Here is a 230,041-nt window from a genome sequence, read left to right on the forward strand (position 1 = left end):
CCGTGCAGGCCGTGCGGATTCCGAAGGACATTCCGATGCCGTCCGCCGCGCTCATCGGGTGCGGGGTGTTGACGGGAGTGGGTGCTGTGCTGAATCGGGCGCGGGTTGGTCTCGGGGACAGCGTCGTCGTCATCGGGACCGGGGGTATCGGGCTCAATGTTCTTCAAGGGGCCCGGATCGCGGGGGCGTTGACGATCGTCGCCGTGGATGCGAACCCCGGGAAGGAGGGGGTGGCGCGGCAGTTCGGGGCCACGCACTTCCTCACGTCGGCGGAGGGTGTGCGGGAGATCCTGCCGAACGGGGCCGATCACGCCTTCGAGTGTGTGGGGCGGGTGGAGTTGATCCGGCAGGCCGTGGATCTGCTCGACCGGCATGGGCAGGCGGTGTTGCTCGGGGTGCCGCCGGCTACCGCCGAGGCGTCCTTCCTCGTCTCCTCCATGTATTTGGACAAGTCGATCCTCGGGTGCCGGTACGGGTCGTCGCGGCCGCAGCGGGACATCGCCCTGTACGCCCAGCTGTATCGCGAAGGGCGGTTGCTGCTCGATGAGTTGGTGACCGAGACGTATCCCGTCGAGGACTTCGAGAAGGCGGCGGAGGACGCGGAGGCGGGGCGGGTGGCGCGCGGGGTTCTCACGTTCTGACGGCGGCGTCGGGCGGGTTTGACCGTGCCATGGCTGGAGTTGTCCACAGGCGGGGATAATCCGTGGGCGTTGTCAGTCCCGGCCCGTAGCGTTTTGGCATGACTTACCGCGATGTCGTCTCCCGACAGGTCCTGGCCTGGGCCTGCACCGCCGTCGGTGCCCGGATGCCGGTGGCCATGGCGCCGCTGGCCCTGGTCTTCCTGGTGCGCGAGCGGCCGGGCGGCTACTCGCTGGGCGCGATACTCGCGGCGGCCTACGTCCTGGGGGAGATCGGCGGAGCGCCGGTGCTCGGGATGCGGTTGCGGCCGGAGCGGGCGCGGGTTCAGCTGGCCGTCGGGCTCGCGGTCGGGACGGTGGGGTTTCTGGGGCTCGGGGTGTTTCCGGGAGCGCATCCCGTGGTGCTCGCCGGGTTCGCGTTCGTCGCCGGGGGCGCGCCGGCCGCCGCCACCGGCGGACTGCGCACGCTGCTCAGCGAGTTGGTGCCGGCGCGGTCCGTGGCGCAGGCCTTGTCCGTCGAGTCGATACTGACGGCGGGTGTGTGGGCCGTGTCTCCGGCCGCGGTGGCCGGGTTGGCGCTCGGGGTCGCGCCGAGGGCGCCGTTGCTGCTCGCGGCCGGGTTGATGGCCTGGTCGGTCGCGGGGTTGTGGCTGCTGCCGGCCCGGTGGGGCGCGGGCGAGGCGGACGGCGCGGGTGGGGACGGTCCTCCGCTGCTCCGGGTGCTGGTCGGTGCCTGGCCGGTGTATGTCGTCGGCGCGGCCAGCCTCGCCCTGCTCGGCCTGTCCGAACTCGTCCTCCCCGCTCTCCTCGAACAGCGCGGCATCGGCGTCGGCTGGTCCGGCCCGCTGCTGACCGGGATGGCGGTGGGCGGTGGGCTGGGCGCGTTCGTCTACGGCTTGCGCGGCTGGCCGGGGCTGTTGCGCACCCGCAGTCTGGTGCTGATGACCGGCACCTCGGTGTGTGTGGCGCTGGCCGCGGTGATACCGGCCACGGCGGGGATCGCGGTCGCGCTGGTCATGGGCGGCACGCTCCAGTCGGGCGCGATGCTCACCCGGAATCTCTCCCTGCGTGAGGTGCTCCCACCGCGTGCGCTGGCCGCGGGGTACTCGGTGATGTACGCGGCGGCGGGGGCGGGTTACGCGGCTACCGGATCGTTGGCCGGTGCGTTGCTGAAGGTGGCCGCGCCGTCGACCGCGATTCTGGCGGGGGTGTGCTTGACCGTGGGGATGACCGGTGTGGGGTGGTGGGGGGAGGTTCGGCGGGCGCGGCGGGTTGCGCGGGCAGGGCCGGCGGGGTGTGCGGCGGAGCGTGGCGGGGTTGCCGTAGCGCTCGGGGGTGTTGGGGCTGGGGCGGTTGTCGAGGGTGGGAGCGCTACGGGGGTGCGGGGTGACGGGTGAAGGGGGAGGGGTGAGGGGGGCTGTGAATGGTTCGGGATGCTGAACTTGCCGTAGAACCGGGTCAGTTGAGGGCGCCTACCGTTGCCGTTGCTCCCGTTGCTCCCGTTGCTCCCGTTGCTCCCGTTGCTCCCGTGCGGAAGGTGCGGCGGTAGCCGGTCGGGGTGACGCCCAGGGCTGATTGGAGGTGCTGGCGCATTGACTGGGCGGTGCCGAAGCCGGCGTCCGTGGCGACCTGGTCCATGGAGAGGTCGGTGGACTCGAGGAGGTGCCGGGCGCGTTCGACGCGTTGTTGGGTGAGCCACTGGCCGGGGCTGATGCCGACCTCCTCGCGGAAGCGGCGGGTGAAGGTGCGCACGGACATCGCCTCCTGCTCGGCCATGTCCCGGAGTTGGAGGGGTTCGTGGAGGCGGGCCAGGGCCCAGGTGCGGGCGGCGGTCGTGGTCGCCACCTGCGGGTCCGGCACCGGGCGGTGGATGTACTGCGCCTGGCCGCCGTCGCGGTGGGGCGGTACGACCGTGCGGCGGGCGACGTCGTTGGCGACCGCGGTGCCGTGGTCGCGGCGGACCATGTGCAGGCACAGGTCGATGCCGGCGGCGACACCGGCGGAGGTGAGGACGTCGCCGTCGTCGATGAACAGGACGTCCGCGTCGACCTCGATCTGCGGGAACAGTTCCTGGAAGCGTTCGGCGTCCGCCCAGTGCGTGGTGGCGGGGCGGCCGTCGAGGAGACCGGCGGCGGCGAGGACGTAGACGCCGGTGCAGATGGAGGCGAGGCGGGTGCCGGGGCGGATGTGGGAGAGGGCGGCGGTGAGTTCGGGGGTGAGGACGCCCTCCTCGAAGACCGGGCCGAGTTCGTACGACGCCGGGACGATCACCGTGTCGGCGGTGGCCAGGGCCTCCGGGCCGTTCGGGACGTGGATGGCGAAGTCGGCGTCGGTGTCGACCGGGCCGGGCGGGCGGACCGAGCAGGTGACGACCTCGTACAGCAGCCGCCCCTCGGCGTCCCGGGGGCGGCCGAAGATGCGGTGCGGGATGCCCAGCTCGAAGGGGAGGAGGCCGTCGAGGGCGAGGACGACGACGCGGTGCGGGCGGAAACCGTCGATGGTGGCTGTGGCCATGGCTCGATTGTATGGCCCGATCCTAGTGAATGCTGTCCTTCGGGCCAGTGGCTCGGAGGGGTGGGATGCCGGAAGCTCGTTGACGTGACGCAGACAACCGATGCCGCGCCCGGCCCCGACACCGCCGGGGAGCCCGGCCCCGAGCCCAGTAGCCGCAGCCGTAGCGGTAGCCGTCGTACCCGCCCGCGGCGGAGCCGCATGATGTCACTGCACCGTGCCTGGTTCGTCGCCGCCGTCACGTTCGTGACGATCATCGGCGCGGCGGCGTTCCGTTCGCTGCCCGGGCTGCTGATCGATCCGCTGCACCAGGAGTTCGGGTGGTCGCGCGGCACGATCGGGGCGGCGGCGTCGATCAACCTCGCGCTGTACGGGCTGACGGCCCCCTTCGCGGCGGCGCTGATGGACCGCTTCGGCATCCGGCGTGTGGTCGCGGTCGCGCTGACCGTGATCGCGCTCGGGTCCGGCCTGACCGTGTGGATGACGGCGCCGTGGCAACTGCTGCTGTGCTGGGGCCTGTTGGTGGGGCTGGGCAGTGGCTCGATGGCGCTCGCGTTCGCGGCGACGGTCACCAACCGCTGGTTCACCACGCGGAAGGGCCTGGTCACCGGCATTCTCACGGCGGCCTCGGCGTCAGGCCAGCTGATCTTCCTGCCGTTGCTGTCCTGGATAGTCGAGGAGCACAGTTGGCGCCCGGCGGCGGTGACCGTGTCCCTCGCGGCGCTGGCCGTGGTCCCCTTCGTGTGGCTGCTGCTGCGGGACCACCCGGCGGACGTGGGTGCGAAGCCGTACGGGGCGACCGAGTTCGTACCGAAGCCGGCACCGGTGACGGGGGCGGCCCGCCGTACGGTCACGGTGCTGTTCAAGGCGGTCCGCACGGGCCCGTTCTGGCTGCTGGCCGGGACCTTCGCGATCTGCGGCGCGTCCACGAACGGTCTGATCCAGACCCACTTCGTGCCCGCCGCCCACGACCACGGCATGCCCATCACGGCGGCGGCCTCGCTGCTCGCGGTGATCGGCGTCTTCGACGTGGTCGGCACGATCGCCTCCGGCTGGTTCACCGACCGCTTCGAACCCCGCCGCCTGCTCGCCGTCTACTACGCCCTGCGCGGCATCTCCCTCCTCTTCCTCCCCATGCTGCTGGCCCCCACGGTCCACCCGCCCATGCTCTTCTTCATCGTCTTCTACGGCCTCGACTGGGTCGCCACGGTTCCCCCGACCCTCGCCCTGTGCCGCGAGCAGTACGGCGAGGACAGCGCGATCGTCTTCGGCTGGGTCCTCGCCTCCCACCAGATCGGCGCGGCGCTCGTCGCCTTCCTGGGCGGGGTCGCCCGGGACGCGTTCGGGACGTACGACATGGTCTGGTACGTGTCGGGGGCGCTGTGCGCGGTGGCGGCGCTGATGGCGCTGGTGATCCGGCGGCGGCCGGTCGTGGGGACGGTCGCGGTCGCGGTGGCGTGACGGCTACGGGGCGGAGGTGATGTTCCCCTTCGCGTCCACGGTGTGGGTCTGCCAGTACGTGTCCCACTTGTCGTCGACGTGCTGCGGCACCTTCCCCTTCGGGTACCGCGCATAGCCGCTCGGCGGGGTGTCGCCGTTCGTCACGCAGGCGCCGCCCGCGGTGCTGCCCACGGCCAGGACCGGGTACTCGCCCCCGCCGCACATGGCGTCCGCCGTGGAGAACGAGCAGGCGGACAGCAGCCAGGCGGTGGATATCAGGACGGACGTGAGAACGGCGACTCGCGTGCGCTTGCTCATGGTGGAGGTCCCCCGGTCAGCTGCTCGAATGCTCGAATCGGTCTGAGAGCAAGACTGTCGGAGGAGCGGCGGACCTCCTTGAGTACGCGGGCTCAGCATCGGAGCGCGGGTTACTCATGAGCACTCATGCGCGGGTCACTCAGGAGCACTCGGAGGAACCGGTACCACGGCGCGTCCTCGCCGCTGTCCGTCAGCCGGCCGGCCGCACCGGCGCGCTGCTGCGCCCGTGCCCCCGGCCACTGAGTTCGGCGTCGAACGTCTCCTGGGCGACGCGCATGACCTCGGCGTACTCGGGTTGCCGCAGCCGCTTCCACATCTCGTCCTCGGGGACGTCCTCCACGTGGGCGACGACCCACCAGATGTTGCCGAAGGGGTCCTTGACCCGGCCGCCGCGGTGCCCGAAGGCGTCGTTCGCCAGGGGGGTGACGACCTGGCTGCCTGCGTCGACGGCCTGCGCGAACGCCCGGTCCGCGTCGGGTACGAACACGCGGAGCAGGCTCGGCATGACGGGCCAGTCCGCGGCCCGGTCGAAGGCCAGCACGACGGTGTCCCCGACCCGGATCTCGCCGTGCCCGATCGCTCCGCCCTCGGTCACCACCCGCCCGAGTTCGTCCCCGTCGAACGCCGCCGCGATGAAGTCGAGAAAGGCTCCCGTGTCGTCGGTGACGACCCAGGGCGCGACGGTGGTGTAGCCCTCCGGGGCGGAGTTGGTCTGCTGGGGCATGGGGGTTCCCTTCGTCGCTGCCGGGTTTCGGGAGCGACGATAGGAGAGGGATAGGACAGGTTCTGTCCTACTGACGTAGCTGTCAGAGGGAGCTGCCTGACGTGGCGGTCAGAGAAGGCGGCCTGACGTGACGGTCAGAGGAAGCGGCCCCGGTGGAACAGCAGCGGAGCCGCGTCCCCCTCGTCCGCCACCCCCAGCCCGTCCACCCGTCCCACCACGATCAGATGGTCGCCCCCGGTGTGCACCGCGTGGATCGTGCAGTCGACCCAGGCCGCGGCGTCGGTGAGGCGGGGGGAGCCGGAGACGGGGGAGGTGTCGTACGGGACGCCCGCGAACTTGTCCGTGCCGCTCACCGCGAAGCCGCGGCACAACTCGCCCTGGTGGGCGGCGAGTACGTTGACGCAGAAGACGCCGGCGCGGGCGATACGCGGCCAGGTCGTCGAGGTGCGGCCGACCATGAAGACGACGAGGGGCGGGTCGAGGGAGAGGGCGGAGAAGGACTGGCAGGCGAAGCCGGCGGGACCGGGTTCGCCGGCGGTCGCCGGGGCGGTGATCACGGTCACGCCGGTCGCGAACGTGCCCAGGACACGCCGGAATTCACCCTGGTCGACCGGTGCCCGCTCGTCGTCCGTGACACACCGAAGCTCCGGCCGCGGCAGCGCCTCGACAGGCTGCGCGGCCGGAGCGCTTGCGGCCGACCTGAGGTACCGGACGGCGGCCGCGGCCGCCCCTGCGTGTCCCATCACATCGCCCATTGAAGCTGACGGATCATCAGATAGGAAGGGGTACGGCCACGCCGTCATCCGGAGCCGGAGGCTCCCTCAAGTCGCCTGTCCTCAGGGGGGATTCACAGGTTGCGGGGCAGAACATGGGGGTTACGTCGCCCCACGGACCCCTCCGGGTCACCCCCTGCTCGCCCATCCCCAGCAGTGTTGCGGAACGACCGCCACCGGTACCTCACCGGTGGCAGCCGTGACCTGAGGAGCACCCACACGATGAACCGTCTCACCGCACGCGGCGGAGCCGTGGCCGCCGTCGCCGGCCTCGCGCTGACGCTCGCCGCCGCCCTGCCCGCGCAGGCCGCCGACTCGACCGTCACCGAGTCCCAATGGCTGACCGACGTCGCCGCCGTCACCGGCCCCGCGCAGACCTACATCGACTCCCGTGCCGCCGCGAACACCTCGGGTGCCAAGCAGGCGATCGTCCTCGACATCGACAACACCTCGCTGGAGACCTACTTCGAGGGCGGCATCACCGTCCCCGCGACCCCGCCGGTGCTCGCCCTCGCCCAGGACGCGCACGCCAAGGGCATCAGCGTGTTCTTCGTCAGCGCCCGCAGCAACCTGTTCAACGCGGTCACCAAGTCCAACCTGACGAAGGTCGGTTACCCGGTCGACGGCCTCTACGCCCGCACGGTCGCGGAGTTGCTGACCAAGTCCATCGCCGACTTCAAGACCTCGCAGCGCGAGGCGATCGAGGCGAACGGCTACGACATCATCGCCAACATCGGCAACAACACGACCGACCTGTCCGGCGGCTACGCCGACACGACGTACAAACTGCCCGACTACGACGGCCTGTTGGACTGACCCGCACAACGGCCGTGGGCCCGCGCGGAGTTCAGCGGACCAGCTTCATGATGATGTAGTCGAAGTCGGGGAACTCCCGCGTGGCCTGCTCGATCACGACAGCCGCGGTCGCACGGCTGCCGGGCGCGAACTGTTCGGCGATGGCGGCCAGTTCACGGTTGGGACGGGGGACCCAGTCGGGCTCGGGATCGTGCGCGACGGATGCCTCCAGCGGGCCGAAGCCGTCGGCCAGCAGCCACAGGAAGGCGCCCAGGTCGCGGGCGACGACGCCGGTCTCTCCCTCGGAGCCGAGGAAGACGACCGGCTGCTCGGCCAGTGCGCGGCCCGGACGGACGATCCAGAACGCGGCGTTCCCACCCGTACCGTCCTGGCCGAACACCCGGAAGTCATCGCCGCTCAGCTCACCGTTGCGGGTCCAGGCTCGCAGCCAGTCGGCCGTCTGATCGGCGCCCAGGAAAGCCTCGTAGGGCTCGAAATCGACACCGTCCTCGCCGATCCGGTCGAGCCGGACCGCCATGGCGGCGGCGAGCGGGGCGGGGAACTCGCGGTCCTCGTTCGATGCCATGCGAACAGATTAGCGACGCGCCCGCGACCACGAGCGAGCCCGCCGGTCGTGCCGGGTGCGTCGCGGAGCCGTCGTCGGCGAAGACCAGGGGGTGGAGGTCGATCCCCCCGAGCCAACGGTTCCTGCGGGTCACCGTCCCCGGTACTCCGGACTCCTCCGCTCCACGAAGCTCGCCACCCCCTCGCGCGCGTCCTCCGTCGTCATGTTGATCTCCTGTGCCGCCGCCTCCGCCGCGAACGCGGTCGTCCGGTCGGTGTCCAGGGACGCGTTGACGAGCTGCTTGGTGAGGGCGAGGGCGCGGGTCGGGGCGGTGGCCAGGCGTTCCGCCCAGTCGCGGGCCGTCTTCTCCAACTCGTCGTCCGGTACGACCCTGTTGACCAGGCCGAGCCGTTCCGCGTCCGTCGCGGTCACCGTGTCGCCGAAGAACATCAGCTCCTTCGCGCGGTGTGGGCCGATCAAGCGCGGGAGCAGATACGCGCCGCCGCCGTCCGGAACCAGGCCGCGCCGTACGAACACCTCGATGAACTTCGCCGACTCCGCGGCCAGTACGAGGTCGCAGGCCAGGGCAAGGTGGGCGCCGAGGCCGGCCGCGGTGCCGTTCACCGCGGCGATCACCGGTTTCTCGCAGTCCAGGACCGCCGCGATCAGGCGTTGCGCGCCCAGGCGGATCACGCGGGCGACGTCACCGGCGATCCGCTCCTGCGCCGCTCCGCCTCCCCGCAGGTCCGCGCCCGCGCAGAAGCCTCGGCCGGTGCCGGTGAGGACCACCGCCCGGACGGAGGGGTCCGCCGACGACTCTTCCAACAGGGCTATCAGGCGGTCCCGTTGGGCCGGGGTGATCGCGTTCAGGGCCTCGGGGCGGTTGAGGGTGAGGTACGTGACGCCGCCCGTGATCGCATGCGTGACCTCGGCCGTCGGATCGGTCATCGGCACACCGCCAGCGCGTCCAGCGCCACCGCGCCCTGTCCCCGGGGCAGCACCATCAGCGGGTTGATGTCCAACTCCGCGAGCACATCGCCCAGTTCGAGTGCCATGCGTTGGACCCGGAGGATCACCTCCACCAGGGCATCCAGGTCCGCCGGGGGGCGTCCCCGTACCCCGTCCAGCAGGGGGCGGCCGCGCAGTTCGTCGAGCATGTCCCGTGCCGCCTCCTCGCCGAACGGTGGCACCCGTACCGCCGCGTCCCGCAGGACCTCCACCAGCACCCCGCCCAGCCCGACCGTCACCGTCGGGCCGAACAGCTCGTCCTGGGTGACGCCCACGACCATCTCGACGCCCCGTTCCACCATCTGGCAGACGAGGACACCGTCGAGGGTCACGTCCTCGTAGCGCGCGATGTCCGTCAACTCGCGGTATGCGTCCCGGACTTGGCTCGCCGAGGTCAGGCCCACCTTCACCAGGCCCAGTTCCGTCTTGTGCGCGATCTGCGCGCCGGACGCCTTCATCACCACCGGGTAGCCCACCAGCCCGGCCGCCCGTACGGCCGCGGCCGCGCTGGTCACCAGCTGCTCGCGGGGGACTCGGATGCCGTAGGCCCGCAGGAGTTGTTTCGCCGCGTGCTCGCTCAGCTGCTGGCCCGGGCGCATCAGGGCCTCGGCCTTGCGGAAGGAGGGGGAGACGGTGCGGGGGGCCTCGTCGAAGGGGGAGCGGTAGGCGTGCACGAAGCGGTGGTGGGAGAAGTAGGCGCGGAGGGCCGTGATGCAGTTGCCGACCGTGCGGAACGTCGCCACCCTCGACGAGCCCAACAGCGCCTCGCGGTACGCCGGTTCGGTGCCCACCGGTGAGCCCCAGACCACGCACACCAGCTTGTCCGTCCGTTCCGCCGCCTCCACCAGGTCCTGCACCAGCTTGTCGCTCAGCGGGGGGAACGGGCCCGTGATGGGGCAGACCAGCACGCCCACCTCCGGGTCGTCGAGGATCGCGTCGATGATCTTCCGGCCGCGCCAGTCACCCACCGGGTGACCGCCGTTGTCCACCGGGTTCGCCACGCTCAGGTACTGCGGTATCCACTCGTGGAGTTCGGACTGTTTCGCGTCCGACAGCTGCGGGAGTCGCAGGCCGGCCTCGCTCGCCAGGTCGGCGAAGTGGGCGCCCGTGCCGCCGGAGATCGAGTACACCACCACCCCCTCGGCCACCGGAGGCTTCGCCCGCGCCAACAGGGCCGCCGTGTCCTGGAGTTCGTCCAGGCCGTCGACGCGGATCACGCCGTACTGGCGCATCGCCGCGTCCACCACCCCGTCCGCGCCGGTGAGTTTGCCGGTGTGGGAGGCGGCCGTACGGGAGCCGGTCTCGGTGCGGCCGACCTTCACCGCGACCACCGGGACCTTGCGGCGGGCGGCGCGGTCGGCGGCCAGGAGGAAGGAGCGGCCGTCCTTGAGGCCCTCGACGTAGCAGGCTATGGCGCCGACTTCGGGACGCTCGGCGAAGTAGGAGATGAAGTCGGCCGTCTCCAGGTCGGCCTCGTTGCCGGTGGGGGCCCAGTGGGAGAGGCGGATGCCGAGTTCCTGGAGGGCGAAGACCGGGCGGCCCTGGTGGCCGGACTGGGTGATCAGCGCGATCGCGGGCCCTTCCAGGTCCTCGCGGAAGTTCTCGAAGGCGTTGAGGTTGGTGTTCGGGCCCAGGAGACGGAGGCCGGATCGGCTTACGGCGGCGGCCAGTTGGGCCTGTGCCAGCGCGCCCTCCTCGCCCGTCTCCGCGAAGCCGGACGCGAAGGCGACCGCGAACTTCACCTTCGCCTCGGCGAGTCGCTCGATCACGGGGAGGGGGTCGGCCACCAACACCACGGCCAGGTCGACCTGTTCGGGGAGATCGCTGATGGAGGGGAAGCAGGGGACGTCGAAGACCGTCGTCCGGGTGGGGTGCACCGGGTGGAGACGGGCGCCCACCCTCCCCGCCCAGGCCATGAGTTGGCGGGTGATGCCCGTGTTCGGGCGGCCCTCCGCGTCCGAGGCGCCGATCACGGCGACCGACTCGGGGCGGAAGAAACGGTCCAGGTCGGGTACGCCCGCGTACAACGGCCGCCCGCTGACGTCGAGATCGTCGACGTCGGCGGGCCTGCCGTGGACGGCGGGGCCGGGTTGCTCACCGCAGGCGATGACCCGGGCCCGGCGGGAGTCGGTGGTGAGGGTGCCGTGGGTTGATCCAAGCATCGGTCCGCCCCGCTCCTGTGTGACAGCCATGACAGCGCAAATAACTGACGCAGTGTCAGATTACTGAACTGACAGTCCGTCAGGAACTGTCGTGCACGCAAAGAACGGACGGACCCTAGCTCACGGCACTTTTGCGGACGGACTTGGCGAGAGCTTTCGCGATCTTCTCGGCGTCGATGGCCAGTTCGCGGAGCATGCCGCTGATGGGGTTGGTGAAGCCGGTGAAGTAGAGACCGGGCGCGTCCTTCGGGGTGCGCGCGCCGTGCACGACCGGCTTGCCGCGGGCATCCAACACGCCGAGGTGGCCGACGAGTTGCTCCAGGGAGCGGGCGTACCCGGTGGCCGCGATCACGACGTCCGGCCCGATGCGGTCGCCGCCGGCCAGGACCACCTTGCCGTCCTCGAAGCTCTCCACGGCCGGCACGATCTCGACCCGCCCCTTGCGCACGGCGTCGATCAGCCCGACGTCCTGCACCGGGATCGACCCCTGCTTGACCCGGCTGTACAGCCCGGTGTCGGGGCGCGGCAGCCCCTGCGCCGACAGGTCCGGCACGCTGACCTTGGACACCGGCCCCGCGAGCCGGTCGACCAGGCCGACCGGCAGCCGTCGTACGAGAACGCCGGTGTACTGGGCCGCCCAGCCCGCGGTCGAGCGGCGCAGGATGTGCGGGGTCGTGCGGACGGAGAGGCGGACGCGGGACGCGCCGCCCTCGATCACGTCCACGGCGATCTCCGCGCCCGTGTTGCCGATGCCGACGACCAGGACGTCCTGGCCGGCGTAGGGCTGGGCGTTGCGGTAGTCGGCGGCGTGCAGGAGCTCGCCGGTGTAGGTGTCGCGGCCGGGCCAGTCGGGGATGCGGGGCGTGTGGTTGGTGCCGGTGGCGATGACGACCGCGCGGCCGGTCAGTTCGCGGCCGCCGGTGGCGTGCAGCAGCCAGCCGGTGCCGTCCGCCGAGCGCTCGACGCGGGAGACCTCGACGCCGGTGACGATCTCCAGCTCGTGGACCTCGGCGTACTTCTCCAGATAGCGCACCACGTCGTCCCGCGAGACCCAGCGGCCGAACCGGCGCGGGATCGTGAGCCCGGGCAGGCTCGACAGTCGCCGGGTGGTGTGCAGGTGCAGGCGGTCGTAGTGCCTGCGCCAGGACGCTCCGACCCGGTCCGACTTCTCCAGTACGACGGCACGGATGCCCTGCGCGCGCAACGCGTACGCGGTGGCGAGACCGCCGGGGCCGCCGCCGATGACGTACACGGGGCGGTCTGCGTGGTTCTGCGCCGCGGGGGTTGGGGACGCTGTGGAGTCGGCCATGAGCGCGAGCGTAATCACGTCCCACGTTGATGGGTCTCGGTCAAGCCCGGAATTGGTTGCGGATTGATCACGGGTGTGGAGGACTGGGTGAGGCCGGTGGCGTAGGGCCTCTGGTTGTGAGAAGCGGATGCGGGTCCGGAAAAGCCACGACGCCGAGCCCGCTCCGTGCGCGGAGGGGCTCGGCGTCGTGAAGCGGTGACCGGAATGTATGACGGGAAACCGGTACCGCGTCCTGGGGACTACTTGCCGCGCTTGGCCTTGTGGCCCGTCACCTGGGCGATCCACTTGATGAAGTCGCCAGGGTCGGTGTTGGCGCCGTGGCCCTCGTCCCAGTAGTAGATGTGGTTCACGTCGTCGCCCAGGTTGTCGAGGCGGGCGGCGAGGTTGGCGGCGACCGTCAGCGAGGTGTCCGAGTCCTTGGTGCCGAGGCGGATCCACCAGTGCTTGGAACGGTTCGGGTTGACCTTCTCGACCAGGTGGTACATCGGGTTCATCAGGTCGAGCTTCGCGGGGATGTCGCTCGGAACCCGCTTGCTGCTCAGGCCCGTCGAGTCGTTCTTCGCGCCGTACGCCGTGAAGTGGCGGGCCAGGGTCGTGCCCGTGCCGAACTCGTTGTTCTCGCCGGCCGACAGGTCGAAGGCGTCGAAGGCGGGGGCGTCCTTCTTGCGGGCGCCGACATGGGTGAGGAAGTCGGCCCAGGTGAAGGTGGCCTTGCCGCCGGACCAGGTGATGAAGGTGTTGGCCTTCAGGTAGGTCGCGCGGGCGGAGTCCGAGAGCGCGGCGAGGTACGTGGTCGCCGAGGGCTCCAGGTACTGCTCGACCATGTACGCGTCGAGGTTGCGGGCGTTCAGCGGACCGAACCCGCCGAGGCCGCGCAGCTTCAGTCCGGCCTGGTACTCGGCGAACTGTGCTTGCAGCGCCTTGGAGACCGTCTGGTCAACCGTCTTGCCGGTGCTCAGGTCGTTGGCGCCCCAGTTCCACTCGTAGGCGCCGTCGGCGTGCTCCAGGTCGGTGATCGGGCACCAGGCACCGGTCGCGAAGATCGCGTCGGAGGCGTCGGCCGCGCCCAGCGCCTTGAGGTACTTGTCGTAGATCGGGCTGTCGCCGGACGCGCCGAGCAGCGAGGACAGCGCGCCGCCCGCGCTCGTCCCCGCGGAGACGATCCGCTCGACGTTGCCGGGGATGCGCCCCTTGTTGGACTTCACGTACCGGACCGCGGCCTTGAGGTCGACGATCGCGGTGGGGGCGGTGCCGTAGTACTCGCCGCTGGAGTTCTTGAGGGTACGACCGCGGGCGCCGGGCTCGATGACGACGTAACCGGCGGCCAGCGCGAGGAGCTGGTTGCTGGAGGTGGCGCCGCCGGTGGCGTTGGTGTTGCCGTTGGCGCCGGGAGCGGAGGCGCCAGCGGAAGCCGAGGTGGAGGCCGAGGCGCTGGGGGCGCCGCTCGGGGCCGCGCCGCCGCCCATCGCCGAACCGCCGCCGCCGACCTCGGTGGCGGTCGCCACGGAGGCGGGGAGGTAGCCGCCGATGGAGTTGGCGAGCAGGATCGGGGCGTTGCTCGCGTCGACCGTCTTGCCGTCGACCGACACCGGGGAGCTGACGATCAGGGACTGGTAGGTGGCGTCCACCGGGTTGGCGACGTACGTGATCGCCTTCCAGAAGTGGTAGACGACCGTGTGCTCCGTGCCCTCGGTGTCCGTGACGGTCTTCGTCAGTTTCGTGTAGGCGTCCGGGTCGAAGACCAGGGTGTCCGAGGAGGACGAGGACGACTTCGGGTCGCTCGAAGCGTTCGCGCTGAGCGCGATGCCGCCGACCGCCGCGACACCGGCGGTCGCGCCGATGCCCATGACTACCGTCCTGCGCTTCACTGCCCTGTGCTTCACCGTGCTGCCTCTCGTCTTCCCGACCGCGTCTTCCTGACCGCTCCTTGGCCTTGCGCTTGCGAACGTAATCGGTGTCGAACAAAATCGTCAACAATCCGCGGGGATTCATGGGGGACCCACAGCGGCACGGCCGGAACACAGGATTTTCATGGCTGCCCCTCGGCTTTCCTCAACTTCTGACGTACCGTCAGATTCATGGATGCGATCTGGCTCAGCGGAGCGGACTGGCTCGCGGTCCTCCGTATAGGACTCGGGCTGTGGTGGCTGGAAAGCTGGCGGCACAAGGACAAGAAGGCCTGGTTCGAGCGCGGCACCGGCATCGCCTGGGCGGCCGACGTCGCCGCGAAACACCGCTGGACGGCGGTCCGTTCGGGCTTCGACGTGATGGTCGCGCCGCGCCCGCGCACGATGGCGTACGTCGTCGTCTACGCCGAGTTGGCGGTCGGCCTCGGCCTGGTCGCGGGGTTCCTCACCCCGGCCGCGCTCGTCGGGGGCCTGCTCCTCAACGTCCTCTACTTCACGCTCATGATCCACGACTGGGCGGAGCAGGGGCAGAACGCGATGATGGCGCTCATCTCGGTGGTGGCGCTGTTCGCGATGTCCTGGCAGGTGTGGTCGGTGGACAGCGCGCTGGGGTGGTTCTGATGGCCGACGCGCTGAGGTGGCTCTGATGACCGATGTGCTGGAGCGGTCCTGATGGCCGGCGGCGCCCCGCGCTTCGACATCCCCGAGGCCGACGCGTTCACCCGCACCTACTGGGAGGCCGCGGCTCAGGGCAGCCTGCTCATCCGCCGCTGCGCGGACTGCGGACGGGCCCACCACTACCCCCGCGAGTTCTGCCCCCACTGCTGGAGCGAGGACGTCACCTGGGAGCCCGCGAGCGGCCACGCCACCCTCTACACCTGGTCCGTCGTCCACCGCAACGACCTGCCGCCCTTCGGGGAGCGGGTGCCGTACGTGGCGGCGGTGGTAGATCTCGCGGAGGGGCCGCGGATGATGACGGAGATCGTGGAGTGTGAGGCGGCCGGGCTGCGGGCCGGGACGGCGGTGGAGGTGCGGTTCCGGGACGGGATCCCGGTGTTCCGGCCACGGTGATCCGGGCCGCGGACCGCCGAAAATCACATACCCGGCGCGCAGGGGGCTTGATTCAATGGCGCGATGGCCCACATACGCGAGCGGTCTCTCCAGCAGCCCTTCCCCGAACTGAACGGTCATGGGCTTCGGCTGCGCCCCTGGGACGCCGATGCCGACAGTGATGTGACGGACTGGCTGCGCGGGGTGTCCGACCCCGAGTTCCAGCGCTGGAACACCCCGCTGCGGCCGATCACGGATGCGAGCAGCGCCCGCGACTCGCTGCGCTCCCGCGCCGAGAACGCGGAGGACGGCGTCAGCGCGTCGTTCTGCGTCACGGACGCGGCCGGCGGTACGACGCTGGGGCACATCGGCGTCAACGACATCGACCACGTCATCCGCGTCGCCCGTGTCGGCTACTGGACCCTCCCCGAGGCCCGAGGCCGCAACGTCGCCACCCGCGCCCTCACCCTCGCCGCCCGCTGGGCCCTCACCGACCTGGGCCTGCACCGCCTCGAACTGGGCCACGCCCTCGGCCACGACGCGTCCTGCCGCATCGCCGAACACTGCGGCTTCCCGGCCGAGGGGACGCTGCGCGGGGCGATGTTCGAGGCGGGCACACGGGACGCGTTCCGCGACGTCCACCTGCACGGACGCCTGGCCACGGACCCGGAGGTGGCGGTGTGACGGCCGGCGACTGGCACATCACCGGGGACCTGGACCAATTCCTCACCCGGGCAGGGGAGTTCCTACGTTCCCGCCCCGCCCTGCACACGGTTCACCTGACGGTGACCGCGGCGCTGCGCGACCGAGGGCTGCGCATGTACGGCGCGGGCGACCCGGTGTTCGGCACACTGGAACGAGACGGCGAAGTACGGGCCGCCTTCTTCCGCACGCCTCCCGGCCGTCTGATGCTGACGCCGCTGACCGCCGGGGAAGCCAACGCGCTGGCATCCCAACTGGCCGATCTCGGCGACGAGTTGCCAGGCGTCATGAGTGAACGGGACACGGCATCGACGTTCGCGGAGGCGTGGGCGCGACGGACTGGCTCCGCCTCCGAGCTCCACGCGAGCCAATGCCTCTACCGCCTGGGTGAGTTGACGATCCCGGACCCCGTTCCGCCGGGCCGCCCGAGAGTCGCGACGGCAAACGACCGCGAACAACTCATGCGCTGGTACGTCGAGTTCGCGAAGGCCATCGGCGAGAGCGGCACCTCGCAGGATCCCGGCGAGTGGGCCGACTCCCGGATCGCGTACGGCGGGATCACGCTCTGGGAAACCCCGGACGGTACGCCGGTGTCCATGGCCGGGCTCACGACGAAGGTGGCCGGACAGATCCGGGTGGCCCCCGTCTACACCCCGGCGGACCTCAGGGGCCGGGGCTACGCCGGTGCGGTCACGGTCGAGGTCAGCAGGATGGCGAGGGCGGCGGTCGCGGAGGAGGTCCTGCTGTTCACGGACCTGGCCAACCCCACGAGCAACGCCCTGTACCAGCGCATCGGCTACCGCCCGGTGGAGGACTTCGCGGGCTACGACTTCCACCCCGCCCCGGCCCCGAGGTGATACTCACCCCATGGCAACGGGATCAGGACCGGGAACGAATCTCCACGAACTGCTGAAGTCACTACGGGTATGGGCCCCGGAGGTGACCAAGCTGCCGCCGCTGGACCCGACCGCGGCACCGAGCACCCCGCTCGCCCTCTTCACCACCTGGTTCGCGGAGGCGGTGGCGGCGGGCGAGACCGAACCGCACGTGATGTCGCTGGCGACGCGGGACGGCGACCCGCAGACGGAAGGCGGCGGCCTCCCGGACGTACGGATGGTGATGCTGCACGGCGCGGACGACGACGGCTGGTCCTTCGCGACCCACTCCACGAGCCGCAAGGGCCACCAGGTGAAGGGCTTCGCCTACGCGGCCCTCGCCTTCTACTGGCCCCGCCTCGGCCGCCAGGTCCGCCTACGAGGCCCCGTCATCCCGGCGACCCCGACCGAATCCCAGGCGGACCTGCACGCCCACTCGACGGGTGCGCTGGCGGCAGCGCTGACCGGTCACCAGAGCGAAGTCCTCCCGTCCCTGGCCGAGTTGGCGCAGGCATCGGAAGCGGCCTGGGAACTGGCACAACGCGAACCGGAGACCCCTGCCCCGTCCTGGACCCTGTACCGCGTGTTCCCGGACGAGGCCGAGTTCTTCCAGGGCGATGCGCTACGACGACACGTGCGCCTGAGCTATGTCCGGGAGGAGCGCGGCTGGTCGAAGGGGTTGCTCTGGCCCTGAGCTGTGTGGGGTGCCGTTGGGCCACTGGTCAGGGGCTTACGGACGAGGGGCGAAATCCGGTGTACGCGCAGGCGCGGAGCGGAGATAGGTTGATCCGCTAAGGGGAGCAAGTCACGGACTTGTTCGAAAGGAAGGCGGCACACCTGTGAACGCGAGCGAACCGGCCCGGTTCAAGTCCCCCACCCTCGGAGAAACTCCCACCACCTGGACCGAGTTGCTCCGCGCCGTCCGTTGAAGCGCGCAGCCGGCGTCGGAGCGACCGCCACCCTCCTGCTCACGGCCCTCACCTCCTGCGGCACCACCGACAAGGCGCCCTCGATCACCGCACCCGAGGTCTTCTACCTGCGCCCCGTCGGCGACAGGTCCGGCCCCCATGACAAGGACCCGTTCCACTTCTCCGCCGACGACGGCAAGACGCACACCGGTGTCAGGGGGTCCGCCGATCACGCCCTCACCGTGGACGTGCTGCCCGGCGCGAAGAGCGCGGTCGTACTGCGCAAGGGCGGGAACTGCACGGGCAGCCCCACGCACATGACGTGTGAGGTGCGCTCCGACTACGACAGCAGGTCGGACGGCGGTGTCTCCCTGGTCGCGGCCAAGGGCAGCAAGCCGGGGGACACCGGTGTGGTCCGGTACACGTACGCGGACCGGAGCGGCAAGAAGGTCACCGCCCGGACGAAGGCCGTCGTGGGCGAGCCGGTGGTCGAGGTGCTGACAACGAAGTCACTCGGCGGAGTCCGTCCGGGGGCGGAGCTGAGCCGGCCGATCGTCGTCCGGAACACCGGCGAGGTGCCGGTCAGGGGACTGGGGCTCAAAATCGGCCTGGAACAGATGGAGTTCGAGAAGCGGTACGCCAACTGCCGTTATCCGGGCTTCTACAAGGGCCACATCGCGGTCTGTGACTTCCCGGATCTCCGTATCGCGCCCGGACAGACCGTGACCATCCAGCCCGCGCTCCGGCTCCGCGCACCCAGGGCGAAGATGTACGCCTCCTTCAACAGCGAGGCCCGGCCACTGGACATGGGGCCGGAAAACGGGGGTGCCATGGCCGGTGGGGACCACGGTGACGGTCCGGCCCTGCGCCCTGAGGCCACCGCCGCCAAGAAGGGCACCTACGCCAAGGGCGGCGGCTGGACGAACGTCGTGCTCGACACCCACGCCGACTACTCCGTCTCCGACGTGAACCTGTACGGCGCCCCCGGCACCAAGCGGACCTTCAAGCTCACCGTCCGCAACAACGGCCCCGCCGACGCCGGCGCCACGGAGCAGCTGGTGTTCAGCCCGCCGCTCGGCATGGAGATGGTGAAGCAGCCCATGCGGGAGTACGACGAGGACTCCTACGAGCCCTACTGCGAGAACGGCGCCTTCACCTACACCTGTGACATCAAGGCCCTGGAGCCCGGCAGGACCCAGACCTTCACGTTCACGATGCGCCTCGGCGACCCGGGCGAAGGCACGTTGACCCTCCGGGACAAGAAGCCGACCCAGGACTGGTACGTCGGCGACAAGGATCCGGACCCGGGCAACGACAAGGCCGTCATCACGGTCCACCCCGACCATTGAACTGCTTGGCCGGACGCCACGTACCAGTCACCGAGGGTGGCACCAGGCGGCACGCGCGGTGCCCGGAGAGAGGGCTGAGCGATTCCAGTGGATGCGATGAGGGCGAGTGAGACGCCCGTCCGTCGGCAAGTGCTGGGTCTGGACGGGCTCCGCGGGCTGGCGGCACTGTACGTGGTGCTGTTCCACTGCTGGCTGTACACCTTCCCGGGCTATCCCAACAGTTCGGCGCCCCGGTGGCTGGACGTGCTGATGTTCGGGCGCCTCGCCGTCGTCTTCTTCCTGGTGCTGTCCGGTTTCTCGCTCGCGCTCTCCCCGGCGCGGCACGGCTGGCGGCCGGGCGGCGTCGCCCAGTTCCTGCGCCGACGCGCCTGGCGCATCCTGCCGCCGTACTGGGCGGCGTTGGCCATCAGCCTGGTCGTCTCCCTGTACGTGGTGCCGGCTTCGCACTACGGGCCACCTGATGCTTCGTCAGTTCTCGTCTACGGTCTGGTTCTTCAGGATGTGTTCTTCGCCCCGACCCCGAACGGCGCGTTCTGGTCGATCGGGGTCGAGGCCGAGCTGTATCTCCTCTTCCCGCTGATCCTCCTGATCCGGCGGCGGTTCGGCGCGGCGGCCGTCGTCGCGTGCGTGACGCTCCCGGTGATCGTCCGCGGGCTCATGGCCGCAGACGCGAACCCGGTGGAGGGCGACAACTGGCTCGCCCCGCATCTCGCCCCCGTGTTCGTCGCCGGGGTGATCGGCGCGGGGGTCGTGGTCGCGTCACAGCGGGTTCAGCGGCTGCCGTGGGGATGGTTCGCCGCGGCCGCCGCGCTGCCCGTGCTCGCTCTCGGCCTCATCAAGGGGTCCGTGTGGACGGTGCACCACTACTTCTGGGTGGATCTCGCCATCGCTCCCTCAATGGCCCTGCTGCTGGCCTCGGTTGCCACCGGCCGACCCGCCCTCCTCGTACGGCTGCTGAACACGCGGCCCATGCGGAAGCTCGGCGATTTCTCCTACAGCCTCTATCTGATCCACCTTCCGGTCGTCCTGGTCGTCATCCGCCGCGTGGCCCCGCATTTCGTGTCGCCCGGGATGCCCACGTTCTGCTTCACGCTTCTTCTGGGCCTGCCCGTCTCGGTGCTCGGCGCCTGGCTGTTCTCCGAGATCTTCGAGATGCCCTTCAAGCGGAACAGGTCCTGGAAGTCCTTGGTGGCGGTGGGCCGTTCGCGCCCGGATGCTCAGCCCCGGCCCAGCACCACGGTCCCCGAGGAGCAGAACCAGCCGCCCGTGCCCGAGGCGACTCCGAGCCGTGGCAACTCCCCGTCCGCCCGGGTCACCTGACGGGCCCCGGCCTCCCCGCGCAACTGCCGCACCGCCTCCACCAGCAGGAACAGCCCCCGCATCCCGGGGTGTTGGGCCGACAGCCCGCCCCCGTCCGTGTTCACCGGCAACTCCCCGCCGGCCACCCGCAACCGCCCCTTCTCCACGAAGGCACCCCCCTCGCCCTTCGCGCAGAAACCGAGATCCTCCAGCGTCACCAACGTCATGTAGGTGAACGCGTCGTAGATCTCCGCGAAGTCCATCTCCGACGCCTCGACTCCCGCCCGCTCGAAGGCCAGCCGCCCGCTCACCGCCGCCGGTGACACCGTGAAGTCGGGCCACTCGGACATCGCCGCGTGCGAGACGTACTCCCCGGTCCCGAGCACCCACACCGGTGCCGTACGGCAGTCCCGTACGTACTCCTCGGCGGCCAGCAGGATCGCCGCCCCGCCGTCCGACCGTATGCAGCAGTGCAGCTTGGTGAACGGGTCGGCGATCATCGGGCCGGAGAGCACGTCGTCCACGGTGATCGGGTCGCGGAACATCGCCTCGGGGTTGAGGGCCGCGTTCGCGCGGGCCTGTACCGCCACCTCCGCCAACTGCTCGATCGTCGTGCCGAATTCGAGCATGTGACGGCGCGCGGCCATCGCGTACTTCGCGATCAGCGTGTGGCCGTAGGGGACTTCGAACTGGAGCGGGCCCCGTGCGCCGAAGGAGAGGTTGCCGGTGCGGCGGCCCGCCTTGATGTCCGCCCGGGCCGTCGAGCCGTAGACGAGCAGTACGGCGTTCGCGTGGCCCGCCGCTATCGCGTCCGCCGCGTGGGCCGCCATGACCTCCCACGTCGAGCCGCCGACGGAGGTGGAGTCGACCCACGTCGGGCGCAGGCCGAGGTATTCGGCCACCTCCACCGGGGCCAGCGTGCCCAGGCCCGCCGACGCGAAGCCGTCCACCACCTCCCTGGCCAGGCCCGCGTCCGCCAGTGCGCGGCGGGCCGCCTGGGCGTGCAGGGCGTAGGGGGTCGTGTCGTCCACGCGCCCGCAGTCGGACAGCGCCACGCCCACCACGGCGACCTTGCGGCTCCCCACTGGCATGAGGGGCCTCCTCCCTCTGTGCATATCGTGCCCGGACTCCTAATATGACGGACCGTCAGATCTGGAGGGAAGTGCCATGGACGCCAGCTTCACCGCAGAGCAGGACGAGATCCGCCGTACCCTCCGCGAACTGCTCCAGAAGAGGTGCGGTTCCCCCGAGTTGCGCGCAGCCGTCGACACCCCCGCCGGACACGACCCGGCCCTCTGGACCGCCCTCGCCCGGCAACTCGGCCTGCCCGGACTCGCCCTCCCCGAGGCCTACGGCGGTGTCGGCTGCTCGGCGACCGAACTCGCCCTCGCGGCAGAGGAGACGGGCCGTTTCCTCGCCCCCTCCCCGCTCCTTGCCACCGCAGTGCTCGCCGCCCCCCTCGTCCTCGCCCTCGGCACCGAGCCCCAGCGCGCCCGGCTGCTGCCCCGCATCGCCGCCGGTTCCCTGACCGCCGCCCTCGCCGTACCCGGCACCGCCCTCACCACCGCCCTCACCCTCACCGGCCCCAACGGCGGGGAATGGGCGGGGGGCGGGCGTGCGGGCGGGGTGCAGGCCAGGCAGGCCGGAGACTCCGGGTGGCGGTTGTACGGGCAGGTCGCACAGGTTCTCGACGGGCACAGCGCGGAGTTGCTGCTTGTCGCCGCCCATGCCGGGGGCTTCGCCCGGTCGCGGACGCTGCTGTTCCTGGTGGCGGGGGATGCCGCCGGGCTCGTGCGCGTACGGCAGACCGCTCTTGACGCGACCCGGCCGCAGGCGCGGCTCGAACTACGGGACGTGGAGGCCGAGTTGCTCGGCGCCGACGACAGTCCGCACGTCCTGCGGGAACTCTCCGCCACCGGCGACACCGTCGCCGCCGCGCTCGCCGCCGAAGCCGTCGGAGCCGCCGACCGGGCCCTGGAGCGGACCGTCCAACACGTCAAGCAGCGGGAGCAGTTCGGGCGGGCGATCGGGTCGTTCCAGGCGGTGAAGCACCGGTTGGCCGATGTGTATGTGCAGGTGCAGGCCGCCAAGTCCGCTGCCTATTACGCCGCTTGGGCAACCGGCAACGGGGAGCAGCGGGTCGGTGGGCTCGCGCTGGCCCAGGCGCTGGAGGCCCTGCGGACCGCCGCCGCCGAGGGGATCCAGCTGCACGGCGGGATCGGGTTCACCTGGGAGCACGAGGCCCATCTCTACTTCAAGCGTGCCGCCGGGGACGAGCTGCTGTTCGGGCCGGTGCACCGGCTGCGGGCGTACGCCGCCGAGGGCGCGCGCCTCTTCGAGAGCCACGAGGTGACGGTGTGATCGGTGTCCGGCTGGTGCAGAAGGTGTCCTCGACCCCCGGGTTCGCGCGCATCGCCCCGCACGTCATCCCCGCCCTCGACCGGGCCGTGCACCGGCTCACGCGCGGGAAGGTGCTGCTGAGCGCCCAGATGCTGCCGGGGGTGGTGCTGACCTCCACCGGTGCGCGGAGCGGGCAGCCGCGTCAAAGTCCGCTCGCCTGTATGCCAGAAGAGGGCGGCTGGGTGCTCGTCGGGTCCAACTTCGGCCGTGCCGGTCATCCCGCCTGGACGCACAACCTGCTCGCCCATCCCGATGCCGAGATCAGCTGGAAGGGTGCCGGGATCCCGGTCACCGCACGGCTGTTGGAGGGGGCGGAGCGGGCGGAGGTGTGGAAGACGGCGCTGGAGTTCTGGCCGCCGTACGCGACGTATCAGGCGCGGGTGGAGCGGGAGATCAGACTGTTCCGGATCACACGCAGGGCAGGCGGTGGTCCACCGGAGTGAACCACCGCCCGCGAGACAGGACTTGGGACCTGAGAAGTCAGCGCCTGGGAAGCAGGAGCTCCTACTTCGTCGGCTTCCTGCCGGTCACGCCCAGGTGGACCAACAGCGCCAGGTTCGGCTTGAGTTCAGCCTGCTTGACGCCCCACGTCTGGAAACCCTTCTGGTGCGAGGCGACGGCCGCGAGCATCGCGACCAGTGAACCGGCGACCGCCGCCGGGTTCACGTCCTTGTCGACCTTGCCCTTGGACTGCAACTCGGCGACCGCGTCCGAGAGGGAGTTGTTCACGGAGTTCAGGATCTTCATCCGGATCTTGTAGAACCGTTTGTCTCCCTCGGCGGCTCCGAGGTCGACGACCCTGAGGATCGCGTCGTTCCTGCGCCAGAACTCCAGGAAACCGTCCACGAGTTCCTGGGAGGTCTGCCAACCCGCCTTGCCGACCCATGAACGGCCGGCGAGCAGTTCGGTCAACTGACCGCCCTCCGTGGCCATTTGCTCGGCGATCTCCAGGACGGCGCCTTCGACGTCCGGGAAGTACTGGTAGAAGGTCGCGGGCGAAGTACCCGCCTTCCGGGCGACATCGATGACTTTGACGTCCCGGTAAGGGGAGGAGCTGAGCATCTCGCTTAGGCAGTCGAGCAGCTTCTGCCGGGTCGCCTGCCCACGCCGGCCGGCCACGCGGCCGTCGACGGTACGCACTTGTCCTGTCATGCCGTCAGCTTACCGAGGGGTGATCGGAGCGCGATTCGGCCGACTGCAAATGGGGTGCACGAGGGTCCAGAGGGTGGTGTGCCTGGTCTGCGGGGTGCGTGCGGCGCCGTTACTTTGACGGTATGGCCGAAAACAGGGCATCCGCGTACGGAGAGGGCGTCCCCTGCTGGGTGGACGCACAGCTTCCGGACCTGGCTGCGGGCAGGCGGTTCTACGGTGAGCTCTTCGGGTGGACCTTCGAGGAGGCGTACGGCGGCTCCGTATGGGCCCGCAAGGACGGCGAGGCCGTCGCGGCGCTCGCCCACAAGGCGGACGGGCGGATGCCGACCGTGTGGACGGTGTACTTCGCGACGCCGGACGTGGTGCGGCTGACCGGGCGGATCCGGGCGGCCGGCGGGCAGGTGGTGATGGCGCCGGTTTCCTTGGGGGAACTGGGCACGGCCGTCCTCGCCGCCGACCCGGAGGGTGCCGTCTTCGGCCTGTGGCAGGCCGCCCGGCACCCCGGTTTCGGCACCCGGCACAAGCCCGGCACCTTCGGCTGGGCCGAGCTGTACGCCCGCGACACGGAGACCGCGAACACTTTCTACGGCGGACTTTTCACAGACGCCCTCTTCGGACCGGAGGCCGCTCCCGACTTCGGGCGGGCGCCCGTCTCCGACGTCTTCCCGGTCGAGATGCCGCCGCACTTCCTCGTGCACTTCCGGGTCGAGGACATCGAGCCTGTTCTGGGGGCTGTGCACCGGCTCGGCGGGCGGGTGCAGGTCCCGCCCTTCGAGACGTCGTACGGGAAAGTGGCGGTCGTCACGGACAATCAAGGGGCGTCGTTCGCGCTGCTGCAACGCTGACACCTGGATGTTTGTCCGGAGATATGGCGAGACACCCCGATTAGTCGCCGGGTTCGCAACCTGTGGCCCGGCCAGGAAGAATCAGGGTGAGCGCCGTCATGGCGGTGCGGTGGTGAGACGCTGCACGGGGTCGCGTACATATGTGGGTGGCGTGGCCCGTACGGGGAGGTGGCAGGCAAGTGGTGGATCAGCTGACGCAGCACGATCCGCGGCGGATCGGGCCGTTCGAGGTGCTGGGACGGCTGGGCGCGGGCGGCATGGGGCTGGTCTATCTCGCGCGCTCGGCGTCCGGCCGGCGGGTGGCGATCAAGACCGTGCGCACGGAACTCGCCGAGGACCAGCTGTTCCGGGTCCGCTTCACGCGCGAGGTCGAGGCGGCGAGGGCCGTCTCCGGCTTCTACACGGCTGCCGTGGTCGACGCCGATCCGCGGGCCGCCGTGCCCTGGCTGGCCACCGCGTACGTGCCCGCGCCCTCCCTCGAAGAGATAGTGAACGAGTGCGGGCCGATGCCGGCCCAGGCGGTGCGCTGGCTCGCGGCGGGGGTCGCGGAGGCGCTCCAGTCCATCCACGGGGCGGGTCTCGTCCACCGTGACCTCAAACCGTCCAACGTGCTCGTGGTCGAGGACGGGCCGCGGGTCATCGACTTCGGTATCGCCTCGGGTGTGTCGAACACGCGTTTGACGATGACGAACGTGGCGGTGGGAACCCCCGCTTACATGTCTCCCGAGCAGGCGAAGGACTCCCGCAGCGTCACCGGCGCGAGCGACGTGTTCTCGCTCGGCTCGATGCTCGTCTTCGCCGCCACCGGACACCCTCCGTTCCACGGCGCCAACCCGGTCGAGACCGTCTTCATGCTGCTGCGCGAGGGCCCCGACCTCCAGGGCCTCCCGGACGAACTGCGCCCGCTCATCGAGTCCTGCATGCAGATGGAGGCCACCGGCCGGCCCAACCCGGCCGACCTCCAGGCCCAGCTCGCCCCGCACCTCTTCGGCTCCGGCTCGGACGACAGCGGTACGGCCTCGGCCTGGCTGCCCGAGCGCGCGGTGACCCTGATCGAGACGCGGCGCGGCGGACGCCCGCCCGTGAAACCGACGCCCACCGCCGGCCGCAGCGGCGGTGGCGGGCGCGTTCCCGTACCGCCCCCGCCCTCCCACGACCCCGTCGTACCCGTCCCGGTCCCGGCCGGCGCCCCCGACACCGGGCCCGTACGGCTGGCCGGCGCCCCGGTGCCGATCGGCCCCGGCCCCCGGGTCGCCGACGCCCGCGCCGCCGCGGTGAAGGCACCCCCTCCGGAGGCCGGCCTGGTCGCCTCCTGGTCCCGGCCCCGTCCCGGCGTCAACGGCGCCGACCCCGCCGCCGTCCCCGCGCCCCCCGCGCTGCCGCCGGAAACGGCCTCCGGCTGGCGCCCCTGGCGGTTCCGTATGTCGAACGACGTCTGGGGCACCCCGACCGTCGCCGGCGACCTCGTCTACGTCACCTCCTTCGAGGTGCACGCCCTGGACGTCGCGACCGGCCGCCGGTCCTTCAAGACCCGGGACGTCGCCTGGTCGATGGCGGTCGCGGACGGCCGTATCCACGCCTCGGACGGCCCCACCCTCTTCGCCCTGGACGCCCGCGAGGGCGGCGACCTGTGGCGGCTGTCCACCGACGCCTGGGTGTACTCCCTCAAGGCCGACCGCGGCACCGTCGTCACCGGCACGCGCGGCGGCGGAGTACAGGCCTGGGAGGCGTCCAGCGGGCAGAAGCTCTGGCAGCTGACCGGCGCGCAGACCGACTTCGAGTCCCCGGAGGCGGGCCCCGCGCTGCACGACGGCACCGTGTACGTCTGGCAGGACGCCCGGCTGCGCGCCCTGGACGCCCGGACGGGCGACGAGCGCTGGTCGTACCCGATCGGCGACGCGGCCTCCTGCGGGGGAGTCCCCGTACGGATCACCGCGGCGCCCGACGGCCAGGTGTACGTCTCCGCCGGCACTCGCGTCCTCTCCGTCGACGTCGCGAGCGGCCGCGTCCGCTGGCACTTCGAGGCACCGGCCGTCTTCCTCTGCCCGCCCACCTTCGCCCCCGGCCCGGCGGTCACGGGCGGCGGCATCTACCTCGCCGACTACCTCGGCACGGTCTACGCCCTCGACGCCGCCGACGGCCGCGACCGCTGGCGCATCGCGACGGAATCGCGGGCGTCGATCGAACCGGTCCTCGTCGCCGCGGGCCACGTCCACGTCGGCAGCGGCAAGGGGCTCTACACGCTCGACGCGGTCACCGGTACACCCAAGTGGCGCTTCCAGGCCGGCGGCGACATCGTGGGCACCCCTGCGGTCGCCGAGGGCCGTATCCACTTCGGCTCCACCGACCACCTCCTCTACACCCTCAAGTCCGACGACGGCCGCCTCCGTTGGAAGCTCGCCACCGGCGGCGAGATCACCGGGGCACCGGTGGTCAGGGACGGGGTCGTGTACGCGTGCAGCAAGGACCGCTGCGTGTACGCCCTCGACGCGGAGAAGGGCACGGGGACCGCAAGGACCGCGTGAGCGAAGCCGGTTGGTCCCGGTAGGTACCATGATCGGATGCAAACGCGGGGGCGCAGGCTCAAACTCACGGCGGTACTGGCACTGACGGTTCTCACCCTCACCGGCTTCTCCACCGGACGGCACCACAGCAGCAGCCGCCACGGTCACGGGAGCGGCGGGGGAGGGGGCGGGTGCAGCAGCTCCAGCCAGGACCACGACACGTCGACATCATCGGGCGGTTCGTCCGGGGGCAGTTCGTACACTCACCGGCCCAACTACCGCTCTACTCCCACGGCGACCTCGTCCGCCACCGCCCGGCCTCTGAAGGACGGCACCGCGGTGCTCAAGCGGTGCGCGAGCGTTGCCGACCCGTACACGACTGTCGAGGTCAGGAACCCGAACGGGCGCGAGGCGCTCTTCACCGTGAAGGTCGCGTACAAGGACAGGACCGGGTTCACCATGGCCGACGCCAGCAGCCAGGTGTCGGTGCCGGCAAACGGCAAGGCGACCCTCCGGATGGCCGCCGCCAGTACGGGGGCCCTGGACCGGCTCGATCACTGCGAGGTCGACCGCCTTGCCACCGCGCTGAGTTGACCCTCACCGGGTCCGGAAGCCGCCGTTCTTCCGGTCGGCGAACAACTCCGCCTGCCGTTCGGCCGGGAGATTGCCAAGGGCGATCAACGGCGGCGCCTGCGCATACGCCTGCGCCCGCGCCGCCTCCTTCGCCGACCACAACGCCCGCACGGTCCCCTGGACGCCCTCCGTCGGATACCCGGCGATGACGGTCGCACAGGCCACGGCGGCCTCCAACGCCCGCCCGGGCTCCGTGAGTTCGGAGACGAGCCCGAGCTCGTGGGCCCGCCGCGCGGAGATCCGTTCCGCCGTCCCCATGAGCATCATCCGCGCGACCTCGCCGTACGGCATCCGGTGCGCCATCAGCACCGACTCGTACGCGCTGACCATGCCGTACGTGGTGTGCGGGTCGAAGAACACGGCGGTCGGGTCGGCGACGACGAACTCGCTCTCGCCCAGGAGGTAGAAGGCCCCGCCGCAGGCCATCCCGCGCACGGCGGAGATCACCGGCTTCCACAGGTCGTTGGCCTTCGGGCCGATGTCGAGCAGCGGATCGTCCTGCATGTAGGGCGAGTTGGGCTGTGGGACGACCGCGTCCCGGTCGAGGCCGGTGCAGAAGGCGCGCTCCCCGGCGCCGGTGAGGACGACGGCCCGTACGGAGTCGTCGAACCGCAACTCCCGCCATACGGCGGCCAGTTCGGCGGCCGTGGTGAGGTCGATGGCGTTGAGCTTGTGCGGCCGGTCGAGGGTGACGACGGCGACGCCGGTGTCCTTGTCGACGGAGACGTTCAGCGTCATGACCGCTCCAGAACCCACTGCGGAAGCCCGGCCTCGTCGAACACGACCTGCACCCGCGCCCCGATCCGGATCCGGCCGGGGGCGAGGGAGTTGATCGCGGCCCCGGCCTCGCTGACGAGGTTGCCGACCAGCCGGATCCGCGGGGCGTCGACCAGCTCGACGACGATCACGTTGTACGGCGCGACGGCCGCGTAGTCGGGGAGGAGCGGGGGGTGGGGGAAGACGTACGACCACACCCGCCCGCGCCCGCTCACCTGCCGCCACTCGCTCGCGAAGGACTGGCAGTGGGGGCAGCAGGGGCGGGGCGGGAAGCGGGGTTCGGCGCAGTCGGCGCAGGTCTGGACGCGGAGTTCGCCGTCGCGGGCGTACTGCCAGAAGGGGGCGCCGTCGTCGTCGGTGAGCGGAGTGAGCATGGCGGTCGACTCCTCATTTCACTTCGTGAGCAGCAGGGCGGAGGTGGGGACGCCCTCGCCCGCCGTCACCAGGCAGGTGGCGGCGTCCGGGACCTGGGCGGTGCTGGTGCCGCGCAACTGCCGTACGCCCTCGTTGATCAGGTTGAAGCCGTGGACGTACGCCTCGGAGAGCCCGCCGCCGCCGGTGTTCAGGGGCAGTTGACCGCCGATCTCCAGAGCACCCCCCTCCGTGAAGGCGCCGCCTTCGCCGCGCCCGCAGAAGCCGTAGCCCTCCAGGGAGAGCGGGACGAGGGCGGTGAACGCGTCGTAGATCTGGGCGACGTCGACGTCCTGCGGGGTGAAGTCGGCGTGTTTCCACAGGTGTCGGGCGGCGGTCCAGGCGGGGCCGGTGAGGGGGTCGTCGTTCCAGTAGTTGACCATGCCGTGGTGCTGGGCGGGGAGGCCCTGGGCGGCGGAGTGGACATAGACGGGTCGGCGCCGGCAGTCGCGGGCGCGCTCGCGGGAGACGACCACGCAGGCCAACGCCCCGTCCGTTTCCAGGCAGTTGTCGAAGAGGCAGAGGGGTTCGCTGATCCAGCGGGAGGTCATGTACATCTCGCGGGTGAGGGGGCGGTCGTACATGATCGCGGCGGGGTTCTGGTTGGCCCTGTTCCGGCAGGCGAGGGCGACGTTGAACAGGTGATCCCGGGTGGCGCCGTACTCGTACATGTAGCGGCGGGTGAGCATGGCTATCTCGTCGGCCGGCCGGAGGAGGCCGAAGGGGCGGGTCCACTGGGCGGGGGTGGGGAGTTGGCGGGTCGTGTTGGTCCAGGGTCTCGCCCCGCTGCCGCGCTTCCGGGACCGCCAGGCCACGCCGACCGTCGCCTGACCGGCGGCGATGGCGGTGGCGAGGTGGGCGACCGTGGCGCATGAACCCCCGCCCCCGTACCCGATCTTGCTGAAGAAGGTCAGGTCCCCGAAGCCGACCGCCTTCGCCAGCTCGACCTCGTCGGTCTCCTCCATCGTGTAGGAGGCGAGGGCGTCGACCTCGCCGGGGGGGATCCCCGCGTCGTCGAGGGCGGCGAGTACGGCACGACATGCCAAGGTCCGCTCGTCCTCGGGGAGTTGCTTGGCGAAGGAGGTCTGTCCGATGCCGACGATCGCGGTCGCGTCCTTCAGTCCGGCCATGTTTCTGTGCACCTCCGCGTGACACCGGGGCTGCTGACAGGGCGTCAGGCTACAGCTAATCTGACGGGTAGTCAGCTATTGGGTTTGGGGAGGCCGTTCATGCGCGGAGACGTGGAGTGGGGCACCATCCCGGGCCTGGTGCGCTCGGCCGCGGAACGGTACGCGGACGCCGAGGCGGTGGTGGAGGGCCGGACACGGATCTCCTACGCCGAGTTGGGCGCCCGGGTGGAGCGCGCGGCGGCCGCCTGTGTCGCCGCCGGGATCGAGGCCGGCGACCGGGTGGGCATCTGGGCGCCGAACTCGACGGACTGGATCGTCTCGGCGCTCGGCGCGGTGTCGGCGGGCGCGGTGCTGGTGCCGTTGAACACGCGTTTCAAGGGGAGCGAGGCCGCGTATGTGCTGCGCAGCAGCGGGGCGCGGCTGCTGTTCGTGACCGGGACGTTCCTGGGGACGTCGTACGTGGCGTCGCTGCGGCGCGCGGCGGGGGAGGGGGCCGGGGACGGTCCCCTGCCCGGACTCCCCGCGCTGGAGCAGGTGGTGGTGCTCGCGGACGACGCGCCCGCCGACTTCCGCACCTGGAAGGACTTCCTGGCCGGCGGGGAGGGGGTGGGTACGGCGGAAGTGCGGGAACGGGAGCGGGAGTTGGACGGTTCGACGGTCTCGGACATCATCTTCACGTCCGGTACGACGGGCCGCCCGAAGGGCGCGGTGATCACCCACGCGCAGACGCTGCGGGCGTACGAGGTCTGGAGCGACCTGGCGGGGTTGCGGCAGGGCGACCGCTACCTGATCGTGAACCCCTTCTTCCACACCTTCGGCTACAAGGCGGGCGTGATCGCCTGTCTGATGCGGGGCGCGACGATGATCCCGCAGTCGGTGTTCAACGTGGACACGGTGCTGGCGAACATCGCGGCGGAACGGGTGTCGGTCCTCCCTGGCCCGCCCACTCTCCACCAGTCCCTCCTCGACCACCCGGCCCGCGACGCGCACGACCTCTCGGCGCTGCGGCTCGTGGTCACGGGCGCGGCGGTGGTGCCGTTGCGGCTGGTGGAGCGGTTGCGGGGCGAGCTGGGAGTGGGGACGGTGTTGACCGCGTACGGCCTCTCGGAGGCCAGCGGCATCGTGACGATGTGCCGGCGCGGGGACGATCCGGCGGTGATCGCGTCGACGTCGGGGCGGGCGATCCCGGGGACCGAGGTGCGGGTGGCGGCGCCGCTCGGCACCCCGGGCGAGGTGCTGGTCCGCGGCTTCAACGTCATGCGGGGCTACTACGAGGACCCGGCGGCCACGGCGGAGGTGCTCGGCGAGGACGGCTGGCTGCGCACGGGAGACGTCGGCGTGCTGGACGAGGAGGGCGATCTCCGGATCACCGACCGGATCAAGGACATGTTCATCGTCGGCGGCTTCAACGCGTACCCGGCGGAGATAGAGCAGCTCCTCGGCGTCCATCCCGATGTGGCGGACGTGGCGGTGATCGGCGTACCGGACGCGCGGCTCGGCGAGGTCGGCAAGGCGTACGTCGTACGGCGGCCGCACGTGACGCTGACCGGCGACGACCTGATCGCCTGGGCGCGGCGGGAGATGGCGAACTACAAGGTGCCGCGGCTGGTGGAGTTCGTGGGGGAGCTGCCTCGGAACGCCAGCGGCAAGGTGGTCAAGGGGGAGCTGCGGGGGCGGTGAGGGACCCCCGGACCGGGTCCCGGACACACGTCGGCCGCGACGGCTCCCCCTGGGCCGTCGCGGCCGGTCCCCCGTGCGGTGCGGTCGGTCAGACCGGCTCGCCCGTGGCGTGGACGTTGTCGGTCGACGCGTCGGTGCCCTCGTCGAGCACCGCGGTGATCGGCTGACCCGTCGCGTGGACGTTCTTCACCGTGACGGGCTCGATCGTGGCGTGCACGTTGTCCGCGGTCACGGCGGTCGGCTCGTCCGTGGCGTGGACGTTGTCAGTGCTGTTGTCGTCGCTCATCTCACTGGCTCCCCTGTTACGTGCGGTGATTGGGCGGGATCCGCCCGGCAACTCCCCCGAGAACTGCCGGACGGATCCTCACGGCCGGTTCACCATAGATGCCCGGCCACCTGCCGTTCCGTCTGCCCCCCGACGCGACGGCCCGACACAGCTGAGAGTGTCTGACCGCGATAAACGAACGATGAACGCCCCTGTGGCGGGGGCGGATCCGTCGGCGTCAGGCGGCGGCCGTCGGCGTCAGCAGGCCCCTGACCTCGTCCGCCTCGGGCGCTCCCAGCGACTCGAAGAGGTCGAGGGCCTCGCGCCAGCACACCTGGGCGCGACCGGGCTGCCCGATGCCGTTCAGGCCGCGGCCCAGCACGGTGAGCACGTTGCCCCGCCGCCACTCGCCGCCGATCCCGCGCAACAGCGTCAGGGCCGCCTCGGCGTTGACCGCGGCCTGGGCGGGCCGGCGGGCCGCCAGGTCGAGTTCGGCGAGCCGGAACAGGGTCATGCCCTCCCACAGGCGCTGCCGGCTGTCCCGGAACACCTGGAGCGCCTGGTTGAGGCACTCCGTCGCCTCGGACAGCTGGCCGCTCTGCGTGAGCGCGAGACCCAGCGCGTACCGGCCGTTGGCGCCCCGCAGGTCGTGCCCCATGTCGTCGTACATCGCCGTGCCCTGCTGGGCCAGCGCCACCGCGCTCGCCGTGCGTGAGGTGGCCAGGTGGATGCGCGAGAGGTTGCACAGGGCGCTCGCCTCGCCGGGGCGGTCCCCGAGGGCGCGGAAGCTCTCGATGGCCCGGGCGAAGTGGGCGGCGCCCTCCTCGTGCCGGTTCTGGTAGAGCGCGACCACACCGCTGATGTTGGAGGACCAGCAGCCGGTGAGCGGATCGTCGGCCCGCGTGGCCAACTCCGTCGCCTGCTCGGCCTCTTGGAGCGCCACGTCGAACCGGGAGCCGGAGATGTGGTGCACGAAGGCCAGCAGCGTCAGCGCCCGCGCCTCCGTGTGAGGATCCGCGGCCTCGCGCGCCGTGTTGCGCAGCAGCTCGGCGACGGCCTCGTACTCCTTGGAGTTGGTACCCGACTCGGCCAGGTCGACGGCCGCCCACAGGACGTCCACGGCCCGCCGGAGCGTTCCCGCCCGCGCTGCCTGCCGGACACACGCCAGCAGCGACACCGCCTCGGCGTACAGCCAGTCCTGGGCCGTGTGCCGGTCCGAGAACACGAGCCCCGGGTACTCGGTGCGCTCCAGGTGGTCCACCAGCCGGTCGCCGGGCCGTTCGATGAGGTAGACGCCCGACACGGTGGCCAGGTAGAAGTCCAGCAACCGCGAGAGCGCGGCGGCCGGTTCACTCGGCGGCCACTCGTCCCGCTCCGCACACGCACGCGCGTAGAGCCGCACCAGATCGTGGTACCGGTAGCGGCCCGGAGCCGCCGATTCGACGAGCGACGTGTCGACGAGGGACTCCAGCACGTCCTCCGTCTCCTCCGCCGGGAGGTCGAGTACGGCCGCTGCCGCCGCCAGCGAGATGTCCGGGCCGTCGGCCAGCCCCAGCAGCCGGAACGCCCGCTTCTGCGCCGGCTCCAACTGGCCGTAGCCCAGCTCGAACGTGGCCTTCACGGCCAGGTCGCCGGCCTGGAGCTCGTCCAGCCGCCGCCGCTCGTCGGCGAGTTTGGCGGCGAGGACGGAGACCGTCCACGTACGGCGGGCCGCGAGGCGCGATGCGGCGATGCGGATCGCCAGCGGCAGGAAGCCGCACGCGGCGACCACGTCGAGGGCGGACTCCCGTTCGGCGGCGACCCGTTCGGCGCCCACGATCTTCGTGAAGAGCTGGAGGGCCTCCTCGGGGGACATCACATCGAGGTCGACGAGATGCGCTCCGGCCAGGTCCACCATCCGTACCCGGGAGGTGACCAGCGCCGCGCAGCCCTCCATGCCGGGGAGGAGGGGGCGTACCTGGGCCGCGTCCCGGGCGTTGTCCAGCAGCACCAGCACCCGGCGGCCGTCCAGCGCCGACCGGTACAGCGCCGACCGCTCCTCCAGGGAGTCGGGTATCGCGGAGTCCGGGGTGCCCAACGCCCGCAGGAACGCGCCCAGTACGGTCTCCGGCTCGGCGGCGCGGGAGCCCGCGCCCTGGAGGTCGACGTACAACTGGCCGTCGGGGAAGGTGGACCGGGCCTGGTGGGCCACGTGGACGGCGAGGGTCGTCTTGCCGACGCCGCCGATTCCCGCCAGTGCCGACACCGCCATCACGCGGCCCTCGGCGGAGGCCAGGACGTCGCTCAGCTCGGACACGAAGGACACGCGCCCGGTGAAGTCCGGGACCGTCGCCGGGAGTTGGTGGGGGCGGACCGGTGCCGTCACGGTCTCCGCCGCCGGTGCGGAGGGCTCCGCGAGGCCCGGGTCGGCCTGGAGGATGCGGTTCTGGAGTTCGCGCAGGCCGGGGCGCGGATCCACGCCCAGCTCGTCGGCGAGCAGACGCCGGGTGTCCGCGTACACGGCCAGGGCTTCCGCCTGCCGGCCGGAGCGGTACAGCGCGAGCATCAGCAGTTCGCGGAGGCGTTCGCGGAGCGGGTGGGCCGCGGTGAGGGCGGTGAGTTCGCTGACCGCCTCCGCGTGGCAGCCCTGCTCCAGGTCCATGTCGAGGCGGGATTCGAGGAGTTGGAGCCGCCACTCCTCCAGGCGGACGCGCTGGGCCTCCGCGTAGGGCCCCGGGAGTCCGGCCAGCGGCTCGCCGTCCCACAGGGCCAGCGCCCGGCCCAGCAGGTCCCGCGCATGGCACAGGTCACCCGCCGACTTCGCCTTCTCCGCCTCGTTCGCCAGGTCGTGGACCTCGGCCACGTCCAACGCGCCCTCGGGCAGCCCCCGTACGGCGTACCCGCCCGACTCGCTGACCAGGACCCCGGCGTCCAGCGACTTCCGCAGCCGGGACGCGTACGTCCGCACCGCGGCCAGCGCCTGCGACGGAGGGTCGTCACCCCACAGGGCGTCGATCAGCTCACCGGCGGTCGCCGTCCGGCCCTCGCGCAGCAACAGCGCGGCCAGCAGGGCGCGTTGCTGGGGAGAGCCCGTGGGCAGCGAAACGGGGCCCCGCCAGGCACGTACCGGACCGAGCACGCTGAAGCGCAGCGCGGTCGACTCCTCCGAGCCGGAATCGGGGCGCCGCTGCTCCGGTACCCGCGGTCCACCGTCCATCGCCGTTCCCCCTAGGCAAGCCTGTTAGCTACGACAGTTTGCCTTGTTCGCGGCGGATGCGTCAGCTCTCGGTGGCACCGCTCACAGGTGGCCGCGCGGGATATCACAAGCCCCTCACATTGCCTACGCACAGATCCGCACACAACCGAGCACCCCGAACCCGGATCCAGCTAGCTGACGGGTCGTCAGATCGGCGCTACCGTGAGCGCCATGGACACCCAGGACACCGCCCCTACGCCCCTTCCGCCGATCATCTCCGTCGACGACCACACCGTGGAGCCCGCCGACGTCTGGCAGCACCGGCTGCCCAAGAAGTACCTGGACACCGGCCCCCGCGTGGTCCGCGCGCCACTGAAGGAAATGACCTTCCTCGGCGGCCGGTTCAAGCCCGTCATGGGCGAGCCCGGCGACGACGGACCCATCGGCGACTGGTGGGTCTACGAGGATCTGCACCGCCCCCTCACCCGCCTCGACACCGCCGTCGGCTACAGCAGGGACGAGATCAAACTCGAAGTCATCACTTACGAGCAGATGCGTCCCGGCTCCTACGACGTCCCGGCCCGGCTCGCCGACATGGACGTCAACCACGTCCAGTCCGCGCTCTGTTTCCCCACCTTCCCGCGCTTCTGCGGCCAGACCTTCACCGAGGCCGCCGACCGCGAACTCGGGCTGCTCTGCGTGCGCGCCTACAACGACTGGATGGTGGACGAGTGGTGCGGCCCGGACGCGCAAGGCCGCCTGATACCACTCCCCCTCATCCCTTTGTGGGACCCGGAGTTGGCCGCCGCCGAGGTCCGCCGCAACGCCGCCCGCGGCGCCCGTGCCGTCGCCTTCTCCGAGATACCCCCGCACCTCGGCCTGCCCTCCATCCACACCGACGACTGGGACCCGTTCCTCCAGGCCTGCGCCGAGACGCAGACGGTCATCGCCATGCACATCGGCTCCAGCAGCCGGATGCCCTCCACGTCGGCGGACGCGCCGCCCGCCGTCGGCTCGACGATCACCTTCGCCAACTGCTGCTATTCCATGGTGGATTGGCTGATGAGCGGCAAGTTCGAACGCTTCCCGGACCTCAAGGTCATGTACGCCGAGGGCCAGATCGGCTGGATCCCCTACATCCTGGAGCGCGCCGACGTGGTCTGGGAGGAGAACCGCGCCTGGGGCGGCGTCGCCGACAAGGTCCACCGCCCGCCGTCCGAACTCTTCACCGAGCACGTCTACGGCTGCTTCTTCGACGACGCGTTCGGCCTGAAGAACCTCGACTCGATCGGCGTCGGGAACGTCCTCTACGAGACCGACTACCCCCACTCCGACTCCACCTGGCCCAAGTCCCGCGAGGTCGGCGAGGCACAGATGGGCCACCTGGCACCGGACGTGGTCGAACGGATCGTACGAGGCAACGCGATCGAACTGCTGGGCCTGACGCCCGAAGGTCTGTGGGAAGGCCCCAAGTGAGCGGCGTCGCCTACGGGTTGCAGCTGCCCGTCCAGTCGCAGAGCACCATCTACGCCGAGCCCTGGGAGGCCGACGCCGGCCCCGCCGACCTCGTCGAGATCGCCCGGGCCGCCGACCGGGCGGGCTTCGACTACATCGCGGGCTGCGACCACGTCGGCGTCCCGCGCCGCCTCGCCACCGCCATGAGCACCATCTGGTACGACCCCGTCGCCACCCTCTCCTACCTCGCGGGCGTCACCGGACGCGTCCGGCTGCTGAGCCATGTCGCCGTCGTGGGCCTGCGGCACCCGCTGCTCTCCGCCAAGCAGTACGCCACCCTCGACCACCTCAGCGGGGGCCGGCTGATCCTCGGGGTCGGCGCCGGGCACGTACAGGAGGAGTTCGAGGCGCTGGGCGTCGACTTCGAGCGGCGCGGGGCCGTCCTCGACGAGTCGATCGACGCGTTGCGTGCCTCCCTCGGACCGGACGAATTCCCGGAGCACCACGGCAAGTTGTACGACTTCGAGGGGCTCGGGCAGCGGCCACGCCCCGCGCAGGAGCACGTCCCCCTCTGGGTCGGCGGGTCGTCCCCCGCCGCCGTACGCCGGGCCGCGCTCAAGGCGGACGGCTGGCTGCCGCAGGGCGACCCGCGCGACAAGCTGCCCGCGCAGATCGAGCGGATCCGGCGACTGCGCGAAGAGGCCGCTGTGGAAGGGCCGTTCGTGTTCGGGGCCATCACCGAGCCGCTGTACGTCGGAGAACCGGGATGGGAGGTCGGGCGCCGCACGCTCACCGGGGCGCCCGAGGCCCTCGCCGAGTCCCTCCGTGCCTACGGGGAGATGGGCGTGGACCAGATCCAGGTGCGGTTCCGCTGCCGTGACCGGAACGAACTCACCGACCAGATAAGCGAGTTCGGGACCGAGGTGGGGCCCCTGCTCTGAACACCCCTCTGGTCACAACCTGTTTGAACACGGTCACGCCGCGCCGCGTATGTACGGACGTACGGACGTCATGGCTCCGGCGGAAGGACCCCCGAAGTGCGATCCTCCGAGCGACTCGTAGTAGCCCTGGCCTCCGCCGGGGTCATCTGGCCGCACGAGGACTGGCCACCCCCGGACGATCCGTACGTGGACCGGGTGGTGCGTGTCTCCCCGCCCTACCACGGGCTGGGAGAGACCACGGCGGACGTCGTCGTGCTGCACTGCGAGGACCCGGCCGTGTCCTTTCCGGGGCTGCTGGACGTTCTGCGCACCCGGAGTGTCCCGGCGGTCGTGGTCAGTCCGCGCCGGGACACCGAAGCGGTGGTCGAGGTGTTCCGGGCCGGGGCGGGCTATCTGGTCGAGGGCGACCACTGCCCCGCGATGATGTCCTCGGCGATGGTGGCGGCCACCGTCGGGCACACCTACCTCTCTCCGTCGGCATGCGACGCCCTGCGGGAGGGGGCCCGGCGGATGGCGGCGACCGACGACGCGATGCACCGGCTGCGCGGCCTGCTCTCGCCGCGCGAGCAGCAGATCATGGAGCTGCTGTCGACCGGCCTGGGCGCACGGCAGATCGGGCAGCGACTACGGCTGAGCGAGAAGACCGTCCGCAACAACCTCAGCAACATCTACGCCAAGCTGGACGCCAGGAGCGGCACGGACGCGGTTCTGCGCTGGCTGGGAACCACGCCCGTACTTCGCACCTGAGAACCTGAGAAGCCGGCGGAACCGGGGATCAGGGTGCAGGGATCTCCGTCAGCGGTATTTCCACATCGGTGACATTGGCGCCGCCCTGACCGAATCCGGCCTCCTCCGACTGAAGGGCCTTCGTGGAGTTCGGGACGGCGTCGGCCGCGGTGGTCTCGCATTTCACGTTCCGCAGCCAAAGGCGCCCGTCGGGCGTTCCGTTGTTCAGGATCTGCGGATAGAAGACGTGCACGGTCGCCGCGCCCTCGCTCGGCGCGAAGAACACCGTCTGGCCGTCCTGTGCCTCCTTGTACGTGGCCTTCAGGAATCCGCTCACATCGGTACGCTTGGCGGACCACATGTAGAAGGCGGTGCTGTCCGCCTGCACGGTGTCCGTCCGGCTGAACGCCAGCGTGGTCGTCTTGTCGTCACGGGTGATGTTGATGGTCGACGTGCTGAATTCCAGGCCGACTTCGAAGAGCGAGCTGCCGAGTTTCGTGCCGGCATCCGTGACGGTTCCCTCCTCCACCTGAAGGGTTCTCGTCACCGATGTGCTCACGTTGAAGGTCTTCGTCGCGGTGCTCGTGGAACCGCAGTTGTCGGACACCGGGGAGACGCGTTCGTTGGGCCCGAGGCTGTTCGCCTTGAACTGCACGTCCACGAACTCGCAGTCGGCCAGCTTGTCGGAGTCCGCGGCGCAGTCGGCGCTCACTTCGGAGGGGGTGGCGGCGTTCGCCTGGTTCATCAGCGGGACGATCACCGCGAGCGCCGCCACGGGGGCCAGGGCCAGGGTGATGCGCTTCTTCTTGCTCCGGTGGCTTCTGGTGCGGCCGGTCCGGGTCATGGGTGTCTCCCGTGAGGTGAAGTGGGGGTGAGCGTGCAGGTCAAGTGGGGTTGAACCGGGGTCACTCGGTGATCGGCGGGAGGGCTCAGCAGTCCTCCAGGACCGCCTTGGAGGTGCCGTCCACGACACCGGGGGCGCCCGCGGCACCCGGCAGGATCACGGGCCCCTCGACGACGTCCGGTGCCACGAAGTTCTGCTCGGGAGAAGGGTTCACGGCGAAGCTGCCGGGATCGGCGTCGATACGCACCCGCCACTCGCCGGTCATGCGCTGCAACTTCGGCGTGAACTCCATGTGGAGCACCTTGCCGACCGGCACGTCCCGCGCCTCCGTGTCACCGGCCGTCGCCGACTTCACGGTCATGTCGAGGGTGCCCTCGTGCTTGGCCCAGGAGCCGCTCAGGAATCCGAACAGGCCACCGCCGCCGCCCTGTTGGGTGGATACGTACTTTCCCTGTCCCTGGGCCGCGGTCGACGACCAGGTGATGGAGACCTTGGCCGGATCGGTGGCGTTCGGCTCGCAGTTCGGGAAGTCGATGGACGCCTTCTCGGTGGGTCCGTCGAAGGTCTCGAAATTCGTCTCGACGAAATCGCAGTTGTCGGCCTGGAAACCGTCCGCGAAGGCGCCGCCGAAATCCTCCACGGTCCGCTGGTCGCCATTGACCACCGCGGACCTCTCGCACATGGTCATGATCTGGTCCGGCGTCTTCGCCTCGGCCGCGTTCGCCGACGGCAGCATGGCGACGACCACCCCGCCGGTGGCGAGTGCCGCGCCGATCGCCACATACCTGACTTTCCTGTTGCGCAATCTCCGCTTTGCCATGACAGGCATTGTTGGAGCCAAGCCGAGGTATGGCCAGGGTCAAATATCCCTACTCCGCGGTCACTTCAAGTGTGCTTGTGCAAGGACTCTCCCTCGCGCGAGGAGTCCTCCCGCCCCATCTGACGCTTCGTCAGATACGGCGCTACGATGCCCGGCATCCACCGATTCCGAGGAGGCCCGCATGGGCAAGCTGGACGGACGTGTCGTTCTGGTCACCGGAGCGGCGCGTGGGCAGGGGGAGCAGGAGGCGCGGCTGTTCGCGGCCGAGGGCGCGAAAGTCGTCGTAGCCGATGTGCTGGACGAGCAAGGGGAGGCGCTGGCCAAGGAGTTGGGCACGTCCGCGTCCTACGTCCATCTCGATGTCGGCGAGGAGGCGGACTGGAGTGCCGCCGTGGGGGCCGCCAAGGAGACGTACGGGCGGATCGACGGGCTGGTCAACAACGCGGGGATCCTGCGGTTCAACTCCCTTGTGGACACGCCCCTTGAGGAGTTCATGCAGGTCGTGCGGGTGAACCAGGTCGGCTGCTTCCTCGGGATCAAGACCGTGGCGGCGGCGATGGAGGACGGCGGCACGATCGTCAACACGGCCTCGTACACGGCGGTGACGGGGATGGCGGCCGTCGGCACGTACGCGGCCACCAAGCACGCCATCCTCGGGCTCACCCGGGTCGCCGCGCTGGAGCTGGCCGACCGGCGGATCCGGGTCAACGCGATGTGCCCGGGCGCGATCGACACGGCGATGTCCAACCCGGCCCAGCTGGACCCGGGCGCGGACGTCGAGGAGATGTCCCGGGCCCTCGACGAGCTGTACCGCAAGCTCGTGCCGCTCGGCCGGATCGGGCAGCCGGCGGAGGTCGCCCGCCTCGCGCTCTTCCTGAGCTGTGACGACTCGTCCTACATCACCGGGCAGCCGTTCGTGATCGACGGGGGCTGGCTGGCCGGGGTCTCCGTCTTCTGAGCGCGCGGCTGCCGTATCTGACCGTACGTCAGCTCTTGACCATCCATGCGGCCGGTGCCACAGTCGGCGGCAGATCGTGAATCTGACGAAGCGTCAGAAACTATTGGGGACGGTGAACCTCCTTGGAATTCGGGCTCTTTGTACAGGGATACGTGGGCAAGCGTGCCGAGACTGACCCGCTGGCCGAGCACAAGGCGCTGATGGAGGAGACCGAGTACGTCATCCAGGCGGACAAGTCCGGCTTCAAGTACGCCTGGGCGTCCGAGCACCACTTCCTGGAGGAGTACTCGCACCTCTCGGCCAACGACGTCTACCTCGGCTACCTCGCCCACGCCACCGAACGCATCCACCTCGGGTCGGGCATCTTCAACCCCCTCGCCCAGGTCAACCACCCGGTGAAGGTCGCCGAGAAGGTCGCGATGCTCGACCATCTCTCCAACAACCGCTTCGAGTTCGGGAGCGGGCGGGGTGCCGGTTCGCACGAGATCCTCGGGTTCATACCGGGGGTGACCGACATGAACTACACCAAGGAGATCTGGGAAGAGACCATCGCCGAGTTCCCCAAGATGTGGCTCCAGGACGAGTACGTCGGCTTCCAGGGCAAGCACTGGCAGCTGCCGCCGCGCAAGATCCTCCCCAAGCCGTACGGGAAGGCGCATCCCGCGATGTGGTACGCCGCCGGGTCGCCCCCCTCGTACGCCATGGCCGCGCGCAAGGGGTTGGGCGTCCTCGGGTTCAGCATCCAGAAGGTGTCCGACATGGAGTGGGTGCTGGAGCAGTACAAGACGGCGATCGTCAACGCCGAGCCGGTGGGCGCCTTCGTCAACGACAACGTGATGGTGACGACGACGGCGATCTGTGCGCCTACGCACGACGAGGCGATCCGGATCGCTTGCAGCGGCGGGCTGCACTATCTGCCCTCGCTGGTGTTCCGGTACCACGACACGTTCCCCCGGCCCGAGGGGTTCCCGGTGTGGCCGGAGACCCTGCCCGAGTACACGCCGGAGTTCGTCGAACTCCTCGTGGAAGAAGAGCTGTTGATCTGTGGGGATCCGGACGAGGTGCTCACCCAGTGCAAGCGGTGGGAGCAGGCCGGGGCGGACCAGTTGAGCTTCGGGTTGCCGGTGGGGGTGCCGAAGGAGGAGACGTTGCAGACGATTCGGTTGATCGGGGAGCAGGTGGTTCCGAAGATCGACACGGATCCTGTGCACCGGACGACTCGGTTCCGTCAAGCGGCTTGATCTTCGTTGCGGGGTGCGGGTGCGTTGTGGCTGGTCGCGCTCACGCGGCGGAGCCGCAAATCGACACAGCCCCGCGCCCCTAGGTAGGTATGCGTCACGTATCTCAAGGAGTCACCCCGTGTTCGATCACGTCATCAAGGGTGCGTCCGTCGTGGACGGGACGGGCGCACCCGCGTACATCGCCGACGTCGGTATACGTGACGGTCGTATCGCCGCGATCGGCACGATCACCGAGGAGGCCCGTACCGTCGAGGACGCGCACGGCCTCGTCCTCGCCCCGGGGTTCGTGGACCCCCACACGCACTACGACGCTCAGCTCTTCTGGGACCCGTATGCGACGCCCTCGCTCAATCATGGGGTGACTACCGTCGCCGCCGGGAACTGTGGGTTCACCCTCGCGCCCCTGAAGCCGGAGGACGCCGACTACACGCGCCGGATGATGTCCAAGGTCGAGGGGATGTCGCTGGTCGCGCTGGAGGAGGGGACGCCCTGGAGCTGGCGTGGCTTCGGGGAGTATCTGGACGCGCTCGAAGGGCGGATCGCCGTCAACGCCGGGTTCATGGTGGGGCACTGTGCCCTGCGCCGGTACGTGATGGGGCCGGATGCCGTGGGTGGACAGCCGAGTGAGGAGCAACTCGCCGAGATCGTCAGGCTGTTGCACGCGGCCATGGACGCGGGCGCCTGGGGTTTCTCCACCACCCAGTCCTCCACCCACTCGGACGGCGACGGGCAGCCGGTCGCCTCCCGGCATGCGTCCCCCGCCGAACTCATCGCGCTTTCCAAGGCCGTCGGGGAGCACGAGGGGACGCAGATCGAGGCGATCGTCGCCGGGTGTCTGGATCAGTTCAGTGACGCGGAGATCGATCTGTTCGTCGAGATGAGCGCGGTGGCGGGGCGGCCGTTGAACTGGAACGTGCTGACCATCGACGCCGCCGTGCCTGAGCGCGTGCCCCGGCAGCTGTTCGCGAGTGAGCGGGCGCGGAAGGCGGGTGGGCGTGTTGTCGCGCTGACCATGCCGATCCTCACGCCGATGAACATGTCCCTCGGCACCTTCTGCGCGCTGAACCTGATACCCGGGTGGGGACCGATCCTGAGCCTGCCCGTGCCCGAGCGGATCGCCAAGCTGCGGGAGCCGGACGTACGCGCCGAGATGCTGCGGAACGCCAACAGCAAGGAGGCCGGGGTCTTCCGGCGGCTCGCGAACTTCGGGCGGTATGTGATCGGCGATACGTACAGTGACGCCAACGAGGGGCTGACCGGGCGGGTCGTCAAGGACATCGCCGCCGAGCGTGGCCAGGAGCCCTTTGAGTGCCTGGTCGAGATCTGTGCGGCTGACCAACTCCGCACGGTCCTATGGCCGATGCCCTCCGACAACGACCCCGCCTCCTGGGCGCTGCGCGCCGAGACCTGGCAGCACGACGACGTGTTGCTCGGTGGGTCCGACGCCGGGGCGCATCTGGACCGGATGTGCGGGGCGCCGTACACGACCCGGTTCATCGGGGACTGTCTGCGCGGGCGGAAGCTGGTGGGGCTGGAGCAGGCGGTGAAGATGCTGACCGATGATCCGGCGCGGCTGTTCGGGCTGCGGGAGCGGGGGCAGTTGCGGGAGGGGTGGCATGCGGATCTGGTGCTCTTCGACCCGGAACGGATCGACGCCGGCAAGGCCACCCTGGTGCACGACCTGCCGGGCGACAGTCCGCGCCTGGACTCCAAGGCGATCGGGATACGGGCCGTGTGGGTCAACGGAGTCGAGGCCCTCCGGGACGACGTGGTGAGCGGGTCCGTGCCGGGGCGGGTGCTGCGGTCGGGGCGGGACACCAGGACGGTGAGCACCAGGTGAGTTCCGAAGTCGGTTCTCCGGGCGGTTCCGCCGTCGGTTCCCAAGTGGCCGATGGGCAGCGGTTGTTCGTCGGAGGGGAGTGGGTCGAGCCCGACGGTGGGCATTACGCCGTGGTCGATCCGGCCACCGAGGAGACCGTGGGGTGGGCGCCTGAAGCCTCGCGGGAGCAGGTGTTCGCCGCTGCCGCCGCGGCCCGGGAGGCGTTCGGGGCGTGGTCGCGTACGCCGGCCGAGGAGCGCGCGGCGATTCTCGGGCGGGCGGCGGACATCATCCGTGGCGGGCTCGTGTCGTACGCCGAACTCGCCCAGGCGGAGACCGGCGCCACGACCGGGACCGCGCGAGGCATGCAAGTGGGCGTGGCCGCCGCCCGGTTCCGGCGGTACGCGACCGTGGAGCCGGCCGAGTGGGCGATCGCGCCGCAGGTCAACGAAGCGGGCCCGTTCGGGCGCGCGGCCGTCATGGGCGCGCTCGCCGTACGGCAGCCGGTCGGTGTCGTCACGTGCATCACGTCGTACAACAACCCGTGGGCGAACCCCGCCGGGAAGATCGCGCCCGCCCTCGCCATGGGCAACACGGTCGTCGTGAAACCGGCGCCGCAGGACCCGCTGTCCGTCTACCGGATGGCGGAGGCGCTGGAGACGGCCGGGGTGCCGCGCGGGGTCGTGAACGTCGTCAACGGGCAGTCCGTGGCGGTCGGTGAGGCGGCGGTCGAGTCCGACGACGTCGACATGGTCAGCTTCACCGGCTCCACGGCCGTCGGGCAGCGGATCGCCGAGGTGTGCGGGCGGGGGATGAAGCGGCAGTTGATGGAACTGGGCGGGAAGGGCGCGGCTGTCGTCTTCGACGACGCGGATCTCGCATCCGCCGTGTCCGGGATCGGTACGACCTTCTCCTTCTACAGCGGGCAGATCTGTACGGCGCCCACGCGGGTGCTGGCGCAGCGCGGTGTGTACGAGCGGCTGGTCGAGCAACTCGCCGGATACGCGCGGGCGTTGAAGGTCGGCGACCCGCGCTCGCCGGACACGGTCGTCGGGCCGGTGATCTCGGCGGCACACCGGGAGCGCGTCGAGTCGTACGTCGAACTGGGCCGGAAGGAAGGGGCGGTGGTGGTCGCGGGTGGCGAACGGCCGTCCGGCGGACCGGGGTTCCTCGTCGCGCCCACCGTTCTTGCCGACTGCGGCGCCGAGATGCGGGTCGTCCGTGAGGAGATCTTCGGGCCGGTCGTCGTGGTCGTCCCCTTCGACGACGAGGAGGAAGGGGTCGCCCTCGCCAACGACAGCGACTACGGCCTCATCGACTACGTGTGGTCGGGGGACGTGGCCCGGGCGTTCCGGGTGGCACGGCTGCTGCGGGCCGGCGGGGTGGGCGTGAACACCGTGGGACGCAACATGGAGGCGCCGTTCGGGGGGTTCAAGAAGAGCGGGGTCGGGCGGGACGTCGGGTCGTACGCGCTGCACGCGTACAGCGAGGTGCAGGCGATCGTGTGGCCGGGGTGACGTCCTTCGGGCCGGTTACTGGTACCAGTCGTCGCCCTCGGATGTGAGCGATCGGCCGACGTAGTCCCGCAGGTCCCGGGCCACCCACCGGCGGCTGTCGTCCTCGTGCTCCCATACGAAGACGTCGGGCCGCCCGTCGGGGACGCGCACGAACGCGAACTGGTCGCCGCCGCCGTTGTCACCGAAGAACAGCAGCGGCTCGAACGGCATGTAGAGGCCGGCGAACGTCGGGTCCGACCAGAAGTGCAGGTTGTCCGTGACGATCCGTTCCAGGGGCCAGACGGTGGCGAGTCCGTACGGGCCGCGGATGCCGTCCGTCTCCTGGAGCAGGTCCGCGAGCGCGGCCGGGAGCCGCCGTCCGAGCCGCCGCTCCGCCGCGCGGAGGGCCGACGTGTCGACCGGGACGTCGAACTCGGTCTCCGGGCAGGCCTGTTGGGCGGTGTCTCTCCACATGCGTGCAGGTTAGGCGGGCTCAGTCCCGCAGATCCACCCGCACCGTCAGCAGGCTCGACCCCATCGCCTTCACCGCCGCGCTGTTGAAGCGGGGCAGGGTGCGCAGCCGGGCCTGGGGGTCGTCGTCGGGGAGCAGGTGGGCCGTGCCGGTGTGCCAGCGGCCCAGGATGCGGACCCGTACCTCCGGGTTCGCCTTGATGTTGCGGACGTACTGGGAGAGTTCGCCGAACTCCGAGACCAGCCAGAAGGTGTCGCCGACACGGCGGCCGCCGAGCGGGGTGCGGCGCGGTTGGCCGGAGACCCGGCCGGTGGTCTCCAGGACGGTCTGGGTGGGGAGGTGGCGCGTGGCCGAGTTCAGCAGGCGCTGGAATCTCGTGACATTGCGGTACTTGGACTCGGGGGTGCTCGGCATCGGTTTCCGGATCTCCTGTCGGCTGGCTGCGTCCGTGGACTTGAATGATCCCGTGCGCGTCGTGACGTGGAACCTGTGGTGGCGGTACGGGCCCTGGGAGGCCCGGCAGAAGGCGATTCTCGCCGTGTTGCGTGAACTGCGGCCCGATGTCGTCGGGTTGCAGGAGGTGTGGGACACCGGGGGCGCAGACGGTACTGCTGGTACCGGCGGTACCGGTGGTGAGAACCTCGCCGCCTGGCTCGCCTCGGAACTCGGTATGCACTGGACCTGGGGAGCCTCTCACGACCCCGGGTTCTGGCAGCGCCGACTCGGCGACCCCACCGTCGGCATCGGCAACGCCGTCCTCAGCCGCTGGCCCGTCGCCGAGCGGGCCGTACTGCCGTTGCCGCCCGGGGACGGTGACGGCGGCCGGCTCGCGCTCTACGCGGGGCTGGACGCGCCGGGACACCGCATCCCCTTCTTCACCGCCCACCTCTCCTCCGCCACCGACGCCTCGGCCGTACGGTGCCAACAGGTCACCGCACTCGCCGAGTTCGTCGCCGCCCACCGCGGCGACGGGCCCTTCCCGGCCGTCGTCACCGGCGACTTCAACGCCTGGCCGGACTCGGACGAGGTGCGGTTGTTCGGCGGGTACAAGACCGCACCGCCCGTGCCCGGCCAAGTCCTCATCGACGCCTGGGACTTCGCCGAACCGGGGGCGCCCTCGGCCACCTGGGACCTCGCGAATCCCTACATCGCGGGCACGTTCGGGCCGAGCGTCCGCGTCGACTACGTCTTCGTCGAACCGACCGGGAAGGGCGGGCCCGGGCATGTACGGGGCGTACGGCGGGCGGGGGACAGGCCGGTCGACGGGGTGTGGCCGACCGACCACGCGGCCGTCGTCGTCGACCTGAGTGACTGACGGCAGGGCCTAGTTCACCGTTCGGCTCCGCCCAGGAAGATCGGGTTCGTGAGCGCCGCCAGCGCCCCCGGTACCGGTCCCGCCGCCGTCTCGTGCCTCAACTCGGCCCGTACGTACGCCGCGTAGGCCGCCGTCGTGTGCCACTCCACGGTCCCCGCCCCGCCCACCGGGAGCGGAGCGCTGGTGAACAGCACCCCCTGGTCGGTCACGAAGCGGACGGTGCAGCGCGGGGCGCCGGTGGCCTCCAGCCGTAGCGCGACCGGGGTGTCCGCCGCCACCCTCAACCGTTCGCCGATTCCCGCGTGTTGGGCCCGGCCGCCGGACGCGGTGAAGGTGAGGGAGAGGTTCTTGGACTCGGCGACATAGGAGTGCCCCGCGCGGATGCCGTCCTGGATCGCCTCCCTCGTCAAGTCGTCGGCCAGGACGACGGTTTGGGGCAGGCCGATCGCGTCCGGGTCGCGGTGGGCGTCGCTGTTGCCCATCGCCGGGAGCCACTCCCGGTTCTCCCGCACGGAGGCCACGAGCGTCGCGTCCCAGGAGGCCAGGGCGACCTCGTCGTCGGGCGTGTAGGGGCCGTTCCACACCTCGACGGCGTCCGCCTCGCCGAAGCCGAACTTCCAGGCGCAGCCGATGCAGGTCGCGTGCGGATGGGCGGGGACGACCAGGCCGCCGGCCCGCCGGATCTCGCGGGCGAACTTTCCGAAGCGGTTGTCGCGCGCCCGGTACCGCCAGTCGACGAAGGTGCCGGGTTCGGTGCCGAGGGCGACCACGTGACCGTTACGGGTGGTGACCTCCTCGCCGAGCAGGATCAGCAGGTCGTCGCCCGCCTCCGAGGCCCAATGGGGGTGCGAGGACGGGGTGTTGTGGTCCGAGGAGTTGATGAAGTCCAGGCCCGCCGCCCGCGCCAGCGCCGCGATCTCGGCGGGGGTGCGGCGCCCGTCCGAGTACCAGGAGTGCAGATGGCAGTCACCCCGGTACCAGGCCCGCCCGCGCCCCTTCGCCCGCTCCGGCGGGTACACCGGCCGCGGCGCGACGCCCGGTTCGCCGTAGGTGAGCGTGATCGTGAGCTCGTACGACAGTCCCTGCGGGGAGACGGTGTACGGGCCCAGCGCGATGTGCCACGTACCGGCGTGCACCGGGCCGGGGAGGTAGCCGGGCGTCGCGTCGTCCACGCGGAGGAAGAACTCCGTGCGGGCCCCGCCCGACCAGCCCCGGAAACCCCGGCCGCCCAGGTCCGTGCCGTGCTGGTCGAAGATGCCGATGTCCAGCGCGTTGCCCTGGGTGCCGGCCGGGACGGACGGCCTGTCGTACGTGTAGGCCACCTTGAGCTCGGCGACCCCCGTGGGGACCTCGACGGGCACGTACACATAGTCGGGCGAACCGGTCGGGAGCGTGCCCCGGACCGTCCGCGTCTCCTGGGCACCGCTCGCCGGGGTCGCCGCACCGCTCGCGAAAGTCACGCTTCCCAACGTAAGCGCGGCGGTGGCGCCCGTCACGATCAGTGCACGTCTGGTGGTGCCGTTTCCGTGATCGTCATCGCACATGCTGCTGCTCCCGGGGTGTCGTGAGTGACAGGGACGGTGCGGAGGTGACCCGTACGACTCTGATAGTCGGCTGTGAACTCCCGTGCAAGGACAGGGAATCGGCGGGTGTCGGGAAACCGGAGCCGGCATGGGGAGGGCGGGGTGCTCCCACGGCCAGTCACACCGTGTAACGAACTGCGGTGCGGGATGAATCGGGCGTCTCTCTTTGGCCTGATCAGGCCGATCGTATGCTCGAAGGATGACGACTCCCGCGAGCTCCGGAACCGGCCCGACCGAGAACTCCATGCGTCGCGCCCTCAAACGCGCCCGCGACGGCGTCGCCCTCGACGTGACGGAAGCGGCTGTGCTGCTCCAGGCCCGCGGCGAGGCCCTCGACGACCTCACCGCGTCCGCCGCCCGGGTGCGCGACGCGGGGCTTCGGACGGCCGGCCGGCCCGGCGTGATCACGTACTCGAAGAGCGTCTTCATCCCCCTCACCCGCCTCTGCCGCGACAAGTGCCACTACTGCACCTTCGTCACCGTCCCCGGCAAGCTCCGCCGCGCCGGCCACGGGATGTTCATGTCCCCCGACGAGGTCCTCGACATCGCGCGCAAAGGCGCCGAACTCGGTTGCAAGGAAGCCCTGATCACCCTCGGCGACAAGCCCGAGGACCGCTGGCCGGAGGCGCGTGAGTGGCTCGACGCGCACGGCTACGACGACACGATCGCGTACGTCCGCGCCATCTCCATCCGCATCCTGGAGGAGACGGGGCTGCTGCCGCACCTCAACCCCGGCGTCATGACGTGGACGGACTTCCAGCGCCTGAAGCCGGTGGCCCCGTCCATGGGCATGATGCTGGAGACGACGGCGACCCGCCTCTGGTCCGAGCCCGGCGGCCCGCACTACGGCTCCCCGGACAAGGAACCCGCCGTACGCCTGCGCGTGCTGGAGGACGCGGGCCGGTCCTCGGTCCCCTTCACGAGCGGCATCCTGATCGGCATCGGCGAGACGTACGAGGAGCGCGCGGACTCCCTCTTCGCACTCCGCAAGATCTCCCGCTCGTACCACGGCATCCAGGAACTGATCATCCAGAACTTCCGCGCCAAGCCGGACACGGCGATGCGCGGCATGCCGGACGCGGAACTCGACGAGCTGGTGGCGACGGTCGCGGTGGCGCGCCACATCATGGGCCCGTCGGCCTGCCTCCAGGCACCCCCCAACCTCGTCGACTCGGAGTACAAGCGCCTGATCGGCGCGGGCATCGACGACTGGGGCGGGGTCTCGCCCTTGACGATCGACCACGTGAACCCCGAACGCCCGTGGCCGCAGATCGAGTTGCTGCGCGAACAGTCGGCGGAGGCAGGCTTCGAGCTGCGCGAACGCCTCTGCGTGTACCCGGAGTTCGTGGGCCGCGGGGAGCCCTGGCTGGACCCGCGCCTGCTGCCGCACGTACGGGCGCTGGCGGACCCGGAGACGGGCCTGGCCCTTCCTGACGCGGTCGTGGAGGGCCACGCGTGGCAGGAGCCGGAGGAGGCCTTCGTGTCATCCGGCCGCACCGACCTCCACACCACCATCGACACGGAGGGCCGTACGTCCGACCGCCGTGACGACTTCGACGAGGTCTACGGCGACTGGGGCGCCCTGCGCGAGGCGGCGGCCCCCGGCATGGTCCCCGAGCGCATCGACACGGACGTACGGCAGGCACTGGCGACGGCGGCCGACGACCCGACCAAGCTCACCGACGCGGAGGCCCTCGCGCTGCTGCACGCGGACGGTCCGGCGCTGGACGCGCTGACGCGGATCGCGGACGACGTGCGGAAGTCGGTGGTCGGGGACGAGGTGACGTACATCGTCACGCGGAACATCAACTTCACCAATGTCTGCTACACGGGCTGCCGTTTCTGCGCCTTCGCGCAGCGCCGTACGGACGCGGATGCCTATACGTTGTCGTTGGACCAGGTGGCGGACCGGGCCCAACAGGCCTGGGAAGTAGGGGCGGTCGAGGTCTGCATGCAGGGCGGTATCCACCCCGACCTGCCCGGCACGGCGTACTTCGACATCGCGAAGGCGGTGAAGGAACGCGTCCCCGGCATGCACGTCCACGCCTTCTCGCCGATGGAGGTCGTCAACGGCGCGACGCGCACCGGCCTTTCGATCCGAGAGTGGCTGACGGCGGCGAAGGAGGCGGGCCTCGACACGATCCCCGGCACGGCGGCGGAGATCCTCGACGACGAGGTGCGGTGGGTCCTGACGAAGGGCAAGCTGCCGACGGCGACGTGGATCGAAGTCGTCACGACGGCCCACGAGTTGGGCATCCGTTCGTCGTCGACGATGATGTACGGCCACGTGGACCAGCCGAGGCACTGGCTGGGCCACCTCCGGACCCTGGCGTCCATCCAGCAACGCACGGGCGGCTTCACGGAGTTCGTGACACTGCCGTTCATCCACACGAACGCGCCGGTGTACCTGGCGGGGATCGCCCGCCCGGGCCCGACGATGCGGGACAACAGGGCGGTGGTGGCGATGGCGAGGCTGCTCCTGCACCCCCACATCCCCAACATCCAGACGAGCTGGGTGAAGTTGGGCTCGGAGGGCGCGGCGGAGATGCTGCGCTCCGGGGCGAACGACCTCGGCGGCACGTTGATGGAGGAGACGATCTCGCGGATGGCGGGTTCGTCGTACGGCTCGTACAAGTCGGTGCGGGACCTGGTCGCCGTAGCGGAACTGGCGGGCCGGCCGGCGAGGCCCCGCACGACGCTGTACGGCGAGGTGTCGGAGGAGCGGCAGCGGACCGCTTCCGTCTCGGACGGACACCTGCCGGAGCTGCTGCCGGTGCTGGACTGAGGGACGGGCGCGGGCGGGGGCGCGGGCGGAGAGGTCAGGCGTCGGGATGGGGGGCCGGTACGATGATCCGACCCCTGTTCGATCGGGATGTGGGGGCTGTGAGTAGCTGAGGAGATGCGTGCCCGTGCCTGCCTCCAAGGTCTGGGTTACCGGTCTGACGGTGGGAGCGATCGCCGCGGTCACGGTCCTGGCCGTCCAGGCCAACAAGGGGCCGCACCCGAAGGCGTCCGCCGCCCGCCCGAGCGCCTCGGCGTCCGCGCACGCGTCCACGTCCCCGAAGCCGCACGCGACGGCCGCCGCGGTACCGGCCTCCTCCGGTACCGGCCGGCGCATCGTCTACGCCGTCGGCCAGAAACGGGTCTGGCTGGTCGACGCGAGCGACAAGGCGGGCCGTACGTTCGCCGTCTGGCCGGGCACGGTGAGCCCCGACCCGGGTACGTACACGGTCTCGGTCCGCAAGGACGCCACCACGGGCTCCGACGGCGTCCAGATCGAGAACATCGTCTACTTCGCCACCAAGTCCGGCCTCAACATCGCCTTCTCCAACGCGGTGGACGGCTCCTCACCCCCACCGGCCGCGGGCAAACAGACCGGCGGCGTCCGCATGGGCAAGGCGGACGGGGCGGCGCTGTGGACGTTCGGGACGACGAGCACGAAGGTGATCGTGGTCAAGTAGCGGGGCGCGGCGGGGCTGGGTGAGGGTGTTGCTGTGGCCGCACGTTGCGAAGTGAACGTCGGGCCGCCCGCTTCTTTGTGAGTGTCGGGCTTCCGCGCCCCGAGTAAAGGGCGCTCCGCTGCGCTACGCGTCGCCTGCGGCGATTCCGCTGCGCTCCACCCTTGACTCGGTGCACTCCAGCCCGTTCCAGAAGCGAGCGGGCGGCCCCGAGGGGTGGGTGGCCCAGCTGCGAATGTCCTTGCCTGTGCTGCGTTGTTGGCCGGTGTGGAGGGTTGCGCGTTCGCGTCTCGCCTGCACGCCGGGCGGGCTTGGCGGCCAACGCCCGGTGGGTGGGGGTCGCTGGAAGCTGGGTGTTCTTCTAACCGGTCAAAGGCTGTCACGGTGGTTAAATTTTTCCCAGCTTCTAGCGCCCCCCCACTCGGGGTTGGCCGCTGAGCCGAGGCGGCGTGCTGGCGAGATGGCAGCGCGTCCCCTCGCTCCGGCCCGGAACGCAGTACAGGTAAGGGAGTTCATGCCTGGAAGCCCGACACTGGCTGAGAAGCGAGTGGCCCAACGGGCACTTCTCCGACGCGGGTAAGTCCAAGTTCCCGTATACCGATCCACCCCCTCAACCCACCGTCCCCGTTCGATTACAGTGCTGAACTGACTCGTACGTACGGACGGAGCCCAGAGGAGGTCTTGGTGAGTACGGCAACCGGGGCCGTCTGGGGCCGGGTCGAGCAGCAGGATTTTCGGAGTCGGGTGCGGGGGACGCTGCTCGGGGCCGCCGTGGGGGACGCGCTCGGTGCGCCTGTGGATCTGTTGGCGGGGGATGAGATCCGGGAGGCCTACGGTGCGGAGGGCGTCGTGGATCTCGTCTTCGGGTATGGACGGCGAGGGGCCGTCACTCATCTCACGCAGCTCAGTCTCTTTACTGTCGATGGGCTGATTCGGGCGCAAGTGCGGCGCGATACCGGGGCCTGGCATCCGCCCACCGATCTGCATCGGGCCTATCTGCGGTGGGCCGCTACTCAGCACGACTGGGGGCCCGATGAGCGTCGTAAGGATGACGGGTGGCTCGCGCGCGAGGAGTGGCTCTACGCTCGGCGCGACCCAACTCGGGCCTGTTTGTTGGGGTTTGGCGATGAGCGGATGGGGACGCTCGACGTTCCCAAGAATCCTGGCGAGGTGGGAGGGGAAGCCGCCGCTCGTTCCGCGCCTTTTGGGTTGCTCGTGGGGTGGGAGCCTCAGCTGGTGATGCAGCTCGCCGTGGAGTGTGCCGCTCAGACCCATGGGCATCCCGTCGGGTATCTCTCGGCTGGGGCTTACGCCGTCATCGTGCATGGGCTTGCGAGGGGAGAGAGTCTCGACGCCGCCGTGCAGCGGGCGCTCGGCCTGCTTGCCGTCAGACCCGGGCATCAGCCCGTCTCCGTCGCGCTTCAGCGTGCCCTCGGTGCCGTACGGCAGGGGATGCCCACCTCCGCGCGGGTCGAGGAGCTCGTGGGGGAGGGGAACGCGGACGGGGTGCTCGCGGGGGCCGTCTACTGCGCGCTCGTCGGTGAGGACGTACGGCATGGGCTGTGTCTGGCCGTGAATCACGGTGGGCCCTCCGGGGCCTCCGGGGCGCTCACCGGTGGGCTGCTCGGGGCGCTGCACGGCGAGACGGCCCTCCCGCCGGCCTGGCTGGCCGAACTGGAGGGCCGTCCCACGTTGCTTGTGCTCGCCGACGACTTCGCGGTGGAGATGACCCAGGGGCCCGCGTTGCACGGGCCCGCCGGATCCGCCCCGGGGTGGATCGCCCGGTATCCGCGGGGTGCCTGAGTACTACGACTGGCTGCCTACGACGTCGTCGCCCGCACCCGCCTGCGCCGGTACGGCGACCGCCGCCGCCTCTCCGTCGTCGTCCCCGCCGCCGTTGATCCTCTCGATCAGCGCGTCCCGTTCCGGGGTGTCCTCGGGCTTCACGTAGCCGATGAGGATGTAGAGGATCAAGGAGACCGCGAGGGGGATCGACACCTGGTACTGGAGCGGGACCCCGCCGTCGACCTCCCAGTTGATCGGGTAGTTGACCAGCCAGAAGGCGAGCAGGCCCGCCGCCCAGCTCGTCAGTGCCGCCGTGGGGCCGGACTTGCGGAACGGGCGGAGCAGACCCAGCATCATCGGGATCGCGATCGGGCCCATCAGACCGGCGACCCACTTGATGACGACCGTGATGATGTCCTTGAACGTGGGCGAGTTGATCTGCGTCGCCACCGACATCGACAGACCGAGGAAGACGACTGTCGTCACGCGGGCCGCGATGAGGCCCGAACGGTCGTTCCAGGCACGGGCCTTGGCCGATACGACCGGTGCCACGTCCCTCGTGAAGACCGCCGCGATCGCGTTGGCGTCGGACGAGCACATCGCCATCGTGTGGGAGAAGAAGCCGACGACCACCAGGCCCAACAGGCCGTGCGGCAGCAGCTGTTCGGTCATCAGGCCGTACGAGTCGGAGCCGTCCGGCTTCTGCGCGTGGACCAGGAGCGGTGACATCCACATGGGGAAGAAGAGGACCGTCGGCCAGATCAGCCACAGTGCCGCCGACAGCCGGGCCGAACGCTCGGCTTCGTGGGGGCTCTTGGTGGCCATGTAGCGCTGGGCCTGGTTGAGCATGCCGCCGTTGTACTCGAAGAGCTTGATGAAGAGGAACGCGAGGAGGAACACCGTGCCGTAGGGGCCGACGAGTGGCTTGCCGTGGCCCTGGAGCGCCGGTTCGTCCCAGGCGCCGAAGAATCCGATGCCCTTGTCGTTCAACTTCAGTACGACGGCCACGAACATGGAGACGCCGGCGAGCAACTGGATGATGAACTGGCCGAGTTCGGTCAGCGCGTCCGCCCACAGGCCGCCGATCGTGCAGTAGATCGCCGTGATCCCGCCGGTGATGAGGATGCCCTGGTTCAGGGACACACCTGTGAACACCGACAACAGGGTCGCGATCGCCGCCCACTTGGCCGCCACGTCCACGATCTTCAGCAGCATCCCGGACCAGGCGAGGGCCTGTTGGGTCTTCAGGTTGTAGCGGTTCTTCAAGTACTCGAGCGGGGACGCCACATGGAGCCGTGAGCGCAGCCGGTTGATGCGCGGCGCGAACAGCTTGGAGCCGATGGCGATGCCCAGCGCGATCGGGAACGACCAGGTGATGAAGGACGTGACGCCGTAGGTGTAGGCGATGCCCGCGTAGCCGGTGAACATCACCGCGCTGTAGCCCGACATGTGGTGCGAGATGCCGGACAGCCACCAGGGCATCTTCCCGCCGGCCGTGAAGAAGTCGCTCACGTTGTCGACGCGTTTGTGCGACCACACACCGATCGCCACCATCACGCCGAAATAGCCGATGAGCACGGCCCAGTCGAGCCCGTTCATATGCGCCCTCCCACGATTGAGCCGGTTCAGCCCGGGGCTCATCGTGGGCGGTCGCGCGTGAGCACGACAAGTAAGCGTGAGGTCAAGGGGGAGTAAAATCGTTCGGATTGATGTTCCGCGTTCACCTACATGAACTCATCGCATCAACTCCCCGGCGTTGACCAGCAACGACTGACCCGTGATTGCCCGCGCCCGTTCCGACGCCAGGAACACCGCCGCGTCCGCCACATCCCCGTCCGTCGCCAGCTCGGGCAGCGCCATCCGGTCGGACAGCCGCTTCAGCACCTCCGCCTCCGGCACCTTCTCCGTGTGCGCGGTGAACTGCACGTACGCCTCCACCGGCGGCCCCCACATCCACCCCGGCAGCACGGTGTTCACCCGGATCCGGTACGGCCCCAACTCCCTTGCCAGCGAGTACATCGCGCTCGTCAGTGCCCCCTTCGACGCCGCGTACGCAGCCTGCCGCACCTGCGAGGGCGCGGCTACGGCCGACTGCGTCCCGATGAACACCACCGAGCCGCCGCCGACCTCCTTCAGCGCCGGCAGGCAGGCCCGCGTCATCTTCAGCGTCCCCAACAGGTTCACGTCGATCACCGACTGCCAGGTGGCGAAGTCCGCGTCCTCGACCCCGCCGAAGTAGCTGTCCCACGCGGCCACTTGGACCACCGCGTCGACCCGCCCGAACCGCTCCAGCGCCACCGCCACGAGCGCTTCGCACTGCCCCTCGTCCGTGATGTCCGTCGCCCGGTACGCCGTGTGCGCACCGTCCGGGTCGATCTCGGCGGCCGACTTGGCCAGATTCGCCTCCGTGCGCGCGCCGAGCACGGCGTTCCCTCCGTCCCGTACGACGGCCGCGGCGACCTGATGGCCGAGTCCGGCCCCCACCCCCGAGACGACGACGGTCTTGCCCGCGAGCAGCGACATCCGATCCCTCCCGGGGTCTGGCGGTTTATCTGACGGGGCGTCAGAGTATGGGCGACCGGCGGAGGACGGAAGGGGAGCGACGTGAGCGAGGACACCCGGAGCGACGTGTACGCCGAACTGGCCGCCGTAGGACCGTACGGAGTCCGGCCGGGGCATGCGCTGATCACCATGGTCGAACCGCATCCCGGCCACGAGTACGCCTACAACCGCTGGTACGAGGACGACCACTACTACGCCGGCGCGATGGCCATGCCCTGGATGTACTCGGGCCGCCGCTGGGTCGCCACCCGCGACCTCCAACTCCTGCGCCGGCCCGAGAAGTCGGCCATCGCCGAGCCCGTCACCGCCGGCTGCTACCTCTCCACGTACTGGGTCACCGAGGGCCGCTACGACGACCACATGAAGTGGACCGTCGGCATCAACAAACGGCTCAATCGGGATGGGCGGGTGTACCAGGACCGTACGCACGTCTTCACCGCGTTCCAGGACCACGAGGCGACCGTGTACCGGGACGGCGCGGCGGGACCGAGGGACTTCCACGCCCTCGACCACCCTTACGCCGGGCTGGTGTTGGAGGTCGTCGACAGTGAATCGGCCGAGCAGCGCGCCGAGTTGCTGGAGTGGCTGCGCTCCCGGCAGCTGCCGAAGCGGCTCGCCGGGTCACCGGCCGCGATGGTGACGATCTTCCGGCCCACCCCGCTGCCGGGCGACCGCATGACCTACGTCAAGCAGGTCGAAGGGGTCGACACCCGGCTCACGCTGCTGTGGTTCCTGGAGACGGATCCGCGCGACTGCTGGGAGGAGTACTTCGCGGACCTGGAGACGCCGGTGGCCGAATCCGGCCTGGGGCGGGTGGAGTTGGTGGCACCGTTCATCCCCACGGTGCCGGGCACGGACAAGTACGTGGACCGGCTCCGCTGACTACTTCAGTTCATCGGGACAGGGAGTGCCCCGAGGCAACTGGTACGGCGCCGCCAGCCGGTACGTCCCGGCCTTCGGTGCCAGCAACATCGTCCACTTGTCGCCCTTGGAGTCCTCCTCCGTCTCCATCAGACAGCCGTTGAGGTTGTCGAACGTCTTCGGGGCGCCCTCGGCACGGTGCTTGGACGCGTCGGTCTCCTGCGGGGCCTTGAGGCTCTTGCCCTTCGCGTCGACGATGCTCAGCCACGGCGAGTACGGGATACGGATGAGGATCCGCCCCTTCTTCTTCACCTCGATGGTCAACTCGCCCTGCTCGGCCCGGTCGACGACCGAGTTCGGCTCGGCGAGCGGCGCCGGGTCGGTGACCTGGAACAGCTGCCAGTTCGCGTCGCCCCAGACCTGCTTCAGATACGGCATCCCGCGCTGCACCAGGGCGCGTTCGCGCTCGCCGCCGTCACCGTCCGGCTTGTCCTTGGGCAGCACCACGTAGTGCACGGCCCAACGCTGAAGCCACTCGTGGTAGTTGGCGGAGTTGAGTGTGTCGTCGTAGAAGAGCGGGTTGCGCTCCATGTCGGCCTGGCGGTTCCAGCCGCGCGCGAGATTGACGTACGGCGCGAGGGCGGAGGCCTCGATGTGGGAGCGGGCCGGGACGACCTCGACGCGGCCGCGCTCGGCGCCGACGGTCTGGAGTTCGTTGACCAGCGGGGCGAGTTCGTGCGACCAGGACGCGGCCGGGGCGGTGTTGATGACGTCGTCGACCGACTTGAAGCCGATCCACCCGGTGAAGCCGACGAAGGCCAGCACGATCACGTACCACTTGCGCGAGCGCGGCACCGCGAAGGGCAGTGCGGAGATCAGCGCGACCCCGGCGAACAGCATCGCCAGCCGGCTGATGTTCGAGCCGATCTGCGAACTGACCAGCCAGACGAGGATGACGCCGATGCTGTACACGGCCGCCGTGATCCGCACGGTCGTCCACTCGCGCGGCACCACGAAGTAGACGATGACCCCGGACGCAAGCGGCAGGACCATCGAGCCGAACAGCATCGGCTGCGTGCCGGAGAACGGGAACAGCCAGGCGGACACGGCCACCACGGCCGCGGGCGCGAGGCCGAGAGCCCACGCGCCGGGGCGCCGCTTCTGCAGGAACAGGGCCACGGCGACCAGGCCCACGAACAGCCCGGCCACCGGCGACGACATGGTCGCGAGCGCCGCCAGCGGGGCCGCGCACAGGGCCTTCGCCCAGCGTTTGTAGCGCCAGCGGTAGGGCCAGCAGAAGACCACGGCCACCGCGCCGAGCCCGAAGACCATGCCCAGGCCGTACGTCACCCGGCCCGACGCCGCGTTGCACAGCAGCGCGAAGACACCCGCGAGCGAGGCCCACAGCGGGTTCTTCACCGACCGGCTGCGGATCAGGATCATGGTGAGCAGGCCCGCCGAGATCGTCCCGGCGATCATCATCGTCGTACGGACACCGAGGACCGACATCAGATACGGCGAGACCACGCTGTACGACACCGGGTGCATGCCGCCGTACCAGGCGAGGTTGTACGCCGAGTCCGGGTGACGGCCGACGAACTCCGCCCAGGCGTCCTGCGCGGCGAGGTCGCCGCCGCTGTTCGCGAACGTGAAGAACCAGACGACGTGGAGGACACCGGAGAGGAGCGTGAAGCCGATCACCGGGTGGCGGAGGAAGGGGGCGCGGAGGCGGTCGATCAGGTTCGCCGGGCGGGTGTCGCTGTCGCTGCCGCCCGTGTGCGTCGCGTCGTCGTCCGTGGGTCGGGTGTCGGCGGCCGCGCTATCTGCCGTGGTGTGCGCGGGCACGCGTATTCGCGGGCCGGTCACCGGGCCCGGATCGGCATCGTCGGCACGTGTCGGCTCCGCTGTGGCCACCTGAAGGCACTCCCCGTGTCCCGTCTTCTCTTCTCGGCCGCGTTCCGTCCCGTTCCCGGCCTGTTCGACGCCGCGTCCCGCATGACCGGCGACGTGCCCCGATTCGCGACGCTAGCACGCACCCCGCCGACGGGCTCCCGGGTGGGGGCCCGCCGGCGGGACGCGGTGACGTGCATCGCCTCGTGGGTCAGCCGAGGCGGGTCAGCTTGGCGGTCAGGGCCGGTTCGGCGAGATCCTTCTGGAGAGCGACCGGCACCTTGACGGCACCGCTCGAACCGTCGCCCACGGTGAGCGTGCCCACCTTGGTGCCCGCCTTCGCGGTGTGCGGTACGGCGTCGGGGGCGAAGGACAGCTTCACCTTCAGGCCGGCCCAGCCGACCGCCGCGACGTCCTTGGTGACGACGACCGGCGTGTGACCGCCGAGCTGGTCGTCGACGTACCCGACCACGGTCCCCTTCTTCAGGATCTTCGCCGAGGTCATCGCGTCCTGCGCCGCGAGCATCGCCGTCTTGCTGACCGCGTTGACCGTGTCGATGATCGGCGCGGTGTGCTGGCCGAGGATCGCCCCGACGACGACGGCCGTCTCACCGCCGACCTCCTTGGTGGCGGCGAAGAGCAGGTTGCCGCCGGCCGCGGTGGTGGTGCCGGTCTTGATGCCGAGCGAGTTGTTGTACGGCACCAGGCGGTTGTAGTTGGTCCACTTGTGACCGGACGGGTCGACCCAGCTGGGCAGCTTGGTGATGTCCATCAGCGCCTGGATCTTGACCAGTTGGTTGCCGAGCTTCACCTGGTCCTCGGCGGAGGAGACGGTCGTCTCCTTGAGACCGGAGGCGTCGGTGTACGTCGTGTTCGTCATCCCCAGTGACTTCGCGGTGTCGTTCATCTTCTTGATGAACGCCGCCTCGGAGCCCGCGTCCCAACGGGCAAGCAGGCGGGCGATGTTGTTCGCCGACGGGATCATGATCGCCGAGAGCGCCTGCTTCTCCGTGAGGACGTCGCCGGCCTTCACGGTGTTGAGCGTGGACTCGCCGTCCTTGTCGTAGCCGCCCTCCTTCTCGGCGGTCGCGTCGACGGTGATCTTCTCGCCCTCCGCGCCCGCCTTCAGCGGGTGGTCCTTGAGGACGATGTACGCGGTCATCGCCTTCGCCACGGACCCGATCGCGACCGGGGTCTGCTTGCCGAAGCTGCCCATCGTGCCGATGCCGTTGACGTCCATCCAGCCCTGGCCCTCGCTGGGCCACGGGAGGTTCGCCTTGCTGCCGTCGAAGGTGTACGAGTCGTCGGCGGTGAGGGTGAGGGACGGGGTCGGCAGCGGGCGCAGGGCCTGTACTACTGCAAACACGATCGCCAGGAGGATGACCAGCGGGGTCCAGATCTTGACTCTGCGGATCGCCGTGCGGACCGGGGTTTCCGGGGGCGGCGGGGTGTTGGTCAGTTCGGCGAGGAGGTCCAGCGGGGGCTTCGGGGGGAGCGGGACCTGGGTGGTGCGTTCGGGGCCGACCTGGGGGACGGGGCGGGTCGCGTCTGGGCGGGGGGTGTCCCTGCGGGGCGTGCGGGGCTCGTCGAGGGGCTTGAGGGCGACGAACTTGCTGGTGCGTTCGGCGGGGGCCTCGGGGGTCTTCGGAGCCGCGGGGGCCTTGAGCATGGTGGTTGGCTGGTCGACCGCGGGCTTGGGCGGGCGGGGTGCCTTGAAGACGGCGGTGGGGTGATCGACGGCCTCGGCTTCGCCCTCGGCCGCCTTGGTGTTCCCATCCGCACCGCCCGTGCGGGTCTCGTCGTCGGCTGCGGGTGGCCCCTCCGGGGCGGACTCGTCGTCGGCGGCTTTCGGTCGTGCGTCGGCGGGGGCGGCGTCTTCGGTGTCGGTGCCCGTGGTCCGGGGGTCCGCGTCCGTGGCGTCTTCGGCGTCCTCCGGTGCGGCGCCGGCCTCGGCCGCGTCCGCCTCGGCTTCCGCAGGCCCGGAGCCAGGGGTCTCGTCCGAGACCGTGTCAGCGGCTTCCGGGCGCGCGTCAGCGACCTGCTCACCCTCGGTCACGTCGTCGTCACCCTCGGACTCGGACTCGGAGTCGGTCCCGGCGGCAGCCGAATCACTCGCCTCCGCGCCGGCCCCGGTGTCCTCGGGACCGTCCGTCGAGGGAGAAGTCGCCGAGCCCTCGGCATCCGTGGCCCCGGCGGGCGGCTCCGCATCCGCGACCCCGGCAGGCGCCTCCGCGTCCTCGGTGACCGCGGGATCACCGCCCGCCCCGGCATCCTCGGCCCGCTCGCCCGCGTCGGTCTCCTGGGCCGTCTCAGCGCCCTTGAGTGCGCCCGGCGCGGAGGATTCCGCGCCGTCCCCGTCGCCCTCGGCCTCCGGGCCTCCAGCGGGCGTCTCCGCGTCCTCGGGACCCTCGGCTGTGGCGACGTCCTCAGCGTCCTCCGAGCCCTCAGCGCCATCCGAGCCCTCGGCGCCCTCAGGGTCTTCGGTGCCGGTCGGCTTCTCGCCGTTCGACCCCGATGACACCCAGGCCGCCACGGCCGCACGCAACCGGGCGTCGCCTTCCGGGCTGCCCTTGGCGGAAGGGTTCTGCGTATCGGCATCCTCGGAGGGCGCGGAGGCCTCAGCGCCGTCGGAGCCGTCGGCGTCAACGGACCCGCCGGCCTCCGCCTCGCGCCCCTCGGTCTCCTCCGTCCGCAGTTCCCGGATCGAGAAGATCTTCGTCGCCGTGTCCACGCCTCCGCGCTGAGCCGTGGATGACGTCCCGTCCTCGCGGGCCACCGCCAACCTGGGATCGCGCTCGCCCCTGGCCTCAGGAACCGGACTCGCGCTCCCCGGCGTCGGTTCTGCCGACGACTCGCGCTGCTTCGACCTGTCGGGGGACTCGCCCGCCACCGATGCCTCCTCCATGCGCCGCACGCTCCGCGTGCGTCAACCGAACCGACCGAGATAGCCGAGTTAGTGACAAAAACAGCTGGAAAATCAGCTGGAATCCAGCTGGAAAATCTCTTACCCGCCGCCCGGACAACGCATCAACACCGCTGTCCGAACCATGTACCAGTGTCCTGTGTGCGGGCTTACCCCTAGTGGTAGACGAGAACGACATACCTGCCGGTTCCATCACGAAGCGGTCACGCGCTCTCGACAGACCAATGTGAGAGGGGTCACCCTGTCATTCATCCACGCGGGGAGGCATGGATGGGCAGGAGCCGCAGAACACTTCCGGAAGAGCTTCTGTTGCTGGCATTGGACCCGGCCACGGGTACCACTGCACAGCCGCAGTCGCTCGACCTCGGTCTGGCCGGAGCACAGCTAGTGGAGCTGGCGCTGGCCGGACGGATAGCCCCGGACGGGGATCGTATCGCCGTGGTCGTACCACGGCCGACCGGAGATCCGACTTTGGACTGCGCGTTGGAGTTGCTGCGAAGGCGTGGCGCTCCCGTGCGTGCAGTGAACTGGATTGGCGGGCCCCGACTGGGACTTCGCCAGACCTACCTCTCGCATCTCGAGCGGTGCGGCATGGTGCATGCCGTGGCGGGACAGATGTGCGGGGTGCTGCCGACGACTCGCTACCAAGCGACGGACAACGAGATCAGCCGCGAGATCAGGGGCCGACTCGATTCCGCGATCCGCACCGGTGTGCCACCGGACCCGCGGACAGCCGCGCTCGCCGCACTGGCGCACGCGGTCGGTCTGGGCAAACACCTGTATCCGGGTAATGAGGGACGCTCGTCCCGCTCCCGGCTGCGGGACCTGATCAGGCACGACCCCATGGGCGGACTCGTGGCGCACGCCGTGATGGACGTCCAGAACGGGGTGGCGGCACAGCCACGCCGTAGCCCGGCCCCGGCCGGCCGTCAGGCCGCGCCCGGATCAAGGCCACCGGAACCGGCTCGTGGTGTTCCGATGCAGCCGCACCGCGGCACCATGGCGCGCGCCGTGGCTCACTGAGCCGCAGTCCCACGGCACACGCCGACGCCGCGGAGCAGCCCGACCGGCAGCACCGCACGACCGGCACCACCGCATGACCGCAGTACACGCCGCACCGCAGTCCCCAAGACCCGGTTCGGGAGCCGCTGGTCCGAGCGGGGTGGAGTAGACGTAACGTCTCTCCACCCCGCTCGGCCGCATCTACGGACGCCTCGGGCAACCTGAACCTGGCTCGTACCTGCCGCATATCCACCGTTTCCCAGCGGTAGAAACCACCTTGGTGGCAGTCTGCTCAACAGCAGATACGCAAAGTGGCAAGCAGTGAGCAGCAAGTAGCAGCAAGTACAGGTATGCAGCCGGAGGTGCACGTTCCCGTGGCGTCAAGTGTCAATCCCACCGTCAGGAGACGCCGGTTGGGCCAGGAGTTGCGTCGACTCCGAGAGCTCAAGGGCATGACGGCCGAAGAAGTCGCCGAGCGGTTGCTGGTGTCGCAGTCGAAGATCAGCCGGCTGGAGAACGGGCGGCGCAGCATCAGCCAGCGCGACGTCCGCGACCTGTGCGGGGTCTACGAGGTCGAGGACGTCCGCATCGTCGACTCCCTCATGCAGATGGCCAAGGACTCACGCCAGCAAGGCTGGTGGCACTCCTTCGGCGACATCCCGTACAGCGTCTACATCGGTCTGGAGACGGACGCGGCGAGTCTGCGCGTCTACGATCCCCAGGTCGTCCCCGGTCTGTTGCAGACCCGGCAGTACGCCGAGGCGCTCATCACCGGGGCGTTGCCCGAGACCGCCTCGGCCGATGTCGAGAAGCGGGTCCAGGTGCGGCTGCGCCGGCAGGAACGGATCTCCGCGCCGGAGAACCCGCTGCGGCTGTGGACCGTGATGGACGAGTCCGCGGTGCGCCGGGTGGTCGGCAACCGCTCCCTGATGCGGGACCAGTTGGAGCATCTCGTCGAGCAGTCCCAACTGCCGCACGTGACCGTGCAGGTGATCCCGTTCGACATGGGCGCCCATCCCGGTCTCAACGGGCAGTACGCGATCCTGGAGTTCCCCGACGCGGCGGACTCCAGCGTCGTCTACATCGAGGGCGTCACCAGCGACCTGTACCTGGAGAAGGCGAACGACGTCCAGAAGTACAGCGTGATGTACGAGCACTTGAGGGCGCAGGCCCTGAACGTGGACCAGTCCCGTCAGTTCATCGCGGACATCGCGAAGGACTACGCGCGCTAGGTACGGACCACGCGCGCGTCGAGGGGTCCCTCCGGCGGAAGGTGCCGCACCGTACACCTTCCGCCGGGTGGGATGGAAGACACCAGGGGTATATGCCACCCGGTCGAGTGAATGGCCACTCCGCCCGCCGATGTTGGCGAGTAGCGTCGATCACGCCATCGAGCAACGCACGTTGGCGCAAACCGTGTTGTACGTCCGATGCGTTCGTGGTCGGACGTGACGCGCGGTGACAGCAACTCAACAACTGGCATAACCGGAGCAAAAATGGCAATTCGTCAGGGCGCCACGGACACGTGGACCAAGTCCTCGTACTCCACCGGGAACGGCGCATGCGTCGAGATCAAGTCACCGGTTCTCGCGGCCATGGCCGTACGGGACTCCAAGGTCGACGGGGGTCCGGCGCTGGCCTTCCCCGCGGCCTCGTGGAACGCCTTCGTGGCCGATGTCGCGCGGGGGGCGCACGACCTTCACTGATGCGGCTGGATCACCTTTCACAACTCCATAAGCAGCACAGTGCAGTTCATGCACGACAGGCAGTACAGGCAGTACAGGCAGTACGAGCAACACACGCAGTACAAGCGGTACACGCAGTACGAGCAGCACAAGCATTTCAAGAAGAGCCCTCTCGACTGGCCCGCCGTCCTGGCCGAGGGGGCTCGGCTTGTGCCCGCGACCACCGCCTGTGGCGCCTCACTTCACGGGGAACGCCACCGGGAACGCCACGTCGCACACCGGGTCCTCAGGGCCCGCCGCCTCCCAGTCCGCGAAGTACACCTCGCGGCACGGCCCGGCGTACCGCAGCCCCTGCGCGGCGACCCACTGCTCCACCGCCTCGAACGCGGCCAGGATCTGCGGATGCGCCACCTGCGCCTTGGTGATCCGGGCGTACGCCAGCCGCCGGGCAGGTTCCACCCGCACCGCCGTCTGCCGGGCCCGCCCCTGCCCCGCGGCCCACGCCCGCGCCGCCGCCTCGTCCGCGACCGGTACGCAGGACTCGGCCGGGCCGTCGCTCTCCATCGACACCTCGGCGTGGTAGACGACGAACGGCGCCGCGCTCACACCGCCGCACTCCCTCGCCGCCGCCTCAAGTCGCCCCAGCGAGGCGCCGATCCAGGCCGGCAACTCGTCCGCGAGGGTGTGCCGGGTCTCGGTGATCAGCACCTGTTCCGGAACCTCGACCGTCTCGACCACGAACTTTCCGTACATCTCGGAGCTCCTCCCCGAAAGGCGTGCACGGAGGTACTCGGCGAGCGTGCGCTGCCCGGCGATCCGGGTCTCGACGTCCGTCCAGTACGCGGCGAGGAGATCGGCGGCGTCCGTGCCGTCGGTCTCGACCACCGAGGCGATCCGGGCCAGCGGCATGTCCAACTGCCGTAGCAGCGCCACGAGTCGGGCCCGCTCGACCTGGTCGGCGCGGTAGTAGCGGTAACCGCTGACCTCGTCGACCCGGTCCGGAGCCAGCAGCCCGAGCCGGTCGTACAGCCGCAGCGCCTTGGCCGAAAGCCGCGCCCGCGCCGCGAACGCGCCGATGGTCAGCAGTTCGTCGTCCACGCCTGCATCCTCCGTCACCGGGCGGTTTCTGTCCGCCCGGTGACCAGGACGCTCAGCCCTGCCCCAAGGGCAAGGTCAACAGCGGTGGTCAGGCGACGGCGGTCTCCACGGCCGCCACGACCTCCGCCGACTCCGGCTCGGTCTGCGGCGAGAAGCGGGCGATGACCGTGCCGTCGCGACCGATCAGGAACTTCTCGAAGTTCCAGCGGATGTCACCGGTGTGGCCCTCGCCGTCCGCGAAGCCGACGAGCCGCTCGTACAGCTCGTGCCGGGCGTCCCCGTTGACCTCGACCTTCTCGGTCAGCGGGAAGGTCACGCCGTACGTCGCCGAGCAGAACTCGGCGATCTCCTCGGCGCTGCCGGGCTCCTGCCCGAGGAACTGGTTGCAGGGCACGCCGAGCACGGTGAAGCCCTGCGCCGCGTACCGCTCCTGGAGCCGCTCAAGGCCCGTGTACTGGGGGGTCAGCCCGCACTTGGAGGCCACGTTCACCACGAGGACGGCCTTGCCCGCGTACTGCGAGAGGTCCGCCGAGCCGCCCTTGAGCGACCCGATCTCGACACCGAGGGGACCCGTGTTCTCTGTAGTCGTCATAACCGGATGCTAACTCCGGTAAATGTCGTTCTCCCCACGGGGCCCACAGGCCCACCGGCGGCCCACACGTCCAGAGCCCCACCGGCGGCCCACACGTCCAGAGCCCCACCGGCGGCCCACGCGTCTAGAGCCCCGCCGCCTTCACCACGACCTCCCCGGCCGCCGTACGCGAATACAGCACCGACCGCCCCGCCCGCCGCCGCTCCACCAGCCCCGCGTCCAGCAGCACCCGCAGATGCCGCCCCACCGAGCCCAGCGCCTGTCCGGTCACGGCGGTCAGCTGGCTGGTGCTCATCGGCGAGCCGAGCAGCGTCAGCACACCCGCCCGGGACGAGCCCAGCAGCGCGCCCAGGCTCTCGGGCACGGGCCGCCCGCCATGGTCGGCGAGGACGCCCGCGCACGGGTAGACGATGGCGTACCGGTCCGGCGCCTCCCACGACACCCACCCGCTCTTCGGCGTGACGGGCATGAGGAGCAACTCCGCGCCGGAGATCTCCCGCGGCGGATTCGCGTGCAGATTGATCTGCAGCCGGCTCTCCCCGAGCCACCGCGTCCGCCCCGGCTGCAGAGCGTCCAGCACGGCCGCCCAGCCGCCCTGGCTCACCTGCGCGGTCCGGGCGACCACATCGGCCTCCAGGACCCGCCGTCGCCGCGCCCAGTACGGCCGTACGGTCTCCTCCCACACGTACTCCAGGAGGCGGGCCGCCCGCTCGGGCAGATCGCCGCGTTCCAGGGCGGCGGGGAGCGGACCGGCGAGCGAGACGCGGAGGTTGTCCCGCGCGTCCTCGGGCCGGGTCTCCCGCACCCGGGCGACGGTCTCGGCGAACGACTCCCGGTCCGTCTGCGTCGGACAGATGAAGTCGGCGATCCAGGACCGACCGAGCGCGGCCCGCACCAGCGCTCCGGTGACCGGCTCGGCCGCCAACAGCCCCCGGTAGCCCGGCAGATGATCCCGCAGCCACACCTGCTCACCGGGGTGCGCGCCCACCCCCGCGTGCAGCAGTTTCAGCGCGGCGAAGGTCTCCGCGAACGGCGACAGCACGAACCGGCTCCGCGCGAGGGTGTCCGCGTTGAGCTGCCACAACCCCATGAACACCCCCCGTGTTTCGCGTCCGCGCGAAAGAATAGAACCCCCACCCGCACCCCCGCAGACTCCCCGCATGCGCAGCTACCGCGAGCTCTTCCGCACCCCCGAGTACACCCCGTTCTTCTTCTCCTTCGCCGCCCAGAACGCGGCCCTCACGATCAGCGGCCTGGCGCTCGCCACCCTCGTCTACAAGGCGACGGAGTCCCCCTTACTGTCGGCCGTCAGCATGTTCGGCCCGCAGCTCGCCCAGATGCTGGGCGCGACCTTCTTCCTCTCGGGCGCCGACCGCCTGCCCCCACGGGCCACCCTCACCGGTATCAACACCGCCTTCGCCGTCTGTACGGCCCTGCTGGCACTCCCCGGTCTGCCGATCGGCGCGGTCTTCGGCATCGTGTTCCTCCAGGGCCTGATCGCCTCGCTGGGCGGCGGTGTGAGCGGCGGCCTGCTGAACGAGATCCTGCCCAAGAACGGCTATCTGCTGGGCCGTTCGGTCTTCAACATGGCCTCGGGCCTGATGCAGGTCACCGGCTTCGCGACGGGCGGAGCCCTCCTGGCCCTGCTCTCCCCGAGGGCCTGTCTCCTCCTCGCGGCGGCGCTGTACGCCACCACAGCCCTCGTCCTCCGCCTGGGCCTGACGGCCCGCCCACCCCGCGCGGCGGGCCGCCCGTCCGTCGCCGCGACCTGGCGCACGAACGCCCTCCTGTGGTCCTCCCGCCCCCGCCGCCTCACCTACCTCGGCATGTGGGTCCCCAACGGCCTGGTGGTCGGCTGCGAATCCCTCTACGTCTCCTACGACTCCCGGTCCGCCGGCGTGCTGTTCGCGAGCGCGGCACTGGGCATGTTCGCCGGCGACCTGACCCTCGGCCGCTTCGTCCCGCGCACCCTGCGCACCCGCCTGGACATCCCTCTCCGCCTCCTGCTGGCCACCCCGTACCTGTTCTTCGCCCTCCGCCCGGGCATGCCCTGGGCGGCCATGGCGGTCTGCGTCGCCTCCATCGGCTACGGCGCGAGCCTCGTCCTCCAGGAACGCCTGATGGAACTCACCCCCGACGAACTCGCGGGCCACGCCCTCGGTCTGCGCTCCGCGGGCATGCTCACCATGCAGGGCGTGGGCGCGGCCATCGCGGGCACGATCGCCCAACTCACCACCCCGGCAACGGCGATGACCCTGGTGGCCGTGGCGTCGGTGGCGGTGACCCTGACACTGTCGGTGCTCGGCAGGCAGGTGCGGGGGGAGGTCCCCGAGGTGCAAGCGGCTTGAGGGGGAGGGGCTTTTCCATGCCCACAGGCATCCTTGACAGCGTCCGTACTGTTTCGCGACGTTTGAGCCCTGCCGAACTGTTCGTGTCTCGTCGTACCTTGGGATACGTAGGCAGGACGCGGACGACGCGTCGTGGGGGAAAGTGGGGGGACGGTCGCCCATGCGATCCAACAGCAAGGCGGACATCACGATCCACAGACCGGAGGAGCTCACCACCACGCTCCGCCAGGCCTGGCACAAGGCGATGGACGAGTCGCCGGACTACGCGAACCCTTTCCTGGCACCGGAGTTCGCGGACGGCGTCGGCCGGCACCGCGGCGGGGCGCAGGTGGCGGTTCTGCACGAGGGCGGGGAGCCGGTCGGCTTCTTCCCGTACGAGCGCAACCCCGTCGGCGTCGGCAGAGCCATCGGCCTCGGTCTCTCCGACTGCCAGGCCCTGGTGCACCGGCCCGGTGTCACCTGGGACACCCGGCAACTCCTGCGGGCCTGCGGCCTGTCGGTCTTCGAGTTCGACCATCTCGTCGAGGAACAACAGCCGTTCGGCCGCTACGTCACCGGCACCTTCGCGTCCCCGGTGATCGACCTGAAGGACGGCGACGGCGAGGTCCCCTACCCGGAGTGGCTGCGCGGCGCGTACCCGGGCATCGCCAAGACGACCCTGAAGAAGGAGCGCCGCCTAGGCCGCGACCTCGGCGAGATGCGCTTCGTCTACGACGAACGCGACCCCAAGGTGCTGCGCACGCTGATGCGTTGGAAGTCGGCGCAGTACCGCAGGACCGGCCGCATGGACCGTTTCGCCCGCCCGTGGATCGTCGACCTGGTGGACCATCTCTTCCGCGTCCGCGAGGAACACTTCACCGGCGTCCTGTCGGTCCTCTACGCCGGTGACCGCCCCGTGGCGGCCCACTTCGGCCCGACGTCCCGCACCCTGTTCGCGGCCTGGTTCACGGCGTACGACCCCGAACTCCGGTACTACTCACCGGGGTTGATCATGCACCTCAGGATGGCCGAGGAGGCGGGCCGGCACGGCGTGCGCCTCATGGACCTGGGGCGCGGCGACAAGGAGTGGAAGGACTGGCTCAAGACCCGCGAACTGCGCGTCGGCGAGGGCTTCGCCACCCGCCCCCACCCGGTGGCGGCGGCCCACCGCCTGTGGCGCCGCCCGGTCCGCGGCCTGCGCAACACGGTCCTGGCCCACCAGTCCCTGCGCGACCCGGCGGACCGCCTCCTCAAGACGGTGGGCACGCTGCGTACGACGGGCAAGGTGCCGCCGAAGAAGTGACGGTGAGGTAGGTCGGCTGGGGCCCTGGACCGAAAGGCCGAGGGCCCCTTTCGCGCGCTCCGGGCCGGTCGTCGGGTCGTAGAAGATCGGCCCCCGACACCCGTACGACAGGCGGTCGTGGTAGACAACGCCGATGATGGTCGGGGCTGTTGGGCCCGGCCCGCGGGCGACCGCGCGACAACAGGAAGGGGAAACCGTGCTTCTGAAGACCTTCCGCTGGTCGTTCGCGGTCACCGCGCTCGGCCTGGCCCTGGGAGTCTGGTACGGCGGCTGGACGGCGTTCGGCGTCATCGCGATCCTGGCCGTCCTGGAGATCTCGCTGTCCTTCGACAACGCGGTGGTCAACGCCGGGATCCTGAAGAGGATGTCGGCCTTCTGGCAGAAGATCTTCCTCACGGTCGGTGTCCTGATCGCGGTCTTCGGCATGCGCCTCGCCTTCCCGGTCGTGATCGTCGCGGTGACGGCGAAGAAGAACCCGATCGACGCGGTGGACCTCGCGCTGACGGACAAGGACCGCTACCAGCAACTGGTCACCGACGCCCACCCGTCGATCGCGGCCTTCGGCGGCATGTTCCTGCTGATGATCTTCCTGGACTTCATCTTCGAGGACCGCGACATCAAGTGGCTGGGCTGGCTGGAACGCCCCCTCGCCAAGCTCGGCAAGGTCGACATGCTGTCGGTCTGCATCGCCCTGATCGTCCTGCTGGTCACCTCGTTCACCTTCGCGGCCCACGCCCACCAGCACGGCGGCGCCCACGCGGACAAGGCACAGACGGTCCTCGTCTCCGGCATCGCCGGCCTGATCACCTACATGATCGTCGGCGGCCTCTCCGGCTTCTTCGAGAACCGCCTGGAGGCGGAGGAGGAGCGGGAACGGGAGAGCGACCGCTCGGCGGTGGTCCTGGCGGGCCAGGCGGCGTTCTTCATGTTCCTCTACCTGGAAGTCCTGGACGCGTCCTTCTCCTTCGACGGCGTGATCGGCGCGTTCGCCATCACCAACGACATCGTGCTGATGGCCCTGGGCCTGGGCATCGGCGCGATGTACGTCCGCTCCCTGACGGTGTACCTGGTCCGCCAGGGCACGCTCGACGACTACGTCTACCTGGAGCACGGCGCGCACTACGCGATCGGCGCCCTGGCCGTGATCCTCATGGTCACCATCCAGTACCAGATCAACGAGGTCATCACGGGGCTGGTGGGGGTCGTACTGATCGGGTGGTCGTTCTGGTCCTCGGTACGGCGGAACCGGGCGGCGGCGGAGGCGGAGGGGGCGGCGGAGCCTGTGGACACGGCGAAGGTTCCGTAGCCGGTTGATCAGCAGGCTGCCGCTCGCCCGGTGTTCCACGGTCAGACGAACCAGACGACGAGCCGCACGTTCTCCGCGCCGTGGAGTCCGCCCAGCGTCCGCATGACCTCCCATGCGGGCGCGACAGCAGCTGCTGTCTCCCGCGACCGCACGACGGCTGCGCGTGCCGGAACGGTCGGTCTCGTCCCAGTCGGCGCGGGCCAGTTCGTCCCCGGCGATCCAGGTGGTGCCGTGGGCGTCGTCGGGCCCGTCGTACCCGGCGAAGGTGACGCGCACCTCGTCGGACGCGTCCACCGGCAGCCCCCGCCCCTCGGCCAGCGGCCGGAACCCGTAGGAATTGCGCACCCCGAAGAGGCAGGCGAGCGCGTCGTACGCGTTGCCGGTGTCGAGGACGATCAGATCGATCGCGCCCACCCAGACGGAGTCCTCGTCATCCACACCCCGGATCCGGGCGCCCGTCCTGCGCTCGATCATTCCGCTCACGTCGGTGGACATGCGCGGATTGTGGCGGGCGGGGGTGGGGGGTGTCCTGTGGGTTTACGGGTCAGGGCACGCCGGAGAGCTTCGGCAGGGTCCTGAGCCGGACGACTCCGCTGCGACTCCGCCGAGACGGCGAAGGCCCTCCCGTCCACCGGACAGAAGGGCCTCCGAAACAAGCCTGCGCGCACAAACACCGCGCTGTGCCCTCGGCAGGATTCGAACCTGCGACACCGGCTTTAGGAGAGCCGTGCTCTATCCCCTGAGCTACGAAGGCGGGGCTTGTGCGAAACCTTGCACGGAACTCGTGGACAGAACGTGCCCTGGTCTCCCGGTCAAGCCCTGAGCGATCTGGATCATGTCGCTACGGTGATGAGGCGCGCGGTAGACCGCGTGACACACCGCAGCGCCCGCCAGGAACGCTCGATCCACAGGGTACCGGATCGGGGCTCAGGCGGGCGCTGGTGTCTGGAGGCTGGGCGGGGTCGTCAGGCTGCGGGGGTGAGCAGGGAGGCTCCTTCCTCATGCAGCGCGCGGCTGGTCGAGTTCAGTGCGAAGACGAAGCCGAAAGTCAGTAGTTGCTGTGCTTCGACTCCGTAGGAGATGAGGCGCCCGTTCCACAGGGAGGCGTCGAGTTGTGCGTGGCCCGATTCCGCGTCGCTGCGGTAGGGGTGGACGAGTTGGTGGGTGCGGGTGAATTCGGGGATCTGCTGAAGGTGCTCGGCGCGGTGGAAGCCGCGTTCCTCGTCGCTGTCACCGGCCGGCCGTTCGCCTTTGCGGCTGGTGGCGCCGACGTTGACCCGGTATCCGTGGACGCCGTGGCGGCACGGGATGGCCAGCACGTGGTACCAGCGGAACATCAGGACCCCGCGTCGCTCCACTCTTTTGATCGGCACCGGGATCAGTTCCGCTGTTCCGTCCGCGAAGTGGACCTTTTCCGCGATACGGCCGGCGGCGGCCCACAGTTCGTGGGTGCAGCGACCGCGGCGCGCCGGGCCGCTTCCGCGGCACCGAGTTCCGCGCGTACCCCGGCCTTCAGGATGGTCCACACCTCCGGGTGTTGGAGATGGGCGGCAGTGCGGCGCGCGGAGGCCGGCACGCTGCGGGCCGCCAGGAAGAAGAGGAAAGCGAGGTCGGGGTTGTGCGCGCAGTCCACGAGGCGTTCGTGAAGGGTGCGGCGGTCCCTGTCACTGAAGGCCCGTTTGCGCGGGGTGCGGGTCAGGGCCAGTGCCACCGAAACAGCCCGGTTCCCAGGCGCAGGGCAGCGATACGTCTATCCGGAACGGGAGGCGGCGGCAGACCTCCGGGCCTGGGTGGGGCAGGTCGCGTCGCGCCCTTCGGCGCTCCAAGGGATCTTGGCGCCTCTCACGGTGGCCTTGATGACCACCTCCACCGATACGACGTCCGGGTCTTCGGCGTGGCGGGCGCCGGCGGCCGTACAGACCACCTGGGCGAGGGCATCTCCGACCAGTGGTTTGACAGTGGCCGGGAAATCCGCCGGGTCGTCGAAGCGCAGCTCGATCGACACCTTGGCGCCATCGGCCCGGACCGTCGGATCCTTCTTCAGCTTCCGCAGCAGGCTGCCCGTGCCCACGCTCAGTTCGGCTCTGGTCGGGCCCTGGAACAACAGTCGTACGGCCGCTTCGACGCTGGGCCGCTGGGGGATCCTGCGGGGGACCGCGACCAGGCCGAGCTTGCCCGTGAAGTAGAGCGTGATGGTCGGCCGGATTCCGGTGGCGGGTTCCCCCGAGCCCACCACACCGGTCGTGGGGATGCCGCAGGCGCCGAGCAGGAGCGCCCCCGCGAGAAGAAGCAGCGCGGGCCGGACGGCCCGGTGGACAGGGCTCACGGATGGCTCCCCTCGGCCGGTTCGGCCGGTTCGGCCGGTACTGGTGGTGGCTCGTCCTGTCGCAGCGGGAGCTCTACGGTGAAGACGGCGCCGCCGTGCGCACCGTTCGCCGCCTGGATGGTGCCGCCGTGCAGGTGGACGTTCTCCGCGGTGATGGCGAGTCCGAGACCGCTGCCCTCGGTCCTGGTGCGGGCCGTGTCCGATTTGTAGAAGCGGTCGAAGACGTGGGGCAGGACGCTTTCGGGGATGCCCGGTCCGCTGTCCAGCACCTCGATGACCGCCCGCCGCCCGTCGTCCGGGTGTTCCCACTGGAAGAGGTGCAACCGTACGGGGCGTCCACCGTGGCGGAGGGCGTTCCCGACCAGGTTGGCGACGATCACGTCGAGGCGGCGTGGGTCGAGGCTGCCGCGGAGTGTTCCCGGCGGCGGAAGCCGTGCCTCGACCGTCTCCAGCCAGGCGCGGGAGGCGAGGGTGCGTTGGATGGAGTCCGCGAGGTCTATCTCGTCCAGGTGCAGGCTGGCCGCGCCCGCGTCGAAGCGGGACATCTCCATCAGGTCCTCGACCAGGCGGGCCAGTTTGACGGTCTCCTCGCTGATGAGCCGCACGGCGGTGGCGGTGTCGGGGTCGAGGTGGGCGGCGTCCTCGTCGAGGATGTCGGTGACCGCGGACATGGCGGCCAGCGGGGTGCGCAGTTCGTGGGAGACGTCGGCGGCGAAGCGGCGGGCGCGTGCCTCCATGCGGCGCAGTTCGGCCACCGACTTCTCCAGGGCGGCGGCGGTCTCGTTGAAGGTGTGGGAGAGGTCGGCGAGTTCGTCGGAGCCGTTGACGGCGAGCCGGGTGTCGAGGTGGCCCTCGGCGATGCTGCGGGTGGCCCGGCGCAGCTCGCGTACCGGCCGCAGTACGCCACGGGCGGCCAGCAGTGCGAGCAGGACGGCCAGGATCAGGGCGGGGACCGTGGCGCGCTCGACGGCGGGGACCAGGGCCTGGACGTAGGCCTGCTCGGTGGTCTGCGGCACCGTCAGGAAGACGGCGAGCCCGGACGGGTCGGACGTGGGCCGTGCCGCGGTGCCGAAGGTGACCGGCAGGCCGACGACGAGTGCGGGGCTGCCGTGTCTGGTCACCCGCTGGAAGACGGTGTTCCCGCCGGAGGCCACGGCCTTGCGCAGGGCGGGCGTCAGCTGCTCGAACGGGTCCTGCGGTGAGGAGGTGGCGCTCAGGCCGCCGTAAGTGGCCAGCACGCGCCAGTTCTTCGACGGTTCGGAGCGCGCCAACTGCTCTGCGAACAGGTTCAGTTGGTTCTGGGCCGGGGGAAAGTCGAGGTCGGCGGCGAGGTCGTCGACATGGTCGCGGAACTGCCCGATCACCCCGTCCTGGCTCTGCTGGAGCACCCCCGTGCGCGCCTCCCGGAACGTCAGGGCACCGGTGGTCAGGGTGGCGACGCCGGCGACCAGCAGGAAGGCCATCAGTAGTCGGCCGCGCAGGCCGCGCAGCGGCGGGGGCGCCTTCACCGTGACCTGAACTGGTAGCCGAAGCCGCGCACGGTCTGTATGTAGCGGGGCTGTCCCGGAGGCTCGCCCATCTTGGTGCGCAGCCGTTTGACGCAGGCGTCCACCAGCCGTGAGTCGCCGTGGTAGCTGTGTTCCCAGACGGCTTCCAGGAGCTGCTGCCGGCTGAACACCTGACCGGGCGAGGCGGAGAGGGTCAGCAGGAGCCGTAGTTCGGAGGGAGCGAGGGCGACCGGTGCGCCCTGGTGGGTGACGGCCAACGCGGCCCGGTCGATGGTCAGTTCTCCATGGGTTTCCGTCTTCGGCGTGGTTCCGTCGGAGGGTGTGCCGCCGACCCGTCGCAGGACGGCACGGATACGGGCTTCGAGCACGCGGGCCTGGACGGGCTTGACGACGTAGTCGTCGGCTCCCGCTTCGAGCCCGACCACGATGTCCATGTCGTCGCCCCGGGCGGTCGCCATGATGATCGGAACCTGGTCGTCGGCCCCGCGGATGCGACGGCACACGTCGAGCCCGGACATGCCGGGCAGCATCAGATCGAGGACGACGACGTCCGGCCGGAACGACCGCAGCTGCTCCAGCCCGTCCTCACCCGTTCCGGCGGCGGCGACGTCGTGCCCCTGGCGGCGCAGCGCGAGTCGGACACCCTCACGAACAGCGCGGTCGTCTTCGATGAGCAGGACACGTGGCATGTGCTCAGTATCCGTACGACACCAGGCCAGGCCGGTGCTGTTACCGGACGATCACATACTCGCGGGCGGGTGAGCGGATCCGGCGTCCTGTCGCCGCCCATCGGCTGTTGCTGTTCGGTCATACTCCGGGCCAGTTCCCATCACACCGCGGGTCCAGCCTCATCCACCATGAACGCACACAAGAGCATGCCGAAGAGGGTCCGCGTTTCCGTGGCGACCGCCCTGGCGATCGGCCTGCTGCCGGTCCTGGCCGCCTGCGGCGGTTCGAGCGACAAGACCGGCGCGAGCTCCGACTCCACGGCCGACGGAGCGAACGCGGCGAACGACAGTACGACGAACGCCGACGGGGCGGTGCAGCTCACCGTCCCGGACGGCGCGGACGCCGAGACCAAGAAGACGTACATCCAGCAGAACACCCTTGCGGCCTGCATGAAGAAGCAGGGCTTCACCTACACACCGCACGTGGCGGCGGCCGGCGGCGACGCCGTCTACGTAGGGCTGGACGCGGAGGACTACGCGGCGGCGAAGAAGTCCCGGGAGAAGTACGGGTTCGGCAACTACGCCGCCGCCGTCTACCCCGACGACCCCAATGCCCCCTTCAGCAACCCCGGAGGGAAGGCGGGAGAAAAGCGGACCGACGGCGTCGCCGACGACGACGAGAAGGGGTTCACCCCCGCCCAGCAGGAGGCGTACGAGGAGGCGCTGGTGGGCCCCCAGGCCAAGTCCAAGGCGGACGAGAAGATCGGCGGCTGCGAACTCAAGGCGTCGATAGCCGTGAACGGACACGTGCTGAGCGCCGCCGAGCGGAAAAAGGCGGCGAACGCCAAGGCGGAGGCGAACCGCGCGAACGGTCTCGAGCTCAACGGCGACGCCCAACTGGTGCAGCTCGCCCAGGGGTACGCCACCTGCCTGAAGGCACAGGGCATCCCGGTCAGCACCACTCAGCCGACCGGTATGTCCGACATGGTGCGGCTGGGGCAGAACGTGCCGGAGAACCACTTCAGCATGTCCAAGGCGGAGGCGCTGCCGCTGCTCACCAAGGAGATCGACCTCTCCCTGAAGGACCTGGAGTGCGGCAAGAAGTTCCGGGCCGCGTACTTCCCCAAGGAGAAGGCCCACCCGTACTACGGCGACAACGCATGAGCCGGTTCAGCAGCCGTAAGCACCTGGGCGCGCTGGTCGGCGCGGTGGTCCTGGTCGGCGCGGGCGGCTGGATCGCCGGCACGCAGGTGCGCTCGCCCGCCGACGCCGCCGCCGCGCACACCGCGCCGAAGGCCGGCCCGGTGACCGTGGCCGTCCAGCGGCAGTCCCTCACCGCGACCGTGGTGGCGTCGGGGTCCGTCGAGTTCGCCTCGCCGCGTCCGCTCGCGCTGGCCGGCGCGGTCGGCACCGGAGCGTCCGCGACCGCGGGCGGAGAGGGCGCGGAGCAGCGGATCACCAAGGCACCGGTCGCCGGTACCAAGGTCAAGGAGGGCGACGTACTGATGGCGGTCAACGGCCGTCCGGTGCTCGCGCTGAGCGGAACCGTACCGATGTACAGGGCGCTGGGCCCAGGTGCCTCCGGCGACGATGTGAAGCAGCTCCAGAAAGCGTTGCACCGGCTCGGATTCTTTTCCGGATCGATCAGCGGCAACTACGGCCAGGGCACCGCGTCGGCGGTCACCAGCTGGTACACGAGCAAGGGGTACGAGGCCCAGAAGCCCAGCGCGGACGACGAGCAGCAACTGGGCCAGTTGCAGCAGGCGGTGTCCGCCGCCCAGCAGACGCTGCTCACGACCAACAGCACGAGCGGCAGCAGCGGCGACGAAACGGAGACAGGGACAGCGGCGGGGACGGATGCGGGGACGGATGCGGGCGCGAGCGGCAGTACGAGTTCGCCGAACCCGCAGTCCAGCACCGACGCGCAGATCCACCAACTGCAGCTCGAATCCGCGAGGAAGGCGCTGAACATGGCGAACGCCGCGCTCAGCACCTTCCAGGCCTCCTATGGGACGAAGGTCCCGGCCGGCGAGGTCGTCTTCTTCCCGAAGCTGCCCGTACGGCTGAACAAGGTGACGGTGAAGACGGGGGACACCGCGTCCGGCCCGATCGGCACCGTGACCAGCTCCGACCTGGAGGTGCAGGCGGTCGTCCCCGGCGCGGACGCCGAACTGCTGCGGAAGGGCATGGCCGTCGAGCTGACGACGACGGACGGCAAGAAGGCGGCTGGCACCGTGTCGGCGCTCGGCGCCGACGCCGCGTCCTCGACGACAGCGGCGACGGGCTCGGGCGACGACAGCGAGGGATCCACCGGGACGACCTCGGGGGACACCGGGAGCGAATCCGCCGGCACCTCCGCTACCGACTCCTCGGCCCCGGTCCAGCTGCGGATCTCCGTGCCCAACTCCGGCGAGCTGGCCGACGAGGCCGAGGCCGCGGTGAAGGTGACCATCAAGATCGGCGCCTCGGACGGCAAGGTGCTGGTCGTACCGCTCGCCGCGATCCGCACCTCGTCCGACGGAAAGGTCCGGGTGCAGGTCGAGCGCGGCGGCAGGCTGAGCGACGTCCACGTCACCGTCGGGCTCTCCGCGGCCGGTCTCGTCGAGGTGAAGCCGACCGGCGGCACGCTGGAGCAGGGCGACAAGGTGGTGGTGGGCGAGTGACCCCCGGTCCTGTCCCGGTCCCCGGCCCCGACTTCGCCACCGTCCCCATCCCCGTCGTCTCCGATGCGACCGCCGTCATCGAACTCACCGGTGTGGAGCGGACCTTCGACTCCGAGCCCCCGGTGCGCGCGCTGCGCGGTGTGAACCTGACGGTCCGGCGCGGCGAGCACCTCTCGATCGTCGGCCCTTCCGGCTCGGGGAAGTCGACGCTGCTCAACACGCTGGGCCTGCTCGACCGTCCCACCTCCGGTACCTACCGGCTCGACGGCGTCGAGACCACCGGGCTCGGTGACCTAGAACGCACGGCGCTGCGCGGCAGCCGTATCGGGTTCGTGTTCCAGTCCTTCCACCTCCTGCCGTACCGCACCGTCGACGAGAACGTCATGCTGGCCGAGGCGTACCGCAGGCCACGCCCGGGGCTCGGCCGCGGTACCCGTCTGGCCCGCGCCCGGGAGGCGCTGGACCGGGTCGGGCTCGGGCACCGGTCGGGCTTCAGGCCCGACCGGCTCTCCGGCGGCGAACGCCAACGCGTCGCCATCGCACGGGCGTTGATCAGCGATCCCGCGCTGCTGCTCTGCGACGAGCCGACCGGCAACCTGGACAGCGAGAACACCCTCTCCGTGCTGGAACTCTTCGACGACCTGTGCGCCCAGGGCATGACCCTGGTGCTCATCACCCACGACGAGACGGTCAGCCGCCGCGCGGGCCAGCGTGTCCGCATCACCGACGGCCGCCTCACCCAGGAGTCCGAGTGAAACTCGCGACGAGGGCGCCGGGGAGGGCACGGACGAAAGCGACACCGGCCGGGACCCGCATCGAACGCCCCTGGATGGACCCCCGGGACCTGTGGACGGAAGCTCTCGCGGGCGTCATGGCCCGCCCCGTACGGTCCGCCCTGACCACACTCGGCACCGTGCTCGGCATCACCACGCTGGTCATCACCATCGGGGTGGCCTCCACGGCCGGCAACCAGATCGTCGGCCGGTTCGACGCGCTCACCGCGACCTCGGTGACCGTGACCGTGCCGCCGGTGCAGCCTGGTTCGGACGACAAGCCGCTGGTGGACTGGTCGGGGACCGACGCTGTCCGGCGGCTGGCCGGCGTGGACTCGGCCGCCGCCCTCGCCGACTCCCCACTGACCAACAGCGTCCAGGTGCGGTCCAACGACGTGAAAGCGCCCGGCGACGTCTCCGGCCAGACCCTTGCCGTGGTGGCCGCCTCGGCCGGCCTGCCCGCCGGGGTACGCGGTGCGATGACCTCCGGGCGGTTCTACGACGTCGGCGACATCGCCCGGCACGCCCAGGTGGCGGTCCTCGGCGACCAGGCGGCACGACTGCTCGGCATCAAGCGGGTGGAGGACTCCCCGGCGATCTTCTTCCAGGGCCAGTCGTACACCGTCATCGGCATCCTCGGCGGCATCAGGCGCGAGCAGCGCCTGTCCACCGCCGTGATGCTCCCGCCCACCACCGCGGCGGACCGCCTCGGCCTGGAGGACGTCACCCAGGTACTCATCAACACCGCGCTCGGCGCGGCCCGGCAGGTGGCACGCCAGGCGCCGATCGCCCTGGCCCCCGGGCAGCAGAACTCCCTCGCCGTGGACGCGCCGCCGGACATGACCAAGGCCCGCGACGGCGTCCAGAACGACGTCAACGGCCTCTTCCTCGTCCTCGGCCTGGTCTCCCTCGTGGTCGGTGCGATCGGCATCGCCAACGTCACCCTGGTGACTGTGATGGAAAGGGTCGGCGAGATCGGGCTGCGGCGCGCGCTGGGCGCCTCGCGACGGCAGGTGGCCGGCCAGTTCCTCCTGGAGTCGACGACGATCGGCCTGCTCGGCGGCATCGTCGGCGCGGCCCTGGGCATCGCCGTCGTGGTGTGTGTCGCCGTCTTCAAGGAGTGGACCCCGGTCCTGGACCTGAACCTCGCCCTCGGCGCCCCGCTCGCCGGAGCCCTCGTCGGCCTGCTCGCCGGTCTCTACCCGTCGCTGCGCGCCGCCCGGATGGAACCGGTGGACGCGCTCCGGGCACCTTCCTAGACCGGCACCCTCCCCAGGTTTGTCAAAGCCGAATGGCCGAGGCAGAAAAAGAAACACCGTGTTCAGTTCGAGAAAAAGAAAAGAATGAGGAGAATTTCCATGGCTATCAGCAAGATCATCACCCCCGCGGCGGCTGCCAGGCGCGCGGCGGAGGCGCGGCGGAACGCCGTCCTGGAGCGTAAGCAGCGGGCGGCCGCCCGGGCCCGCATGCTGCAGGCCGCTCGCCGTCGCCCCATCGGCGGCTGATGAATTGACACCGGAGGGCGGGCCTTCGGCATTACGCCGGGGCCCGCCTTTGGTGGTTGCGCGGATTCCGCAGGCAGCGAAATGGAATGAGGGAAGAACGTTGACCATGCTCGGAGACCAGCCGACCATGCAGTTCCGCGTGGTCGAACCGGAGCCCGCCCGGTCGACCGGCCGGCGTGGCGGCTCCCCGCGCAGCCGTGTACACGGCCGTCACCGGCGCCCCGTCATGGACAGCGCCGACCACGGTGGGGCCGACCGTGACGGGACCGAGCACGACAGGGCCGGCCACGGCAGCGCCTACGAGACCGTTCCGGATCAGGAACAGACCGGGGCGGAGCAGGCGGTCCACGCCGGCGTCCCGGTCCGCCAGGCGGTCAGCCGTTTCTGGCCGCTGACCAAGGGGGACCGCTCCTGGCTGGTGCTGATCTGCGTCTGTGTGGTGCTTGCGGCCCTCGCCGAGACAGCGTCGATCCTGCTGTTCAGCGAACTGACCGACAACGCGCTCCAGGCCGGTTCGCTCTCCGCGTTCTGGGCCCCGGCCGGCATGTGGTTCGCCGCGGCGCTGCTCGGCGCGTTCGTCGGTTACATCGGCAACTCGCTCGCGGTCTGGACCGCCGAACGCTTTGTGATGCGGCTGCGGGAGAAGGTCTTCGCCCACGTTCAGACCCTCCCGCCCGACTTCTTCGGCCGTCACCGCACCGGCGATCTGGTCGAGCGTCTCACCGGGGACGTCGAGTCGATCGAGCAGATGGTGGTCTCCGGTGCGGTCGGTACCGTCTCAGCCGTCTTCAGCACGGTGCTCTTCTCCGCCGCCGCGCTCTATCTGCGCTGGGATCTCGCGCTGGCCACCTTCACGATGGCCCCGCTGTTCTGGCTGGCCGCCAAGCGGTTCTCCGGTCGCGTCAAGATCGTCGCCCGGCAGGAGCGGGTCGCCGACGGTGCGATCACCTCGGTGGTCGAGGAGTCACTCGGCCACATCGTCCTGACCCAGGCCTACAACCGCGGTCGGGCCGAGGAGAAGCGGCTGCGCCGCGAGGCCCGCGCCTGGATGCGCGCCTCGGTGACCGGCGCCCGCCTCAGCGAGCTCTACGAACAGCTCGTCGAGGTCGTCGAGACGCTCTGCGTGCTCATCGTGATCGGGCTCGGCGCCTGGGAGATCTCCAAGGGCCGGATGACCATCGGTCAACTGCTGGCCTTCGCCGCTTTCCTGGGCTACCTGTACCCGCCGATCCGCTCTCTCGGCCAGCTCGGCCTGACCCTGACCGCCGCCACCGCCGGCGCCGAGCGGCTGCTGGAGATCCTCGACGCCCGGGCCGCCGTCACCGACCCGGCACCCGGCAGCGCGGTCGAGCTGCGCCGGGTACGCGGCGAGATCGAGTTCCACCAGGTCGGCTTCCGCTACCCCGGCGCTGCCAAGGACTCCCTCAGCGCGGTGTCGTTCACGGCCCGTCCCGGTGAACTGGTCCTGATCACCGGCGCGAGCGGGGCCGGCAAGTCCACCGTCTCCAAGCTGCTGCTGCGCTTCTACGACCCGGCTGCCGGGCTGATCCGGCTGGACGGGGTCCCCCTGGACCGGCTGCCGGTGGAGTTCCTGCGGGAAAACGTCGCCCTGCTGCCCCAGGAGACGCTCATCCTGCACGACTCCATCCACGAGAACATCGCCTGCGGCCGGCCGGGCGCCTCCGACACCGACGTCGTCCAGGCCGCCCGCGACGCCGACGCGCATGAGTTCATCGCCGCCCTCCCCGACGGCTACGGCACGCCGATCGACCCGCACACCGCGGAACTCTCCGGCGGCCAGCTCCAACGCATCGCCATCGCCCGCGCGATGCTCCGCGACGCGCCGGTACTCGTCCTCGACGAGCCCACCACCGGCCTGGACGCGCCGACCGCGCGCCGGGTCGTCGAACCGCTGCGCCGCCTGATGCGGGGCCGTACCACCATCATGATCACTCACGATCTGAACCTCGCCCGGGACGCCGACCGTATCCTCGTACTGGACCACGGCCGCCTCGTCGAAGCCGGTACCCACCACGAGCTGATGGCCCACGGCGGCTCATACACCTACCTCCACCGCTCGCAGGACAACAGCACCGGGCAGCTCACGGAGTCGCGGTAGCCCTTTCCGTCCGTGGGCGTTCCGTGGCCGATCTCGGTCGGTTTCCAGTGCTGCGGGCCGCCGTCGAAGGCCGTCACCCCGTCGGGCCGTGGCCTGTTGCCCCTGGTTGATCTTGACTGGGTCCGTCCGGTACGACGACGAGGCCGATGACACGACGGATGCGGCCGCCATCTCCGGCGCGGTCGGCCCGGGCGAGGACCGCGGCCTCGATCTCCTCGCCCCGTACCGCGAACTCCTCTTCGGTCAGCCATACCGCTGCCTGCCGGTAGACCACACCGTCCGAGGTCGGATCGGCGTCCTCGTGGGCGAGGTAGCGGTCGAAATCCGCCATCAACGATGCTGCGAACGTGGTGCGGGCCCGCCGATGGTCCTTGCGTGTCATCGCCGCCGTGCGGCGGGGTCGACGCCCGCCGACAGGTCGAAGGCGTCGAAGGCCGGGGTTGCGCTGGAAGCCGCGAGTGATGAGGGGAGGGCACCCATCGTCCCCGGGAGGGCAAGGCAGGGCGGGGACCCGGGGTCAGGACGCCGAGACCCGTGTGAACCGTCCCGCCACCCTCAGGTCCGCCTCGACGGCGGTCGCCGTCAGCGTCAGTTCGGGGAGGATGTCGCGGACGTACTCCTCGACCGTACGGCGGGCCACATGGGTCGCCGTGTTCAAGGCGGCGACCACCCGCCCCGTACGGTCCCGCACCGGAACCGCGATCGAGCGCAGCCCCGCCTCCAGCTCCTCGTCGACCAGGGCGTAGCCCTGCGAACGGACCGTCTCCAGGGCCGCCGCCAGCGCCGCCGGGTCGGTCAGCGTGTGCGGGGTCAGCGCGCGCAACTCGTGGTCCTTGGCCGGTGCGTCCGCCAGCAGCACCCGCCCCAGTGCCGTCGCGTACGCAGGAAACCGCGTGCCCACCGCGATGTTCACGCTCATCACCCGGCTCGTCGCGACCCGGGCCGTGTACTGGATGTCGTCGCCGACGAGGATCGCCAGGGACGCCGACTCGTGGATGCGGGAGGCGAGGGCGGTCAGGTGAGGGAGCGCCAGGTCGGGGAGGGTCGTACGGGACAGGGGCGGGAAGCCGAGGGACAGCACCCGGGGGGTGAGGGCGAAACGGCGGTCGCCGGACGCGGCGATCAGGCCCAGGTGCTCGTACGTGATCAACGCCCTGCGGGCTGTCGCCCGTGCCAGCCCCGTCGCCTGGGCGACCTCCGTCAGGGTCAGTTCGGCGCGGCCCTCGCCGAACGCCGTCAGGACCGTCAGGCCGCGGGCCAGGGACTCGACGAACTCCCGGCCCAGTTCCTGCTTGGACGCGCCCGTCCAGGTCGCGAGTCCGCAGGGAGCGGCGAGGGACTCGCCCCGCGGAGCCTCGCGCGCGTCCTCCGCCAGGTCCTCCTCCATCGCCCGTACCGCCGAACGCAGCCTGGGCAGAAGGGAGTTGTGCAGATCCTCCGCCGTGTGCCGGCTCGTGTGGCTCACGACGCTCGCCACGCACGCGATCGTGCCGGTACGCGGGTCTCGTACCGGCACGGACACCGCCACCAGCCCCGGTTCGATCAACTGGTCGTCCAACGCCCAGCCGTCCTGGCGCACTTGGGCGGCCCACCGCTCGAAGTCGGGCCCGGGCGACGACCGTACGGGCACGGCCGTGAACCCCGCGTCCGTCGGATCGGCCGCCCGCCGCTCCCGCCAGCGTCGCCACTCCAGGTCCGTCCACTCCGTCGCGAACAGCGGTCCTGGCGCGGTGCGTTCGGCCGGCAGCAGGTCGCCGATGCGGAAGCTGAGGGACATCGCGCGGCGGCGGGTGGCCTGGTGGATGAAGCGGATGCCGTCCCGGTCGGCGACCGCGAGCGACACCGACTCGTCCAGCTCGTCGGCGAGGGCGTCCGCGCGCGCGTCGAGGAGGGACGGCAGGCGCAGGGCGGCGAGATAGGCGTTGCCCAGTTCCATGATCCGGGGGGTGAGAACCGCGTCCCGGCCGACGAGACGCACGTACCCCATGCGCGCGAGCGTCGCGGTGATCCGGTCGACCGTGGAACGCGCGAGCCCGGTGGCCCGTTCGAGCCCACTGAGGCTCAACACGCCCCCCGCCTCGGTCAGTTGGCGCACCACCGCGACCCCACGGATCAACGGCGCGACCGCCTCGGCGGGCACAGCGGCGGTGTGGTCGTCCATCGTGGTGTCGCTGGGCATCGATTCTCCGGTACGACGATCTCGGCAGCCCTACGGTAAGCCCGAGGCCGACGGCCTCGTCGCCGACGGCGCTGCGGTGGGCCCGCGTGCCGGATCTGCACCGCCGCGACAGTTCTACGGCGGGTCCGCGCCCGGCACCCTCACCGCAGAGGGCCCAACGGCGCCCCATGACAGTCCCGCGCTCCCACGCCCTCATCGCCTCCGAACCCGCGACACCGGCTTTAGGAGAGCCGTGCTCCATCCACTGAGCCGCGCCTGCCACGTCTGTCCGCCCGCCTGTACCTCCACCCCCGCCCCCTACCGCGTCCGCGTCACCGTCACCCGATAGTCCCCCGCCGCATCCGCCCCCGTGACCCCCACCCGGATCCCCTTCCCCGGGTCGCTGAAGGTCTCGCCCGCGGTGAACGGTGCGTCCGACAACTCGGCGTGGACGTTGGGGCTTCGGGTGCAGCCGCCGCTGTTCCGGTGGGCGTCGTACACCTTCACCGGGCCCATGCCCGTGTCCACGTCCGCCTCCACCTTGTAGATGAGGACGCCCGGGCGGCACACCGCCTCGTCGTTGCCCTCGCGGGTGCGCAGTTCCAGGGCGTAGCCCGTGCGTCGGGTGAGGGGGACGAAGACCAGGCGGGTGCCGGTGGTGCCGGGGTGTTCCAGGGGGGTCAGGGTGTACTCCGAAGTGCCCCTGGTCATCGCGCAGTTGACCTGGGACGGGTCCAGCCAGCCGAGTTTCCACTTGTGCCAGCCGAGGAGGTCGTTGTTGGCGCCCCAGTCCTCGCTCATGATGTCCCAGTGGCCGACCGCGCCCCCGCCCTCCTGGGTGTAGAGGTCGGGCAGGCCGAAGACGTGGCCGTTCTCGTGGGGGAGGACGCGGTAGCCGGTCTGGGAGTAGGAGCCGGAGCCGTCGTCCTGGCGGGAGTAGACGAAGGACGCGTTGGAGACCGGGACGCCGTCGGCGACCGGGGCCTCCGTGTTGCCGGCGAACGTCACCGACAGGACCGTGTCGAGGGCGGACGGCCCGGCGTTCGGGGTGACCAGGACGTTCAGGAGGTCGTACTGGCGGAAGTCCACGGTCGGGTCCGCCGCGGCCACGATGTCCTGGACGAGCTGCCGGTACCCGGGGTCGAAGGGCGCGCCGCGCTCTATGCCGTAGGACCTGAAGGGCTTGGGCATGCGGAGCCAGTGGGTGACCGGGGTCTCGGGGCGGTAGTCGAGGCGGCCGTAGGAGCTGCTGGCGAACCACTCCTGGGTCTTCGGGAAGAACTCGCGGTACCGGTCCATGGCGGTGCCCTCGCCGGGGGCGTCGGAGAAGTCGACCATCAGGGTCAGGGCGTGGACCGTGCCGGTGGAGCGGGAGTAGCCGCCGGGGGTGGGGATGCCCTCGGACATCTGGACGTCCAGGGGGCCGTTGATCATGCAGGAGCCGAGTGCGGAGGTGCGGGCGAGCGCGACCGGGCCCGCCGCCGTCGTGGCGCCCGGGGTGAGGTGCCCGGTGCCGGCCGAGGTGCTGACCGCGAGGGTCAGGACGGTCACGGACGCGAGGGCGGCCACGCGGCGCGGGCGTATCCGACGGCTGGGCTGCATGCAGGGACCCTTCGCGCCAACGGCAGCCGCCGGTCTCCGGCTGCACCCTTTCGATCACCCTGTGTCGTGTGCCGCGAGGGCGCGCGCTGGAGGCGACCGACCGTGTGGTTCTCGCTGGTGGGGGGCCGAACGGGGAGCCCCGCAGGGGCGCCGGGCGACGATCCAAACCGGGATCCCGGCAGATGTGACTCAGGTCACATCAGAACAATCGCGGAGGTGGAAATAACTGGGGAGCGTCTCCCCGTTTAGCCATGTGTCCGAACGAAACGGGGATTGCCTCCCCGGATCGCCTCAGCAGTCCAAGACCTTCAGGAGTACGCCGTGACGACCGCGACCCCCGTACAGCGAAAGGTGACCCGGCCGCGCGCCGACGCTTTGCGCAACCGGGAGCGGATCGTCACCGCCGCCCGCGAGATGTTCGTCGAGTTCGGCCCCGATGTGCCGCTCGACGAGATCGCCCGCCGGGCCGGCGTCGGCAACGCCACGCTCTACCGGAACTTCCCGGACCGTGACGCCCTCGTCCGCGAGGTCGTCTGCTCGGTCATGGACCGGATCGCGGAGGGCGCGGAGGTGGCGCTCGCCGAGACCGGCGACGCCTTCACCGCGCTGGAACGTTTCGTGCACGACTCCGCGGACGAACGGGTCGGCGCGCTGTGCCCGATGATGGCCAGCACGTTCGACCACTTCCACCCGGACCTGGAAGCCGCCCGCCAGCGGGTCGAGGAGCTCATCGGCGAGGTCATGGAACGGGCCAGGAAGGCCGGGCAGCTCCGGTCCGACGTGGGCGTCGGTGACGTGATGGTCGCCGTGGCCCAGCTCAGCCGGCCCCCGGCCGGCACCGGCTGCCTCAGCGCCGACCGCTTCGTACACCGACACCTGCAGCTGTTCCTGGACGGACTGCGGGCCCCGGCCCGCTCGGTCCTGCCCGGCACCGCCGCGACCATGGAGGATCTCCGGCAGCCCTGACCGATTAGTTCAGCGCTTCACCTCAGTCCCAACTCCGACACCAAGCTCCCGGCAGGCGCCGCGGAACCGGCGACAAGCCGTCCCCGAAGACACCCTTTTTCCGTCACGAAGTCCCGAAGTGGGTACCACCATGTCTGAAACAGCCCGAAGCGCCCCAGGCGCTCTCGACAAGGGCGGCAAGGCCTCCGAGGCCGAGCACGAAGCCCATTCCAACCGCTGGAAGGCGCTCGCGTTCATCGCGCTCGCCCAGCTGATGGTCGTGCTCGACGCGACCATCGTGAACATCGCCCTCCCGTCGGCCCAGACCGACCTGGGCATCTCCGACGGCAACCGGCAGTGGGTCGTCACGGCCTACGCCCTCGCCTTCGGTGGTCTGCTGCTCTTCGGCGGCCGCATAGCCGACCTGTGGGGCCGCAAGCGCGCCTTCGTCGTCGGTCTGACCGGCTTCGCCGCCGCGTCCGCGCTCGGCGGTGTCGCCACCACCGGCGCGATGATGTTCGGCGCCCGTGCTCTCCAGGGCGCGTTCGGCGCACTGCTCGCACCCGCCGCGCTCTCCCTGCTCGCCGTGATGTTCACGGACGCCAAGGAGCGTGCCAAGGCGTTCGGCATCTATGGCGCGATCGCCGGTGGCGGCGGCGCCGTCGGCTTCATCCTCGGCGGTGTGCTGACCGAGTACCTCGACTGGCGATGGACGTTCTTCGTGAACATCCCGTTCGCGATCGTCGCCGCGCTCGGCGCGTACTTCGTCATCCGCGAGCCGGAGGGCGGCCGCAACCGCAACCCGCTCGACATCCCGGGCGTGCTCCTGTCGACCCTCGGCCTGGTCTCGCTCGTCTACGGCTTCACCCGCGCCGAGTCCAACGGCTGGGGCGACTCCTCCACCGTCGCGCTCTTCATCGCGTCCGCGGTCCTGCTGGTCTCGTTCGTGATCGTCGAGGCGAAGGTCAAGGCCCCGCTGCTGCCGCTGCGCGTGATCACCGACCGCAACCGCGGCGGTATCTACCTCTCGCTCGGCATCGCCATCATCGCGATGTTCGGCACGTTCCTCTTCCTCACCTACTACCTCCAGGTCGTGAAGGGCTTCACGCCGATCAAGACCGGCTTCGCCTTCATGCCGATGATCGTCGGCATGATGGTCGGCTCGACCCAGATCGGCACCCGCCTGATGACCCGCCTGCCGGCCCGCCTGCTCATGGGCCCCGGCTTCCTGGTCGCCGCGGTCGGCATGCTCCTGATGACGCAGCTGGAGATCGGCTCGTCGTACGCCTCGATCATCCTGCCCGCGATGCTGCTGCTCGGTCTCGGCATGGGTACGGCGTTCATGCCGGCCATGTCCCTGGCCACCCTGGGCGTCGAGCCCCGGGACGCGGGTGTCGCCTCCGCGATGGTCAACACCTCGCAGCAGGTGGGCGGCGCCATCGGTACGGCCCTGCTGAACACGATCGCCGCGTCCGCGACGACCGCGTACATCAAGGACCACATCGCCGGCGCGGGTACCTCCAAGACCCAGCAGCAGCTCGTCCAGCTCCAGGGTCAGGTGCACGGCTACACCAACGCCATCTGGTTCGCCGTCGGCATGCTGGTCGCGGCCGCGGTCATCGTCTCGGTCCTCGTCAACGCCGGCAAGCAGGGTTCCGACCCGGTCGCCTCCGGTGACGGTGACGGTGTCGAGGACGAGTTCAAGATCCCGGTCGTCGCCCACTGACGGCACCCGCACCGGTCGTACCCCCTTCGCACCATCCGTACGTACGGGGAAGGGGACGCCCCGTACGTACGACTCCCAGGAACTGCCCTGGTTCTCGCCTGAGTTGAGCGGCTCAGCGGAGCCAGGGCAGGTCCGCACCCGCTTCGTTCGGCTGAAGTCCCTCGGCGACGATCTCCATGATCTCGCCGAGGGACTTCTGCTGTTCCGGCGTCAGCCGCTCGAACAACGCCTGCCGTACGGCGGTCACATGGCCCGGCGCGGTCCGGCTGAGCACGCCGTAGCCCTCGTCGGTCAGCACCGCGAACTGGCCGCGCTTGTCGGAGGGGCAGTCCTCGCGGCGCACCCACCCGTTCTTCTCCAGCCGCGCGATCGCGTGCGAGAGCCGGGAGCGGGTGATCTTCGCGTTCATGGCCAGCTCGGTCATCCGCAGCCGGCGGTGCGGGGCCTCGGCGAGCTGGACGAGGAGGCCGTAGTAGATGTGCGGCATGCCCGCGTCGCGCTGGAGCTGGCGGTCCAGATGGTCCTCCAGGAGGGTGCTGGCGTGCATGTAGAAGCGCCAGACGCGCTGCTCCTCGGCGCTGAGCCAGCGGGGTTCTGCGGAAGCGGGTGCCGTGTTCATGCACTCCACTGTACGAGAGCTCTCCTTGAAGGTTAAACAAATGGGGCGTAAGCTCTCGCCCAGGAAGTTTGAGAGTTCAAGCATTGAGTTCGATCAAGGTTCGACCCTGGGGAGTGACCGTCATGTCCACCGCCGCACCGGAGCGCATGCCCGCCCTCTATCTCAGCCACGGCGCCCCGCCCCTCGCGGACGACCCGATCTGGCCCGGCGAACTCGCCGCCTGGTCCGCCGACCTCCCCCGCCCCAAGGCGATCCTCATGGTCTCCGCCCACTGGGAGGAGGCCCCCCTCGCCCTCGGCGCCACCGACCGGGTCCCCCTCGTCTACGACTTCTGGGGCTTCCCCGAGCACTACTACCAGGTCCGCTACGACGCCCCGGGCGCCCCCGAACTCGCCGAGTCCGTACGGAAGTTGCTGCGCGCCCCGGGCATCCCCGTACAGGACGTCCCGGACCGCGGCCTCGACCACGGGGCGTACGTCCCGCTCGTCGAGATGTTCCCGGCCGCCGACATCCCGGTCCTCCAGGTCTCCATGCCGACCCTCGACCCGGCGAAGCTGATGGACATCGGCCGCAAACTCGCCCCGCTGCGCGACGAGGGCGTCCTGATCGTCGGCTCCGGTTTCTTCACCCACAACCTCGCCGCACTGCGCCACACCGGCGGGGGAGTGCCCACCTGGTCCTCCGAGTTCGACGACTGGGGCCGGCACGCGCTGGAGTCCCGCGACTGGGACGGCCTGCTGGACTTCCTCCACAAGGCCCCGGCCGGGCGCTACGCCCACCCGCGCACCGAGCACTTCGCCCCGCTGTTCGTCGCCATGGGTGCGGCGGAGGCGGCCGGCGAACTGGATGCGCCGGAGTCCGTGAACCCGTCCGTGATCGACGGGTTCTGGATGGGGATGGCGAAGCGGTCGGTGCAGTTCGGCTGAGGCGAGGCCTCGACCGTCCTGACGGGCCTTACAACTCCTTCTCGTACCAGGCGACATCCCAGTAGCGGCCGAACTTCCGGCCCACCTCCCGGTGGGTGCCGATGTACCGGAACCCGAAGCGTTCATGCAGCCGCGTGGACGCTTCGTTGGGCTGTGCGATGCCCGCGTACGCCCGGTGCACGTCCTCGTCCGCCAGCGCCTCGAACAGGGCCTTGTAGAGCAGCGTGCCGATGCCCCGGCCGCCCGCGTCCGGGGCCAGGTAGACCGTGACCTCGACCGAGGTCGAGTAGGCGGGCTTCGTCCGGTAAGGGCTGGATGTGGCGTAGCCGAGGATTCGCTGTGAGTTCCCTTGGAAGATCCCGTCCACGGCAACCTTCAGGCGGTATGGCCCGTCTTCAGGGTGGGAGAGCAGCCAAGGGCGACGCTCCTCCGGCGCGAAGAGGGCGGTGTCGAAAGTGATCGGCGTCTCGCGTACGTAGTGGTTGTAGATGTCCGTGAGGGCGTCGAGGTCACTCTCGACTCCCGACCTGACCTGCACCTCTGTACGTTCCGACGACATCGTTACCCCCTTGTGGCCGGACAGGGTACTGCAAGATCAGAAAAATAGGGGAGCGGGTTGGGAATTCTGTCCGGATTCCAGTCGTTGTTTCCATCAGATGCAGGGCACACGAGAAGAGTGCTACGGCATCGAAGGAACACCTGCTGACCCTCCCCCAGTGCCAAAGGGCCTGGGGGGACCCCCATTCGCAAGGGAGCACGCATGGCAACCCGTGCCGTCGCCCGTCGTAAGTCCGCCTCCGGCGAGACCTCCGGCGTGGCGCGCAGTGTTCGCGCCCATGGCGGCGAGATCGCCGACCGCGACCTGGTCGGCATGTATCTCGACGAAATCGCGCGCACACCGCTGCTCGACGCCGCCAAGGAAGTCGAGCTTTCGCAGACCATCGAAGCGGGCGTGTTCGCGCGCCAGGTCCTCGACGGCGAGGAGAAGTCCCAGGCGGACGCCTCTCGCGCCGAGTTGGAGGCCCTGGTCGCCGAAGGGGAGCGTGCCAAGGACGTCTTCATCCGTTCCAACCTCCGCCTGGTCGTCGCCGTGGCCCGCCGTTACCCCCGTAGCGGCCTGCCCCTGCTCGACCTGATCCAGGAGGGCAACGCGGGCCTGGTGCGCGCGGTCGAGAAGTTCGACTACCGCAAGGGCTTCAAGTTCTCGACGTACGCGACCTGGTGGATCCGCCAGGCCATCACCCGCTCCATCGCCGACCAGTCCCGGACCATCCGGCTGCCCGTCCACCTCGTGGAGGAGCTGGGCCGGATCCGCCGGGTGCAGCGCGAGTTCAACCGCAAGAACGGGCGGGAACCCGAACACGCGGAGATCGCCGCCGAGTTGGAGTCGACCCCGGAGCGCGTGACGAACGTCCTGGACTGGGCGCGCGACCCGGTCTCGCTGAACATGTCGGTGGACGACGACGGCGACACGCAGTTCGGCGACCTCCTGGAGGACACCTCCGCGGTCTCGCCCGAGCAGTCCGTCATGACCCTGCTGCGCAGCGAGGAACTGGACGACCTGATCGGCCGCCTCGACCAGCGCACGGCCTCCATCATCAAGATGCGGTACGGCATGGAGGACGGCCGGGAGCGCACGCTCACCGAGGTCGGCAAGGAGCACGGCCTGACGCGCGAGCGCATCCGCCAGATCGAGAAGCACGCACTGCTGGAACTGAAGAAGCTGGCCAGCCAGACCGGCTTCGACGCGGCGGCCTGAGCCTCCGGCCTCCGTTCCGGGTAGCCGCGGGGGCGCGTACGAGTTCGGTACGCGCCGCACCGCGTACGCCCGGTGGCGGCAGGCCGCGCGAACATGGCTGTGTAACGCCGCTTCAACCTGCTGGGCCCTGGGAACAAGACTTCAGGGCCCAGGAGTTGGGGTCCGGGGCCACGCCCCGAGATCCCCTGAGCCAAGTCCCGACGCACTACCCCCCCCGGCGCCGGGACTCTCCCGAACCGGGCTCCGGCGCCTGTCCCCCCAGGCGTCGGGGCCCGGTTCTTTTCCTGGGCCGGGCGTCTCCGGGGGCACGCGGTACGGGGCATGCGGGTCGGTGAGGCGTCGGCATGCGGGGTCGGTACTGCGTAGGCATGCTGGGACAGCGGGGCGTCGGCATGCTGGGACGGCGGGGCACCCCGTACCTGAACCCCGGGGTGGCCCGCCGAATGGCAGATTCTGCCACAGCGGCATAGCCTGCCGGTGTGAGCAGCCCCACCCCAGCACCGGATTCCCTCTCCGCACCGCTCTCGCTGACCGAGCGGCGCAAGGCCGAGACCCGGATGGAGATCGCCCGCGCGGCGGCCGGACTCTTCGTGAAACACGGGTTCCGGGCCACCCGGGCCGAGGACATCGCCCAGAGCGCGGGCATCGCCCCCCGCACGTTCTACCGCTACTTCGCCACCAAGGAAGAGGCCGTCGCCCCGCTCTACGCGGCCGGCGCCCAGCGCTGGGTGGAGGCGGTCCGCGCGGCCCCGCCCGCACTGTCTGTACCGGAGGCCCTGGAACACGGGGTACGCCACACGCTGACCCCCGGGGTCGGCGTCTCCATCAACTCCTGGACCTGGGTCCGCACATTGATCGCCATGGCCGAATCCAGCCCCGCCCTGCGCCGGGTCTGGGCCGAGGTGTGCCAGGCCTCGGAACGGACCCTGGGCGAGATCTTCGCGGAACGCCTCGCCAAGGGCGACGACACCGGAGCCGCCCCGGCTCCGTCCGCGACCTCCCCCGAACTGCGCTTCGCCGCCGCCGTGGCAAGTGCCGCAGTCCGCACGGCTGTTGAGGGCTGGGCGTCCGGGGAGGCGCACGGGGCCGGGGGCGCGGGTACGGGTGGAGGTACGGGTGCGGTGGCGGGGCCGGTGGAACTGGCACTGCGGAATCTGCGGGCGCTACGCGACTTTCCCTGGGGGGAGTTGGGGACGGCACCGGGCCTGGTGTGAGCGCCGCTCACGTGTCCGCACTCCCCGCCCGGCTCAGCCGTCCCCCCAACTCCCGCACGTACCGCACCAGTTCCGCGGGCTCCTGCACCGTGAACTCGAACCCCGGCATCGCCAGCCGTACGGCCAGCCAGCCCACCGCGTCGCCGGTCGTGGCGCGCAGGCGGCAGCTGTGTTCGTCGAGCGGCTCCGGGGTGCCGAGCCAGGACGGGATACGGGCCGCGACGACGTCGGCGGGGGCGGCGAACGTGACGGCGTACTCGTACGTCTCCTGGCGCCGGTGCATCGACTGCCGCAGATACTCCGCCGCGCTTCCCGTCGGCAGCTCGCGCGGGGTGAACCGGGCCCCCGTGGCGAACGGCTGGCTCACCCGGTCGACCCGGAACGTCCGCCAGTCCTCGCGGTCGAGGTCGTAGGCGACGAGGTACCAGCGCTGCCCGGTCGAGACGAGGCGGTACGGCTCCGTCAGACGGCGGGACTCGGTGCCGTCCTTGGCGCGGTAGGCGAAGCGCAGCCGCTCCTGGCCGGCCACCGTCGAGGCCATCACGGTCAGGGTCTCGGGGGCGATGCTCGCACCGTCCCCACTGGTCAGCGGGGTTGTTGCGGCCTGGAGGGTGGCGACCCGGTGCCGTAGCCGCGAGGGCAGTACCTGTTCCAGCTTCGCCAGCGCCCGTACGGAGGCCTCGTCAACGCCCTCGAGCGCGTGCCCGGCGCCCGCGCGCAGGCCGACCGCGATGGCCACCGCCTCCTCGTCGTCCAGCACCAGCGGGGGCATCGCCTTGCCCGCGACGAGCCGGTAGCCGCCGTCGGAGCCGAGCGTCGCCTGCACCGGGTAGCCGAGTTCGCGCAGCCGGTCGATGTCCCGCCGGACCGTGCGCCGGGAGACCCCGAGCCGGTCGGCCAGCTCGCCGCCGGGCCACTCGCGGGGCGTCTGGAGGAGGGAGAGGAGTTGGAGGAGCCGGGCCGGAGTGTCCGTCGTCATGAGTTCCCCGTCGTCGTCATGGATTCGAGGATGCCGTAGAACTAGGACACGATCTGACCTAATGGGGTCATAGCTTCAAGCCATGACCTCCACCGAAACCCTTGTCGACAGCCCGACGGACCTGGCGGACCCCGCAGGCACCAGTGACCGGCGTCGCTGGTTCGCCCTCGCGATCGTGATGACGGCGGCCTTCATGGACCTCGTCGACGTCACGATCGTCAATGTCGCGATCCCGTCGATCCAGCGGGACGCGGGCGCTTCCTTCAGCCAGATCCAGTGGATAACGGCCGGTTACGCGCTCGCCTTCGCCGCCGGGCTGATCACCGGCGGGCGGCTCGGTGACATCCACGGCCGCAAGTGGCTGTTCCTCGTCGGGATCGGCGGCTTCACGCTCGCCTCCGCGCTGTGCGGCTTCGCCGCGAACCCGGAGATGCTGGTCGCCTCCCGCATCCTCCAGGGCGGGATGGCGGCGATGATGGTGCCGCAGGTGCTGTCGATCGTGCACGCGACCTTCCCGGCGCACGAACGGGGCAAGGTGTTCGGCCTGTTCGGCGCGATCGTCGGCCTGGGCGCGGTCTCCGGTCCCTTGCTCGGCGCGCTGCTCACCGAGTGGAACCTCTTCGGCTTGGAATGGCGCCCGATCTTCCTGATCAACCTGCCGGTGGGAATCGCCGGCCTGATCCTCGGCAGCCGTTTCATCACCGAGTCCAAGGCGCCGCGCGCCCTGAAGCTGGACCTCGTCGGCGTCGCCCTGGTCACCCTCGGCCTGCTGATGCTGCTCTACCCGCTCACCCGGGGCGACGAACTGGGCTGGCCCGCCTGGGGGTTCGTGTCGATGTCCGGCTCGATCGGGGTCTTCGTCGCGCTGGTGGCGTACGAGAAGCGGAAGGCCGGGCGGGACGGTTCGCCGCTCGTCGAGCTGTCGCTGTTCGAGGTGAAGAGCTTCGCGGCCGGTATCGCCGTACAGACCGTCTTCGGCATCGGGCTCGGCATCTTCTTCCTGGTCTGGACGCTGTACATGCAGATCGGGCTGGGCTGGAGCCCGCTGCGGGCGGGGCTGACCGGCGTACCGTTCTCGATCGCCGTCTCCGTGGCGGCCGGGATGTCCGTGCAGAAGCTGGTGCCGCGCGTCGGCGGACGCAACGTGCTCCAGGCCGGCGCGCTGGTGATGGTCGTGGGCGTGCTGCTCTACCTCTGGGAGGCGAACCGGTACCAACTGGCCATCGCCTCCTGGCAGATGGCGCTGCCCCTCGTCGTGATGGGCGCCGGCATGGGCCTGATCTTCGCCCCGCTGACCGACACGATCCTCTCCGAGGTGCCGCGCGAGCACGCGGGTTCGGCGTCCGGACTCATCAACACCGTTCAGCAGATGGGCAATGCGCTCGGACTCGGGCTGGTGTCGGTGGTCTTCTTCGGCACGATCGACGACCGGCTGACCCCGGCGGAGGTGGGGCCCGCGTTCGTCAACGCCTTCCAGAACGCGCTGGGTTGGGTGGCCGGGGTGATGGGCGTGATCTTCCTGCTGATGTTCGCGTTGCCGGGGCGGGGAGCCGGGCAGGTGGCGGGACTCGTCGCGGGTCCGGTGGCGGCACCGGTGGCCAAGGAGGGTGAGCCGAGCGGGAGTTGACACGGTTCGGCACCGCAGGAGAGCGCCCCGCCCCGAGGCAGTACGGGGGCGGGGCGCTCGACGCAAACCGCCGGACGATGGCGTACGCCGGTGCGTGTGGGGAGGCGTACGCCGGGCGGTCCGGCGGCGCACTCCGGGGCGAACGCCGTACTACGTACCCGAATGATCGGTTCTGTGGGGAACACGCCGACTTCGGGTGTCTCGTGTGCCCAACTCGCCTGTGCCGCAAGAAAACTGACAGGCCGTGAGTTGTAGGCGTGACGGGCGGGTCGGACGCGAGTGACGAGGGTGCCGGCGCGGCATCGTGGACGGTGTCCTTATTCATTAGTCGACCTTTACGATGTGCGGCGGCGAATCATTGATTTCCGCTCGGGATTCCGTCCGCCGCCCGGACTCGTCGAATTTTCTGTCGGCTTGGATTGCCTCGCGAAAATAAATTCCTGCGGCGGCGGTCGGTTAATCGCGCGGGCCGGAGTGGTGTGCTCCACTGGTTTTGCCGGGAGCGCCTCTGTTTGACGGGCGCGTCGCCCGGGCGGGCTCGTGTTGGCGGAATCTGTTTAATCTTGATCGATAGCAGTCATTTGATAACGCTGTCATGTCCCTGTGGTGGGTGGGAATGCCTTGCTCTCGCACGGGCAAAGGGGACATAAAGCGCGGCCCGCCATGGCGTCCCGACGGCGTGTGTGGAGAGGTGTGCTGTCGGTGACAATCCCCGCTGGTGGGGGTTTTGCCTGGCCATCCCCCTTCGGGGCGTCATTGTCGGCAGGCGGGGAGTGACCCAAACGGCATCCGTGGTGTTTACTGGGCACCGGTCTGATCCTTGGTGGGTCCGGACCATTTCGGGAGGTCTCAGGGGTGGTGCCCTGGGGCCTCTCGTTTTTGCCGTCGGTTTGTGTGGGCGTCATATCCCGGCCACCCGAGAAGGGTCCCGTCACGGCCCCGGGAAGGGTATGGATGACCGGGGTGGCCGTGATCGGTATTTGGGTAAAGGGCGTTTTCTTTCCCCTTCGAATTCCCCGCGATCTTCTGTAATAAAGCCCCATGATCAGGGGTTCCCGAAACGATCTACATTCTCTGCGGGTGCCTTCGAAAACGCGACTGGCTCTTCGCTCGTGGCGAGGGGTACCGTCTATCCCGCGTCACTGTTTCCACCCGCTTCCACCCGCCCCGGCCCCACCAGCCGGGCGGTGCCGCACCTCCCGGAATGTTCCGGACCCACCACCGGAACCCCGCTGACCAGCGGGGTTCCCCTGTGTAACCGCCAAGAGGACTGGACTGGATGAGTACCGTCAACGACGACGGCGTATTCCTGCTGTCGCGCCGCGACTCCCGCGGCACCCCGCTCGTGACACATCGTCACCACCGCGCGCCCCAGAGCGTGTACGCCGGTACACGCGCCGCCACGGCCGCCGGTGCGGGGGAGTGAGCGTGCCCTCGACCGCCGACACCAACAGGCCGACCGACACCAACAGGCCTACAGACACCAACCGGCCTACCGACCTTCTCATGGGCCACGAGGAAAAGCCTGAGGGAAGCTTCCTGCGACGCCTGTCGGCCGAGGACTGGCGTTTTCTGCTGGAGGACGATCTGCGGGGCCGCAGCTTCGGCCAGGACGAGTACCTGCCGATGGCGTCGGACGACCGGAACGTGTACATGATCTGGGACGGCGTCGTACGACAGGACCGCTTCCCGCTCGGCGACTGGGACGGTGCCCCCACCGTCACCCGGTTCCGGGGCGGCGGCCAACTGGTCGGCGAGGCCAAGCTGATCACCCCCGACTCCGCCGTCCGCACCCGGTGCCTGACCAGGACCGTGGTCATCCCCTGCCGCGCGCGCCGCTTCAACGTCCTGCTGAACAGCAGGCCCAAGGTCAAGCTCGCACTCCTGCGCAGCCTCGAAGACCGCAACCGCAGCGACGAACTCGTCTACGTCCTGAATGTGCGGCCGCCCCTGGAGCGCACCAGCCGACTCCTGGCGCATCTCGCCGACACCGCGGGCTCCCGCGACCCCCGGACGGGCTCCACCACCATCACCATCACCGGCCCGGGCCAGAAGGACATCGCGGCCGCCCTCCAACTCGCCGTGTCCACAACGGAGAACGCGCTCCGTACCCTGCGCTACCACGGGATCGTCGAGGCCCGGTACCGCAGGTTCCTCGTCCATGACGTCGACGCGCTGCGTCACCTCGCCGGCGCGGTCTGAGCCCGCCCGGCACGCCGTTCACCCTCCCCGCTCGCGCTTCATCCCCGAACGGATCACCGCATGATGACCAGCACCTTCCTGGTGCCCGCCGCCTCTGCCCTGCTCGGGGCCCTGATGTACCGGCACCACAGGCAGGTCTTCGCCTGGACGCGGAGGATGCGCCGCAAGGACGAGACGAACACCGAGTACGACAAGCCCTCCGCGTGGCTCGCCGACCTCTACGCGGCGCAGTGCGGTCTCGCCCAGAAGCCCTGTGCCGCCGAGGACTTCAAGGACATCGCCACGATCGGCAACATGCTCGCGGGCATAGCCGACCACACCGAAGGCGTCCGGTTCGAGCTGACGAGGGTCGTCGAGAGCGTGCGGGGCTACGTCGCCACCGCCCTGCCCGGGCAGGGGGCGGCCGTACGCGTCGGCCTCCCGGAGCACCGCACCCGGCTCGAACAGGCGATGCGCCAGGAGGCCGCCCGCGACGAACTGGCGCACGCCATCCTCGCGGCCGAGCAGCGGATCAAGGACCTGCGCCACAGCTGACCGCCCCTCCCTGCCCGTTCATGTCCACCTGATGCCCGAACCTGTTTACTTTCCTGAAATCCGGGCGTAGCCTCCGAGCGAAACCACAAGTTCGGGCACAGGTCGGAGGCGAACGGACATGTACGCACCGGAGCGGCAGCAGGAGATCCTCCGGCTGGCCCGTGACGGCGGCCGGGTGGACGTGATCTCGCTGGCCGAGGAGTTCCAGGTCACGGCGGAGACGATCCGCCGGGACCTGAAGGCCCTCGACCGCGCGGGACTCGTCCGCCGGGTGCACGGCGGTGCCATACCCGCCGGGCGGCTGGACTTCGAGCCGGACCTCGCCGAGCGCGAGTCGACGGCGGCCGACGAGAAGGACCGGATCGCCAAGGCGGCCCTCGCCGAGCTGCCGATGCAGGGCACGGTGATCCTCGACGCCGGTACGACGGTGGCCCGCCTCGCGGGCATCATCCCGCTGGAGGCCGAACTCACCGTCGTCACGCACTCCCTGCCCATCGCGGCCCGCCTCGCGGACCACCCGGGCATGCAGCTCCACCTCGTCGGAGGACGCGTGCGGCACCGTACGCGCGCCGCCGTGGACGCCTGGGCGCTCCGGGCGTACAGCGAGATCCGCGCCGACGTCGTGTTCGTCGCGGCCAACGGCTTCTCCGCCGGGCACGGGCTGACCACCCCCGACCTCGCCGAGGCCGCGGTCAAGCGCGCGGCGGTCACCGCCGCCCGCCGCGTGGTGCTGCTCGCCGACTCCGCCAAGCACGGCCAGGAGCACTTCGCCCGCTTCGGCGCCCTGAGCGACGTGGACCTCCTGATCACCGACAGCGGGCTGAGCCCAGAAGACGCCACCGCCATGGAGCGCGGCGGCATGGAAGTAGTGCGCGCATGATCCTCACCGTCACCCCGAACCCGTCCCTCGACCGCACCTACGAGGTCCCCTCGCTGGACCGCGGCGAGGTCATACGGGCCACCGGCGAGCGCATGGACCCGGGCGGCAAGGGCGTCAACGTCTCCCGCGCGGTCGCCGCCGCGGGCCGCCGTACCGTCGCCGTCCTGCCGCTGGGCGGCGCTCCGGGCGCGCTGGTCGCGGACCTGCTCGACGCGCAGGGCATCGAGGTCGCGCCGGTCCCGGTCGCCGGGGCCACCCGCTCGAACATCGCCCTCGCCGAGGCGGACGGCGTCCTCACGAAGATCAACGCGCCCGGCCCCGAACTGACCGCCGCCGAGCAGGAGTTGCTCCTGGAGACGGTCCGCCGGCAGTCTCGTGACGCCGACTGGATCGCCTGCTGCGGCAGCCTCCCGCGCGGCCTCGCGCCGTCCTGGTACGCCGAGTTGGTGGCTCGCGCGCACGCGGCCGGCGTCCGTATCGCCCTGGACACCTCCGGCCCCGCGCTCATCGAGGCCCTGCGTGAACGCCCCGACGTCGTCAAGCCCAACGCCGAGGAACTCGCGGAGGCCGTCTCCCGCCCCCTCGCCACCGTCGGCGACGCGGTCAAGGCGGCCGAAGAACTACGGGAGTTGGGCGCCGGCGCGGTCCTCGCCAGCCTGGGCGCGGACGGGCAGTTGCTGGTGGACGGCTCCGGTGTCTGGTTCGGCAGCGCGCGCGTCGACGTCGTACGCAGCAATGTCGGCGCGGGGGACTCCTCGCTGGCCGGCTTCCTGATCGCCGGCGGCCACGGCCCCGAAGCCCTGGCCTCGGCGGTCGCCCACGGCGCGGCCGCCGTCCAGCTCCCTGGCAGCGTGATGCCCACCCCCGCCGACCTGGACCCGGCCGCGGTGACGGTCACGGCGGACGTCCCGGTGGACCGCGTACTGACGGAGCCGGTGACATGAACGTCTCCACGACGAGTTCTACGACGGTCTCCACGCGGCCCCTCGAACCGGCCACGCGGCGGCGGCACTTCCCCTTAGCCGCCGCCTCCACCCCCTCTTCCACCCCCTCTTCCATCCCCTCCGTGACCTACTGCTGTACCCCCGTCCCCACCCCCGCCCACGGCAGTCCCCGGGCGATACGCGTGCGAAGGAGCCCGCGATGAGCGAGATGATCACCGCGGACCTGGTCGACCTCGACCTGTCCGCCGATACCAAAGAGGCGGCGGCACGTGCCCTCGCCGAGCGCATGGTCGCCCAGGGCCGGGTCACCGACCTGGAGGGCTTCCTCGCCGACGTGGCCGCCCGCGAGGCGCAGATGCCGACCGGCCTGGACGGCGGCATCGGCATCCCGCACTGCCGCAGCGAGTACGTCACCGAACCCTCGCTCGCCTTCGGGCGCAGCGCCGAGGGCGTCGACTTCGGCGCCCCGGACGGCCCCGCCGACCTGATCTTCCTGATCGCCGCGCCCGCCGGGGCCGACGACGCCCACCTCACGATCCTCTCCGCGCTGGCCCGCCAGCTCATGAACGCCGAGTTCACCTCCGCCCTGCGCGCGGTGGGCGACGCGGAGAGCGCGGCGGCCCTGATCCGCGGCGACGAGACCCCGGCGCCGGGCACCCCCGCGCCGAGCACCCCCGAAAACTCCGCCGCGACGCCGGTGGCGGCCTCCACCGGCGCCGCGGCGGGCAGTTCCCCGGCCGACGGCTCCCCGGCAGACGTTTCTACGGCTGCCACGGACACCGGCGCCGACGCCCAGCCGTTCCGTATCGTCGCCGTCACCTCCTGCCCGACCGGCATCGCGCACACCTACATGGCGGCCGAAGCGCTGGAGAACGCCGGTCGCGCGGCGGGCGTCGACCTCGTCGTGGAACCGCAGGGCTCGGCCGGTTTCACCCGGCTCGACCCGGCGGTGATCGCGGCGGCGGACGCCGTGATCTTCGCCCACGACGTGCCCGTACGGGAGAAGGAACGCTTCGCCGGGAAGCCCACCGTCGACGTCGGCGTGAAGGCCGGCATCAACCGTCCCGCCGAGCTGATCACCGAGGTCCGCGGCAAGGCGGAGCGCGGCGAGGTCACCGGCGGATCCGCGCCGACCCCGGTCGAGCGCGGCGGCGAGGCGGGCGAGGGCTACGGCTCCATGCTCCGCAAGTGGCTGATGTCCGGCGTCAGTTACATGGTCCCGTTCGTCGCGGCGGGCGGTCTGCTGATCGCCCTCGGCTTCGCGATCGGCGGCTACGAGATCAAGTCCGCGCCCTCGGTCATGCAGCACTTCGTGTGGACGCAGACCGACAGCTGGGCCGCGCTGATGTTCCAGATCGGCGCCGTCGCCTTCGGCTTCCTGGTCCCGGTCCTGGCCGGCTACATCGCCTACGGCATGGCGGACCGGCCCGGTTTGGTGCCCGGCTTCGTCGGCGGCATGATCGCCTCCACCATCAACGCGGGCTTCCTCGGCGGTCTGGCCGCCGGTCTGATCGCCGGTGGTGTGGTGCTGGCGATCCAGAAGGTGAAGATCCCCAAGGCGGTGCGCGGGATCATGCCGGTGGTGGTGATCCCGCTGATCTCCACGGCGATCGTCGGGTTCCTGATGTTCGTGGTCATCGGGAAGCCGATCGCCTCGGCACAGAAGGGCATGACCGACTGGCTCAACGGCCTCAGCGGCTCGAACGCCATCCTGCTGGGAGCCCTGCTCGGCCTGATGATGTGCTTCGACCTCGGCGGCCCGGTCAACAAGGTCGCGTACACCTTCGCCACGGCGGGTATCGCGGTCTCCAACCCGAGCGACTCGGCGATGAAGATCATGGCCGCGGTCATGGCGGCCGGCATGGTCCCGCCGCTGGCGATGGCCCTCGCGACCACCGTGCGCGGCAAGCTCTTCACCGAGACCGAGCGCGAGAACGGCAAGGCCGCCTGGGTGCTGGGCGCCTCCTTCATCTCCGAGGGCGCGATCCCGTTCGCGGCGGCCGACCCGCTGCGGGTCATCCCGTCCGCGATGGTGGGCGGCGCGATCACCGGCTCCCTGTCGATGGCCTTCGGCGCGACCCTGCGCGCTCCGCACGGCGGCATCTTCGTGGTCCCGCTGATCGGCCACGCGTTCCTCTACCTGATCGCCATCGCGGTCGGCATGTGCGTCACGGCGGCCCTGGTCGTCGTACTGAAGGGCATGCGCAAGCCGGCCGCCGGCAGCACGGCCGCCGGAGCACCGGAGGACATAGCCGCCCCGGCGGCGGAGACGAAGCAGCCGGTCGCCGCCTAGCCTCTTTCCGGCCTCTGCCGGGTCTCTTTTGGGCCGCCGTGAGGTGTTCACGGCAACTGCGAGATACGTCACGGTCCGGGACCACAGTCCCGGACCGTGGTGTCTACTGGAACGCATGCCTGAGCACGTCTCGATCCTCCAGCTGACCGGTGTGGCCGTTCTCGCCCTGGCGACCGTCGCCTGGGTGTTCGGCCTGACGCGCGTCCTGCGCCGCTCCTTCGCCCAGCCCACCACATGGCACACGGCCCACCCGCTCTACGGCCTCCCGAACCAGCGCCACACCGCGCCCCACGTGGAGTCCGTCGAACTGACCCCGGCGGAGCGGGACGCTTTCGCGGGTCTGGTACGACAGCTCAGCGACGGGCGTTGACTCAGCGACGGGACTTGAGCGGGCCGGCTCGGGACCGCTAGGAAACTTGCGCCGCCCGGCGTTCCATCGCGTCCCGGGCCGCGTCCTCGCTGACGTACACCTCGCACATGTGACGGCCGTCAGGTGTCGCCGTGTGCTCGACCTCCCACAGGGAGATCTCCGCGCCGTCCTGCAGCAGGAACGCGTGCTCGTAGAGCGAGAAGCAGAGCGCGGCGCGGCCCGCTCGGAACGGGCGGCCGAAGGCCTGCGTGATCTGGTGCGCGAACGCCGTCTCCAGCAGCGCGGCCGTCTCCTCGTCGGGCCGGTCCACGTTCTCCGCCCGGCGCAGTAAACGGCGCGCGTGGTCCGCGGAGTCGTCCGCCAGATACGTGTGCCGGGGCTCCGGGATCGGTGACAGCTGCACCAGCACCGGCAGTTCGAAGTCCGGGGTGTCCGGCGGCAGCGGCAGGCGCGCGGTCGCGATGCGCAGCTCGTCCTCGTCGACGTACACCTCGTGCTGTGTGTCCCGACCCAGCACGGTGTTGTGGACGAGCTCCCAGAGAGTGAGCGCCGAGCCGTCCGCGAGCAGCCACGTGTGCCGGTACGTCTCCCGGTGCAGGCCCGCGCTGTGGTGCGCGGAGTGCAGCGAACTGTCGTGCGCCAGCGCGCAGTCGAGACGCCTTATGGTCTCGTCCGGCAGCTCGAAGGAGTTCAGGGCACGGCCGAGGAGTCGCGCGAGGTGCTCCTCCGGAGACTCGGGCGACTCGGGTTGTTCGTACGCTGCCGTGTCGTACGGAACGCTCAAGGCTTCTCCCGGCGTTGCTGCATGTCACCTTGTGGGTGCATACCGTAGCCCCTCGGTCGGACATCATGTCTGTGAACCGAGAAAACGTATGCCCGGAAAACGCGCGGGCCGCGCGAGATGTTCCCGCGCGGCCCGAAGATCCGTCAAAACCCGCCGGTCAGGCGGCACTTCCGGCGGTCCACTCGCTCCACGCCATGTTCCAGCCGTTGAGCCCGTTGTCCGGGGCGACCGTCTTGTCGGGGGAGTTCTTCACGACCACGACGTCCCCGATGAGCGAGTTGTCGTAGAACCACTTGGCGTTCGTCGCACCCTGCGCGCCCTGGACGTCCGCGAGCCCGACACAGCCGTGGCTGGTGCCCGTCTGCCCGAAGGGCGGATTGGACTTGCTGTACCAGTAGTTGCCGTGGATGAACGTCCCCGACGAGGTCAGGCGCATCGCGTGCGGCACGTCCGGGATGTCGTACTCCCCGCCCAGACCGACCGTCTGGCTGTTCATCCGCGTCTGCGTGAACTTCTCGGAGATCACCATCTGCCCGTTGTACGTGGTGTGTTCGGGGCTGCCCGAGGAGATCGGCAGTGACTTCAAGGTCTGGCCGTCCCGTACGACCGTCATGGTCTGCGTGTTGACGTCGACGGTGGACACCTGCGAGCGCCCGATGGTGAAGGTGACCGTCTTCTTCTGCACGCCGTAGACGCCGTTCGCGCCCTGCACGCCGTCCAGGTCGATCTTCATCGTGACCTTGGAGCCGGCCTTCCAGTAGTCCTGCGGCCGGAAGTCGAGCCGCTGCGCCCCGAACCAGTGCCCCACGACCTGCTGCCCGGTGCTGGACGTCACCGTGATGTGCGACTGCACGGCCTTCTTGTCGCTGATCACCTTGTCGAAGTTGAACGAGACCGGCATCCCCACACCGACCGTCGTCCCGTTGTCCGGGGTGTACGTCCCGATGAAGCTGTTGCTCGAAGTGACCGTCGTGAAGATGGAGTTGGCGGCGGCGGTCTTGCCGCTGGAGTCCTTCGCGGTAGCCGATATCTGGTACTTGGTCCCGCGCTCCAGCTGCTCCTTGGGCTTCCAGGTGCTGCCGTTCGCGGATATCGCACCGTCCACGGCCTCCCCCGACCCGGAGACCGTCATCTTCACGTCGGTCAACGTGCCGTCGCTGACCTTCACGCCGGTGGAGTTGATGGACGCGTTCGTCGCGCCGTCCTTGGCCGAGATGGTGATCTTCGCGGTGGACGTCTTGGCGGTCGTCCCGCCGCCGCCCTTGCTGTCGGTGTTGGCGTCCGCGCTGGCGTTGCCACCGCACGCGCTGAGGGTGAGGGTGCCGACCACCAGGGCGGCGATGGCCCCCAGTACGCGCCGCGCTGCTATGTCCGGCGTTGTCACGGGCTGCTCCAGGTTCGTGTGGTGTACGTGATCCGCTGCGATGCGTGGACAAAGAGGGTCCGCGGGCCGGTACGGGTTCCCCGCGTTCCTCATGGACGCCGTCCGGTGACAGAACCGGGACATGAGTGGAGGCGGGGACGGGGGACGGGAGATGGGGGGGTGCGGTCGCGTCTCGCCTGCACGCCGGGCGGGCTCAGCGGCCAACGGTGGGTGGGGGGTTGCTGGAAGCTGGGGGTAAATCTAACCAGTGTTGCGGGCTTCGACTGGTTAGAAAGGGTCTCGGCATCCAGAGGTGGCAGCGTCGGGGAGCCGGGGAGCCGGGGAGTCGGAGCAGGGAATGGGGCGGGCGTAGGTTCCTGGGGTCACCGGGACGGGCGCGGGGTGCCTGTCGCCGCAGGGTTTTCTACCGTCTCCCGTACAACTCCTCGTACGACGGCCACGTCCCGCCTAGGCCGTCCACCGGCTCGGCGGCGCGTACCGCTCGCACGATCGCGCGGGTCACGACCTCCGCTCCGGCCGCTAGGACCTCGTTGAGGGCGAGGGGGTTCTCGGCGTCGAGCGGGCGGGTCCCCGTGGCGAGTGTGAACACCGTGTCCCCGTCGTTCAGCAGATGCACCGGGCGTACGGCGCGTGCGATGCCGTCGTGCGCCGTGCCGGCCAGCTTCTGCGCCTGCGCCTTGGTGAGTTCGGCGTCCGTGGCGACCACCGCGAGCGTGGTGTTCAGTGGGGGCGGCGCGTTCTTCGCGGCGGCCTCGGCGAGGCGCAGCCTGGCTGCCTCGTGGACATGTGGCTCGGGATACTCCACCCGTCCCTGGAACAACTCCCCGTACAGCAAGCCTGTTTCGGGGTCCATCGCCGATCCCGCCGCGTTGGCCACCACCAGCGCCGCCACCGTGATCCCCGACTCCAGCACGACACTCGCCGTCCCGACCCCGCCCTTCAACGGCCCGACCGCCGCCCCCGTACCGGCACCCACACACCCCTCGCGCACCCGCACCCCGGGCCCACTGATCGCGGCGGCCTCTACGGCCGCTCGCCCGGTGGCCGCGTCCGGCCTCGCCCGAAAGGTGCCGCCTCGCCCCAGGTCGAAGACACAGGCCGCGGGCACCACCGGCACGACGTGCGCCGGATCCACGCCGACCCGTACCCCGCGCCCCTGCTCCTCCAGCCACGCCATCACCCCGGACGCGGCATCGAGCCCGTACGCGCTGCCGCCGGTCAGCACGATCGCGTCGACCCGCTGCACCAGGTTCCGCGGATCGAGCGCGTCGGTCTCCTTGGTGCCGGGCCCACCGCCCCGGACATCCACGGCGGCCACCGCCCCGCCCTCCGGCGCGAGCACGACGGTCGTACCGGTGAGCCAGCCCTCCCCCGACCGCGTCGCATGCCCCACTCGCACCCCGGCCACATCCGTCAACGCGTCAACTGTCATGGGGGTCAGTCTTGCCCAGCCCCCGGCCGATTCGGGGGCGGCCGGCGCGATGCGAGCCGGTGATCCGGAGTCTGTCAGCCCAGCTTGGGCCCCTGTTCCCGTGCTGGTCGGCTTGGCTTCGGCCGCCGTTTCGGTGGCGGTCGGCGCGGCGGGTCCGAGGGCGATCGGCTGAGTCTGTGTCGGTGGCTCGGAGGCAGTTTGGCGGGCGCGCGTGGCAGTCTCGGTCGCTGTCAGCCCACCGACGCCGTCGCCTCCGCCCCGCTCTCCCCGGCGGCAGCCGTCCGCGCCGTCAGTGTCACCCCGACCGCCACCGTCAGCGCCGACACCAGTCCCGCCGCGAGTACCGCCCACTGCCCCAGGAAGGTGCAGCAGATCACCAGCAACGCGGCCACGGGGAGCACCAGTTGCTGGGTGATGCCCACCTTGTAGTGGCGGGCGTGGAGCGCCCAGACGCTGAGCAGGTACAGCGCCGTCGGCAGGGTCACTGCGGCGGACGCGGCCAGCGTGGAGATGTGTGCCTTGCCGACCGCCTGCGTGACCGCCACCTCCAGGCCCGCGCCGATCGTGGCCGCCGACGCGAAGATCAGGTAGTGGCCGTAACCCCACAGGAACGCCTGCTTGTTGGAGCGAAGGTGGCCGTGGATCGGCACCACGAAGTAGATCCACCAGGCCGCGAACACGATCAGCAGCCCACCCGCAGCGATGGGCAGCAACTCGCCCAGCGCGTCGTGCTCGTCCACCCCCGACTTCACGGCGACCGTCGCCGCCGCGATCGTCTCGCCCAGCACGATGATCGTGAACAGCCCGTACCGTTCCGAGATGTGGTGCGGATGCCACGGCGTAGGGAAGTCCTTCTCCGCGTAGCGTGGCACGCACAGCTCGGCGATCACCATCACGAGGAACACCCAGCCCCGGGCCGGTTCCGGCAGGACCACCAGGCCGGTCCAGCCGACCATGCAGAGCAGCACGCCGCCCGCGTACCGCAATGCCATCGTCCGCTCCGGGCCCGCGGCGTCCTTCGCCGCCCGCAGCCACTGCGTGGCCATCGCCAGCCGCATGATCAGGTAGCCGAGCCAGACGACCACGAAGTCGTGGTGATCGAATGCCCGTGGGACCCCGGCCGCGAGGACCAGGACGCCGACGATCTGCACCAGGGTGACGACCCGGTACAGCACGTCGTCGTTGTCGTAGGCCGAGGCGAACCAGGAGAAGTTCATCCAGGCCCACCAGATCGAGAAGAACTGCATCGCGTAGTTCAGGACGCCCTCGCCCGCATGGCCCTCCGCGACGGCGTGCGCCAGCTGGAGGCCCGCCTGCGCGATGGCCACGACAAAACACAGGTCGAAGAACAGCTCCAGCGGCGAGGCGACCCTGTGCGGCTCGTCCCGGCCTCGGGCGGTGAGCGGGCACAGGGGGCGTAGGGGGCGCTGGGGTCTGTGCGTCTCGGACGTCATGGGGCCAAGCACAGCAGATAACGTCCGCCGGGGGCCGTACCCTGGAGGCATGAGTACCGTCCCCGCCTCCGCGCCGCGCGATCCGAAGCCCGCGCTGGTCTTCGACGACCCGCTGAGCCGGCCGTCCTCGGACGACACGGACAGTGGGTGGGGCGAGCGGCCCGAGGGTGACAGCGCGGCCGACCTGAAGCGCTTCCTCGACGAGAAGCCGCCCCACCACATCTGAGCCGTCGGCTACGGCTCCCGGTGCCCCTCGCCGCGCTGCGCGACCAGCGCGTCGCGGATCTCCTTGAGCACCTCCAGCTCGGTGATCTCGATGACCTCCTGCGTGCCCTCCTTGGCCTTGCGCTGGGCCTCCGCGCGTGCCAGGTACTTCGACATCGGCAGGACCATCAGGAAGTAGACGACTGCCGCGGTGATCACGAAGCTGAGGGCGGCTCCCAGGACGGAGCCCCACATCAGCTGGATGCCCTTGTCGCCCGAGCAACTGCTGCTCAGGCACGAGCTGTAGGTGTCCAGGTTCTGTGTGCCGATCGCCCCGACGAGCGGGTTGATGATCCCCTTCACCACCGAGTTGACGATGTTCGTGAAGGCGGCGCCGATGACGACCGCGACTGCCAGATCGACGACGTTCCCGCGCGTCAGGAAGGCCTTGAAGCCCTGCCAGACGCCCGATTCCTTCTTCTTCTCGCTCAACTCGGAGCCTCTTCTCGCACGTGCAGGGTGTGGAACCAACAGCTCCGCAACCTACGTCAAGGCCCGGCCGCCCTGTCCAATTCAGTAACTCGAACGAGGGACTTGACACGAATTCGCACAGGCGACGGAAGGCCCTGACCACGACACGTAGCGCACGGTTCACCACAGTGTCACCGCCAACCGTGCCGTGACGCTCGCGCCGGCCAGCCGTGCCGCCGTGGAGCGCGGCACCGACAGCACCACCAACGCCCCGCCGCCGTCCGCCACTTCGAGCGGCTCGGGCACCTTCGTCACCCGCGCCCCGCGCGCGACCACGTGAGCGTCACCGCCCGCCGCCGATTCCTCTGCGGCGATCACGTCGACCCGGTCGCCGGCCCGCAACAGCCGGACCGTACCGGCGTCGGCGATCCGCACCGGCGCCGACACCCGCTCGACCGCCCGGCGTTGGCGTACCGGATCCACCACCGGATGCCCGCGGGGCCGCTCACCGTGCCGCGTCTCCGCCGCATCACGCGGGCCCGCCGCCACGAGGGCGGCCGCGGTCAGCGCGAGCCCCGCGGCCACGGCCCGCCTCCGGTGCCGTAGCAGCCCGCGCAGTTGGTAGCGCCCGCCGCGCACCCGCACCGGCGCGAAGTGCGGCACCTCGCACGTGGGCGGAGCGTCGGTGCCCAACGGGCGCGGAAAGGAATCGGTGCCCAACGGGCCGGGAAAGGACGGAGGGGAGGGGGAGAAGGACATGTGGACCACCACCTGCGACGAGGGATCGGCTTGCGGTCCCACGATGCGGCAATCCGCGGAGGCCTGCCGGAGCCCGTGTGTTACCCGCCAGTTGTGGACAACTCCCTCACCCGAACGGGACGTTCCGCGGCCTGGAAGCTCTCGCCGCCCCGCCCAGTGCGAGGGTTACGGCAGCTCGAAGCCCGGATCCATCCCGCCCAGCGCGTTCGCGCACAGGCAGTCCCGTGCCCCGCTCTCCGGCAGCGCCGCCACCGTGTCGAACAGCACGCCCCGCAGCCGGTCCACGTTGGCCGCGAACACCCGCAGCACCTCGTCGTGGGAGACGCCCTCGCCGGTCTCGGCGCCCGCGTCGAGGTCGGTGACCAGGGTCAACGAGGAGTAGCAGAGCTCCAGTTCACGGGCGAGCGTCGCCTCGGGGTGGCCGGTCATGCCGACCACCGACCAGCCCTGCGCCTGGTGCCACAGGGACTCGGCGCGGGTCGAGAAGCGCGGGCCCTCGATCACCACGAGCGTGCCGCCGTCCACCGGTTCCCAGTCCCGCCCGCGCGCTGCCTTCAGCGCGGCCGCCCGGCCGGTGGGGCAGTAGGGGTCGGCCAGGGACACGTGCACCACGTTGGGCACCGCGCCGCCGGGCAGCGGGAGTCCGTCGAAGTAGGTGCCCGTCCGGGACTTCGTACGGTCCACGAGTTGGTCCGGCACCAGCAGCGTGCCCGGCCCGTACTCGGGGCGCAGCCCGCCCACCGCGCACGGGCCGAGGACCTGGCGCACGCCGACGGAGCGCAACGCCCACAGGTTCGCCCGGTAGTTGATGCGGTGCGGCGGCAGATGGTGGCCGCGCCCGTGCCGGGGCAGGAACGCGACCCGCCTGCCGGCGATCTCGCCGAGGAAGAGGGAGTCGCTGGGCGGTCCGTAGGGGGTGTCCACCTGGATCTCGGTCACGTCGTCGAGGAACGAGTAGAACCCGGAGCCACCGATTACGCCGATCTCTGCGTTCGCCATGGCCAGCACCCTAGCCGCCGTCGAAAAGGCGGAGGAAGCGGCTCTGAAAACCCTGAAGACCCTGTCGTCGTACGACGACAGGGTCCCGCGGAAAAGTCCTACGCGGCGGAGCTGCTACTGCCGGACGAGGAGCCCGAGCTCGACGACTTCGAGTCCGAGGAGGACGACGACGTCGAGGAGGTGGACGGCTTCGAGTCCGAGGACGTCGACGGCTTCGCGGTGGCCGGCGAGCTGCTCGACGAGGAGCCGCGGCTGTCGTTCCGGTAGAAACCGGAGCCCTTGAAGACAATGCCGACCGCGGAGTACACCTTCTTCAGGCGGCCACCGCAATTGGGGCACTCGGTCAGGGCGTCGTCGGTGAACTTCTGCACCGCCTCGAGGCCCTCGCCGCACTCGGTGCACTGATACTGGTAGGTCGGCACTGTTGTCTTCCTCCTGGCACTCTCACTCAATGAGTGCTAACGAGCGTCCATAGTGACGTATTCCCGGGGATCAGTCCACTGCCACCGGCACGCGGTGACCGACGCCACGTGCGACGGTGCGGCTGCGGGGCCGGGTCGCGAGGTGCGACCGGAGTGCGATCAGGGTCCCCAGGGCGAGCACCGTACCGGCCATCGGGACCAGGAAACCGGCGCCGCCCCACAGGCGGTCCTCCAGCTGTCCGGCGACCGTGACGGCCGCGGCCTGGCCGAGGGCGACCGCGCCGGTCAGCCAGGTGAACGCCTCGGTGCGGGCGCCGGCCGGGACGAGCCCCTCGACCAGCGTGTAGCCGGTGATCAGGGCGGGCGCGATGCACATGCCGACCAGGAGACCGAGGCCGGCCAGCAGCAGCGCCGAGTGGGCCGTCCACAGGGCGGACGCGGTCAGCGCGAGGGCCGCGTAGCCGACGAGGAGGCGGCGTTGCGGGGCGATCTTCCAGGCGACGGCGCCGCAGACGAGACCGGAGAGCATGTTGCCGGCGGCGAAGGTGCCGTAGAGGACGCCGTTCAGGCCGGGTTCGCCGATCGACTCGCTGAAGGCGGCCAGGGAGACCTGCATTCCGCCGAAGACGGAACCGATGCCCAGGAAGGTCACGATCAGCACGCGCACCCCGGGGATGCTCAGTGCGGAAACGTGTTGCACGCGTGCGTGCCCGACGAGGGCCACCGTGGGCTGGGTGCTCTTCTGGGCGGCGAACAGCAGGCCGCCGATCAGGGTGAGCCCCGCCTCCGTGATCAGGCCCGCGGCCGGGTTCACGGCGGTGCACAGGGCGGTCGCCAGCAACGGGCCGAAGACGAAGGTCAGTTCGTCGGTGACCGACTCGAAGGCCGCGGCGGTGCTCAGCAGCGGGGAGTCCTGGAGCTTCACGCCCCAACGGGCGCGCACCATGGGCCCGATCTGCGGCACCGAGGCGCCGGTCGGCACGGCCGCCACGAACAGCGCCCACAGGGGCGCGTGGCCGAGCGCGAGGGCCGTGAACGTCAGACCCGACAGGGTGTGCACCAGGACACCGGGGAGCAGGACGGCCCGCTGCCCGTGGCGGTCGGCCAGCCGTCCGCTGTAGGGCGCGAACAGGGCCATGGAGACGCCGGTGACGGCCGCGGCGGCGCCCGCCGCGCCGTAGGAGCCGGTGGTGTGCTGTACGAGCAGCACGATGGAGATGGTGAGCATCGCGAACGGCTGGCGTGCCGCGAAGCCGGGGAGCAGGAACGTCCAAGCGCCACGCGTGCGCAGCAACTGTCCGTATCCCGGGCGGGAGGTGACCGTGGATGCCACGGCCCGTGCCTTTCTGCCACCTGGTAGCGCGCCCTGTGCGGGGGCGCCGAGCACTGTCCTCTTGCGCGGAACTGCGGTAGATACCGGTGCCCACGCGGAGAGGGATTCGGCCGCCATACGGTCGCGCCAGCACTGCGTCAGGCAGAGTTGGTTCGATCAGAATGTGCCTTCATCGTACAGGTGATCAGACCCGGTGAGCCTGTGAAAACGGGCACCACGCGCGCGTTCACCTGTGATTGGTGAACATGTGAACCGTACGAAACGTGCCCTTAACGACTGGCGCCGGCGCCGTCCGTGCCCAGCCACCCCGCCAGCTTGCCGCCGTGGCCCACCGCGCGCAGCCGCTGCTCCGCCGCGTCCCGGACCGGGTCCGTGGCGACCACGAGGAGTTCGTCGCCGCGCCGCAGGACCGTCGAGGGCAGCGGGACAAACGATTTTCCGTCGCGTACGACGAGGGTGACCGCGGCCCCGGCCGGCAGCCTGAGCTCGTTGACCTCGACGCCGTGCATCTTCGACTCCTCGGGGATCGCGACCGACAGCAGATGCCCGCGCAGCCGCTCCAGGGGCGCCGATTCGATGCCGAGGTCGGCGGCCTCCGGGCCCTCGCCGAGCTTCAGTTTGCGCGCCAGCCAGGGCAGCGTCGGCCCCTGGATGAGGGTGTAGACGACGACCAGGACGAAGACGATGTTGAAGATGCGGCGGCTGCCGGCCACGCCGTTCACCATGGGGATGGTCGCCAGGATGATGGGCACGGCGCCGCGCAGTCCGGCCCAGGACATGAGGGTCTGCTCCTGCCAGGGCACGCGGAACGGCGTGAGGCTGACCACCACGCTGAGCGGCCGGGCCACCATCGTCAGCACCAGGCCGATGAGGAGCGCGGGCCAGACGTCGTCCCCCAGCTCGTGCGGGGTGACCAGCAGGCCGAGCAGGACGAACATGCCGATCTGGGCGATCCAGCCGAGCCCGTCGGCGAAACCGCGTGTGGCGGGCCAGTGGGGCAGCTTGGCGTTGCCGAGCACCATCGACGCGAGATAGACCGCCAGGAAGCCGCTGCCGTGCGCCAGGGCGCCCGTGGCGTACGCGGTGAGCGCGATCGCCATGACGGCGATCGGGTAGAGGCCGGAGGCGGGCAGGGCCACGTGCCGCATCCCCCAGGAGCCGAGCCAGCCCACCGCGAGGCCGATGGCCGCGCCGATGGCCAGCTCCAGGGCTATCTCGGCCACCAGCAGGTACCAGTGCTCGACGGGGCCCGCGGTGGAGAAGGCGACGACCAGGATGACCACCGGGGCGTCGTTGAAGCCGGACTCGGCCTCCAGCGTGCCCGTCACGCGCGCGGGGAGGGGGATCCGGCGCAGCACGGAGAAGACCGCCGCCGCGTCCGTCGAGGACACCACCGCCCCGATGATGAGCGCCTGCCGCCACTCCAGTCCGACCAGATAGTGCGCGCCAGCGGCCGTGACGCCGACGCTCACCGCCACCCCTGCCAGCGCCAGCGTGGCCGCGGACGACAGGACCGGCCTGACCTCTTTCCACTTCGTGCCGAGGCCGCCCTCGGCCAGGATCACGACCAGGGCCGCGTACCCGATGACCTGGGTCAGCTCGGCGTTGTCGAAGTGGATGTCGCCGACGCCGTCCTGGCCCATGGCGACGCCGATCCCCAGGTACACGAGCAGGCTGGGGAGCCCGCTGCGCGAGGAGATCCGGACCGCCGCGACGGCGACGAGCAGGACGAGCGAGCAGACGAGCAGGAGCTGGTCGAGGTGGTGGACAGTCAGTGGCCTTCCCTTCCTCGGCTGACGCGCGTACAGGGCGACAGCACATGTACAGGGGACGCGAGGCTGCGGCGCCAAGCATCCAAGTACTTCGTTACCTTACCTAACTCTTGACGCTTTCTTGACACTTCGCGAGGCAAGATCGAACGCCCGTCCGCGTCGGTACCCGACTCCGCGTCAAGTCGCTCGGGACCCTGCGCCTATGGTTGCTCCAGCGCTCAGTCAAAAGCACAGCCCGCCCTGCCGCTCGCGTTAGGACAGCAAGGACAGCGATGCCCCCCAACACCACCGCCTCATCGGGTCATAAGCCCGGCAAGTCCGGCAGGAAAAAGGGGCGCAAAGCCCGTCTACTGGTGCTTGTTCTGGTAATGGCCATCATCGGGGGCATCGCCTACGGCGCGTACTGGTCCGTCAGCACGGTCCGTGCCTCCCTGCCGCAGACCACGGGTTCGATCACGCTCGAGGGCCTGTCGGGGCCCGTCGACGTCAAGCGTGACAGCTACGGCATCCCGCAGATCTACGCGTCCTCCGACGCGGACCTGTTCATGGCGCAGGGCTACGTCCAGGCGCAGGACCGGTTCTACGAGATGGACGTGCGCCGGCACATGACCGCCGGGCGGCTGTCCGAGATGTTCGGCAAGAGCCAGGTCAAGGACGACGAGTTCCTGCGCACCCTGGGCTGGGACCGGGTGGCCCAGAAGGAGTACGACACCAAGCTGTCGGCCTCCACGAAGAAGTACCTCCAGGCGTACGCCAAGGGGGTCAATGCCTACCTCCAGGGCAAGGACGGCAAGGACATCTCCCTGGAGTACGCGGCCCTCGGCTTCAAGAACGACTACAAGCCCCAGAAGTGGACCCCGGTCGACTCGGTCGCGTGGCTCAAGGCGATGGCCTGGGACCTGCGCGGCAACATGAAGGACGAGATCGACCGCGCCCTGATGACCAGCCGCCTCGGCCCCCAGCAGATCGCGGACCTGTACCCGGACTATCCGTACAGCCGCAACCAGCCGATCGTCACCGAGGGCGAGTACGACGAGTACACCAAGACCTTCGACGGCGGTGACAGCTCCTCCGGCACGTCCACGAGCGGCACGACGGGCTCGACGTCGTCCTCGTCCGGTTCGGCCCTCACGAGCCAGCTCGCGGGCCTCTCGAACGTCCTGGACGACCTTCCTACGGCCGTCGGCGTGAACGGCCAGGGCATCGGCTCCAACTCGTGGGTCGTCGCCGGGAAGAACACCATCACCGGCAAGCCCCTCCTGGCCAACGATCCGCACCTGGAGGCGTCGCTGCCGTCCGTCTGGTACCAGATGGGCCTGCACTGCCGCGCGATCTCCAGCAAGTGCCAGTACGACGTCAGCGGCTACACCTTCGCGGGCATGCCCGGCGTCGTCATCGGCCACAACCAGGACATCGCCTGGGGCATGACCAACTCCGGGGTCGACGTCACCGACCTCTACCTGGAGAAGCTCTCCGGCGACGGCTACCTGTACGACGGCACGACGAAGCCCTTCACGACTCGCACGGAGACCATCAAGGTCGCCGGCGGCGCGTCCAAGAAGATCGTCGTCCGGGAGACCAACAACGGACCGCTGCTGTCCGACCGCAACGACGAACTCGTGAAGGTCGGCAAGAAGGCCGCCGTCGACACCGCGGCCCCCGACAGAGGCGACGGCTACGGCATCTCGCTGCGCTGGACCGCCGAGGACCCGGGCACGACCATGGACGCCGTCTTCGCCATCGACAAGGCGTCCGACTGGAGCGAGTTCCGCTCCGCGTCCGCGAAGTTCGACGTGCCCTCGCAGAACCTCGTCTACGCCGACACCAAGAACAACATCGGCTACACGCTGCCCGGCAAGATCCCCGTGCGCGGCAAGGGCGACGGTTCGCTGCCCGTGCCCGGCTGGGACTCCAAGTACGACTGGACCGGCTACATCCCGCAGGCCGCCCTGCCGTACGAGTACAACCCGAAGCGGGGCTACATCGTCACCGCCAACCAGGCCGTGATCGACAAGGACAAGTACCCGTACACGCTCACCACGGACTGGGGCTACGGCACCCGAAGCCAGCGCATCACCGATCTGATCCAGTCGAAGATCGACGGCGGCGGCAAGATCTCCACCGACGACATGCGGCAGATGCAGCTCGACGACAGCAGCGAGATCGCCAAGCTGCTCGTGCCCAAGCTGCTGAAGATCGACGAGCCCGACCCGGACGTGCGCGAGGCGCAGAAGCTCCTGGAGGGCTGGGACTACACCCAGGACGCCGACTCGGCGGCGGCCGCCTACTTCAACTCGGTGTGGCGCAACATCCTCAAGCTCGCCTTCGGCAACAAGCTGCCCAAGGAGCTGCGGGTCAAGGGCCAGTGCCTGTTCGTCGCCCCGGTCGACACCACCGGTCCCGCCGACGAGGACAACCAGAAGGTGCGCGAGTGCGGCGAGCGTGACGCCGACCAGGCCCAACCGGACGGCGGCGACCGCTGGTTCGAGGTCGTCCGCAAGCTCATGGACGACCCGAACAGCGACTGGTGGAAGACCTCCGCGTCGGGCAACCGCCCGGCGGCGAGCAACATGAACCAGCTGTTCAAGCGCGCCATGATCGACGCCCGCTGGGAGCTGACCGCCAAGCTCGGCAAGGACATCGACACCTGGAGCTGGGGCCGGCTGCACCGCCTGTTCCTGAAGAACCAGACCCTGGGCACCAGCGGCCCCGGCATCGTCCAGTACGTCCTCAACCGTGGCCCCTGGAAGCTCAGCGGCGGCGAGGCCACGGTCAACGCGACCGGCTGGAACGCGGCCGGCGGCTACGGAGTCGTCTGGGTGCCGTCGATGCGCATGGTGGTCAACCTGGACGACTTCGACAAGTCCAAGTGGATCAACCTCACCGGAGCCTCCGGGCACGCCTACAGCGCGCACTACACCGACCAGACCAGCAAGTGGGTCAACGGCGAGCTGCTGTCCTGGTCGTTCTCGTCCAAGGCGGTCGACGACAGCACGAGCGACACCCTGGTGCTGAAACCGTGACTCGCTGAACGATCGAACACCGAACAACCCGAAATGGCCCTCCACGCACGCGTGGAGGGCCATTTCGCTTCCCCGTCAGTTCCCCGCGAACCGCCGCACACCCGAGGGCGTCACCGCCGCCCGCACCGGCCGGTCGTGCGCCTCCGCGGGGACGTGCCCGACGACCTCGGAGTCGTACAGCAGCACCACCAGCGCGGGATGGACGCCCGCCCGCTCCAGCCGCGCCAGCACACGGTCGTACGACCCCCCGCCGCGCCCCAGACGCATCCCGCGCCCGTCGACCGCCAGGCCGGGCAGCAGGACGACGTCGGCGGCGGTCACGGCGTCCGGGCCGAGCCGCTCGCCGGAGGGCTCCAACAGGGCCATCTTTCCGCCGTGTTGGACCCGTGTGAGCGAGCCCTCGCCGTCGTAGGAGCCCCAGTCCAGGTCGTTGTCCGGGAGGAGCGCCGGGAGCAGGACGTCGACGTCCCGCGCGCGGAGTGCGTCCAGGAGCGCGAGCGTTCCGGGTTCGCTGCCGACGGAGACGTATGCCGCCACCGTGCGCGCGTGCGCCAACTCCGGCAGTTCCAGGGCGCGATCGGCGAGCGCGACGGCGGCCTCCCGCACGTCATCGGCCGTCAACCTGTTCCTCACCGCGAGGAACTCTCGTCGCAACATTCGCTTGTCAGGCTCGGCTTCACGTCCTAGGTGACGCACAGGTCCCACCCGTACCCTTCCTAATGTGCTCATATGAGAGCGTTTTAACCGGAGCCACAGATTCACCACAAAGGCACCGGATAAGGTTCGGGCATGACTCAGTCGCACCCCAGGATCAGCAAGGCTGTCATCCCCGCAGCCGGTCTCGGCACCAGGTTCCTGCCGGCCACGAAGGCAACTCCCAAGGAGATGCTGCCGGTCGTGGACAAGCCCGCGATCCAGTACGTGGTCGAAGAGGCCGCGTCGGCTGGGCTCGACGATGTCCTCATGATCACCGGACGCAACAAGCGCCCCCTGGAGGACCACTTCGACCGCAACTACGAGCTCGAATCCGCCCTCCAGAAGAAGGGCGACGCGAGCCGCCTCGCGAAGGTCCAGGAGTCCAGCGACCTCGCGACCATGCACTACGTCCGCCAGGGCGACCCCAAGGGCCTCGGTCACGCCGTCCTGTGCGCCGCCCCGCACGTCGGCCACGAGCCCTTCGCCGTCCTCCTCGGTGATGACCTGATCGACCCCCGTGATCCCCTCCTCGCGCGCATGGTCGAGGTCCAGGAGCAGCACGGCGGCAGCGTCGTCGCGCTCATGGAGGTGGCCCCCGAGCAGATCCACCTCTACGGCTGCGCGGCCGTGGAGGCCACCGCGGACGACGACGTCGTCAAGGTGACCGGCCTGGTCGAGAAGCCGGACGCGGCCGACGCCCCGTCGAACTACGCGATCATCGGCCGCTACGTCCTCGACCCCCACATCTTCGGCATACTGCGCAAGACCGAGCCGGGCCGCGGCGGCGAGATCCAACTCACCGACGCCCTCCAGCAGTTGGCCACCGACGAGAAGGTCGGCGGTCCCGTGCACGGCGTCGTCTTCAAGGGCCGCCGCTATGACACCGGCGACCGGGGCGACTATCTGCGTGCCATTGTCAGACTCGCGTGCGAACGTGAAGACCTGGGGCCGGACTTCCGGGCCTGGCTTCGCAGTTACGTAGCCGAGGAGATGTAGCAACGTTGAGCACCGCCGCGAACCGCACCGCAGGGCCCGACCGCCTCTGGACGGTGGACGAGCACCTGGAGGACATCCTCGCGACCGTCCGCCCCCTGGAACCCATCGAGCTGCAACTGCTCGACGCCCAGGGCTGCGTCCTGGTCGAGGACATCACGGTGCCGGTCTCGCTCCCGCCCTTCGACAACAGCTCGATGGACGGATACGCGGTGCGGGTCACGGACGTGGCGGGCGCGAGCGAGGAGTTCCCGGCCGTCCTGACGGTGATCGGCGACGTCGCGGCGGGCCAGGCCGAGCCGCTCCATGTGGGCCCCGGCGAGACGGCCCGCATCATGACCGGCGCCCCACTCCCGCCCGGTGCCGAGGCCGTCGTCCCCGTGGAGTGGACCGACGGAGGCCTCGGCGGCGGCCCGGTCACCGGAATGCGGGCCCGCAGCCAGACCCCCGAGAGCGCCGGCGGGCACGTGCACGTGTACCGCTCGGCCGAGGCACGCGCGCACGTACGCGCGAAGGGCAGCGACGTGAAGGCGGGCGACCGCGCCCTGGACGCCGGCACGGTCCTCGGCCCGCCGCAGATCGCCCTGCTCGCCGCGATCGGCCGCGGCACGGTCCGCGTACGCCCGCGCCCGCGCGTGGTCGTCATGTCCACCGGCAGCGAACTCGTCCAGCCCGACGAGCAGTTGGGCGACGGCCAGATCTACGACTCCAACAGCTTCGCCCTCACCGCCGCCGCCCGCGACGCCGGAGCCATCGCCTACCGGGTGGGCGCCGTCGCCGACGACGCCGAGATCCTCCGCTCCGCCATCGACGACCAGCTCGTCCGCGCCGACCTGCTGGTCACCACCGGCGGTGTGAGCGTCGGGGCGTACGACGTCGTCAAGGAGGCGCTGTCCTCCGTGGCGGACGAGGACGAGGAGGGCGCCGGGATCGACTTCCGCAAGCTCGCCATGCAGCCCGGCAAACCCCAGGGCTTCGGCTCCATCGGCCCCGATCACATCCCGCTGCTGGCCCTCCCCGGCAACCCGGTGTCGTCGTACGTCTCCTTCGAGCTGTTCGTCCGGCCCGCGATCCGCGCCCTGATGGGCCTGGACGACGTCCACCGCCCGACGATCCGGGCCACCCTCACCACCGACAAGGCGCTGACCTCCCCGAAGGGCCGCCGACAGTTCCTGCGCGGGACGTACACCGACGGCGAGGTGACCCCCGTAGGGGGCGCCGGATCGCACCTGGTCGCGGCCCTCGCGCTCGCCGACGCGCTGATCGTCGTTCCCGAGGACGTCGAGTCCGTGGAGCCCGGCACCGAGGTCCAGGTGGTCCTGCTCGGCTGAGTACTCCGAGTTGGCGGTACCGTGTCGCGCACAACACGCCCGGACCGGGAGCGCCACACAGCATGACTGAGCCTTTCCGGGGGGAAACCCCCGGACCCCTTGCGCAAGACCGCCTCACGCACATCGACGACGCGGGCGCCGCCCGGATGGTCGACGTGTCCGCGAAGGACGTGACCGCGCGCACCGCCACCGCCAGCGGACGCGTCCTCGTCTCGCCCCGCGTGGTCGAACTGCTGCGCGGCGAGGGGGTCCCCAAGGGCGACGCCCTGGCCACCGCGCGCATCGCCGGGATCATGGGCGCCAAACGCACCCCGGACCTGATCCCGCTCTGCCACCCGTTGTCGGTGTCGGGTGTGAAACTGGATCTGTCGGTCGCGGACGACGCCGTACGGATCCGGGCCACCGTGAAGACGACGGACCGCACGGGCGTCGAGATGGAGGCGCTCACCGCGGTCTCCGTCGCGGCGCTCACCGTGATCGACATGGTCAAGGCGGTCGACAAGGGAGCGGTCATCACGGACGTGCGCGTGGAGGAGAAGACGGGCGGCAAGTCGGGCGACTGGAGCCGGACATGACGCTCGACGATTCGGTCGGCGGTGCGCTGCTCGCGCCGTACAGCGCACTGGTGGTCACCGCCTCCAACCGCGCTGCCTCCGGGGTCTACGAGGACAAGGGCGGCCCCTTGATCGCGGACGGCCTCAAAGGCTTCGGCTTCGCTGTCGACGGGCCGCGGGTGGTCCCCGACGGCGACCCGGTCGAGGCCGCGCTGCGGGCCGCCGTAGAAGCCGGTTACGACGCCGTCGTCACCACCGGCGGCACCGGCGTCTCGCCCACCGACCGCACTCCCGAGGCGACCCGCGCGGTGATCGACTACGAGGTGCCGGGCATCGCGGAGGCCATCCGGGCGTACGGCCGGGAGAAGGTGCCGACTTCGGCGCTCTCCCGGGGCCTGGCCGGAGTCGCCCGGGGCACACTGATCGTCAACCTGCCGGGGTCCACCGGCGGGGTGAGGGACGGCCTCGCCGTCCTGGAGCCCCTGCTGGCGCACGCCGTAGACCAGATCCGAGGCGGCGATCACCCCAGACCCGCCGACACCAGTGGGGGTGCGAGCTGAACAGCCCATCCTGGCCTGCCGTGCTGGTGGACGGCGACATCGTCCTGAGGCCGATAAAACTCCGCGACCAGCGGGCCTGGCGCGAGGTCAACCGGCGCAACCGGGACTGGCTGCGCCCCTGGGAGGCGACCATTCCGCCGCCCACCCCCAGCGGACCGATCGCGCACAGGCCGACCTACCGGCAGATGGTCCGGCATCTTCGCTCCGAGGCGAACTCGGGTCGGATGCTGCCGTTCGTCATCGAATACCAGGGGCGCCTGGTCGGGCAGTTGACGGTCGCCGGGATCACCTGGGGCTCGATGTGCTCGGGCCACATCGGCTACTGGGTGGACGAATCGGTGGCCGGGCGCGGCGTGATGCCGACATCCGTGGCGCTCGTCGTCGACCACTGTTTCCGTGCCGTGGGACTGCACCGCATCGAGGTCTGCATTCGCCCGGAGAACGGCCCGAGCCGCCGGGTCGTGGAGAAACTCGGATTCCGTGAGGAGGCGCTCAGGCCCCGTTATCTCCACATCGACGGCGCCTGGCGCGACCACCTCGTCTTCGCCCTCACCGCGGAAGAGGTGCCCGAGGGGTTGCTGGCCCGCTGGCAGCGGGCACGCTCCCGGAGCACCCCGCACGACAATCCCGCATAGCGGCAAGCCCGTTGGACCCGAAGCCCGGAAATGGAATAAGTGTTCGAAAGTGATCGACGGATGACCGCCTTGGGGCAATGAATTCGCCAACTCGGCGGCCTGTTGATCGCATCCATCACAAAAAAAGCTCGAAATATCAGCCAGATCGTGCGACACACCGACTCAATTGGCAGATGGCCTCACGCAAACCCCTCTACCGTGTGAGGCGTGAGCAGCAGCGGCCTCATCTACGCAGTCATTGTCGGGGCCTGGGCCGCCTACTTGGTGCCGATGTGGCTCCGTAGGCAGGACGAGCTGAACGAGGCCCGTCCGACGGAACGCTTCAGCACCGCCATCCGGCTGCTGTCCGGACGGGCGGGAATGGAGCGCCGATACGCCAAGGACCTGCGGGCGCGCTCCGCCGAGGAGGGGGAGCCCAGCGCCGTCGTGCCGGACGCCGTCACCGACTCGGTGGACGTCCGGGCCTTCGCCATGCCCCCGGCCCGTCCCCAGGTGCACGCGCCCGTCCGGCAGCAGAGCCAGGACCGGCCGGAAGCGGCGCGAGAACCGGAGCGCGGGGCGGTGCGCGAATCGGCGCGCGAACCCGAGCGCGAACCGGCGCGTGAACAGGCGCGTGAACAGGCGTCCAAGGCGGCGTCCCACCAAGCCTCCGCGCCGGCCCAGGCGCCCAAGCCCAAGTCCGCACCCGCGTCCGCATCTTCGTCCGCGCCTGCGCGCAAGCGCGTCCCGGCCGCGCGGCGTTCGCCCGCTGAGGAGGCCGCGGCAGCGCGCGCCCGGCGTGTGAAGGTGCTCGCGCGCCGCAGACGCACCACCGTGATGCTCTTCCTCGCCTTCACGCTCGGCACGATCGTCGCGGCGGTCGGCGGGCTCGCCCTGCTCTGGGCGCCCGGCGTCCCGGCGGTCCTGCTCAGCGGGTACATCGCCTACCTGCGCTCCCAGGAACGCCGCCGCTTCGCCTACCAGATGGACCGGCGTCAGGCCGAGGTCGCCGCACAGCGACTGCGGGAGCGTCAGCCGCGTCGGCGCGCGTCCGTGGACACCGGGATCGACGACGCCGAGGAGGGCCCGGAACCGGCGACGGACCCCGGGCTGTCCGCACTCGCCGCCGACCGGCGCGCCCTCGTCGAACAGACCGACCACGCCGAGTGGGTCGACCAGCAGCGCGAGCGGCAGCGTCGGCCCGGCCAGGGCGACAGTTGGGACCCGGTACCGGTACCGCTGCCGACGTACGTCACCGCGCCGGTCGCGCCGCGCGCCACGTCCGACGTGGACCTCGGGGCACCGGACGCGTGGAGCTCGGCCCGGTCCAGCTCCGTGGCGCCGGAACACGAGGAGCGGTCCGCCGTACGGGACGACCACGGTGCCCGCGACGACCGCGATGCCCGGGACGCTCAGGACGAGGACGCGGAGGACCCGTCGGAGGACAGGATGACGGCGGACGGTCGCACCGACGCCCGTCGCGCCGCCTCCGCCCGACGTGCCCGCGAGCGGGGCCGCACCCCCCTGTTCGACCAGTACGAGGACGGCGAACGACCCCGCGCGGCCAACGAGTGACCAGCCAAGGAACGGATTTCCAAGCACCCTGAGGGGGATGCTAGAGTTTCACTCGTTGCAAGGGCCTGTGGCGCAGTCTGGTAGCGCACCTCGTTCGCATCGAGGGGGTCTGGGGTTCAAATCCCCACAGGTCCACCGCAGCTGAGAGCCCCAACCGGGTTGATCCGGTTGGGGCTCTTTGGTGTTCTGCGGCGTTCGCCTCGAAGAAGGGGTCCGACTGGGCTCGTGGAGTGATCGCGTCCGGGCTCCAGCTTGGCTCATGGGCGCCACTCCGGCCACCCGAGCCGCCCCAGTCGCCCCAACCACCCGAGCCGCCGGAGCCGCCCGAGCCACCGCAGCCGTAAAAGCTCACAGCGCCTTCGCGAAGCACCTGCTGTCGTCGTGGAAGCGGTAGTAGCCGAACTTCACGCAGGGCTCGTAGCCGCTGGACGTGTAGAGGGCGATGGCCTCCGGCTGCTTGGTGCCGGTTTCCAGGACCATGCGGGTGCGGCCGGCCGTGCGGGCGTTGTCCTCCAGGGCGGCCAGCATGCGGCGGGCGAGGCCCAGGCCGCGGGCCTGCTCGATCACGTACATGCGCTTGAGTTCGGCGTCGCCGTCCTCGTTGCCCTCGCCGTTGGCGTCCTGGGAGCGCCAGCCGCCGGTGGCGACGGGGTCGTCGTGTTCGTCGTACGCGATGAGGTACACGCCGTTCGGCGGGGTGAAGTCCGACGGGTCCAGGGTCGTGGCGTCGCCGCCGTCGCCGTAGCGGGCGTGGTACTCCGCCTGGACCTGGTCGTTCAGCTTGACGGCGTCGGGGTGGTCGAACGGGACAGGGTGTATATTCATGCCGAGCATCGTACTTCTATGCGTAGGGAGGGTCTGCGAAGGTCTGTGCGGGGGAATCTGGACTCCGTCCAGTGTGCCGGTATTGTGCCCGAGTGCTCACTGTGACCTCTGCCAATGTGAACGGACTGCGGGCCGCCGCGAAGAAGGGCTTCGTGGAGTGGCTCGCGGAGACCTCCGCCGATGTGCTCTGCCTCCAGGAGGTGCGAGCCGAGCCGCAGCAGCTGCCGGAACACGTCCGCGCCCCCGAGGGCTGGCACGTCGTGCACGCCCCGGCCGCCGCCAAGGGCCGCGCCGGCGTCTCCCTCTACACCCGCCGCGAGCCGGACCGTGTCCAAGTCGGCTTCGGGTCGGCCGAGTTCGACGGCAGCGGCCGCTACGTCGAGGCCGACCTGCCCGGCGTCACCGTCGCCAGCCTGTACCTGCCCTCGGGTGAGGTCGGCACCGAGCGGCAGGACGAGAAGGTCCGTTTCATGGGCGAGTTCCTCGCCTATCTCAAGGGGCTGCGCGTGCGGGCCGCCGCCGACGGGCGCGAGGTCGTCGTCTGCGGCGACTGGAACATCGCCCACCAGCCCGCCGACCTCAAGAACTGGCGCGCCAACCAGAAGAACTCCGGCTTCCTGCCCGAGGAGCGGGAGTGGCTCGGCAGCGTCTTCGACGCGGCGGACGGCGCGTACGTCGATGTCGTACGCGGCCTGCATCCGGACGTGGACGGGCCGTACTCCTGGTGGTCCTACCGGGGGCGGGCCTTCGACAACGACAGCGGATGGCGGATCGACTATCACGTCTCGACGCCCGGCCTCGCCGCCAAGGCGGTCAAGGGGTACGTAGAGCGCGCGGCCACGCACGACGAGCGCTGGTCGGACCACGCGCCCGTGACGGTGGTCTACGACCTCTGAGGCTCCGGGCCGCCGCGGGCCTGGAGCCGGCGGTCCATCGCCATCGACAGTTCCGCTTCTACGACGCTCTTCGCCAGCGGGCGTAGCCGTTGCAGGTCCTCCGCCGTGCGGCCCTCGGTGATGACCAGGTCGGTGAAGAGTTCGGCGAGGGCGTCCGTGTGGGCGCGGACGCGGCGGCCCGCGCTGAGGACGTCGGCGAGAGGAATGCCCTCGCGGACCAGCGCGGCCGTGACGTCGAGGAGACGGCGGCTGATGTGGACGATCTCGCCGCCGTCGGTGCCGAGGTAGCCGAGTTCGAGCGAGGCGGCGAAGTTCTCCGGGGTCGCCTGGTCGCCGAAGTAGTCGGCGAGGGCTTCCGGGGTGAGCCGGACCGGGGTCTCCTCGGTGGGGGCACCCAACCCCAGCAGTTCGCCGACGTTGCGGCCGTGGTCGAAGGCCTCGGCGAGTTCCGCGATGCCGTTGAGGGTGTGGCCGCGCTCCAGGAGCGCCGAGATCGTGCGCAGGCGGGCCAGGTGCGTCTCGTCGTACCAGGCGATACGGCCTTCCCGGCGCGGCGGGTGGATGAGTTTGCGCTCACGGTAGAAGCGCAGGGTGCGCACCGTGATGCCGGCCTCCTCGGCCAGTTCCTCCATGCGGTATTCGCGCTTCTCCGCCTGCTCTGCCTTCTCCGCCACGCCCGCACCCTACGTCGTACCGCCGGTAACTTTCCTCGTCCCGCCCCCTACCCATCGGTAGGGAGCTGCTCTACGCTCCGATTGCGCCAGTGTTCACTGGCGTGGTCGGATGGTCGTATGGAAGGGCACGGGATGACCGAACACGAGCATGTGCGGGTGGCGGTGATCGGCTCCGGGTTCGGCGGGCTGGGAGCCGCGGTGCGGCTGCGGCGCGAGGGGGTCACCGACTTCGTCGTCCTGGAGCGCGCCGACAGCGTGGGCGGGACCTGGCGGGACAACAGCTATCCCGGCTGCGCCTGCGACGTACCGTCCCATCTGTACTCGTTCTCCTTCGCGCCGAACGCCGACTGGCCGCGCACCTTCTCCGGGCAGGAACACATCCGCGCGTACCTGGAGAACGTCGCGGACGTCTTCCGGCTGCGGTCCCACATCCGCTTCAACTCCGAGGTCAAGATGATGACTTGGGACGCGGAGCGGCTGCGCTGGGACATAGAGACCACCGGCGGTTCCTACTCCGCCGACCTCGTCGTCTCCGCCACCGGGCCGCTGTCCGACCCCAAGATCCCGGACATCCCGGGGCTCGACTCCTTCCCCGGCGAGGTCTTCCACTCGGCCCGCTGGGACCACGACTACGACCTGCGCGGCAAACGCGTCGCCATGGTCGGTACCGGCGCCTCCGCGATCCAGATCGTGCCGGCGATCCAGCCCGACGTGGAGCGCCTCACCCTCTTCCAGCGCACCCCGCCCTGGGTGATGCCCCGTATCGACCGCCCCATCAGCGGCGCCGAACGTGCCGTGCACCGCGCGCTGCCCTTCACCACCCGGGCCCGGCGCGGACTCCTGTGGGGGCTGCGGGAGTTGCAGGTCCAGGCGTTCACCAAGCGGCCCAACGAGCTGGGAATGGTCGAGCAGTTGGCCAAGCGGAACATGGCCCGCTCCATCAAGGACCCGGCCCTGCGCGCCCGGCTCACCCCCGACTACCGCATCGGCTGCAAGCGCATCCTGCTCTCCAGCACCTACTATCCCGCCCTCGCCCAGGCCAACGTCGATGTCGTGGCAAGCGGGTTGAGCGAGATCCGCGGCTCGACCGTCGTCGCCGCCGACGGCAGTACGGCCGAGGTCGACGCGATCGTCTTCGGTACGGGTTTCCACGTCACGGACATGCCGATCGCCGACCGGGTCGTCGGCGCGGACGGGCGGACGCTCGCCGAGGCGTGGTCGGGTGGAATGCGGGCCCTGCGCGGGGCCTCCGCGGCCGGGTTCCCCAACTGGATGACCATCATCGGGCCCAACACCGGCCTAGGGAACTCCTCGATGATCCTGATGATCGAGTCCCAGCTGAACTATCTCGCCGACTACGTACGGCAGTTGGACGTCCTGGGCGGCCGCGTCGCCCTCGACGCCCGGCCGGGCGCGGTGGACGCGTGGAACGAGCGCGTGCAGGAGCGGATGAAGCGCACGGTGTGGAACACGGGCGGCTGCACCAGCTGGTACCTGGACGCCTCCGGCCTCAACACCACCATCTGGCCCGGCACGACGGCCGAATTCCGCAAGGCCACAAGGCGAGTCGACCTCATGGAGTACGAGGTCGTGCGGGCGCAGGCCAACAGAAAGACGGAACAGCCGGAAGTGGTGGACGCGTGAGCCGGCTCATGCACGTCTCGTCCGGGCCGTACGCCCCGCCCGTCCCCGCCCGCGAACTCACCGTCACCTCGGCCGACGGCTCCCGCCTGCACGTCGAGGTGCACGGCCGCGAGGACGCGCCCGCCGTCGTCCTCTCGCACGGCTGGACCTGCTCTACGGCCTTCTGGGCCGCGCAGGTACGGGACTTGGCCGTCGATCACCGCGTCATCGCCTACGACCAGCGGGGGCACGGGCGCAGTCCGGTGGCCGTCGCGCACAGTACCGACGCGCTCGCCGACGACCTGGAAGCCGTACTGGAGGAGACGCTCGCGCCCGGGGAGAAGGCCGTGATCGCCGGGCACTCCATGGGCGGGATGACCGTGCTCGCGGCTGCCGGGCGGGCGGGGTTCCGGGAGCACGTGGTGGCCGTTCTGCTGTGCAGTACGGGGAGTTCGCGGCTGGTCGACGAGTCGCTGGTCGTGCCGTTGAGGCCCGGGCGGGCGCGGACCTGGCTGACCCGGAGGGTCCTCGGGACGCGGGCGCCGCTCGGGCCGGTCACGCCGACCGCGCGGCGGATCCTCAAGTACGGGACCATGGGCCCCGGTTCGGCACCGCACATGGTCGAGGCGTGCGCGCGGATCGTGCACGCGTGTCCGCGGGCGGTGCGGTACGCGTGGTCGCGGGTCCTCGACACGCTCGATCTCGACCACGGCGTAAGGGAGTTGGCGGTGCCGACGGCCGTCGTCGTCGGTACGGCGGACCGGATGACGCCGCCGGTGCATGCGCGGGCGTTGGTCGCCGCGCTGCCCAACTGCATCGGGATCACCGAACTTCCCGGGCTCGGTCATATGACGCCCGTCGAGGCGCCGGATTTGGTCAGCGCGAAGATCCGTGAACTGGCCGCGGCTTACGTGCAGTTCAATCAGGGCGATCAGGTCAAGGAGGGTGCATGAGCGGCAAGGTGAGCCTTGAGGGTCAGGTCGCGGTCGTGACCGGCGCCGCACGGGGGGTCGGCGAGTTGCTCGCCCGCAAACTCTCCGCGCGCGGGGCCAAGTTGGCGCTCGTCGGGCTGGAAGCGGACGAGCTCAAGCAGGTCTCCGAACGACTGCACACCGACAGCGACCACTGGTACGCCGACGTCACCGATCACGAGGCGATGGCTCGGGTGGCGCATGAGGTCAAGGAGCGGTTCGGGAAGGTCGACATCGTCGTCGCCAACGCGGGTGTCGCGAACGGCGGGCCCTTCCTCGACTCCGATCCGGTCGCGTGGCGGCGGGTGATCGAGGTCAATCTGATCGGGTCCGCGGTGACCGCGCGGGCGTTTCTGCCCGTGTTGATGGAGAGCCGGGGGTATCTGCTGCAGATCGCCTCGCTGGCCGCGATCACGCCGGCGCCGATGATGACCGCGTACTGCGCGTCCAAGTCCGGCGTCGAGGCGTACGCGCACAGCCTGCGCGCCGAGGTCGGTTACAAGGGGGTGCGGGTCGGGGTCGGGTATCTGTCCTGGACCGACACGGACATGGTGCGCGGGGCTGATCAGGACGCGGTCATGCGGGAGTTGAGGGAGCGGTTGCCCTGGCCGTCCAACAAGACGTATCCGCTGGGGCCGGCCGTGGACCGGATCGTCGCCGGGATCGAGCGGCGGTCCAGTCATGTGTACGGGCAGTGGTGGTTGCGGGGGATGCAGGGGGTGCGGGGGTACCTGCCGGGGGTCATCGGGTCGGTGGGGCAGCGGGAGATGCGGCGGTTCGGGGCGCGGTTGGAGGGGATGCGGTCTGGGCTCGTCGGGGCGGGTGGGGCGGCGGACGAGGCCGCGCGTGCGACGGGGCGCGCTACGGAGCGTGACTGATCGAAATGCGGTGTTTGTCCCGGCGTGTGAATCTGGTCGAGGCCCCACCTAGGGGCCCACAAGTCCCCCCCTCAGTACGGGAGTGAACCCACATGGGTATGAAGGACCAGTTCCAGGACAAGGCCGAAGAGCTCGCGAACAAGGCCAAGGACAAGATGGGCCAGGGCAAGGACGAGGTGTCCGAGCGGGGCGCTCAGCGGGACGAGGTGTCTGAGCGGGTGCAGCGTGAAGAGGACCGGATGGACCAGGACTACGACGTGTAGTTGAGGTCTGTTTGCGTGGGGCGCCCTGTGTTTTGGGGCGCCCCACGTTTCGTTGTTGAGTGCCGCCCGGTGGGGGCTGGTCGCGCAGTTCCCCGCGTCCCTAAAAAACGGGGAGTTGCCGGCGTCCCTCTCAAGAACGTGGCGGCAACTTCGGTCTGCTTCGGTCCGGGACGGATGAGTAGTCGGGCGGGGTTGCCGCCGGGTGGATGGACAACAGGTCCAGGGCCAGCCTGATCGCGTCGTCCAGTTGGGCGTGGCGGCCCTCTGCCCAGTCCAGGGGGGTGCGGAGGATCTCCAAGTCGGGGGTTACGCCCCTGTTTTCCACGGACCAGCCGTATGCGTCGAACCAGGCGGCGTTCATGGGGACCGTGATCACCGTGCCGTCGCCGAGTTGGTGGCGGCCGGTCATGCCGACCACTCCGCCCCAGGTGCGTTGGCCTACCACCGGGCCGAGCTTGAGGAGCTTGAAGGCGGCTGTGATCATGTCGCCGTCCGAGGAGGTCGCCTCGTCGGCGAGGGCAACTACCGGGCCCCTTGGGGCGTTTGAGGCGTACGACACCGGCTGGGCGTTGCGGGTCAGGTCCCAGCCCAGGATCGTGCGCGTCAGCTTCTCCACCACCAACTCGCTGATGTGGCCGCCCGCGTTGCCGCGTACGTCGACGATGAGGGCCGGGCGGGACACCTCCAGGCGCAGGTCGCGGTTGAACTGGGCCCAGCCGGAGCCGCCCATGTCGGGGATGTGGAGATAGCCGCAGTGGCCGCCGCTCAACTCCCGTACCACGGCCCGGCGTTTGGCCACCCAGTCCTGGTAGCGCAGGGGGCGTTCGTCGATGAGGGGGACGACCGCGACGCGGCGGGCCCTGCCCTCGCCCTCCGCCGGGGTGAAGGTCAGCTCCACCGTGGTGCCGCCCGCGCCTGCCAACAGGGGGTAGGGGCCGGTGAGTTCGTCGACCGGGCGGCCGTCCACGTGGGTCAGGATCGCGCCCTCCCGGATGCCCGTGCCGGCCAGGGGCGAGCGGGCCTTGGAGTCCGAGGACTCGCCGGGGAGGATGCGTGCCACCGTCCAACCGCCCTCCCTGCGCACGAAGTTGGCGCCCAGCAGGCCCTGTCGGCGCTGGTAGTGGGGCGGGCCCTCGTTGCGGCGGGACGCGGTGACGTAGGCGTGGGACGTGCCCAACTCGCCCAGGACCTCGCGGAGCAGGTCCGCGAAGTCGTCGGGGGACGCCACCCGTTCGACCAGCGGGCGGTACTGGTCCAGGACCCCGGTCCAGTCGATGCCGCACATCTGCGGGTCCCAGTAGTACGCGCGGATCAGGCGGCCCGCCTCCTCGTACGACTGGCGCCATTCGGCGGGCGGGTCCACCTCGTGGAGGATGCGGCGGAGGTCGATCCAGACGGTCGAGTCGCTGTCGCCGGACTCCGTTGAAGGGACTGCGCGTAGTTCGTCCTCGTCGACCACGACCAGTCGCGAGCCGTCGCCGCTCACCGCGAACCAGTCGAGGTGGTCGACCAGTTCGGACTTCTTCGCCTTGCTGATGTTGAAGTACTCGAGGGTCGGCCGGCCGCTCGTGTCGTCCGGGTTGGCGAAGGTCTCGCCCAGCGCGCCCGAGATCGGCCAGCGCAGCCAGACCAGGCCACCGCCCGAAACCGGGTACAGCGCCGAGTACTTGGAGGCGGAAACGGGGAATGGAGTGACCCGGCTCTCCAGCCCTTCGACCTCCACCGTCACCGCGCCGTCCGCGCCCTCGTCGTCCTCCGCCGCGTCGAGACCCCCGGCGGCCGGGCGGCCCTCCGGGGTCAGCGCGAACGGGGACGGCGTCGCCGAGGACAGCGGCACCAGGTACGGGCGGCAGCCGAGCGGGAAGGAGAGGTCGCCGGTGTGGACGTCGTAGACCGGGTCGAAGCCGCGCCAGGAGAGGAAGGCGAGGTAGCGGCCGTCCCGTGTGAAGACCGGATTCTCGTCCTCGAAGCGGCCGTTGGTGACGTCGACGATCAAACGGTCCTTTATGCGCGCCATCTTGATCTGGCGGAGCGAGCGGCCGATGCCCGGGTGGGACCAGGTCAGCCAGGTGCCGTCGGGGGAGAAGGCGAGGTCGCGGACCGGCCCGTTGATCGAGCGGATCAGCTCCGTCACCTCGCCGTTGGACTCCTCCGTCGCGTCCAGGAGCAGGAGCCGACCGTCGTGGGCCGCGATCGCCAGGCGCTCGCCCGCGGTGTCGGACACCAACTCCAGTACGCGGCCCACCTCGCCGGAGGCGAGTCGGCGGGGCTCGCGTTCGCCGGAGGCCCGGGGGAGGTAGGCGATCTCGATCGCGTCCTCGCCGTCCGCGTCCGTGACGTAGGCGACCTGCCCGCCGGAGCCCAACATCTCGGGGAGGCGGACCCGTACGCCCGGGGTGTCGGTGATGGTGCGGGCGGGGCCGTCGCGGTGGGTCAGCCAGTACAGGCTGCCGCGGACGACGACCGCGCTCGCGCGGCCCGTCTCGTCGACCGAGATGCCGTCCACGTGCTGGGCGGCGGGTACTTGGTAGGTGCGGCGGCCCGCGCGCGGCCCGCTCAGCTGCACGTCCAGCTTGCGGGGGACCGAGGCCGCCGACAGGTCGTCGACGATCCACAGGTCACCGGCGCACTGGTACACGACGCGGGTGCCGTCGCTCGCGGCGTGCCGGGCGTAGAAGGCGTCGTGGTCGGTGTGGCGCCGGAGGTCGGAGCCGTCGTAGGAGCAGGAATAGAGGTTGCCGATGCCCTCGTGGTCGGAGAGGAAGGCGATGCGGCCGTCGACGAACATGGGGGAGTGCAGGTGGCCCTCCAGGTCGGCGAGCAGGCGGCGGCCGTGCAGCCAGAGGCGGCCCATGGCGCCGCCGCGGTAGCGCTTCCAGGCGGCCGGTTCGTGCGGCGGAGTGCCGGTCAGGAGGAGGGTCTGGCGTTCGCCGTCGATGTCGGCGAGCTGGATGTCGGAGACCGGGCCCCAGGGGAGGCGGCCGCCGGGGTCGCCGTCGGTGGGGACCTTGTGGGCCCAGGTGAAGTACGAGAACGGCTCGCCGTGCGAGGCGACGGCGAGGATGTCGCCGTCCGGTGTCCAGCCGCAGACCTGGGTGTCGGCGCTGCCCCAGTACGTGAGCCGGCGGCCGGGGCCGCCCTCGACCGGCGCGAGATGGATCTCCGGGACCAGGCTGCGCCAGGTCGTGTACGCGATGTGGCGGCCGTCGGGGGAGAAGCGGGGATGACCGACTTTCGTACGGTCGACGGTGAGCCGCCAGGCGCGGCCCCTGCCGTCGAGAGGGGCCAGCCAGAGGTCGTCCTCGGCCACGAAGCTCAGGAGGTCGCCACTGAGGTGCGGCAGGCGCAGATAGCTCACGTCCCTATGCTTTTCCGGGGGACGGACCCGAGCAACTTGTGAAAAATCGCCGATGCGATCCGGCGGGTGAATCTCCACACGTACGAAACGGTTTCGTTTCGTAGAGGAGTGCGCTACATTCGTGACTACGAGGCCGGTACGAAACCGTCTCGTTCGGATCCGGAGAGGTGAGTGGCATGACTGAAGTCGCAACGGCGCGTCGCAGTCGCATCACACCCGAGCGCGAGGCCGAGCTGTACGCGGCCGTGCTCGACCTGCTCCGGGAAGTCGGCTACGACGCCCTCACCATGGACGCCGTGGCGGCCCGCACCAAGTCCAGCAAGGCGACGCTCTACCGCCAGTGGGGCGGCAAGGCCGAGCTGGTGGCCAAAGCGGTGCGGCACAACAAGCCCGGCGCCTCGGCCGCCGCAGTCGACACCGGTTCGCTCAGGGGCGACTTCCACGCCCTCACGATGCGGTCGGACGACTGCGAGATGGAGCAGAACTCCGCGCTCATGCGGGGCCTGGCCATGGCGATGCACGGCAACCCGGACCTCCTCAAGGCGTTCCGGGAACACCTCGTCGAACCCGAGATGGCGGAGTTCCAGACGATGCTCCGGCGGGCGATCGACCGGGGTGAGATCCGTGCCGACAATCCGGCGATCGAGTACATCGTGCACATGATGATCGGCGGGTTCGCCGCCCGCACCATGATCGACGAGCAGCCGCCCACCCAGGCCTTCCTGCTGTCGTACATCGACGCCGTGGTGCTCCCCGCACTCGGCGCACCCACCACCACCTGACGTATCCACAGCACGCCCACCTGACGTAACCGCTCACGTCGTCGGGCAGATCAGCCGTGTCCCCAACCGGTCGATCACCCCTGCCCCGAAGAACCCCACGACCTGACCGGGAGTACGCCCTCGTGGCCACGTTCCTCTACAAAGTCGGCCGGCTCGCCTTCAGGCGACGCCACTTCGTCGCCCTCATCTGGATCGCCCTGCTGACCCTCGCGGGAGTCGGCGCGGCCAGCGCGCCCGCCGCGGGCTCCACCTCGTTCTCCATACCCGGGACCGAGGCCCAGAAGGCCTTCGACCTGCTGGACCAGCGCTTCCCCGGCTCCAGTTCGGACGGCGGCACCGCGCGCGTCGTCTTCAAGGCGCCGAGCGGCGAGAAGATGACCGACGTCGACAACAAGGCGACCGTCGAGAAGACGGTGAAGGAGCTCGCCGACGGCTCCGAAGTCGTCTCCGTCTCCGACCCGTTCACCACGAACGCCGTGAGCAAGGACGGGACCGTCGCCTACACCTCGGTGAAGTACGACGTCGCCGGCATGGAGCTCAAGGACTCCAGCAAGGACGCCCTTGAGGACACCGCGGCCCAGGCCCGGGCCACCGGGCTGACCGTCGACGTCGGCGGTGACGCGCTCCAGGCCGCCGCCGAGATGGGTGTCGGCGAGATCATCGGTATCGCCCTGGCCGCCGTCGTCCTCGTCATCACGCTGGGCTCGCTGGTCTCGGCCGGCCTGCCGCTGCTGACGGCGATCATCGGGGTGGGGATCGGTGTTTCGACGATCACTGCCCTGGCGAAGACGCTGGACCTGGGATCGACGACTTCGACGCTGGCGATGATGATCGGCCTCGCCGTCGGCATCGACTACGCGCTGTTCATCGTGTCCCGCTACCGGGCCGAGCTGGCCGAGGGCCGCGAACGCGAGGACGCGGCCGGCCGGGCCGTCGGCACCGCGGGTTCGGCGGTGGTCTTCGCCGGTCTCACGGTCGTCATCGCGCTGGCCGGTCTCGCGGTCGTCAACGTGCCGATGCTGACCAAGATGGGTGTCGCGGCGGCGGGCACGGTCGTGGTCGCGGTGCTCATCGCCCTGACCATGATCCCGGCGCTCCTCGGCTACGCGGGCCGCAGGATCAAGCCCACCGGCGAGAAGGCCAAGTGGCTGGGCGGCGGCAGCGCCAAGGAAGCGGCCAAGGCGGCCAGGCCGAACATGGGCACCCGCTGGGCGAGCTTCGTCGTACGGCGACCCGCCGCCGTCCTGATCCTCAGCGTGCTCGGCCTCGGCGCGATCGCGCTGCCGGCCAGCCAGCTCCAACTGGGTCTGCCCGACGACAGCTCACAGCCCACGTCCACCACCCAGCGACGGGCCTACGACCTCCTCGCGGAGGGCTTCGGCCCCGGCTTCAACGGCCCGCTGATGATCGTCGTGGACGCCAAGAACAGCGATGCGCCCAAGGCCGCCGCCACCACGGTGACCGACAAGATCAAGACCCTCGACGACGTGGTCTCGGTCAGTCCGGCCATGTTCAACAAGGCCGGTGACACCGCGACGATCACCGTCGTGCCCGACTCCAAGCCGTCGTCGGTGACCACCGAGGACCTGGTGCACTCCATCCGTGACGAGGGCGCCGGCATCAAGGCCGACACGGACGCGCAGGTGCTGGTCACCGGCACCACGGCGATGAACATCGACTTCTCGCAGAAGCTCAACGACGCCCTGATCCCGTACCTGGCCCTGGTGGTAGGCCTGGCGTTCCTGCTCCTGATCGTGGTCTTCCGCTCGATCCTGGTCCCGCTGAAGGCGGCCCTCGGCTTCCTGCTCAGCGTGCTCGCCTCGCTCGGTGCGGTCGTCGCCGTCTTCCAGTGGGGCTGGCTGTCGGGGCTGATCGGCGTGGAGGAGACCGGTCCGATCATGTCGATGATGCCGATCTTCCTGGTGGGCGTGGTCTTCGGCCTGGCGATGGACTACGAGGTGTTCCTCGTGACCCGGATGCGCGAGGCGTACGTCCATGGCGAGAAGCCCAGCCAGGCCGTCGTCACCGGGTTCAGGCACGGTGCGCGGGTCGTCACCGCCGCGGCGGTCATCATGATGGCGGTCTTCGCCGGCTTCATCACCTCCAGCGAGTCCATGGTCAAGATGATCGGTTTCGGTCTGGCGGTCGCGGTCTTCTTCGACGCGTTCGTGGTCCGCATGGCGATCGTCCCGGCGGTGCTCGCACTGTTCGGCAAGCGGGCGTGGTGGCTGCCGAAGTGGCTGGACCGGATCCTGCCCAACGTGGACGTCGAGGGTGAGGGCCTGCGCGAGCTGGACTCCAAGGACTCGGATCCCGATGAGGACCGGGAGTTGGTCCGGGCCTGAGGCGGCTGCCGCGAGGCACTGAGGCACCGGGCAACTGATCTGCCGCGTCACCGGATCCGGGTGGCGCGGCAGTTCGCGTCGGTGACAGGGTGGCGGACGTGACAGCACTGGATGAACTGGTGCGGCTGCTGGGCCCGTCGACGGCGTCACGGGAACCGTCCGCCGACGACTGGACCGAGGTCGAGGCGTACGTCGCCTCTGCACTGCCCGCCGACTTCAAGGCCTTTCTCGACGCCTACGGTACGGGCGTGATCTGCGACGAACTGGTGGTCTTCCACCCTCGGGGCACCGGCTTGCTCCTGGACAGGATGCGGAAGATCCACGAGAGGTTCGGCGCGAGCCGGCGCCGCAACCCGGACTTCCACCCCTTCCCCTTCCACCCGGAACCCGGTGGCCTGGTCTCCTGGGGCTACGACCACTCCGGCGCCGAACACTTCTTCTGGCCCTGCGACCCGGCCCCGGACCGCTGGAAGGTCGTCACCCACAGCCACGGGGCGGAACCGGAGGTCTTCGAGGGACCGTTCAGCGCGTTCGTCCTCGACTTCGTCGAGCAGTTGCGGGATGTGGAGCCGCACCACGGACTCGACCCGGAGGCGCTGGAGTTCCTGGAGCCGGAGGACCTGGCGGAACTGGCGGAGCGGGGAGAGGCCGGACCGGTCGAACCGGGTTTCAGCCCGCTCTGAACCGCTCCCAACCGCTCCCAACCGCTGTGAACCGAGCCGATGTCAGTGGGCCGGACTAGCGTGTTGGGCATGACCACACTCGCAGAACGTCCCCACACCGCACTCCTCGTGATCGACGTCCAGGTCGGCGTCGTGGCCGACGCGTACGAGCGTGACGCGGTCGTCGCCAACATCTCCACGCTCGTCGACAGGGCCCGCGAGGAAGGCGTCCCGGTCGTCTGGGTCCAGCACTCCGACGAGAACGTGACGGTAGGCAGCGAGGCCTGGGAGTACGTCCCCGAGCTGCACCTCTGGGACGGGGAGCCCCTGGTGCCCAAGCACTACCCCGACTCCTTCGAGGACACCTCCCTCGAAGAGGTGCTGGCGGCCGCGCAGGTCGGCCGCCTGGTGGTGGCGGGCGCGTCCACCGACGCGTGCATCCGCTCCACGCTCCACGGCGCGTTCGTACGCGGCTACGACGTGACACTCGTCGGCGACGCCCACACCACGTCGGACCTGAGCAAGTGGGGTGCGCCGCCGCCGGAGCAGGTCATCGCCCACACGAACCTGTACTGGAAGTACCACACGGCACCGGGCCGTACGGCGGGAGTCGAGGAGACGAAGGACGTCGTACTCGGAGGCTGACCCTCACTCACATCTTCACCTCGGCCCAGACCGTCTTGCGCGGACGCGGACCCGGGGTGACACCCCAACGGTCGGCCAGAGCGTCCACGAGAAGCAGCCCCCGGCCCGATTCCCCACGCGGGTCCGCTTGTTGAAGCCGGGGCAGCAGCTCGCCGCGCGTGTCCGTCACCTCGATACGAAGAGTTCCGGCGACGACGTACAGGGTCAGCCGGAAGTCGCGTCCCTGGACCCGCCCATGCGTCGCCGCGTTGGCCGCCAGCTCGGCGACGATCTGAACGGCCCGGTCCAACGGGACTTCCCAGGCGCGGAGTTGCTCTGTGGCGAGGAGCCGGGCGAGACGTGCGCCTCGGGGGGTGGGGGACAGCAGGACGGTGAAGTTGGGAGGGGCGGCGATTTCTTGATTCATGTCACTCAGCGTGGCCGGTTTCGCTTCCCTGGGTGAGTGATGGCGCCGGTGCGTAGCGTTACTGTCTCGGCTTTGTCCCGCACTGTCTCGGCTGTCTCGGTGGTTGTACGGGTACGGGTGCGCGATGGAGGTGGGGCATGAACGAGATTGAGGACGAGGCCGGTTGGGATGTCGAACCCGGCGACGAGATCGAGCCGTTGGTGCAGGCGGTGGGGCGGATGCTCAGGGTTTTCCGGGAGCTGGCGGGGATGCGGGTGGCGGACCTGGCGGAAGCGATGCGCTACGGCGAGGACATGATCCGGAAGATCGAGCGCGGGGTGCGGATCCCGAGGCCGGAGTTCCTGGACCGGGTGGACCAACTGTTGAACGCCCAGGGGAACTTGAGGGCGTTCATGGAGGACATGCAGAAGGCTCGGTACCCGAAGAAGGTGCGGGAGCTGAAGGAGATGGAAGACCGGGCGGTGGAGATGCTGCTTTACAGCAACCACAACATCCATGGTCTGCTGCAAACGCCCGAGTACATGCAGGCGTTGTTCGACATTCGGCAGCCTCCCTACCCCCAGGATGTGGTGGATCGGGACGTGGCCGCCCGTATTGCTCGGAAGTCCGTCTTCGACCGGTCGCCCGAACCTGCACTCTGCTTCATTCAGGAACAGGTGACGCTGGAACGCCCGATCGGTGGCAAGGCGGTGCTGCGTCGACAGCTCGAACACCTGCTGGAGGTAGGGAGGTTGCGGAACGTCGCCCTTCAGGTCATGCCTACCGATTGCGAGGAGCACGCCGGCATGAACGGCCTGATCGAGGTGCTGAAGTTCAGCGACGGCACAGCGATCGGACGGTCCGACGGGGCGTTCAACGGTCGCCCGGTCTCAAACCCCAGGGATCTTCGGGTCCTTGAACTGCGCTATGGGATGATGCGGGCCCAGGCTCTCACGCCGAGAGAGTCGCTGGCCTTCATCGAGCAAGCGCTGGGAGCACTATGAGCACCTCGCAACTCCACTGGTTCAAGAGCAGCTACAGCAGCAGCAATGAATCCGGCGACTGCGTCGAGGTGGCTACTACCCCCGCGGCGATCCATGTCCGGGACTCGAAGAACAAGCTGGGTGCGCAGCTCGCTCTCTCCGCTCCCGTTTGGGGCGAGTTCGTCACGTACGTTGCGAAGTGAACGTCGGGCCGCCCGCTTCTTTGTGAGTGTCGGGCTTCCGCGCCCCGAGTAAAGGGCGCTCCGCTGCGCTACGCGTCGCCTGTGGCGATTCCGCTGCGCTTCACCCTTGACTCGGTGCACTCCAGCCCGTTGGAGAAGCGAGCGAGCGGCCCCGAGGAACGGGTGGCCAGGCATGAACGCCCTTGCCTGTACTGCGTTGTCGGTCGGTGTGGAGGGTGCGCGTTCGCGTCTCGCCTGCACGCCGGGCGGGCTTGGCGGCCAACGTCCGGTGGGTGGGGGTCGCTGGAAGCTGGGTGTTCTTCTAACCGGTCAAAGGCTGTGACGGTGGTTAAATTTTTCCCAGCTTCTAGCACCCCCCCACTCGGGGTTGGCCGCTGAGCCGGGGCGGCGTGCTGGCGAGACGGCAGCGCGTCCCCTCGCTCCGGCCCGGAACGCAGTACAGGTAAGGGAGTTCATGCCTGGCCACCCGTTCCTTCGGGCTGCTCGCTCGCTTCTGGAACGGGCTGGAGCGGGTCGAGTCAAGGGTGGAGCGGAGCGGAATCGGCGTAGCCGACGCGACCGGAGGGAGCGCCCTTTACTCGGGCCGTGGAAGCACGACACTGGCTGAGAAGCGAGTGGTCCAACGTTCAGAACTCAGTCGCAGGCCCAGTGCACCCGCCGCTACCGTGCCTGCATGAGCATGAACAACACCGAAGACGACAACTCCGGCGCCAACCCCCGATTCGCCGATGCGCTACGGGAGTTGGGGCTCGGGGACCTCCTCGGTCGTATTCGGCGCTTCCCGGACGCCACCCGTACCGCCGCCGAGGCCGCCGCCGCGATCGGGTGCGAGTTGAGTGAGATCTGCAAGTCACTGATCTTTGCGGCGGACGGGGTTCCGGTACTGGTGCTGATGGACGGGGCATCGAGGGTGGACCTGGAACTCGTCCAGCGGGAACTCGGCGCGGAGAAGGTCACCCGGGCCAAGGCAGACGTCGTACGGGAGACGACCGGGTACGCCATCGGAGGCGTGCCGCCCTTTGGACACCGTACGAAGACGCGGGTGTTGGCCGATCGGTCGCTGCTCGCGCATGACGTCGTGTGGGCCGCCGCAGGCAATCCGCACGCCGTGTTCCCCATGGAGCCCAAGGAACTCGTCGCGTACGCCGGTGCCACTCTGGTGGACGTGCGCGAGCAGACCACGTGACTCCGGAAGTCGCCGCCGCCGTCCTGCTCGCCGCCGTCACCCACGCCTGTTGGAACGCCCTCGCCCACCGCATCACGGACAAACTCGTCGGCTTCACACTGATCGCGGGCGGCGGGACGCTGATCGGGTTGGCGCTGGCGCCGTTCGCAGGGTTCCCGGCGGCCGCGGCCTGGCCGTATCTGATCGTGTCGGGCGTCATCCACGTCGTGTACTTCGTGCTGCTGATGAAGTCCTTCCGGCTGGGGGACTTCGGGCAGGCGTATCCCATCGCACGCGGCACCGCCCCTCTCCTCGTGACCGTGCTGGCCGCCGTCTTCGCCCACGAGGTGCCGAACGCCTGGGCCGCCGCCGGCATCGCCCTGTCGTGCGCGGGCCTGACCGGCGTCGCCCTGTGGGGAATGCGCGGGCGACGGCCCAACTGGGCCGCGATCGGGGCCGCGTTGGCGACGGGCGTGTCGATCGCCGCGTACACCGTCGTCGACGGGCTGGGCGTACGCGCCTCGGGGTCCTCGCTCGGCTACATCGCCTGGCTGATGGCGATCGAGGGGCTGGCCGTCCCGGCGTACGCCCTGCACCGCTGGCGGGGTCAATTCGTCGCGAAACTACGGCCGTTCGCCGCCGTCGGCTTCCTCGGCGCCGCCCTGTCCGTGACGGCGTACGGCCTCGTCCTGTGGGCCCAGACCCGCGCGGACCTCGCCCCGATCGCCGCCCTGCGCGAGTCGTCGATCATCGTCGGCGCGGCCATCGGAGCCGTCTTCTTCAAGGAACGCTTCGGAGCCCCACGCATCGCGGCGGCCGGACTGCTGGTCGTCGGGATCGGGCTCATGCTGCGGGCTGGTTAGGGCTCTGGCAGGTTCATCCGGTGGGGGTCGTGGTGGCCGTGGTGGGCTTGTCCGCGCGGATGATCGCGGAGTGCATGCCGTCGGCGACGGAGTGGGTCGGGGTGATCTCGATGTTCGTGAAGCCGGCCGCCGCCAGTCCTTGGTCGTATTCGGCGAAGGACAGCGCTCCGGCGATGCAGCCGACGTAGTCCCCGCGTTCGGCCCGCTGGGTGGTGCTGAGGGTGTCGTCGGCGACCACGTCGGAGACGCCGATCCGGCCGCCGGGCCGCAGGACGCGGAACGTCTCGGCGAACACGGTCGGCTTGTCGGTGGACAGGTTGATGACGCAGTTGGAGATCACGACGTCGATGGTGTTCGCGGGCAGCGGGATCGCCTCGATGGTGCCCTTGAGGAACTCCACGTTCGTCGCGCCCGCCTTGGCCGTGTTGGCCAGGGCGAGGGTGAGCATCTCCTCGGTCATGTCCAGGCCGTACGCCTTGCCGGTCGGGCCGACGCGGCGGGCGGAGAGCAGGACGTCGATGCCGCCGCCGGAGCCGAGGTCGAGCACGCGCTCGCCCTCGCGCAGTTCCGCGACGGCGCTCGGGTTGCCGCAGCCCAGCGAGGCCGCGACCGCCTCGGTGGGCAGCGCGTCGCGCTCCTCGGCCGCGTACAGGGTCGAGCCGAAGTTCTCGTCGTCGATCTCGACCGGCTGCGGTCCGCAACAGGCCGTGCCGCCTTCGGTGACCTTCACGGCTGCCGCCGCGTACCGCAGGCGGACGGTCTCGCGCAGGTCGGTGGACTGTTCGTTCATGAGTCGCTCCCAGGTGTCTGCCGCAGGAAGGTGTCCGCTGCCACCTTGCGCTCTGTATCGAAGAACGTCAACATAGAAGAATGTCGAAACAAGAGCTTGTGGTGATCGGACAGGATGCCGCCTGCTGTTCCGGGCTGGCCGCCGCGCCGCTCGACGAGGACCAGGCCGTCGACCTGGCGAAGGTCTTCAAGGCCCTGGGCGACCCGGTCCGGCTGCGTCTGATGTCGATGATCGCCTCGCGGGGCGAGGGCGGTGAGGTCTGTGTGTGTGAGCTGACGCCTGCCTTCGAGCTCTCCCAGCCGACGATCTCCCATCACCTCAAGCTGCTGCGGCAAGCCGGACTCATCGACTGCGAGCGGCGCGGCACCTGGGTGTACTACTGGGTGCTGCCCGACATGCTGGACCGGCTCGCCGCGTTCCTGACCACCCCGGAGCCTGCCGGGGCCCGCGCGTGAACGCTCCGCTCGGCCGCCGGGTCGCCGCGGAGGCGATCGGTACCGGGTTGCTGGTGGCGGTGGTGGTCGGCTCCGGCATTCAGGCCACCGGCCTGTCACACGATGCCGGCGTACAGCTGCTCGCCAACTCCCTCGCCACCGTGTTCGGCCTGGGCGTACTGATCACGGTGTTCGGGCCGGTGTCCGGCGCGCACTTCAACCCGGTCGTCACCCTCGCCGTCTGGTTCAGCGGTCGCCGCGCCCCGGGCGGGCTCACCCCGCGGGACGTCGTCGCGTACGTACCCGCCCAGATCGTGGGGGCGGTCGGCGGTGCGGTCCTGGCCGACGCGATGTTCGGCGAGCCGCTGGTGAGGTTCTCCGGGCACGACCGTTTCGCGGGGCAGCTGTGGCTGGGGGAGGTCGTCGCCACGGCCGGGCTGATCCTGCTGGTCCTCGGCCTGGGGCGGATCGGTCGTGCCGCGCTCGCCCCGGCGGCGGTGGCCTCGTACATCGGTGCCGCGTACTGGTTCACCTCCTCGACGTCGTTCGCGAACCCGGCGGTGACCATCGGACGGGCCTTCACCGACACCTTCGCCGGGATCGCGCCGGCCTCCGTCGTCCCGTTCATCGCCGCCCAACTGCTCGGCGGCGCGCTCGGGTTCGGCGTCGTGGCCGTCGTCCACGGCCCGCTGGCCGCCCCGGCCCGCCACCCCATCCGTGACCCGGGCGGCCGACCCGAGCCCGAACCCGCTGCCTCCTGATCACGCCTCCAGAAAGTCACCCGCCATGAGTGCTCCCCCTTCGCGCCCGTCGGTGCTGTTCGTCTGCGTCCACAACGCCGGTCGCTCCCAGATGGCCGCCGCCTTCCTCACCCACCTCGCGGGCGACCGCGTCGAGGTCCGCTCCGCCGGATCGGCTCCTGGGGACGCGGTCAATCCGGCCGTGGTCGAGGCGATGGGTGAGGTCGGCGTCGACCTCTCCGCCGAGGTTCCGAAGATCCTCACCGTGGCGGCCGTACAGGCGTCCGACGTCGTGATCACCATGGGGTGCGGCGACGCCTGCCCCGTCTTCCCCGGCAAGCGGTACCTCGACTGGCAGCTCGACGACCCCGCGGGACAGGGCGTTGAGGCCGTTCGCCCGATCCGGGACGCGATCGAGGCACGCGTTCGCGCGCTGATCCCGGAAGTGGCACCCGCCTGAGGCCGCTCCGGTCAGACGGGCCGTACCGCCACCGCGTCCACCTCGAACAGCATCCCCGGCAGCGCGAGGGACGCGACCCCGCTGAGGGTCTGGGCCGGCAGGCGGTCGCCGAAGTGGGTGTGGAGCGCCTTGCCGAGGGTTTCCAGCTTGGTGAGGTCGTGGTCGACGATGAACGTGCCGAGGCGGACCACGTGTTCGAAGTCCAGGCCCACTCCCGCCAGCGCGGAACGTAGGCGGGTGAACGCCACCTCCACCTGTGCCGCGAAGTCGCCCGGCACCGGTGCGCCCGTCTCGTCGGAGGCGTACTGGCCCGCGATGAAGACGAGTTCACCGGGTGCCGAGACCGCGTGGCTGTAGCCGAACGGGGTCGGATCGTGCAGCGTGGGCGGGTTGGTGATCGTGCGGGCGTCGGTGTCGTCGTTCTTGGGCGTCATGGACGGGGAACCTTCCGGTCGGGGCGGTTCATTCCGGGTGCGGCAAAGACGCCCGTACCGCCCTCACCAGCGCCTGTGCCCTCGGGTCCGCCGTCACGCTCTTGCGGAAGCCGTTCGTGACGTAACCGAACGCGATGCCCGACTCGGGGTCGGCGAAGCCCAGCGCGCCGCCTCGGCCCGGGTGGCCGAAGGAGGTCCCCGACAGGAGCGGCGACGCGCTGCCGTGCAGCATGTAGCCCAGGCCGAAGCGGGTGGTGATCACGAGGACGCGGTCCGGGCCCGACGAGCGTTCCGTGCGCGCCAGTTCGGCTGTCTCCGGGGTGAACAGCCTTGTTCCGCCGTCCAGTTCGCCGATCAGCGACGCGTAGACACGGGCCAGTCCATCCGCCGTCGCGATGCCGTTCGACGCGGGGAGTACGGCCGCTCGGTACGCCGGGTCGTTCTCGTCCGGCATCGGGGTGATCGCCCCGAACGCGCGCCGGGTGAGGGAGTCGGGGTTCGCGTACGCCTCGGAGACCGACCGCTTGGGGCGGGTGTGGAGGACGCCCGTGTCCGTCGTCACCGGGGCCTCCACCTGCGCCACCCGGCCCACCCGGTGCGTCTCGGACGCCGGCAGGCCCACCCACAGGTCCGCCCCGACCGGGCCCGCGATCTCGTCCGCGATCCACTCGCCGATCGACCGGCCCGTCACCCGGCGAACCAGCTCACCGGTCAGCCAGCTGTACGTCTGCGCGTGGTACCCGTGGTCCGTGCCCGGCTCCCACGCCGGTGCCTGCGCCGCCACCGCCGTCGCGCTGAGCACCGGGTCGGCGGCCTGCTCCGGGGTCAACGGGCGGTCCAGTACCGGCACGCCCGCGCGGTGCGCGAGCAGGTGCCACACCAGGGTGCGTTCCTTGCCGGCCGCCTTGTACTCCGGCCAGTACTCGCCCACCGGAGCGTCCAGGTCCAGTTCCCCGCGCTGCGCCAGCAGCAGGAGTACGGCGGCTGCCACGCCCTTCGTCGCCGAGCGGACGATCTGGGCCGTGCCCTGCTCCCAGGGCGCGGTGCCGTCGACGTCCTTCGTGCCCGCCCAGAGGTCCACGACCCGGTGCCCGTGCCGGTACACCGTCACCGCCGCGCCCCGGTCCCCGCGTGCCTCGAAGTTCGCCGCGAACGCATCCCTGACCGGCTCGAAGCCCTCGGCCACCACACCGTTCACGTCCACGTCCGTGCTCCTCGTTCCGCCGTCCCGCTCGCCGTCCGGCTCTCCTTCTTCAACCAAGGAGGATCGTCACGTCGATGTTCCCGCGGGTCGCGTTCGAGTACGGGCAGACCTCGTGCGCCGCGTCCACCAGCTTCGCCGCGATGTCCGCGTCGAGGATCGGGAGGGACACGCTCAGGGCGACCGCGAGGCCGTAGCCGCGCTGCTTGTTGGGGCCGATGCCGACCTTCGCGGCGACCGTGGAACCGGTCAGGTCGAAGCCCGCCCTGCGGCCGACCAGGACCAGCGCGTTGTGGAAGCAGGAGCTGTAGCCGGCCGCGAAGAGCTGTTCGGGGTTGGTGCCGTTGCCGTCGCCGCCCAGTGCCGGGGGCATCGCGACCTGGAGGGCGAGCTGGCCGTCCTGGCTGCTGACGAAGCCGTCCCGGCCGCCGTGGGCGGTGGCCTCGGCGACGTACATGATCTTCGTCGGGCGGGTGTCGACAGCGGTGTCGGCGGTGGCAGCGGTGTCGTCGGTCATGGCGGGACCTCCCCCGGGGCGGAAACACGGACACACGAGAGTGCGCAACTACATCGTGCACAAGATACTGGCGAGTAGTGCGGCCGTGTCCTTCAGGGGTACGAACCGTCGGTAACCCGAGGTCAGCAGGTCAGCGTGCCCGTTCCGCCGCCGCCTCCGCGCGCTCCGCCAGCCGCCACAGTTCCGCGCGCAGGCGTACGACCTCGGGCATCTCCAGCTCCGTCGCCGCGAGCAGCGCGCCGGGCACGCGGGTCGCGCGCTCCCTGAGGGCCGTACCGCGCTCCGTGCAGGCGACCAGGACCGAGCGCTCGTCGTGTGCCGCGCGCTCCCGGCGGACGAGCCCGGCCGCCTCCAGGCGCTTCAGCAACGGCGACACCGTGCCGTAGTCCAGGCGCAGGGCCGTCGCGAGGTCCTTGATCGTGGTCTCGCCGCGCTCCCACAGGACGAGGAGGACGAGGTACTGCGGGTAGGTCAGCTCCAGCTCCTCCAGGAGGGGGCGGTACGCGGCCGTCAGCGCCCGCTGGGCCGCGTACAGCGCGAAGCACAACTGCTCGTCGAGGAGCAGCGACCCGGCAGCAGTGTGGTCCTCGGGATCCTCGTTCGTCACGCGCCCATTGTCACGGACCGCGGGTCGAACCCGAAGGGCAACTCCAGGCGATGGGCGCGCATCAACGCGTCGTCGGAGAGGAGTTCGCCGGTCTTCCCGTCCGCCGCGATCACACCCTCGCTGAGGACGAGCGCGCGCGGGCACAACTCCAGGGCGTACGGCAGGTCGTGCGTGACCATGAGGACCGTCACGTCCAACGACCGCAGGATGTCGGCCAGTTCGCGGCGGGAGGCGGGGTCGAGGTTGGAGGAGGGCTCGTCGAGGACGAGGATCTCCGGTTCCATCGCCAGGACCGTCGCCACTGCCACTCGGCGCCGTTGGCCGAACGACAGATGGTGCGGGGGACGGTCCGCGAAGTCCGCCATGCCGACCAACTCCAGTGCCGTACGCACCCGTTGCTCCAGCTCGGCGCCCTTCAGCCCGGCCGCCGCCGGGCCGAACGCCACGTCCTCGCGGACCGTCGGCATGAACAACTGGTCGTCGGGGTCCTGGAAGACGATCCCGACCCGGCGCCTGATCTCCGCCATGTGCCGCTTGCCGACCGGGAGTCCGGCCACCGTCACCGTACCGGCGCCGGCCGTGAGGATGCCGTTGAGGTGGAGCACGAGGGTGGTCTTGCCGGCGCCGTTCGGGCCGAGCAGGGCGACCCGCTCGCCGCGCGCGACGGTGAAGTCGACGCCGAACAGGGCCTGTTGGCCGTCGGGGTAGGCGAAGGCCAGCCCGGAGACTTCGAGCGAAGGGGGCACAGCGTCATCGATCACGGCGTCGTCCGTCACAGCGTCCATCCCAACAGGCATACGACAAGGGCGGCACAGGGCAGTGCGAGGGCGTACGACCACTGCGCCCGGTCCGCGGTCACCTCGTCGATCACCGGCATGGAGCCCGTGTAACCCCGGCTCACCATGGCCAGATGGACCCGCTCCCCGCGCTCGTAGGAGCGGATGAACAGCGCGCCCGCCGACTTCGCGAGCACGCCCCAGTGGCGGATGCCCCGGGCCTCGAAACCCCGTGACTCGCGGGCGATCCGCATCCGGCGCATCTCGTCCGTGATGACATCGCCGTAGCGGATCATGAAGGACGCGATCTGGACGAGGAGGGGCGGGAGCTTCAACCGCTGGAGGCCCAGGAGGAGTTCGCGGAGTTCGGTGGTGGCGGCGAGGAGGACCGAGGCGGCTACGCCCAGCGTGCCCTTGGCCAGGACGTTCCACGCGCCCCAGAGGCCGTTCACGCTCAACTGCACGCCCAGGACGGTCACTTGCTCGCCCTCCGCCACGAAGGGCATGAGGACCGCGAAGGCGACGAACGGGATCTCGATCAGCAGCCGGCGGAGGAGGAAGGCGGCAGGTACGCGGGCCGTGTACGCGACGCACGCGAGCAGCACGGCGTAGAGGCCGAACGCCCACATCGCCTCGCGCGGGGTCGACACCACGACCACCACGAAGGCGAAGACGGCGGCCAGTTTGGTGTGCGGGGGCAGCGCGTGGACGGGGGAGTGGCCGTGCCGGTAGAGGCGGTGGGCGTGGCCCGCGCCCATCTCAGGCCGCCTGCGAGGTGCTACGACGCTTGCGGACCGCCCAGAAGACGCCGCTGCCCGCCACGACCGTGACGCCCACGCCGATCACGCCCGCGAGGCCTCCGGAGAGCCGCGCGTCGTCGACATCGCGCACGCCGTAGTCGGCCAGCGGGGAGTCGGCTGAGGCGTGTTCCTTCGCCTTCTGGTCGATGCCCTGGTCGGCGGCCACCTTCTCCAGGCCGTCGGGGTTCGAGGAGGCGTAGAAGCTGACGAAACCGGCGAGGAGGAGGGACGCGACCAGGCCGCCGATCCACAGTTTGCGGCGGGAGGTCCGGGGGGTGGCGGGCTCCAACGGGGCCTGGGCGTCCACGAGTTCGCCGTTCACGCGCAGCTTGAGGCGCTGCTCCAGGCCGCGTGCGCCGTAGACCAGATCGGGGCGTACGGCGATCACCGCGCCGACCGTCAGCGCGGTGATCGCGGCCTCGCCGATGCCGATGAGGACGTGCACGCCGATCATCGCGGTGGCGACCTTGCCGAGGGAGACGTCGGTGGTGCCGCCGAGGGCGTAGAGGAGGGTGAAGACGAGGGCGGCGGCGGGGACGGAGAGCAGGGCCGCGGTGAAGGACGCGGCGGTGATCGAGCGGCGGGTGCGCGGGAGGATCTTGACCAGGCCGCGGAAGACGGCGTAGGCCACGACCGTCGTCGTGATCGCCATGTCGGTGATGTTCACCCCCAGTGCGGTCAGGCCGCCGTCCGCGAACAGGATGCCCTGCATGAGGAGGACGACCGAGACGCAGAGCACGCCGGTATAGGGGCCGACCAGGATCGCGGCCAGCGCACCGCCCAGGAGGTGGCCGCTGGTTCCGGCCGCCACCGGGAAGTTGAGCATCTGCACGGCGAAGATGAACGCGGCGACCAGGCCCGCCAGCGGCGCCGTCCGCTCGTCGAGTTCGCGGCGCGCGCCGCGCAGGCTCACGGCGATGGCGCCGGCGGCGACCACACCGGTCGCTGCGGATATGGGGGCGTCGATGAATCCGTCAGGCACATGCACGGGATGATTTTAGATGCTTGTTGCGAGTCCTTTGCAAGAGCCAGACAGTCTCATGCCGACATGTGAGATCTGTCGCCCCGGAGGGCGCTCCCGAGAAAATGTGCGACATTTGGGTAGTGGAAGCGGATGCATAGCTTTCACACAGGTCACTCAGCGTAAGGGGCCGCCCGATGTCCGTAGTCGAACAGTACGCGCGAGCCCATATCGTCACCGACGAGGACGTGGACCGGCTGGACCGTGACGCGGTCCCCGTAGTCCTGCGGTACGACCCCGAATCCGATCCCCGAGCCGTCCGTATCGATCTGCCCGGACCGCATGAATGGACCTTCGACCGGGAGCTGCTGGAAGAGGGGCTGCGCGCCCCGGCCGGCAGCGGCGAGGTGCGGGTCTGGCCGTGCGGGCGGGTGCAGGCCGTGGTCGAGTTCCACTCCGAGGAGGGCGTCTCCGTCGTCCAGTTCGAGACGAAGACGATCATGCGGTTCCTGCGGCGGACCTATATGGCCACCGCGCCCGTCGCGAGCTGAGCCCCACAGGAGCCCGGACGCTCAGGGGATTCAGCCCCCGAGGCCGCTGCCCAGCTTCAGCAGGGCCGCCACGATCGGGCCCGCGGTGTCGCCGCCGTGGCCGCCCGCCTGGACGACGCCCGCGGCGACGAGGTCGCCCTTGTACGCGGTGAACCAGCCGTTGGGCTTCTTCTGGCCGTCGACCTCCGCCGAGCCGGTCTTCGCGCCGTAGTCGGAACCGAGCCCGGACATCGCCTGGGCCGCCGTGCCGTAGGCCGCCGTGTACTGCATGACCTCCTTCAGCTCCGACTGCGTCGTCGACGACATCGTGCGCGAGGCCTTCGCGAGCGTGCGGTTGTCGACCGTCGGGGAGACCAGGTACGGCTGGTGGAAGGTGCCCGTGTCGACCGTGGCGGCGACCGACGCCATGTTCAGCGGGTTCATGCGGACCCCGCCCTGGCCGATCAGCGAGGCGCCCATCTGCGCGCCGCTCTGCACGGGGACGGAGCCGTCGAAGGTGGGGACGCCGATGGCCCAGTTGTTCATGCCGAGGCCGTAGACCTGCTGGGCCTCCGTCGTCAGGTCGCTGTTGGACAGCTTGGGCGCGAAGTTGATGAAGGCGTTGTTGCAGGAGGCCCCGAAGGCCATCTTGAACGTGCCCTTCTTGATCTCCGAGTCGTCGTCGTTGTGGAAGGTCCAGCCCGCCAACTTGTAGGTCTTGGGGCAGGGATGGGACGCGTCCGGGGTGATGAGGTTCTTCTCGAAGAGCATCGTCGACGTCACGATCTTCATCGTGGAACCGGGGGCGAGGGAGCCCTGGAAGGCCACGTTGAAACCGTGCGAGGCGTTCGCGACGGCCAGGATCTCGCCGGTCGACGCGCGCATCATCACGGCCGAGGAGTTCTTCTGCTTGCCGACCTGCGTCTCGGCGGCCGCCTGGAGGGTCGGGCTGAGCGTCGTCTTCACCTTGCCCGGTGTGCCCTTGCTCAGCTCGACGAGCGTCTTGTCGGACTCCTTGGACTTCTTGCCCCGGACCACCCGGAGTTCGATGCCCGCCTTGCCGCCCGCCTTCTTGCCGAACTTCTCCCGCAGCCCGTCCAACACCGGCCCCAGGGACGGGTACTTGGCCGTCGTCAGCTCGCCGCCGTCACGGTCGTAGGCCTTGATCGGCGGGGTGCCGGACTCGCCCGTCACCAGGGTGTCGCCGTCCGCGAGGTCGGGGTGGACGACGGAGGCGTGCCACTGGACGTACGGCTTGCCGTCCTTCGCGCTGCGCACGACGGTGAGTGAAGTGGCGTACGTCATCGGCTTGTTGATGCCCTTGTACGACACCGTGCACTTCACGGAGAAGGGGACCTTGGTGCCGGTGCGGGCGCCCTCGGTGACGGTGATGCCCTTCATGTGGGCGTTCTTCGTGTAGCCGGTGAGCAGGGCGGCGGCCGCCGCCGACTGGTCCGTCGTGGCGGCGGCCTGGGCGACCTTGCCCTGCTGCCAGTCGGCCAGGTACCGCTTCGCGGTCGTCTGCACCTCCGCCGCCGACAACGGGCCCTTCTTGATGGCCTTGTGGTCCGCGGTGGCCTGGGTGCGCGCCTCGGCCGACGCCCCGCCGTCGTACAGCGCGTAGGCGCCGACGCCCGCCCCTACGACGGCCACGGCGATCGCACCGCCGACCACGGCGGGTCTTGCCTTCCGCCGCTCGGGTACGCGCCTTCTCTTGCCCCTGGTGCCCACAGTTCCCGATCCTCCGCGAATCCCTTGGGGCCCCGGTCGATATCGGCCCTCAGCCCTCACACACCCCAACGACCACGCACACCTTAGAGTCCCGTGCTGTGGGGGTGAGTTCCCGTCTCACGGCGTGACTTCAGCCACCCGCCGCCAGTACCGCCCGGACGATCGGGCCCGCGGCGTCGATGCCGTGGCCGCCGTCCTGGGTCATCGCGGCCGCCGCGACATCGCCCCGGTAGCCGGTGAACCAACTGTTGGACTTCGACTGCCCGTCGACCTCGGCGGACCCCGTCTTCGCGCCGATGTTCGGCCCGAGCCCGGACATGATGCCCGCCGCGGTGCCGCTGGTCGCGGTGCGGTACATCATCGCCCGCAGTTGGGACGACGTACTCGCCGACAGGCCCCGGGCGGTGGCCAGTTGGCGGTCGTCGAGGCTCTGCGCGACGAGCACCGGCTGGCGGAACGTGCCCGTCTTCGCGGTCGCCGTCACCGACGCCATGTTCAGCGGGCTCATCTGCACCTGGCCCTGGCCGATCAGGTTGGCCGCGGTGTCCGGGCCGCCGGACGCGGGGACCGAGCCGTCGAAGGACGGGATGCCGGTCTTCCAGTTGTCCCGGCCGAGCCCGAAGCGGTCCTCGGCCTCCCTGGTCAGCGAGTCCACCTTGACCGAGTCGGCGAACTTCACGAACGCCGTGTTGCAGGAGCGGGCGAAGCTGTCGGCGAGCGTCGCGCCCAAGTCCGGCTTGAGGCCCGTCAGGTTGTGGAAGGTCTGGCTCTGCCAGACCGCGTCGGGCGTGCAGGGCGCCGGGCCGTTCATCGTCGTGATCCCGTTGTCGATGAGCGTGGCGGCACTGATGATCTTCATCGTCGAGCCGGGCGCCAACTGCCCCAGGAACGCGGCGTTGAAGCCGTCGTTGCGGTTGTTGGCGATCGCCAACACCTGCCCGGTGCTGGGTTGCAGGGCCACGATCGACGACTCCGAGTACTTCGTCACGGCCTTCTCGGCGGCGGCCTGCGCGCTCGCCCTGAGTGTCGTGCGCACCTTGCCGGCCTTGCCCTTCTCCAGGGTCACCAGCGTGGTGTCGGCCGACTCCGCGAGGTCGTGCTTGATCGACAGCTCGATACCGGGCGTACCGCCCGCCTTGTCACCGTACTTGTCGCGCAACTCGTCGAGTATCGGCCCCAGCGACGGATACTTCTCCTTCGTCAGCACGGCCCCGTCACGGTCCACGGCCTCGATCGCCGGACTCGCGGACTCCCCGGTGACGAAGGTGTCGCCGGCCTTCAACTCCGGGTGGATGACGGACGGTTGCCAGTCGACGAGGGCGCGCCCGGTCGTCTTCCCCCGTACGACGGTCAGTTGGCTCCTGTAGGTGAGCGGCTTGCTGATGCCCTCGTACGACACCGTCGCCCGCACCGTGAACGGCACGGTGGCGCCGGTCGTCGTACCGGGCGTGATCTTCACCTTCGTGATGTGACCGGCCCCGCCGTAGGACTCCAGCACGGTGTCGGCTGCGGCGTCGTTGTTCGTGTACGACGCGGCGGTCACCGACTCCCCGCTCTCCCAGGCCGCGAAGAACTTCTTCGTCGTCTCCTTGACCTCACTGCCGCTGGGCGGCCCGGTCTTCTTGGCCGTGGCCCCACCGACCCCGGCCACGCCGTCCGAACCTCCCAGCGCGGACACGACGTTGAACGCCCCGTACCCCGCCCCGCCCACCATCACGGCGAACACACTGCCGATGACGGTGGCCTTTACCCCCTTGCGCATGCCCCTGTCCCTCCCCGTTATCAGTCCTTCGAACTGTAGGTGGCGTGGGGGAAAGCTGTGAGGGGTGTTGCCTTTTGTTGTCCTAACAGAGATCAGCTGCCTGAATCACACCGCCGGGTGGGCCACGTATGTGAACGTACGGCGAACGGTGGGGGATATCGGGCAACCGGGGGTGGGGGTCGAGGGTCGGTCGTGGTGCCGGGTCCGACACCCCGGCGCACGGAGGTTGCGCGATGTTCTCCCGATTCGGCGGGCACCGGGTGGTGCGGGTCGCGGTGGTGGTAACTCTGGTGCTGGCTCTGGGAGTCGCGGTGCGGATCGCGATGACCTCGGGACCCGCGCCCTACAAGGGGCCGCCGGCCACGGCCGTGGTGGGCGACAAGGTCGTCTACACGGCCGCCCGCCACCAGGCCAACCACGTGACCGTCACCGAGACGTCGGACGGCGACGGAATGGTCCTCACCTACCTGATCGACGACGTGGTCCCGATCAACGCGTCGAAGCACGGCTGCGCCTACCCCGACGCCGGGGACCGCACCGAGGTCGCCTGCACGATCGCGATCGAGGAGATGGCGATGGACCCGTACCCCACGTTCCAGCTGAACCTCGGCGACGCCGACGACTCCGCCGTCCTGCACAACCGCGCCGCCCGCACCTGGGGCTACAACCTGGTCCACCTGGGCGCCGGCAAGGACACCTGGACCGGCACCGCGCACGAGGCCCAGGCCGTCTACGGCGACAACGGCGACGACACCCTCAGGGTGAGCGGGGGAGCCCAGGCCGTGGGCGGCAAGGGCGACGACACGATCTACGTCGACGGCGAGGGCGGCGGAACGGGTGGCCCCGGCGACGACGTCCTCCACGGCGGCCCGGGCCACCAGGGCCTGTACGGGGACCAGGGCGACGACACGCTCTACGGCGGCCCCGGCGACGACCTGCTGTACGGCGGCGTCGGCGACGACGTCATGTACGGCAACAGCGGCGACGACCTGCTCGACGGCGACAAACCCAACGGCGGCAGATTCGACGGCGGCAAGGACAAGCTGTACGGCGGCCCCGGCATGGACGAACTGGAGGGCGGGCCGGCCGACGACGAGGTCCATCAGGACTGACGGCGGCCGGTCCCTGCCGCCGCACAACTGCCCAGCTACACCCAGGTGTCCAACCACATCCGCGACCGCCACTGGTCGATGGGGATCGCCGTCCCCGTGTACAGCGGCCAGAAATAAATGAAGTTCCACGTGACCAGCAGGACCAGCACGCCCGCTCCGACCGCTCCCGCGACCCGGCGGGTGTCGCTGGACCCCGGTGGGCCGATGACCGCGCCGATCAGCATGGCGACCGCGAGGCAGAGGAACGGGAGGAAGACGATGGAGTAGAAGAAGAAGATCGTGCGGTCCTGGTACATGAACCAGGGGAGGTAGCCGGCGGCCACGCCGCAGGCGATCGCGCCCGCTCGCCAGTCGCGGCGGAACGCCCAGCGCCACAGGACGTACAGGAGCGCGAAGCAGGCCGCCCACCAGAGGAGCGGGGTGCCGATGGCCAGGACCTCTCGGGCGCACTTCTCGCCCGCGCTCGCCGGGCAGCCGTCCGCGCCGGGGGACGGGGACTCGTAGAAGTAGGAGACCGGGCGGCCGTCGACGAGCCAGCTCCAGGGGTTGGACATGTACGTGTGCGGGGAGTGCAGGCCGACGTTGAACTCGTAGACCTCGTGCTCGTAGTGCCACAGGCTGCGCGCCCAGTCCGGCATGTAGTGGCTCCAGAAGCCGCCCTTGCCGTCGGTCGCCGCCCAGTTGCGGAAGTAGCCGCCGGTGCCGTTGGCGGGGGAGAGGATCCAGCCGAGCCAGGACAGGAGGTAGACCGAGATCGCGACCGGGACCATGATCACGACGAGGAACAGGTCGTACCTCAGGGCCGCGACGTACGGGCGGCTGGCGCCCGCGACCTTGCGGGAGCCGACGTCCCACAGCAGCGTCATCAACGTGAAGGCGATGGCGTAGAAGAGGCCGTTCCACTTGGTGCCGATGGCGAGGCCGAGCAGCAGGCACGCCATCCAGCGCCAGGGGCGCAGGCCGAGGAACAGGGTGTCCGCAGTGTGCGCGTCGGGGCGGACCCGGCCGTCCGCGTCGACCGGTAGTGCTGCCGCGAGTTTCGCCCGGGCCCTGTCCCTGTCCAGGAGCAGGCAGCCGAACGCGGCCACCACGAAGAACATCAGCACGCCGTCGAGCAGCGAGGTGCGGGCCATCACGAAGGCCAGGCCGTCGAGCGACATCATGACGCCCGCGACGCAGCCCAGGAACGTGGAGCGGAACAGACGGCGGCCGATGCGGCACAGCATCAGGATCGCGAGCGTGCCCAGCAGCGCCGTCATGAAGCGCCAGCCGAAGGGGTTGAAGCCGAAGATCAGCTCACCGATGCCGATGACGTACTTGCCGACCGGCGGGTGCACGACGTAGGCCGCGGACGACGGGATGGGGATGTGGCCGTTGTTCTGGAGGATCAGGTCGTTGGCGTTCTTGTCCCAGTTGACCTCGAAGCCGCGGTGGACCAGCGCCCACGCGTCCTTCGCGTAGTACGTCTCGTCGAATATCACCGCCTTCGGGCTGCCCAGGTGGTAGAAGCGCATCACGCCCGCCATGAGCGTGACCAGCAGCGGACCGCCCCAGCCCGACCAGCGGTTGATGCGGTCGACGAGCGTCGGCGAGAAGCCGAGCGCCGCCCACAGCCGTGGGCTGGGCTCCGCGTACGGCGGCACCAGCCGGTCGCGTACGTCGCTTCTGGGCCCCGCCGAATAGCCGAATCGGCGCAGCCGCTGCTGCCACGACGGCCGCTGCTCGTGCGGGGCCTGCCCTTGCCGGGTGTCCGTGGAGGACGCGGTACTGGTCACCGCGCCATCGTAGGGAACAGGTCTGTGTGAGTCCCGCCTCTCTCCCCTGAGAGGATGGAAACGTGACAGTTGCTCCCGGAACTCTGGTCCTTGCCGGCACCCCCATCGGCGACATCGCGGACGCCCCGCCGCGCCTCGCCGAGGAGTTGGCGGGTGCCGACGTGGTCGCCGCCGAGGACACCCGGCGGCTGCGGCGGCTGACCCAGGCGCTCGGGGTGCAGCCCAAGGGGCGCGTCGTGTCGTACTTCGAGGGCAACGAGGCGGCGCGGACACCGGAGTTGGTCGAGGCGCTGCTCGGCGGTTCGCGCGTGCTGCTGGTGACCGATGCCGGGATGCCGTCCGTGTCCGACCCGGGGTACCGGCTGGTCGCCGCCGCCGTGGAGAAGGACATCAAGGTCACCGCCGTACCGGGACCGTCCGCCGTGCTCACCGCGCTCGCGCTGTCGGGGCTGCCGGTGGACCGGTTCTGCTTCGAGGGGTTCCTGCCGCGGAAGGCCGGCGAGCGGCTGTCGCGGCTGCGGGAGGTCGCCGGGGAGCGGCGGACCCTCGTCTACTTCGAGGCCCCGCACCGGCTCGACGACACCCTCGCCGCGATGGCCGAGGTGTTCGGCGCCGAGCGGCGGGCCGCCGTCTGCCGCGAGCTGACGAAGACGTACGAGGAGATCAAGCGCGGCCCCGTCGGCGAGCTGGCCGAGTGGGCCGCGGAGGGGGTCAGAGGGGAGATCACCGTCGTCGTCGAGGGCGCCCCCGAGAAGGCCGAGGAGCTCGGCGCCGACGAGCTGGTACGGCGGGTGCGGGTGCGCGAGGAGGCGGGGGAGCGGCGTAAAGAGGCGATCGCCGCCGTGGCCGTCGAGGCAGGCGTTCCCAAGCGCGAGGTGTTCGATGCCGTGGTCGCGGCGAAGTCTGCGCAAAAACCCCTCTGAGCTTGCGCAAAAACGGCTCTGACCTGCGGGAAAGGTTCCTCTGAGCGGGGCGCTGTTCCGATGAGCGCGCGCCCCATGGCGGGGCAAAGCGCGGTCACGCAATGCAAAGCCCGGACCGGCTGGACAGGGCGATTCGACAAGGAAAGTCCAAATCGCCTCCAACAGTCGACAGGACTGATGCATTCGCCCTGCCGGAGGCGTCCACTGGATGAAGGGACGCACCCGTCCCTCGCCTCCAACGGGATTCCGGGGGGAATCCCCTCGCCGGGGGCGCTTGTCCAGCGGAAAGCAAGCAGGAGCTGGCATGAGTGAGATCGCAGGGCAGACCGGCCTCCGTGGCGGTGCCACGGCAGTGGTCAACGAGTCGTACTCCTTCGCCTGCATGCGGTGCGGGCACGGCTGGGAGCAGTCGTACGAGATAGAGCACCACGTCGACACCGACGGCCACCAGTTCGTGATGTACGTGGCGGAGGGTCAGGTCGTGCCGTCACCGCTCAGCCGGCCCGCCTGCCTCAACTGCGACGGGCATGTCGTGCGCATCATGCGCGCGGGCCAGGTGTCGTCGGTACGGGAGGCCGCGCAGCGGCAGTACCAGGCGCCGCGGCCCCGGTCGGCAGCGGCGGCGGACGCCACGGTCGCGGAGGACGGCGACGCCGCCGTGACCCCGCTGCCGGAGCGCGAGGAACACCACTGGCACCTGTCCGACCTCCTGCACCCGTTCCACCGCAAGGCGAGCTGACCGGCTCCGACGACCGGGCGGGCATGCCCCTTTCGTAGGATCGGGGCATGCCTTCCTCCAGAGACAGCGACAGCGGACGCGGCGGCGAGAAGAACGCGGCGCCGCCGCTCCCGGCACCCCTCCGGGTGGCCGTCGCCGACTCCCACACCCACCTCGACATGCAGTCCGGCACGGTGGACGAGGCGCTCGCCAAGGCCGCGTCGGTCGGCGTCACGACGCTCGTCCAGGTCGGCTGCGACCTCAAGGGCTCCCGCTGGGCCGCCGAGACGGCCGCCCGCCACGACGCCGTCCACGCGACGGTCGCCCTGCACCCGAACGAAGCCCCGCGCATCGTCCACGGCGACCCCGACGGCTGGTCCCGGCAGGGAGCGCGCGTACCCGGCGGTGAGGCGGCCCTGGAGGAAGCCCTCGCGGAGATCGACCGCCTCGCCGGACTCCCGCAGGTCAAGGGCGTCGGCGAGACCGGCCTCGACTACTTCCGCACCGGGCCCGAGGGCAAGGCGGCCCAGGAGAAGTCGTTCCGCGCCCACATCGAGATCGCCAAGCGGCACGGCAAGGCCCTGGTCATCCACGACCGCGACGCCCACGCCGACGTCCTCCGGGTCCTCAAGGAGGAGGGCGCCCCCGAGCGGACCGTCTTCCACTGCTACTCCGGCGACGCCGAGATGGCCGAACTCTGCGCCCGCGCCGGGTACTTCATGTCCTTCGCCGGCACCGTCACCTTCAAGAACGCCCAGAACCTGCGGGACGCGCTCGCCGTGGCCCCCCTCGACCTGGTCCTCGTGGAGACCGACGCCCCCTTCCTGACCCCGGCCCCGTACCGCGGACGGCCTAACGCGCCCTATCTCATTCCGGTCACGGTGCGCGCGATGGCGGCCGTACGGGGCATCGAGGAGGACGCGCTGGCGACGGCACTGGCGGCGAACACGGCCCGGGCGTTCGGCTATTGAGAGTCCCCGCGACGCTTCTGGGCCTCATCGAACACAACTCTGGGTAGCCGTGCCGCTTTGGAGAGTGACGGTCACTCCGCTAGGTTCTGTTGGCCCGATCCGGACCCCCGTGGCCTTCTGGAGCGTGTCGGAGTGAGCAACTACGAGACCTACGAGACGTACGACCGCGGTGTGCGCGCCGACGCGTACACCGACGGGCCCACCGAGGTGTACGAGGACACGTACCGCCCCGCCTACGAGGCGTACGAACCGGTGTTCCCGCGCCAGGCGGGCACCGCGGAGCCGCAGAGCGGACCGGCGGCGCGGCACGGGCGGCGGCGAAGAGCCGAGCGCTCGGACTCCGGCTCCGCGATGCGCCGGCTGGTGCCGCAGGCGCTGGTCGTCGCGTTCCTCGCCGGCGGCACCACCGCGTTCGTCGCCAAGGACAAGGCGATCGAGCTGAGCGTCGACGGCAAGCCGCGCACCCTGCACACCTTCGCCGACGACGTCACCGAACTCCTCGCCCAGCAGGGCGTCGACGTCGGCGCGCACGACGTGGTGGCCCCCGGCCGCGACGCGCCCCTCACCAGCGGCGACGAGGTCGCGGTGCGCTACGGCCGCCCCGTGCGCCTGACCATCGACGGCCACCGGCGCGAGGTGTGGACCACGGCACGCACGGTCGACGGCGCGCTCGAACAACTCGGCGTACGGGCCGAGGGTGCCTACGTCTCCACCTCGCGCTCCCAGCCCATCGGCCGCGCCGGACTCGCCCTCGACGTCCGCACCGAACGCACCGTCACGATCATGGCCGACGGCCGTGCCCGCACGATCCGCACCAACGCGGCGACGGTCGGCGAGGCGGTCCAGGAAGCCGGCATCGGCCTCCACGGCGAGGACACCACCTCGGTCCCGCCCACCAGCTTCCCGCGCGACGGCCAGACGATCACGGTCCTCCGCGTCACCGGCACGCGGGAGGTCCGCGAGGAGGCGATCCCCTTCAAGGTGGAACGCACCGACGACCCCACCCTCTTCAAGGGCACCGAGGTCGTCGAGCGGGCGGGCCAGCCCGGCCTGCGCCGCGTCACCTACGCGCTCCGCACGGTCAACGGCGTCAAGGAGAAGCCCCGCCGGATCGACGACCAGCTGGTCCGCGAACCCCGCTCCCAACTGGTGAAGGTCGGCACGAAGCCCATGCCCACCTCGGTACAGGGCGCCGACCAGCTCAACTGGCACGGCCTCGCGACCTGCGAGTCCGGCGGCCGCCCCGGCGCGGTGGACCCGTCCGGCACCTACGGCGGCCTCTACCAGTTCGACACCCACACCTGGCACAGCCTGGGCGGCAGCGGCCGCCCCCAGGACGCCAGCGCGGACGAACAGACCTTCCGAGCGAAGAGGCTGTATGTACGGCGCGGGTCGAGCCCATGGCCACACTGCGGAACGAGGCTTCACGGCTGAGGGACAGGGGCTGGGGGCGCCAGCCCCCAGCCCCCAGGGGCGCGGGGCTGTGTCAATTTGCGGCTCCGCCGCGTGGGCGCGACCAGCCACGACGGCGCAGCAGACGAAATGGGGCCCGTAACCTAGGTTCCGTGAGCAGCAACCCCGACGCCCTCCTGGGCCCAGCCGAAGTCCGCGAACTGGCGGCAGCCCTCGGCGTCCGCCCCACAAAACAGCGCGGCCAGAACTTCGTGATCGACGCGAACACGGTCCGCCGCATCGTCCGCACCGCGGACGTCCGCCCCGACGACGTGGTCGTGGAGGTGGGCCCCGGCCTCGGCTCACTCACACTCGCGCTGCTCGAAGTCGCCGACCGCGTCACCGCCGTGGAGATCGACGACACCCTCGCGAGCGCACTGCCGGCGACGGTGACCGCCCGCATGCCCGAGCGGGCCGAGCGCTTCGCGCTGGTGCACTCGGACGCCATGCAGGTGACCGAGCTGCCGGGCCCGCCCCCGACCGCGCTGGTCGCCAACCTCCCGTACAACGTGGCCGTACCGGTCCTGCTGCACATGCTGGAGCACTTCCCCAGCATCGAGCGCACGCTGGTGATGGTTCAGGCGGAGGTCGCCGACCGGCTGGCCGCGCCGCCCGGTTCGAAGGTGTACGGCGTCCCGTCCGTGAAGGCGAACTGGTACGCCGAGGTCAAGCGGGCCGGTTCCATCGGCCGTACGGTCTTCTGGCCCGCGCCGAACGTGGACAGCGGCCTCGTGGCACTCAGGCGCAGGCCCGAGCCGCCGAAGACCACCGCCACCCGTCGCGAGGTCTTCGCCGTGGTCGACGCGGCCTTCGCGCAGCGCCGCAAGACCCTGCGGGCGGCGCTCGCGGGCTGGGCGGGGTCGGCTCCCGCCGCCGAGGCGGCCATCGTCGCGGCCGGGGTGTCGCCGCAGGCGCGCGGGGAGTCGTTGACGGTCGAGGAGTTCGCGCGCATCGCCGAACACAAGGCTGAGCACAAGGAGTCCGAGTAAGTGAGCGTGACGGTCCGCGTCCCCGCCAAGGTCAACGTCCAGCTCGCGGTGGGTGCCGCGCGCCCCGACGGCTTCCACGACCTGGCCAACGTCTTCCTCGCGGTCGGCCTGTACGACGAGGTCACCGTGACCCCCGCCGACGAACTCCGCGTCACCTGCGTGGGCCCGGACGCGGCCCAAGTCCCCCTGGACGGAACGAACTTGGCGGCGCGGGCGGCCGTAGCGCTCGCGGAGCGGTACGGACGTGATCCCGCCGTGCACCTCCACATCGCCAAGGACATCCCGGTCGCCGGCGGCATGGCGGGCGGCAGTGCGGACGGCGCGGGCGCGCTGGTGGCGTGCGACGCGTTGTGGGGTACCGGTGCCTCGCGGGCCGAACTGCTGGAGATCTGCGCCGAGTTGGGCAGTGACGTGCCGTTCAGCCTGGTCGGCGGGGCGGCGCTCGGCATCGGGCGCGGCGAGAAGCTGACCGTCCTGGAGACCGGGGGCACCTTCCACTGGGTGTTCGCGATGGCCGAGCGGGGGCTGTCGACCCCCGCCGTCTTCCGGGAGTTCGACCGGCTGGGCGAGGGCACCGACATCCCCGAGCCGGTCGCCTCGCAGCCACTTCTCGACGCGCTCGCGAAGGGCGACCCGGACGCGCTCGCCGCCGCCGTCTCCAACGACCTTCAGCCCGCCGCCCTTTCGCTCTTCCCGGAGCTGGCCGCCACCCTCGCCGCGGGCCGCACCGCGGGCGCGCTGGCCGCGCTGGTCTCCGGTTCGGGCCCGACGACGGCGTTCCTCGTCCGTGACCCCGGTTCGGCGGCCGAGGTGGCGGAAGCGCTGACGGCCTCCGGGACCTGCCGGACGGTCCGTACGGCGACGGGCCCGGCGCTGGGGGCGACCGTGATGGACCGACCTTCACGCGAGGGCCACGAAAACCCCTCCTGAACTGCGAAAATGCGCATGTGCGGTGTTATCGAGACCACATTGATTTAATGTTCACCAATCGACCCCATGGCCCCTTTCGTGGCGTATGTCTCGCAGGTGCGGCTGGCATGATCAGCCAACCCCCGGTCCTCGTTACCGGCGGTACTCCCTGCGCGCGCGGTCTCGCCGCGCCACGCCCGAGAGGAACCTCCCCATGGGCCACATGGATCACTTCAGCGCCGGCTGGGTCACCCCGGTCCTGTCCTACGCGATGGCCTGCGTCGGCGCCGCGCTCGGACTGCGCTGCACCGTAAGGGCACTTGAGGCGGACGGCGCCTCCAAACGGAACTGGCTGACCCTCGCCTCCGTCGCCATCGGCTCCGGCATCTGGACCATGCACTTCGTGGCGATGCTCGGCTTCAGCGTCGAAGGCACCCCCATCCGCTACGACGTCCCGCTCACCGTCCTCAGCCTGCTGATGTCCATCGGCGTGGTCGCCGCGGGCGTCTTCACCGCCGGCTACGGCCGCTCCCGCGTCACCTCGGTCGCCTTCGGCGGTATCGGCACCGGCCTCGGTGTCGCCGCCATGCACTACACCGGCATGGCCGCCCTCGACCTGCACGGCACGATCGACTACGACCCCCGGCTCGTCATCGCCTCCGTCGCGATCGCCGTCGTCGCCGCGACCGCCGCGCTCACCCTCACCCTGATCGTGCGCGGCCCGGCCCTGGCCACCCTCGCCGCCCTCGTCATGGGGCTCGCGGTCAGCAGCATGCACTACACCGGGATGTACGCCGTGAGCGTCGCCCTCGCACCCAGTGGCACAGCCCTGTCCGGCGCCACCGCGACGGAGTTCATCTTCCCGCTCGCGGTCGTGCTCGGCTCGTTCCTCTTCCTGGCGTCCGCGTACGTCGCCCTGTCCCCGACCGGCAAGCGTCACGAGTCGGCCTTCGCGGCGGAGCTGCTGCGCGAGGTCGAACTCGCCACGGTCTGAACCGACTTCGGCGGTCCCTGTCCCAACGGCCCGCCCAGGCGGCCGAGTCGGGGCAGGACGTCGAACTCGCCACGGTCCGACCACGGTCCGAGCCGGCATCGGTTCTCCGCTCTCCGCTCTCCGCTCTCCACGCGGCACCGGCCCCCGACTCCCCGGGGCCCGGGCCGGGCGCCGAATCGCCGCGCGAGGCCGAACTCCGCGTGGTCCGAGGCGACTTCGGCTCTCTCCGCACGGCTGCGCCCTCCCGGCGCTCCGGGCCGCGGCCGCCGTACGAACCCCGCCCTGCACCCGCCCTGCACCCCCCCGCACTCCCCTTGAACGAGGTCCCCATGCGTGTCCTCCGCATGCCCGCCCGGCTGCGCCCCAGATCGGTCCGCGCGAAGATCGTCGCCCTGCTGATGCTGCCCGTCGTGTCCCTGATGGCCCTGTGGGGCTTCGCCGCGGTCACCACCGCGTCGAGCATCGCGGCCACCGAGACCGCCAAGGACGTCAACTCCGAACTCCTCACCCCCGTCGCCGAGTTCGTCGCGGCGGTGCAGGGTGAGCGGACCGCCGCCCTGCGTCACGCGGACGCGCCGGGCGCCTTCACGAGCGCCACGAAGGCGACCGACAGGGCCGCCGCCGCGCTGCTCGACGGTGTCAACGCGTCCAGCTCCGACGCGGCGCTCATCGACTCCACGCTGCCGGGCCGGATCGACAGACTGGAGTCCGACGCCGCCGGCCTCGCGGCGCTGCGCGCCCAGGCCACCGCCAAGGGCGCCAAGCCGACCGCCACGTACAGCGGTTACTCGGCGATCGTCGAGCACGGCTTCTCCGTCACCGGTGCGCTCACCGGCGACAAGACCGCCGCCGACGCCTCCGAGGCCCGCGTGGTGCTCGAACTGTCCCGGGCCCGTGAGGCCGTCGCCCGCGAGCAGGCGCTGCTCGGCGCCGCCCGCGCCGGGGGCGAGCTGACGAAGGAGCAGTACACGCTGTTCGTCGGCGCCGTCGCCATCCAGCGCGAGCTGCTCGCCCCCGCGGTCGGCGACCTCAGGGCCGAGCACCGGACGGCGTACCGCAAGGTCCTCGACGGCAGCGAGTACACCGAGCTCCAGGCGGTCGAGAACCGGGTCGGCAGCGCGGGCCCCGGCACCTCGGCCGCGTCCGCCGGCTTCCTCAAGGGCTGGGACGCCACCGTGGGCGGAGTCCTCAAAGGGCTCGGTACGGCCGAGACCGAGGCCGGTACGGGAGCCACGGCCGCCGCCGACCCGTTCGGCTGGGACACGCTCGGTGCCTCCGGGGTCGCCGTCGTGCTCGGCCTCGTCGGTGTGCTGCTGTCGCTGCTCGTCTCCGTGCTGGTCGGCCGCGGCCTCATCGTCGAGCTCCTCGACCTGCGCAACTCCGCCCTCGAAGTCGCCGGCCGCCGCCTCCCGCAGGCCATGCGCAGGCTGCACGCGGGCCAGGGCGTCGACATCGACGCCGAGGCCCCCATGCGCCGCCTCGCCGGAGACGAACTGGCCCAGGTCGGCACCGCCCTCACCGCCGTCCAGCGCGCCGCCCTCAAGGCCGCCTCCGAGCGCGCCGAACTCCTCAGCGGGATCTCCGGGGTCTACGTCAGCCTGGCCCGCCGCAGCCAGGTGCTGCTCCACCGTCAGCTGGACCTCCTCGACGCGATGGTGCGCAGGCAGCGCGACCCGGCCGAACTCCAGGAGCTGTACCGCGTCGACTACCTGGCCACGCGCATGCGCCGGCACTCCGAGAGCCTGCTGATCCTGTCCGGGATCGCACCCGGCCGCGGCTGGCGGGACCCGATCCCGCTGTCCGACATCCTGCGCGCGGCCGTCGCCGAGATCGAGAACTCGGCCCGCGTGCAGATCTGGGCCGTACCGAAGGTGTCGCTGACCGGCGGTTCCGTCGCCGACGTGATCCATCTGCTCGCCGAACTCGTCGAGAATGCGACCGCCTTCTCACCGCCCAGCACCCAGGTGCAGCTGCGCGCGGCCCGGATGCGGGAGGGCGTCCTCATCGAGGTCGAGGACAGCGGCTTCGGCATGAAGGACGACGCGATGGCGGACGCCAACCGCAAGATCCGGTCCGCGAAGGTCGACCTCCTCGACGCCAAGCAGATCGGCCTGTTCGTGGTCAACCGGCTGTGTGAGAGGCAGGGCCTGCGGGTGGAGGTACGGCACTCGTCGAGCGGCGGGGTCACGGCCGCGGTGCTCATCCCGGAGGGCCTGATGCGCGACGACATGCCGGTGGGGGAGCAGCAACAGGCGTCCGGCGGGCGGGGGTTGGCGCCCGCGTCGGCCCTGGTCCCGCGGCAGAGGCTGCGCGGGGCGGGTGCCTGAGGCACTCCCCACAGCGGGTGCCCGAGGCGCTCTTCGCGCCACCTCCTTCTCTTCGCGTCATCTCCACCAATCTTTCCGGGCAAGGTGCCCGGTCCCTCAGGGCCGGGGTGAGTGCCCGCTCCCGCGTAGCGGGGCAGAGGTAGCCGGATCGTCGTCAAGGCGATCCGGTGTCCCGGAGGCTTCGACGGAGACTTCTGGATCTTCGACTCGCGCTTGGTCGCCCGGCTCAACTTCACGGAGGCCGACGAACTCACCGACGTCGAGCTGATTACCGAACCGGCCGAGGTGATCAGGTACGCGATGCTCCGTGACGCTGCCTGGCACCACGCCGTCCCGTTCCAGCGGCTCGCGGCAGCCACCAGCTAGAAGGGCGGTCCGGGTACCGGTGACGACGGATTACCAACAGGCACGCGAGGCGCTCGGAGTGCGCCTGCGGGAGCTGCGCATGTCCGCGCCCGACGGCCGTCTCACCGGTACCCGCCTCGCACAGCTCCTCGGTTGGCCACAGCCCAAGATCTCGAAGCTGGAGAACGGCAGACAGACCGCCACCCCCGAAGATCTGCGGGCGTGGGCCGACGCGACCGGCCGGCCCGACGCGTACGGCGAACTCCTGGCCCGGCTCAGAGGGTTCGAGTCCCACATCCGCTCTTGGCGGCGTCAGCTCTCCGGCGGCCATCAGCCGGTCCAGCAGACGATCGCCGCCGAGTACGAGCGCTCAGCCGTCGTGCACGGCTTCAAGTCGGCCACGCTGCCAGGCATCTTGCAGACCGCCGACTATGCCCGACACGTCTTCAACCGGTACACAGAGCTTCGGCGTTCCCCCGTTATCTTCTTGGCGGTCCTGCAAGAGGGCCGCTGGCCTCCGGGCCCGGCATGACTGTTCCCCCCTGTCGAACAGATGACCTGGGGGGTGGTGTCACCGGGCCCGGGAGGTGCCGTCGGAGACGCTGATCAGAGGCCCGGCCACCACCCGGTCCGGCGCAATGCCGGACAGCTCGCGGGCGACAGGTCTGCATAACGTGGATGCGCGCGTACGACACCACCGCCGAGGCCGGCCCGTTCGACTCCCCTGGAAGGCGCGATGTTCGACACCGAAGACGTGGGCGTGTTCCTCGGCCTGGACGTCGGCAAGAGTGCTCACCACGGCCACGGACTCACCCCGACCGGGAAGAAGGTCCTCGACAAGCAGCTGCCCAACAGCGAGCCGCAACTGCGGGCCGTCTTCGACAAGCTGACCGCGAAGTTCGGCACCGTGCTGGTGATCGTGGACCAGCCCGCCTCCATCGGCGCCCTCCCGCTCGCGGTCGCCCGGGACGCAGGCTGCAAGGTCGCCTACCTGCCCGGACTCGCGATGCGGCGGATCGCCGACCTGTATCCGGGCGAGGCGAAGACCGACGCCAAGGACGCCGCAGTGATCGCCGACGCGGCCCGGACGATGCCGCACACCCTCCGCTCGCTGGAACTGACCGACGAGATCACCGCCGAACTGACCGTCCTGACCGGCTTCGACCAGGACCTCGCGGCCGAGGCCACCCGCACCTCCAACCGGATCCGCGGCCTGCTCACCCAGTTCCACCCCAGCCTGGAGCGCGTCCTCGGGCCCCGCCTGGACCACCCGGCCGTGACCTGGCTGCTGGAACGCCACGGATCTCCGGCCGCCCTGCGAAAAGCCGGACGCCGCAAGCTGGTCGAGGTGATCCGGCCCAAGGCCCCGCGCATGGCCACCCGGTTGATCGACGACGTCTTCGACGCGCTCGACGAGCAGACCGTCGTCGTCCCCGGGACCGGCACCCTCGACGTCGTGATCCCGTCCCTGGCCCGCTCCCTCGCGGCCGTCCATGAACAGCGCCGGGCCCTGGAAACCCAGATCAAAGCCCTGCTGGAGGACCACCCTCTTTCCAAGGTCCTGACCTCGATGCCGGGGGTCGCGGTCAGGACCGCCGCAGTACTGCTGGTCACCGTCGGCGACGGCACCAGCTTCCCCACCGCCGCCCACCTCGCCTCCTACGCCGGCCTCGCCCCGACCACCAAGTCATCGGGAACCTCCATCCACGGCGAACACGCCCCCAGAGGCGGCAACCGGCAACTCAAACGCGCGATGTTCCTCTCCGCGTTCGCCGCCCTGCATGACCCCGCCTCCCGCACCTACTACGACCGCTGCCGAGCCCGCGGAAAGACACACACGCAGGCACTTCTCCGCCTCGCCCGACAGCGGATCAGCGTGCTCTTCGCGATGCTCCGCGACGGCACTTTCTACGAACCCCGCCACCCTCATACGACGGCTACATGAACCAGCCCACAGGCAGGTTGATTCAGATCAACACCTTGTGCCGTCTGTCCACGCCGAGATATCTGCGGCACCCCGACGGACAGCTTCTTCCGGGTCCAGGGCGAGCTTTCCGCAGGCCGCTGCGACGTCCGGTCCCGCAAGCGCGTCATATATACCGGTCTGCAGCCAGTCGGCCTGGTTGTCGTCAGCCTCTGCAACCGCGAAAGCGATGAGCCTTATGGCGCCCACCGTCCCCACCCGGGCCAGGGCCTCTGCCGTCTGTCGAGCCACCGCCGTGTCCTCGACGTCGAGAAGCAGCCCCACCAGCGCTTCGGCAGCCTCAGGGACATCAGTGAAGGAAGCAAGGCCACGCCCGGCACGAACACGTTGCGTCCACGAAAGAGACGACGCCTCAGCCAAGGCCGCCTCCAACCCACCCATCATCTCTGGCACGACCAGACAGTCTCATGCCCCACGGAGAAGATCGAACCCCGGGCCGATGCTGCCCACACCCTTGACGAAGAACATAGAGGCACCCCCGGGACACCGAGGCGGCCGTACGCGCCCGGCTGAAGCGGCAAGAGCTTCTCTACGATGCCCACCGGCGGTTCGAGATCCTGATCGGTGAGACCGCCCTTCGGACGTTGATCTGCCCGCCCTCGGTGCTGGCCGCCCAGCTCGACCGCCTCTCCGGGCTGATCGGCCCGGACACGGTCCGGCTGGGGATCGTCCCCTTCACGGCCTCGCTGAAGATCCCGCCGACCGGAGGCTTCTGGGTGCACGACGAGCGTCTCGTCATGGTCGAGGTCTGGCACGCTGAGCTGTGGATCGACGATGCCGACTCGATCGCGCTCTACCTGCGCACCTGGTGCACCCTGCGAGAGTCCGCCGTCTTCGGCACCGACGCCCAGAACCTGATCGGTCACGCGCGCCGGGCCCTCAACGTCGCCTGACAGGCATCCGCCCGTGCGCGGCGCTGTATCGACGTGCGGCTCCGCCGCGCAGGCGCGACCAGCCACAACGGCCCCGCAGCCGAACGACGGCACCCCCTGACCTGCACGGATCGTCAGCCTCCCCCCGCGCATTACTCTGGGAGGCTGACCGTCCCCCCTGTCAGGAGAGAAATGGCCGTCAACCTGGTCAATGTCGAGAACGTCAGCAAGGTGTACGGCACCCGTGCCCTGCTCGACGGCGTCTCGCTCGGTGTCTCCGAAGGGGACCGGATCGGGGTCGTGGGCCGCAACGGAGACGGCAAGACCACCCTGATCCGGATGCTCGCCAAGCTGGAGGAGTCCGACACCGGACGCGTCACCCACTCCGGTGGGCTCCGCCTCGGCGTCCTCACGCAGCACGACTCCCTCGACCCGGAGGCGACCGTCCGCCACGAGGTCATCCGGGACATGGCCGACCACGAGTGGGCGGGCAACGCCAAGATCCGCGACGTCCTCACCGGACTCTTCGGCGGCCTGGACATGCCGGGCTTCCCGCAGGGACTCGACACCGTCATCGGCCCGCTCTCCGGCGGCGAGCGCCGCCGTATCGCACTCGCCAAGCTGCTCATCGAGGACCAGGACCTGGTCGTCCTCGACGAGCCCACGAACCACCTCGACGTCGAGGGCATCGCCTGGCTCGCCCAGCACCTGCGCGAGCGCCGGTCCGCGCTCGTCTGCGTGACCCACGACCGGTGGTTCCTGGACCAGGTCTGCACGCAGATGTGGGACGTGCAGAAGGGCGACGTCTTCGAGTACGAGGGCGGCTACACCGACTACGTCTTCGCCCGCGCCGAGCGCGAGCGCATCGCCGCCACCGAGGAGACCAAGCGGCAGAACCTGGTCCGCAAGGAGCTGGCCTGGCTGCGCCGCGGCGCCCCCGCCCGTACGTCGAAGCCGCGCTTCCGCGTCGAGGCCGCCAACGAACTGATCGCGGACGTGCCGCCGCCGCGCGACACCAGCGAGCTGATGAAGTTCGCCTCCTCGCGGCTGGGCCGTACGGTCTTCGACCTGGAGGACGTGACCGTCCAGGCCGGGCCCAAAGTCCTTCTGAAGCACATCACCTGGCACCTCGGCCCGGGCGACCGCGTCGGCCTGGTCGGGGTCAACGGCGCCGGCAAGACCTCCCTGCTGCGCGCCATGGCCGAGGCCGCCCGCAGCGACGGCGACACGCAGCCCGCGGCCGGCAAGGTCGTCGTGGGAAAGACGGTGAAGCTCGCCTACCTCTCGCAGGAGGTGGCCGAACTCAAGCCCACGCTGCGGGTGTTGGAGGCCGTGCAGCAGGTGCGGGAGCGCGTCGATCTCGGCAAGGGGCGGGAGATGACCGCCGGGCAGCTGTGCGAGACGTTCGGCTTCAACAAGGAGAAGCAGTGGACGCCGGTCGGGGACCTGTCGGGTGGTGAGCGGCGCAGGCTGCAACTCCTCCGGCTGCTGATGGACGAGCCCAACGTCCTCTTCCTCGACGAGCCCACGAACGACCTCGACATCGAGACCCTGACCCAGCTGGAGGACGTCCTCGACGGCTGGCCCGGGTCGATGATCGTGATCTCCCACGACCGGTTCTTCGTCGAGCGCACCACCGACAAGGTGTACGCCCTCCTCGGCGACGCGACCCTGCGGATGCTCCCGCGCGGCATCGACGAGTACCTGGAGCGGCGCCACCGTATGGAGGAAGTGGCCGCGGCCGCCGTCCCCGTCGTGGAGAAGGCCGCACCCGCCGTGAGCGCCGCCGACCAGCGGGCCGCGAAGAAGGAACTCCAGAAGATCGAGCGGCAGTTGGACAAGGTCTCCGAGAAGGAGGCCAAGCTGCACACCCAGATCGCCGACAACGCGACGGACTTCGCGAAGGTGGCCGAACTGGACGCCCAGCTGCGGGACTTGAGCGGTGAGCGGGACGAGCTGGAGATGCGGTGGCTGGAACTCGCGGAGGACGCGTGAAGGTTGCGTGCTGTGTTTTCCGGGGGGACACCCCCCAGGCCCGCCACGCATAACGGGGTCATCACGGGCCGGTCCTCCCTTGGGAACAGGGGTGAACCGGCCCGTTCCTCATGGACAGCTCAGTGATAGAAAGGGCCGTCTGAGACCTGCTTGAACGCGCCTCCGGATCTTTCGCGAACCCCGGGGCGTGGCTAAAAATCAGTGAACGAGGGGGAGCCGCTGATGACTCAGCCGCCCGAACAGCCGCCGTCCGGTGGTTACGGAGCGCCGCCGGACCAACCGCCACAGCCACCGGCCGGCGGCTTCGGGGCTCCTGTTCCACCGACGCCCGGCTACGGCTATCCGCAGCAGCAACCACAACAGTCCGGCCCCTACGGCTATCCGCAACAGCCGCAGCAGCAACCGCAACCCGGCCCCTACGGTCAGCCGCAGCAGCCGGGTCCGTACGGTCAGCAGCCGCCCTACGGCGGGTACGGATACCCGCCGCCCTCGCCCCAGTTCACCCCGCCGCCCCCCGGTGGCGGCTCCCGGAACCCCTTCAAGGGGAAGCCCGCGCTGGTGATCGCGGCGGCCGTGGCAGGGCTGTTGGTCGTCGGCGGCACGGTGTGGGCGGTCACGAGCGGCGGTGACGACAAGAAGCCGGTGGCGGAGCGGAGCGACAGCCCCAAGCCGTCCGCCAGCGGTACGGTCGACGACCCCGCCAACCCCGGTGACGGCAGCGGCGACGGCGGCAAGGACGCCGAGGACCTCAACGAGGGCCGCAAGTCCGGCGAGGCGAAGGTGCTCTGGTACAAGGAGGCGCCGGACGCGCCCGGTTCCGGCGCCGACGCCCCCGGCATGTGGATCACCGGCAAGACCGCGGTGAAGGCGGCGTACAAGGAGGTCGTCGCCTACGACGTCGGGAACGGCGACCCGACCTGGCCCGCGGTCACCTTCCCGCAGAAGATCTGCGCGGTCACCGCGGAGAAGTCGGCCGACGGCAAGATCGTCGTGGCGTACGAGAGCGGTGTCAGCGACAACGCCAAGTGCAACCAGCTCCAGCAGCTCGACCTGAACACCGGGGCGAAGGGCTGGACGGCGGTCGTCCCGGACGGCGACCTCTTCGACAGCGCGATCTCCGTCGCGCTGTCCGTCACCGGCAAGACGCTGATGGTGGGCCGCTCGCAGTCCGGGATCGCCTACGACGTGGACACCGGCAAGAAGCTGTATGAGAAGAAGAAGTACGGCGCGGCCTGCTTCCCGGGCGGGTTCGCGGGCGGCGCCCGGCTGATCTCGGTCTCGTCCTGCGGGGCGGGTTCCTCCACCGAGCACGACGAGGTGCAGGAGCTGGACCCGGCGACCGGCAAGGCCAGGTGGACCAAGTCGATCCCCAAGGGCTGGACGGTGTCCCACGTGTACTCCGTGGACCCGGTCGTCCTCTACATGACCGACTCGGACGACAAGCACTGGAACATCTCGACGCTGAAGAGCGACGGTTCGGTCCGCTCGCAGGTCGACTCCAAGGCGACCTTCGCGCCCTCCTGCGGTTCGTCGTTCCTCGACAGCGACCTCCAGGGCTGCCAGGGCGTCGCGGTCGACGCGACCACCCTGTATCTCCCGACGGCCGCGACGACCGGCGCCAACCAGATCGTGGCGATCGACCTGGCCACCGGCAAGGAGAAGTGGCGCGTGAAGTCGCCCGCGTCCGTGTCGACGGTCCCGATCAAGGTCGAGGGCGGCAAGCTCATCGCGTACGTCGAGGCGTCCTACGGCGCGGGCGGCCAGGTCGTTTCCGTCCCCACGGCGGGCTCCTCCCACGCGACGACGAAGCTGTTGCAGATGCCGGAGGGCACCGCGCAGATCGAGTCCAGCTTCTTCTCGCGGGACATCGACTACGTCGACGGGCGCTTCTACATCTCGTCGACCCGGCTCAACGGCAATGACGACACGAAGGAGAAGTTGATGCTCGCGTACGGCAAGTGAGACCCCGACTTCTCCCCGCCCCGCCGTCCTCCCCGAGGTACTCGTCATGACCCAGCCCCCACCGCCCCCGCCGAACCAGCCCCCGCAGCAGGGCGGCTTCGGCCCACCCCAGGACCAGCCCCCACAGCAGCCCCCGCAGACCCCGCCGGGCACCCCGCCGGGCTACGGCTACCCGCAGGCCCCTCCGCCCCAACAGCCGGTCTACGGCTACCCCCAGGCACCCCAGCAGCCCCAGACCCCGCAGCCGCCCCAGGGACCCCCGCAGGCCCCGCCCGGCTACGGCTACCCGGGCCAGCAGCCGAACCCGTACGCCCAGCAGCAACCGCAGCAGCCGTACGGGCAGCAGCCCAACCCCTATGGCCAGCAGCCCGGTTACGGCTACCCAGGGCAGCCGACCATGCCGCTGCACCCGCAGCCGGGCCAACCGGGCGGCGGCGGGCGGAAGTTCGGGGCGCCCGCGGTGATCATCACCGCCGCTGTCGTGGCGATCGCGCTGATCGTCGGCGGCGGGATCTGGTACTCGTCGTCGTCCGGCAAGAAGGACGACGACAAGAAGGACACCGCGAGCTCCAGCGGCACCACGGGCGGCACGAACGACAAGGGCGGCACGACGTCCGGCGGCAAGGAGAAGGTGCCCGCCGACACCGCGTCCAAGGTCCTCTTCGAGGTCCCGATGCCCAAGGTCAGCGACACCATGGTGACCTCCGGCTCCTGGCTCACCGACAAGGTGTACGCGAAGAGCGGCAGCGCCGAGGTCGTCGGCTACAACCGCGACACGGGCGCGAAGCAGTGGACGATCAAGCTCCCGGGCCCGGTCTGCCAGGCGACGAAGCACACCACCACCGACGGCAGGACGGCCATCCTCTACGAGCCCGCCATGCCGACCAAGGACAAGCCCTCGCACGGGTGCAGCCAGATCGCCGCGATCGACCTGAACACCGGCACCAAGCTGTGGACGAAGACCGCCAACTCCGGTGACCAGCCGATCAGTTTCGAGAACGTCACCGTCAGCGCGAACACCGTCGCCGTGGGCAGCACCGACGGCGGCGCCGCCTTCGACATCTCCACCGGCAAGGTCCTGTGGAGCCCGAAGGCCACCGACTGCTACGACGCCGGCTACGGCGGCGGCACCAAGCTGGTCGCGGTGCGCCGGTGCGGAACGTACGACTCGCCCACCCTCCACATCCAGACCATCGACCCGGTCTCCGGGAAGGTGATCTCGGACTACAAGATGGCCCAGGGCATCGAGTACGCGAGCATCGTGTCGACCGACCCGCTGGTCGTCGCGGCCGACGTCGGCGACAGCGCGGGCGACGGCAGCGGCATCTCGGACTTCTTCTCCATCGACAACAAGACCGGTGCCCTGCGCTCGCACATCCTGGCGCCGGGCAAGCAGTACGCGGCCCGCTGCGACGGCATCACGCGCGTCGAGTACTGCACCGAACTGGCCGTGGGCAACGACCGGTTGTACGTGCCGACCGAGGAGCACGACGGGTCCGGCGACTCCTACAGCCAGACCAACGAGATCGTCGCCTTCGACCTCGGCACCGGCAAGCAGACCGGCCAGCGCGCGGACGCGGGCGACGGTTACACGATCACCCCGCTGCGCATGGACGGCAGCAACCTCATCGCCTACAAGTCCCCGCCCTACGACAAGGGCGGCCAGATCGTCAGCATCGACGGCACCTCCTTCAAGGAGACCAAGCTGCTGGAGAACCCGAGCACGGAGTCGGTACGGGGGGCGGAGACCACCTTCCTCCCGGACTACGCGGAGATCCTCTACGGGGACGGCCACCTCTACATGTCGGCGGTCTACGCGGACAAGCCCTCGTCGTCGTCCACCGACGACAAGGACCTGGCGATCGCGTTCGGCACGGGCAGCTGAACCACCCCCCCCATCACGACCCCCACCATCCCCACCACCCCCATCACTCCCGAATGCCAGGAATGCGAAAAAGTCAGTCGATCCGGGGCACTTCTCTCCAGTAGGGGCAGCGCAACGTCGAACAAGCGTGTAGCTTCCGGGGGCATGAAGAACGGGGGTGCTGGGGGCCCTCTGTTCTTGGGGACCGGTGGGCATCCATAGTGGGCATCCATTGGGGGGACTGGGGGGTTGCTCGATGGGAGTGCGGCTGATGGTGGTCGACGACCACCGGTTGCTCGCCGAGGCGTTGGCCTCGGCACTGAAACTGCGGGGACACCGGGTGCTGGCGGCGGCGGCACCGGCGGCGGGCGCGGCGGAGCTGGTGATCACCCGCGCCCCCGAGGTGTGCCTGATCGGCACGGCCACACCGGCCGAACCGGGCATCTTCGACCCGGTGGTGAAGATCAAGCGCGAGCGCCCACAGGTGGCGGTCCTGGTCCTGGGCCCGGTCCCGAGCCCCCGAGGCATAGCGGCGGCCTTCGCCGCGGGCGCGTCCGGCTACGTCCGCCACGACGAGCGCATCGAGGGCGTGGAGCGCGCCATCATGAAGGCAAGGGCGGGCGAGGCGGCCGTAGCCCCGCAGCTCCTCCAGGGAGCCTTCAGCGAACTCCTCAACCCAGCAGCCCAACCGGACGACGAGGGCCAACGCCTGCTCCAGATGCTCACGCCGAGAGAGGTGGAGGTCCTGGTCCGGGTAGCAGACGGCGAGGACACCCGCCTGATCGCGGCCGGCATGGGCATCGCTCCGTCAACGGCCCGGACGCATGTGCAGCGGGTACTGATGAAGCTGGGGGTGGGGTCGCGGCTGGAGGCAGCAGCACTGGCGGCGAGGACAGGCCTGCTGGACAGGGCAGGCCCCCTACACAACTCGGCGAGCTCGGACACCTAAAGGGGGCGCGGGCCGGGCCCACTGACCAACACCGCCAGCACGGTTGCCTTAAGGGTCGCGCGTCGGGCCCACTGGCCAACACGGCGAGCCCGGATGCCCTAGGGGCGCGGGGCTGTGACATGTGCGGCTCCGCCGCGTGGGCGCGACCAGGGTAGGCCCACTGACCAACACGGCGAGCCCGGATGCCCTAGGGGCGCGGGGAACTGCGCGACCAGCCACGGCGTACCCGCACTCGGCAGACGGTCTAGGCCCCCTCTTCCTTCTCCGTCGAACCCGCCGGAGGCAGGGCGCGGGGCTGTGACATGTGCGGCTCCGCCGCGTGGGCGCGACCAAGGTGGGCCCACTGGCCAACACCGCCAGCACGGTTGCCTCAAGGGGCGCGGGGAACTGCGCGACCAGCCACAGTCCACCCGCACCCGGCAGCCGACCTAAGCCCCCTCTTCCTCCTCCGCGACCTCCGCCACCTCCACCGGAGGTACCGGTCGCAGCTTCAGCCAGCCCAGGAAGAAGATGCCGAGCAGCAACATCGCGATCCCGGTCCACAGGTTGATGTTGACGCCCTCGGCCTTGTCCAGCGTCGCCTGCGAGGGACTGATCCCGGCGATCGTGACGATCACGCCGTAGACGACGAACAGCCCGCCGATGATCAGCCGCAGATCGAACAGGCGGGACGCGGTCGTCGACTTGCCCTCCAGTTCACTGACCTCGCGCTGGACGTCGTGCTCTGAGTGTCCGGAGTGTTCAGACATGGTCTCTCAATCCTCCCGCGACTAGAACGAGAACGGGATGTAGCAGAGGGCGGCCAGGATCACCGCGCCCCAGCCGAGCAGGGCGGGCCGGCGGTACCACGCGTCGTCACCGGCGGCCGGCGCCTCGGTCATGCCGGGGCTGGTCGTGCCGTAGACGAGGCCCTGGAGCTGTTCGGCCGACTTCGGCTGGGTGAACAGGGACACCGCGAACATGACCACCGCACCGGCGACGAACCCGGCGATCGCGGAGACGAAGTTGGCGCCCTGGTCGGAGGGGATGGAGATGATCCCCTGCTTGTAGATCCAGAAGTAGTTCACCATCGCGGTGACCGTGCCCGCGAGCAGGCCCCAGAAGCCGGACTTCGGGGTGGCCTTCTTCCAGAACATGCCGACGATGAAGACGACGAACATCGGCACGTTGAAGAAGGAGAACAGCGTCTGGAGGTAGCTCATGATGTTCGAGAAGGAGGAGGCCAGGAAGGCTGTGCCCACTGAAGCCGCTACGCCGATCACCGTGATCAGGCGGCCGAAGCGCACGTAGTACTCGTCCTCGCGGTCCTTCACCACGTACTTGGCCCAGATGTCGTTGGTGAACACGGTGTTGAAGGACGACACGTTGGCCGCCATGCCGGCCATGAAGGCGGCGAGGAGCCCGGTGACCGCGATGCCGAGGACGCCGTTGGGCAGCAGCTGTTCCATCAGGTACGGGATCGCGTCGTTGTACTGGAGGTCCGAGCCGCTGGTGCCGATCTTCGGGACGAGCGCCGCGGCGACCAGCCCCGGGATCATCACCAGGAACACGATGAAGACCTTCGGGTACGCGGCGATCAGCGGGGTGCGCTGGGCCGCGGACAGGTTCTTCGCGGAGAGCGCGCGCTGCACCTCGGCGAAGTTGGTCGTCCAGTAGCCGAAGGACAGCACGAAGCCGAGGCCGAGGACGATGGTCAGCCAGTTCGCGCCGAGCGGGTTGACGCTGCCGATGCCGGTACCGCCCCACGCGGTGGTGAAGTTGTGGCCGTGGGCCGCGTCGAGCTTGTGGGTCAGCCCGTCCCAGCCGCCGACCTTCTTCAGGCCGAGGTAGGAGATCGGGATGAGGGCCGCGAGGATCACGAAGAACTGGAGTACTTCGTTGTAGATCGCCGACGACAGCCCGCCGAGGGTGATGTACGCGAGCACGAAGGCACCGGCGACGACGATCGCCACCCACTGCGGCCAGCCCAGCAGCGCCTCGACGACGATCGCGAGGGCGTACAGGTTCACGCCCGCGATCAGGATCGCGGCGAAGGCGAACAGGATCGAACTCAGCAGGTGTGCGGCCTTGTCGAAGCGCAGCAGCAGGAACTCGGGGACCGAGCGCACTTTCGAGCCGTAGTAGAAGGGCATCATCACCAGGCCGAGGAAGACCATGGCGGGGATGGCGCCGATCCAGTACCAGTGGACGGTGTAGGCGCCGTACTGGGCGCTGTTGGCGGCCATGCCGAGGATCTCGGTGGCGGCCAGGTTGGCCGAGATGAAGGCGAGACCGGTGATCCAGGCGGGCAGGGAGCGCCCGGAGAGGAAGAAGTCGAGGCTCGTCTTCACCGATCTGCGGGCGGCCAGGCCGATGCCGAGGACGACCACGAAGTAGATCGCCAGGATCGCGTAGTCGAGCCCGTTGGTGGGGAGCCGTAGCTCGGCGGCGAGAGAGGTGGGGGTCTGCATCAAGCGCTCACCTTGTTTGATGTTCTTGTTTTGGTGTTCTTTGTTTGATTCTGATGGTGACGGCTGGGGGGATTTGTGGTTTGATGTGTTCGGTTCTGTGTTGGGTTTTGTGTTTGGTTCTGCGTGAAGCGTGGATGTACGTACGGATGGAGAGCCCGGCGTGAAGAAGACCTCGACCCGGTTGGCCGACGGTCGTGAGCTCATCTACTACGACCTGCGGGACGACACCGTGCGCGACGCGGTGGACCGACGCCCGCTGGAGCGCACGGTCACCACTTCGGAGGTACGGCGGGACGTGCTGCTCGGCGACTCGGTGGCGATCGCCTCGCACCGCCAGGGCCGCATCTACCACCCGCCGGTCGACCAGTGCCCGCTCTGCCCGACGACGGGCGACCGGCTGAGCGAGATCCCGGACTCGTCGTACGACGTCGCCGTGTTCGAGAACCGTTTCCCCTCGCTGGCCGGGGACTCCGGCCGCTGCGAGGTGGTCTGCTTCACCTCCGACCACGACGCGTCCTTCGCCTCGCTCACCGAGGAGCAGGCGGCCCTCGTCCTCGACGCGTGGACGGACCGGACGTCGGAGCTGTCGCATCTTCCCTCCGTCGAGCAGGTCTTCTGTTTCGAGAACCGCGGCGAAGAGATCGGTGTGACCCTCGGTCATCCCCACGGCCAGATCTACGCCTACCCCTTCACCACCCCGCGCACCGCGCTGATGTTGCGTTCGCTCGCGACTCATAAGGAGGCGACGGGCGGTGAGAACCTCTTCGACTCGGTCCTGGAGCGTGAACTCGCCGGTGAGCGGGTCGTCCTTGAGGGTGAACACTGGGTCGCCTTCGTGCCGTACGCGGCGCACTGGCCGTACGAGGTCCACCTGTATCCCAAGCGCCGGGTGCCCGATCTGCTCGGTCTGGACGAGGCGGCCCGCACAGAGTTCCCCAAGGTCTATCTGGAACTCTTGAGGCGCTTCGACCGGATCTTCGGTGAGGGCGAGCCTCCGACGCCGTACATCTCCGCCTGGCACCAGGCGCCGTTCGGCACGCTGGAGGAGTTCGACGGTGTGAGCAGGGACGACTTCGCGCTCCACCTCGAGCTTTTCACCATTCGCCGTACGTCCGGCAAGCTGAAGTTCCTCGCGGGTTCCGAGTCCGGCATGAGCGTGTTCATCAACGACGTGCCGCCGGAGTTCGCGGCCGAGCGACTGCGAGAGGTAGCGAGTTGATGAGCGGTAAGTACCTGGTCACGGGCGGCGCGGGCTATGTCGGCAGCGTGGTCGCCCAGCACCTGCTGGAGGCGGGCCACGAGGTCACCGTCCTGGACAACCTCTCGACGGGCTTCCGCGAGGGAATCCCCGCCGGTGCGTCGTTCATCGAGGGCGACATCCGCGACGCGGCCAAGTGGCTCGACTCCTCGTACGACGCGGTCCTCCACTTCGCCGCGTTCTCCCAGGTCGGCGAGTCCGTCGTCAAGCCGGAGAAGTACTGGGAGAACAACGTCGGCGGCTCGATGGCCCTCCTCGCCGCCATGCGCGAGGCAGGCGTCCGCAAGCTCGTCTTCTCCTCCACGGCGGCCACGTACGGCGAGCCGGACGAGGTCCCGATCGTCGAGACCACCCGCACCTCCCCGACGAACCCCTACGGCGCCTCGAAGCTGTCGGTCGACTTCATGATCACGAGCGAGGCGGCGGCGCACGGGCTGGGCGCGGTCTCCCTCCGCTACTTCAACGTGGCCGGTGCGTACGGCAGTTGCGGCGAGCGGCACGCGCCCGAGTCGCACCTGATCCCGCTCGTGCTCCAGGTCGCCCAGGGCAAGCGCGACGCGATCTCCGTCTTCGGCGACGACTACCCGACGCCGGACGGCACCTGCGTCCGTGACTACATCCACGTCGCGGACCTGGCCGACGCGCACCTGCTGGCGCTGAAGGCGGCCACGCCCGGCGAGCACCTGATTTGCAACCTGGGCAACGGCGAGGGCTTCTCCGTCCGCCAGGTCATCGAGACCGTGCGGCAGGTCACCGGGCACCCGATCCCCGAGGTCGTGGCCCCGCGCCGCGGCGGCGACCCGGCGACCCTGGTGGCCTCGGCGGCCAGGGCCAAGGAGCGCCTCGGCTGGAACCCGTCCCGCGCGGATCTCGCGGGCATCGTCGCGGACGCGTGGGCGTTCGCGCAGAACGTATCGAAGGGCTAGGGATCGCACGTGGGTGTACGTGAGGGCTTCGAGGAGCTGTACGGGACGGCTCCCGAGGGCGTCTGGGCCGCGCCGGGCCGGGTCAACCTGATCGGCGAGTACACCGACTTCAACGAGGGCTTCGTGATGCCGCTCGCCCTGCCGCACACGGCGGTGGCGGCGGTGTCCCGCCGCAGCGACGGCGTCCTGCGCCTCCACTCGGCGGACATCGAGGGCCCGGTCGTGGAACTGCATGTCGACGAGCTGGCCCCGCGCACGAACACCAGCTGGGCCGCGTACCCGGCGGGCGTGGTGTGGGTCCTGCGCGAGGCGGGCCACGAGGTCACCGGCGCGGACATCCACCTCTCCTCGACGGTCCCGACGGGCGCGGGCCTGTCGTCGTCGGCGGCGCTGGAGGTGGTCACGGCCCTGGCTCTGAACGACCTGTTCGAACTCGGCCTGTCCGCACCGGAGTTGGCCCGCTTCTCGCAGCGCGCGGAGAACGACTTCGTCGGCGTCCCCTGCGGCATCATGGACCAGACGGCCTCGGCCTGCTGCGAGGAGGGCCACGCGCTCCACCTCGACTGCCGTGACCTGTCGATCCGTCAGATCCCCTTCGACCTCGCGTCCGAGGGCCTCTCGCTGCTGGTCGTCGACTCCCGCGTGAAGCACGCGCTGGGCGACGGCGCGTACGCGGAACGCCGCGAGGGCTGCGAGGAGGGCGCGCGCCAACTCGGCGTCCCCTTCCTGCGGGACGTGGCGTACGAGGACCTGGAGTCGTCCCTTGCCCGCCTCTCCGACGAGCGGGTGCGGCGCTACGTCCGCCATGTCGTCTCCGACGACCACCGCGTCGACCAGGTCATCAACCTGCTCGACGCGGGAGACGTCCGTGCGATCGGCCCGGTCCTGACCGAGGGGCACGCCTCCCTCCGCGACGATCTGCGCATCTCCTGCCCGGAGTTGGACCTCGTGGTCGACACGGCGGTCGGCGCGGGCGCGCTCGGCGCCCGCATGACGGGCGGCGGCTTCGGCGGCTCGGCGGTCGTCCTCGTCGAGGCCGCGGAGGCGGACACGGTGACGAAGGCGGTCGAGGAGGCGTTCGCGACGGCGGGTTACACGGCGCCGCGCGTGTTCCTGGCGGTGCCTTCGGCGGGGGCGCGGCGGGTGGAGTGACCCCGGGTCGCGACCCGCGTACGACATGGACGTCGGCCTGGACGCCCTCAAGGAGTTGTGAGCCTCCGTACCCCCGGGGCCAGCAGTGCCCCGATCGTGGCGAGGACCACCAGGGCCGCGCATCCCGCGAGGGTGTGGCCCAGGCCCACGGTCGCCGCGAGTGGGCCTGCGATGAGCAGGCCCAGGGGGGCGAAGGCCAGGGAGCCGAAGCCGTCGTAGGAGCTGACTCTGGAGAGGGACTCCTCGGGGATCTCGCGGTGGATCGTCGTGGCCCACAGGACGCCGAAGACGTCGTTGGAGATCCCGGCGGTGAACATCGCGGCGGCGATCAGCCAGACCGGGGCCCGGACGGCGAGGAGCGCGATCGGGACGGCCGCCGGGAAGGTGGCGAGTACGGCCACCAGGATGGGGCGGCGGACCCGGACCCGGGCGGCCAGGCCCGCGCCGGCGATCGTGCCCAGGGCCTGCGCGGCGACGATGACCGACCAGGCGCGGGCACCACCGAGGTAGCGGTCGGCGGTCAGCGGGCCGAGGACTCCCACGTTCGCGTTGAGCGCCGCCACCACGATCGACCACTGGCCCACCACGGCCCACAGCCACTGCCGGGACGCGAACTCCCGCCAGCCCTCCCGGAGATCGGCCCAGCCGGAGGACTTCCTGGGCGGGCGTGCGGCGACCGGGAGGCGAGCCGTGAGGGCCGCGCTGACGACGAACGACGCGGCGTTCAGCGCCAGTGCCCAGCCCGCGCCCACCAGGGCCACCGTCACACCCGAGAGCGCCAGGCCCAGCAGCCGGGCGCTGTTGGTGCCCACCCGCAGCGTGCCGTTGGCCCGTTGGAGGCGTTCGGTGGGGACGATCAGCGGCACGATGCCGTCCATCGCCGGCATGAACAGGGCCGAGGCCGTGCCGGCCGCCACCGCCAGCACGCACATCGCGGGCAGCGGCGCGTGCCCGGTCAGCACCAGCGTGGCCAGACCCGTGTACGCCACGGCACCCATCAGTTCCGCGAGCGCCATCAGACGGGCGCGTGACATGCGGTCCGCGATGACCCCGCCGACCAGGATGAACATCAGCTGCGGCAAGGCCTGGCAGGCCAGCACGAGCGACAGCCGGCCCGGACTGGCTCCGGGCAGGGCGAGCACCGCGAAGGCGAGGGCCACGGCGGCGAAGCCGTTGCCCAGCACGGACACGGTTCGCGCGCTCGCGAGCAGCACGAACGCCGGCTCACGCCACAGTGATGATGTTCCCGGACTCTCGGCGGTGGTGGCTGAAGTGGATGTCACGGCCAGGGACTTTAGACGGTCGACGTCAACGGGCGTCCACTACCGGCCACTTCACCGGACGCCCCCGACGACATCTTCCCCCGAGGTTCTTGGTCAGGGTGTACTCCGTGACCCCCGGCGGATAGTCCGGAATCACGCACACCACCTCGTACCCCTGCTTCTGGTAGAACTCCGGCGCCTGGAAGTCCCAGGTCTCCAGCCGGGCCGCCCCGCAGCCGCGCTCGTCGTGGGCGATGCGCTCCGCCTCGGTGAGGATGCGGGAGCCGAGGCCCGTGCCGCGGTGGCGGCCGTCCACCCACAGGTACGTCACGTGCAGCCAGTCCGCCCAGCTGTGGCCGACCAGTCCGCCCGCGAGTTCGCCCGCCCCGTCCAACGCCCACACCTGGAGCGGAACTTCACGTTCGCGAGGGGTTCCGCGCAGGGCGCGCAGCACCGGGGAGGCGGCCGTGTTGGTTTCGAGCAGCCGGGCGCGGAGCAGATCGCGTCGCTCCTTGTCGACTTCCGTCTCAATACGAAACATGCGGCTCACCATAAACGTGCCGGACAATCAGTTCTGCAAATTAGCTTCCGCTGCTGCGCCCCGGCCGTACGCTGTGAGCAGCACCGGTGGGGGCCGGTGCTGATCAGGGGGCGAGACAAGTCGGGTACGACGCCCGATGTGGGGGTAGCAGTGTCTGCACGGCGGCGGCCGTGCGGCTCAGGCCGCTCCCGGGCGTCGTACCCGCAATCATCGCTTCGTCTCCCGACGATGAGGTATCCCCTGCTCCACCAGGAGCCTGGGGAAGGGGGTTTCGTGGTTCGCATCCGAGTCCTGGTCGTCGACGACCATCGCATCTTCGCCGAATCGCTCGCCGCGGCACTGGCCGCCGAGCCCGATGTCGACGTGTCCGCGGCCGGCAGTGGTCCCGCCGCGCTGCGCTGCATGGAGCGCGCGAACGCCGAGGGCCGCAGATTCGACGTCCTGCTCGTGGACGCCGATCTGGGCGGCAACGTGCCGGGCGTCCGGCCCGCCGTACCCGTACAGGCGGGCAACGAGGACGGGCTGGTGGACGGGATCTCCCTGGTCGCCGGGGTCCGTTCGGCGCAGCCGAGCGTACGGATGGTCGTGCTGGCCGAGAAGGACGATCCGCGCCGGGCCGCGCTGGCCCTCCAGGCCGGGGCCTCCGGCTGGGTCGCCAAGGACTGCTCGCTGTCCAGGCTTTTAACCGTCATCCGAGGGGTGCTTCGCGACGAGACGCACCTGCCACCCGCCCTGCTGACCGGCGTCCTGCGTGAGTTGACGGCCGCGCGCAAGCACCGCACCGAGAGCGAGCGTCTGGTGGAGTCGCTGACTCCGCGGGAGCGCGAGGTGTTGCGCTGCATGGTGGCGGGGCTGGGGCGGAAGGCCGTCGCCGAGCGACTGTTCCTCTCCCCGCACACGGTCCGGACGCATATGCAAAACGTGCTCGGCAAACTGGGCGTCCACTCCACCCTCGCCGCGGTCGCACTCGCCCGGCGCGCGGGGGTGGGTCCGGTCGACCTAGCCGGGGATGTTGTCGAACGGGGCGGTCAACTGGCGTAGGAGGCCTGCCTGTTCGCCCTGTTGGGTGCGGGAGGGTTCTGCACGTGTTGGGCAGGTTGCGCGTCCACTTCACCCTCGCGGCGGCGGCTCTCGCCCGGCGCGCGGGGGTGGGTCCGGTCGACCTAGCCGGGGATGTTGTCGAACGGGGCGGTCAACTGGCGTAGCAGGTCGGCCAGTTCGCCCCGCTGGGCGCGGGAGAGTTCCGCGAGGATCGCGCGCTCCTGCGCCAGCAGGCCGGCCAGGGCCTGGTCCGCGCGGTCCTGGCCCTCCTCCGTGAGGCGGACCAGCACGCCCCGGCGGTCGCTGGGGTCGGGGAGCCGCTCGACCAGGCCCTTCTTCGCCAGGCGGTCGATACGGTTCGTCATCGTGCCGGACGTGACCAGGGTCTGGGTCAGCAGCTGGCCGGGGGAGAGCTGGTAGGGGCTGCCCGCGCGCCTGAGCGCCGTCAGCACGTCGAACTCCCAGGGCTCCAGGCTGTGCTCGGCGAACGCCAGCCGGCGGGCCCGGTCCAGGTGCCGGGCCAGTCTGCTCACCCGGCTGAGCACCTCAAGTGGCTCCACGTCGAGGTCGGGGCGCTCCCGGCGCCACGCTGCGACAAGCCGATCGACCTCGTCCTCCATGACGATCAGTGTAGTGGTTGTGTCGACGTGAAGTCTCTTGATGTCAAGCCTCTTGATGCAGAGTCTCTTGACATCAAGATATGTGGGCGGGGAGAGTGGACGGCATGACGACTTGGGACCCCGCTCAGTACCTGCGCCACGCCGGCCACCGCGCCCGCCCGTTCACCGACCTCCTCGCCCGCGTCACCGACCTCCCCGGCGCCGCGCCCCGCATCGCCGACCTCGGCTGCGGCCCCGGCAACGTGACCACCGTCCTCGCCGACCGCTGGCCCACCGCGCACATCACCGGCTACGACAACTCACCCGAGATGCTCGCGAAGACCGAGCCCTACGAGGGCCCCACACCCGGCGGCGGCCTCCTCGACTTCGCCCACGCGGACGCGACGGACTGGGCGCCGACGCAGACGTACGACCTGATCGTCTCGAACGCGGCCCTGCAATGGGTGCCGGGGCATCTCGACCGGTTCGGCGACTGGGTGGCCGCGCTGGCCCCCGGCGGTACCTTCGCCTTCCAGGTGCCGGACAACATCGACGCGCCCCTGCACGCCCTGATGCGTGAACTGGCCGCCACCGCCCGCTGGAAGAGCCGCCTCGGCGAGGTCCTGCGCCGCGAGGACTCGGTCCACGCCCCCGGCGTCTACCTCGACCACCTGGCCCGCCTGGGCTGCGCCCCCGACGTCTGGCAGACGACGTACCAGCACGTCCTCCCCGGCGACGACCCCGTCCTCGACTGGGTCAAGGGCACGGGTCTGCGCCCGGCCCTGACCGCCCTGGCGGACGACCCGGAGGCACGGGACGCGTTCGTGACGGAGTACCGCGACCTGCTCCGCGAGGCGTACCCGACGGCGGACTACGGCACGGTGCTCCCGTTCCGGCGGTTGTTCGCGGTGGCCCGCAGGGAGGCGTGAGGGATGCTCGCGGCCGTGGACCACGTGCAGTTGGCGGCTCCGGCGGGATCGGAGGACGCGCTGCGGGCGTACTACGTCGACGTCCTCGGGATGACCGAGATCCCCAAGCCGCCTGTGCTCGCGGCGCGGGGCGGGTGCTGGTTCGGGGCGGGGGCGGTCCAGCTTCATCTGGGGATCGAGGCTGACTTCCGGCCCGCGAGGAAGGCCCACCCCGGGCTCCGCGTGACCGGCATCGAGGCGTACGCGGCCCGGCTGAAGTCCCTTGGGGCGTCCGTCACTTGGGACGAGGACCTGCCTGGGCACCGGCGCTTCTACTCCGAGGATCCGGTGGGGAACCGGCTGGAGTTCCTGGAGCCCGACGTCTGATCGGTGTTTGCCCCTCGCCGTCGCGGCTACCCGGTCGGTGGCGCCGAGTACCGAGTTTCCATCCGACCGGGAGTTGATGAACCGTGGCGAAGGACGAGAAGGCCAAGGCCAAGAAGGAACAGGCCAAGGGCAAGGTCAAGGAGACCGTGGGCGGGGCCGTGGGCAACGAGACCATGAAGGCCAAGGGCCAGGCGGAGAAGTCCAAGGGCGACGCGCGCGAGGCCAAGGAGAAGGCCAAGGACGCCTTCAAGCGCTGACGCGCCGACACCGCGCAAAGGGGCCCCTGCTCTCCAGCAGGGGCCCCTTCCGCGTTCCGTGCATCCGCGCGCCTTCGCGTTCCGTACCGCCGCGCGCGCTCAGCTCTTCCGGTGGCCTATCAACCGCGGCTTCGCCTCCAGGCCGTCCAGCCCGTGCCAGGCCAGGTTCACCAGATGGGCCGCGACCTCCGCCTTCTTCGGGCGGCGCACGTCCAGCCACCACTGGCCGGTCAGCGCGACCATGCCGACGAGGGCCTGGGCGTAGAGGGGGGCGAGGTTCGCGTCGAAGCCCCGGCTCTTGAACTCGCGGCCCAGGATGTCCTCGACCTGCGTCGCGATGTCCGAGATCAGGGACGCGAAGGAGCCCGTCGACTGGGGGATGGGGGAGTCGCGGACCAGGATGCGGAAGCCGTCCGTGTACTCCTCGATGTAGTCGAGGAGGGCGAAGGCCGCCTGTTCGCAGAGTTCGCGGGGATGGCCGGCCGTCAGCGAGCTGGTCACCATGTCCAGCAGACGGCGCATCTCGCGGTCCACGACCACCGCGTACAGGCCCTCCTTGCCGCCGAAGTGCTCGTAGACCACCGGCTTGGAGACCCCGGCCTTCGCCGCGATCTCCTCCACCGACGTGGCCTCGAAGCCCTTCGTCGCGAAGAGCGTGCGACCGACCTCGAGCAGTTGGGCCCGGCGCTCCGCTCCCGTCATCCGGGTGCGGCGCGCGCGTCGGGGCTTCTCGTTGCTCGGGGTGCTGCTGGGATCGGTCGCCACGGCGTCAATCATGCCGCCTCCGCCGACTCCTTCCGGGGCTGAGAGCCGTCCGTACCGGAGATACGGCGCGAATCGATACGCGAGCGTGACGGCCAGCGCACGTCATAGGCCCAGCCGAGCTGCTCACACCAGCGGATGATCCGCGCCGAGGAGTCCAGCTGGCCGCGCTCCACACCGTGCCGCGCGGACGTCGGGTCGGCGTGGTGCAGGTTGTGCCAGGACTCGCCGCAGGACAGGATCGCCAGCCACCACACGTTGCCGGAACGGTCACGGGACTTGAAGGGCCGCTTGCCGACCGCGTGGCAGATCGAGTTGATCGACCAGGTGACGTGGTGCAGCAGCGCGACCCGCACCAGCGAGCCCCAGAAGAAGCCGGTGAACGCGCCCCACCAGGACATCGTCGCCAGGCCGCCGATCAGCGGCGGCAGCGCCAGCGAGAGCATCGTCCAGAAGATGAACTGGCGGGAGATCGCCCGGATCGCCCGGTCCTTGATCAGGTCCGGCGCGTACTTCTCCTGCGGGGTGCGCTCCTCGTCGAACATCCACGCGATGTGCGCCCACCACAGGCCCTTGATCAGCGCCGGCACGGTCTCGCCGTAGCGCCACGGCGAATGCGGGTCGCCGTCCGCGTCGGAGAACTTGTGGTGCTTGCGGTGGTCGGCCACCCAGCGCACCAGCGGCCCCTCGACGGCCATCGACCCGGCGATCGCGACGGCGATCCGCAGCGGGCGCTTCGCCTTGAAGGAGCCGTGCGTGAAGTACCGGTGGTAGCCGATCGTCACGCCGTGGCAGCCCAGGTAGTAGAAGAACACCAGCAGGCCGAGGTCCAGCCAGCTCACCCCGCCCCAGCTCCACGCCAGCGGCACCGCCGCGAGCAGGGCCAGGAACGGGACGGTGATGAAGAGGAGAAGGGTGAGTTGTTCCAGCGACCCCTTCTTCTCGCCGCCCCGCGTGGCGGCGGGGAGCGGAGTGCCGTCGTCGTTCGCCCGCGGGGCGTCGTCGATCACATCGGAGCTCGTGGTCATGGGCGTCCCCTGTGGGGTTCGGAGGTGGAGGCGGAGCGTCGGACGGCGGGAGCCGGGCAGCAGCAGTTCAGCATGGACTTCCCTACGGTTCCGTAACCTACGGCGACGTAAGTATGGCAGCGCGTCGACCGGTGGACGAAGCCCGTGAGACCGCGCGTCAGAGTGGACACCTATCCTGGGTGTCGGTCGGACAGCGCGGTCCGCTCTGTTTTCTTCCCGGATGTCCGTCCCGTATGCGGCAGCCGCCGCGGGACCGCCGTCCGGGTTCCCTCCAGACGAGCTTCAAACACTGCAAGGAGCCGCACCTGTGAGCAGTGCCGACGACCTGACCACGAGCACCACCTCGACCGGCAGTGCGCTGCGCGCCGACATCCGGCGCCTGGGCGACCTCCTGGGCGAGACTCTCGTCCGCCAGGAGGGCCCCGAGCTGCTCGAACTGGTCGAGAAGGTCCGCCGCCTCACCCGGGAGGACGGCGAGGCCGCCGCCGAGCTGCTGCGCGGCATAGAGCTGGAGACCGCCGCCAAGCTGGTCCGCGCCTTCTCCACCTACTTCCACCTGGCCAACGTCACCGAGCAGGTGCACCGCGGCCGCGAGCTGCGCGCCCGCCGTGCCGCCGAGGGCGGACTCCTCGCCCGTACGGCCGACCGCCTCAAGGACGCCGACCCCGAGCACCTGCGCGAGACGGTCAAGAACTTGAACGTCCGCCCGGTCTTCACCGCGCACCCCACCGAGGCCGCGCGCCGGTCCGTCCTCAACAAGCTCCGGCGCATCGCCGCGCTCCTGGAGACCCCGGTCATCGCGTCCGACCGCCGTCGCCACGACACCCGTCTGGCCGAGAACATCGACCTGGTGTGGCAGACGGACGAACTCCGGGTCGTCCGTCCGGAACCGGCCGACGAAGCCCGTAACGCCATCTACTACCTCGACGAGCTGCACGCCGGCGCCGTGGGTGACGTCCTGGAGGACCTCACCGCCGAGCTGGAGCGCGTCGGCGTCAAGCTCCCCGACGACACCCGCCCGCTCACCTTCGGCACCTGGATCGGCGGCGACCGCGACGGCAACCCGAACGTCACGCCCCAGGTCACCTGGGACGTCCTGATCCTCCAGCACGAGCACGGCATCAACGACGCCCTGGAGACGATCGACGAGCTGCGCGGCTTCCTCTCCAACTCCATCCGCTACACGGGCGCGACGGAGGAGCTGCTGGACTCCCTCCGGGCCGACCTGGAGCTGCTGCCCGAGATCAGCCCCCGCTACAAGCGGCTCAACGCCGAGGAGCCCTACCGGCTCAAGGCCACCTGCATCCGGCAGAAGCTGGAGAACACCAAGAGCCGCCTGGCCAAGGGCACCCCGCACGAGGACGGCCGCGACTACCTCGGCACCGCCGAGCTGCTGCACGACCTCACCCTGATCCAGACCTCGCTGCGCGCCCACCGCGGCGGCCTCTTCGCCGACGGCCGCATGGACCGTACGATCCGCACGCTCGGCGCGTTCGGCCTCCAGCTCGCCACCATGGACGTACGCGAGCACGCGGACGCCCACCACCACGCCCTCGGCCAGCTCTTCGACCGGCTCGGCGAGGAGTCCTGGCGGTACGCCGACATGCCCCGCGAGTACCGCGCCAAGCTGCTCGCCAAGGAGCTGCGGTCGCGGAGGCCGCTGGCCCCCACCCCTGCGCCCGTCGACGCGGCCGGCGAGAAGACCCTCGGCGTCTTCGAGACCGTCAAGAAGGCCCTCGCCGTCTTCGGGCCCGAGGTCATCGAGTCGTACATCATCTCCATGTGCCAGGGCGCCGATGACGTGTTCGCCGCCGCCGTGCTGGCCCGCGAGGCCGGGCTCGTCGACCTGCACGCCGGCTGGGCGAAGGTCGGCATCGTGCCGCTGCTGGAGACCACGGACGAGCTGAAGGCCGCCGACACGATCCTTGAGGACATGCTCTCCGACCCGTCCTACCGGCGCCTCGTGGCGCTGCGCGGCGATGTCCAGGAGGTCATGCTCGGGTACTCGGACTCGTCGAAGTTCGGTGGCATCACGACGTCGCAGTGGGAGATCCACCGCGCCCAGCGCCGCCTGCGTGACGTGGCGCACCGCTACGGCGTCCGCCTCCGGCTCTTCCACGGCCGTGGCGGAACCGTCGGCCGCGGTGGCGGCCCGTCCCACGACGCGATCCTCGCCCAGCCCTGGGGAACCCTGGAGGGCGAGATCAAGGTGACCGAGCAGGGCGAGGTCATCTCCGACAAGTACCTCGTGCCGTCACTGGCCCGCGAGAACCTGGAGCTGACCGTCGCGGCCACCCTCCAGGCCTCCGCCCTGCACACCTCGCCCCGCCAGTCCGACGAGGCCCTCGCCCGCTGGGACGCGGCCATGGACCTGATCTCGGACTCGGCCCACGACGCCTACCGCAGGCTGGTCGAGGACCCGGACCTCCCGACGTACTTCCTCGCCTCCACGCCGGTGGACCAGCTCGCCGATCTGCACCTGGGCTCGCGGCCCTCCCGCCGCCCCGGCTCGGGCGTCTCGCTCGACGGACTGCGCGCCATCCCGTGGGTGTTCGGCTGGACCCAGTCCCGGCAGATCGTGCCCGGCTGGTTCGGTGTCGGCTCCGGCCTGAAGGCGCTGCGCGAGGCGGGCCTGACCGCGACATTGGGAGGAGAGGGCGTGCTCGACGAGATGCACGAACAGTGGCACTTCTTCCGCAACTTCATCTCCAACGTCGAGATGACCCTCGCGAAGACGGACCTGCGGATCGCCCAGCACTACGTCGACACCCTCGTCCCGGACGACCTCAAGCACGTGTTCGACACCATCCGGGCCGAGCACGAACTGACCGTCACCGAGGTGCTCCGCGTCACCGGTGAGGCCGAACTGCTGGACGCCACCCCGGTGTTGAAGCAGACGTTCACCATCCGCGACGCCTACCTCGACCCGATCTCGTATCTCCAGGTCACCCTGCTGAAGCGCCAGCGCGACGAGGCGGCGGCCGGCGCCGACCCCGACCCGCTGCTCTCGCGCGCCCTGCTCCTCACCGTCAACGGTGTGGCGGCGGGCCTGCGCAACACCGGCTGACCCGGACACGAACGAGGAGTGCCCCCGAGCCGTCGTAGCGGCTCGGGGGCACTTTCACGTCGTACGGCGGACTGCCGTCAGAGCGCTGCGAACGCCGCCGTCAGCAGCGCGATCCCCGTGCCGGCCAGCACCCACGCGGCCCGGGTCAGCCGCAGGCCGCCCGCGACCACCACCGAGGCGAGCAGGAGGGCGCCGCCGAGAGGGACCCAGGCGTAGAGGATTCCGGCCGGACCGGAGCGCATGACCTCGTCGGTGCCCGGCTTCACGACCACGGTGTACGTCTGGCCCTTCTTCACCGCGACCGTGTGCTCGATGACGACCTCGGCGCGGGCCTTCGACCCCGTGGAGACCGGTGTGTACGGGCCGGTGCAGGTGTCGTCGCCGCACGCGGTGACCTCGATCGTGCCGCTCTCGCGCCCCTTGGTCAGCATCACGTTGTGCGCGGTCGGCCACGAGCCCCACACCCCGGCGATCAGGATCAGCACGGTGACCGTGCCCATCGCCGCGAGCCGCCCGAAGTTCAGGGCGGCGAAGGCGCCGGGGGAGGCGGAGGCTGCGGGTGACATGGCGGGGATCATTGGCCATACCCGCACGTCCGGTCAACTCCCGCACGGGACAAGCAGGTTAAGTCAGGCAAGCTGGGCAAGTGGGACAGCTCAGGAGTTGTACGCGCTCTGCGCCCGCTCCAGGCCCTCGCTCACCAGACACTCCACGGAGTCCGTCGCCCGGTCCACCAGGAAGTCCAGCTCCTTGCGCTCCGTGGAAGAGAAGTCCTTCAGTACGAAGTCGGCGACCTGCATACGGCCCGGCGGGCGTCCGATGCCGAACCGCACCCGGTGGTAGTCCGGGCCCATCGCCTTCGTCATCGACTTCAGACCGTTGTGGCCGTTGTCGCCGCCGCCGAGCTTGAGGCGGAGGGTGCCGTAGTCGATGTCCAGCTCGTCGTGCACGGCGACGATGTTCGCGAGGGGCACCTTGTAGAAGTCGCGCAGCGCGTTGACCGGGCCGCCGGACAGGTTCATGAACGACGTCGGCTTCACCAGGACGACCCGGCGGCTCGCCGGACCCGGCGCCCCGATCCGGCCCTCCAGGACCTGCGCCTGTGCCTTACCGGCGCGCTTGAACTTGCCGCCGATCCGCTCGGCCAGCAGGTCGGCCACCATGAAGCCCACGTTGTGCCGGTTGTTCGCGTACTCGGAGCCGGGGTTGCCGAGTCCCACGATCAGCCAGGGGGCATTGGCGTCGGTCGTCACGTCCATGTCTCCTTGCTGTGTTTTTCGGGGGGCGTCCCCGGACCACCGGCAGCCAGCCGCTGCTCCCGGTGGGAACAGCGGCTGACCAAACGGTGAGCGGTGCGGATCAGGCCTCGGAGCCCTCGGCGTCGGCGTCCGCGGACGCCTCCTCCGCCTGGGCGGCCAGGACCTGGAGGACGACCGCGTCCTCGTCGATCGCCAGCGTGGTGCCCTTGGGCAGCGGGATGTCCTTGGCGGCGATGGAGGCACCGGCCTCCAGGCCCGCGATGGACACGGTGACCGACTCGGGGATGTGCGTGGCCTCGGCCTCGACGGTGATCGTGCTCAGCACGTGCTCAAGGAGGAACGAACCCGGGGCCAGCTCGCCCTCGGTGTGGACGTAGACCTCGACGGTGACCTTCTCGCCGCTCTTCACGGTGAGCAGGTCGACGTGCTCCAGGTAGCCCTTGATGGCGTCACGCTGGACGGCCTTCGGGATGGCGAGCTGGGTCTTGCCCTCGATGTCCAGGGTGAGCAGGACGTTCGGGGTACGCAGGGCGAGCTGCAGCTCGTGGCCCGGCAGGGTGATGTGCAGCGGGTCGACACCGTGGCCGTAGACCACGGCGGGGACCTTCTTGTCACGGCGGATACGGCGGGCGGCGCCCTTGCCGAACTCGGTGCGGGTCTCGGCGGCGAGCTTGACGTCGGCCATGGTCACTCCTCGTAGAACAGTCGGGGAAGGTGGTCACCCGGCCGAACATCGGCCTGCTACGAAGAGCGCGTCGATAACGGACCGCCGTACCCGAGAACTGGTACGGCCTCCCTCGCCGAGCAACTGTGGCAGCTTACTCGGCGGGAAGGCCGTAACAGAAATCGATCTACGACGGGCAGGGTCAGTGCTCGTCGAAGAGGCTTGTGACCGAGCCGTCCTCGAAGACCTCGCGGACCGCGCTCGCGATGGTCGGGGCGATCGACAGGACCGTGATCTTGTCGAGGTCGGCGCCGACCTCGCCCGGGGTGGGGAGGGTGTCCGTGAGGACGAACTCGCTGACCCGGGAGGCCTTCAGACGGTCCGCGGCGGGGCCGGAGAGCACGCCGTGGGTGGCCGTCACGATGACGTCCTCCGCGCCGTGCGCGAACAGGGCGTCCGCCGCGGCGCAGATCGTGCCGCCGGTGTCGATCATGTCGTCGACCAGGACGCAGACGCGGCCCTCGACCTCGCCGACGACCTCGTGGACGGTGACCTGGTTCGCCACGTCCTTGTCGCGCCGCTTGTGCACGATCGCGAGGGGCGCGCCGAGGCGGTCGCACCAGCGGTCGGCGACGCGCACGCGGCCGGCGTCCGGGGAGACGACGGTCAGCTTGCTGCGGTCGACCTTGCTCCCCACGTAGTCCGCGAGGAGCGGGAGGGCGAAGAGATGGTCCACGGGCCCGTCGAAGAAGCCCTGGATCTGGTCGGTGTGCAGGTCGACGGTGAGGATGCGGTGTGCACCCGCCGTCTTCATCAGGTCCGCGATGAGCCGCGCCGAGATCGGCTCACGGCCGCGGTGCTTCTTGTCCTGCCGGGCATAGCCGTAGAACGGCACGATGACGGTGATGGAGCGGGCCGACGCGCGCTTGAGCGCGTCGATCATGATGAGCTGCTCCATGACCCACTGGTTGATGGGAGCCGTGTGGCTCTGGATCACGAAACAGTCCGCACCGCGCACCGACTCCTCGAAGCGGACGTAGATCTCGCCGTTCGCGAAGTCGAAGGCCTTCGTCGGGACTACCCCGACACCCAGCTGCTGGGCGACCTCCTTGGCAAGCTCGGGGTGGGCGCGGCCGGAGAAGAACATCATCTTCTTCTCGCCGGTCGTCTTGATCCCGGTCACAGCACTGTCTCCTCAGAGGTCATTCAACTGGGTGTGCGTTTATCACGGTACGCCGTGTTCGAGGCACCCGTTTCCGGTCAGTTCTCGCTCTCGCCCTGGCGGGAAGCCGTTTCCGCGGCCTTCGCGGCCGCGCTGCCCGGACGCTTGCGGGCCACCCAACCCTCGATATTCCGCTGCTGGCCACGGGCCACGGCCAGCGAACCGGGCGGTACGTCCTTCGTGATCACGGACCCGGCGGCGGTGTAACTGCCGTCCCCGACCGTGACGGGTGCCACAAACATATTGTCCGAACCCGTGCGGCAATGCGATCCGACGGTGGTGTGGTGCTTGTCCTTGCCGTCGTAGTTCACGAAGACGCTCGCGGCACCGATGTTGGTGTACTCGCCGATCGTCGCGTCCCCGACGTAGGAGAGGTGCGGGATCTTCGTGCCCTCGCCGATCGTCGCGTTCTTCGTCTCGACGTACGTGCCGATCTTGCTCTTCGTGCCCAGGCGGGTGCCGGGACGGAGATAGGCGAACGGGCCGACGGACGCCTGCGGGCCGATGTGCGAGCTGACGGCGACGGTGTTGTCGACGCGGGCGCCGGCCTCGACGGTGGTGTCCGTCAGGCGGGTGTTGGGGCCGACCTCGGCGCCCTCGCCGATGTGGGTGGCGCCGTGCAGCTGGGTGCCGGGGTGGACGATCGCGTCCTGGCCGAAGGTGACGGCGACGTCGATCCAGGTGGTGGCCGGGTCGATGACGGTGACCCCGCCGAGCATGGCCTCGGTCAGCAGCCGGTCGTTGAGGATGCGGCGCGCCTCGGACAGCTGCACGCGGTTGTTGATGCCGGCGATCTCGCGGTGGTCGCCCGCGATCGAGGCACCGACCCGGTGCCCGGCCTCGCGCAGGATGCCGAGGACGTCGGTGAGGTACTCCTCGCCCTGGCTGTTGTCGGTCCGCACCTTGCCGAGCGCGTCGGCGAGCAACTGCCCGTCGAACGCGAAGACTCCGGAGTTGATCTCGCGGATCGCGCGCTGCGAGTCGGAGGCGTCCTTGTGCTCGACGATCGCGGTCACCGCGCCGGAGGCGCCGTCGCGGACGATGCGGCCGTAGCCGGTCGCGTCCGGGACCTCGGCGGTGAGCACGGTCACCGCGTTGCCGTCGGCGGTGTGGTTGGCGGTGAGGGCGCGCAGGGTCTCGCCGCGGAGGAGGGGGGTGTCGCCGCAGACGACGACCACGGTGCCGTCGACGGTGCCGAGTTCTTCGAGTGCCATGCGTACGGCGTGGCCGGTGCCGTTCTGCTCGGCCTGGACCGCGGTCCGTACGCCGGGGTCGGTCTCGCCGAGGTGGGCGGTCACCTTCTCGCGGGCGTGGCCCACGACGACGACCAGGTTCTCCGGCTCCAACTCGCGGGCGGCGGCCAGCACATGACCGACGAGGGTCCGGCCGCAGAGCTCGTGCAGGACCTTCGGTGTGGCCGACTTCATACGGGTGCCCTCACCCGCTGCGAGGACGACGACGGCTGCCGGGCGAATGGCGCTCACGGGTTTGCCCTTCGGCTTCGGAATGCTGGGGGGTGGACATTCGCAGGATACCGGGGCGTTTCATGGGGGACATGAGAGTGGGCCCTGACAGTGCTGTCAGGGCCCTAACAGGGGTGCTGGGGGAGAGAGTTGCTCAGGTGTCGATCAGTTGCGATCAGGTTTTTGCTCCCCCGCCAGGACTCGAACCCGGACAAATGGCACCAAAAGCCACGGTGCTGCCAATTACACCACGGGGGATCAAACTCGTTAGAACCGGACATTTAGCCTGGTCGCCGAGTGGGCACAGAACACTATGCCGTACGTGATGCCCTCCGTGCGACGGGACTTGTTCCGGATGATCGGTTTCGTGGCTGTTCGATTACGCGCTGTGGTGTAGGCCAGTCGCGGAAACTCGCCGGAAAAGCGGGCCTGAACGCCCGTAGGCTGGAGGCATGACCACGACGGGGGAAGACCATGCCACGGCCCGGGGAGGGCCGTGGTGGTGGACCAGGTGGCGCAGTGCGGTGCTGGACACGGGGCTCGCGGCGGGGTCCGCCGCGGAGTGCGGGGCGGAGGGGGTCCGGTTCGCACACGACGCGGGGATCCCGGCCGCGGTGGGAGTTGTCTTCGGGGTGCTGGCCGGGTCGGCGCTGATCGTCCGGCGGAAGTGGCCGATCGCGGTCGTGCTTGTCTCCATCGCCATCACCCCGGCCCAGATGGGCTACCTGATGGGCATCGTCGGCCTGTACACCCTCGCCGCGTCCGAACTGCCGCGCCGGATCATCGGATCGCTGGCCGGGATGTCGTTCCTCGGCATGCTCATCGTCATGTTCGTGCGGGTACGGCAGGACATGCAGCGCGGGACCTGGGAACTCGGGGACTGGTTCCTCCCGTTCGCCTCGATCACCACCGCGGTCGGGATGACCGCGCCGCCCGTTCTGCTCGGTATGTACGTCGGCGCCCGGCGCCGGCTGATGGAGAGCCTCCGGGAGCGCGCGGACAGCCTGGAGCGGGAACTCCAACTCCTCGCGGAACGTGCCGAGGAGCGGGCCGAGTGGGCGCGGGGTGAGGAGCGGACCCGGATCGCGCGGGAGATGCACGACGTCGTGGCGCATCGGGTGAGTCTGATGGTCGTGCATGCGGCGGCGCTTCAGGCGGTGGCTCGCAAGGATCCTGAGAAGGCCGTCAAGAACGCCGCGCTCGTGGGGGACATGGGGCGGCAGGCGCTCACCGAACTCCGGGAGATGCTCGGGGTGTTGAGGAGTGGTGACGGGCGGGAGGCTCGGGAGCGGGCGGCCGTACCGCTGGTCGCGGTGGGTGTGGCGGCTGCGGCTGCGGCTGCGGCTTCTCGGGCTGTCGACGACGACGGTGTGGGGGACGGGCCCTGTCTGTCGGACGTGGACGAGTTGCTCGGGCAGTCGGCTGCGGCCGGGATGGCCGTGGATCTGTCCGTGGAGGGTGAGACGCGTTCTTATGCGGCGGAGATCGAGCAGACCGCGTACCGGGTGGTGCAGGAGGCGTTGACCAACGTCCACAAGCACGCGGCGGGTGCGAAGACGCATGTACGGCTCGCGCACCGGGTGTCGGAGATCGCGATGCAGGTCGAGAACGAGCCGCCGCCTGAGCCGGCGTCTGCTTCGGCGGCGCGGTTGCCCTCTGGGGGGAACGGGCTGGTGGGGATGCGGGAGCGGGTGCTCGCGTTGGGCGGGGTGTTTGTTTCCGGGCCTACGGATGCGGGTGGGTTTCGGGTGTCTGCGGTGATTCCGGCGGCTTGAGTTGTCGGGTGCGGGTGCGGGTCCGGTGGGGGCTGGTCGCGCAGTTCCTCGCGCCCCTGGGTGGGTGGGGGTGCGGCCTCGTTGTTGTCGGTCGGTGCCGCGCCGGGGGGTCTCCGTCCTCGGATCGGCGCGGGAACGTTCCTCAAGAGGACGACGGTGTTGAGCGCCGACCGCTGCGGGCGGACACCCCCCGACACGACACCTTGCCGCCGTACGTGGCCTGCCGTCCGCTGGGCTCAGGTCAGCCGGCTGTGAGTCGTACCGGCTCTATGCCCGAGATCAGGGTGGCCAGGGCCTGGTCGATGTCGGGGCCCAGGTACCAGTCGCCGGTGTGGTCGAGGGCGTAGACGCGGCCCTCGGAGTCGATGGCCAGCAGGGACTGGGTGTCCGGCTCCTCGCCCAAGGGGCTGACGTCGGTGTCCAGGGCTCGGCCCAGGTCGCCGAGGGTGCGGGCCATGTGGAGGCCGTGCAGTGGGTCCAGGTGGAGTGTCACGGGGGAGATCTGGCGGCCGGGGCCGGAGGGCGTGATGCGCAGGCCGCCGAACTCGGCCCAGGCCTCCACCGCCGCCGGGAACACGGCGTGCTGGTGTCCTGCGGGCGAGGTGTGGTCGCGCAGGGTGTCCGCCCAGATTTCGGCCTGTTTTATGTCCCAGCGGCCGGGCTGCCAGCCGGCCTCGCGCAGGGCGGCGTCGACGGGTACGGAGAAGCGCGTGGAGTAGTGGCGGTCGGCGTGCATCTGCCTTCGATCGTCGGCGTCAGGGACGGTGGTGCGGTGGCGCGGTGGGGCGGTAGCGATGTGGTGCGGTGGTGCTGAAGTCTTGTGGTGCGGTGGTGCGGTGGTGCGGTGGTGCGGTGGTGCGGTGGTGTTGCGGGGGTGGGGTTCAGCCCGTTTCTGTCGTGGGGTCTACGACTCGGACGCCGAAGTGGGCGCTCAGGGCTGTGCAGGCCCGGCAGGGGGTCGCGAAGCTGCCGTGCAGGGGGTCGCCGTCCTCGCGGATGCGGCGGGCGGTGAGCTTGGCCTGCTTGAGGGTCTTGCGGGCCTCGCCGTTGGTCATCGGCTTCCGTGCGGCGCGCTTGCTGCGGGCCTCGTCGGCGGTGGTGATGTGGCGGGAGATGAGGATCGCCTCGGCGCAGCGGCCGGTGAAACGGTCGCGCTGGGCGCTGGTGAGGGTGTCGAGGAAGTCCTGCACGAGCGGGTGCAGCGCGGGTGCCTGGTCGCCGCGGGCGGCGGTGCCGGTGAGAGTGGTGGCGCCGCGCACGGAGAGGGCGGCGGCGACGGTCGGAAGTATGCCGTCACGGCGGTGGTTGAGGGCCGGTGCCTGCCGGGCCTCGGTGGCGCTCCAGCCGACCCGGGGGTCGCCTGAAGGTCCGGTGTGCGCCCCGGTGTGCGGCCCCGTCTGCGTCGCGTTCATGATCGTCATCCCCTCCCGAGCATCCCCCGGCGCGTCACAGAGTGCCAAATGCCGTGGCTGGTGCGGTAGCTGGGGCGGTGCGACACGCCAGGGCTTCGGCGGGCTGTCACGACGGAGTGACGTCAGGTCACGGAAGTGAGGGTTCGGTGACGGGTGCGGTGCGTTCGGTGAGGGGTGCGGTGAGGGGGTGCGGCCGACCGCTGCCGGTGACCGGTGTCGTCGTACCGCATAGGCTGTCCGCACCGCGTTCCACGCGGTCGACGCGTGGAGACACGCGGGGAGACGGTCGAACTAAGACGTCAAGAAGACGAGACAGTCGATACGGGGCACAGTGGGGCGAGTTGGACATGCGGCCGCTGTGAATCGTACTGAATGCCGCAGGGGGCAACCGCCATGACGACAGGTCGGCTCGGGCAGCGAGCCGCGCCACCGAACGCGGCCTACGCCGGGCAGGTCGTGCACTTCCCGGACCCGGTCCGGGCGGCCCGTCACCCCAGAGGGGTGCGGATGGACGAGCACGGCTACCCCGACTTCTCGCCGTACGCGCGCGCGTTCGCGGAGATCGCCGAGCCCCCGGAGGGCTTCGGGGTCGACGAACTGCGCCTCACGGACTATGTGTCGGCGAACGCGGCCCTCGCCGCGACCGGTCATGAGTTGTGGGACACCGTGCCCGCCGTGGCCACCCCGCACGGCTGGACCTGGCACCACGTGGTCGGCACCCGGCGCCTCGAACTCGTCCCCGTCGACGTGAAGGCGCTGCTGCGCCACCACGGCGGGATCGCCACGGCCGCCGTCGACCACGACAAGCGCGGCACCCGCCCGCTCCAGGAGACCCGCCCCGCGCACTTCGGACTGCCGAAGTCGACGGTGACGGTGACCGAGGCGCAGGTGCAGGGCGTCGAGGAGGACCTCGGCTACCGACTCCCGGGTGCCTACCGGTCGTTCCTCAAGGCGGCCGGCGGCTGCGCGCCCGTCGGGACCGCGCTGGACGCCGAGTTGGGGCTGCTGATCGACCAGCCGTTCTTCACTGTGCGCGACGAGGCCGCCGTCAACGACCTCGTCTACATCAACAAATGCCTGCGCGACCATCTCACCAAGGACTACCTGGCCGTCGGCTTCGTCCAGGGCGGCCTGCTCGCCGTGAAGGTGAAGGGGCAGCGGATCGGTTCCGTGTGGTTCTGTGCCTACGACGACGCCCGCGACGTCGATCCGTCCTGGGCGCCGGCCCTGCGCGTGGAGCGGCTGCTGCTGCCCGTCGGGGACGACTTTGACCAGTTCCTGGCCCGACTCGCGGGAAATCCCCCGGAGTTGGAGACGGTGGCCAATCTGATGGTGGACGGCGGGTTCGCGACGGTGCTTCCGGTGCCGGCGGCCTCTTCGGCGGCTTCCGCGGCTTCCGCGTCTTCGGTGGGGGAGTGAGCTGAACGATGGTGACCTTCGCGCAGGCGCAGGAGCGCGCCGAGGAGTGGATCAACGGCGATGTGCCCTCGTACCAGCATCGCGAGGTGCGGGTGCGGGAGTTCGAACTCGGCTTCGTGATCTGGGCCGAGGACCGCGCCGACGGACCGCGTTCGGACGGCGGCTCGCAACGGCTGGTGCTCGCCCGCGACAGCGGCGAGGCCACCCTGTGGCCCTCGCTGCCGGTGGGCGAGGTCGTCCGCCGCTACGAGGAGGAGTACGGCCGCTCCGACGAGGTCGCCGACGCCGTACCGGCGGCTCCCGCACGGGTGGACCTCAACCAGACGTCGTTCCTGCTGAGTCCACCGGAGTGGTTGCAGGAGGCGGCGGACAAGCTGGGGATTCCGGACCGGCGGGGGGAGTCGGCCTCGGCCTCGACTCCCGCTGCGGGGGCGGGTGTTGGGGCGCCGGGTTCGTCGCCTCAGGGTTCGGCTCGGAGTTCGCTGCCGGAGACGCAGGCCGGGGTGCCCGCCGCTTCGGCGTGGCCCGACGCCGGCGGGTCCGGGGTGCCGGACGACGCGCCCGCCGTGCCTGCCGGGGCGACTCCCTGGGCCGGGACCGACACCAACGCGGATGCCGGCGAGGACCGTTCGGTACCGCTGCCCGCGACCGTTTTCGCGCCGCCGCTGCGGGAGCCCGAGGACAACACCCCGTCCGACGCCAAGACCGCGCTGATCTCCGGCGGCAGCCAACTCCCGCGTACGACACAGGCTCCGGCGCTGGATGACTCCAACTCCAACTCCAACTCCGGATCCGGTTCCAACTCCAACTCCGGTGGTGGGGGCGGGGGTTCGCAGGGGCCTGGTGGACCTGGGGGTGCGGCTCAGGGCAACACGCCTCCGTCGTACGGGTATCCGCAGGGTGCGCCTCAGCCGGCTCCGCCGTCGTACGGGTATCCCCAAGGGGCCGGTGCTCCGGGTACTCCGCCGCCTCCGGGTGGCGCTCCGGGTGCGCCTCAGCCGGGTTCGTCCTCCTACGGGTATCCGCAGGGGCCGGGCGGGGCCGGTAACGTGCCTCAGCCTCCTGGTGGGCCCGGGGTGCCGGGGCGGGCGCTCGCGCCCAACGCCGGGGACATCGCCGACGCCGCGACCAGCAAGGCGGCGCCTCCGCCGCGCCGGGGCGGGGGGTCGACCACGCCTCCGCCGCCGGGTGCTCCGGGGACGCCGGGTGCGCGGCCGGGCGGGGCGCCCGCCTCGCCGCCGCCTCCTCCGCCGCCGGGCGGTGGGTATGTGGCGACGCAGATGGTCTCGGGGCTCGGTCCGGACGGGCCTGGTGCTCCGCAGCCGCCCGGTGCACCGGGTGCGCCTGGTGCTCCGAGCACTCCTGGGGGTACGCCTCCGGGTGGGGTGCACCATGCCGCGACGATGCTTGCCGACCCGGGACCGGGTGGGCCTGGGGGTGCGGGGCCGAGGCCGCCGGGTGCCCCGGGTGCGCCCAAGCCGCCCGGTACTCCCGGCGCACCCGCTGGTCAGGGTGCCCCTGGCTCGCCCGGCGCGCCTCAGCCGCCGAACGCCCCCGGTGCCGTGCACCATGCGGAGACCATGCTCGCCGGGCCCCCGGTGGGCGGCCCCGGTATGCCGCCGGGTGCTCCGCCGCAGCCGATGGCGCCGGGTGCCGTGCCGCCCGGAGCGATGCCTCCGGGTGCCATGCCGCCCCCGGGGCAGCAGATGCCCGGTCAGCCCGCGCCCGGGCAGCCGTTCCCTGGTCAGCAGCAGCCTGCCTACGGCTATCCGCAGCAGGGGCAGCCGACCGTAGGACCGGGTTATCAGGCCGTGTTGCGGTACCGCGCGCCGGACGGTTCCGAGCAGCAGCTGATCCGGCGGTCCGCGCCGGGGACGCCGCACCCGGAGTGGCAGATCTTCCACGAGCTGCGCGGCATGAACATCCCGCCGGACCAAGTACTCGAACTGCACACGGAGTTGGAGTCCTGCGAACTGCCGGGCGCGTACTGCGCGCGGATGATCCGCGAACAGTGGCCGCAGGCCCGCATCGCGAGCATCGCGCCGTACGGCACGGATCACGCGAGCCGGCAGCAGGGGATGCGCGAACTCCTCGCCCACCAGGGCGAGTTGCACCAGGTCGCCGACGGGCCGGCCCGACTCGCCCCGGTGCGGGCACCGTTGCCGCCGGTGCATCCGACGCCGCCGATCCCGCCGGAGGCGATCGCGCAGGAACTGGCGGGCGCGTTCGGTCCGGGAGTGTTCCGGTTCGAGCAGGCGGCGGTGTCCCGGCAGGGCGTACCGCCGGTCGTCGCGCACACGCTGGTCGCGGCGGGACTGCCGATGGACATGGGCCCGTTCTTCTGGGCGCAGGCCCAACCGGGGCGCCCCGTACCGACGTTGGCCGAACTCGCGCAGGAGCGCGGGGTGCGGCCGTCCGCCGACGCGGGCTCGTACCTCGTCATGGGCAGCGACTTCGGCCGCGCGATCTGCGTCCAGTACGGCACGGCCAACATCGTCGCCGTGCCCGTGGAGGCGGGGCCGGGCGGTGCGCCCGTACCGCCGCAGTTCGTGAACACGGGGCTGCCCGAGTTCGCGCGCTGTCTGGCGCTGCTGGGCCGGATGTGGCGACTGCGGTACGGGCTCAACCAGGAGCAGGCGGGTCGTTGGACCGTCGACTTCCAGGCGCAGCTCGCTTCGCTGGACCCGGCGGCGCTCGGGTCGCCGGAGAGCTGGTGGTCGGTGCTGCTGGAGCAGATGTGGGACGGGTTGTTGTGACGCCGGCCCGCTGAACAAGGCGTACTGAAGGGCCGGACCCGGTCGTGTGATCGGGTCCGGCCCTTTTGCGTCGCGTGATGCCCGTGACCTGTCTGCGGAGTGTCGCGTTATGAACACTTACGCCCGATCCATCAAGATATGCGGCAAATCATCATGTCGTGTCCGTCGGATGGAGAGGGGTTCCAGGATGAGCAGCGCATCGGTGTCACCACGTGGCTTCGTGGCCGTACGGGGGCGCGGCTACCGCCCCGACCAGGTCGACGCGTACGCGGCGGCGATCTCGCAGTACCGGGACGTGGCCTGGGAGCGGGCCGCGCGGCTGACCGTACTGGCCAGGGACATGGAGGCGGAGGCCGAGCGGTTGCGGGATGCCGTGTCCCGGCTGGCTCCCCAGACGTACGAGACGCTGGGTGAGCGGGCTCAGCGGTTGTTCCAGTTGGGGGTGGAGGAGGCCGCGGCTCTACGGGAGTCCGCGCGGCGTGCGGCGGAGGAGGAGGTCGCGCAGGCCGAGGCGCACGCTGCGGGTGTGCTCCAGGCTGCGCGGGAGCACGCCGATGAGCTCCGTGCGGAGGTTGAGGAGCGGGCTCGGCAGCGGCTTCTCGCGGCGCGTGCCGAGGCCGACGACATGCGGATCGGGGCTCGGCGTGAGGTGAAGGAGGGGCGGACGGAGGCGCTTTCCGCGTTGCGTGAGGTGCGGCAGCGTACCGCCGGGATGTTGGGGGAGCAGGCCAAGGAGCACGAGGAGCGGTGGGCTTTGGCTGAGCGGGAGGCGGCTGAGCGGGCGGCTGCTCTGGACGCGGAGTATGCCGAGCGGGTGGCTCTTGCGGAGGCCGCGTTGGGGGAGGCTCAACAGGCTTTTGCCGAGGCGGAGTTGTCGGATCGGCGGCGGCAGGACGAGGCGGCTGAGCGGGCGGCCGAGGTGGTTGCGGAGGCTCGGGTGCGGGCGGAGCGGGTTGCTCGGGATACGGAGCGGGTGCTGCGCGAGCATGGGGAGACCTGGGATGACGTGCAGGCGCATATGGATCATGTGCGGAGTAGTTTGACGGCGCTTACGGGGCGGGCTGCGGCGGAGTGATGTGAAGGGGGGCGCGGTTGTGGTCATGCGCGGGCCCGGTGGGGGCTGGTCGCGCAGTTCCCCGCGCCCCTAGGCAGGCCCAGTCACGGGTGATCCGCGCAGCACGGTGTCGGGTTGGGGACCTCGAAGGGGGCCAGGGTGTTGCCCGCCGCCGGGACCAGGGCCAGGATCAGACGGCCTTCGCGCCATTCCGGGCGTACGTGGTCCTGGGTGTGTACGGGTATGACAGGGTCCGGAGCTTCGCCCGAGGTGGCGCCCACCACGAACACCCCGTCGATCGCCGTCAGTTCCAGCACGTCGGCCAAGGGGACGGTGCCCGTGAGGTGTTCCGCGCCCGGGAACAGCACCGCCCGGCCCGATCGTCGCGACGCGTGCTCGGTCGCGGCCAGGACCGCGGCTTCGGAAGGGCCGTGTCTACGGTCGCCCAGGGCCGCGCTCATCTCCGTCGCCGTCAGCCGTTGCCAGGCCTCCTCCGCTGAACCCTCCTCCGGCAGAGCCAGCGAGACCGCCGTGCCCCTTCGCCCGTCCGTCCGGATCAGGTGGGTGCACGCGACCGTCCCCGGTGGAAGGCCAAGGGTGGTTCTCAGGTCGCGGATCAGGTGGTCCGCCTCGCGGAGTGTGGTCGTGCCGGCGTCCACCCCGATGACGGGGTGGACGCCGGACGGGCCGTAGGGGGTGGTCATGCGGGGAGGACCCACATCGGGTTGGAGTAGAACCAGAGGTCCTTCCACGGGTCGGCGTCGCCGAGGACGTCCATCGCGGGGCCTACGGGGTCTACGGCCGCGCCGTTGATGCCTACGGCGGAGCGGTTGCCGTCGGTGCCGCGGAGGCGGACGTAGACCGGCTTGTCGAGGCGGCCGAGGGAGTACGTGAGGCGGACGGTGCCGGTGGACCTGTCGACCTCGAAGGACTTGACGACCTTTGTCGCCGGGGTGGCGAACACGTCACGGTCCTTGGCCGGGCCGGTGACGTCGCCCTGGATGACGTCGACTCGGGCCAACTTGGGCTGGAACTGGGCCCAGTTGGGGCCGTTGGCGAGGCTGATCCTGATGGTCAGGTCCACCTGGGCGCCTCGGCGTACGTGCAGTGCGCCGCCGAGGGTGACCTCGCGGCCGCCGTAGGACAGGCGGGCGTCGAGGCCGCTGATCAGACCGCCGTGGTCGACCCAGACGCGGCCCGCGCGGATGCCGTCCATGACCGCCTTGTACGCGAAGGAGGTCGCGCCGACGTGCGTGCGGGAGTACTGGCCGGGCCAGAAGTCGGTGTCGGTGAGGCTGATGCCGGTGCCGTAAACGGGGTCCTCGTAGCGGCCGTTGGCGTTGAAGTCGCCGCCCGGGCCGCGTACGGCCGTGTCCGCGTAGACGTTGTGGGAGTCGGAGTTGGCGGTGATCCACCAGGGCTTGCCCTCGGCGAGGAGGCTGTCCCACAGGCCGCCGACCGTCGACGTCATCCAGTCGAAGCCGCCCCAGGTGCGGTAACTCTCCAGCGGGTAACCGGGGAAGGAGTCCGCGCTCGGGCTGCCGTCGTAGATGCCGCGTCCGCCGCCCGGGCCGTTCGGCTTCGGGATGCCGCCCGCCTGGTGGCCGGGGGCGCCCTCCATGCCGACGGCGATCGAGGGCTGCGCGTCGCGCCAGCCGCGGATCTCGTGCGGGGAGTCGATGCCCTTGCGGGCGGGGTGGTTGGCGAGGAACAGCGCGTCCTTGACCTTGCGGCGGCGGACCTGGTCGGCGAGGAAGTTGACGCCCGCGATGGCGAGGGCCTCGTTGGCGGGCGAGTTGCCGCTCGCGTTCTTCACGCTGCCGTCGAAGGAGTTCTCGAACTCCTTGAGCACGGCCACCTCGTTGGAGCCGGGGTGCACGAAGACCGTGCCGTGCTCGGCGCCCGGGATGTTCCACTCCAGGCCCTGGAAGACGAGGGTGTCGTCGGTCTGGTCACGGGCCTCGACGATGTCCGGATTGACCTTCTCCACACCGATCTTGGCGTGCGCGACGCTGCCGTGGTCGGTGATGACCATCCAGTCCAGGCCGTGCGCGTTCGCCTGGCGTACATGGTCGATGACCCGGTACTTCGCGTCGCTGCTGTACTGGGTGTGGATGTGATGGTCGCCCGCCAGCCACAGGTAACCGCCGTTGCCCTTGGGTGACTTGGATGCGTGCTGCTGTACCGACGCGGCTGCCTCCCCCGCGCCGGCGAGCACGCCGCCCGCCGCGAGTCCCGCGCCCAGCAGGCCCGTTCGGCGCAGCATGCCTCTCCGCGACAGCTGACCGGGCGTCAACTCCTCGTCCGGTACGGACGTGTCGAGGGCGGGCGGCAGCGACGAGGAGTCGCCGTCCCCGTGGTGGTGATGGTGGTGGTGACCGTGGTCGCCGTGACTGTGGCCGTGGCTCATGTTCAACTCCCGCTGGAATGCAGGGACGTTCACGCTCGGACGTGCAGAGTCTGGAAAGGAGCGGTGAACAGCGGGAGTCGAGGTGGTGGTGTGGCAAAGAACGAGTCATGCACGGCTATGACGCCGGTCACGCGGGGCTTTTGCGTCGGTCATGCGGTGTCTCCTCGTCTGTCGCGCCGCTGTCCCTCCGTACCGCGCCCGCCAGGATCCACCCCTCCATCTCGTCGTACCGCCTGCGCTGTTCCTCCTCCTCGCGGCGGCCCGAGACGACCGTGCCCAGCCAGCCGCAGGCGAAGCCGAGGGGGATCGTGACGAGGCCCGTCGTGGTGAACGGGAACCAGTTGAAGTCGGCGTTCGGGAAGGCGGCGGCGGGCGAGCCGGAGACCAGGTTGGTGCCCGGCATCAGCAGCAGGACGGCGAGGGTGCCGCCAATGAGCGTGCTGAGCAGGCCCGTTCGGGTGTAGCGGCGCCAGAAGAGGCCGTAGACGAGGGCGGGCGCTATGGCCGAGGCGCCCAGGCAGAAGGACAGGGTGACGAGGGGTTGCAGGCCCCGGTGCTGGATCAGTGTCGCGAGCAGGATCGCCGGGATGCCCACCGCCAGCGCCGAGTAGCGGGCCAGTGTCATCTCGCGGCGGACCGGCATCTCCTGGACCCGGGTCGCGAAGACGTCGTGGGCAAGGGAGTTGGCACAGGCGAGGATCATCCCGGCGACGGAGGCGAGCAGGGTGAGGAAGACGGCCGTGGTGACGGTGGTGAACAGGAGGGTCTCCGCCGTCGACATGCTGGTCCCGAACACCGCCCGGGAGCCGAGGAGATACGCCGTGTTGCCCTGCGGGTCGGCCTGCGCGATCGCCGTCCGGCCGAGCAGCGCCGTCGCGCCGAACCCGACGACCGTCACGATCACCACGAACAGAGCCACGCTCGACACCGCCCACGACATCGACCGCCGCACCTGCCGGGCGCTCGACGCGGTGTACATGCGCATCGTGATGTGCGGGAGACAGGCGCCGCCGATGACGACCGTCAACTGCGAACTGATCATGTCCAGCCGGGGACTCGGTCCGCCCGCGAACTGAAGTCCCGAGTGCAGGAAGGCCGGTCCGGCGCCGCTGCGCTCCGCCGCCGTGTCGAAGAACGAACCCAGGTCCCAGTGGAACCGGTTCAGCAGGAGCACGGCGATCACGGCTCCCGACCCGAGCAGCATCACGATCTTCAGGATCTGGATGAGCGCGGTGCCCTTCATGCCGCCGATCGCCGCGTAGCTGATCATCAGCGCGCCCAGGCCGATGATGCAGCCGGTCTGCAGGAAGTCGCTGGAGAAGCCGAGGATGAACGCCAACAGCTGTCCCGCGCCCGCGAGTTGCACCAGCATCAGCGGCAGCAGCGCGATGATCGTCACCGCGCACGCGACGATCCGTACGGACCGACCCGGCATCCGGCGGGCGAGCGCGTCGCCCATCGTGAACCGGCCCGCGTTGCGCAGCGGTTCGGCCAGCAGGAACATCAGCAGCATCAGCGACAGGGCCGTGCTCAGCGCGAGGACGACGCCGTCGTAGCCGTACAGGGCGATCACCCCGCCGGTGCCCAGCACGCTCGCCGCGGAGATGTAGTCACCCGCTATGGCAAGGCCGTTGCGCAGCGGGGAGAGGGAGCCGTACCCCGTGTAGAACTCGTCGAGGTCGTCGCGGTCGGGGCCCGTCATCACACACAGCAGCAGCGTGATCGTGGCGACGGTGGTGAAGGCCACCAGCGACATGGTCTGCGAGGAGTCCCGGAGACCGGTCAGCGCGGTCGTCGTGGTCGGCGCGGTCATCGTGCCGCCTCCCGTCTCGCGTCCAGTTCGGCCTGTTTGCGGAAGCGGTCCGCGAGCGGGTCGACGCGGCGGCGGGCCGTGTGCTCGTAGAGCCCTATCGCCAGCCAGGTGACGGGCAGTTGGACCAGCGCGAGCAGCAGCCCGGTGGGCACACCGCCGGTCGCGGTGCTCGCCATCAGGGCGGGCGCGAACGCGGAGAGACCGAGGAAGAGGCAGAAGTAGCCGAGCGCGGCGGCGGTCGCCACCCGCCGTTGACGGCGGTACGCGCCGCGCAGGATGCGTAGATCGCTGTGGTTGCCGAGGGCGGGGCGACGGGGGAGGCGGCGGCGTTCGGGCGGGGGCGGGGGTGGCTGCCAGGGGTAGGTGACGGTGGGTGGGGAGGGGCGCGGGGGCGGGGGCTGGGGTGGAGTCGGGGGTGGTGCGTGGTCGTACGGGGTGTAGGGGTCGGAGTCCGGGTCGTACGGGGTGTACGGGACGGTCTCGGGGTCGTACGGGGTGTACGGGTCGGATGACGAACGCACATCATCCGGGCGGTACGAATCATGCGGAGGGTACGGGTCGTAGGACATCCCGTGCTCCTTGCGTGGCTCGGGTCCGTGGCGGCGGACCGCAGGGAGTGGGCGGCGGGGGTCACGCACGTTACTCGCCGGTTGGGGGATGTGCGTGGTTTTCGCCGAACTGGGCGGTCGGGAGGCGGTCGGTGGGCGTTTGTCGCGTCGGCCGGACGCCTGCCTCGGGTGTTGTCCGTACGGTCGAGCGAAGTGATCACTCGATCGTGAGTTTCTTCTCTCGGGTGCCCGGGCTGTCGCGATCCTGACAGGAGGGCGGGTGATCGGTGTCGCCCGGAAGTACTACGGGTGAGGAGCGGCATGGCGCCAGCGGCGGAGCGGCACGAGGGTCATGAGGGTCTGGACGAGCGGGCGTTGTTGCTGGTGGCCGGATTGGCCGAGCTGGCGGTGAGCACGGTGGGATCGGCCGTGGGGTCGGTGGTGGGCTCGACCCTGGGGGCCGTACGGGGGCTGCTGCGCCGGTCGGACGCCGCGGAGCTGGCGGCGGACGCCGAGCACGAACTGGCGGCGCGCGGGCGCCTGGTGCTCGACCGGTACACCGCCGTACCCCCGGCCCATCTGGAGACCCTGGCCCGGCACGCCCTGGCCCGGCAGGCCGCCGCCGATGGTGTCTGAGCGCTGGGAGCCGGCCTCTTTCAAGGGTCGCGTCGACCAGGTGCTCCAGCGGTTCGTGGCCGAGGAGGCCGAGCGGTTCGCGGAGATCGACCCGGCGCTGGAGCCGGTCGCCGGGCAGCTGGAGGCCGCGGTCGTGGACGGCAAACGGCTGCGGGCGGCGTTCTGTTACTGGGGCTGGCGCGCGGTGGGGCAGCCCGACAGCGACGCGCTGGTGCGGGCCGCGGCCTCGATGGAACTGGTGCACGCGGCCGCGGTCGTGCACGACGACCTCATCGACGACAGCCCGCTGCGGCACGGCCGCCCCACCGCCCACATCGCGCTGCGCGCCGCCGTACGCCGTCGCCCGCGGGCCGTCGCGGCCGCCAGGTCCCTCGCCATGCTGGTCGGCGATCTACTGATGGGCATGGCAGGGCAGTTGTTCACCACCAGCGGTCTGCCGGCGGCGTATCTCGCCCGGGCCCGACCGCTGTGGGCCGTGCTGGCAAGGGAGTTGATCGCGGGGGAGTGCCTGGAGATCCTGCGGACCGGGGCCGAGCCGGACACCGCCGCGTCCCTGAAGGTGATCCGGTACAAGACCGCCAAGTACACCGTGGAACAGCCCCTGTTGATCGGCGGCGCGCTCGCAGGCGCCGGCGGGCGGCTGCGTGAGGGCTACTCGGCGTACGGGCTGCCGCTGGGCGAGGCCTTCCAGTTGCGGGACGACGTCCTCGGTCTGTTCGGGAACCCGGAACACACCGGCAAGGCCAGCGCCGACGACGTGCGCGGCCACCGGCCCACCGCCCTCCTCGCGGAGACCTGGCGCACCGCGGGTGCCGAGGACCGGGAACGGCTCCGCGCACTCATGGGCCAACGCGGTCTGGACGGGGCGGAGTTGGACACGGTGCGCGAGACGATGCGCCGGCTGAAGGCACCCGACCGGGTCGAGGGCATGATCACCGCCCGGGTCGAGGAAGCGCTCGACGCCCTTCACGAACTGGATGTCCCCGCCCCCGCCGAGGCCGCGCTGACCGCGCTCGCGCACTCGGCGACGGTCCGCCTCTCCTGACCCGCGAACGACGAGGAGTCCACAGTGACGTACACCGAGACCTCGATGACGTACACCGAGACGTCGATGGACGGCCTGCGCGAAGCCGGTGACGAACTCGCCGACGCGACCGTCGCCGCCCTGTTCGACCGCGGGGAGGTGGGCAAGTTCAACACCCTCATGCGCTACGTCTCCGTCGCGGGCGCCCCGCTGCCGGACGGCCTGCCCGATGTGGCGCTGGAGTACCTCAACGCCACGAGCGCGCCGCCGAGTTGGGTCGACTGGGGCGAGATGGAGAGGGCCCGGCTGTTCTTCATCGACAACAACGTGCACATCTCGACCGCCCTGTCCTTCGCCTCCATGCCCGCCTGCTACGTCGTCCCGACCGTGGCGAAGCTCCTGTCGGCCACCCACGGGCTGAAGTACCCCTCCAAACGCATGGCGGAGACAGGGCAGTTCACCGTCTATCTGATGCAGCCCGGCGCCTTCGAGGCCGGCAGCCGCTTCATCCCCGCCGCGCAGAAGGTCCGCCTCCTGCACGCCTCCATCCGCCACCACCTCGTCCGCGAGAACCGTTGGGACACAGGCGAGTCGGGGACGCCGATCTGTCAGGAGGACATGATCGGCGGGCAGATGTTCTTCTCGATGCTCGTCCTGGACAGCCTGCACCGCCTCGGTATCCACATGTCGACGGAGGGCGCGGAGGCCTACTACTACGCCTGGCGCGTGGTCGGCGCCATGCTCGGCGTCGACCAGGACGCGGTCCCCAAGTCCCTTGAGGAAGCACGCCAGTTCCTCGACCTGTACATGGTCCGGCACATGGGCCCGTCCGAGGAGGGCGCGCACCTGACCCGCCAACTCATCGACCTCTACGAGGAGATCGTCCCCGGGACCTTCTTCGACCCGATCGTCTCCGCCCTCATCCGCCACCTCGTCGGCCCCACCTGCGCCGACTGGCTCCGGGTGCCGCGCACCCCGTGGGACACCGTCGTCAAGGCAGTGCCCCACCTCCTCGGCGTCCTGGAGACCATCGAGGACCACTCCCCGCTCGGCGCCTGGGCGCTGGACCGCCTCGGCCACCTCACCACCGTCCTGGAGCTGTCCTCCCTCACCCGCGGCCGCGTCATGCACTACGCCATCCCCGAACAGCTCAAGAAGGACTACGGCGTCCCCAACTCGGTCTCCCGCAAACGCCGTTGGACACCGCCCGCCGCCACCGTCTCCTGAACCGCGCGCTCCTCACTGCTCCTTGAGGACCGGGAACCGCCGGGGCGCCAGCACCAGCAGCACCACGAACGCCACCGCCGCCGCGCAGCCCGCGCCGATGTACACCGCGTGCACCGCGTCCGCGATCGCCCGCCGGGTCGCCTCGGGGACCGCGCCCGCGTCGAGGCCCCGCGTCACCGAGTCCAGGTCGCTCGCGCCACCGAGCCGGGACGCCAGCACGCCGTTGGCCACGGCTCCGAAGACGGACGCGCCGATCGTCTGGCCGGTCTGGCGGCAGAACAGCACGGACGCGGTCGTCACGCCCCGCTCCTCCCACCCGACCGTCGACTGCACCCCGACGATCAGCGGGAGTTGGAAGAGTCCGAGGGCCGCGCCGAGCAGCAGCATCAGCACCATCGGCTGCCAGGCCGCGCCCGGATACGGCAGGAACGGGAACGCGAACAGGATCAGCGTCGCCGCCCCGATCCCGAGCATCGCCGTGTTGCGGAAACCGATCCGCCGGTACACGTGCTGACTCAGCGCGGCCGACACCGGCCAGCTCAACGTCCAGACGGACAGCACGAATCCGGCCGCCACGGGTGCCAGGCCGAGCACCGACTGCGCGTACGTCGGCAGGAACACGCTCGGCGCCACCATCAGCAACCCCAGTGCGCCCAGGGCCAGGTTGACCGCCGCGATCGTACGGCGCCGCCACACCCACCCCGGGATGATGGGCTCGGCCGCCCGGCGTTCGATCGCCACGACCACTCCGGCCAGCCCAAGTCCCGTCGCGAACAGGGCGATCGAGGGCGCCGAGAGCCAGTCCCACGCCACCCCGCCCTGCACCAGCGCGGTGATCAGCACACCCCCGCAGGCGAACACGGCCAGCGCGCCCGCCCAGTCGATACGGGGGCGGGAGGTGCGGGTGCGCGCCGGTTCGTGCAGGTGGCGGACGATCAGCCACAACGCCACCGCCCCGACAGGGAGGTTGACGAGGAAGATCCAGCGCCAGCCGGCGTACGCGGCGAGCAGCCCGCCCACACCGGGGCCCGCGACCGCCGACACGGCCCACACCGTGGACAGCTTCGACTGGATCTTCGGCCGCTCCTTCAGCGGGTACAGATCGGCGGCGAGCGTCTGCACGGTGCCCTGCAACGCCCCACCGCCCAGGCCCTGTACGACCCGGAACGCGATCAGCGCGCCCATGCTCCAGGCCACCGAGCACAGCAGCGAACCGGCGAGGAAGACCACCGCGCCCGTGATCAGCACCGGCTTGCGGCCGAAGGTGTCGGAGAGCTTGCCGTAGACGGGCAGGGTGACCGTCACGGCCAGCAGATAGCCGGAGAACAGCCAGGAGAAGACGGAGAAGCCGCCGAGGTCACCGACGATCTGCGGTACGGCGGTCGAGACGATGGTGGCGTCGAGGGCGGCCAGTGCCATCGCGAGCATGAGGGCGGCGACGACGGCTTTCCGGCGCCGGTCGGGAGGGGCCGGCCTGGGCTGGTCGGCCGCCTCGGTTCGTATCTCGGTGTCGCCGTCCCCCTGGTCCACAGGATTCCTTTCCCCTTGCATCTATCTGCCGCGCACCAGCTTCCCACTTGAGCCTCACGTAGCGGCAGGGTGGAAGGTGAGCGGGCCGGTGGGTGGACCGAACCCCGAGATCGACTCCACCCGGCGGTGGAGACCCCCTAAGGGTCTCTCCGTACTACGGCCCGGGGGCGGTTCGTACCGGCGGAGGAGGAGAAGGACGAGGGGTCGTCCTTAACCTGGCTTTATGCCGCTGGGGGGCGGCAGGCCGAACCCAGGAGGGTGGGGTTTTCCCCCGGGAAAGACTGCGCTGAGCACCAGCGCGCCGGACCCCCTCCCACCGCCAGACTCATCGTCGTAACCACTTGAAACGCATCGACCGGGCACCGGCACGCTCGTCTGCCGACCGACTTAGGAGACATACCGTGACATCGGCTGTGACCATTCCCAGGCACGGGGGCACTGGAGGGCGTACGGCCGTTGCCGCGCGAGCGCGGCAGGTCGTCAAGGCGTACGGGGCCGGGGAGACCCGCGTCGTCGCCCTCGACCATGTCGACGTGGACATCGCCCGCGGCCAGTTCACCGCGATCATGGGCCCCTCGGGGTCCGGCAAGTCCACGCTCATGCACTGCCTCGCCGGGCTCGACACCGTGACCTCCGGGCAGATCTACCTGGACGAGACAGAGATCACCGGTCTCAAGGACAAGAAGCTCACGCAGCTGCGCCGGGACCGGATCGGGTTCATCTTCCAGGCGTACAACCTGCTGCCGACGCTGAACGCGCTGGAGAACATCACGCTCCCCATGGACATAGCCGGCCGCAAGCCCGACAAGGGCTGGCTGGCGCAGGTCGTGGAGACGGTCGGTCTGTCCAGCCGGCTCAAGCACCGGCCCAACCAGCTCTCCGGCGGCCAGCAGCAACGTGTCGCCGTGGCGAGGGCGTTGGCGGCCCGCCCCGAGATCATCTTCGGTGACGAGCCGACCGGAAACCTCGACTCCCGTGCGGGAGCAGAGGTGTTGGGCTTCCTGCGCCGCTCCGTCGACGACCTCGGCCAGACCATCGTCATGGTCACCCACGACCCGGTGGCCGCGTCGTACGCGGACCGCGTCCTCTATCTCGCGGACGGCCGGATCGTCGACGAGATGTTCAAGCCGACCGCGGACACCGTCCTCGACCGCATGAAGGACTTCGACGCGCGGGGGCGTACGTCATGACCGTCATGAAGACCTCGATGCGCAACTTCTTCGCGCACAAAGGGCGGATGGCGCTCTCGGCGATAGCCGTGCTGCTGTCGGTGGCGTTCGTGTGCGGCACGCTGGTGTTCACCGACACGATGAACACGACGTTCGACAAGCTCTTCGCGGCCACCGCGTCCGATGTGACGGTCCTGCCGAAGGCGGCCAAGAGCGACGGCAGCACCCCGCAGAACGGACTGCCCGAGTCGCTGCCGGCCTCCACGGTCGCGCAGGTGGCGAAGGTCCAAGGCGTCAAGTCCGTGGAGGGCGGCGTCAGTTCGATGAACGTGACCGTCGTCAACAGCGCCAACAAGAACATGGGGTCCTCGACCGGCGCGCCCACCATCGCGGGCAACTGGACGAAGAACGACCTGCGTTCGATGGAGATCACCTCCGGCCACGCCCCGCGCGGCCCGACCGAGTTGATGGTCGACGCCGACACCGCCGACAAGCACCACCTGAAGATGGGCGACTCGCTGCGCACCATCTCGCAGACCGGTGACTTCACCGCGAGGATCGTCGGCATCGCCACCTTCAAGGTGACCAACCCCGGTGCGGCCGTCGTCTACTTCGACACCGCCACCGCGCAGCGCGAACTCCTGGGCGCCACCGGCCGGTTCACCCAGCTCGGCGTGACAGCCGCGAGCGGTGTCTCCGACACCCAGCTCAAGCAGAACGTGGCACAGACCCTCGCCTCGTCGGGGACGTACAAGATCCAGACGGCCAAGGAGAACGCCGACGAGAACCGCAAGGGCGTCGGCCAGTTCATGAACGTCATCAAGTACGCCATGCTCGGCTTCGCCGGGATCGCGTTCCTGGTGGGCATCTTCCTGATCATCAACACCTTCTCGATGCTGGTCGCCCAACGGACCCGCGAAATAGGCCTGATGAGGGCGGTCGGCTCCTCCCGCGGCCAGGTCAACCGCTCGGTGCTGGTCGAGGCGACCCTGCTCGGGATCGTCGGCTCGATCCTCGGTGTCGGCGCCGGTGTCGGCATCGCCGTAGGCCTGATGAAGCTGATGAGCGCGGCGGGCATGGACCTGTCGACCCGGGACCTGACCGTGAAGTGGACCACCCCGGTGCTCGGCCTGCTCCTCGGCGTGATCGTCACCATCCTCGCCGCCTACCTCCCGGCCCGCCGGGCAGGCAAGGTCTCCCCGATGGCCGCACTGCGCGACGCCGGTACGCCGGCCGACGGCAAGGCGGGCTGGGTGCGGGGCCTGATCGGCCTGGTGCTGACGGGCGCCGGTGTCGCCGCCCTGTTCGCGGCGGCCACCGCCAAGAAGGCGACGGACGGTTCACTGGTCCTGGGCGCGGGCGTAGTGCTGTCGCTCATCGGCTTCGTGATCATCGGCCCGCTGCTCGCCAACGGGGTCGTACGGGTCATCAGCGTCGTACTCCTGCGGGCCTTCGGACCGGTGGGGCGCCTGGCCGAACGCAACGCGCTCCGCAACCCCAGGCGTACGGGTGCTACGGGTGCGGCCCTGATGATCGGCCTGGCGCTGGTCGCCTGCCTCTCGGTGGTCGGCTCCTCGATGGTCGCCTCGGCGACGAGCGAGCTCGACAAGTCCGTCGGCGCCGACTTCATCGTCCAGGGCAACCAGCGGATCGTGCCGCAGGCCGAGAAGGCGATGGAACAGTCGCCGGACCTCGTCCACGTCACCCGCTACAAGGACCTCGACGCCACACTCACCTCGCCCGACGGCCAGAAGGACACCGACGGCATCACCGCCGCCGACCCGTCCTACGCCCAGGACCTGCGCCGCGCCACCACGGCCGGCGAACTGTCCGCCGCCTACGGCACCAACGCGATGTCCGTCGGCTCCAAGTACGCCAAGAAGCACGGCGTCCACCTCGGCGACACGATCAGCGTCGCCTTCAAGGGCGGCGAGACGGCGAGGCTGAAGGTCGCGGCGATCACGGACGACGACGTCGCCATCGACCAGGGCGCGCGCTACACCAGCATCGCCACGATGCAGAAGTACGTCCCCGCCAACAAGATCCCGCCGAACGAGATCATGTTCGCCAAGGCCAAGGACGGCCAGGAGAAGCAGGCGTACGCGGCCCTGAAGAAGGCCATGGACCCGTACCCGCAGTACCAGGTGCGCGACCAGACCGACTACAAGCAGGAACTGAAGGACCAGATCGGCCAGCTCCTGAACATGGTCTACGGCCTGCTGGCTCTGGCGATCATCGTCGCGGTCCTGGGTGTCGTGAACACCCTGGCCCTGTCGGTCGTCGAGCGGACCCGGGAGATCGGCCTCATGCGGGCGATCGGCATGTCCCGCCGCCAGCTCCGCCGGATGATCCGCATGGAGTCGGTCGTGATCGCCCTCTTCGGAGCGCTGCTCGGCCTGGGCCTCGGGATGGGCTGGGGCGCGACCGCCCAGCAGCTGCTCGCCCTGGAGGGGCTGAAGGTCCTGGAGATTCCCTGGGGCACGATCATCGCGGTCTTCATCGGGTCGGCGTTCGTCGGTCTGTTCGCGGCGTTGATCCCGGCGTTCCGGGCGGGGCGGATGAACGTGCTGAACGCGATCGCCACGGAGTAGCCAACAGAGCCACTGTCCAACGGGGGCAGGCCCGGCGCCGAGAAGTCACGGGGGACTTCTCGGCGCCGGGCCTGTTTTTTGTTGTCTTTGAAGGCCCGCTTCTTTGTTGCCAGCAAACGGGTGAGTGGGTGGGAAAGGTTTTTCGGCAGTGCGGGGTGCCGAGAAAGCGAGGGTTATCCACAGCCCCGGCATACGGCAGCGCACCGACGTACGCTGGAGACCCCCGGCCCACCCATCGCGTCGGGCCCTTCGTGTTGCCCACCCCCCCCAGACGGAAAGCCCTTCATGAGCCTGCACGGTCTGCTCGACGCCGTAGTCAAGGACCCCGCCCTCGCGGAAGCCACCAGGGCCGCGACCGACGGCAACCGCATGCACGTCGACCTGGTGGGCCCCCCGGCAACCCGCCCCTTCGCCGTGGCAGCGCTGGCCAGGGAGACCGGCCGTACCGTCCTCGCGGTGACCGCGACGGGCAGGGAGGCCGAGGACCTGGCGGCAGCCCTGCGCTCGCTGCTCCCGTCGGACGGCGTCGTGGACTACCCGTCCTGGGAGACCCTCCCGCACGAGCGCCTCAGCCCGCGCAGCGACACCGTGGGCCGCCGCCTCGCCGTCCTGCGCCGCCTGGCCCACCCCAGGGAGGACGACCCGGAGACGGGCCCGGTCTCCGTCGTCGTGGCGCCCGTGCGGTCCGTGCTGCAACCGCAGGTCAAGGGCCTCGGAGACCTGGAGCCGGTCGCCCTGCGGACGGGCCAGAGCGCCGACCTGAACGCGATCGTGGACGCGCTCGGCGCCGCCGCCTACGCGCGCGTGGAGCTCGTCGAGAAGCGCGGCGAGTTCGCGGTGCGCGGCGGCATCCTGGACGTGTTCCCGCCCACCGAGGAACACCCCCTGCGCATCGAGTTCTGGGGCGACGACGTCGAGGAGATCCGCTACTTCAAGGTCGCCGACCAGCGCTCCCTGGAGGTCGCGGAACACGGCCTGTGGGCACCCCCCTGCCGTGAACTCCTGTTGACGGAAGACGTCCGTGCGCGTGCGCGTGCCCTCGCCGAACAGCACCCCGAACTGGGCGAGCTGCTCAACAAGATCGCCGAGGGCATCGCCGTAGAAGGCATGGAGTCGCTGGCTCCGGTGCTCGTCGACGACATGGAGCTGCTGCTCGACGTGCTCCCCAAGGGCGCGATGACCGTCGTATGCGATCCGGAGCGGGTACGCACGCGTGCGTCCGATCTCGTCGCCACCTCGCAGGAGTTCCTGCAAGCTTCCTGGGCCGCGACCGCCGGTGGTGGCGAGGCGCCCATCGACGTCGGCGCGGCCTCCCTGTGGGCCATCGCGGACGTACGGGACCGGGCGCGCGAGCTGGACATGATGTGGTGGTCGGTGTCGCCGTTCGCCGCCGACGAAGAGCTCGACGCCGACACCCTGAAGCTCGGCATGCACGCCCCCGAGACGTACCGCGGGGACACCGCGAAGGCCCTCGCCGACACCAAGGGCTGGCTCGCGGACGGCTGGCGCACGGTCTTCGTCACCGAGGCCCACGGCCCCGCGGCCCGCACGGTCGAGGTCCTCGGCAGCGAGGGCGTGGCGGCCCGCCTGGAGACCGAACTCGGGGAGATCGCCCCGTCCGTCGTGCACGTGGCGACCGGTTCGATCGACTACGGCTTCGTCGACACGGCGCTCAAGCTCGCCGTCCTCACCGAGACCGACCTCTCCGGGCAGAAGGCCGCCGGCAAGGACGGCGTCCGGATGCCGGCCCGCCGCCGCAAGTCCATCGACCCGCTCACCCTGGAGGCGGGCGACTACATCGTCCACGAGCAGCACGGGGTCGGCCGCTACATCGAGATGGTGCAGCGCACGGTGCAGACCGCCACGCGCGAGTACCTGGTCGTCGAGTACGCCCCCGCCAAGCGCGGCCAGCCCGGCGACCGGCTGTACATCCCCACCGACCAGCTGGAGCAGATCACCAAGTACGTCGGTGGTGAGGCCCCGACCATGCACCGCCTGGGCGGCGCGGACTGGACGAAGACCAAGGCGCGCGCCAAGAAGGCCGTCAAGGAGATCGCGGCCGACCTCATCAAGCTGTACTCGGCCCGGATGGCGGCCCCGGGGTACGCGTTCGGCGCGGACACGCCCTGGCAGCGCGAGCTGGAGGACGCCTTCCCGTACGTCGAGACCCCGGACCAGCTGACCACGATCGCCGAGGTCAAGGACGACATGGAGAAGTCGGTCCCCATGGACCGGCTGGTCTGCGGCGACGTCGGCTATGGCAAGACCGAGATCGCCGTACGGGCCGCCTTCAAGGCCGTCCAGGACGGCAAGCAGGTCGCCGTCCTCGTGCCGACGACCCTGCTCGTGCAGCAGCACTTCGGGACGTTCACCGAGCGGTACTCGCAATTCCCGGTCAACGTACGGGCGTTGAGCCGCTTCCAGACCGACACGGAGGCGAAGGCGACCCTGGAGGGCCTGCGCGAGGGCTCCGTGGACCTCGTCATCGGCACCCACCGCCTGTTCTCCTCCGAGACCAAGTTCAAGGACCTCGGCCTGGTCATCGTCGACGAGGAGCAGCGCTTCGGCGTCGAGCACAAGGAACAGCTGAAGAAGCTGCGCGCGAACGTCGACGTGCTCACCATGTCGGCCACGCCGATCCCCAGAACCCTGGAGATGGCGGTGACCGGCATCCGTGAGATGTCGACGATCACGACGCCCCCGGAGGAGCGTCACCCCGTGCTGACGTTCGTCGGCCCCTACGAGGAGAGGCAGATCGGCGCCGCGATCCGCCGCGAACTCCTGCGCGAGGGCCAGGTCTTCTACATCCACAACCGCGTCGAATCGATCGACCGCGCGGCGGCCCGACTGCGCGAGATCGTCCCGGAGGCGCGCATCGCGACCGCCCACGGCCAGATGTCGGAGCAGTCGCTGGAGCAGGTCGTCGTCGACTTCTGGGAGAAGAAGTTCGACGTCCTGGTGTCGACGACGATCGTCGAGTCGGGCATCGACATCTCCAACGCGAACACGCTGATCGTGGAGCGCGGTGACAACTTCGGTCTGTCCCAACTCCACCAGCTCCGGGGCCGGGTGGGCCGTGGCCGCGAACGCGGCTACGCGTACTTCCTGTACCCCCCGGAGAAGCCGTTGACGGAGACGGCCCACGAGCGCCTCGCCACGATCGCCCAGCACACGGAGATGGGCGCGGGCATGTACGTGGCGATGAAGGACCTCGAAATCCGGGGCGCGGGAAACCTGTTGGGCGGCGAACAGTCCGGCCACATCGCGGGCGTCGGCTTCGACCTGTACGTCCGCATGGTCGGCGAGGCCGTCGCGGACTACCGCGCCTCCCTGGAGGGCGGTGTCGAGGAGGAGCCTCCCTTGGAGGTCAAGATCGAGCTCCCGGTCGACGCGCACGTCCCGCACGACTACGCCCCCGGCGAGCGCCTGCGCCTCTCCGCCTACCGGTCCATCGCCTCCGCCAACACGGAGGAGGACATCAAGGCCGTACGCGAGGAACTCGTCGACCGCTACGGCAAGTTGCCCGAACCGGTGGAGAACCTGCTGCTGGTGGCGGGCCTGCGCATGCTCGCCCGCGCGTGCGGCGTCGGCGACATCGTCCTTCAGGGCACCAACATCCGCTTCGCGCCGGTGGAGTTGAGGGAGTCCCAGGAGCTGCGCCTCAAGCGCCTCTACCCGGGCACCGTCATCAAGCCGGCCGCCCACCAGGTGCTGGTCCCGCGTCCGAAGACGGCCAAGGTGGGCGGGAAGCCGCTGGTCGGGCGGGAGTTGCTGGGCTGGGTGGGGGAGTTCCTGGCGACGATCCTGGGGTCGTAGGGGGTCGTCGAAGAGGGTCGGTCGGCTGGGTCGTAGGGAGTCGTAAGGGGGCCGGTCGGCGGGAGCTGTAAGGGGAGCCGGTCGGCGGGAGTTGGGGGAGCCGTAGAGAGGACCGGCCGCCCGGGGGCGTAGTGGCGCTCGCCGGTCGCCCGGGGTTGTAGCGGTACCCCCCGGTCGGTCGTGTCAGGCGGGGGCCGGGCGGAACAGCATGCCCGCCAGTACCCGGAACACCTCCTCCGGGTCCCGCTCGCCCACCGCCCCGTCCAGGTTGTGGCCCAGCAGCAGCGTCGCGAAGCCGTGCGCCAGGGACCACGCGGCGACACCGGCGAGGCGGTCGTCGGGGCCGCGGCCCTCGGGGGGTACGGCGGAGACGGCGTGGCGCAGGGCGTCGGTGGCGAGGGCGCGGGCCGTGGTGAGTTCGAGGTCGCCGTCGCGCAACAGCTCGGGCGCGAACATCACTTGGAAGTGCGCCGGATGCTCGCGCGCGAAGCGCACGTACCGCACTCCCGCGTCCTTCAGGTCCGCCGCCTCCGCGATCGCGCCCGCCAGCAGCCCGAACCCCTCCGCCGCGATCGCCGTCAACAGCCCCGTGCGGTCCTTGAAGTGGTGCGCCGGCGCCGCGTGCGAGACACCGGCACGCCGGGCGAGATCCCGCAGGCTCAGCGCGGCCGGGCCGTCGGCGGCGATGACGTCGAGCGCGGCGCTGAGGATGGCGCGGCGCAGATCGCCGTGGTGGTACGGGCGGCGGCTGCCCCCGGAAGTCTTGGCTGTGCTCATGGTCAGCAGCGTACGCCGAATCTAGGCATTGACAAGTTCGGGCGGGTGGGGCAATCTTGCCAGTGTCAAGTTATGGAACGGCCGGGACGCGACGAGGAGTTACGTCATGTCGGAAAGCGTGCGGGGATTCGAGACCACGAAAAGCCCCGCCACCGTGGAGCTGAGCCGCGTGCGCCAGCTCTGGCACCTGCTCGAACCGCTGCACGCCGTGCTGTATTACGCGCCGGAGGTCTTCGAGGAGGCGGCCGCGCTCGGATACGGCACGGGGGAGCGCTGGCCGAGCTACTTCCCGCTGCGCGCCGCGCCGTTGGGCCCGGTCGGCAGCGAGCGGGTGACCTCCGCCTTCTACAGCTTCAGCCCCCGCATGGTCGCCGAGCACATGGACGCGGCGTGGGGCATCGCGACCCCGGACACGGTGCTGAAGGCGAGGCTGCGCGGAATGGACCGGGCCTACCGCGCGATATTCGGTGACCGTGTCGACAGCCCCGAGCTGGCGGAGGCCGCCGCCCTCGCCCGCCGCGCCGCCGAGGCGGTGAACACCGCGGGCCGCCCCCTCGCCGCGGCCAACGCCGAGTTGGCGTGGCCCGCGGAACCCCACCTCCAGTTGTGGCAGGCGGCGACGATCCTGCGCGAACACCGCGGCGACGGCCACCTCGCAGCCCTCCTCGTCGCCGGCCTCGACCCGGTCGAGTCCCTGGTCTCCTTCGCCGCGATCGGAGCCGCCTCCGTCCAGCGCTTCGAGAGCCGGGGCTGGAGCCGGGAGGAGTGGACCGCGGCACGCGAACGTCTGGTCGTCCGGGGCGTCATAGACGACATGGGTACGGCGACGAGGGCGGGCCGCGACCTGCGCCAGGAGGTCGAGCGTCGTACCGACCAACTGGCCGCCGTGCCTTGGCAGTTCCTCGGCCGGACCGACACCGACCGACTTGCCGAGCTGCTGGGGGAGTTCTGGGTCGCCGTACTCGGGTCCGGGCTGCTGCCCTCGGAGTCGACGTTGGGCATCGGCAAGGTCTGAGGGACGGGGGGCTGATGGGGTGTGGGTCTGAGGGCGCGTGAAATCCGGGGCGGAGTAAGGGGAGTAAGGAGAGGGGGTGAGGGAAGCCGGTACTTCGGCCTGTTCCACCGCTGCGATACAGGCGAGTTGCGTGCCGTGCGGGCTTAGGTCCCGTATGCCCGTGACGCGTCCGCCGCTACCGTGGGGACCAGGCAATATCCGCCCCTGCAGGGGCGGGGCCGGGTGAGCAAGGGGAGGGGCGCACGTGATGCGTCTGAGGGGTGGGGCGGCAATCGCCGCCTTGGTCATGTTGTCGGTCGCCGGATGCAAGACGGACACCACGGGAACGGGCGACTCCGGGCCCGAGGCGACGACGAGTGGAGGCTCCGGCGCGGGTTCCGGCGGGGGCGCGGCCCTGACCGCCGCCGAGTCCCTGACCGTGAAGGGGCGTGCGCCGAAGACCGGTTACTCCCGTGAACGGTTCGGCACCGCCTGGGCCGACACGGACTCCAACAGCTGCGACACCAGGGACGACATCCTCAAGCGGGACCTGAAGCAGGTGAAGTTCACCGACGGCGACTGCAAGGTGTCGTACGGCGTCCTCGAATCCGATCCGTACTCCGGCAAGGAAGTCGTCTACAAGCGCGGCGCCAGCCTCGTCGACATCGACCACCTGGTCGCCCTCTCCGACGCCTGGCAGAAGGGCGCCAAGTACTGGGACGCCAGCAAGCGCATAGCTCTCGCCAACGACCCGCTCAACCTGCTCACCGTCGGCGCCAGCCCCAACCGCAGCAAGGGCGACGGCGACACGGCGACCTGGGTGCCGCCCAAGGCGTACCGGTGCACGTATGTCGCCGCGCAGGTCGCCGTGAAGAAGAAGTACGGGCTGTGGGTCACCTCGGCGGAGAAGGCCGCGATGGTCAAGGTCCTCTCCACCTGCTCCAAGCAGGCCCTGCCGACCGGGGGCAACCCGACGAACGCGCCGGCGAGGTTCCACGCGAACTGAGGTGACACGGCCTTGACCTGTGGCTACGGCACGCCCCGTGAACGTGCCGTAGCCACAGGAGACTTGGTGACTCAGTGACTCAGCTGCCCAGCGTGTCCAGGTCCAGGATCTTGCCGGCGGGCTTCGTCGCCGGCACCGGCTTCTCGTACTCGCTGAACGTGAGCGTCCCCGGGTCCTTCACGGAGGCGCTGTCGATGCGCAGCACATACGGCTTGCCCTCGGTCGCCACGTACAGCGTGTAGGTGTCCTTGCCGTCCTTCTCGCGCAGGGTGATCGCCGGAGTGCCGTCGACGGTGGTCGTCTTCCCGCGGGTCGCGTCCGAGTTGCTGTCCTCGGCGCCGCCGAGCACCGATTTCAGATCGCAGAAGCTCGCGATGTCCTTGGCGTCCGCGCCCTTCGCGGACATCTTGGTCCACTTCCCGGCCATCATGTCCACGACCGCATCGGTGTCCGCCTTTGACTCGCCGTCGCTCTGCGCCCGCAGGAACGCCTCGTCGTACTTCATGTAGATGGTGTCGCCGGTCTTGATCATGTCGGCCTTGCCCTTGCCGCGCAGGCTCAGCGTGCCGGCGCACTCGCCCTTCTTGTTCAGGGCCATGTCGATCAGGATCGTGCCGCCGCTCTCGTCGTCGGGTATGTCGCCCTTCAGGCGTAGCGACGAGGCGCCGGTGGTGGCGGTGAGGGACCGGTCGGCGATCTCGCCGCCGGTCAGCCCGGCGAACGGTCCCTTCGGCTTGCTGTCCGCCTTGTCCTCGCCGGGCAGACACCCGGCGAGTCCCGCGGCGGCCACGGTGGTGAGGCAGAGAGCGGCAAGTGCGGTACGACGCATGGCAGTTCCTTGTCGAGGAGGTGAGCGGTGACGAGATGAGAGGGGTGCCCCGAAGCGGGGTCCGAGGAGGTGCCGGGCAGGCCGATGCGCAGAGATGGGCCCACGGCGAGAGAGCGTTGACCTGACCTGACCTGACCTGACCTGACCTGACCTGACCTGACCTGAACGTCGGAGCGTCAGGCCGTCTTCTTCCAGGTCTTGCAGCCGGCCGTCTTGAAGTAGGCGTCCTTCGCGCTGATCGTGACGACGGCCGTGCCGGTCACGTTGTCGTTCGCGAGGATCGAGTCCAGCCCGTGCTCGGCGTCCTTCGCGCGCTCCCAGTAGCACATGTCGTCCGTGTTGCCGGTGGACCTGTAGGTGCCGGGGGCGATGTCGACGCCGACCTTGAACATGCCGCCGTCGCCGGCCATCTTCGTGGCGGGGGAGCCCTGCGCCTTCGTGCCGACGGCCGCCCAGTCCTTGCAGCCGCTGGACTTGAAGATCTTGTCGGTGGCCTTGACGGTGACGTAACTGGCGCCGCTCACATTGTCGTTGGCCAGCAACGAGTCCGTGTCGCCGGAGGCGTCCTTGGCCCGCTCCCAGTAGCACATGCCGTCGGTGTTGCCGTTGGTGCGATACGTGCCGGGCTTGACGTCCGTGCCGACCCGGAAGTCGCCGTCCCCGTCGAACGCGGCCTTCTTCGTCTCGACGGCCTCCCCCTTGCCCGAGCCCTTCTTTGCGGCGGCCCGGTGCTCCGCGGACGCCGAAGAACCCTTGCCGTTGCCGCCCGAACCGTTGCCCGAACCACTGTCCCCACCGCTGCCGCCGGCGTTCGCCGACACGACCCCGATGACGACGACTCCCACGACGGCGCCCAGCGCGACCTTGCCCTTCATCCCCATGGTTGTCCCCTCCCCGACGCGGCGACCGCCTCCCTCTGGCGGTCGCTCGTTCGCTGGGTCAATAAGAGCAGAGGCTGTGAACCGAGTCAACACGGTTCACTGGATGTGGTGTGTACACGGCCGTGAAGGGGTAGATCTTGCATGCGTCGGTATGCTCGGCGTCACGGACGGACGGCAGGCGCAACAGGGTCCGCGGGACGGCGGGGCGAGGGGAGTAGGGCGAGTGCAGGACAACGCGACAGAGGTGACCGCCGCCGGTATCGCACGGCTCGCCGGCGTCGGCCGGGCCGCCGTGAGTAACTGGCGCCGTCGCCACGCGGACTTCCCCAAGCCGGTCGGCGGCACCGAGACCAGCCCCGCCTTCGCCCTCGCCGAGGTCGAGTCCTGGCTGCGCAAGCAGGGGAAACTCGCCGAAGTCCCGTTGCGCGAACGGGTCTGGCAGCAACTCGTCGGCCATCCTGAGGGCCCGGTCACCGCCCTGGTCTACGCAGGCTGCGCCCTGCTGCTCATCCATGAACGCCCCACCGTCTGGCTGGACGTGAGCGCCGGTTCGGACGAGCGGATGGCCGCGATGCTGCCCGGCGCGCTGGAGCAGGTGCTCGTGCCGCGCTTCGGTGCGGTGGGTGGACGCGGAGTTCACAGGGGGCGAGAGGGGAGCGCCGCGGCGGCTGTGAACACGCCGAACACCCACGCTGCCGGAAACGCCCCGAGCGCCCCGAGCGCTGTGAACACCCCGAGCGCTGTGAACACTCCGGCCGACCCGACCACGTCCCCGGCTCCTGTGAACACCGCACCCACTGTTCACACACCGTCTGCCGCGAACCCCGCCCCCGTCCCCACTCCCACTCCCACCGCCACCCCCACTCCCACTCCCACCGCCACCCCCACTCCCACCCCCGCCGTTCACACCCCCACCGGCCCCCAACTCCTCCCCTCCGCCCCCCTCCTCCGCGGCACCGCCGAACTCGCCGCCGAGCTGGGCGCCCGCCAGGCGTTCGAGTTCCTGCTCGGGCGGCACCTGGACGCCAACCCGCGCCAGTACACGCTCACCCCGACCGAACTCGCCCGCCTGATGGCCGAGTTGGCCGAGTCGGCGGGCCCGGCGGCCACCGCGCTCGACCCGGCCTGCGGCACCGGCGCCCTGTTGCGCGCCGTCACCCCCCGCCCCGGGCAGGAGCTGTACGCCCAGGACAACGCCCCCGACCTCGCCGCACTCACCGCGCTCCGGCTCGCCCTGCGCGCACAGGTCACCGTGCGCGGCACGGCAGGCGACACGCTGCGCGCGGACGCGTACCCGGCGCTGCGGGCCGACGTCGTCCTGTGCCATCCGCCGTTCAACGAGCGGAACTGGGGCCACGACGAACTCGCCTACGATCCCCGCTGGGAGTACGGCTTCCCGGCGCGCAACGAGTCCGAGCTGGCCTGGGTGCAGCACGCGCTGGCCCGGCTCAAGGACGGCGGCACGGCCGTGCTGCTGATGCCGCCGGCCGCGGCCTCCCGGCGTTCCGGCCGCCGGATCCGCGCCGACCTGCTGCGGCGCGGGGCGCTGAAGGCGGTCGTAGCGCTGCCGATCGGGGCGGCGCCGCCGTACAACATCCCGTTGCACCTGTGGGTGTTGCGGCGGCCGGAGCGGGCGGCCGCGCAGCCGGAGGTGCTGCTGGTGGACACCGGGCGGTTCGCGACCGAGGGGCGGGGCGGGCCGGACTGGCAGGCCGTGCGGGGCGCGGTGCTGGATGCCTGGAAGGCGTTCGACCGGGCGGGGCGGCTGGACGACGAGCCGGGGCTGGCGCGTTCCGTGCCGGTCATCGAACTCCTCGACGACGACGTCGACCTGGCCCCCGCCCGCCACCTCCCGCCCGCGACCGCGGCCGACGGCGCCGACGAGCTCACGGCCGTGCGCGAGCGGCTCGGCGAGACGCTCCGGCTGACCGCCGACCTCACCCCGCCGCCCGTCGACCACGTCGCCGACTCCGCACGGCCCACGCGCTGGCCGCTCACCACGATCGGTGAACTCGCGCGCGGGGGCGCCCTGGTGATGCGTACCGGCGGAAACGGCGGCCACGCGCGTGTGCCCGTTCTCACCGACCACGACGTCCTCGCCGGAACGGCTCCTTCCGGGATCCTCCCCGAGAGTGACGAGGTCGCCGTCCTCACCGAGCCGGGCGATGTCGTCGTGCCGGTGCTCGGCGGCGGTTCGATGGCGCGCGTGATCGACGCCACGACCGCGGGTGCCGCCCTGGGCCGCAGTCTCGTCCTGCTGCGGCCCGATCCCGGCGCGCTGGACCCGTGGTTCCTCGCCGGCTTCCTGCGCGGCACCGCCAACAACCGCCAGGCCAGCAGCTACGCGTCCACGGCGACCCGACTCGACGTCCGCAGGCTCCAGTTGCCGCGCCTCCCCCTGGACGAACAGCGCCGCTACGGCGCCCGGTTCCGCGCCCTGGAGGACTTCGAGCGGGCGCTGCGGCAGGCGGGCCGGCTCGGCGAGCAACTCGTGCGCGGCATGTACGACGGCCTGACGGACGGCACGGTCACGCCCGACTGAGGCAGCCTCCCGGGGAGACCGGGACCGTCCGCCCCGTTGCCCGCCTCGTCCCGGAAGGCCCCGCTCCGCGCCCACGCGATCGCACCCGAGCGCACCTGCGACGTCGTGGGAAGTGATCAGCACGACAACGGTTCGGTACAACCCGGGACCGGTTGTCGGTGTCGGCCTATACGCTCGAAGCGACAATCGCACGACCGCTGTTGTCCCGCGCACGCCGAACACGCGCCGGACCGACGGCGGTCGCGGCACCGTACGTCCTCTGAAGGCATCAGGAGCAGCCATGCAAGGCCACGGCTACCCGCAGCCGGCGAAGCCACCGCCGCCCACCGGGGCGCTGGTCCTCGTGCGCGTGCTGTTCGTGGGGATCTCGGTGTTCTGCATCGGGTTCCTGGCCTGGACGATGCTGCTGCGGCTGGCCATCGTGACCCGCAAGTCCCTGGACTGGGGCCTGTTCGTGGCCGCGCTGGCGGCGGACATACTCAGCGTCGTGCTGCTCGGCTCCGAGCCCGGCGAGGATGTCCACACCACCGGCGGCTATGTGGGCATCACCCTGCTCCTGGGCACCCTGGTGGCGTCGATCGCGTACTACCTGGCGGCGGACATACGCCACTTCCAGCAGCTCCGGCAGGGCGTCTACGCCGGGCAGCCCTCCCCGGCGTACGGCTACCCGCAGCCCGCGCAGTCGGCCCAGCCCCCGTCGCCGTACACCGCGACGACCTCGCCGCAGCACACCCCGCCGCCGATACCCCACACGCCCGTGCCGCAGCAGCACACCCCGCCGCCCATGCCCCACACGCCCGTGCCGCAGCCGCCGATGAACACCCCGCCGCCGCAGCGCCCCGCGCCCGCCCGTATCGACCAAGTGCGGGCCGAGCTGGACGAGTTGAGTGACTATCTGCGCAAGCACGACGAGGGCGGAAGGTGACCGTGGCGGCGGGACGGGTCGTCGCGGACCGCTATGAACTGTCCACGCTCATCGGGCAGGGCGGCATGGGCCAGGTCTGGACGGCGTACGACCGGCGCCTGGACCGGCGCGTGGCGGTGAAGCTGCTGCGCCCCGACAAGGTGGCCGGCCAGGAGGCCGACGAACTGCGCCGCCGCTTCGTGCGCGAGTGCCGGGTGACCGCGCAGGTCGACCACCCCGGCCTGGTCACGGTGCACGACGCGGGCAGCGAGGGCGAGGAGCTGTTCCTCGTCATGCAGTACATCGACGGCGCCGACCTCTCCGACCACCTCGCCGAGCACGACCCGTACCCGTGGCAGTGGGCGGTCGCCGTCGCGGCCCAACTGTGCGCCGTGCTCAGCGCCGTGCACGCCGTGCCGATCGTCCACCGCGACCTCAAGCCCCGCAACGTGATGGTGAAGCAGGACGGCACGGTCACCGTCCTCGACCTCGGCGTCGCCTCCGTCATGGACGCCGACACCACCCGCCTCACCCACACCGGCACCCCCATCGGCTCGCCCGCCTACATGGCGCCCGAGCAGGCGATGGGCGGCGCGGTCGGCCCGTACACCGACCTGTACGCGCTGGGTGTGCTGCTGCACGAACTCCTCAGCGGGGACGTGCCGTTCGCGGGCTCCACGGCGCTCGGCGTGCTGCACCGGCACCTGTACGAGGCGCCGGTGCCCGTCCGCCGGATCCGCTCCGAGGTCCCCGAGTCGCTCGAAGCGCTCGTCCTGCACCTGCTCGCCAAGGACCCGCAGCACCGCCCCG

General features: G+C 70.3%; 205 protein-coding genes, 3 tRNA genes and 3 pseudogenes (2 of these 211 running past the window's edge). 121 read left to right on the plus strand and 90 right to left on the minus strand.

Annotated features, from left to right (window positions below; genetic code table 11):
* Positions 1–641 carry the 3' portion of a Zn-dependent alcohol dehydrogenase gene (locus tag OG714_RS28905; RefSeq protein WP_406125293.1) on the plus strand. 409 nt of this gene lie to the left of the window's left edge, so only the last 641 of its 1,050 coding nucleotides appear in the window; the start codon falls outside the window, past its left edge; it ends in the stop codon at positions 639–641.
* A 98-nt stretch (positions 642–739) separates the two neighbouring features.
* A complete protein-coding gene (locus OG714_RS28910) occupies positions 740–2,035 on the plus strand; it encodes an MFS transporter (RefSeq protein WP_406125295.1) in 1,296 nt (431 codons plus the stop codon).
* Positions 2,036–2,096: 61 nt separating this feature from the next.
* Here the strand turns inward: OG714_RS28910 and OG714_RS28915 are convergent, their stop codons facing one another.
* Positions 2,097–3,152, minus strand: a complete 1,056-nt coding sequence (locus tag OG714_RS28915; RefSeq protein WP_406125297.1) for a GlxA family transcriptional regulator — start codon at positions 3,150–3,152, stop codon at positions 2,097–2,099.
* 84 nt (positions 3,153–3,236) lie between these two features.
* Between OG714_RS28915 and OG714_RS28920 the strand changes: the two genes are divergently transcribed.
* Complete coding sequence (locus OG714_RS28920; RefSeq protein ID WP_406125298.1) at positions 3,237–4,610, plus strand: MFS transporter; 1,374 nt, start codon at positions 3,237–3,239, stop codon at positions 4,608–4,610.
* Positions 4,611–4,613: 3 nt separating this feature from the next.
* Here the strand turns inward: OG714_RS28920 and OG714_RS28925 are convergent, their stop codons facing one another.
* The 3 genes from OG714_RS28925 to OG714_RS28935 all read right to left on the minus strand — a co-directional run bounded on the left by OG714_RS28925 (position 4,614) and on the right by OG714_RS28935 (position 6,374).
* Complete coding sequence (locus OG714_RS28925; RefSeq protein WP_406125300.1) at positions 4,614–4,907, minus strand: SCO0607 family lipoprotein; 294 nt, start codon at positions 4,905–4,907, stop codon at positions 4,614–4,616.
* A gap of 190 nt (positions 4,908–5,097) precedes the next feature.
* Positions 5,098–5,631, minus strand: coding sequence for a VOC family protein (locus OG714_RS28930; RefSeq protein WP_406125302.1), 534 nt, complete (start codon positions 5,629–5,631; stop codon positions 5,098–5,100).
* Positions 5,632–5,765: 134 nt separating this feature from the next.
* Positions 5,766–6,374, minus strand: coding sequence for a flavin reductase family protein (locus tag OG714_RS28935; protein WP_406125304.1), 609 nt, complete (start codon positions 6,372–6,374; stop codon positions 5,766–5,768).
* Positions 6,375–6,626: 252 nt separating this feature from the next.
* Here OG714_RS28935 and OG714_RS28940 point away from each other — a divergent pair, with 252 nt between their 5' ends.
* Positions 6,627–7,220 carry an HAD family acid phosphatase gene (locus OG714_RS28940; RefSeq protein WP_406125306.1) on the plus strand — a complete coding sequence of 198 codons (594 nt, stop codon included), beginning with the start codon at positions 6,627–6,629 and terminating at the stop codon, positions 7,218–7,220.
* 31 nt (positions 7,221–7,251) lie between these two features.
* Here the strand turns inward: OG714_RS28940 and OG714_RS28945 are convergent, their stop codons facing one another.
* The 5 genes from OG714_RS28945 to OG714_RS28965 all read right to left on the minus strand — a co-directional run bounded on the left by OG714_RS28945 (position 7,252) and on the right by OG714_RS28965 (position 14,090).
* Positions 7,252–7,785 carry an SMI1/KNR4 family protein gene (locus tag OG714_RS28945; protein ID WP_406125308.1) on the minus strand — a complete coding sequence of 178 codons (534 nt, stop codon included), beginning with the start codon at positions 7,783–7,785 and terminating at the stop codon, positions 7,252–7,254.
* Positions 7,786–7,914: 129 nt separating this feature from the next.
* The gene (locus OG714_RS28950) at positions 7,915–8,712 is read right to left on the minus strand and encodes an enoyl-CoA hydratase/isomerase family protein (protein WP_406125309.1); all 798 of its coding nucleotides are present in this window, start codon (positions 8,710–8,712) and stop codon (positions 7,915–7,917) included.
* Complete coding sequence (locus tag OG714_RS28955) at positions 8,709–10,934, minus strand: acetate--CoA ligase family protein (protein WP_406125310.1); 2,226 nt, start codon at positions 10,932–10,934, stop codon at positions 8,709–8,711. The genes OG714_RS28950 and OG714_RS28955 overlap by 4 nt, the downstream gene beginning before the upstream one ends.
* Before the next feature lie 115 nt (positions 10,935–11,049).
* Positions 11,050–12,243: a flavin-containing monooxygenase gene (locus OG714_RS28960; RefSeq protein ID WP_406125311.1), complete on the minus strand. Its 1,194-nt coding sequence runs from the start codon at positions 12,241–12,243 to the stop codon at positions 11,050–11,052.
* A 239-nt stretch (positions 12,244–12,482) separates the two neighbouring features.
* Positions 12,483–14,090 carry a subtype B tannase gene (locus tag OG714_RS28965; protein ID WP_406125313.1) on the minus strand — a complete coding sequence of 536 codons (1,608 nt, stop codon included), beginning with the start codon at positions 14,088–14,090 and terminating at the stop codon, positions 12,483–12,485.
* A 231-nt stretch (positions 14,091–14,321) separates the two neighbouring features.
* Between OG714_RS28965 and OG714_RS28970 the strand changes: the two genes are divergently transcribed.
* The 7 genes from OG714_RS28970 to OG714_RS29000 all read left to right on the plus strand — a co-directional run bounded on the left by OG714_RS28970 (position 14,322) and on the right by OG714_RS29000 (position 20,354).
* Positions 14,322–14,771 (plus strand): DoxX family protein, encoded by a 450-nt coding sequence (locus OG714_RS28970; RefSeq protein ID WP_406125315.1) that lies wholly within the window; start codon positions 14,322–14,324, stop codon positions 14,769–14,771.
* A gap of 51 nt (positions 14,772–14,822) precedes the next feature.
* Positions 14,823–15,221, plus strand: coding sequence for a Zn-ribbon domain-containing OB-fold protein (locus tag OG714_RS28975; protein ID WP_406125317.1), 399 nt, complete (start codon positions 14,823–14,825; stop codon positions 15,219–15,221).
* 63 nt (positions 15,222–15,284) lie between these two features.
* Entirely contained in the window at positions 15,285–15,884 is a 600-nt protein-coding gene (locus tag OG714_RS28980) for a GNAT family N-acetyltransferase (RefSeq protein WP_406125319.1), read from the plus strand.
* Positions 15,881–16,759, plus strand: coding sequence for a GNAT family N-acetyltransferase (locus OG714_RS28985; protein WP_406125321.1), 879 nt, complete (start codon positions 15,881–15,883; stop codon positions 16,757–16,759). The genes OG714_RS28980 and OG714_RS28985 overlap by 4 nt, the downstream gene beginning before the upstream one ends.
* Before the next feature lie 10 nt (positions 16,760–16,769).
* Complete coding sequence (locus OG714_RS28990) at positions 16,770–17,471, plus strand: pyridoxal 5'-phosphate synthase (RefSeq protein WP_406125323.1); 702 nt, start codon at positions 16,770–16,772, stop codon at positions 17,469–17,471.
* Positions 17,472–17,702: 231 nt separating this feature from the next.
* Positions 17,703–19,034 (plus strand): hypothetical protein, encoded by a 1,332-nt coding sequence (locus OG714_RS28995; RefSeq protein ID WP_406125325.1) that lies wholly within the window; start codon positions 17,703–17,705, stop codon positions 19,032–19,034.
* Between the two features lie 96 nt (positions 19,035–19,130).
* Positions 19,131–20,354 carry an acyltransferase family protein gene (locus OG714_RS29000; RefSeq protein WP_406125327.1) on the plus strand — a complete coding sequence of 408 codons (1,224 nt, stop codon included), beginning with the start codon at positions 19,131–19,133 and terminating at the stop codon, positions 20,352–20,354.
* On the opposite strand, the gene OG714_RS29005 is transcribed toward OG714_RS29000, so the two are convergent.
* Positions 20,252–21,424 carry a thiolase C-terminal domain-containing protein gene (locus OG714_RS29005; RefSeq protein WP_406125329.1) on the minus strand — a complete coding sequence of 391 codons (1,173 nt, stop codon included), beginning with the start codon at positions 21,422–21,424 and terminating at the stop codon, positions 20,252–20,254. The two genes, OG714_RS29000 and OG714_RS29005, sit on opposite strands and share 103 nt — an antisense overlap.
* A gap of 76 nt (positions 21,425–21,500) precedes the next feature.
* Between OG714_RS29005 and OG714_RS29010 the strand changes: the two genes are divergently transcribed.
* Entirely contained in the window at positions 21,501–22,694 is a 1,194-nt protein-coding gene (locus OG714_RS29010; protein WP_406125331.1) for an acyl-CoA dehydrogenase family protein, read from the plus strand.
* Positions 22,691–23,176 carry a nitroreductase/quinone reductase family protein gene (locus OG714_RS29015; RefSeq protein ID WP_406125333.1) on the plus strand — a complete coding sequence of 162 codons (486 nt, stop codon included), beginning with the start codon at positions 22,691–22,693 and terminating at the stop codon, positions 23,174–23,176. The genes OG714_RS29010 and OG714_RS29015 overlap by 4 nt, the downstream gene beginning before the upstream one ends.
* 61 nt (positions 23,177–23,237) lie before the next feature.
* On the opposite strand, the gene OG714_RS29020 is transcribed toward OG714_RS29015, so the two are convergent.
* On the minus strand, positions 23,238–23,873 hold the full coding sequence (locus tag OG714_RS29020; RefSeq protein WP_406131993.1) for a TetR family transcriptional regulator: 636 nt from the start codon (positions 23,871–23,873) through the stop codon (positions 23,238–23,240).
* 134 nt (positions 23,874–24,007) lie between these two features.
* Here OG714_RS29020 and OG714_RS29025 point away from each other — a divergent pair, with 134 nt between their 5' ends.
* The 3 genes from OG714_RS29025 to OG714_RS29035 all read left to right on the plus strand — a co-directional run bounded on the left by OG714_RS29025 (position 24,008) and on the right by OG714_RS29035 (position 27,828).
* Entirely contained in the window at positions 24,008–24,730 is a 723-nt protein-coding gene (locus tag OG714_RS29025; protein ID WP_406125335.1) for a VOC family protein, read from the plus strand.
* A 179-nt stretch (positions 24,731–24,909) separates the two neighbouring features.
* Positions 24,910–27,255: a PQQ-binding-like beta-propeller repeat protein gene (locus tag OG714_RS29030; protein ID WP_406125337.1), complete on the plus strand. Its 2,346-nt coding sequence runs from the start codon at positions 24,910–24,912 to the stop codon at positions 27,253–27,255.
* Positions 27,256–27,291: 36 nt separating this feature from the next.
* On the plus strand, positions 27,292–27,828 hold the full coding sequence (locus OG714_RS29035; protein WP_406125339.1) for a hypothetical protein: 537 nt from the start codon (positions 27,292–27,294) through the stop codon (positions 27,826–27,828).
* Positions 27,829–27,831: 3 nt separating this feature from the next.
* On the opposite strand, the gene OG714_RS29040 is transcribed toward OG714_RS29035, so the two are convergent.
* The 3 genes from OG714_RS29040 to OG714_RS29050 are packed head-to-tail and all read right to left on the minus strand — an operon-like array spanning position 27,832 to position 30,185.
* Complete coding sequence (locus OG714_RS29040) at positions 27,832–28,605, minus strand: enoyl-CoA hydratase/isomerase family protein (RefSeq protein ID WP_406125341.1); 774 nt, start codon at positions 28,603–28,605, stop codon at positions 27,832–27,834.
* Positions 28,602–29,018 carry a Zn-ribbon domain-containing OB-fold protein gene (locus OG714_RS29045; RefSeq protein ID WP_406125343.1) on the minus strand — a complete coding sequence of 139 codons (417 nt, stop codon included), beginning with the start codon at positions 29,016–29,018 and terminating at the stop codon, positions 28,602–28,604. Before OG714_RS29045 ends, OG714_RS29040 begins: the two co-directional genes overlap by 4 nt.
* A gap of 18 nt (positions 29,019–29,036) precedes the next feature.
* Positions 29,037–30,185 carry a lipid-transfer protein gene (locus tag OG714_RS29050; RefSeq protein ID WP_406125345.1) on the minus strand — a complete coding sequence of 383 codons (1,149 nt, stop codon included), beginning with the start codon at positions 30,183–30,185 and terminating at the stop codon, positions 29,037–29,039.
* A gap of 99 nt (positions 30,186–30,284) precedes the next feature.
* Here OG714_RS29050 and OG714_RS29055 point away from each other — a divergent pair, with 99 nt between their 5' ends.
* Positions 30,285–31,865, plus strand: coding sequence for a FadD3 family acyl-CoA ligase (locus OG714_RS29055; RefSeq protein WP_406125347.1), 1,581 nt, complete (start codon positions 30,285–30,287; stop codon positions 31,863–31,865).
* Positions 31,866–31,953: 88 nt separating this feature from the next.
* Here the strand turns inward: OG714_RS29055 and OG714_RS29060 are convergent, their stop codons facing one another.
* A complete protein-coding gene (locus OG714_RS29060) occupies positions 31,954–32,151 on the minus strand; it encodes a hypothetical protein (protein WP_406125349.1) in 198 nt (65 codons plus the stop codon).
* Between the two features lie 217 nt (positions 32,152–32,368).
* Complete coding sequence (locus OG714_RS29065) at positions 32,369–35,326, minus strand: BTAD domain-containing putative transcriptional regulator (RefSeq protein WP_406125351.1); 2,958 nt, start codon at positions 35,324–35,326, stop codon at positions 32,369–32,371.
* A gap of 210 nt (positions 35,327–35,536) precedes the next feature.
* Between OG714_RS29065 and OG714_RS29070 the strand changes: the two genes are divergently transcribed.
* The 3 genes from OG714_RS29070 to OG714_RS29080 all read left to right on the plus strand — a co-directional run bounded on the left by OG714_RS29070 (position 35,537) and on the right by OG714_RS29080 (position 38,448).
* Positions 35,537–36,781, plus strand: coding sequence for an amidohydrolase family protein (locus OG714_RS29070; RefSeq protein ID WP_406125352.1), 1,245 nt, complete (start codon positions 35,537–35,539; stop codon positions 36,779–36,781).
* Positions 36,778–37,701 carry an LLM class F420-dependent oxidoreductase gene (locus tag OG714_RS29075; protein ID WP_406125354.1) on the plus strand — a complete coding sequence of 308 codons (924 nt, stop codon included), beginning with the start codon at positions 36,778–36,780 and terminating at the stop codon, positions 37,699–37,701. Before OG714_RS29070 ends, OG714_RS29075 begins: the two co-directional genes overlap by 4 nt.
* Before the next feature lie 96 nt (positions 37,702–37,797).
* Positions 37,798–38,448, plus strand: a complete 651-nt coding sequence (locus OG714_RS29080) for a response regulator transcription factor (protein WP_406125356.1) — start codon at positions 37,798–37,800, stop codon at positions 38,446–38,448.
* Positions 38,449–38,476: 28 nt separating this feature from the next.
* Here the strand turns inward: OG714_RS29080 and OG714_RS29085 are convergent, their stop codons facing one another.
* The gene (locus OG714_RS29085; protein ID WP_406125358.1) at positions 38,477–39,271 is read right to left on the minus strand and encodes a hypothetical protein; all 795 of its coding nucleotides are present in this window, start codon (positions 39,269–39,271) and stop codon (positions 38,477–38,479) included.
* Positions 39,272–39,356: 85 nt separating this feature from the next.
* On the minus strand, positions 39,357–40,091 hold the full coding sequence (locus tag OG714_RS29090; RefSeq protein ID WP_406125360.1) for a hypothetical protein: 735 nt from the start codon (positions 40,089–40,091) through the stop codon (positions 39,357–39,359).
* A 181-nt stretch (positions 40,092–40,272) separates the two neighbouring features.
* Here OG714_RS29090 and OG714_RS29095 point away from each other — a divergent pair, with 181 nt between their 5' ends.
* The 4 genes from OG714_RS29095 to OG714_RS29110 all read left to right on the plus strand — a co-directional run bounded on the left by OG714_RS29095 (position 40,273) and on the right by OG714_RS29110 (position 45,626).
* Positions 40,273–41,049 (plus strand): SDR family NAD(P)-dependent oxidoreductase, encoded by a 777-nt coding sequence (locus tag OG714_RS29095; RefSeq protein ID WP_406125361.1) that lies wholly within the window; start codon positions 40,273–40,275, stop codon positions 41,047–41,049.
* Between the two features lie 122 nt (positions 41,050–41,171).
* Positions 41,172–42,290 carry an LLM class flavin-dependent oxidoreductase gene (locus tag OG714_RS29100; RefSeq protein WP_406125363.1) on the plus strand — a complete coding sequence of 373 codons (1,119 nt, stop codon included), beginning with the start codon at positions 41,172–41,174 and terminating at the stop codon, positions 42,288–42,290.
* Positions 42,291–42,408: 118 nt separating this feature from the next.
* The gene (locus tag OG714_RS29105; RefSeq protein ID WP_406125365.1) at positions 42,409–44,130 is read left to right on the plus strand and encodes an amidohydrolase family protein; all 1,722 of its coding nucleotides are present in this window, start codon (positions 42,409–42,411) and stop codon (positions 44,128–44,130) included.
* 62 nt (positions 44,131–44,192) lie between these two features.
* The gene (locus tag OG714_RS29110; protein WP_406131994.1) at positions 44,193–45,626 is read left to right on the plus strand and encodes an aldehyde dehydrogenase family protein; all 1,434 of its coding nucleotides are present in this window, start codon (positions 44,193–44,195) and stop codon (positions 45,624–45,626) included.
* A 15-nt stretch (positions 45,627–45,641) separates the two neighbouring features.
* Here the strand turns inward: OG714_RS29110 and OG714_RS29115 are convergent, their stop codons facing one another.
* Positions 45,642–46,079, minus strand: a complete 438-nt coding sequence (locus OG714_RS29115; protein ID WP_406125366.1) for an SMI1/KNR4 family protein — start codon at positions 46,077–46,079, stop codon at positions 45,642–45,644.
* Positions 46,080–46,098: 19 nt separating this feature from the next.
* Positions 46,099–46,491, minus strand: a complete 393-nt coding sequence (locus OG714_RS29120) for a nitroreductase/quinone reductase family protein (RefSeq protein WP_406125368.1) — start codon at positions 46,489–46,491, stop codon at positions 46,099–46,101.
* 52 nt (positions 46,492–46,543) lie between these two features.
* On the opposite strand from OG714_RS29120, the gene OG714_RS29125 reads away from it, so the two are divergent.
* On the plus strand, positions 46,544–47,392 hold the full coding sequence (locus tag OG714_RS29125; RefSeq protein ID WP_406125370.1) for an endonuclease/exonuclease/phosphatase family protein: 849 nt from the start codon (positions 46,544–46,546) through the stop codon (positions 47,390–47,392).
* Positions 47,393–47,406: 14 nt separating this feature from the next.
* Here the strand turns inward: OG714_RS29125 and OG714_RS29130 are convergent, their stop codons facing one another.
* Entirely contained in the window at positions 47,407–48,936 is a 1,530-nt protein-coding gene (locus OG714_RS29130; RefSeq protein ID WP_406125372.1) for a CehA/McbA family metallohydrolase, read from the minus strand.
* 238 nt (positions 48,937–49,174) lie between these two features.
* Between OG714_RS29130 and OG714_RS29135 the strand changes: the two genes are divergently transcribed.
* The 3 genes from OG714_RS29135 (at position 49,175) to OG714_RS29145 (ending at position 54,236) form a co-directional block, all read left to right on the plus strand.
* A complete protein-coding gene (locus OG714_RS29135) occupies positions 49,175–51,760 on the plus strand; it encodes a bifunctional FO biosynthesis protein CofGH (protein WP_406125374.1) in 2,586 nt (861 codons plus the stop codon).
* A gap of 124 nt (positions 51,761–51,884) precedes the next feature.
* Positions 51,885–52,436, plus strand: a complete 552-nt coding sequence (locus tag OG714_RS29140; RefSeq protein WP_406125376.1) for a hypothetical protein — start codon at positions 51,885–51,887, stop codon at positions 52,434–52,436.
* Positions 52,437–53,117: 681 nt separating this feature from the next.
* A complete protein-coding gene (locus OG714_RS29145; protein WP_406125378.1) occupies positions 53,118–54,236 on the plus strand; it encodes an ADP-ribosylglycohydrolase family protein in 1,119 nt (372 codons plus the stop codon).
* 3 nt (positions 54,237–54,239) lie between these two features.
* Here the strand turns inward: OG714_RS29145 and OG714_RS29150 are convergent, their stop codons facing one another.
* A complete protein-coding gene (locus OG714_RS29150; protein WP_406125379.1) occupies positions 54,240–55,817 on the minus strand; it encodes a sodium:solute symporter family protein in 1,578 nt (525 codons plus the stop codon).
* A 135-nt stretch (positions 55,818–55,952) separates the two neighbouring features.
* Positions 55,953–56,741, minus strand: a complete 789-nt coding sequence (locus tag OG714_RS29155; protein ID WP_406125381.1) for an SDR family oxidoreductase — start codon at positions 56,739–56,741, stop codon at positions 55,953–55,955.
* A gap of 81 nt (positions 56,742–56,822) precedes the next feature.
* Here OG714_RS29155 and OG714_RS29160 point away from each other — a divergent pair, with 81 nt between their 5' ends.
* Entirely contained in the window at positions 56,823–57,662 is an 840-nt protein-coding gene (locus tag OG714_RS29160; RefSeq protein ID WP_406125383.1) for a hypothetical protein, read from the plus strand.
* Here the strand turns inward: OG714_RS29160 and OG714_RS29165 are convergent, their stop codons facing one another.
* Both OG714_RS29165 and OG714_RS29170 read right to left on the minus strand, forming a co-directional pair.
* Positions 57,663–59,555, minus strand: coding sequence for an MFS transporter (locus OG714_RS29165; protein ID WP_406125385.1), 1,893 nt, complete (start codon positions 59,553–59,555; stop codon positions 57,663–57,665).
* 187 nt (positions 59,556–59,742) lie between these two features.
* The gene (locus OG714_RS29170) at positions 59,743–62,436 is read right to left on the minus strand and encodes a D-alanyl-D-alanine carboxypeptidase (protein ID WP_406125387.1); all 2,694 of its coding nucleotides are present in this window, start codon (positions 62,434–62,436) and stop codon (positions 59,743–59,745) included.
* A gap of 288 nt (positions 62,437–62,724) precedes the next feature.
* Here OG714_RS29170 and OG714_RS29175 point away from each other — a divergent pair, with 288 nt between their 5' ends.
* The 3 genes from OG714_RS29175 (at position 62,725) to OG714_RS29185 (ending at position 65,162) form a co-directional block, all read left to right on the plus strand.
* Positions 62,725–63,477: a GPP34 family phosphoprotein gene (locus tag OG714_RS29175; RefSeq protein WP_026150485.1), complete on the plus strand. Its 753-nt coding sequence runs from the start codon at positions 62,725–62,727 to the stop codon at positions 63,475–63,477.
* A gap of 353 nt (positions 63,478–63,830) precedes the next feature.
* On the plus strand, positions 63,831–64,688 hold the full coding sequence (locus OG714_RS29180) for a helix-turn-helix domain-containing protein (protein ID WP_406125388.1): 858 nt from the start codon (positions 63,831–63,833) through the stop codon (positions 64,686–64,688).
* A gap of 264 nt (positions 64,689–64,952) precedes the next feature.
* Entirely contained in the window at positions 64,953–65,162 is a 210-nt protein-coding gene (locus OG714_RS29185; RefSeq protein WP_406125390.1) for a DUF397 domain-containing protein, read from the plus strand.
* A 216-nt stretch (positions 65,163–65,378) separates the two neighbouring features.
* Here OG714_RS29185 and OG714_RS29190 read toward each other — a convergent pair whose 3' ends face one another.
* From OG714_RS29190 to OG714_RS29200, 3 genes are all read right to left on the minus strand, one after another.
* A complete protein-coding gene (locus tag OG714_RS29190; protein ID WP_406125392.1) occupies positions 65,379–66,239 on the minus strand; it encodes a MerR family transcriptional regulator in 861 nt (286 codons plus the stop codon).
* A gap of 88 nt (positions 66,240–66,327) precedes the next feature.
* A complete protein-coding gene (locus OG714_RS29195; protein ID WP_406125393.1) occupies positions 66,328–66,831 on the minus strand; it encodes a glutathione peroxidase in 504 nt (167 codons plus the stop codon).
* Positions 66,832–66,955: 124 nt separating this feature from the next.
* On the minus strand, positions 66,956–67,921 hold the full coding sequence (locus tag OG714_RS29200) for an ArsR/SmtB family transcription factor (protein ID WP_406125394.1): 966 nt from the start codon (positions 67,919–67,921) through the stop codon (positions 66,956–66,958).
* A 70-nt stretch (positions 67,922–67,991) separates the two neighbouring features.
* Here OG714_RS29200 and OG714_RS29205 point away from each other — a divergent pair, with 70 nt between their 5' ends.
* The 4 genes from OG714_RS29205 (at position 67,992) to OG714_RS29220 (ending at position 72,101) form a co-directional block, all read left to right on the plus strand.
* Entirely contained in the window at positions 67,992–69,179 is a 1,188-nt protein-coding gene (locus OG714_RS29205) for an MFS transporter (RefSeq protein WP_406125396.1), read from the plus strand.
* A gap of 160 nt (positions 69,180–69,339) precedes the next feature.
* The gene (locus tag OG714_RS29210) at positions 69,340–70,461 is read left to right on the plus strand and encodes a GNAT family N-acetyltransferase (RefSeq protein WP_406125398.1); all 1,122 of its coding nucleotides are present in this window, start codon (positions 69,340–69,342) and stop codon (positions 70,459–70,461) included.
* 196 nt (positions 70,462–70,657) lie between these two features.
* Positions 70,658–71,767, plus strand: coding sequence for a DUF475 domain-containing protein (locus OG714_RS29215; RefSeq protein ID WP_406125400.1), 1,110 nt, complete (start codon positions 70,658–70,660; stop codon positions 71,765–71,767).
* Positions 71,768–71,879: 112 nt separating this feature from the next.
* Positions 71,880–72,101 carry a hypothetical protein gene (locus OG714_RS29220; protein WP_406125401.1) on the plus strand — a complete coding sequence of 74 codons (222 nt, stop codon included), beginning with the start codon at positions 71,880–71,882 and terminating at the stop codon, positions 72,099–72,101.
* Between the two features lie 347 nt (positions 72,102–72,448).
* Here OG714_RS29220 and OG714_RS29225 read toward each other — a convergent pair.
* The 6 genes from OG714_RS29225 to OG714_RS29250 form a co-directional block, all read right to left on the minus strand.
* Positions 72,449–72,521, minus strand: a tRNA-Arg gene (locus OG714_RS29225).
* Between the two features lie 211 nt (positions 72,522–72,732).
* On the minus strand, positions 72,733–73,140 hold the full coding sequence (locus OG714_RS29230) for a hypothetical protein (RefSeq protein WP_406125403.1): 408 nt from the start codon (positions 73,138–73,140) through the stop codon (positions 72,733–72,735).
* Positions 73,141–73,145: 5 nt separating this feature from the next.
* Positions 73,146–73,478 carry a hypothetical protein gene (locus OG714_RS29235; RefSeq protein WP_406125404.1) on the minus strand — a complete coding sequence of 111 codons (333 nt, stop codon included), beginning with the start codon at positions 73,476–73,478 and terminating at the stop codon, positions 73,146–73,148.
* A 39-nt stretch (positions 73,479–73,517) separates the two neighbouring features.
* Positions 73,518–74,093: a hypothetical protein gene (locus tag OG714_RS29240; protein ID WP_406125406.1), complete on the minus strand. Its 576-nt coding sequence runs from the start codon at positions 74,091–74,093 to the stop codon at positions 73,518–73,520.
* Entirely contained in the window at positions 74,090–75,601 is a 1,512-nt protein-coding gene (locus tag OG714_RS29245) for an ATP-binding protein (RefSeq protein WP_406125407.1), read from the minus strand. The genes OG714_RS29240 and OG714_RS29245 overlap by 4 nt, the downstream gene beginning before the upstream one ends.
* Positions 75,598–76,290, minus strand: coding sequence for a response regulator transcription factor (locus OG714_RS29250; RefSeq protein ID WP_406125409.1), 693 nt, complete (start codon positions 76,288–76,290; stop codon positions 75,598–75,600). Before OG714_RS29250 ends, OG714_RS29245 begins: the two co-directional genes overlap by 4 nt.
* A gap of 168 nt (positions 76,291–76,458) precedes the next feature.
* On the opposite strand from OG714_RS29250, the gene OG714_RS29255 reads away from it, so the two are divergent.
* The 6 genes from OG714_RS29255 (at position 76,459) to OG714_RS29280 (ending at position 83,329) form a co-directional block, all read left to right on the plus strand.
* The gene (locus OG714_RS29255) at positions 76,459–77,433 is read left to right on the plus strand and encodes a hypothetical protein (RefSeq protein WP_406125411.1); all 975 of its coding nucleotides are present in this window, start codon (positions 76,459–76,461) and stop codon (positions 77,431–77,433) included.
* Positions 77,430–78,932 (plus strand): peptidoglycan-binding protein, encoded by a 1,503-nt coding sequence (locus OG714_RS29260; RefSeq protein ID WP_406125413.1) that lies wholly within the window; start codon positions 77,430–77,432, stop codon positions 78,930–78,932. Before OG714_RS29255 ends, OG714_RS29260 begins: the two co-directional genes overlap by 4 nt.
* A gap of 47 nt (positions 78,933–78,979) precedes the next feature.
* Positions 78,980–79,687, plus strand: coding sequence for an ABC transporter ATP-binding protein (locus tag OG714_RS29265; protein ID WP_406131996.1), 708 nt, complete (start codon positions 78,980–78,982; stop codon positions 79,685–79,687).
* Entirely contained in the window at positions 79,684–80,964 is a 1,281-nt protein-coding gene (locus tag OG714_RS29270) for an ABC transporter permease (protein WP_406125415.1), read from the plus strand. The genes OG714_RS29265 and OG714_RS29270 overlap by 4 nt, the downstream gene beginning before the upstream one ends.
* Before the next feature lie 99 nt (positions 80,965–81,063).
* Positions 81,064–81,210, plus strand: coding sequence for a hypothetical protein (locus tag OG714_RS29275; RefSeq protein WP_406125416.1), 147 nt, complete (start codon positions 81,064–81,066; stop codon positions 81,208–81,210).
* A gap of 106 nt (positions 81,211–81,316) precedes the next feature.
* A complete protein-coding gene (locus OG714_RS29280; protein WP_406131997.1) occupies positions 81,317–83,329 on the plus strand; it encodes an ABC transporter ATP-binding protein in 2,013 nt (670 codons plus the stop codon).
* A 73-nt stretch (positions 83,330–83,402) separates the two neighbouring features.
* On the opposite strand, the gene OG714_RS29285 is transcribed toward OG714_RS29280, so the two are convergent.
* From OG714_RS29285 to OG714_RS29295, 3 genes are all read right to left on the minus strand, one after another.
* Positions 83,403–83,660 (minus strand): hypothetical protein, encoded by a 258-nt coding sequence (locus tag OG714_RS29285; RefSeq protein WP_406125418.1) that lies wholly within the window; start codon positions 83,658–83,660, stop codon positions 83,403–83,405.
* Positions 83,661–83,846: 186 nt separating this feature from the next.
* Positions 83,847–85,508: an IclR family transcriptional regulator C-terminal domain-containing protein gene (locus tag OG714_RS29290; RefSeq protein ID WP_406125420.1), complete on the minus strand. Its 1,662-nt coding sequence runs from the start codon at positions 85,506–85,508 to the stop codon at positions 83,847–83,849.
* A 297-nt stretch (positions 85,509–85,805) separates the two neighbouring features.
* Positions 85,806–87,089: a M6 family metalloprotease domain-containing protein gene (locus OG714_RS29295; protein ID WP_406125422.1), complete on the minus strand. Its 1,284-nt coding sequence runs from the start codon at positions 87,087–87,089 to the stop codon at positions 85,806–85,808.
* Positions 87,090–87,410: 321 nt separating this feature from the next.
* Here OG714_RS29295 and OG714_RS29300 point away from each other — a divergent pair, with 321 nt between their 5' ends.
* Positions 87,411–88,055, plus strand: a complete 645-nt coding sequence (locus OG714_RS29300; RefSeq protein ID WP_406125424.1) for a TetR/AcrR family transcriptional regulator — start codon at positions 87,411–87,413, stop codon at positions 88,053–88,055.
* Positions 88,056–88,185: 130 nt separating this feature from the next.
* Positions 88,186–89,760 (plus strand): MFS transporter, encoded by a 1,575-nt coding sequence (locus tag OG714_RS29305; protein ID WP_406125425.1) that lies wholly within the window; start codon positions 88,186–88,188, stop codon positions 89,758–89,760.
* A 112-nt stretch (positions 89,761–89,872) separates the two neighbouring features.
* Here the strand turns inward: OG714_RS29305 and OG714_RS29310 are convergent, their stop codons facing one another.
* Positions 89,873–90,379 carry a MarR family winged helix-turn-helix transcriptional regulator gene (locus OG714_RS29310; RefSeq protein ID WP_406125427.1) on the minus strand — a complete coding sequence of 169 codons (507 nt, stop codon included), beginning with the start codon at positions 90,377–90,379 and terminating at the stop codon, positions 89,873–89,875.
* A gap of 122 nt (positions 90,380–90,501) precedes the next feature.
* On the opposite strand from OG714_RS29310, the gene OG714_RS29315 reads away from it, so the two are divergent.
* Positions 90,502–91,305, plus strand: coding sequence for a DODA-type extradiol aromatic ring-opening family dioxygenase (locus OG714_RS29315; RefSeq protein WP_406125429.1), 804 nt, complete (start codon positions 90,502–90,504; stop codon positions 91,303–91,305).
* Between the two features lie 28 nt (positions 91,306–91,333).
* Here OG714_RS29315 and OG714_RS29320 read toward each other — a convergent pair whose 3' ends face one another.
* The gene (locus OG714_RS29320) at positions 91,334–91,864 is read right to left on the minus strand and encodes a GNAT family N-acetyltransferase (RefSeq protein ID WP_406125431.1); all 531 of its coding nucleotides are present in this window, start codon (positions 91,862–91,864) and stop codon (positions 91,334–91,336) included.
* A gap of 201 nt (positions 91,865–92,065) precedes the next feature.
* On the opposite strand from OG714_RS29320, the gene OG714_RS29325 reads away from it, so the two are divergent.
* Positions 92,066–93,064, plus strand: a complete 999-nt coding sequence (locus OG714_RS29325; RefSeq protein WP_366496897.1) for a sigma-70 family RNA polymerase sigma factor — start codon at positions 92,066–92,068, stop codon at positions 93,062–93,064.
* Between the two features lie 557 nt (positions 93,065–93,621).
* On the plus strand, positions 93,622–94,278 hold the full coding sequence (locus OG714_RS29330; RefSeq protein WP_406131998.1) for a TetR/AcrR family transcriptional regulator: 657 nt from the start codon (positions 93,622–93,624) through the stop codon (positions 94,276–94,278).
* A 7-nt stretch (positions 94,279–94,285) separates the two neighbouring features.
* On the opposite strand, the gene OG714_RS29335 is transcribed toward OG714_RS29330, so the two are convergent.
* The gene (locus OG714_RS29335) at positions 94,286–95,257 is read right to left on the minus strand and encodes a helix-turn-helix transcriptional regulator (RefSeq protein WP_406125433.1); all 972 of its coding nucleotides are present in this window, start codon (positions 95,255–95,257) and stop codon (positions 94,286–94,288) included.
* An 82-nt stretch (positions 95,258–95,339) separates the two neighbouring features.
* Between OG714_RS29335 and OG714_RS29340 the strand changes: the two genes are divergently transcribed.
* The 8 genes from OG714_RS29340 to OG714_RS29375 all read left to right on the plus strand — a co-directional run bounded on the left by OG714_RS29340 (position 95,340) and on the right by OG714_RS29375 (position 104,107).
* Positions 95,340–96,884, plus strand: a complete 1,545-nt coding sequence (locus tag OG714_RS29340; RefSeq protein ID WP_406125434.1) for an MFS transporter — start codon at positions 95,340–95,342, stop codon at positions 96,882–96,884.
* 1,279 nt (positions 96,885–98,163) lie between these two features.
* Positions 98,164–98,310 (plus strand): hypothetical protein, encoded by a 147-nt coding sequence (locus OG714_RS29345; protein WP_406125436.1) that lies wholly within the window; start codon positions 98,164–98,166, stop codon positions 98,308–98,310.
* Positions 98,311–98,390: 80 nt separating this feature from the next.
* Positions 98,391–99,086 carry a Crp/Fnr family transcriptional regulator gene (locus tag OG714_RS29350; protein WP_406125438.1) on the plus strand — a complete coding sequence of 232 codons (696 nt, stop codon included), beginning with the start codon at positions 98,391–98,393 and terminating at the stop codon, positions 99,084–99,086.
* A 60-nt stretch (positions 99,087–99,146) separates the two neighbouring features.
* Positions 99,147–99,620, plus strand: a complete 474-nt coding sequence (locus OG714_RS29355) for a hypothetical protein (protein WP_406125440.1) — start codon at positions 99,147–99,149, stop codon at positions 99,618–99,620.
* A gap of 118 nt (positions 99,621–99,738) precedes the next feature.
* On the plus strand, positions 99,739–100,500 hold the full coding sequence (locus OG714_RS29360; RefSeq protein ID WP_406125442.1) for a DeoR/GlpR family DNA-binding transcription regulator: 762 nt from the start codon (positions 99,739–99,741) through the stop codon (positions 100,498–100,500).
* A complete protein-coding gene (gene pfkB / locus OG714_RS29365; RefSeq protein WP_406125444.1) occupies positions 100,497–101,444 on the plus strand; it encodes a 1-phosphofructokinase in 948 nt (315 codons plus the stop codon). The genes OG714_RS29360 and pfkB overlap by 4 nt, the downstream gene beginning before the upstream one ends.
* Positions 101,445–101,643: 199 nt before the next feature.
* Positions 101,644–103,737, plus strand: a complete 2,094-nt coding sequence (locus OG714_RS29370; RefSeq protein WP_406125445.1) for a fructose-specific PTS transporter subunit EIIC — start codon at positions 101,644–101,646, stop codon at positions 103,735–103,737.
* 115 nt (positions 103,738–103,852) lie between these two features.
* Positions 103,853–104,107, plus strand: a complete 255-nt coding sequence (locus tag OG714_RS29375; protein WP_406125446.1) for a hypothetical protein — start codon at positions 103,853–103,855, stop codon at positions 104,105–104,107.
* A 37-nt stretch (positions 104,108–104,144) separates the two neighbouring features.
* On the opposite strand, the gene OG714_RS29380 is transcribed toward OG714_RS29375, so the two are convergent.
* From OG714_RS29380 to OG714_RS29395, 4 genes are all read right to left on the minus strand, one after another.
* The gene (locus OG714_RS29380) at positions 104,145–104,891 is read right to left on the minus strand and encodes a DUF6227 family protein (RefSeq protein WP_406125447.1); all 747 of its coding nucleotides are present in this window, start codon (positions 104,889–104,891) and stop codon (positions 104,145–104,147) included.
* Between the two features lie 157 nt (positions 104,892–105,048).
* Positions 105,049–106,275 (minus strand): Ig-like domain-containing protein, encoded by a 1,227-nt coding sequence (locus tag OG714_RS29385; RefSeq protein ID WP_406125449.1) that lies wholly within the window; start codon positions 106,273–106,275, stop codon positions 105,049–105,051.
* Between the two features lie 403 nt (positions 106,276–106,678).
* Entirely contained in the window at positions 106,679–107,707 is a 1,029-nt protein-coding gene (locus OG714_RS29390) for a P1 family peptidase (protein ID WP_406125450.1), read from the minus strand.
* Between the two features lie 230 nt (positions 107,708–107,937).
* Positions 107,938–109,161 (minus strand): low temperature requirement protein A, encoded by a 1,224-nt coding sequence (locus tag OG714_RS29395; protein ID WP_406125452.1) that lies wholly within the window; start codon positions 109,159–109,161, stop codon positions 107,938–107,940.
* Positions 109,162–109,210: 49 nt separating this feature from the next.
* On the opposite strand from OG714_RS29395, the gene OG714_RS29400 reads away from it, so the two are divergent.
* Complete coding sequence (locus OG714_RS29400; protein ID WP_406125454.1) at positions 109,211–109,387, plus strand: hypothetical protein; 177 nt, start codon at positions 109,211–109,213, stop codon at positions 109,385–109,387.
* A gap of 8 nt (positions 109,388–109,395) precedes the next feature.
* Here the strand turns inward: OG714_RS29400 and mscL are convergent, their stop codons facing one another.
* The 6 genes from mscL to OG714_RS29430 form a co-directional block, all read right to left on the minus strand.
* Positions 109,396–109,857, minus strand: a complete 462-nt coding sequence (gene mscL / locus OG714_RS29405) for a large conductance mechanosensitive channel protein MscL (RefSeq protein ID WP_366496910.1) — start codon at positions 109,855–109,857, stop codon at positions 109,396–109,398.
* 159 nt (positions 109,858–110,016) lie between these two features.
* Positions 110,017–110,595 (minus strand): hypothetical protein, encoded by a 579-nt coding sequence (locus OG714_RS29410; RefSeq protein ID WP_406125456.1) that lies wholly within the window; start codon positions 110,593–110,595, stop codon positions 110,017–110,019.
* A 165-nt stretch (positions 110,596–110,760) separates the two neighbouring features.
* Positions 110,761–111,594: an S-methyl-5'-thioadenosine phosphorylase gene (locus OG714_RS29415; protein ID WP_406125458.1), complete on the minus strand. Its 834-nt coding sequence runs from the start codon at positions 111,592–111,594 to the stop codon at positions 110,761–110,763.
* A 98-nt stretch (positions 111,595–111,692) separates the two neighbouring features.
* Positions 111,693–112,016, minus strand: coding sequence for an FmdB family zinc ribbon protein (locus tag OG714_RS29420; protein ID WP_406125460.1), 324 nt, complete (start codon positions 112,014–112,016; stop codon positions 111,693–111,695).
* 70 nt (positions 112,017–112,086) lie between these two features.
* The gene (locus OG714_RS29425) at positions 112,087–113,349 is read right to left on the minus strand and encodes an MFS transporter (RefSeq protein ID WP_406125462.1); all 1,263 of its coding nucleotides are present in this window, start codon (positions 113,347–113,349) and stop codon (positions 112,087–112,089) included.
* Positions 113,350–113,618: 269 nt separating this feature from the next.
* Positions 113,619–115,199 carry a potassium/proton antiporter gene (locus tag OG714_RS29430; protein ID WP_406125464.1) on the minus strand — a complete coding sequence of 527 codons (1,581 nt, stop codon included), beginning with the start codon at positions 115,197–115,199 and terminating at the stop codon, positions 113,619–113,621.
* A 194-nt stretch (positions 115,200–115,393) separates the two neighbouring features.
* Between OG714_RS29430 and OG714_RS29435 the strand changes: the two genes are divergently transcribed.
* The gene (locus OG714_RS29435; RefSeq protein WP_406125466.1) at positions 115,394–118,144 is read left to right on the plus strand and encodes a penicillin acylase family protein; all 2,751 of its coding nucleotides are present in this window, start codon (positions 115,394–115,396) and stop codon (positions 118,142–118,144) included.
* Between the two features lie 75 nt (positions 118,145–118,219).
* Here the strand turns inward: OG714_RS29435 and OG714_RS29440 are convergent, their stop codons facing one another.
* Complete coding sequence (locus tag OG714_RS29440; protein ID WP_406125467.1) at positions 118,220–118,801, minus strand: 5-formyltetrahydrofolate cyclo-ligase; 582 nt, start codon at positions 118,799–118,801, stop codon at positions 118,220–118,222.
* Between the two features lie 132 nt (positions 118,802–118,933).
* Here OG714_RS29440 and galU point away from each other — a divergent pair, with 132 nt between their 5' ends.
* The 7 genes from galU (at position 118,934) to OG714_RS29475 (ending at position 124,602) form a co-directional block, all read left to right on the plus strand.
* The gene (gene galU, locus OG714_RS29445; protein ID WP_406125469.1) at positions 118,934–119,836 is read left to right on the plus strand and encodes a UTP--glucose-1-phosphate uridylyltransferase GalU; all 903 of its coding nucleotides are present in this window, start codon (positions 118,934–118,936) and stop codon (positions 119,834–119,836) included.
* 5 nt (positions 119,837–119,841) lie between these two features.
* Positions 119,842–121,164: a gephyrin-like molybdotransferase Glp gene (gene glp, locus OG714_RS29450; RefSeq protein WP_406125470.1), complete on the plus strand. Its 1,323-nt coding sequence runs from the start codon at positions 119,842–119,844 to the stop codon at positions 121,162–121,164.
* 62 nt (positions 121,165–121,226) lie between these two features.
* Positions 121,227–121,739 carry a cyclic pyranopterin monophosphate synthase MoaC gene (moaC, locus tag OG714_RS29455; protein WP_406125471.1) on the plus strand — a complete coding sequence of 171 codons (513 nt, stop codon included), beginning with the start codon at positions 121,227–121,229 and terminating at the stop codon, positions 121,737–121,739.
* A complete protein-coding gene (locus OG714_RS29460) occupies positions 121,736–122,278 on the plus strand; it encodes a molybdenum cofactor biosynthesis protein B (RefSeq protein ID WP_406125473.1) in 543 nt (180 codons plus the stop codon). The genes moaC and OG714_RS29460 overlap by 4 nt, the downstream gene beginning before the upstream one ends.
* 20 nt (positions 122,279–122,298) lie before the next feature.
* Positions 122,299–122,913 carry a GNAT family N-acetyltransferase gene (locus OG714_RS29465; protein WP_403980388.1) on the plus strand — a complete coding sequence of 205 codons (615 nt, stop codon included), beginning with the start codon at positions 122,299–122,301 and terminating at the stop codon, positions 122,911–122,913.
* Positions 122,914–123,120: 207 nt separating this feature from the next.
* Positions 123,121–124,467, plus strand: a complete 1,347-nt coding sequence (gene glpR / locus OG714_RS29470) for a gephyrin-like molybdotransferase receptor GlpR (protein ID WP_406125475.1) — start codon at positions 123,121–123,123, stop codon at positions 124,465–124,467.
* Positions 124,468–124,528: 61 nt separating this feature from the next.
* A tRNA-Ala gene (locus OG714_RS29475) sits at positions 124,529–124,602 on the plus strand.
* Between the two features lie 213 nt (positions 124,603–124,815).
* Here OG714_RS29475 and OG714_RS29480 read toward each other — a convergent pair.
* Complete coding sequence (locus OG714_RS29480) at positions 124,816–125,292, minus strand: GNAT family N-acetyltransferase (RefSeq protein ID WP_406125477.1); 477 nt, start codon at positions 125,290–125,292, stop codon at positions 124,816–124,818.
* 92 nt (positions 125,293–125,384) lie between these two features.
* Between OG714_RS29480 and OG714_RS29485 the strand changes: the two genes are divergently transcribed.
* Positions 125,385–126,188 carry an exodeoxyribonuclease III gene (locus tag OG714_RS29485; protein WP_406125479.1) on the plus strand — a complete coding sequence of 268 codons (804 nt, stop codon included), beginning with the start codon at positions 125,385–125,387 and terminating at the stop codon, positions 126,186–126,188.
* Here OG714_RS29485 and OG714_RS29490 read toward each other — a convergent pair.
* Positions 126,176–126,820, minus strand: coding sequence for a MerR family transcriptional regulator (locus OG714_RS29490; RefSeq protein ID WP_406131999.1), 645 nt, complete (start codon positions 126,818–126,820; stop codon positions 126,176–126,178). The two genes, OG714_RS29485 and OG714_RS29490, sit on opposite strands and share 13 nt — an antisense overlap.
* 174 nt (positions 126,821–126,994) lie before the next feature.
* Here OG714_RS29490 and OG714_RS29495 point away from each other — a divergent pair, with 174 nt between their 5' ends.
* The 4 genes from OG714_RS29495 to OG714_RS29510 all read left to right on the plus strand — a co-directional run bounded on the left by OG714_RS29495 (position 126,995) and on the right by OG714_RS29510 (position 130,597).
* Positions 126,995–128,506 carry a flavin-containing monooxygenase gene (locus OG714_RS29495; protein ID WP_406125481.1) on the plus strand — a complete coding sequence of 504 codons (1,512 nt, stop codon included), beginning with the start codon at positions 126,995–126,997 and terminating at the stop codon, positions 128,504–128,506.
* Positions 128,503–129,438 (plus strand): alpha/beta fold hydrolase, encoded by a 936-nt coding sequence (locus OG714_RS29500; protein ID WP_406125483.1) that lies wholly within the window; start codon positions 128,503–128,505, stop codon positions 129,436–129,438. The genes OG714_RS29495 and OG714_RS29500 overlap by 4 nt, the downstream gene beginning before the upstream one ends.
* The gene (locus tag OG714_RS29505) at positions 129,435–130,334 is read left to right on the plus strand and encodes an SDR family oxidoreductase (protein ID WP_406125485.1); all 900 of its coding nucleotides are present in this window, start codon (positions 129,435–129,437) and stop codon (positions 130,332–130,334) included. Before OG714_RS29500 ends, OG714_RS29505 begins: the two co-directional genes overlap by 4 nt.
* A 92-nt stretch (positions 130,335–130,426) precedes the next feature.
* Positions 130,427–130,597, plus strand: coding sequence for a hypothetical protein (locus tag OG714_RS29510; RefSeq protein WP_406125487.1), 171 nt, complete (start codon positions 130,427–130,429; stop codon positions 130,595–130,597).
* Positions 130,598–130,727: 130 nt separating this feature from the next.
* Here OG714_RS29510 and OG714_RS29515 read toward each other — a convergent pair whose 3' ends face one another.
* Positions 130,728–133,955: a S41 family peptidase gene (locus tag OG714_RS29515; protein ID WP_406125488.1), complete on the minus strand. Its 3,228-nt coding sequence runs from the start codon at positions 133,953–133,955 to the stop codon at positions 130,728–130,730.
* Positions 133,956–134,131: 176 nt separating this feature from the next.
* On the opposite strand from OG714_RS29515, the gene OG714_RS29520 reads away from it, so the two are divergent.
* The 4 genes from OG714_RS29520 to OG714_RS29535 all read left to right on the plus strand — a co-directional run bounded on the left by OG714_RS29520 (position 134,132) and on the right by OG714_RS29535 (position 138,389).
* A complete protein-coding gene (locus OG714_RS29520) occupies positions 134,132–134,737 on the plus strand; it encodes a TetR/AcrR family transcriptional regulator (protein WP_406125489.1) in 606 nt (201 codons plus the stop codon).
* Between the two features lie 122 nt (positions 134,738–134,859).
* The gene (locus OG714_RS29525) at positions 134,860–137,082 is read left to right on the plus strand and encodes an MMPL family transporter (protein WP_406125491.1); all 2,223 of its coding nucleotides are present in this window, start codon (positions 134,860–134,862) and stop codon (positions 137,080–137,082) included.
* Between the two features lie 98 nt (positions 137,083–137,180).
* Positions 137,181–137,765, plus strand: a complete 585-nt coding sequence (locus OG714_RS29530; protein WP_406125492.1) for a hypothetical protein — start codon at positions 137,181–137,183, stop codon at positions 137,763–137,765.
* A 69-nt stretch (positions 137,766–137,834) separates the two neighbouring features.
* Positions 137,835–138,389 (plus strand): isochorismatase family protein, encoded by a 555-nt coding sequence (locus OG714_RS29535; RefSeq protein WP_406125494.1) that lies wholly within the window; start codon positions 137,835–137,837, stop codon positions 138,387–138,389.
* 7 nt (positions 138,390–138,396) lie between these two features.
* Here the strand turns inward: OG714_RS29535 and OG714_RS29540 are convergent, their stop codons facing one another.
* The gene (locus tag OG714_RS29540) at positions 138,397–138,795 is read right to left on the minus strand and encodes an ATP-binding protein (protein ID WP_406125495.1); all 399 of its coding nucleotides are present in this window, start codon (positions 138,793–138,795) and stop codon (positions 138,397–138,399) included.
* A 137-nt stretch (positions 138,796–138,932) separates the two neighbouring features.
* On the opposite strand from OG714_RS29540, the gene OG714_RS29545 reads away from it, so the two are divergent.
* The 4 genes from OG714_RS29545 (at position 138,933) to OG714_RS29560 (ending at position 141,988) form a co-directional block, all read left to right on the plus strand.
* Positions 138,933–139,778, plus strand: a complete 846-nt coding sequence (locus OG714_RS29545; RefSeq protein ID WP_406125497.1) for a helix-turn-helix domain-containing protein — start codon at positions 138,933–138,935, stop codon at positions 139,776–139,778.
* Positions 139,775–139,960 carry a DUF397 domain-containing protein gene (locus tag OG714_RS29550; protein ID WP_406125499.1) on the plus strand — a complete coding sequence of 62 codons (186 nt, stop codon included), beginning with the start codon at positions 139,775–139,777 and terminating at the stop codon, positions 139,958–139,960. The genes OG714_RS29545 and OG714_RS29550 overlap by 4 nt, the downstream gene beginning before the upstream one ends.
* A gap of 673 nt (positions 139,961–140,633) precedes the next feature.
* Positions 140,634–141,146: a YbaK/EbsC family protein gene (locus OG714_RS29555; protein ID WP_406125501.1), complete on the plus strand. Its 513-nt coding sequence runs from the start codon at positions 140,634–140,636 to the stop codon at positions 141,144–141,146.
* The gene (locus OG714_RS29560; protein ID WP_406125502.1) at positions 141,143–141,988 is read left to right on the plus strand and encodes a DMT family transporter; all 846 of its coding nucleotides are present in this window, start codon (positions 141,143–141,145) and stop codon (positions 141,986–141,988) included. Before OG714_RS29555 ends, OG714_RS29560 begins: the two co-directional genes overlap by 4 nt.
* Positions 141,989–142,001: 13 nt before the next feature.
* On the opposite strand, the gene arsM is transcribed toward OG714_RS29560, so the two are convergent.
* Entirely contained in the window at positions 142,002–142,778 is a 777-nt protein-coding gene (gene arsM / locus OG714_RS29565) for an arsenite methyltransferase (protein ID WP_406125504.1), read from the minus strand.
* An 80-nt stretch (positions 142,779–142,858) separates the two neighbouring features.
* On the opposite strand from arsM, the gene OG714_RS29570 reads away from it, so the two are divergent.
* From OG714_RS29570 to OG714_RS29580, 3 genes are read left to right on the plus strand one after another with little or no spacing between them, the layout of a single operon-like run.
* A complete protein-coding gene (locus tag OG714_RS29570) occupies positions 142,859–143,233 on the plus strand; it encodes an ArsR/SmtB family transcription factor (protein ID WP_406125505.1) in 375 nt (124 codons plus the stop codon).
* Positions 143,230–143,973: an aquaporin gene (locus OG714_RS29575; protein ID WP_406125506.1), complete on the plus strand. Its 744-nt coding sequence runs from the start codon at positions 143,230–143,232 to the stop codon at positions 143,971–143,973. Before OG714_RS29570 ends, OG714_RS29575 begins: the two co-directional genes overlap by 4 nt.
* A 25-nt stretch (positions 143,974–143,998) precedes the next feature.
* The gene (locus tag OG714_RS29580) at positions 143,999–144,412 is read left to right on the plus strand and encodes an arsenate reductase ArsC (RefSeq protein WP_406125507.1); all 414 of its coding nucleotides are present in this window, start codon (positions 143,999–144,001) and stop codon (positions 144,410–144,412) included.
* An 11-nt stretch (positions 144,413–144,423) separates the two neighbouring features.
* Here OG714_RS29580 and OG714_RS29585 read toward each other — a convergent pair whose 3' ends face one another.
* The 7 genes from OG714_RS29585 to OG714_RS29615 form a co-directional block, all read right to left on the minus strand.
* On the minus strand, positions 144,424–144,846 hold the full coding sequence (locus tag OG714_RS29585) for a RidA family protein (RefSeq protein WP_406125508.1): 423 nt from the start codon (positions 144,844–144,846) through the stop codon (positions 144,424–144,426).
* 28 nt (positions 144,847–144,874) lie between these two features.
* Entirely contained in the window at positions 144,875–146,050 is a 1,176-nt protein-coding gene (locus OG714_RS29590; protein WP_406125510.1) for a serine hydrolase domain-containing protein, read from the minus strand.
* A gap of 49 nt (positions 146,051–146,099) precedes the next feature.
* A complete protein-coding gene (locus OG714_RS29595) occupies positions 146,100–146,564 on the minus strand; it encodes an organic hydroperoxide resistance protein (RefSeq protein WP_406125512.1) in 465 nt (154 codons plus the stop codon).
* Positions 146,565–146,694: 130 nt separating this feature from the next.
* On the minus strand, positions 146,695–147,171 hold the full coding sequence (locus tag OG714_RS29600) for a MarR family winged helix-turn-helix transcriptional regulator (RefSeq protein WP_406125514.1): 477 nt from the start codon (positions 147,169–147,171) through the stop codon (positions 146,695–146,697).
* Positions 147,168–147,956 (minus strand): energy-coupling factor ABC transporter ATP-binding protein, encoded by a 789-nt coding sequence (locus OG714_RS29605; RefSeq protein WP_406125515.1) that lies wholly within the window; start codon positions 147,954–147,956, stop codon positions 147,168–147,170. The genes OG714_RS29600 and OG714_RS29605 overlap by 4 nt, the downstream gene beginning before the upstream one ends.
* Positions 147,944–148,705, minus strand: coding sequence for a cobalt ECF transporter T component CbiQ (gene cbiQ / locus OG714_RS29610; protein WP_406125516.1), 762 nt, complete (start codon positions 148,703–148,705; stop codon positions 147,944–147,946). The genes OG714_RS29605 and cbiQ overlap by 13 nt, the downstream gene beginning before the upstream one ends.
* A gap of 1 nt (position 148,706) precedes the next feature.
* A complete protein-coding gene (locus OG714_RS29615; protein WP_406125517.1) occupies positions 148,707–149,735 on the minus strand; it encodes an energy-coupling factor ABC transporter permease in 1,029 nt (342 codons plus the stop codon).
* Between the two features lie 170 nt (positions 149,736–149,905).
* Here OG714_RS29615 and OG714_RS29620 point away from each other — a divergent pair, with 170 nt between their 5' ends.
* On the plus strand, positions 149,906–150,259 hold the full coding sequence (locus OG714_RS29620; RefSeq protein ID WP_406125518.1) for an SsgA family sporulation/cell division regulator: 354 nt from the start codon (positions 149,906–149,908) through the stop codon (positions 150,257–150,259).
* Positions 150,260–150,289: 30 nt separating this feature from the next.
* Here OG714_RS29620 and OG714_RS29625 read toward each other — a convergent pair whose 3' ends face one another.
* Both OG714_RS29625 and OG714_RS29630 read right to left on the minus strand, forming a co-directional pair.
* A complete protein-coding gene (locus OG714_RS29625) occupies positions 150,290–151,969 on the minus strand; it encodes a penicillin-binding transpeptidase domain-containing protein (protein WP_406125520.1) in 1,680 nt (559 codons plus the stop codon).
* A gap of 130 nt (positions 151,970–152,099) precedes the next feature.
* On the minus strand, positions 152,100–153,731 hold the full coding sequence (locus tag OG714_RS29630; RefSeq protein WP_406125522.1) for a penicillin-binding transpeptidase domain-containing protein: 1,632 nt from the start codon (positions 153,729–153,731) through the stop codon (positions 152,100–152,102).
* A 233-nt stretch (positions 153,732–153,964) separates the two neighbouring features.
* On the opposite strand from OG714_RS29630, the gene OG714_RS29635 reads away from it, so the two are divergent.
* Complete coding sequence (locus OG714_RS29635) at positions 153,965–154,843, plus strand: calcium-binding protein (RefSeq protein ID WP_406125524.1); 879 nt, start codon at positions 153,965–153,967, stop codon at positions 154,841–154,843.
* A 35-nt stretch (positions 154,844–154,878) separates the two neighbouring features.
* Here OG714_RS29635 and OG714_RS29640 read toward each other — a convergent pair whose 3' ends face one another.
* A complete protein-coding gene (locus OG714_RS29640; protein WP_406125526.1) occupies positions 154,879–156,618 on the minus strand; it encodes a dolichyl-phosphate-mannose--protein mannosyltransferase in 1,740 nt (579 codons plus the stop codon).
* Positions 156,619–156,680: 62 nt separating this feature from the next.
* On the opposite strand from OG714_RS29640, the gene rsmI reads away from it, so the two are divergent.
* The 11 genes and pseudogenes from rsmI to OG714_RS29695 all read left to right on the plus strand — a co-directional run bounded on the left by rsmI (position 156,681) and on the right by OG714_RS29695 (position 168,191).
* A complete protein-coding gene (gene rsmI, locus OG714_RS29645) occupies positions 156,681–157,541 on the plus strand; it encodes a 16S rRNA (cytidine(1402)-2'-O)-methyltransferase (RefSeq protein WP_327403427.1) in 861 nt (286 codons plus the stop codon).
* Between the two features lie 304 nt (positions 157,542–157,845).
* Positions 157,846–158,280, plus strand: a complete 435-nt coding sequence (locus tag OG714_RS29650; protein ID WP_406125528.1) for a hypothetical protein — start codon at positions 157,846–157,848, stop codon at positions 158,278–158,280.
* A 47-nt stretch (positions 158,281–158,327) separates the two neighbouring features.
* Positions 158,328–159,230: a TatD family hydrolase gene (locus OG714_RS29655; protein ID WP_406125530.1), complete on the plus strand. Its 903-nt coding sequence runs from the start codon at positions 158,328–158,330 to the stop codon at positions 159,228–159,230.
* Between the two features lie 132 nt (positions 159,231–159,362).
* Complete coding sequence (locus OG714_RS29660) at positions 159,363–160,664, plus strand: ubiquitin-like domain-containing protein (RefSeq protein WP_406125532.1); 1,302 nt, start codon at positions 159,363–159,365, stop codon at positions 160,662–160,664.
* 131 nt (positions 160,665–160,795) lie between these two features.
* The gene (gene rsmA, locus OG714_RS29665; protein WP_406125534.1) at positions 160,796–161,671 is read left to right on the plus strand and encodes a 16S rRNA (adenine(1518)-N(6)/adenine(1519)-N(6))-dimethyltransferase RsmA; all 876 of its coding nucleotides are present in this window, start codon (positions 160,796–160,798) and stop codon (positions 161,669–161,671) included.
* The gene (locus OG714_RS29670) at positions 161,672–162,601 is read left to right on the plus strand and encodes a 4-(cytidine 5'-diphospho)-2-C-methyl-D-erythritol kinase (RefSeq protein ID WP_406125536.1); all 930 of its coding nucleotides are present in this window, start codon (positions 161,672–161,674) and stop codon (positions 162,599–162,601) included.
* A 193-nt stretch (positions 162,602–162,794) separates the two neighbouring features.
* Entirely contained in the window at positions 162,795–163,574 is a 780-nt protein-coding gene (locus tag OG714_RS29675; RefSeq protein WP_406125538.1) for an MHYT domain-containing protein, read from the plus strand.
* A gap of 329 nt (positions 163,575–163,903) precedes the next feature.
* Entirely contained in the window at positions 163,904–165,901 is a 1,998-nt protein-coding gene (locus tag OG714_RS29680) for a nitrate- and nitrite sensing domain-containing protein (RefSeq protein WP_406125540.1), read from the plus strand.
* A gap of 189 nt (positions 165,902–166,090) precedes the next feature.
* A pseudogene (locus OG714_RS29685) lies at positions 166,091–166,267 on the plus strand (DUF6879 family protein); the annotation flags it as partial.
* Between the two features lie 19 nt (positions 166,268–166,286).
* Positions 166,287–166,724 (plus strand): annotated as a pseudogene (locus OG714_RS29690) (helix-turn-helix domain-containing protein); the annotation flags it as partial.
* A 258-nt stretch (positions 166,725–166,982) separates the two neighbouring features.
* Positions 166,983–168,191: an IS110 family transposase gene (locus OG714_RS29695; protein ID WP_406117882.1), complete on the plus strand. Its 1,209-nt coding sequence runs from the start codon at positions 166,983–166,985 to the stop codon at positions 168,189–168,191.
* A 27-nt stretch (positions 168,192–168,218) separates the two neighbouring features.
* On the opposite strand, the gene OG714_RS29700 is transcribed toward OG714_RS29695, so the two are convergent.
* Positions 168,219–168,614, minus strand: coding sequence for a hypothetical protein (locus OG714_RS29700; RefSeq protein WP_406131684.1), 396 nt, complete (start codon positions 168,612–168,614; stop codon positions 168,219–168,221).
* An 86-nt stretch (positions 168,615–168,700) separates the two neighbouring features.
* Here OG714_RS29700 and OG714_RS29705 point away from each other — a divergent pair.
* From OG714_RS29705 to OG714_RS29725, 5 genes and pseudogenes are all read left to right on the plus strand, one after another.
* A pseudogene (locus OG714_RS29705) lies at positions 168,701–169,123 on the plus strand (Scr1 family TA system antitoxin-like transcriptional regulator); the annotation flags it as partial.
* Between the two features lie 171 nt (positions 169,124–169,294).
* Positions 169,295–171,097, plus strand: a complete 1,803-nt coding sequence (locus OG714_RS29710; RefSeq protein WP_406125541.1) for an ABC-F family ATP-binding cassette domain-containing protein — start codon at positions 169,295–169,297, stop codon at positions 171,095–171,097.
* Between the two features lie 222 nt (positions 171,098–171,319).
* The gene (locus OG714_RS29715) at positions 171,320–173,059 is read left to right on the plus strand and encodes a PQQ-binding-like beta-propeller repeat protein (protein WP_406125543.1); all 1,740 of its coding nucleotides are present in this window, start codon (positions 171,320–171,322) and stop codon (positions 173,057–173,059) included.
* Between the two features lie 46 nt (positions 173,060–173,105).
* Complete coding sequence (locus OG714_RS29720; protein WP_406125545.1) at positions 173,106–174,944, plus strand: PQQ-binding-like beta-propeller repeat protein; 1,839 nt, start codon at positions 173,106–173,108, stop codon at positions 174,942–174,944.
* A gap of 235 nt (positions 174,945–175,179) precedes the next feature.
* Positions 175,180–175,872 (plus strand): LuxR C-terminal-related transcriptional regulator, encoded by a 693-nt coding sequence (locus OG714_RS29725; RefSeq protein WP_406125546.1) that lies wholly within the window; start codon positions 175,180–175,182, stop codon positions 175,870–175,872.
* Positions 175,873–176,300: 428 nt separating this feature from the next.
* Here OG714_RS29725 and OG714_RS29730 read toward each other — a convergent pair whose 3' ends face one another.
* Positions 176,301–176,621, minus strand: a complete 321-nt coding sequence (locus OG714_RS29730; RefSeq protein WP_406125547.1) for a hypothetical protein — start codon at positions 176,619–176,621, stop codon at positions 176,301–176,303.
* 21 nt (positions 176,622–176,642) lie between these two features.
* Entirely contained in the window at positions 176,643–178,322 is a 1,680-nt protein-coding gene (locus OG714_RS29735) for a sodium:solute symporter family protein (protein WP_406125549.1), read from the minus strand.
* Between the two features lie 160 nt (positions 178,323–178,482).
* Here OG714_RS29735 and galT point away from each other — a divergent pair, with 160 nt between their 5' ends.
* From galT to galK, 3 genes are read left to right on the plus strand one after another with little or no spacing between them, the layout of a single operon-like run.
* Complete coding sequence (gene galT, locus OG714_RS29740; RefSeq protein WP_406125550.1) at positions 178,483–179,541, plus strand: galactose-1-phosphate uridylyltransferase; 1,059 nt, start codon at positions 178,483–178,485, stop codon at positions 179,539–179,541.
* Positions 179,541–180,506, plus strand: a complete 966-nt coding sequence (galE, locus tag OG714_RS29745; RefSeq protein ID WP_406125552.1) for a UDP-glucose 4-epimerase GalE — start codon at positions 179,541–179,543, stop codon at positions 180,504–180,506. Before galT ends, galE begins: the two co-directional genes overlap by 1 nt.
* A 9-nt stretch (positions 180,507–180,515) precedes the next feature.
* Positions 180,516–181,658 carry a galactokinase gene (galK, locus tag OG714_RS29750; protein WP_406125554.1) on the plus strand — a complete coding sequence of 381 codons (1,143 nt, stop codon included), beginning with the start codon at positions 180,516–180,518 and terminating at the stop codon, positions 181,656–181,658.
* A gap of 47 nt (positions 181,659–181,705) precedes the next feature.
* Here galK and OG714_RS29755 read toward each other — a convergent pair whose 3' ends face one another.
* On the minus strand, positions 181,706–182,941 hold the full coding sequence (locus OG714_RS29755; protein WP_406125556.1) for an MFS transporter: 1,236 nt from the start codon (positions 182,939–182,941) through the stop codon (positions 181,706–181,708).
* Between the two features lie 25 nt (positions 182,942–182,966).
* Positions 182,967–183,473 carry a GNAT family N-acetyltransferase gene (locus OG714_RS29760; protein ID WP_406125557.1) on the minus strand — a complete coding sequence of 169 codons (507 nt, stop codon included), beginning with the start codon at positions 183,471–183,473 and terminating at the stop codon, positions 182,967–182,969.
* Positions 183,474–183,734: 261 nt separating this feature from the next.
* On the opposite strand from OG714_RS29760, the gene OG714_RS29765 reads away from it, so the two are divergent.
* A complete protein-coding gene (locus OG714_RS29765) occupies positions 183,735–184,502 on the plus strand; it encodes a response regulator transcription factor (RefSeq protein ID WP_033284298.1) in 768 nt (255 codons plus the stop codon).
* A 122-nt stretch (positions 184,503–184,624) separates the two neighbouring features.
* Here OG714_RS29765 and tamR read toward each other — a convergent pair whose 3' ends face one another.
* Positions 184,625–185,122: a MarR family transcriptional regulator TamR gene (tamR, locus tag OG714_RS29770; RefSeq protein WP_328682685.1), complete on the minus strand. Its 498-nt coding sequence runs from the start codon at positions 185,120–185,122 to the stop codon at positions 184,625–184,627.
* Between the two features lie 104 nt (positions 185,123–185,226).
* Between tamR and OG714_RS29775 the strand changes: the two genes are divergently transcribed.
* The 3 genes from OG714_RS29775 (at position 185,227) to OG714_RS29785 (ending at position 186,653) form a co-directional block, all read left to right on the plus strand.
* The gene (locus OG714_RS29775) at positions 185,227–186,030 is read left to right on the plus strand and encodes a trans-aconitate 2-methyltransferase (protein WP_406125559.1); all 804 of its coding nucleotides are present in this window, start codon (positions 185,227–185,229) and stop codon (positions 186,028–186,030) included.
* Between the two features lie 3 nt (positions 186,031–186,033).
* Positions 186,034–186,396 (plus strand): VOC family protein, encoded by a 363-nt coding sequence (locus OG714_RS29780; protein ID WP_406125560.1) that lies wholly within the window; start codon positions 186,034–186,036, stop codon positions 186,394–186,396.
* Positions 186,397–186,479: 83 nt separating this feature from the next.
* Positions 186,480–186,653, plus strand: coding sequence for a CsbD family protein (locus tag OG714_RS29785; RefSeq protein WP_406125562.1), 174 nt, complete (start codon positions 186,480–186,482; stop codon positions 186,651–186,653).
* Positions 186,654–186,752: 99 nt separating this feature from the next.
* Here the strand turns inward: OG714_RS29785 and OG714_RS29790 are convergent, their stop codons facing one another.
* Positions 186,753–187,430 carry a TetR/AcrR family transcriptional regulator gene (locus OG714_RS29790; RefSeq protein ID WP_352181923.1) on the minus strand — a complete coding sequence of 226 codons (678 nt, stop codon included), beginning with the start codon at positions 187,428–187,430 and terminating at the stop codon, positions 186,753–186,755.
* Positions 187,427–188,443, minus strand: coding sequence for an acyl-CoA desaturase (locus OG714_RS29795; RefSeq protein WP_406125564.1), 1,017 nt, complete (start codon positions 188,441–188,443; stop codon positions 187,427–187,429). The genes OG714_RS29790 and OG714_RS29795 overlap by 4 nt, the downstream gene beginning before the upstream one ends.
* Before the next feature lie 307 nt (positions 188,444–188,750).
* Between OG714_RS29795 and ppc the strand changes: the two genes are divergently transcribed.
* Positions 188,751–191,510, plus strand: a complete 2,760-nt coding sequence (gene ppc / locus OG714_RS29800) for a phosphoenolpyruvate carboxylase (RefSeq protein ID WP_406125566.1) — start codon at positions 188,751–188,753, stop codon at positions 191,508–191,510.
* 77 nt (positions 191,511–191,587) lie between these two features.
* Here the strand turns inward: ppc and OG714_RS29805 are convergent, their stop codons facing one another.
* From OG714_RS29805 to OG714_RS29830, 6 genes are all read right to left on the minus strand, one after another.
* The gene (locus OG714_RS29805) at positions 191,588–192,088 is read right to left on the minus strand and encodes a hypothetical protein (protein ID WP_406125568.1); all 501 of its coding nucleotides are present in this window, start codon (positions 192,086–192,088) and stop codon (positions 191,588–191,590) included.
* Positions 192,089–192,166: 78 nt separating this feature from the next.
* A complete protein-coding gene (pth, locus tag OG714_RS29810) occupies positions 192,167–192,769 on the minus strand; it encodes an aminoacyl-tRNA hydrolase (RefSeq protein ID WP_406125569.1) in 603 nt (200 codons plus the stop codon).
* A 100-nt stretch (positions 192,770–192,869) separates the two neighbouring features.
* Positions 192,870–193,454 carry a 50S ribosomal protein L25/general stress protein Ctc gene (locus OG714_RS29815; RefSeq protein WP_406125571.1) on the minus strand — a complete coding sequence of 195 codons (585 nt, stop codon included), beginning with the start codon at positions 193,452–193,454 and terminating at the stop codon, positions 192,870–192,872.
* A 181-nt stretch (positions 193,455–193,635) separates the two neighbouring features.
* Positions 193,636–194,616 carry a ribose-phosphate diphosphokinase gene (locus OG714_RS29820; RefSeq protein WP_363099871.1) on the minus strand — a complete coding sequence of 327 codons (981 nt, stop codon included), beginning with the start codon at positions 194,614–194,616 and terminating at the stop codon, positions 193,636–193,638.
* 77 nt (positions 194,617–194,693) lie between these two features.
* Entirely contained in the window at positions 194,694–196,139 is a 1,446-nt protein-coding gene (glmU, locus tag OG714_RS29825; RefSeq protein ID WP_406125573.1) for a bifunctional UDP-N-acetylglucosamine diphosphorylase/glucosamine-1-phosphate N-acetyltransferase GlmU, read from the minus strand.
* Between the two features lie 165 nt (positions 196,140–196,304).
* Positions 196,305–196,376: transfer RNA gene (locus tag OG714_RS29830), tRNA-Gln, on the minus strand.
* Between the two features lie 194 nt (positions 196,377–196,570).
* Here OG714_RS29830 and OG714_RS29835 point away from each other — a divergent pair.
* Positions 196,571–197,893, plus strand: a complete 1,323-nt coding sequence (locus OG714_RS29835) for a sensor histidine kinase (protein WP_406125574.1) — start codon at positions 196,571–196,573, stop codon at positions 197,891–197,893.
* A gap of 241 nt (positions 197,894–198,134) precedes the next feature.
* On the opposite strand, the gene OG714_RS29840 is transcribed toward OG714_RS29835, so the two are convergent.
* Complete coding sequence (locus OG714_RS29840; RefSeq protein WP_406125575.1) at positions 198,135–198,629, minus strand: SUKH-3 domain-containing protein; 495 nt, start codon at positions 198,627–198,629, stop codon at positions 198,135–198,137.
* Between the two features lie 145 nt (positions 198,630–198,774).
* Complete coding sequence (locus OG714_RS29845) at positions 198,775–199,314, minus strand: YwqJ-related putative deaminase (protein ID WP_406125577.1); 540 nt, start codon at positions 199,312–199,314, stop codon at positions 198,775–198,777.
* 384 nt (positions 199,315–199,698) lie between these two features.
* On the opposite strand from OG714_RS29845, the gene OG714_RS29850 reads away from it, so the two are divergent.
* From OG714_RS29850 to OG714_RS29860, 3 genes are all read left to right on the plus strand, one after another.
* Positions 199,699–200,724 (plus strand): SMI1/KNR4 family protein, encoded by a 1,026-nt coding sequence (locus OG714_RS29850; RefSeq protein ID WP_406125578.1) that lies wholly within the window; start codon positions 199,699–199,701, stop codon positions 200,722–200,724.
* A gap of 8 nt (positions 200,725–200,732) precedes the next feature.
* Positions 200,733–203,480, plus strand: a complete 2,748-nt coding sequence (locus tag OG714_RS29855; protein WP_406125580.1) for an SUKH-4 family immunity protein — start codon at positions 200,733–200,735, stop codon at positions 203,478–203,480.
* Positions 203,481–203,667: 187 nt separating this feature from the next.
* Positions 203,668–204,555 carry a cellulose-binding protein gene (locus OG714_RS29860; RefSeq protein WP_406125582.1) on the plus strand — a complete coding sequence of 296 codons (888 nt, stop codon included), beginning with the start codon at positions 203,668–203,670 and terminating at the stop codon, positions 204,553–204,555.
* Between the two features lie 83 nt (positions 204,556–204,638).
* Here the strand turns inward: OG714_RS29860 and OG714_RS29865 are convergent, their stop codons facing one another.
* The 4 genes from OG714_RS29865 to OG714_RS29880 all read right to left on the minus strand — a co-directional run bounded on the left by OG714_RS29865 (position 204,639) and on the right by OG714_RS29880 (position 209,278).
* Positions 204,639–205,238: a hypothetical protein gene (locus tag OG714_RS29865; protein WP_406125583.1), complete on the minus strand. Its 600-nt coding sequence runs from the start codon at positions 205,236–205,238 to the stop codon at positions 204,639–204,641.
* Positions 205,235–206,944 (minus strand): PHP domain-containing protein, encoded by a 1,710-nt coding sequence (locus OG714_RS29870; RefSeq protein ID WP_406125585.1) that lies wholly within the window; start codon positions 206,942–206,944, stop codon positions 205,235–205,237. Before OG714_RS29870 ends, OG714_RS29865 begins: the two co-directional genes overlap by 4 nt.
* Before the next feature lie 127 nt (positions 206,945–207,071).
* Positions 207,072–208,757 carry a cation acetate symporter gene (locus OG714_RS29875; protein ID WP_406125587.1) on the minus strand — a complete coding sequence of 562 codons (1,686 nt, stop codon included), beginning with the start codon at positions 208,755–208,757 and terminating at the stop codon, positions 207,072–207,074.
* Positions 208,754–209,278 carry a DUF485 domain-containing protein gene (locus OG714_RS29880; RefSeq protein ID WP_406132001.1) on the minus strand — a complete coding sequence of 175 codons (525 nt, stop codon included), beginning with the start codon at positions 209,276–209,278 and terminating at the stop codon, positions 208,754–208,756. Before OG714_RS29880 ends, OG714_RS29875 begins: the two co-directional genes overlap by 4 nt.
* 348 nt (positions 209,279–209,626) lie before the next feature.
* On the opposite strand from OG714_RS29880, the gene OG714_RS29885 reads away from it, so the two are divergent.
* From OG714_RS29885 to OG714_RS29895, 3 genes are read left to right on the plus strand one after another with little or no spacing between them, the layout of a single operon-like run.
* Positions 209,627–209,941, plus strand: a complete 315-nt coding sequence (locus tag OG714_RS29885; RefSeq protein WP_406125588.1) for a polyprenyl synthetase — start codon at positions 209,627–209,629, stop codon at positions 209,939–209,941.
* Positions 209,931–210,986, plus strand: a complete 1,056-nt coding sequence (locus OG714_RS29890; RefSeq protein WP_406125590.1) for a polyprenyl synthetase family protein — start codon at positions 209,931–209,933, stop codon at positions 210,984–210,986. Before OG714_RS29885 ends, OG714_RS29890 begins: the two co-directional genes overlap by 11 nt.
* Positions 210,987–211,031: 45 nt before the next feature.
* Entirely contained in the window at positions 211,032–212,192 is a 1,161-nt protein-coding gene (locus OG714_RS29895) for an oxygenase MpaB family protein (RefSeq protein ID WP_406132002.1), read from the plus strand.
* A 12-nt stretch (positions 212,193–212,204) separates the two neighbouring features.
* Here OG714_RS29895 and OG714_RS29900 read toward each other — a convergent pair whose 3' ends face one another.
* Positions 212,205–213,743 (minus strand): MFS transporter, encoded by a 1,539-nt coding sequence (locus OG714_RS29900; RefSeq protein ID WP_406125592.1) that lies wholly within the window; start codon positions 213,741–213,743, stop codon positions 212,205–212,207.
* Positions 213,744–214,123: 380 nt separating this feature from the next.
* Between OG714_RS29900 and OG714_RS29905 the strand changes: the two genes are divergently transcribed.
* From OG714_RS29905 to mfd, 3 genes are all read left to right on the plus strand, one after another.
* Complete coding sequence (locus OG714_RS29905) at positions 214,124–214,912, plus strand: ABC transporter ATP-binding protein (RefSeq protein WP_033284318.1); 789 nt, start codon at positions 214,124–214,126, stop codon at positions 214,910–214,912.
* Positions 214,909–217,482, plus strand: a complete 2,574-nt coding sequence (locus OG714_RS29910; protein WP_406125594.1) for an ABC transporter permease — start codon at positions 214,909–214,911, stop codon at positions 217,480–217,482. The genes OG714_RS29905 and OG714_RS29910 overlap by 4 nt, the downstream gene beginning before the upstream one ends.
* Before the next feature lie 285 nt (positions 217,483–217,767).
* Entirely contained in the window at positions 217,768–221,298 is a 3,531-nt protein-coding gene (gene mfd, locus OG714_RS29915) for a transcription-repair coupling factor (RefSeq protein WP_406125596.1), read from the plus strand.
* 183 nt (positions 221,299–221,481) lie between these two features.
* Here the strand turns inward: mfd and OG714_RS29920 are convergent, their stop codons facing one another.
* A complete protein-coding gene (locus OG714_RS29920; protein ID WP_406125597.1) occupies positions 221,482–222,075 on the minus strand; it encodes a TetR/AcrR family transcriptional regulator in 594 nt (197 codons plus the stop codon).
* Between the two features lie 106 nt (positions 222,076–222,181).
* On the opposite strand from OG714_RS29920, the gene OG714_RS29925 reads away from it, so the two are divergent.
* The gene (locus tag OG714_RS29925; RefSeq protein ID WP_406125598.1) at positions 222,182–223,090 is read left to right on the plus strand and encodes an SCO6745 family protein; all 909 of its coding nucleotides are present in this window, start codon (positions 222,182–222,184) and stop codon (positions 223,088–223,090) included.
* 247 nt (positions 223,091–223,337) lie between these two features.
* Positions 223,338–224,075: an HNH endonuclease family protein gene (locus OG714_RS29930; protein ID WP_406132003.1), complete on the plus strand. Its 738-nt coding sequence runs from the start codon at positions 223,338–223,340 to the stop codon at positions 224,073–224,075.
* A gap of 79 nt (positions 224,076–224,154) precedes the next feature.
* On the opposite strand, the gene OG714_RS29935 is transcribed toward OG714_RS29930, so the two are convergent.
* Together OG714_RS29935 and OG714_RS29940 are read right to left on the minus strand one after the other, a co-directional pair.
* Positions 224,155–224,904 (minus strand): hypothetical protein, encoded by a 750-nt coding sequence (locus OG714_RS29935; protein ID WP_406125599.1) that lies wholly within the window; start codon positions 224,902–224,904, stop codon positions 224,155–224,157.
* A 176-nt stretch (positions 224,905–225,080) separates the two neighbouring features.
* Entirely contained in the window at positions 225,081–225,785 is a 705-nt protein-coding gene (locus tag OG714_RS29940; protein WP_406125601.1) for a hypothetical protein, read from the minus strand.
* A 223-nt stretch (positions 225,786–226,008) separates the two neighbouring features.
* Between OG714_RS29940 and OG714_RS29945 the strand changes: the two genes are divergently transcribed.
* The 3 genes from OG714_RS29945 to OG714_RS29955 form a co-directional block, all read left to right on the plus strand.
* Positions 226,009–228,327 (plus strand): N-6 DNA methylase, encoded by a 2,319-nt coding sequence (locus tag OG714_RS29945; protein WP_406125603.1) that lies wholly within the window; start codon positions 226,009–226,011, stop codon positions 228,325–228,327.
* Positions 228,328–228,607: 280 nt separating this feature from the next.
* The gene (locus tag OG714_RS29950) at positions 228,608–229,252 is read left to right on the plus strand and encodes a hypothetical protein (protein WP_406125604.1); all 645 of its coding nucleotides are present in this window, start codon (positions 228,608–228,610) and stop codon (positions 229,250–229,252) included.
* A 38-nt stretch (positions 229,253–229,290) separates the two neighbouring features.
* Positions 229,291–230,041, plus strand: partial view of a protein kinase domain-containing protein gene (locus OG714_RS29955; RefSeq protein WP_406132004.1) — the 5' portion only. The gene runs 737 nt beyond the window's last position; the window shows 751 of its 1,488 coding nt (coding positions 1–751); its start codon is at positions 229,291–229,293; its stop codon lies off the right edge, out of view.

Origin of the sequence: Streptomyces sp. NBC_00989 (assembly GCF_045162655.1) — a bacterium.
Classification (GTDB): Bacteria; Actinomycetota; Actinomycetes; order Streptomycetales; family Streptomycetaceae; genus Streptomyces.

Coding starts and splice junctions, on each gene's coding strand:
- OG714_RS29805 (WP_406125568.1), bottom strand. CDS start 192,088: ATGATCCCCGCCATGTCACCCGCAGCCTCCGCCTCCCCCGGCGCCTTC.
- OG714_RS29655 (WP_406125530.1), top strand. CDS start 158,328: ATGCCTTCCTCCAGAGACAGCGACAGCGGACGCGGCGGCGAGAAGAAC.
- OG714_RS29060 (WP_406125349.1), bottom strand. CDS start 32,151: ATGAGCGACGACAACAGCACTGACAACGTCCACGCCACGGACGAGCCG.
- OG714_RS28990 (WP_406125323.1), top strand. CDS start 16,770: ATGGCAACGGGATCAGGACCGGGAACGAATCTCCACGAACTGCTGAAG.
- OG714_RS29940 (WP_406125601.1), bottom strand. CDS start 225,785: ATGGGGATGAAGGGCAAGGTCGCGCTGGGCGCCGTCGTGGGAGTCGTC.
- OG714_RS29400 (WP_406125454.1), top strand. CDS start 109,211: ATGAGTACCGTCCCCGCCTCCGCGCCGCGCGATCCGAAGCCCGCGCTG.
- OG714_RS29120 (WP_406125368.1), bottom strand. CDS start 46,491: ATGCCGAGCACCCCCGAGTCCAAGTACCGCAATGTCACGAGATTCCAG.
- galE (WP_406125552.1), top strand. CDS start 179,541: ATGAGCGGTAAGTACCTGGTCACGGGCGGCGCGGGCTATGTCGGCAGC.
- OG714_RS29345 (WP_406125436.1), top strand. CDS start 98,164: ATGAGTACCGTCAACGACGACGGCGTATTCCTGCTGTCGCGCCGCGAC.
- OG714_RS28970 (WP_406125315.1), top strand. CDS start 14,322: ATGGATGCGATCTGGCTCAGCGGAGCGGACTGGCTCGCGGTCCTCCGT.
- OG714_RS29330 (WP_406131998.1), top strand. CDS start 93,622: ATGGAGATCGCCCGCGCGGCGGCCGGACTCTTCGTGAAACACGGGTTC.
- OG714_RS29845 (WP_406125577.1), bottom strand. CDS start 199,314: ATGACGATCATGAACGCGACGCAGACGGGGCCGCACACCGGGGCGCAC.
- OG714_RS29040 (WP_406125341.1), bottom strand. CDS start 28,605: ATGACGCTGAACGTCTCCGTCGACAAGGACACCGGCGTCGCCGTCGTC.
- OG714_RS29210 (WP_406125398.1), top strand. CDS start 69,340: ATGCGATCCAACAGCAAGGCGGACATCACGATCCACAGACCGGAGGAG.
- OG714_RS29130 (WP_406125372.1), bottom strand. CDS start 48,936: ATGTGCGATGACGATCACGGAAACGGCACCACCAGACGTGCACTGATC.
- OG714_RS29045 (WP_406125343.1), bottom strand. CDS start 29,018: ATGCTCACTCCGCTCACCGACGACGACGGCGCCCCCTTCTGGCAGTAC.
- OG714_RS29730 (WP_406125547.1), bottom strand. CDS start 176,621: ATGTCTGAACACTCCGGACACTCAGAGCACGACGTCCAGCGCGAGGTC.
- OG714_RS29585 (WP_406125508.1), bottom strand. CDS start 144,846: ATGACGCCCAAGAACGACGACACCGACGCCCGCACGATCACCAACCCG.
- OG714_RS29035 (WP_406125339.1), top strand. CDS start 27,292: ATGCAAACGCGGGGGCGCAGGCTCAAACTCACGGCGGTACTGGCACTG.
- OG714_RS29895 (WP_406132002.1), top strand. CDS start 211,032: ATGACGTACACCGAGACGTCGATGGACGGCCTGCGCGAAGCCGGTGAC.
- OG714_RS29395 (WP_406125452.1), bottom strand. CDS start 109,161: ATGACGTCCGAGACGCACAGACCCCAGCGCCCCCTACGCCCCCTGTGC.
- OG714_RS29570 (WP_406125505.1), top strand. CDS start 142,859: ATGTCGAAACAAGAGCTTGTGGTGATCGGACAGGATGCCGCCTGCTGT.
- OG714_RS29255 (WP_406125411.1), top strand. CDS start 76,459: ATGAACGCACACAAGAGCATGCCGAAGAGGGTCCGCGTTTCCGTGGCG.
- OG714_RS29735 (WP_406125549.1), bottom strand. CDS start 178,322: ATGCAGACCCCCACCTCTCTCGCCGCCGAGCTACGGCTCCCCACCAAC.
- OG714_RS28965 (WP_406125313.1), bottom strand. CDS start 14,090: ATGGGCATCGGCGCGACCGCCGGTGTCGCGGCGGTCGGCGGCATCGCG.
- OG714_RS29870 (WP_406125585.1), bottom strand. CDS start 206,944: ATGAGCCACGGCCACAGTCACGGCGACCACGGTCACCACCACCATCAC.
- OG714_RS29135 (WP_406125374.1), top strand. CDS start 49,175: ATGACGACTCCCGCGAGCTCCGGAACCGGCCCGACCGAGAACTCCATG.
- OG714_RS29710 (WP_406125541.1), top strand. CDS start 169,295: ATGGCCGTCAACCTGGTCAATGTCGAGAACGTCAGCAAGGTGTACGGC.
- OG714_RS29520 (WP_406125489.1), top strand. CDS start 134,132: ATGACTGAAGTCGCAACGGCGCGTCGCAGTCGCATCACACCCGAGCGC.
- OG714_RS29930 (WP_406132003.1), top strand. CDS start 223,338: ATGCGTCTGAGGGGTGGGGCGGCAATCGCCGCCTTGGTCATGTTGTCG.
- OG714_RS29200 (WP_406125394.1), bottom strand. CDS start 67,921: ATGGGGTTGTGGCAGCTCAACGCGGACACCCTCGCGCGGAGCCGGTTC.
- OG714_RS29440 (WP_406125467.1), bottom strand. CDS start 118,801: ATGTTGCGACGAGAGTTCCTCGCGGTGAGGAACAGGTTGACGGCCGAT.
- OG714_RS29115 (WP_406125366.1), bottom strand. CDS start 46,079: ATGTGGAGAGACACCGCCCAACAGGCCTGCCCGGAGACCGAGTTCGAC.
- OG714_RS29285 (WP_406125418.1), bottom strand. CDS start 83,660: ATGGCGGATTTCGACCGCTACCTCGCCCACGAGGACGCCGATCCGACC.
- OG714_RS29850 (WP_406125578.1), top strand. CDS start 199,699: ATGACGACAGGTCGGCTCGGGCAGCGAGCCGCGCCACCGAACGCGGCC.
- OG714_RS28940 (WP_406125306.1), top strand. CDS start 6,627: ATGAACCGTCTCACCGCACGCGGCGGAGCCGTGGCCGCCGTCGCCGGC.
- OG714_RS29630 (WP_406125522.1), bottom strand. CDS start 153,731: ATGCGCAAGGGGGTAAAGGCCACCGTCATCGGCAGTGTGTTCGCCGTG.
- OG714_RS29925 (WP_406125598.1), top strand. CDS start 222,182: ATGTCGGAAAGCGTGCGGGGATTCGAGACCACGAAAAGCCCCGCCACC.
- OG714_RS29335 (WP_406125433.1), bottom strand. CDS start 95,257: ATGACGACGGACACTCCGGCCCGGCTCCTCCAACTCCTCTCCCTCCTC.
- OG714_RS29435 (WP_406125466.1), top strand. CDS start 115,394: ATGCCCCCCAACACCACCGCCTCATCGGGTCATAAGCCCGGCAAGTCC.
- OG714_RS29260 (WP_406125413.1), top strand. CDS start 77,430: ATGAGCCGGTTCAGCAGCCGTAAGCACCTGGGCGCGCTGGTCGGCGCG.
- OG714_RS29480 (WP_406125477.1), bottom strand. CDS start 125,292: ATGAATATACACCCTGTCCCGTTCGACCACCCCGACGCCGTCAAGCTG.
- pth (WP_406125569.1), bottom strand. CDS start 192,769: ATGGACGTGACGACCGACGCCAATGCCCCCTGGCTGATCGTGGGACTC.
- OG714_RS29250 (WP_406125409.1), bottom strand. CDS start 76,290: ATGCCACGTGTCCTGCTCATCGAAGACGACCGCGCTGTTCGTGAGGGT.
- OG714_RS28935 (WP_406125304.1), bottom strand. CDS start 6,374: ATGGGACACGCAGGGGCGGCCGCGGCCGCCGTCCGGTACCTCAGGTCG.
- OG714_RS29540 (WP_406125495.1), bottom strand. CDS start 138,795: ATGAATCAAGAAATCGCCGCCCCTCCCAACTTCACCGTCCTGCTGTCC.
- OG714_RS29355 (WP_406125440.1), top strand. CDS start 99,147: ATGATGACCAGCACCTTCCTGGTGCCCGCCGCCTCTGCCCTGCTCGGG.
- galU (WP_406125469.1), top strand. CDS start 118,934: ATGACTCAGTCGCACCCCAGGATCAGCAAGGCTGTCATCCCCGCAGCC.
- OG714_RS29720 (WP_406125545.1), top strand. CDS start 173,106: ATGACCCAGCCCCCACCGCCCCCGCCGAACCAGCCCCCGCAGCAGGGC.
- OG714_RS29695 (WP_406117882.1), top strand. CDS start 166,983: ATGTTCGACACCGAAGACGTGGGCGTGTTCCTCGGCCTGGACGTCGGC.
- OG714_RS29010 (WP_406125331.1), top strand. CDS start 21,501: ATGGACGCCAGCTTCACCGCAGAGCAGGACGAGATCCGCCGTACCCTC.
- OG714_RS29195 (WP_406125393.1), bottom strand. CDS start 66,831: ATGACGACTACAGAGAACACGGGTCCCCTCGGTGTCGAGATCGGGTCG.
- OG714_RS29305 (WP_406125425.1), top strand. CDS start 88,186: ATGTCTGAAACAGCCCGAAGCGCCCCAGGCGCTCTCGACAAGGGCGGC.
- OG714_RS29620 (WP_406125518.1), top strand. CDS start 149,906: ATGTCCGTAGTCGAACAGTACGCGCGAGCCCATATCGTCACCGACGAG.
- OG714_RS29760 (WP_406125557.1), bottom strand. CDS start 183,473: ATGGTGAGCCGCATGTTTCGTATTGAGACGGAAGTCGACAAGGAGCGA.
- OG714_RS29675 (WP_406125538.1), top strand. CDS start 162,795: ATGGGCCACATGGATCACTTCAGCGCCGGCTGGGTCACCCCGGTCCTG.
- OG714_RS29715 (WP_406125543.1), top strand. CDS start 171,320: ATGACTCAGCCGCCCGAACAGCCGCCGTCCGGTGGTTACGGAGCGCCG.
- OG714_RS29885 (WP_406125588.1), top strand. CDS start 209,627: ATGGCGCCAGCGGCGGAGCGGCACGAGGGTCATGAGGGTCTGGACGAG.
- OG714_RS29280 (WP_406131997.1), top strand. CDS start 81,317: ATGCTCGGAGACCAGCCGACCATGCAGTTCCGCGTGGTCGAACCGGAG.
- OG714_RS29155 (WP_406125381.1), bottom strand. CDS start 56,741: ATGTCGCTGCTCGCGGGCAAGACCGTCGTCGTCTCGGGGGTGGGGGCC.
- OG714_RS29545 (WP_406125497.1), top strand. CDS start 138,933: ATGAACGAGATTGAGGACGAGGCCGGTTGGGATGTCGAACCCGGCGAC.
- OG714_RS29025 (WP_406125335.1), top strand. CDS start 24,008: ATGGCCGAAAACAGGGCATCCGCGTACGGAGAGGGCGTCCCCTGCTGG.
- OG714_RS29950 (WP_406125604.1), top strand. CDS start 228,608: ATGCAAGGCCACGGCTACCCGCAGCCGGCGAAGCCACCGCCGCCCACC.
- OG714_RS29510 (WP_406125487.1), top strand. CDS start 130,427: ATGGGTATGAAGGACCAGTTCCAGGACAAGGCCGAAGAGCTCGCGAAC.
- OG714_RS29000 (WP_406125327.1), top strand. CDS start 19,131: ATGAGGGCGAGTGAGACGCCCGTCCGTCGGCAAGTGCTGGGTCTGGAC.
- OG714_RS29415 (WP_406125458.1), bottom strand. CDS start 111,594: ATGGCGAACGCAGAGATCGGCGTAATCGGTGGCTCCGGGTTCTACTCG.
- OG714_RS28945 (WP_406125308.1), bottom strand. CDS start 7,785: ATGGCATCGAACGAGGACCGCGAGTTCCCCGCCCCGCTCGCCGCCGCC.
- OG714_RS29790 (WP_352181923.1), bottom strand. CDS start 187,430: ATGATTGACGCCGTGGCGACCGATCCCAGCAGCACCCCGAGCAACGAG.
- OG714_RS29005 (WP_406125329.1), bottom strand. CDS start 21,424: ATGCCAGTGGGGAGCCGCAAGGTCGCCGTGGTGGGCGTGGCGCTGTCC.
- OG714_RS29175 (WP_026150485.1), top strand. CDS start 62,725: ATGGGCAGGAGCCGCAGAACACTTCCGGAAGAGCTTCTGTTGCTGGCA.
- OG714_RS29410 (WP_406125456.1), bottom strand. CDS start 110,595: ATGTCCTTCTCCCCCTCCCCTCCGTCCTTTCCCGGCCCGTTGGGCACC.
- OG714_RS29605 (WP_406125515.1), bottom strand. CDS start 147,956: ATGGACGCTGTGACGGACGACGCCGTGATCGATGACGCTGTGCCCCCT.
- OG714_RS29680 (WP_406125540.1), top strand. CDS start 163,904: ATGCGTGTCCTCCGCATGCCCGCCCGGCTGCGCCCCAGATCGGTCCGC.
- OG714_RS28950 (WP_406125309.1), bottom strand. CDS start 8,712: ATGACCGATCCGACGGCCGAGGTCACGCATGCGATCACGGGCGGCGTC.
- OG714_RS29095 (WP_406125361.1), top strand. CDS start 40,273: ATGGGCAAGCTGGACGGACGTGTCGTTCTGGTCACCGGAGCGGCGCGT.
- OG714_RS29390 (WP_406125450.1), bottom strand. CDS start 107,707: ATGACAGTTGACGCGTTGACGGATGTGGCCGGGGTGCGAGTGGGGCAT.
- OG714_RS29350 (WP_406125438.1), top strand. CDS start 98,391: ATGGGCCACGAGGAAAAGCCTGAGGGAAGCTTCCTGCGACGCCTGTCG.
- OG714_RS29725 (WP_406125546.1), top strand. CDS start 175,180: ATGGGAGTGCGGCTGATGGTGGTCGACGACCACCGGTTGCTCGCCGAG.
- OG714_RS29555 (WP_406125501.1), top strand. CDS start 140,634: ATGAGCATGAACAACACCGAAGACGACAACTCCGGCGCCAACCCCCGA.
- OG714_RS29780 (WP_406125560.1), top strand. CDS start 186,034: ATGCTCGCGGCCGTGGACCACGTGCAGTTGGCGGCTCCGGCGGGATCG.
- OG714_RS29650 (WP_406125528.1), top strand. CDS start 157,846: ATGAGTGAGATCGCAGGGCAGACCGGCCTCCGTGGCGGTGCCACGGCA.
- OG714_RS29290 (WP_406125420.1), bottom strand. CDS start 85,508: ATGCCCAGCGACACCACGATGGACGACCACACCGCCGCTGTGCCCGCC.
- OG714_RS29205 (WP_406125396.1), top strand. CDS start 67,992: ATGCGCAGCTACCGCGAGCTCTTCCGCACCCCCGAGTACACCCCGTTC.
- OG714_RS29370 (WP_406125445.1), top strand. CDS start 101,644: ATGAGCGAGATGATCACCGCGGACCTGGTCGACCTCGACCTGTCCGCC.
- OG714_RS29535 (WP_406125494.1), top strand. CDS start 137,835: ATGACCACACTCGCAGAACGTCCCCACACCGCACTCCTCGTGATCGAC.
- OG714_RS29490 (WP_406131999.1), bottom strand. CDS start 126,820: ATGGAGGAACTGGCCGAGGAGGCCGGCATCACGGTGCGCACCCTGCGC.
- OG714_RS29325 (WP_366496897.1), top strand. CDS start 92,066: ATGGCAACCCGTGCCGTCGCCCGTCGTAAGTCCGCCTCCGGCGAGACC.
- mfd (WP_406125596.1), top strand. CDS start 217,768: ATGAGCCTGCACGGTCTGCTCGACGCCGTAGTCAAGGACCCCGCCCTC.
- OG714_RS28955 (WP_406125310.1), bottom strand. CDS start 10,934: ATGCTTGGATCAACCCACGGCACCCTCACCACCGACTCCCGCCGGGCC.
- OG714_RS29835 (WP_406125574.1), top strand. CDS start 196,571: ATGACCACGACGGGGGAAGACCATGCCACGGCCCGGGGAGGGCCGTGG.
- OG714_RS28975 (WP_406125317.1), top strand. CDS start 14,823: ATGGCCGGCGGCGCCCCGCGCTTCGACATCCCCGAGGCCGACGCGTTC.
- OG714_RS29910 (WP_406125594.1), top strand. CDS start 214,909: ATGACCGTCATGAAGACCTCGATGCGCAACTTCTTCGCGCACAAAGGG.
- OG714_RS29795 (WP_406125564.1), bottom strand. CDS start 188,443: ATGACCACGAGCTCCGATGTGATCGACGACGCCCCGCGGGCGAACGAC.
- OG714_RS29150 (WP_406125379.1), bottom strand. CDS start 55,817: ATGAACGGGCTCGACTGGGCCGTGCTCATCGGCTATTTCGGCGTGATG.
- OG714_RS29375 (WP_406125446.1), top strand. CDS start 103,853: ATGCCTGAGCACGTCTCGATCCTCCAGCTGACCGGTGTGGCCGTTCTC.
- pfkB (WP_406125444.1), top strand. CDS start 100,497: ATGATCCTCACCGTCACCCCGAACCCGTCCCTCGACCGCACCTACGAG.
- OG714_RS29700 (WP_406131684.1), bottom strand. CDS start 168,614: ATGATGGGTGGGTTGGAGGCGGCCTTGGCTGAGGCGTCGTCTCTTTCG.
- OG714_RS29170 (WP_406125387.1), bottom strand. CDS start 62,436: ATGGAGGAGGCATCGGTGGCGGGCGAGTCCCCCGACAGGTCGAAGCAG.
- OG714_RS28930 (WP_406125302.1), bottom strand. CDS start 5,631: ATGCCCCAGCAGACCAACTCCGCCCCGGAGGGCTACACCACCGTCGCG.
- OG714_RS28980 (WP_406125319.1), top strand. CDS start 15,285: ATGGCCCACATACGCGAGCGGTCTCTCCAGCAGCCCTTCCCCGAACTG.
- OG714_RS29295 (WP_406125422.1), bottom strand. CDS start 87,089: ATGCAGCCCAGCCGTCGGATACGCCCGCGCCGCGTGGCCGCCCTCGCG.
- OG714_RS29310 (WP_406125427.1), bottom strand. CDS start 90,379: ATGAACACGGCACCCGCTTCCGCAGAACCCCGCTGGCTCAGCGCCGAG.
- OG714_RS29360 (WP_406125442.1), top strand. CDS start 99,739: ATGTACGCACCGGAGCGGCAGCAGGAGATCCTCCGGCTGGCCCGTGAC.
- OG714_RS29070 (WP_406125352.1), top strand. CDS start 35,537: ATGGACACCCAGGACACCGCCCCTACGCCCCTTCCGCCGATCATCTCC.
- OG714_RS28910 (WP_406125295.1), top strand. CDS start 740: ATGACTTACCGCGATGTCGTCTCCCGACAGGTCCTGGCCTGGGCCTGC.
- moaC (WP_406125471.1), top strand. CDS start 121,227: ATGACTGAGCCTTTCCGGGGGGAAACCCCCGGACCCCTTGCGCAAGAC.
- cbiQ (WP_406125516.1), bottom strand. CDS start 148,705: ATGGGCGCGGGCCACGCCCACCGCCTCTACCGGCACGGCCACTCCCCC.
- OG714_RS29935 (WP_406125599.1), bottom strand. CDS start 224,904: ATGCGTCGTACCGCACTTGCCGCTCTCTGCCTCACCACCGTGGCCGCC.
- OG714_RS29580 (WP_406125507.1), top strand. CDS start 143,999: ATGAGTGCTCCCCCTTCGCGCCCGTCGGTGCTGTTCGTCTGCGTCCAC.
- OG714_RS29315 (WP_406125429.1), top strand. CDS start 90,502: ATGTCCACCGCCGCACCGGAGCGCATGCCCGCCCTCTATCTCAGCCAC.
- OG714_RS29875 (WP_406125587.1), bottom strand. CDS start 208,757: ATGACCGCGCCGACCACGACGACCGCGCTGACCGGTCTCCGGGACTCC.
- OG714_RS29050 (WP_406125345.1), bottom strand. CDS start 30,185: ATGGCCGGACTGAAGGACGCGACCGCGATCGTCGGCATCGGACAGACC.
- OG714_RS28925 (WP_406125300.1), bottom strand. CDS start 4,907: ATGAGCAAGCGCACGCGAGTCGCCGTTCTCACGTCCGTCCTGATATCC.
- OG714_RS29505 (WP_406125485.1), top strand. CDS start 129,435: ATGAGCGGCAAGGTGAGCCTTGAGGGTCAGGTCGCGGTCGTGACCGGC.
- OG714_RS29220 (WP_406125401.1), top strand. CDS start 71,880: ATGCGGGCGCGACAGCAGCTGCTGTCTCCCGCGACCGCACGACGGCTG.
- OG714_RS29840 (WP_406125575.1), bottom strand. CDS start 198,629: ATGCACGCCGACCGCCACTACTCCACGCGCTTCTCCGTACCCGTCGAC.
- OG714_RS29855 (WP_406125580.1), top strand. CDS start 200,733: ATGGTGACCTTCGCGCAGGCGCAGGAGCGCGCCGAGGAGTGGATCAAC.
- tamR (WP_328682685.1), bottom strand. CDS start 185,122: ATGGAGGACGAGGTCGATCGGCTTGTCGCAGCGTGGCGCCGGGAGCGC.
- arsM (WP_406125504.1), bottom strand. CDS start 142,778: ATGAACGAACAGTCCACCGACCTGCGCGAGACCGTCCGCCTGCGGTAC.
- OG714_RS29275 (WP_406125416.1), top strand. CDS start 81,064: ATGGCTATCAGCAAGATCATCACCCCCGCGGCGGCTGCCAGGCGCGCG.
- OG714_RS29595 (WP_406125512.1), bottom strand. CDS start 146,564: ATGACCGACGACACCGCTGCCACCGCCGACACCGCTGTCGACACCCGC.
- OG714_RS29920 (WP_406125597.1), bottom strand. CDS start 222,075: ATGAGCACAGCCAAGACTTCCGGGGGCAGCCGCCGCCCGTACCACCAC.
- OG714_RS29775 (WP_406125559.1), top strand. CDS start 185,227: ATGACGACTTGGGACCCCGCTCAGTACCTGCGCCACGCCGGCCACCGC.
- OG714_RS29495 (WP_406125481.1), top strand. CDS start 126,995: ATGACCGAACACGAGCATGTGCGGGTGGCGGTGATCGGCTCCGGGTTC.
- OG714_RS29890 (WP_406125590.1), top strand. CDS start 209,931: ATGGTGTCTGAGCGCTGGGAGCCGGCCTCTTTCAAGGGTCGCGTCGAC.
- OG714_RS29340 (WP_406125434.1), top strand. CDS start 95,340: ATGACCTCCACCGAAACCCTTGTCGACAGCCCGACGGACCTGGCGGAC.
- OG714_RS29815 (WP_406125571.1), bottom strand. CDS start 193,454: ATGGCCGACGTCAAGCTCGCCGCCGAGACCCGCACCGAGTTCGGCAAG.
- OG714_RS29900 (WP_406125592.1), bottom strand. CDS start 213,743: ATGCAAGGGGAAAGGAATCCTGTGGACCAGGGGGACGGCGACACCGAG.
- OG714_RS29860 (WP_406125582.1), top strand. CDS start 203,668: ATGAGCAGCGCATCGGTGTCACCACGTGGCTTCGTGGCCGTACGGGGG.
- OG714_RS29185 (WP_406125390.1), top strand. CDS start 64,953: ATGGCAATTCGTCAGGGCGCCACGGACACGTGGACCAAGTCCTCGTAC.
- OG714_RS28915 (WP_406125297.1), bottom strand. CDS start 3,152: ATGGCCACAGCCACCATCGACGGTTTCCGCCCGCACCGCGTCGTCGTC.
- OG714_RS29320 (WP_406125431.1), bottom strand. CDS start 91,864: ATGTCGTCGGAACGTACAGAGGTGCAGGTCAGGTCGGGAGTCGAGAGT.
- OG714_RS28960 (WP_406125311.1), bottom strand. CDS start 12,243: ATGGCCGACTCCACAGCGTCCCCAACCCCCGCGGCGCAGAACCACGCA.
- OG714_RS29460 (WP_406125473.1), top strand. CDS start 121,736: ATGACGCTCGACGATTCGGTCGGCGGTGCGCTGCTCGCGCCGTACAGC.
- OG714_RS29865 (WP_406125583.1), bottom strand. CDS start 205,238: ATGACCACCCCCTACGGCCCGTCCGGCGTCCACCCCGTCATCGGGGTG.
- OG714_RS29065 (WP_406125351.1), bottom strand. CDS start 35,326: ATGGACGGTGGACCGCGGGTACCGGAGCAGCGGCGCCCCGATTCCGGC.
- OG714_RS29085 (WP_406125358.1), bottom strand. CDS start 39,271: ATGACCCGGACCGGCCGCACCAGAAGCCACCGGAGCAAGAAGAAGCGC.
- OG714_RS29635 (WP_406125524.1), top strand. CDS start 153,965: ATGTTCTCCCGATTCGGCGGGCACCGGGTGGTGCGGGTCGCGGTGGTG.
- OG714_RS29055 (WP_406125347.1), top strand. CDS start 30,285: ATGCGCGGAGACGTGGAGTGGGGCACCATCCCGGGCCTGGTGCGCTCG.
- OG714_RS29090 (WP_406125360.1), bottom strand. CDS start 40,091: ATGGCAAAGCGGAGATTGCGCAACAGGAAAGTCAGGTATGTGGCGATC.
- OG714_RS29550 (WP_406125499.1), top strand. CDS start 139,775: ATGAGCACCTCGCAACTCCACTGGTTCAAGAGCAGCTACAGCAGCAGC.